165 protein-coding genes, 1 tRNA gene and 2 riboswitches (1 of these 168 cut by a window edge) are annotated in these 169,737 nt (G+C 41.0%); of the genes, 71 read left to right on the forward strand and 95 right to left on the reverse strand.

Annotation, left to right across the window (positions count from 1 at the left end):
• Positions 1–72, forward strand: partial view of a gliding motility-associated ABC transporter ATP-binding subunit GldA gene (gldA, locus tag POV26_RS08390; RefSeq protein ID WP_272856026.1) — the 3' end only. It extends 828 nt beyond the left edge of the window; 72 of the gene's 900 nt are visible here — the last part of the coding sequence; the start codon falls outside the window, past its left edge; it ends in the stop codon at positions 70–72.
• A 6-nt stretch (positions 73–78) separates the two neighbouring features.
• Here gldA and POV26_RS08395 read toward each other — a convergent pair whose 3' ends face one another.
• The 13 genes from POV26_RS08395 to POV26_RS08455 form a co-directional block, all read right to left on the reverse strand.
• Positions 79–477: a type II toxin-antitoxin system HicB family antitoxin gene (locus POV26_RS08395; protein ID WP_272856027.1), complete on the reverse strand. Its 399-nt coding sequence runs from the start codon at positions 475–477 to the stop codon at positions 79–81.
• 11 nt (positions 478–488) lie between these two features.
• Positions 489–668, reverse strand: a complete 180-nt coding sequence (locus POV26_RS08400) for a type II toxin-antitoxin system HicA family toxin (protein WP_272856028.1) — start codon at positions 666–668, stop codon at positions 489–491.
• 53 nt (positions 669–721) lie between these two features.
• On the reverse strand, positions 722–1,471 hold the full coding sequence (locus POV26_RS08405) for a head GIN domain-containing protein (RefSeq protein WP_272856029.1): 750 nt from the start codon (positions 1,469–1,471) through the stop codon (positions 722–724).
• Positions 1,472–1,501: 30 nt separating this feature from the next.
• Positions 1,502–2,611 carry an acyloxyacyl hydrolase gene (locus tag POV26_RS08410; protein ID WP_272856030.1) on the reverse strand — a complete coding sequence of 370 codons (1,110 nt, stop codon included), beginning with the start codon at positions 2,609–2,611 and terminating at the stop codon, positions 1,502–1,504.
• A 27-nt stretch (positions 2,612–2,638) separates the two neighbouring features.
• Positions 2,639–3,391 carry a head GIN domain-containing protein gene (locus POV26_RS08415; RefSeq protein WP_272856031.1) on the reverse strand — a complete coding sequence of 251 codons (753 nt, stop codon included), beginning with the start codon at positions 3,389–3,391 and terminating at the stop codon, positions 2,639–2,641.
• 3 nt (positions 3,392–3,394) lie between these two features.
• Positions 3,395–4,489 (reverse strand): acyloxyacyl hydrolase, encoded by a 1,095-nt coding sequence (locus tag POV26_RS08420; RefSeq protein ID WP_272856032.1) that lies wholly within the window; start codon positions 4,487–4,489, stop codon positions 3,395–3,397.
• Positions 4,490–4,509: 20 nt separating this feature from the next.
• Complete coding sequence (metF, locus tag POV26_RS08425) at positions 4,510–5,466, reverse strand: methylenetetrahydrofolate reductase [NAD(P)H] (RefSeq protein ID WP_272856033.1); 957 nt, start codon at positions 5,464–5,466, stop codon at positions 4,510–4,512.
• Between the two features lie 145 nt (positions 5,467–5,611).
• Positions 5,612–8,380, reverse strand: coding sequence for a methionine synthase (gene metH / locus POV26_RS08430; RefSeq protein ID WP_272856034.1), 2,769 nt, complete (start codon positions 8,378–8,380; stop codon positions 5,612–5,614).
• A 76-nt stretch (positions 8,381–8,456) separates the two neighbouring features.
• Positions 8,457–9,398, reverse strand: coding sequence for a pyridoxal-phosphate dependent enzyme (locus tag POV26_RS08435; RefSeq protein ID WP_272856035.1), 942 nt, complete (start codon positions 9,396–9,398; stop codon positions 8,457–8,459).
• Positions 9,395–10,408: a homocysteine S-methyltransferase family protein gene (locus POV26_RS08440; protein ID WP_272856036.1), complete on the reverse strand. Its 1,014-nt coding sequence runs from the start codon at positions 10,406–10,408 to the stop codon at positions 9,395–9,397. Before POV26_RS08440 ends, POV26_RS08435 begins: the two co-directional genes overlap by 4 nt.
• Before the next feature lie 135 nt (positions 10,409–10,543).
• A riboswitch (SAM riboswitch) is annotated at positions 10,544–10,672 on the reverse strand.
• Positions 10,673–10,844: 172 nt separating this feature from the next.
• Complete coding sequence (locus tag POV26_RS08445) at positions 10,845–11,267, reverse strand: OsmC family protein (RefSeq protein ID WP_272856037.1); 423 nt, start codon at positions 11,265–11,267, stop codon at positions 10,845–10,847.
• 167 nt (positions 11,268–11,434) lie between these two features.
• Positions 11,435–12,580 (reverse strand): homoserine dehydrogenase family protein, encoded by a 1,146-nt coding sequence (locus tag POV26_RS08450; protein WP_336375901.1) that lies wholly within the window; start codon positions 12,578–12,580, stop codon positions 11,435–11,437.
• Positions 12,581–12,700: 120 nt separating this feature from the next.
• Positions 12,701–13,870 (reverse strand): trans-sulfuration enzyme family protein, encoded by a 1,170-nt coding sequence (locus POV26_RS08455; RefSeq protein ID WP_272856038.1) that lies wholly within the window; start codon positions 13,868–13,870, stop codon positions 12,701–12,703.
• A gap of 125 nt (positions 13,871–13,995) precedes the next feature.
• Positions 13,996–14,136: riboswitch (SAM riboswitch) on the reverse strand.
• 428 nt (positions 14,137–14,564) lie between these two features.
• On the opposite strand from POV26_RS08455, the gene metK reads away from it, so the two are divergent.
• On the forward strand, positions 14,565–15,818 hold the full coding sequence (gene metK, locus POV26_RS08460; protein ID WP_272856039.1) for a methionine adenosyltransferase: 1,254 nt from the start codon (positions 14,565–14,567) through the stop codon (positions 15,816–15,818).
• Positions 15,819–15,956: 138 nt separating this feature from the next.
• On the opposite strand, the gene POV26_RS08465 is transcribed toward metK, so the two are convergent.
• The 10 genes from POV26_RS08465 to alaS form a co-directional block, all read right to left on the reverse strand.
• Entirely contained in the window at positions 15,957–16,235 is a 279-nt protein-coding gene (locus tag POV26_RS08465) for a DUF2442 domain-containing protein (protein ID WP_272856040.1), read from the reverse strand.
• Entirely contained in the window at positions 16,232–16,537 is a 306-nt protein-coding gene (locus POV26_RS08470; RefSeq protein WP_272856041.1) for a DUF4160 domain-containing protein, read from the reverse strand. The genes POV26_RS08465 and POV26_RS08470 overlap by 4 nt, the downstream gene beginning before the upstream one ends.
• A 36-nt stretch (positions 16,538–16,573) precedes the next feature.
• Entirely contained in the window at positions 16,574–18,124 is a 1,551-nt protein-coding gene (locus POV26_RS08475; RefSeq protein WP_272856042.1) for a M20/M25/M40 family metallo-hydrolase, read from the reverse strand.
• 175 nt (positions 18,125–18,299) lie between these two features.
• Positions 18,300–18,947, reverse strand: a complete 648-nt coding sequence (locus POV26_RS08480) for a response regulator (RefSeq protein ID WP_272856043.1) — start codon at positions 18,945–18,947, stop codon at positions 18,300–18,302.
• A gap of 137 nt (positions 18,948–19,084) precedes the next feature.
• On the reverse strand, positions 19,085–21,040 hold the full coding sequence (locus POV26_RS08485; RefSeq protein ID WP_272856044.1) for a tetratricopeptide repeat-containing sensor histidine kinase: 1,956 nt from the start codon (positions 21,038–21,040) through the stop codon (positions 19,085–19,087).
• Positions 21,033–21,296 (reverse strand): hypothetical protein, encoded by a 264-nt coding sequence (locus tag POV26_RS08490; RefSeq protein WP_272856045.1) that lies wholly within the window; start codon positions 21,294–21,296, stop codon positions 21,033–21,035. Before POV26_RS08490 ends, POV26_RS08485 begins: the two co-directional genes overlap by 8 nt.
• Before the next feature lie 111 nt (positions 21,297–21,407).
• Positions 21,408–23,387, reverse strand: a complete 1,980-nt coding sequence (locus tag POV26_RS08495) for a tetratricopeptide repeat-containing sensor histidine kinase (RefSeq protein ID WP_272856046.1) — start codon at positions 23,385–23,387, stop codon at positions 21,408–21,410.
• A gap of 359 nt (positions 23,388–23,746) precedes the next feature.
• Complete coding sequence (locus POV26_RS08500) at positions 23,747–24,265, reverse strand: DUF6252 domain-containing protein (RefSeq protein WP_272856047.1); 519 nt, start codon at positions 24,263–24,265, stop codon at positions 23,747–23,749.
• A 138-nt stretch (positions 24,266–24,403) separates the two neighbouring features.
• Positions 24,404–25,423: a GSCFA domain-containing protein gene (locus POV26_RS08505; protein WP_272856048.1), complete on the reverse strand. Its 1,020-nt coding sequence runs from the start codon at positions 25,421–25,423 to the stop codon at positions 24,404–24,406.
• 75 nt (positions 25,424–25,498) lie between these two features.
• Entirely contained in the window at positions 25,499–28,111 is a 2,613-nt protein-coding gene (gene alaS / locus POV26_RS08510; RefSeq protein WP_272856049.1) for an alanine--tRNA ligase, read from the reverse strand.
• A 123-nt stretch (positions 28,112–28,234) separates the two neighbouring features.
• Between alaS and POV26_RS08515 the strand changes: the two genes are divergently transcribed.
• From POV26_RS08515 to POV26_RS08535, 5 genes are all read left to right on the forward strand, one after another.
• Positions 28,235–29,212, forward strand: a complete 978-nt coding sequence (locus tag POV26_RS08515) for a M23 family metallopeptidase (RefSeq protein WP_272856050.1) — start codon at positions 28,235–28,237, stop codon at positions 29,210–29,212.
• A gap of 116 nt (positions 29,213–29,328) precedes the next feature.
• Complete coding sequence (locus POV26_RS08520) at positions 29,329–29,658, forward strand: MerR family transcriptional regulator (RefSeq protein WP_272856051.1); 330 nt, start codon at positions 29,329–29,331, stop codon at positions 29,656–29,658.
• A 13-nt stretch (positions 29,659–29,671) separates the two neighbouring features.
• Positions 29,672–30,280 (forward strand): LemA family protein, encoded by a 609-nt coding sequence (locus tag POV26_RS08525; protein ID WP_272856052.1) that lies wholly within the window; start codon positions 29,672–29,674, stop codon positions 30,278–30,280.
• A 116-nt stretch (positions 30,281–30,396) separates the two neighbouring features.
• Complete coding sequence (locus tag POV26_RS08530; protein ID WP_272856053.1) at positions 30,397–30,861, forward strand: TPM domain-containing protein; 465 nt, start codon at positions 30,397–30,399, stop codon at positions 30,859–30,861.
• Positions 30,862–30,972: 111 nt separating this feature from the next.
• Positions 30,973–31,734 (forward strand): TPM domain-containing protein, encoded by a 762-nt coding sequence (locus tag POV26_RS08535; protein ID WP_272856054.1) that lies wholly within the window; start codon positions 30,973–30,975, stop codon positions 31,732–31,734.
• 11 nt (positions 31,735–31,745) lie between these two features.
• On the opposite strand, the gene POV26_RS08540 is transcribed toward POV26_RS08535, so the two are convergent.
• Complete coding sequence (locus POV26_RS08540; RefSeq protein WP_272856055.1) at positions 31,746–32,705, reverse strand: YheT family hydrolase; 960 nt, start codon at positions 32,703–32,705, stop codon at positions 31,746–31,748.
• 187 nt (positions 32,706–32,892) lie between these two features.
• Positions 32,893–34,200: a ribosome biogenesis GTPase Der gene (gene der, locus POV26_RS08545; RefSeq protein ID WP_272856187.1), complete on the reverse strand. Its 1,308-nt coding sequence runs from the start codon at positions 34,198–34,200 to the stop codon at positions 32,893–32,895.
• A 249-nt stretch (positions 34,201–34,449) separates the two neighbouring features.
• Between der and POV26_RS08550 the strand changes: the two genes are divergently transcribed.
• On the forward strand, positions 34,450–34,968 hold the full coding sequence (locus POV26_RS08550; RefSeq protein WP_272856056.1) for a GTP-binding protein: 519 nt from the start codon (positions 34,450–34,452) through the stop codon (positions 34,966–34,968).
• A gap of 154 nt (positions 34,969–35,122) precedes the next feature.
• Here the strand turns inward: POV26_RS08550 and era are convergent, their stop codons facing one another.
• On the reverse strand, positions 35,123–36,010 hold the full coding sequence (gene era / locus POV26_RS08555) for a GTPase Era (RefSeq protein ID WP_272856057.1): 888 nt from the start codon (positions 36,008–36,010) through the stop codon (positions 35,123–35,125).
• A 100-nt stretch (positions 36,011–36,110) separates the two neighbouring features.
• On the opposite strand from era, the gene POV26_RS08560 reads away from it, so the two are divergent.
• The 4 genes from POV26_RS08560 (at position 36,111) to POV26_RS08575 (ending at position 41,158) form a co-directional block, all read left to right on the forward strand.
• Positions 36,111–36,281: a C1orf53 family protein gene (locus POV26_RS08560; protein WP_157881732.1), complete on the forward strand. Its 171-nt coding sequence runs from the start codon at positions 36,111–36,113 to the stop codon at positions 36,279–36,281.
• Between the two features lie 15 nt (positions 36,282–36,296).
• Positions 36,297–38,315, forward strand: a complete 2,019-nt coding sequence (locus POV26_RS08565; RefSeq protein WP_272856058.1) for a urocanate hydratase — start codon at positions 36,297–36,299, stop codon at positions 38,313–38,315.
• Between the two features lie 57 nt (positions 38,316–38,372).
• Positions 38,373–38,912, forward strand: coding sequence for a DUF4136 domain-containing protein (locus tag POV26_RS08570; protein ID WP_272856059.1), 540 nt, complete (start codon positions 38,373–38,375; stop codon positions 38,910–38,912).
• A 92-nt stretch (positions 38,913–39,004) separates the two neighbouring features.
• Positions 39,005–41,158 (forward strand): hypothetical protein, encoded by a 2,154-nt coding sequence (locus POV26_RS08575; RefSeq protein ID WP_272856060.1) that lies wholly within the window; start codon positions 39,005–39,007, stop codon positions 41,156–41,158.
• Positions 41,159–41,253: 95 nt separating this feature from the next.
• Here the strand turns inward: POV26_RS08575 and POV26_RS08580 are convergent, their stop codons facing one another.
• The 26 genes from POV26_RS08580 to POV26_RS08705 all read right to left on the reverse strand — a co-directional run bounded on the left by POV26_RS08580 (position 41,254) and on the right by POV26_RS08705 (position 65,739).
• A complete protein-coding gene (locus POV26_RS08580) occupies positions 41,254–42,855 on the reverse strand; it encodes a T9SS type A sorting domain-containing protein (protein ID WP_272856061.1) in 1,602 nt (533 codons plus the stop codon).
• 22 nt (positions 42,856–42,877) lie between these two features.
• Entirely contained in the window at positions 42,878–45,250 is a 2,373-nt protein-coding gene (locus POV26_RS08585) for a tetratricopeptide repeat protein (protein WP_272856062.1), read from the reverse strand.
• Positions 45,225–46,274, reverse strand: a complete 1,050-nt coding sequence (locus POV26_RS08590) for a hypothetical protein (protein ID WP_272856063.1) — start codon at positions 46,272–46,274, stop codon at positions 45,225–45,227. The genes POV26_RS08585 and POV26_RS08590 overlap by 26 nt, the downstream gene beginning before the upstream one ends.
• Positions 46,274–48,343, reverse strand: coding sequence for an alpha-ketoacid dehydrogenase subunit alpha/beta (locus tag POV26_RS08595; protein WP_272856064.1), 2,070 nt, complete (start codon positions 48,341–48,343; stop codon positions 46,274–46,276). The genes POV26_RS08590 and POV26_RS08595 overlap by 1 nt, the downstream gene beginning before the upstream one ends.
• 134 nt (positions 48,344–48,477) lie before the next feature.
• Positions 48,478–48,843, reverse strand: a complete 366-nt coding sequence (locus POV26_RS08600; RefSeq protein WP_272856065.1) for a four helix bundle protein — start codon at positions 48,841–48,843, stop codon at positions 48,478–48,480.
• Positions 48,844–48,945: 102 nt separating this feature from the next.
• Positions 48,946–50,277 carry a dihydrolipoamide acetyltransferase family protein gene (locus POV26_RS08605; protein WP_272856066.1) on the reverse strand — a complete coding sequence of 444 codons (1,332 nt, stop codon included), beginning with the start codon at positions 50,275–50,277 and terminating at the stop codon, positions 48,946–48,948.
• Positions 50,278–50,352: 75 nt separating this feature from the next.
• A complete protein-coding gene (locus POV26_RS08610) occupies positions 50,353–50,952 on the reverse strand; it encodes an acyltransferase (protein WP_272856067.1) in 600 nt (199 codons plus the stop codon).
• Positions 50,953–51,041: 89 nt separating this feature from the next.
• Positions 51,042–51,794, reverse strand: coding sequence for an enoyl-CoA hydratase/isomerase family protein (locus POV26_RS08615; RefSeq protein ID WP_272856068.1), 753 nt, complete (start codon positions 51,792–51,794; stop codon positions 51,042–51,044).
• Between the two features lie 198 nt (positions 51,795–51,992).
• Positions 51,993–52,265: a GIY-YIG nuclease family protein gene (locus POV26_RS08620; RefSeq protein WP_272856069.1), complete on the reverse strand. Its 273-nt coding sequence runs from the start codon at positions 52,263–52,265 to the stop codon at positions 51,993–51,995.
• Positions 52,266–52,329: 64 nt separating this feature from the next.
• Entirely contained in the window at positions 52,330–54,828 is a 2,499-nt protein-coding gene (gene paaZ / locus POV26_RS08625) for a phenylacetic acid degradation bifunctional protein PaaZ (protein WP_272856070.1), read from the reverse strand.
• Between the two features lie 6 nt (positions 54,829–54,834).
• Positions 54,835–55,167 carry a type II toxin-antitoxin system PemK/MazF family toxin gene (locus POV26_RS08630; RefSeq protein WP_272856071.1) on the reverse strand — a complete coding sequence of 111 codons (333 nt, stop codon included), beginning with the start codon at positions 55,165–55,167 and terminating at the stop codon, positions 54,835–54,837.
• Positions 55,164–55,409, reverse strand: a complete 246-nt coding sequence (locus POV26_RS08635; protein WP_272856072.1) for a ribbon-helix-helix domain-containing protein — start codon at positions 55,407–55,409, stop codon at positions 55,164–55,166. Before POV26_RS08635 ends, POV26_RS08630 begins: the two co-directional genes overlap by 4 nt.
• 159 nt (positions 55,410–55,568) lie before the next feature.
• Positions 55,569–55,814, reverse strand: a complete 246-nt coding sequence (locus POV26_RS08640) for a ribbon-helix-helix domain-containing protein (protein WP_272856073.1) — start codon at positions 55,812–55,814, stop codon at positions 55,569–55,571.
• Between the two features lie 204 nt (positions 55,815–56,018).
• Positions 56,019–57,230 (reverse strand): 3-oxoadipyl-CoA thiolase, encoded by a 1,212-nt coding sequence (pcaF, locus tag POV26_RS08645; RefSeq protein ID WP_272856074.1) that lies wholly within the window; start codon positions 57,228–57,230, stop codon positions 56,019–56,021.
• A 94-nt stretch (positions 57,231–57,324) separates the two neighbouring features.
• Positions 57,325–58,182 (reverse strand): KPN_02809 family neutral zinc metallopeptidase, encoded by an 858-nt coding sequence (gene ypfJ / locus POV26_RS08650; protein WP_272856075.1) that lies wholly within the window; start codon positions 58,180–58,182, stop codon positions 57,325–57,327.
• A 38-nt stretch (positions 58,183–58,220) separates the two neighbouring features.
• Complete coding sequence (locus POV26_RS08655; RefSeq protein ID WP_272856076.1) at positions 58,221–58,655, reverse strand: PaaI family thioesterase; 435 nt, start codon at positions 58,653–58,655, stop codon at positions 58,221–58,223.
• A gap of 5 nt (positions 58,656–58,660) precedes the next feature.
• Positions 58,661–59,038 carry a four helix bundle protein gene (locus POV26_RS08660; RefSeq protein ID WP_272856077.1) on the reverse strand — a complete coding sequence of 126 codons (378 nt, stop codon included), beginning with the start codon at positions 59,036–59,038 and terminating at the stop codon, positions 58,661–58,663.
• Between the two features lie 48 nt (positions 59,039–59,086).
• Entirely contained in the window at positions 59,087–60,253 is a 1,167-nt protein-coding gene (locus POV26_RS08665; RefSeq protein WP_272856078.1) for a 3-hydroxyacyl-CoA dehydrogenase NAD-binding domain-containing protein, read from the reverse strand.
• Positions 60,254–60,317: 64 nt separating this feature from the next.
• On the reverse strand, positions 60,318–61,100 hold the full coding sequence (locus tag POV26_RS08670; protein ID WP_272856079.1) for an enoyl-CoA hydratase-related protein: 783 nt from the start codon (positions 61,098–61,100) through the stop codon (positions 60,318–60,320).
• A gap of 34 nt (positions 61,101–61,134) precedes the next feature.
• Complete coding sequence (gene paaD, locus POV26_RS08675) at positions 61,135–61,635, reverse strand: 1,2-phenylacetyl-CoA epoxidase subunit PaaD (RefSeq protein WP_272856080.1); 501 nt, start codon at positions 61,633–61,635, stop codon at positions 61,135–61,137.
• Between the two features lie 17 nt (positions 61,636–61,652).
• A complete protein-coding gene (locus POV26_RS08680) occupies positions 61,653–62,015 on the reverse strand; it encodes a four helix bundle protein (protein ID WP_272856081.1) in 363 nt (120 codons plus the stop codon).
• A gap of 52 nt (positions 62,016–62,067) precedes the next feature.
• Positions 62,068–62,823 carry a 1,2-phenylacetyl-CoA epoxidase subunit PaaC gene (paaC, locus tag POV26_RS08685; protein WP_272856082.1) on the reverse strand — a complete coding sequence of 252 codons (756 nt, stop codon included), beginning with the start codon at positions 62,821–62,823 and terminating at the stop codon, positions 62,068–62,070.
• 20 nt (positions 62,824–62,843) lie between these two features.
• Positions 62,844–63,218: a four helix bundle protein gene (locus POV26_RS08690; RefSeq protein ID WP_272856083.1), complete on the reverse strand. Its 375-nt coding sequence runs from the start codon at positions 63,216–63,218 to the stop codon at positions 62,844–62,846.
• 34 nt (positions 63,219–63,252) lie between these two features.
• A complete protein-coding gene (gene paaB, locus POV26_RS08695) occupies positions 63,253–63,543 on the reverse strand; it encodes a 1,2-phenylacetyl-CoA epoxidase subunit PaaB (protein ID WP_272856084.1) in 291 nt (96 codons plus the stop codon).
• Between the two features lie 112 nt (positions 63,544–63,655).
• The gene (paaA, locus tag POV26_RS08700; RefSeq protein ID WP_272856085.1) at positions 63,656–64,612 is read right to left on the reverse strand and encodes a 1,2-phenylacetyl-CoA epoxidase subunit PaaA; all 957 of its coding nucleotides are present in this window, start codon (positions 64,610–64,612) and stop codon (positions 63,656–63,658) included.
• 53 nt (positions 64,613–64,665) lie between these two features.
• On the reverse strand, positions 64,666–65,739 hold the full coding sequence (locus tag POV26_RS08705) for a 2Fe-2S iron-sulfur cluster-binding protein (RefSeq protein WP_272856086.1): 1,074 nt from the start codon (positions 65,737–65,739) through the stop codon (positions 64,666–64,668).
• A 176-nt stretch (positions 65,740–65,915) separates the two neighbouring features.
• Here POV26_RS08705 and POV26_RS08710 point away from each other — a divergent pair, with 176 nt between their 5' ends.
• From POV26_RS08710 to POV26_RS08720, 3 genes are all read left to right on the forward strand, one after another.
• A complete protein-coding gene (locus POV26_RS08710) occupies positions 65,916–67,802 on the forward strand; it encodes an aromatic amino acid hydroxylase (RefSeq protein WP_272856087.1) in 1,887 nt (628 codons plus the stop codon).
• Between the two features lie 53 nt (positions 67,803–67,855).
• Complete coding sequence (locus POV26_RS08715; protein WP_272856088.1) at positions 67,856–68,161, forward strand: rhodanese-like domain-containing protein; 306 nt, start codon at positions 67,856–67,858, stop codon at positions 68,159–68,161.
• Positions 68,162–68,264: 103 nt separating this feature from the next.
• Entirely contained in the window at positions 68,265–68,591 is a 327-nt protein-coding gene (locus POV26_RS08720; protein ID WP_272856089.1) for a thermonuclease family protein, read from the forward strand.
• On the opposite strand, the gene POV26_RS08725 is transcribed toward POV26_RS08720, so the two are convergent.
• From POV26_RS08725 to POV26_RS08735, 3 genes are all read right to left on the reverse strand, one after another.
• Entirely contained in the window at positions 68,586–69,200 is a 615-nt protein-coding gene (locus POV26_RS08725; RefSeq protein WP_272856090.1) for a DUF4230 domain-containing protein, read from the reverse strand. The two genes, POV26_RS08720 and POV26_RS08725, sit on opposite strands and share 6 nt — an antisense overlap.
• Before the next feature lie 285 nt (positions 69,201–69,485).
• Positions 69,486–72,245 (reverse strand): TonB-dependent receptor, encoded by a 2,760-nt coding sequence (locus tag POV26_RS08730; protein ID WP_272856091.1) that lies wholly within the window; start codon positions 72,243–72,245, stop codon positions 69,486–69,488.
• Between the two features lie 211 nt (positions 72,246–72,456).
• Positions 72,457–73,335: a GLPGLI family protein gene (locus tag POV26_RS08735; RefSeq protein ID WP_272856092.1), complete on the reverse strand. Its 879-nt coding sequence runs from the start codon at positions 73,333–73,335 to the stop codon at positions 72,457–72,459.
• 171 nt (positions 73,336–73,506) lie between these two features.
• Between POV26_RS08735 and POV26_RS08740 the strand changes: the two genes are divergently transcribed.
• Together POV26_RS08740 and POV26_RS08745 are read left to right on the forward strand one after the other, a co-directional pair.
• Positions 73,507–74,307, forward strand: coding sequence for a hypothetical protein (locus tag POV26_RS08740; protein WP_272856093.1), 801 nt, complete (start codon positions 73,507–73,509; stop codon positions 74,305–74,307).
• A gap of 2 nt (positions 74,308–74,309) precedes the next feature.
• Entirely contained in the window at positions 74,310–74,924 is a 615-nt protein-coding gene (locus POV26_RS08745) for a deoxynucleoside kinase (protein WP_045079133.1), read from the forward strand.
• 101 nt (positions 74,925–75,025) lie between these two features.
• On the opposite strand, the gene POV26_RS08750 is transcribed toward POV26_RS08745, so the two are convergent.
• The 7 genes from POV26_RS08750 to POV26_RS08780 form a co-directional block, all read right to left on the reverse strand.
• Entirely contained in the window at positions 75,026–76,288 is a 1,263-nt protein-coding gene (locus POV26_RS08750) for an MgtC/SapB family protein (RefSeq protein WP_272856094.1), read from the reverse strand.
• Positions 76,289–76,457: 169 nt separating this feature from the next.
• A complete protein-coding gene (locus POV26_RS08755; protein ID WP_272856095.1) occupies positions 76,458–78,995 on the reverse strand; it encodes a sodium-translocating pyrophosphatase in 2,538 nt (845 codons plus the stop codon).
• A gap of 188 nt (positions 78,996–79,183) precedes the next feature.
• Complete coding sequence (locus POV26_RS08760) at positions 79,184–79,696, reverse strand: inorganic diphosphatase (RefSeq protein WP_272856096.1); 513 nt, start codon at positions 79,694–79,696, stop codon at positions 79,184–79,186.
• A gap of 119 nt (positions 79,697–79,815) precedes the next feature.
• On the reverse strand, positions 79,816–80,766 hold the full coding sequence (locus POV26_RS08765) for a Kelch repeat-containing protein (protein WP_272856097.1): 951 nt from the start codon (positions 80,764–80,766) through the stop codon (positions 79,816–79,818).
• Between the two features lie 40 nt (positions 80,767–80,806).
• On the reverse strand, positions 80,807–81,238 hold the full coding sequence (locus POV26_RS08770) for a lipocalin-like domain-containing protein (protein WP_272856098.1): 432 nt from the start codon (positions 81,236–81,238) through the stop codon (positions 80,807–80,809).
• Positions 81,239–81,600: 362 nt separating this feature from the next.
• On the reverse strand, positions 81,601–82,035 hold the full coding sequence (locus POV26_RS08775) for a lipocalin-like domain-containing protein (RefSeq protein ID WP_272856099.1): 435 nt from the start codon (positions 82,033–82,035) through the stop codon (positions 81,601–81,603).
• Between the two features lie 195 nt (positions 82,036–82,230).
• Positions 82,231–83,193, reverse strand: a complete 963-nt coding sequence (locus POV26_RS08780; RefSeq protein WP_272856100.1) for a helix-turn-helix transcriptional regulator — start codon at positions 83,191–83,193, stop codon at positions 82,231–82,233.
• Positions 83,194–83,539: 346 nt separating this feature from the next.
• Here POV26_RS08780 and POV26_RS08785 point away from each other — a divergent pair, with 346 nt between their 5' ends.
• Together POV26_RS08785 and POV26_RS08790 are read left to right on the forward strand one after the other, a co-directional pair.
• Positions 83,540–84,028, forward strand: a complete 489-nt coding sequence (locus tag POV26_RS08785; RefSeq protein WP_272856101.1) for a DinB family protein — start codon at positions 83,540–83,542, stop codon at positions 84,026–84,028.
• Positions 84,018–84,242: a hypothetical protein gene (locus POV26_RS08790; protein WP_272856102.1), complete on the forward strand. Its 225-nt coding sequence runs from the start codon at positions 84,018–84,020 to the stop codon at positions 84,240–84,242. The genes POV26_RS08785 and POV26_RS08790 overlap by 11 nt, the downstream gene beginning before the upstream one ends.
• Positions 84,243–84,339: 97 nt before the next feature.
• Here POV26_RS08790 and POV26_RS08795 read toward each other — a convergent pair whose 3' ends face one another.
• Positions 84,340–85,326, reverse strand: coding sequence for a GlxA family transcriptional regulator (locus POV26_RS08795; protein ID WP_272856103.1), 987 nt, complete (start codon positions 85,324–85,326; stop codon positions 84,340–84,342).
• Positions 85,327–85,583: 257 nt separating this feature from the next.
• Here POV26_RS08795 and POV26_RS08800 point away from each other — a divergent pair, with 257 nt between their 5' ends.
• The 11 genes from POV26_RS08800 (at position 85,584) to POV26_RS08850 (ending at position 95,692) form a co-directional block, all read left to right on the forward strand.
• A complete protein-coding gene (locus POV26_RS08800; protein WP_272856104.1) occupies positions 85,584–86,024 on the forward strand; it encodes a VOC family protein in 441 nt (146 codons plus the stop codon).
• Between the two features lie 141 nt (positions 86,025–86,165).
• Entirely contained in the window at positions 86,166–86,411 is a 246-nt protein-coding gene (locus POV26_RS08805) for a Kazal-type serine protease inhibitor domain-containing protein (protein WP_272856105.1), read from the forward strand.
• 227 nt (positions 86,412–86,638) lie between these two features.
• Complete coding sequence (locus POV26_RS08810; protein WP_272856106.1) at positions 86,639–89,365, forward strand: sensor histidine kinase; 2,727 nt, start codon at positions 86,639–86,641, stop codon at positions 89,363–89,365.
• Positions 89,355–90,254 carry a hypothetical protein gene (locus POV26_RS08815; protein WP_272856107.1) on the forward strand — a complete coding sequence of 300 codons (900 nt, stop codon included), beginning with the start codon at positions 89,355–89,357 and terminating at the stop codon, positions 90,252–90,254. Before POV26_RS08810 ends, POV26_RS08815 begins: the two co-directional genes overlap by 11 nt.
• A gap of 11 nt (positions 90,255–90,265) precedes the next feature.
• A complete protein-coding gene (locus POV26_RS08820) occupies positions 90,266–90,799 on the forward strand; it encodes a hypothetical protein (protein WP_272856108.1) in 534 nt (177 codons plus the stop codon).
• Positions 90,799–91,824, forward strand: a complete 1,026-nt coding sequence (locus POV26_RS08825) for a DNA cytosine methyltransferase (protein WP_272856109.1) — start codon at positions 90,799–90,801, stop codon at positions 91,822–91,824. Before POV26_RS08820 ends, POV26_RS08825 begins: the two co-directional genes overlap by 1 nt.
• 2 nt (positions 91,825–91,826) lie before the next feature.
• Complete coding sequence (locus POV26_RS08830; protein WP_272856110.1) at positions 91,827–92,201, forward strand: DoxX-like family protein; 375 nt, start codon at positions 91,827–91,829, stop codon at positions 92,199–92,201.
• A gap of 1 nt (position 92,202) precedes the next feature.
• Complete coding sequence (locus POV26_RS08835) at positions 92,203–92,943, forward strand: DUF2071 domain-containing protein (RefSeq protein WP_272856111.1); 741 nt, start codon at positions 92,203–92,205, stop codon at positions 92,941–92,943.
• Entirely contained in the window at positions 92,931–93,695 is a 765-nt protein-coding gene (locus POV26_RS08840; RefSeq protein WP_272856112.1) for a class I SAM-dependent methyltransferase, read from the forward strand. Before POV26_RS08835 ends, POV26_RS08840 begins: the two co-directional genes overlap by 13 nt.
• Positions 93,679–94,077 carry a hypothetical protein gene (locus POV26_RS08845; protein ID WP_272856113.1) on the forward strand — a complete coding sequence of 133 codons (399 nt, stop codon included), beginning with the start codon at positions 93,679–93,681 and terminating at the stop codon, positions 94,075–94,077. The genes POV26_RS08840 and POV26_RS08845 overlap by 17 nt, the downstream gene beginning before the upstream one ends.
• A 151-nt stretch (positions 94,078–94,228) precedes the next feature.
• Positions 94,229–95,692 carry an exonuclease domain-containing protein gene (locus POV26_RS08850; protein WP_272856114.1) on the forward strand — a complete coding sequence of 488 codons (1,464 nt, stop codon included), beginning with the start codon at positions 94,229–94,231 and terminating at the stop codon, positions 95,690–95,692.
• Positions 95,693–95,761: 69 nt separating this feature from the next.
• On the opposite strand, the gene POV26_RS08855 is transcribed toward POV26_RS08850, so the two are convergent.
• From POV26_RS08855 to acnA, 5 genes are all read right to left on the reverse strand, one after another.
• Positions 95,762–96,415 (reverse strand): HAD family hydrolase, encoded by a 654-nt coding sequence (locus POV26_RS08855; RefSeq protein ID WP_272856115.1) that lies wholly within the window; start codon positions 96,413–96,415, stop codon positions 95,762–95,764.
• Positions 96,416–96,452: 37 nt separating this feature from the next.
• Positions 96,453–97,454 carry an LLM class flavin-dependent oxidoreductase gene (locus POV26_RS08860; RefSeq protein WP_272856116.1) on the reverse strand — a complete coding sequence of 334 codons (1,002 nt, stop codon included), beginning with the start codon at positions 97,452–97,454 and terminating at the stop codon, positions 96,453–96,455.
• 11 nt (positions 97,455–97,465) lie between these two features.
• Positions 97,466–98,533 (reverse strand): NADH:flavin oxidoreductase/NADH oxidase, encoded by a 1,068-nt coding sequence (locus POV26_RS08865; RefSeq protein ID WP_272856117.1) that lies wholly within the window; start codon positions 98,531–98,533, stop codon positions 97,466–97,468.
• Positions 98,534–98,605: 72 nt separating this feature from the next.
• Entirely contained in the window at positions 98,606–98,932 is a 327-nt protein-coding gene (locus tag POV26_RS08870; RefSeq protein WP_272856118.1) for a hypothetical protein, read from the reverse strand.
• A gap of 134 nt (positions 98,933–99,066) precedes the next feature.
• Positions 99,067–101,850, reverse strand: coding sequence for an aconitate hydratase AcnA (gene acnA, locus POV26_RS08875; protein ID WP_272856119.1), 2,784 nt, complete (start codon positions 101,848–101,850; stop codon positions 99,067–99,069).
• A 238-nt stretch (positions 101,851–102,088) separates the two neighbouring features.
• On the opposite strand from acnA, the gene POV26_RS08880 reads away from it, so the two are divergent.
• From POV26_RS08880 to POV26_RS08905, 6 genes are all read left to right on the forward strand, one after another.
• A complete protein-coding gene (locus POV26_RS08880) occupies positions 102,089–102,616 on the forward strand; it encodes a hypothetical protein (protein ID WP_272856120.1) in 528 nt (175 codons plus the stop codon).
• A gap of 93 nt (positions 102,617–102,709) precedes the next feature.
• Positions 102,710–105,076, forward strand: coding sequence for a TonB-dependent receptor (locus POV26_RS08885; protein WP_272856121.1), 2,367 nt, complete (start codon positions 102,710–102,712; stop codon positions 105,074–105,076).
• Between the two features lie 79 nt (positions 105,077–105,155).
• Positions 105,156–106,025, forward strand: coding sequence for a heme/hemin ABC transporter substrate-binding protein (locus POV26_RS08890; protein WP_272856122.1), 870 nt, complete (start codon positions 105,156–105,158; stop codon positions 106,023–106,025).
• A 48-nt stretch (positions 106,026–106,073) separates the two neighbouring features.
• Positions 106,074–107,111, forward strand: coding sequence for a FecCD family ABC transporter permease (locus tag POV26_RS08895; RefSeq protein WP_272856123.1), 1,038 nt, complete (start codon positions 106,074–106,076; stop codon positions 107,109–107,111).
• A 132-nt stretch (positions 107,112–107,243) separates the two neighbouring features.
• Positions 107,244–108,020, forward strand: a complete 777-nt coding sequence (locus POV26_RS08900) for a heme ABC transporter ATP-binding protein (protein ID WP_272856124.1) — start codon at positions 107,244–107,246, stop codon at positions 108,018–108,020.
• A gap of 45 nt (positions 108,021–108,065) precedes the next feature.
• On the forward strand, positions 108,066–108,779 hold the full coding sequence (locus POV26_RS08905; RefSeq protein WP_272856125.1) for a hypothetical protein: 714 nt from the start codon (positions 108,066–108,068) through the stop codon (positions 108,777–108,779).
• 64 nt (positions 108,780–108,843) lie between these two features.
• Here the strand turns inward: POV26_RS08905 and POV26_RS08910 are convergent, their stop codons facing one another.
• A complete protein-coding gene (locus POV26_RS08910) occupies positions 108,844–109,890 on the reverse strand; it encodes a T9SS type A sorting domain-containing protein (RefSeq protein WP_272856126.1) in 1,047 nt (348 codons plus the stop codon).
• A gap of 137 nt (positions 109,891–110,027) precedes the next feature.
• Between POV26_RS08910 and POV26_RS08915 the strand changes: the two genes are divergently transcribed.
• The 3 genes from POV26_RS08915 to POV26_RS08925 all read left to right on the forward strand — a co-directional run bounded on the left by POV26_RS08915 (position 110,028) and on the right by POV26_RS08925 (position 111,286).
• The gene (locus POV26_RS08915) at positions 110,028–110,495 is read left to right on the forward strand and encodes an STM3941 family protein (RefSeq protein ID WP_272856127.1); all 468 of its coding nucleotides are present in this window, start codon (positions 110,028–110,030) and stop codon (positions 110,493–110,495) included.
• Positions 110,496–110,600: 105 nt separating this feature from the next.
• Positions 110,601–110,990: a VOC family protein gene (locus tag POV26_RS08920; RefSeq protein WP_272856128.1), complete on the forward strand. Its 390-nt coding sequence runs from the start codon at positions 110,601–110,603 to the stop codon at positions 110,988–110,990.
• Positions 110,991–111,079: 89 nt separating this feature from the next.
• Positions 111,080–111,286 carry a hypervirulence associated TUDOR domain-containing protein gene (locus POV26_RS08925; RefSeq protein WP_272856129.1) on the forward strand — a complete coding sequence of 69 codons (207 nt, stop codon included), beginning with the start codon at positions 111,080–111,082 and terminating at the stop codon, positions 111,284–111,286.
• 9 nt (positions 111,287–111,295) lie between these two features.
• Here POV26_RS08925 and POV26_RS08930 read toward each other — a convergent pair whose 3' ends face one another.
• From POV26_RS08930 to POV26_RS08955, 6 genes are all read right to left on the reverse strand, one after another.
• Entirely contained in the window at positions 111,296–111,817 is a 522-nt protein-coding gene (locus POV26_RS08930; RefSeq protein WP_272856130.1) for a DUF1697 domain-containing protein, read from the reverse strand.
• A 1-nt stretch (position 111,818) separates the two neighbouring features.
• Positions 111,819–112,088, reverse strand: a complete 270-nt coding sequence (locus POV26_RS08935; protein ID WP_272856131.1) for a type II toxin-antitoxin system RelE/ParE family toxin — start codon at positions 112,086–112,088, stop codon at positions 111,819–111,821.
• Positions 112,060–112,323 carry a hypothetical protein gene (locus POV26_RS08940; RefSeq protein WP_272856132.1) on the reverse strand — a complete coding sequence of 88 codons (264 nt, stop codon included), beginning with the start codon at positions 112,321–112,323 and terminating at the stop codon, positions 112,060–112,062. Before POV26_RS08940 ends, POV26_RS08935 begins: the two co-directional genes overlap by 29 nt.
• A 39-nt stretch (positions 112,324–112,362) precedes the next feature.
• A complete protein-coding gene (locus POV26_RS08945; protein ID WP_272856133.1) occupies positions 112,363–113,625 on the reverse strand; it encodes a BaiN/RdsA family NAD(P)/FAD-dependent oxidoreductase in 1,263 nt (420 codons plus the stop codon).
• Positions 113,622–115,016, reverse strand: coding sequence for a pyridoxal phosphate-dependent decarboxylase family protein (locus POV26_RS08950; RefSeq protein ID WP_419180012.1), 1,395 nt, complete (start codon positions 115,014–115,016; stop codon positions 113,622–113,624). Before POV26_RS08950 ends, POV26_RS08945 begins: the two co-directional genes overlap by 4 nt.
• A gap of 207 nt (positions 115,017–115,223) precedes the next feature.
• Positions 115,224–116,690, reverse strand: coding sequence for a T9SS type A sorting domain-containing protein (locus POV26_RS08955; protein WP_272856135.1), 1,467 nt, complete (start codon positions 116,688–116,690; stop codon positions 115,224–115,226).
• 98 nt (positions 116,691–116,788) lie between these two features.
• Between POV26_RS08955 and POV26_RS08960 the strand changes: the two genes are divergently transcribed.
• On the forward strand, positions 116,789–117,823 hold the full coding sequence (locus tag POV26_RS08960) for an endonuclease/exonuclease/phosphatase family protein (RefSeq protein ID WP_272856136.1): 1,035 nt from the start codon (positions 116,789–116,791) through the stop codon (positions 117,821–117,823).
• 138 nt (positions 117,824–117,961) lie between these two features.
• Here POV26_RS08960 and POV26_RS08965 read toward each other — a convergent pair whose 3' ends face one another.
• Entirely contained in the window at positions 117,962–118,975 is a 1,014-nt protein-coding gene (locus POV26_RS08965; protein ID WP_272856137.1) for a DUF481 domain-containing protein, read from the reverse strand.
• 125 nt (positions 118,976–119,100) lie between these two features.
• Here POV26_RS08965 and POV26_RS08970 point away from each other — a divergent pair, with 125 nt between their 5' ends.
• The 9 genes from POV26_RS08970 to POV26_RS15370 all read left to right on the forward strand — a co-directional run bounded on the left by POV26_RS08970 (position 119,101) and on the right by POV26_RS15370 (position 128,435).
• Positions 119,101–119,589 (forward strand): GbsR/MarR family transcriptional regulator, encoded by a 489-nt coding sequence (locus POV26_RS08970; protein WP_272856138.1) that lies wholly within the window; start codon positions 119,101–119,103, stop codon positions 119,587–119,589.
• 135 nt (positions 119,590–119,724) lie between these two features.
• Complete coding sequence (locus POV26_RS08975; protein WP_272856139.1) at positions 119,725–120,174, forward strand: hypothetical protein; 450 nt, start codon at positions 119,725–119,727, stop codon at positions 120,172–120,174.
• Entirely contained in the window at positions 120,164–121,906 is a 1,743-nt protein-coding gene (locus POV26_RS08980) for an amidohydrolase (RefSeq protein ID WP_272856140.1), read from the forward strand. Before POV26_RS08975 ends, POV26_RS08980 begins: the two co-directional genes overlap by 11 nt.
• Before the next feature lie 23 nt (positions 121,907–121,929).
• A complete protein-coding gene (locus POV26_RS08985) occupies positions 121,930–122,703 on the forward strand; it encodes a glucose 1-dehydrogenase (RefSeq protein ID WP_272856141.1) in 774 nt (257 codons plus the stop codon).
• Positions 122,704–123,489: 786 nt separating this feature from the next.
• Positions 123,490–124,812: a TolC family protein gene (locus tag POV26_RS08990; protein WP_272856142.1), complete on the forward strand. Its 1,323-nt coding sequence runs from the start codon at positions 123,490–123,492 to the stop codon at positions 124,810–124,812.
• A 23-nt stretch (positions 124,813–124,835) separates the two neighbouring features.
• A complete protein-coding gene (locus POV26_RS08995) occupies positions 124,836–125,951 on the forward strand; it encodes an HlyD family secretion protein (RefSeq protein ID WP_272856143.1) in 1,116 nt (371 codons plus the stop codon).
• A 4-nt stretch (positions 125,952–125,955) separates the two neighbouring features.
• Entirely contained in the window at positions 125,956–127,569 is a 1,614-nt protein-coding gene (locus tag POV26_RS09000; protein ID WP_272856144.1) for an efflux MFS transporter permease, read from the forward strand.
• 78 nt (positions 127,570–127,647) lie between these two features.
• Positions 127,648–128,127 carry a GbsR/MarR family transcriptional regulator gene (locus POV26_RS09005; protein WP_272856145.1) on the forward strand — a complete coding sequence of 160 codons (480 nt, stop codon included), beginning with the start codon at positions 127,648–127,650 and terminating at the stop codon, positions 128,125–128,127.
• 176 nt (positions 128,128–128,303) lie between these two features.
• On the forward strand, positions 128,304–128,435 hold the full coding sequence (locus POV26_RS15370; protein WP_419180013.1) for a GIY-YIG nuclease family protein: 132 nt from the start codon (positions 128,304–128,306) through the stop codon (positions 128,433–128,435).
• 183 nt (positions 128,436–128,618) lie between these two features.
• On the opposite strand, the gene POV26_RS09010 is transcribed toward POV26_RS15370, so the two are convergent.
• The 13 genes from POV26_RS09010 to POV26_RS15375 all read right to left on the reverse strand — a co-directional run bounded on the left by POV26_RS09010 (position 128,619) and on the right by POV26_RS15375 (position 140,060).
• Positions 128,619–129,788, reverse strand: coding sequence for a hypothetical protein (locus POV26_RS09010; protein WP_272856146.1), 1,170 nt, complete (start codon positions 129,786–129,788; stop codon positions 128,619–128,621).
• A gap of 24 nt (positions 129,789–129,812) precedes the next feature.
• Positions 129,813–130,583: a hypothetical protein gene (locus POV26_RS09015; protein WP_272856147.1), complete on the reverse strand. Its 771-nt coding sequence runs from the start codon at positions 130,581–130,583 to the stop codon at positions 129,813–129,815.
• A gap of 16 nt (positions 130,584–130,599) precedes the next feature.
• On the reverse strand, positions 130,600–131,172 hold the full coding sequence (locus POV26_RS09020; protein ID WP_272856148.1) for a hypothetical protein: 573 nt from the start codon (positions 131,170–131,172) through the stop codon (positions 130,600–130,602).
• 20 nt (positions 131,173–131,192) lie between these two features.
• Entirely contained in the window at positions 131,193–131,795 is a 603-nt protein-coding gene (locus POV26_RS09025; protein ID WP_272856149.1) for a hypothetical protein, read from the reverse strand.
• A gap of 29 nt (positions 131,796–131,824) precedes the next feature.
• Positions 131,825–133,156: a metal-dependent hydrolase family protein gene (locus POV26_RS09030; RefSeq protein WP_272856150.1), complete on the reverse strand. Its 1,332-nt coding sequence runs from the start codon at positions 133,154–133,156 to the stop codon at positions 131,825–131,827.
• A gap of 293 nt (positions 133,157–133,449) precedes the next feature.
• Positions 133,450–135,000, reverse strand: coding sequence for an amidohydrolase family protein (locus POV26_RS09035; RefSeq protein ID WP_272856151.1), 1,551 nt, complete (start codon positions 134,998–135,000; stop codon positions 133,450–133,452).
• A gap of 25 nt (positions 135,001–135,025) precedes the next feature.
• Positions 135,026–136,369, reverse strand: coding sequence for an amidohydrolase (locus tag POV26_RS09040; protein ID WP_272856152.1), 1,344 nt, complete (start codon positions 136,367–136,369; stop codon positions 135,026–135,028).
• A gap of 303 nt (positions 136,370–136,672) precedes the next feature.
• Positions 136,673–137,146 carry a helix-turn-helix domain-containing protein gene (locus POV26_RS09045; RefSeq protein ID WP_272856153.1) on the reverse strand — a complete coding sequence of 158 codons (474 nt, stop codon included), beginning with the start codon at positions 137,144–137,146 and terminating at the stop codon, positions 136,673–136,675.
• Positions 137,147–137,364: 218 nt separating this feature from the next.
• Positions 137,365–137,829 carry a hypothetical protein gene (locus tag POV26_RS09050; RefSeq protein WP_272856154.1) on the reverse strand — a complete coding sequence of 155 codons (465 nt, stop codon included), beginning with the start codon at positions 137,827–137,829 and terminating at the stop codon, positions 137,365–137,367.
• A gap of 294 nt (positions 137,830–138,123) precedes the next feature.
• Complete coding sequence (locus POV26_RS09055) at positions 138,124–139,071, reverse strand: HipA domain-containing protein (RefSeq protein WP_272856155.1); 948 nt, start codon at positions 139,069–139,071, stop codon at positions 138,124–138,126.
• A 4-nt stretch (positions 139,072–139,075) separates the two neighbouring features.
• Positions 139,076–139,393 carry a HipA N-terminal domain-containing protein gene (locus POV26_RS09060; RefSeq protein WP_272856156.1) on the reverse strand — a complete coding sequence of 106 codons (318 nt, stop codon included), beginning with the start codon at positions 139,391–139,393 and terminating at the stop codon, positions 139,076–139,078.
• Positions 139,365–139,607 (reverse strand): helix-turn-helix transcriptional regulator, encoded by a 243-nt coding sequence (locus tag POV26_RS09065; protein WP_272856157.1) that lies wholly within the window; start codon positions 139,605–139,607, stop codon positions 139,365–139,367. The genes POV26_RS09060 and POV26_RS09065 overlap by 29 nt, the downstream gene beginning before the upstream one ends.
• A gap of 285 nt (positions 139,608–139,892) precedes the next feature.
• Entirely contained in the window at positions 139,893–140,060 is a 168-nt protein-coding gene (locus POV26_RS15375; RefSeq protein WP_419180011.1) for a T9SS type A sorting domain-containing protein, read from the reverse strand.
• Here POV26_RS15375 and POV26_RS09070 point away from each other — a divergent pair.
• The 20 genes from POV26_RS09070 (at position 139,991) to POV26_RS09165 (ending at position 163,259) form a co-directional block, all read left to right on the forward strand.
• Positions 139,991–140,458 carry a response regulator transcription factor gene (locus POV26_RS09070; RefSeq protein WP_272856158.1) on the forward strand — a complete coding sequence of 156 codons (468 nt, stop codon included), beginning with the start codon at positions 139,991–139,993 and terminating at the stop codon, positions 140,456–140,458. The two genes, POV26_RS15375 and POV26_RS09070, sit on opposite strands and share 70 nt — an antisense overlap.
• A gap of 730 nt (positions 140,459–141,188) precedes the next feature.
• Positions 141,189–142,208, forward strand: a complete 1,020-nt coding sequence (locus POV26_RS09075) for an MraY family glycosyltransferase (protein WP_272856159.1) — start codon at positions 141,189–141,191, stop codon at positions 142,206–142,208.
• A 139-nt stretch (positions 142,209–142,347) separates the two neighbouring features.
• A complete protein-coding gene (gene gmd / locus POV26_RS09080) occupies positions 142,348–143,466 on the forward strand; it encodes a GDP-mannose 4,6-dehydratase (protein ID WP_272856160.1) in 1,119 nt (372 codons plus the stop codon).
• Between the two features lies 1 nt (position 143,467).
• Positions 143,468–144,418, forward strand: a complete 951-nt coding sequence (locus POV26_RS09085) for a GDP-L-fucose synthase family protein (protein ID WP_272856161.1) — start codon at positions 143,468–143,470, stop codon at positions 144,416–144,418.
• Positions 144,419–144,576: 158 nt separating this feature from the next.
• Complete coding sequence (locus POV26_RS09090) at positions 144,577–145,257, forward strand: hypothetical protein (protein WP_272856162.1); 681 nt, start codon at positions 144,577–144,579, stop codon at positions 145,255–145,257.
• 40 nt (positions 145,258–145,297) lie between these two features.
• Positions 145,298–146,662 carry a lipopolysaccharide biosynthesis protein gene (locus POV26_RS09095; protein ID WP_272856163.1) on the forward strand — a complete coding sequence of 455 codons (1,365 nt, stop codon included), beginning with the start codon at positions 145,298–145,300 and terminating at the stop codon, positions 146,660–146,662.
• 116 nt (positions 146,663–146,778) lie between these two features.
• The gene (locus POV26_RS09100) at positions 146,779–147,939 is read left to right on the forward strand and encodes a glycosyltransferase family 4 protein (RefSeq protein WP_272856164.1); all 1,161 of its coding nucleotides are present in this window, start codon (positions 146,779–146,781) and stop codon (positions 147,937–147,939) included.
• Positions 147,940–147,960: 21 nt separating this feature from the next.
• A complete protein-coding gene (locus POV26_RS09105) occupies positions 147,961–149,163 on the forward strand; it encodes an O-antigen ligase family protein (RefSeq protein WP_272856165.1) in 1,203 nt (400 codons plus the stop codon).
• Positions 149,123–149,983 (forward strand): glycosyltransferase family 2 protein, encoded by an 861-nt coding sequence (locus tag POV26_RS09110; RefSeq protein WP_272856166.1) that lies wholly within the window; start codon positions 149,123–149,125, stop codon positions 149,981–149,983. Before POV26_RS09105 ends, POV26_RS09110 begins: the two co-directional genes overlap by 41 nt.
• 7 nt (positions 149,984–149,990) lie before the next feature.
• Positions 149,991–150,743 (forward strand): ChbG/HpnK family deacetylase, encoded by a 753-nt coding sequence (locus tag POV26_RS09115; protein ID WP_272856167.1) that lies wholly within the window; start codon positions 149,991–149,993, stop codon positions 150,741–150,743.
• 3 nt (positions 150,744–150,746) lie between these two features.
• On the forward strand, positions 150,747–151,862 hold the full coding sequence (locus POV26_RS09120) for a glycosyltransferase (RefSeq protein ID WP_272856168.1): 1,116 nt from the start codon (positions 150,747–150,749) through the stop codon (positions 151,860–151,862).
• The gene (locus POV26_RS09125; protein WP_272856169.1) at positions 151,859–152,956 is read left to right on the forward strand and encodes a glycosyltransferase family 4 protein; all 1,098 of its coding nucleotides are present in this window, start codon (positions 151,859–151,861) and stop codon (positions 152,954–152,956) included. The genes POV26_RS09120 and POV26_RS09125 overlap by 4 nt, the downstream gene beginning before the upstream one ends.
• A gap of 138 nt (positions 152,957–153,094) precedes the next feature.
• Positions 153,095–154,099 (forward strand): hypothetical protein, encoded by a 1,005-nt coding sequence (locus POV26_RS09130; protein WP_272856170.1) that lies wholly within the window; start codon positions 153,095–153,097, stop codon positions 154,097–154,099.
• Positions 154,100–154,105: 6 nt separating this feature from the next.
• Positions 154,106–155,125 carry a Gfo/Idh/MocA family protein gene (locus POV26_RS09135; RefSeq protein ID WP_272856171.1) on the forward strand — a complete coding sequence of 340 codons (1,020 nt, stop codon included), beginning with the start codon at positions 154,106–154,108 and terminating at the stop codon, positions 155,123–155,125.
• On the forward strand, positions 155,122–155,985 hold the full coding sequence (locus POV26_RS09140) for a hypothetical protein (RefSeq protein ID WP_272856172.1): 864 nt from the start codon (positions 155,122–155,124) through the stop codon (positions 155,983–155,985). Before POV26_RS09135 ends, POV26_RS09140 begins: the two co-directional genes overlap by 4 nt.
• A 3-nt stretch (positions 155,986–155,988) precedes the next feature.
• The gene (locus POV26_RS09145; RefSeq protein ID WP_272856173.1) at positions 155,989–156,741 is read left to right on the forward strand and encodes a WecB/TagA/CpsF family glycosyltransferase; all 753 of its coding nucleotides are present in this window, start codon (positions 155,989–155,991) and stop codon (positions 156,739–156,741) included.
• A gap of 17 nt (positions 156,742–156,758) precedes the next feature.
• Positions 156,759–157,922, forward strand: coding sequence for a carboxylate--amine ligase (locus tag POV26_RS09150; protein ID WP_272856174.1), 1,164 nt, complete (start codon positions 156,759–156,761; stop codon positions 157,920–157,922).
• 192 nt (positions 157,923–158,114) lie between these two features.
• A complete protein-coding gene (locus POV26_RS09155; RefSeq protein WP_272856175.1) occupies positions 158,115–158,807 on the forward strand; it encodes a polysaccharide biosynthesis/export family protein in 693 nt (230 codons plus the stop codon).
• 3 nt (positions 158,808–158,810) lie between these two features.
• Positions 158,811–161,195 (forward strand): GumC family protein, encoded by a 2,385-nt coding sequence (locus POV26_RS09160; RefSeq protein ID WP_272856176.1) that lies wholly within the window; start codon positions 158,811–158,813, stop codon positions 161,193–161,195.
• 129 nt (positions 161,196–161,324) lie between these two features.
• The gene (locus POV26_RS09165) at positions 161,325–163,259 is read left to right on the forward strand and encodes a M1 family metallopeptidase (protein WP_272856177.1); all 1,935 of its coding nucleotides are present in this window, start codon (positions 161,325–161,327) and stop codon (positions 163,257–163,259) included.
• 108 nt (positions 163,260–163,367) lie between these two features.
• On the opposite strand, the gene POV26_RS09170 is transcribed toward POV26_RS09165, so the two are convergent.
• Together POV26_RS09170 and POV26_RS09175 are read right to left on the reverse strand one after the other, a co-directional pair.
• The gene (locus POV26_RS09170; protein WP_272856178.1) at positions 163,368–164,879 is read right to left on the reverse strand and encodes a M56 family metallopeptidase; all 1,512 of its coding nucleotides are present in this window, start codon (positions 164,877–164,879) and stop codon (positions 163,368–163,370) included.
• 2 nt (positions 164,880–164,881) lie between these two features.
• Positions 164,882–165,247: a BlaI/MecI/CopY family transcriptional regulator gene (locus tag POV26_RS09175; protein ID WP_272856179.1), complete on the reverse strand. Its 366-nt coding sequence runs from the start codon at positions 165,245–165,247 to the stop codon at positions 164,882–164,884.
• Positions 165,248–165,440: 193 nt separating this feature from the next.
• Between POV26_RS09175 and POV26_RS09180 the strand changes: the two genes are divergently transcribed.
• Positions 165,441–166,016, forward strand: coding sequence for a PhnA domain-containing protein (locus tag POV26_RS09180; RefSeq protein WP_272856180.1), 576 nt, complete (start codon positions 165,441–165,443; stop codon positions 166,014–166,016).
• 28 nt (positions 166,017–166,044) lie between these two features.
• Here the strand turns inward: POV26_RS09180 and POV26_RS09185 are convergent, their stop codons facing one another.
• The 4 genes from POV26_RS09185 to POV26_RS09200 all read right to left on the reverse strand — a co-directional run bounded on the left by POV26_RS09185 (position 166,045) and on the right by POV26_RS09200 (position 169,506).
• Positions 166,045–166,620 carry a methyltransferase family protein gene (locus POV26_RS09185; protein ID WP_272856181.1) on the reverse strand — a complete coding sequence of 192 codons (576 nt, stop codon included), beginning with the start codon at positions 166,618–166,620 and terminating at the stop codon, positions 166,045–166,047.
• A gap of 88 nt (positions 166,621–166,708) precedes the next feature.
• Positions 166,709–167,596: a LytR/AlgR family response regulator transcription factor gene (locus POV26_RS09190; RefSeq protein WP_272856182.1), complete on the reverse strand. Its 888-nt coding sequence runs from the start codon at positions 167,594–167,596 to the stop codon at positions 166,709–166,711.
• Between the two features lie 21 nt (positions 167,597–167,617).
• Entirely contained in the window at positions 167,618–169,006 is a 1,389-nt protein-coding gene (locus POV26_RS09195; protein ID WP_272856183.1) for a dipeptidase, read from the reverse strand.
• 206 nt (positions 169,007–169,212) lie between these two features.
• Complete coding sequence (locus POV26_RS09200) at positions 169,213–169,506, reverse strand: hypothetical protein (RefSeq protein ID WP_272856184.1); 294 nt, start codon at positions 169,504–169,506, stop codon at positions 169,213–169,215.
• Between the two features lie 16 nt (positions 169,507–169,522).
• Between POV26_RS09200 and POV26_RS09205 the strand changes: the two genes are divergently transcribed.
• A tRNA-Leu gene (locus POV26_RS09205) sits at positions 169,523–169,604 on the forward strand.
• Positions 169,605–169,737 lie beyond the last annotated feature (133 nt).

The following is a 169,737-nucleotide window of genomic DNA, read 5'->3' on the forward strand; positions in this document are numbered from 1 at the left end:
AAAATTCTTCAGCTGCACCAAAAAAACACGACGCTCGAAAAATTGTTTTCGGAATTGACTATGCAAAAATAAATACTTCTAAACTGAGGACAATAGCTCCTCCGCAAATCTATGGACACCGTTCAAGATTTTCAGCGAGGTTTTTTCAGAGACACTTTTATGGCCATCTTTGTATTGATGCAACAGTTGCGGATTTATTTTTAAATATTTTGCCAAAGCGGAAACATTGAAAATAGTATAGTATTCGAAAAATTGGGATACGTCCAAGCTGAATTCCAAGCTGAATTCCAAGCTGTAATCCTGTGGCATTTCTTCCCCATCCTCTTTAAGCCCTTCCAAATGAAACTGAAAGGCTTCCGAAAAATTTTCCTTCATTTCATCCCAATTTCTTCCGGTACTTATTACGCCCGGAAAATCATCAGTATAGGCACTAAAGCCAGTAGCAGTTTTTTCGACGGTAACTTTGATTTTCCTCATCACTAAATTGTTTAAAGCCCAGCTTGTTTCAAAATTGATTTTTCGGTTCCTTTGGCCACATCCCCCGAATGAACGGGAATCGTCACCCTTCCTTTTTTGGTTGGGTGCTTAAACTGAGCGTGACTTCCTTTTTGGGAAACTTTATACCAACCATCTTTCTTTATTAGTTTTATAAGTTCCTTGGCAGTCATTTTCAAAAGTATATATTTTTATACTTTTTTGCAAGTAATATTGAAATGTGAATTCATTCAAAAATAAGCTTCCCCCGATACAGTTCCTCAACCTCGACAACTGGCGGTCGGTTTTTGGAGATTACATCGCCCAAACTAACTATTTTACCTTTGATCGAGAGTTGTGGATTTACAACCATCGGGCCGGTACTGCGATGATAAACCGTTAATTTCTGCACAATCAAATCTTCGGCATAAACCCTGCAATCACCCGCATAAAGGCCGAAACTTGCATTGGTTGCACTTCCGCTTAAATAAAATTTGGAAAGGCCGTTTGCCACAATATTTAGGTTTTCCACTTCCAAATTCAGTTTAAAATCGCCGTCAATATGATATTGGTCCTCATTTTGTTGGTCCTCTGAGGCCAGACTCAAACTGGGAAATCGCAAAACACCAATACTCTCCACGGGAAGTCCCGTACTGCTCCTTATTTCAGTGATATTCGGTGAAGTTATATACACTTTGGTCAATCCGTAATCGCGCAACAAATTACAGGAATTGTTATTGTGGATTTCGAGTTTTCCATTGGTAACGGAAACTGCTATATCGTTCATCAAGTTTTCGCCAGTTTCAACCACAACCTTTTGTTCATTGCCTTGCTGAATGTAAAGTTTGATTCGTTCCCAAACCAGTATCTTGGTAAAAGGCTGTACGGACCTTTCTTTCTGTACAACCTCCCCGGCTGTCTGGATACAATCCCAGCCCGAGTCTGAGCTACATCCTGCAAATAGAAGAATCAATACTATGTAAATTGTTTTTTTCATAATTATCACTTCTGAAAAAAATCAGGGTTTTTATAATCTATAACCTATGCCAAATTCCACAGCTTCCGCTTTCGCCCAGTGTGCGTGCACGGTTACTGCGGCAAATACCTTATCGCTGAAAAAATATCTTTTCAGTCCCAAACGGTTATAAACCCGGTTTTCAAATTCATAGGGCCAATATACATAATACCCCAACTGCGAAACAAACGCCACTTTATTGAAGCGCCATTCGTGGCCCACAAAAACCCCGACCCGCTTGTAATCTTCATCGCCCGAAAGTCCGTCTTCGGGATAAGCAATGGAGCGGTACTTGATCAATTCCTTTAAAAAAGTAGAAAAGAAAACATCTACCCCAGCGGTGAAGGTGCTTTTATAGTTAATACGTTTGTCAACAAAAGCTGAAATCACATAAAACGGCTCCTGCCCTAACCCTACTACATCGCTTTCGTTTATTCCGGTTCTAAAAGCAAGGTTGTATTTAAACCTTTCGGCGTGGGTTCTACTAAGCGAATCCTCTTTCTTTATATACTCGGGAAACTCTTTATAGTCCAATTGATAACTAACCCCTGCGTTCAGCGCAAAAGTGTTTGTGCTATTGTTCGGCGCCTTAAAATTGGCGTTGCTGTAATGAATAATTGTGAACCCAGCGTGAAACCCAAGCCCCTTCCAAATATTCTCGCGCACATAATTTCCTTTTAAAAAAGTAGTGCTTAACAATTCTGTGCCGTAGGCGTTATTATTATAGTTGGATTCTGTGTCAAAAGGCTTTGCGGAATAGGCTATTCCCTGCCCGACCCGCACCATTAGGTTCCTGTTTAAAAAATACCAGGTGATGTGTCCGTAGGCACCCAAAACATTTCCCAAATAGTCATTGTGCAAATTTTGATAAGCAACCGTAAAACCCCAATCGGGATAGTTGTAGCGGCGTTCCCATTCGTTAAACCCGTAGGTTTTTCTATTGAAGGATAAAAAGAAACCTGTAGGATGTCCGGTAATTAAGTGTTCAATATCCGGGTTGTGTTCGAGTACGGTGCCGTAGAAAAAATCGGCCTCCAAGGAGACGGGCTTCAATTCCTTTTCCTGCGAAAAAAGTGGGAAACTTAAAAGGATAGCTGTGAATACGGAAAGAAAGTGCTTCATATTTTTTTCAACGCCCGTAAAGATAAACTAATCTTCAAATAATAGCCTGCCCGTGAATAATTCTTTTACATCTACAAGCGGAGGGCGGTTATGGCTGATAATATCGCCCGTGGCCACGATTTTTCCGACGATACTTTGCTGCGGATTTACAATCATTTTGTTCGCACTTCTTTGAAAAACAGTAAGTTCATCAATTGTAAAATTTTCTCCTTCAAACCGCGGCATTTCGTCAGCAAAACTAAGATTGGCATTGTCAGCGGTGCCCGTAATATAAAAAACACTTTGGCCGTTTGCGCTAACGCGGAAATCTTCACAAATAAGGTTCAAATAAAAATCGCCGCTCTTTCTGATTGTTTCTGGGCCGGCCGAACTGTTGCTAACCAAAGTGAGTTGCGGAAAATTCAATATTCCCTCGCCAATTACATCGTAAGCCGAGCTATTCCTGATTTCAGTAATGTTTGGTACGGTTACAAATACTTTCGTAATTCCGTAATCGCGGACCAAATTGCAGTCATTATTATCTTTCACCACCAAAGTATTTCCTTCAACACCTACGGAAATATCGCTTAAAAGGTTTTCGCCCGTTTCAAGAATTATTTCTGTTGAATCTCCCTGCTTCAAATATAAAGTCACATCGTCCTCAATCCTGATTTTCGTAAAATCTGAAACAGAATATTCTTTGGAAACCGTGCTTCCAGCAGCTTGCACGCAATCCCAACCGTTTTCGGAATCGCACGAAAACAGCAAAAAGACCAGGCCAACAAAAAATAACTTCTTCATAATCTATATTCTAATTCCCACGCCAAATTCCACGCCTTCCACTTTCGCACCGTGCGATTTTAGAGTAATTGCGCTGAAAAGTTTTTCGGTAAAATAATATTTCAGACCTGCCCGAAAATACGTTCTTCCCTCAAAATCATAGGGATAATACACATAATAGCCAACCTGTGAAACTACGGCTAATTTATTGATGTGAAGTTCGTGCCCTGCAAAAATCCCGACGCGTTTAAAATCCTCATCGCCTTTAATGCCCATATTTGGAAAAGCAATGGAAAGGTATTCAATTTCCTTTTTCAGAAATGGCAAATAGAAAAAATCCGCACCCAACTGAAGCGTGCTTTTATAACTCAACCGCTTGTCCGCAAAAGCCGAAACCACAAAAAACGGATGCTGCCCAAGGTTTAAATAATCGCTTTCGTTCAACCCGCCGCGGAACACAAAGTTGTATTTTATAGGTTCCGAAATTTTCTTCGGGAGGGAATCAGAAATATATTCAGGATTTCTTTCATCAGCTACGGAATATTGCACGCCGATATTTAAAGTGAAGGCATTTGTACTCGAATTTGGCGCCTTAAAATTTCCGTTGGAATAATGCACCAAAGCAATTCCCGCTTGAACCCCGAAGTTTTTGAAGAGATTTTGTTTGTTGTAATTCAGCATCAAATAGGTCGAACTCAACAAACGTGTGCCGTAAGCGTTGTTTTTGAAATTGGTCTCCAAATCGAACGGATTGGTGTTATAGGCAATACCCTGCCCTATTCGGAAGAAAAGATTTCGCTTTAAAAAGTAAAAATTGAAATGTCCGTACAGCCCATAATTCTCACCCAAAACATCATAATTTGCATTTTGGTGCACAAATGAAAACCCCCAATCAGGGTAATTGTATTCCTGCTGCCAACGCTCGGCTCCATGGGTTTTTCGGTTAAAACCAATTATAAAACCATCGGGATGTGCTTTCACCAAATGTGAAATATCCTTATTGTGCCGAAGAATGGTTCCGTAGAAATAATTGGCATCCACGAAAAAGTCCCTGTTTTTTTCCTGTGAAAAAACAAAAGAAGTTGTGAGAAAAAACACCAAAAACGCAATTCGGGACATTACCGCAAAATAAAGCAATCTTAAAATACCTGCGAAGCGATTTCCTTAATATTGCTACTTTTTCCCATTGAGTAATAATGTAGAAACGGAACTCCAGCTTTTACAAGTTCTTGACTTTGCTTTACGCACCAATCAATCCCAATCTGCCGAACGGCCTTATTATCCTTGGCTTTCACCACTTCCATCACCAACGAATCTGGTAAATCAACTTTAAATCTATGCGGAATTAAATTGAGATGTGATTTCACTGCAATAGGTTTCAAGCCAGGAATAATTGGCACGGTAATACCTTCTGCCCTACATTTTTTTTCAAACTGAAAAAACTTTTCATTGTCGAAAAACATTTGGGTAACGATGTACTCCGCGCCGTTTTTTATTTTCTTTTTTAGGAAATGGATATCGCTCTCGCTGCTCGGGGCTTCCATATGTTTTTCGGGATATCCGGCCACGCCCACACAAAAATCCGTCGGGAAAGTATGCTGAAGTTCATCATCCAAATAGGTTCCTTTGTTCAAAGCATTTATTTGCGAAACAAGGTCGCAAGCGTATTTGTGGCCGTTTTTTTCGGGCGTGAAATAGGTCTCACTTTTAACCGCATCGCCGCGCAGGGCCATTACATTATCAATTCCCAAAAACTGGAGGTCTATCAAAAAATTCTCGGTTTCTTCCTTCGTAAATCCGCCGCAGAGAATGTGCGGCACGGCATCAACTTCATATTTGTTCTGGATTGCCGCGCAAATCCCCACCGTTCCCGGACGTTTGCGAACGATTTTCTTCTCAATCAAACCGTTTTTCAATTCCTTAAAAACATATTCCTCCCGATGATAGGTAACGTTTATGTAGGGCGGCTGAAACTCCATCAACGGATCAATATTCTCAAAAATGGAATGTATATTTTCCCCTTTCAAAGGCGGTAAAATCTCAAACGAAAATTGTGTTTTTCCGTTGCCGTTTTTTATGTGCTCGGTTACTTTCATAAAGCCCCCTATCCCCCGAAGGGGGAATTTACCCCTTGCCCCTGACCGTGGAACATTGGGGTGGTTAAACATTTATACTCAATATTTTTTTTCATAAATAAAGTTTTCTAATAATTGATATTTTAAAAGTCCCCCTTCGGGGGATTTAGGGGGCTTCCGCTATATTGGTTTTCAACCAATTCGTAGCTTCCTCCAAATCCATATTCTTCCTTTTTGCAAAATCTTCCACTTGGTCCATTTTAATCTTTCCAAGACCAAAATAACGTGCTTCGGGATTGGCAAAATAATAGCCCGAAACCGAAGCCGCGGGCCACATGGCCATATGTTCGGTGAGTTCTACGCCTATATTCTCTTTCACTTTTAAAAGCTCCCAAATAGTCCCTTTTTCCAAATGGTCGGGACAGGCGGGATAGCCGGGCGCGGGACGAATGCCCTTGTATTTTTCTGAAATCAAGTCTTCGTTCGTAAGATTTTCTTCGGAAGCATAGCCCCAATAGTTGGTTCGCACTTCCTTGTGAAGGTATTCCGCAAAGGCTTCCGCCAAACGATCTGCCAACGCTTTTACCATTATGGCGTTATAGTCATCGTGTTCCGCAACGTATTTAGCAGCCAATTCCGCAGTTCCAAAACCTGTACTTACACAGAAACAGCCAATATAATCCTGAATTCCAGTTTCCTTTGGAGCAATAAAATCTGCCAATGCAAGGTTTGGTTTTCCTTTTGCTTTTTGGGATTGTTGGCGAAGGGTAAGCCCCCTAACCCCCGAAGGGGGAAAAGCTCCCTCCGCCCCGCCGCGGTGGGGAACTATCAAAATGTCGTCATCGTCTATTGTATTCGCTTCAAAAATTCCAAAGACAGCCCTCGCTTCCAACAATTTTTCTGAAATTATTTTATGAAGCATTTTTTTCGCATCCTTAAATAATTCTGAAGCTTGTTCGCCTACAATTTCATCTGTTAAAATGTTTGGATACTTTCCGTGCAGTTCCCAACTTCTGAAAAAGGGCGTCCAATCTAAATAATCCAGCAATATATTTAAATCGAAATCCTTTAAAACGTGAACTCCCAGTTTGTTGGGTTTCACTATTTCTGAAGAATTCCAATCAATTTGAAATTTGTTTTTTCGCGCTTCGGAAATGGGCAAATAGGTTTTTACTTTTTGTCGCTTCAAAAAATCCTGTCGGAAAGTGTCGTATTCCTGTTTGATGTTTTCTTTATATGCTTCCGAAGTTTCCTTTTTCAGCAAATCGCCAACCACCGTAACCGCTCGTGAAGCATCGTTTATATGCACCACGGCACATTCGTACTCAGGATCAATTTTTACCGCGGTATGCGCCCGGCTCGTTGTTGCACCGCCAATCAACAACGGAACCTTGAAATTTTGCCGTTGCATTTCCTTCGCCAAAAAAACCATTTCGTCCAGCGATGGCGTAATCAAGCCGCTCAAACCAATGGCATCCACGTTTTCTTCTTTTGCGGTTGCTATTATTTTTTCCGGCGGAACCATTACACCCAAATCGATTATTTCATAATTATTGCACGCCAAAACAACGCCGACTATGTTTTTTCCAATGTCGTGGACATCACCTTTTACGGTTGCCATTAATATTCGACCTGCCGAATCCGTCCCCCTAGCCCCCAAAGGGGGAACAAGTTCGGCCTTCTCCCCCTTTGGGGGCTGGGGGGACTTTTCAGTCAAATCTTTTTTTGCTTTTTCAATATACGGAAGCAAATAAGCAACTGCTTTTTTCATTACACGAGCAGATTTAACCACTTGCGGCAAAAACATTTTTCCGCTTCCGAAGAGGTCTCCAACCACGTTCATTCCAATCATTAAATTGCCTTCAATTACTTCAATTGGTTTGTTGGCAATTTGTCGCGCTTCTTCAATGTCTTCAAGAATATATTCATCAATTCCTTTTACCAATGCTCTCGTAATTCGGTTTTGCAAAGACTCTTCGCGCCACGAGAGATCAATTTTACTTTCTTTTGCGGTTCCTTTAACTGTTTCGGCAAAATCCAATAAACGTTCCGTGGCATCTTCGCGCCGGTCGAGCATTACGTCTTCAACGTGTTCCAAAAGATCTTTTGGAATATCGTCGTAAACTTCCAACATTGCAGGGTTTACAATCCCGATGTTCATTCCCGCTTGAATGGCGTGGTACAAAAATACCGAGTGCATCGCCTCCCGCACGGGATCATTGCCCCGAAAACTGAAGGAAACATTACTCACGCCACCGCTGACGCTTACGTGTGGCAGATTTTCCCGAACCCAGCGCGTAGCTTCTATAAAATCAATAGCATTTTTTCGATGCTCGTCCATTCCCGTTGCAACAGGAAAGATGTTTAAGTCGAAAATAATATCCTCGGGGGCGAATTTCACTTGATTTACCAAAATATCATACGAGCGTTTTGCGATTTCTATTCTTCGGTCGTAATTATCGGCCTGTCCCGTTTCGTCAAAAGCCATTACGATTACCGCGGCACCATAGCGTTTTATCAATTTTGCGTGATGTATAAATTCTGCTTCGCCCTCCTTTAAACTGATGGAATTTACCACACATTTCCCTTGAACAACCTGCAAACCTGCTTCAATGATTTCCCATTTACTGCTATCAATCATAATCGGCACTCGCGAAATATCTGGCTCGGCAATTACGAGATTCAAAAATTTCACCATCGCCTCTTTCCCATCAATCAAACCATCGTCCATATTTACATCGATGATTTGCGCGCCGTTTTCCACTTGCTCGCGGGCAACGGAAAGGGCTTCCTCAAAATTTCGTTCTTTTATGAGTCGAAGAAATTTCTTTGAACCTGCCACATTGGTGCGTTCTCCCACATTTATGAAATTGCTTTCGGGGGTAATGATTAAAGGCTCTAATCCTGATAATTTTAAATATCTTTTATCTTTCATTTCAACTTTATTTGCTTAGCGTCTTTGCGACTTTGCGTGCATTTTTTTCTCGCAAAGGCGCAAAGACGCCAAGGTTTTAGAATGGCAAATTCTTTAAATCCACATTTCCGCCGGAAATTATTATTCCAACTTTTTTATTTTTAAACCGTTCTTTTTCGCGAAGCAATGCCGCAAAAGCGACTGCGCTGCTGGGCTCCACGATTATTTTCATCCGCTCCCAAATAAGTTTCATTGCTGAAATAATTTCGGTTTCTTCAACCCTGATTATTTCTGAAACCAATTCTTTTATAATCGGGAAATTGACATCGCCGAGGAAGGTTTTAAGCCCGTCGGCAATTGTATTTGTAGTTTCGTTGAATTCTATTTTTCCACTTTTTAGACTTCGAAAAGCATCGTCAACTTCAAAGGGTTCGCCGCCGATTGTTTTGCAATTAGTTCCGAAATATTTCACCGAAAGTGCAGTCCCCGCAATCAATCCTCCGCCGCCAACGGGTGTGAAAACATAATCCAAATCGGGGTGCGATTGCAACAATTCCGCTGCGGAGGTTGCATTGCCGAGAATAACATTTCTGTCGTTTGAAGGATGGATAAATGTTGCTCCGGTTCTTTTTTGGATTAAGCCTGCTTCGGATTCCCTCGCAGTGGGCGTTGATTCGGATTCTGTGATAATTCCACCGTAACCTTTTACAGCTTCCTTTTTCACTTGTGGCGCATTTTCGGGCATCACGATGTATGCTTTTACGCCAAGATTTTTCGCAGCCAACGAAAGTGCCTGCGCAAAATTTCCCGAGGAATGTGTTACCACGCCAGCCTTCTTTTGTTTATCAGAAAGTTGAAGAATTGCATTGGTCGCCCCTCTCATTTTGAATGCGCCCATCTTTTGAAAATTTTCGCATTTGAAGAAAATTTCAGCTCCGGAAAGTTCATTTAAATAGGAAGATTTCAGCACAGGCGTGTTGTGAACGTACGGTTTTACCCGCGTACACGCCTCTTCAACTTCTTGTTTAGTGGGAATCATACCGCAGCGTTTTCAGAATTAAAAACTGATCTCGGTTTGTATTGCGAAGCGATTTCAGCAATGGCCTTAATGTGCTCGGGCGTGGTGCCGCAACAACCCCCGATGATGTTCACTAATTGTTTGTCTAAATATTCCTTTACCTGCGAAGCCATTTGCTGCGGACTTTCGTCATATTCCCCAAAGGCGTTTGGCAGACCCGCATTTGGATAGGCGCTCACGGCAAGATTGGTGCGGTTTGCAATCACTTCCAAATGGGGCGTGAGTTGTTTGGCCCCCAAAGCACAATTAAAGCCGACGCTCAAAAGTGGAATGTGCGTAATTGAAATCAGAAATGCTTCCGCCGTCTGCCCGGAAAGTGTTCTTCCCGAGGCATCGGTTATCGTTCCGCTTATCATAATTGGTATATCAATATTTCGCTCTTCCTTAATTTCATCAATTGCGAAAAGTGCTGCTTTGGCATTCAGTGTATCAAAAATGGTTTCTACCAAAAGGATGTCCACACCGCCATCAATCAAGGCTTCCGCTTGTTGTTTGTAGGCAACGCGGAGTTCTTCAAATGAAATAGCGCGAAAACCTGGATCATTTACATCGGGACTCATGCTGGCAGTTTTGTTTGTCGGACCCATTGCTCCGGCTACAAAACGGGGTTTGTTAGGTTCTTTCGAAGAGAATCCATCTGCAACTTTTTTTGCGATTTTGGCAGATTCGTAATTCAATTCATAAACCAAATCCTGCATATCGTAATCGGCCATTGCAATGGTAGTGCTGGAAAATGTGTTGGTTTCCACAATATCGGCACCTGCGGCGAAATATTTGGAATGAATATCAGCAATGGCTTGTGGCTGGGTTATAGAAAGTAAATCGTTATTCCCTTGTACCGATTTATGAAAATCCTTAAACCGCTCGCCTCGGAAATCTTCTTCCGAAAATTTATAGCGTTGTAGCATTGTGCCCATCGCGCCGTCGAGAATTAGGATTCGGTTTTGAAGTGCTTGTTGTATTTTATTCATTTCTTGATTTTAAAAACATCCCTCCCCAACGCTCCCTTCAAAGGGAGGAAGCGGAATTATAATATATAATATATTGCTCCCACAAAATTTGGGAATTAAAAAAATATCAAGAAAAGGTAAAGGAAAAACCTGTTTTTGTTATCTATCCCCGCCAGAGCGAAAGTAGAATGTAGCACCTTCTCGATTGAGGCCCCGCAATAAATGCGGGGTCGAGGGTTGCTAAGGCGTCACAGGGTCTATTCCCTCGGCCTTTCTTGATAACTTTTCATAATGCTTATGAACTGGTGCAAAGTAACGGGATAAAAATGTAATACACAAGCCCCCTAACCCCCAAAGGGGGAATTAATTCAGGAAAGACGTAAGACCGCTGCGCTCTAAGACATAGGACGTATGACTAATGAGTTTTGTCTTATGTCCTACGTCTTACCGTCTTAAGTCATTTTAAAGATTTTCCGTTGAGAATTATGCTGTACGTAATTTTCACCGAAGCCTCCAGCGTGATGGAAACCGAGCAGTATTTTTCAAAACTGAGTTGCGCCGCGCGGATCGCTTTTGCCTCGTCAATCTTGCCTTCCAAATGTAACGTTACGTGTATTGCCTCAAAAGGTTTTGCCTCGCGTACTTCCTTTCGCTGGCCTTCCACCTCCATTTTATAGGAAGTGATTTCCTGTCGTTGTTTTTTCAAAATTGAAACAACATCTATCGCACTACAACCGCCAACGCCCATTAGCAAAAGCTCCATCGGGCTTGCGCCTTTGGAAGGTTCGTCGGTTTTACTGTCGATGAAAACGGGAACGCCCGAGGCGCCTTTTGCTTCAAAAAGATAGTTGTCGTTTATTCTTTCAAGTTGTACTTTCATTGGGTAAAATTATATTTTTGAAACAAGAATCACGAACCACGACTTTTAGACACACGACCCCTAATTTATAAAAGATTCGTGTTTAAATTTCACGTTTCCAAATGTCGTGGTTCAAAATGTCGTGGTTCAAAAAGTCCAAAAAAAGGTGTATCAAAATATCAGAAAATTTAATCATTCTTATCGCTTATCCTTAAAATATCCCCAAAAACGCCTCGTGCCGTAACCGCCGCTCCCGCTCCCGCGCCTTGGATTACAATTGGATTATCGCCATAACTTTCGGTGTAAATTTCGAAAATGGAATCGCTGCCTTTGAGAGCACCCAACATACTATTTTTCGGAACCGAAGTTAAATTCACAGTTAAAATTGCACCCGTTTCTTTTGACAAATCGCCGTGCAAATCGGCTACGTAACGAAAAACCGAATCCTTCGCCTGATTCTTCTTTTTAATTTCAAATGGCACGTCTAATTCCTTTAATCGCTTTAAAAATTCTTCTTTTGAAACATTCCGCAGATCCTTTGGAATTAAATTTTGAATAGAAATATCTTCAAATTCATTGTGCAAATCCAATTCACGAGCCAAGATAAGTAATTTTCGTCCAACGTCATTGCCACAAAGGTCTTCGCGCGGGTCGGGTTCTGTAAATCCTTTGTCGATTGCCGATTTTAAAACCGAGCTGAACGTTCTATCTTCTTCTGAAAAAGTATTGAAAATATAACTCAACGACCCGGAAAACACCCCGCGGATTCGCGTAATATTCTCACCCGAAAGATGCAAAAGTTTAATAGTATCTATCAACGGAAGTCCTGCACCCACATTGGTTTCATATAAATATTGACGCTTTTTTGAAGTCAACTTTTCACGAAGTTCTTTGTAAAAATTCAAATCCAATGTATTGGCGATTTTATTTGAGGAAACCAAATGGAAACCGTTTTCTACAAAAGCTGAATAATTTTGAACGAAGCCAGAGTCTGCTGTGTTATCAACCAAAATTAGATTTTGAAGGTTGTTGGTTTTTGCGAAGGAAATAACTTCGGCGGGATTGTATTCTTTTCCCGAATTCATCTTTTCTTCAATCCAATTTTTGCTCAATCCATTTTGCCGAAGTAAAACTGTTTTGGAATTTGCGATTGCGAAAATATTTAGGTCTAAATCGCGTCTTCGTGAAATCTCTTCTTTCGATGAAATTATTTGATTCACCAAATGGCTGCCCACATTTCCGTGACCAAAAATGGCGATGTTTATCTTTTTCTTTTTAATCTTTTCAAGATTGATTAACTGTTCCAAAGGAATTTCAACTGTTGCTGCACTCATAATTTTTTTGACTTAGGACGTTAGGACCTAAGACATAGGACAAGACTTTTTTAGTCTTATGTCTTACGTCATTTAGCCTGCCTGCCAGCAGGCAGGTCTTACGTCGGATTATTTAATATTTTAGCTTGAAGGAATCAATTCTGCTTTTTCAATAATTTTAAAAGCTTCAGCAAGATCGTTTATCAAATCTTCGGCATCTTCAATTCCGCAGGAAAGACGAATGAGCGAGTCGTTGATGCCAGCATTCAAACGGATTTCGCGCGGAATGGAAGCGTGCGTCATCTGTGCGGGATGGCAGAGCAAGCTTTTAACACCGCCGAGACTTTCCGCCAATTTGAAATATTCGGTACTGGTTACAAATTTTACGGCTGCCTCCTGTGTGTCATCTTTCAGACTGAATGAAACAATTCCGCCAAACAATCCATTTTGCTGCTTTTTGGCGATTTCGTGGTTTTTATGGGTTTTCAAACCTGGGTAATGTACTGTTGAAACTGCTTCTTGGCTTTCCAAAAACAAGGCAACTTTCAGCGCGTTTTCGCATTGCTTTTTATAGCGAATATCTAAAGTTTCAATTCCGCGAATTGTTAAAAAACAATCCCACGGACCTAAAATTCCACCAGAAGCGTTTTGGACGAATTTGATTTTTTCGGAAAGTTCCTGTGTTTTTGTAACCACCAAACCGGCCACCAAATCGGAATGGCCACCGATGTATTTTGTTCCACTGTGGATTACGATGTCCGCGCCCAAGTCAATTGGTTTTTGGGAAATTGGGGAAGCAAAGGTATTGTCAACAACCAACAAAGCATCGATGCTTTTTGCGACTTTCGAAATTGCTTCGATGTCTGAAATCTTCAACGTTGGATTTGTTGGAGATTCAATCCAAATCAGTTTTGTTTTGTTTGAAACCGCGTTTGCCACGTTTTCAACTTCGGTGGCATCAACGTAGTTCACTTTAATTCCGAGTTTTTCGTAAACGTGGGTGAAAAGGCGATACGCCCCGCCGTAAATATCGTCAACCGCGACGATTTCATCATCAGCAGAAAGCAATTTCAAAACCGAATCAATCGCCGCCAAACCTGTGGCAAATGCAAAACCGGAATGGCCGTTTTCAAGTTTTGCAACAACGTCTTCCAAAACTTTTCGCGTTGGGTTGTTGCTTCGGGCATAATCAAAACCTTTGTTGACGCCCGGCGCCTCTTGGATAAAGGTTGAAGTTTGGTAAACCGGAACGGAAATAGCCCCAGTTAACGGATCACTTGGAATGGAATGGATAATTTTAGTTGCACTCATTTTTCTAATTTTTTTGAGTTAATAAATAGATTAAAACAAAAGATCAATCTCGAAATAAATTCGGGACAATAGAAAAATGTTAAAAAGAAAAAATGAAAAGCAATTTCAGAAAAGAAATTGTCCTGTCGTTATCTATCGCCAACTTTGAAGATTTCAAAATTGTTGTAGAATGTAGCACCTTCTTAAATGAGATTCTCGCCTGCGCGGGAATTTAAGGGTTGCTAAGGCGTCATAGGGTCTATTCCCTCGGCCTTTCTTGATAACATTTCAGTAAAGATTTGAACTTTGTGAGCGCAAATATAGCGTCAGAAAAATTTAATAACCAAATATTTCGCCAAAAAACTTCAAATAAAATTGCGGTTCGTTTAATTTTTTTACTTTTGCCGAAGATAATTTAAGAGGAAAGATTTGACTGATTGCAACCTCTTTCAAACACAGTATTTCTGGGTTTGAGGCCCCGCAACGAGTGCGGGGGAAAAATGCTAAAGGCAGTGAAAACTTCCCTTCGGCGCATCCGTCAAATCTTTGCTTGAATATGACATAAGACTTTAAGACATAGGACTTAAGACTATTACATTCAATCTTTGATTAGAAATAATTTAGTCTTATGTCTTACGCCTGCCTGCCATGGCACGACAGGCAGGTCCTTTTGTCATACGTCGTTTCAGTTTTTATAAAATTTTAAATACAATTTATGGCCTATTTATTTACTTCGGAAAGCGTTTCCGAAGGACACCCAGACAAAGTTGCGGATCAGATTAGCGATGCGCTTTTGGATAATTTTTTGGCTTTCGACCCCGAAAGTAAAGTGGCTTGCGAAACGCTTGTAACTACCGGACAGGTTGTTTTGGCGGGCGAAGTAAAAAGCAATACCTACCTCGACGTGCAGACAATTGCGCGCGATGTGATCAACAAGATTGGTTATACCAAAGGCGCCTATAAATTTAGCGGGGATTCGTGTGGTGTTATTTCGTTGATCCACGAGCAATCGCAGGATATTAACCAAGGTGTTGACCGCGCGAATAAAGAAGAACAGGGCGCTGGCGACCAAGGGATGATGTTTGGCTATGCTACCAAGGAAACCGAGAATTATATGCCGTTGGCCTTGGATATTTCGCATAAAATTTTGATTGAATTGGCTGCGCTTCGCCGTGAGGATTCTGAAATAAAATACCTGCGCCCCGATGCGAAAAGCCAGGTAACCATTGAATACAGCGATGATAATATTCCGCAGAAAATCGTTGCAATTGTGGTCTCTACACAGCACGATGACTTTGATGAGGATGAAAAAATGCTTTCGAAAATCAAAAAGGATATAACTGAAATTTTGATTCCCCGGGTAAAAAGGCAACTGCCGGAATACGTTCAGAAATTGTTTAATGATGATATTATTTATCACATAAACCCAACTGGAAAGTTCGTAATCGGTGGCCCGCACGGCGATACTGGCTTGACAGGAAGAAAGATTATTGTTGACACCTACGGCGGAAAAGGCGCGCACGGTGGCGGTGCTTTTAGTGGAAAAGACCCCAGCAAGGTAGATAGAAGTGCGGCGTATGCTGCAAGACACATTGCGAAAAACCTTGTTGCGGCTGGCGTTGCCGATGAAATCTTGGTGCAGGTTTCATACGCAATTGGCGTTGTGGAACCAACCTCTATTTTGGTAAATACCTATAATTCCTCAAACGTAAACCTTTCCGATGGCGACATTGCGAAAAAGGTTTCCGAAATTTTCAATATGCGCCCTGCGGCCATCGAAGTCAGACTTAAATTGCGCAATCCTATCTATTCCGAAACGGCGGCATATGGCCATATGGGAAGGATTCCGGAGAAAATTACCAAGACTTTTGAAAGCCCCTACAATGGGAAAATTGAGAAGGAAGTGGAGCTTTTTACTTGGGAGAAGTTGGACTATGTTGATAAGGTGAAGGAAGCTTTCAACTTGTAAAACCCATCCCGATAACTATCGGGACAAGCACCAAATTCCAAATAAATTCCAAAATACAAACCTGCCTGTCGTGCTTTTGGCAGGCAGGTCCCAAATTCCAAAGATTGCCGCACTTCGCTCGCAACTGGAATTTGGGATTTATATTTTTCCTTTGTATAAATCGGCAATTGGAAAAATCATATCATAATCATTCCAATTTAAGTTACCGTTGATTATTTTATATTGAAGAAATTTTTTTTCATCAAAATATTTCTTGATGGATGGATGATTAGATTTGGATAGAAATGGTTTAAAATCCACAATTTTTATGGTGTTATCACTAAAGTTTATTTCAATAACGAAATCTCCCAAATATTTGGCAGCTGCTATATTGAGCGCTTTACCCTCCACATTATCATAATCAACAATTATTTTCATTTTATTCTCTTTGTGATTCGTTCAAAGTCAACATTCTTATGATATACAAAATAATCAATCCATTTTTCAACAATTTTATCGGCATACATTTCAAGAAATTCTTCAAAATCCCTAAGCTCTTTTCCTTTTAACGGTTCTCTTCCTTTTATGTTTTTAATCTTGATTTCTTTTATAACTCCTTCAACAATATAAAATTCAGCCTTACTTTCAAATTCTCCCTTTTTTGCATGAACATGAATAGGTTCATGTTCATTAGAGTAGAAGAAAATCAATATACCTAAATATTCAAATATTTTTGGCATTTTAAGTTGCGTTTATCAAATTTACAAAAACCTTTTTTATTGCCCTCCTTTTCTTTCAGGCACCCTTGGCGTTGGCCACGTTTGGCGTTCTCCTGTTTTATCGTCAATCGGCAGAATAATTTGTTCGCGCGAAGTTTTAGAATCGTCTTCCGAAGCCATATAAGCCATAATTGCAGTTAAGATTACGTTGCTTTGCACATCGTCAAAAACAATTTTATCGTAGGTATCGAGATTTGTGTGCCAAGTATAATTCCAATAATCCCAACTTAAAGAACTTAAATTGAAAGCAGGCGCACCAGCGGCCACAAAACTCGCATTGTCTGAGCCTCCGCGCGCCGGCCAGCCCGGAAAAGTGGTTTCAATATGTTTTCGGATGGTGTCCGGAACCGCCTTCAACCAGCGTGAAATATAATCGTAAGAATGAAGGAATCCTGCCCCGTTGATACTCGTAACCCTTCCCGTACCATTGTCCTGATTGAAAACCGCTTGAATATTATTAACGATTTCGGGATGGTCTGCCACGAAGGAAGAAGAACCGTTTAAACCCTGCTCCTCACTTCCCCAATGGCCCACTAAAATTGTGCGTTTTGGATTGGGATATACTTTTTTCAGAATTCGCATGGCTTCCATCATCACCAACGTTCCCGTGCCGTTGTCTGTAGCTCCAGTTCCGCCGTCCCACGAATCAAAATGTGCTGAAAGGATTACGTATTCTTCAGGTTTTTCGGTTCCCTTAATTTCTGCGATGGTGTTAAAAGTTGGCACAACGCCCAAATCCTTAGATTCGGCAACCACGTGAATTTTCGGTTTGTCGCCGTGTTCCACCATTCTGTAAAGCATACCATAATCTTCCAACTGAATATCTACGGTAGGAATTTTTTTGGTGCGCGCCCCGAAAATTTTATTCGCGCCAAAAGCTTTGGACCAGTACGAATCAACAATGCCAACTGCGCCGGCTTCTTCCAAGGCTGGAATAATGCTTCTTCGGTCGTAGCCGCTGCGTTTTATGTTTTCGTTCCAGGCTTTGGTCTGTTCCTCTCTTTCTTTTTTCATCTTTTCAAAAGATTCGGGTGTGGCCCATTCTTTCCAATTATCGTCCGGTCTTCCCGTGGGTTGCTTCATCGCAACCATCACGAATTTTCCCTTCACATTCGGCAACCATTTTCTGAATGAAATTGAATCCCTTATTTCGGGAAGCACAATCAATTCAGCAGTTACGCCTTTTGAGGACGTACCTGGATTCCACGCTAATTGTGTCCCGCTTAAGGTTTGAACACGTGGCGAAACCATATCGATATGGGTTATGCCGCGCTCCCAGCCTTTCCATTCGCCCCATTGTTGGTTTTCTGCGGAAATACCCCAGCTTTTATATTTTGCCACGGCCCAATCGTGGGCTTGCCGCATTTGGGGCGTACCAACCAATCGCGGACCGATATCGTCCAGCAATTCGTGCGCGAGAATTTCCAGTTGTGAATTTTCGTAGGCTTCTTTTTGGATGTTTTCGATTATTTCGTTTTTTTCCTGGGAAAAAGTTGAAAGGGCTGAAAATAAAAGAAAGGCGAATGTGAGGCAGTATAGTTTTTTCATAACAATAGATTAATCTTCCGATGCTTTTTTCAGAAATGAAATCTAAAATTACAACTTATTTACCATTTCAGCTATTGGATTTTTTTCACCACAAAGGTCGCAGAGGGCTGCACAAAGTTCACCAAGTAAATAAGACCTCACAGGTTTTTGAAACCTGTGAGGTCCATATTAGCAGTTAAATTATATTATGGTTTCTGGCCTTTTGCACGGCTTCAATCTTGCTGTGTACCTGTAGTTTCTTGTAGATATTTTCAATGTGTTTCCGAACCGTGCTTGGCGAAAGAAAAAGATGATCTGCAATAATCGTGTAGCTCAAACCTTTGCTGAGCTGCTCCAAAACCTCAACCTCGCGGGTGGAAAGGGAGATTTCCTCCTTGTCTTTCAAGTTTTGAATATCTATGGGATTTCGCAATAGTTTTAAGGTTTTCATTGCAATGGAAGGGTTCATCGCCGCGCCGCCATTTAAGGTTTCCAAAATGCCTTCGTATAAATCTTTTGGGTTGATTTCTTTCAGCAAATAGCCATCGGCACCGGCTTTTATAGCGTTGAAGATATGCTCGTCGTTATCAAAAGCGGTGAGCATGATTATTTTGATGTGCGGATATTTCTGCTTAACGATTTGCGTGGTTTCAATGCCGTTGAGAACGGGCATTTCAATATCCATCAAAATTAAATCGAGGTTGTGATTTTCTTCGAGTTTTGTGAGCAGCTCACTGCCGTTCAGAGAGGTATGCTTCACTTTTACATCTTCAAAAAAGGAGAGTTTTTCCTTTATGGCGTTTATCAGAAAGGTGTTGTCGTCAACTATTGCAATTTTAAGCATCTTTGGTACGGTTAGTTGTTTTAAAGATACTAAAAATACCTTTTAGGAAGTATTGAAAAAATAGGGCAATTGCCGTATAAATATGACAAAAGAATAAAGAGAAAAGAACACAGACAAAAATAGTACGCCAAATCTCATTATTTTTGAAAATTCAAAATAACGCTGGTACCTTTATTTATTTTTGAATTAAATTCAATGTTTCCCCCAATCTCTCGGGCGCGTTTTTTCATATTGTTCAACCCATTTCCCAGTGTTGCGGAATCTGCATCATAACCTTTGCCGTTGTCAATAATCTCAATTTGGTACTGGCTTTCCTCTTTTGAAATATTCACTTCAATTTCATCTGCGGAAGCATATTTCAATGCATTGTTCACAGCTTCTTGAATAATCCTGTAAATGTTCATGCCTTCCACGGATGAAAACACGTGCGTTTCATCAACATTTTCGTCAATATTAAATGAAAACTCGGTTTTTTCCGAAGCGTTTTTGGCGTGCTCAATAAAATTGGCGATTCGGGCCTGCAGGTCCTCAAAAGTTATGTTTTCCTTGTTCATCGCCCAAATGGTGTCGCGCAATTCATAAATGGTTTGCGATGTGAAATTGCTGATACTTGTTAACTTATTTCCTAATTTTTCGCTGATTTCCGTAAATCCAAATTTTAAATTGTCAATGCTGGAAATGATAAAGGTGAGCTGCGCCCCAATATTGTCGTGAAGGTCGCGGGAGATTCGCAGGCGCTGCTCCTGTAATTTGTTTTGGGTTTCAATTTTTGCCAAAGCAGATGTTAATTCAGCTTCCTTTTGAAGCTGGCGGTTTTTTAGTTTTTGTTGGTTGTAGAGCAAATAGCCCAGTAGCCCAAGAACCAAAGCCAGTCCGAGACTGCCGAAGATAAAGGTGTTTTTACGGCGGACTTCCAGATCTTTTTCTGCCAACTGGGCGCGTTGTTTTAGGATTTGGTTTTCCTTTTTTTCGGTTTGGTATTTCGCTTGAAGTTCATTGGTAATGTTGAGCGCTTTCTCACCAACTATTTCTTCCTGAAGAAGTGCATATTTGGTGCTGTAATACAATGCACTGTCGGGAGCTTTTTCACTAGCAAAAACGGTAACATATTGCAGATAAAGGGTTGAAAGTTTTTCTTTAATACCTTCCTTTTTATAAAAAGGCCTGATCTCATCCAGCAGCAATCGTGCTTTTCTATATTCTCCCAATGTGTTATGAATTCCGGCCAAAGTTAATTTGGAACTCATCAAATCTGCTACCATATTTGAATTCGTGCGATATTGAAGTGATTTGGAAATCGCTTCTTTGGCCTGCTGAATTTTATGCTGAGCCATATATACTTCCCCGAGATTATTATAAGCTGCACCAAGAGTTTCAACGTTATTTATGGATTCGGAAATTTTAATGCTTTCCGCTAAGGTTTTTATTGCGCTCAAGGTATCCTTCATCACCAACTGAATGCTGGCTTTATTGACCAACGCATTTCCCAAAAGTTTGCCCTGATCCGTTTTTCTAAAAAAATCAATATTTTTATTAAAGTACCGAAGTGCTTCTTTATAATTTTTTTGGTTGAAATGTAAAGCGCCAATGTTACTTTCAGCAGAATTGGCCAAAACTTCATTGCCGGTATCTTCATAGAATTTAAGTGCCTTTAGGTAATAAATCATCGCACTATCTAGTTGGGTTTTCTTGTGATAGGCCGTGCCAATTTTATAGTGAAGAGATGCAATTCCTGCTGAATCGCGCTGTTTTTCTCGGATGGTGAGCGACTGTTTATAAAAATTTAGCGCTTGTTGCAAATCGCCTTTACTATAATTCACCACAGCGAAATCACTTAAAGCCTGTGCTATTAGTGTGGAATCCCCAATTTTTCTGGCAGCTACCAACGATTTTTTTCCATATACAAAGGCAGAATCGGTATCTACCATACTGTAATACCAAGTTAAATCTGCATAAATTTTTGCCTTATCGCCAACAGAAGATACTTTGGAAAGATTCGTTCTAAGGCTATCAATAATTTCAACTGGATTTTGGGAAATCATTTTGGAACAAAGAAATATTCCGAAAAATGCAATCATTAAAATTTTATTCATTGCGATCTCTTTCTAAAATTATGATTTCCGGCTGCACCATTAGTGCTTCTTCAAGATTGTATCTTTGAAAATCATAGCGGTTCAGGTTTTGGTTTCTATTGTTAATCTGAAATGTAGCAGTGGAAATGGCCCGTTCCAAAGCAACAATCGTTTGGTCATGGGTTTTGGCCAGCACAATTTTCCTGTTAAAAAACCAAACCGTTATCCCAATTATTGCGGAAAACAGCATTGCAGCTATGGCAAATTGTACAAACATTTTTCTGAAGTTGGTTTTAATCTTTAAAAATACGTCTATTTCCCTTTAAAAAATATAGGGCAGTTGCCTTATAATCCCCACCCCGCCCCAAAGGAGAGGGAGCTAATTGTTTCAAAAAATAAGTCTCACCACGGTTCCTCTATCTATTTCTGAAGTGATTGCCACGTTTCCCCCCAAATCTTTGGCGCGTTTTTTTATGTTTGCGATGCCGTTGCCGAAACTTGTTTTTTCCATATCGAAACCTTTGCCGTTATCGGTTATTTCCACCTTAAAGGAAGTCCCCACCCCCGACCCCTCCCCAACAGGGAGGGGAGCTTTGGATAGGGAAACTTGTATTTGGGTTGCTTCGGAATATTTTAGGGCATTGTTTACGGCTTCCTGTATAATCCTGTAAATATTCATGCCTTCCACAGAGGTAAAATGCTTTTCCCTTAAAACATTTTCGGCAACATCAAATTGAAAATTGACATCGCTGGACACCTTGGCCTTTTCAATAAAATTTGAAATGCGCGCCTGCAAATCCTCCACCGAAATATCTGTTTTGTTCATCGCCCAAATGGTGTCGCGCAGCTCATAAATGGTCTGTGAGGCAAACTCGCTTATCCTGCCCAATTTATCGGTTACGGACGTTGCGGCACCCTCCAAGCCATACTTTAAATTGTCTATGGAAGAAATAATAAAAGTGAGCTGGCTGCCAATATTGTCATGGAGGTCGCGGGAAATCCGCAACCGCTGTTCCTGTAATTGGTTTTGGGTAGCTATCTTTGCGAGGGCCGTTTTCAGTTCGCTTTCTTTTTGAAGTTGGCGGTTTTTCAGTTTTTGCTGCTTGTAAAAAAGATAGCCGATAAGCCCCAAAAGCAGCGCAAGTCCAAGACTTCCGAAGATCAGATTGTTTTTCTGTTCCACTTCAAGCTCCCTTTCCGCAAGGTTTGCCCGGGTTTCCGCGAGGGCCCTTTCTTTTTCGGAAATATTGAATTTCGTTTCCAACGCCGCTGTATTCTCGGCATTTTGTTGTGAAAAAATACTGTCCCTGAGCGCAATGGCCTTTATAAAATATTCGTTGCCTTTTTCGGGATCGTTGTTCAGGAAATTGGCCTGTGATACCGCATAATAGTATTCAGAAATACTCACCTTTTGTTCCGGAAATTGCTGGATTAAATTTTCGCCCTTCTTCAGCACCTTGAGGGCTTCCTTTAAATTATTTTTTAGGATATAGGCTTCCGCAAGATTATTGATGGAGGTAATCACTCTATGCACCCCAATTTTTGTGGCAAGCCTTCCATCTATCACTTCCTGCAGAAGAGGTATGGCAAGGTCCGTTCGGTTTGTTTTTTGGTATAGGCTGGCCAAAGTATGGGTTAGATCGAAATACAGATCTTGGTTTCCAACTTCCTTTGCCAGATTTCTACCTTCAACTAGCATTTTTTCCGCTTCTTTGAAATCACCTTTGTCCTGTAAATTAATGGCAATGTTGTTAAGGGAAACGGGAATATCCTTGGTTTTTTTATATTCCCGGCGGATGGCCAGGGCCTTTTGGTGATACTCCAAAGCTTTATCGGCCATATTCATATCTTGGTAAATGAGGCCTATATTGTTAAGGTAGGTATCGTCCTTGTCGGGGGTGCCGTATTTTCTGTTCAGGGCAAGTGCCTCGAAAAAATAATCCAAAGCGTTTTGGTAATTTCCTTGGTTCCAATTGGACATGCCCAGGCCGTTTGTGCATCGTGCCTCAAGGTCTGCAAAGCCGTAATCCTTGCTCATCAAAAGCGCCTTCTTGAAATAGAATTGGGCCGAATCGTAAACACCTTGTACGTCATAATATATTCCCAAGGTATTGGTAAGCCGTGTTTTACTGTAGGCTGTTTTTGGGGTGGTAGTTTCCCTTAATCCCTTTTGAAGAAAACTTTTTGCTTTTTCAGGTTCATTAAAAATATAATAAAACCCCAAATCGTTATAAATAGCGAGCCGCGTGGAATCATTCGCCGTTTTTGCGGCCTGCACCAAACTGTCCATTTTCTTTTGGGGAGCTTGCGAAAAGACTGTTGAAAGTCCAATAAACAAAAACAGAAAAACACAGAAAAAACATTTCATAAAAAGCCATTGTTGGGAATCCTAAAGTACAGAAAAAAAATAAACCCCATAGTTTAACATGGGGTTTCAGAACTGCAAACGCCCCTCAACTCGTTTGCGTTTTGAAAAATAATCTGGTTAGTAGATCACTTTAAATTTCCTATACAAAGATGCTTTTTGGCAAAAGAATAAACAATAGGGCAGTTGCCGTATTCTCAGTAGTCAGTATTCAGTGTTCAGTATAATTTTAAGGCTCCTAAACTTTTAAACCCCTCAACTTTTAAACTTTTAAACTATAAAAAAAACCGGAGGAAAAACTTGCGTTTCGCCCCCGGCCCACGTAAAAACCTCAACATAGAGATTTTCTTTAGTGCGTTTGCTTACTGGAAATCCACATTGAATGAACCTTCGGTAATGTCTTTAAAAGTACCATCCGCATTTTTGCCTTTAAAATTAAAAGTACCTTTAATGTTGGTTGAACTAATTTCCGAAACTTTTATTTCGCCCGCAACGCTTGTATCATACGGAGCAACCCATATTTCTGAATTTGTTGGATTGTTAACATCTACTTCTGTATAGCTGGCATTGCCAAATACGTTGGGGCCGCCGCCAATGCTGTAGGTGCCTACCCCGTCAAAACCACCATTAATTGACAAAGTGATGTTTTTGCCGTTCATGGTATTTGAAGTGATCATTAAAGTGCTGACCCCATTGGCATCGGAACGTACGGCACTGGTCACCAAAGGATCCGAATTATAGCTTGCGCCAGAAACCTTTGCGCTTACAGTTCCAGAAGCAGCATCACCGCCGCCTCCGCCATCGTCGTCTTTTTTACAAGAAGTTAAACTTACGGCAACAACTGCCATCAATACTAAAATTGTTTTGTTGAATAGTTTCATAATGTTTGGTTTTAGTTCTCCGCCGCGGCGGATACGTGATTAATGTTGAAGCAAAATTGGTCCAAACCTGAAGTTCTCACAATAGGGCAATTGCCTTATTCTTTTCAGTATGCAGTATTCAGTACCAGTTGGCAGTACTTAAAATTGAATATGTGGAAATAGATTTTTAAGTGAAGAAATTTTCTGTTGAAGATTTGCCAAAAACCGGAGATGTTCGGCACTTTCGGGATTTAAGGACCTGTGGTTCAGGCCATTTTGTATGGAGGCGATTTCCTTTTGAAGCGTTTCGGTTTCAGCAGCAATCCAAACTTTGGAAAATTTCTGCCAAATAAGCTCGATGGCGGTGCTGTTTGGATGAAGCAGATCCTCGGCGTAAAAACGGTAATCGCGGAGTTCGTCCATCATGATTTCGAAGGCAGGAAAGTAAAAGGATTTACGATTTACGTCCCGAAAGCTATCGGGAGCCGATTTTAGATTTAAGAAGTGGTGGATTGCAGAAATGAGATGCGCTTTGCTGAGTGAATTTTCCGCGAAACCATCTTTAATATGCCGCACGGGCGAAACGGTGTTTATAATTGTCGCGGTCGGGTTTATTGTTGAAATTTTATCGAAAATAGTTTGAAGGCTTTTTGAAATGGTTTCGATGGAAAGCAATTCCTTTTGAAAATGTTGCTTCGGAAGTTTATGGCAGTTGGCTACAATTTCGCCTGTGCTTAGCAGAGCCGAAGCACGGTCGCTGAGCGGAGCCGAAGCGTCAACAGTCCTGTAAACCCACGAAGTTCCAAAAGTGAAAATGATATGCGTTGCAGAAAAGAGAGCTTCGCGAAGGTTTTGCAAAGCCGAATTTAGATTAACTAAAAATTCATCCATATCCAAAGCCGAAAGCTCGGAATGTGCTTCAAAACATTTCCAAACTTCATTGTGCTGAAAAATATCTTCTTCGGAAAAGGAAACGTCGTCAATTGCGCGAACAATCAGTTTTTCAATCGATACAGGATTGAAAATTACCCCAAACGGATTCTGTAAATTCTGAAACTTGAAATAATCAAACTTTCTTCCAATGTTTTCCGAAAAACAGCTTCCCATCAAAAGGATTTTGGAGGAATAATCTATCTGATTTTCTTCGGGGTTTAGCGGTATTTCGGTTTGGAGCTTCATCTGTTATATAAAATCTCTGTGTTCCCTGTGCCTTTGTGGTGTATAATTTACCACAGAGACACAGAGGTCACAGAGTCAAATCAAAAAGGTTTTCGCTTTTTCCAAGGCCTCATCAATTCCCGCTGGATTCTTCCCTCCCGCAGTGGCAAAGAAAGGCTGCCCGCCGCCGCCGCCCTGGATGTATTTTCCAAGTTCGCGGACGATTTTTCCCGCATCCAGATTTTTATCGGCAGCCAATTCTTTTGAAATATAACAGGCAAGCAACGCTTTTCCATCGTGTTCGGCGCCAAAAACTAAAAATAGATTCTCGGTTTCGCCGCCCATTTCAAACGCCAAATCCTTCATTCCACCAGCATCCAAATCAATTTTTTTAGCAAGGAAATTGATTCCGTTTATTACTTCAATTTCAGCTTTTAATTCGCCTTTTAGATTCTTGGCTTTATCCTTCAACAATTGCTGAATCTGTTTTTGCAAGGCACTGTTTTCTTCCTGCAGACTTTCCACAGCCTTCACCGGGTCCTGTGCATTGTTCAGTGCTTTTTGGAGTGCGGCAAACGCTTCACTTCTATCAATAAAATATTGTTTGGCAGCATCGCCGGTAATCGCTTCAATCCTTCTGATTCCCGAGGCAACCGCGCCTTCGGAAGTAATGATGAAATGCCAAATATCGTTTGTATTCGGCACGTGGGTTCCCCCGCAAAGTTCCATCGATTTTCCAAACTTTATCGCGCGCACACTATCGCCGTATTTTTCGCCGAAAAGTGCAATGGCACCTTCGTCTATGGCTTGCTGGTAGGGAATATTTCGTCGTTCTTCCAAAGCGATTCCCTCGCGGATTCGGGCGTTTACAAAATCCTCCACCTGTTTCAGTTCCTCGTCGGTCACTTTTGCGAAATGTGAAAAGTCAAAACGCAGGTTTCGGCTGTGGACCATACTCCCTTTTTGGGTAACGTGCTCGCCCAAAATATTGCGCAGGCCTTGGTGCAACAAGTGGGTTGCGGTATGGTTGGCCGCGGTACGGTTTCGCTGTTTTTCGTCCACTACGGCCACAAACGTACCCTCCAAATTTCGCGGAAGCGTTTTTGTGAAATGGATTATTAGATTGTTTTCCTTTTTGGTGTCAACAATATAAGTAATGCCGCCATCGGCAGCTTTTAAATAGCCCTTATCGCCTACTTGGCCGCCGCCTTCGGGATAGAACGGCGTGAGATTGAAAACAAGTTGGTACATTTCGCCCTCCTTTTTGCTTTCCACCTTGCGGTATTTTGTAATGCGCACTTGGGTTTCCAAGGTATCGTAGCCCACAAATTCCTCTTCGTCATCTTTTTCCAGAACAATCCAATCGCCCGTTTCCACTTTTGTCGCGGCGCGGGAGCGGTCCTTCTGTTGCTGAAGTTCGGCGTCAAATTCCTTTTCGTTTAACGAATAGCCGCGTTCACGAAGAATTAATGCCGTTAAATCTATCGGGAAGCCGAAGGTATCGTACAATTCAAACGCTTTTTTACCGGAAATTTCCTTTGAATCTGCGGTTTCAATAACGTTTTCAAGCAACACCAAACCTTGGTCCAGCGTTCGCAAAAACGATTGTTCCTCTTCGCGAATAACATTCGTGATTAAGTTCTTTTCAGTAATTAACTCCGGAAAAGCGTCGCCCATTTGCGCGCTGAGCGTTTCTACCAATTTATAAATGAAAGGCTCTTTTTTGTCCAAAAACGTAAACCCGTAACGGATGGCCCTTCTTAAAATTCTTCGTATTACATAGCCGGCGCCCGTATTGCTCGGAAGCTGCCCATCTGCAATTGAAAATGCCACGGCGCGAACGTGGTCTGCGATTACGCGCGTTGCAATGTCCTTTTTCTCGTCCTTTCCGTATTTTGAATTCGTAATTGCCTCAATCTCCCGAATGAGCGGTGTAAAAACATCGGTATCGTAGTTGCTCTGTTTGTTTTGCAAAACCATACACAAACGCTCAAAACCCATCCCGGTATCAACATGTTGGGCGGGCAATTTTTCAAGGCTACCGTTGGCTTTTCGGTTGAATTGCATAAAAACCAAGTTCCAGATTTCCACTACTTGCGGGTGGTCGTTATTCACCAAATCCTTCCCCGGAATTTTAGCCTTCTCTTCCGCCGAACGGATATCCACGTGTATTTCGCTGCATGGCCCGCATGGACCTTGGTCGCCCATTTCCCAGAAATTGTCCTTTTTGTTTCCGTTTAAAATGCGGTCTTCGGGCACGAATCGTTTCCAAAGTTCATAAGCTTCGGTATCGCGCTCCAAGCCTTCACTTTCATCGCCTTCAAAGATGGTTACGTAGAGAATTTCCTTATCAATTTTATACACTTCGGTCAAAAGCTCCCACGCCCACTCGATGGCTTCTTTTTTGAAATAATCGCCAAAACTCCAATTGCCGAGCATTTCAAACATGGTATGGTGATAGGTATCCATTCCCACTTCTTCAAGATCGTTGTGCTTTCCGCTTACGCGCAGGCATTTCTGTGTGTCTGCAATCCGGTTGCTTTTTGGCTTTCCATTTCCGAGGAAATATTCCTTAAAAGGCGCCATCCCACTATTGATGAACATTAGGGTTGGGTCGTTCTTCACCACCATAGGCACTGAGGGCACAATGGCGTGTTGTTTCGACTTGAAAAATTCTAAAAATCTGGAACGGGTTTCCTTCGAGTTCATTTCTTATAAAGTTATGCTAAAATTAAGGGTTGGGCGCAGTGGGAAACAATTTCTATATTTGTAAAAACGTTACCTTTACCTCGCGCGAACAAGCAACGCGCAAAAATAGCAATTTTTTAATGCATGTCTAAGGTTAAATATTACTACGATAGCGAAACGCTTTCGTACCGAAAAATAGAAAAGAAAAAAGGCCGAAAACTGAAGATTTTCGCCCTAAGTCTTTTGGGAATGTTTTTGAGCGGTTTTTTACTGCTTTTGGTTTATATAAATCTTCCTTCGGTTCAGACCCCAAAGGAGTTGGCGCTACAACGCGAGCTGAACAATATGCAGCTCCAATTTGAGCTTTTGAACAAGAAAATAAACCAAGCACAGGCAGTTTTAGCGGAAGTGGAAGACCGCGACAACAACTTGTATCGCGTGTATTTCGAAAGCAACCCAATCCCTGAGGAGCAGCGAAAGGCTGGTTTTGGAGGGATTAACCGTTATAAGGATTTGGAGGGTTTTGACAATTCGAAATTGATAATAAACACCACCCGCAACTTGGATATTTTAACGAAGCAGATTGTGGTGCAGTCGAAATCGTTGGATGAAATAGCCAAACTTGCCGAGGAAAAAGAAAAGCTTTTGGCCGCCATTCCTGCAATCCAACCCGTAAAAAACGAGGATTTAACGCGGATTGCATCGGGTTACGGTTACCGCACAGACCCATTTACAAAAGCGCGAAAGTTCCACTACGGCATGGATTTTACCGCACCCCGCGGAACGCCAGTCTATGCAACGGGCGATGGGGTCGTGGAACGTGCGGACAATACCGCGACCGGTTACGGAAACCATATTGTGATAGACCATGGCTACGGTTATGAAAGTCTGTACGGACATTTGTACAAATACAATGTACGGGCTGGCCAAAAAGTACAGCGCGGAGACATTATAGGTTTTGTGGGAAGTACCGGAAGAAGCGAGGCGCCACATTGCCATTACGAAGTTTTTAAGGATGGCGAACGCATCAACCCGATAAATTTTTACTACGGAAGTTTGACTGCGGAAGAATTTGCCAATATTTTGAAAAAATCACAGGAAGAGAACCAATCTTTAGATTAAATTCCAAAAAACAAATACCAAATTCCAAAAAATTGAAATTAATCACTGATAACCCTTAACCCTTAACCCTTAACCCTTAACCCTTAACCCTTAACCCTTAACCCTTAACAAAACAAATGCACATAGACCTACCCGAAAAACTGTATTATGGCATTGGCGAAGTGGCCGAAGCCTTCGGCGTGAATACGTCGCTGATACGTTTTTGGGAAAAGGAATTTGACGCATTAAAACCGAAAAAAAATGCTAAGGGCAACCGAAAGTTTACCCCGCAGGACATCAAAAATCTGGAACTCATATTCCATTTGGTGAAAGAACGCGGGTTTACGTTGGAAGGCGCAAAAATCCATTTAAAGGAAAACAAACAAAAAACACTGGACCGGTTTGAGATTATCCGCAAGCTGGAGTCGGTAAAAGCAGAACTTTTAAAAATCAAGGAACAACTCTAAAACCAATCGCATCATGAAAAAATGGTTACCTATCATTATTATCCTCGGCCTAATTTTAATTATTGGAGGCTATTTGGCCAGTCTTAACAACAAACTCGTGGAATTGGACCAAAAGGCCACCGCCCAGTGGGCCAATGTGGAAAGCTCTTACCAGCGCCGGGCAGACCTTATTCCAAACATTGTGAGCACTGCAAAGGGCTATGCCGAGTTTGAACAGGAAACTTTGGTTGCCGTTACCGAGGCCAGAAGCAAAGCCACTTCCATAAACATTGACCCTTCAAATATTACCCCAGAACAACTTGCGCAATATCAACAAGCGCAGGCAGGCGTAACCTCTGCTCTTTCACGATTGTTGGCCGTTTTTGAAAGATACCCCGATTTAAAGGCAAATGAAAATTTCAAGGAATTGATTAACGAACTGGAACGCACCGAAAACCGCATCAACGTGGAGCGTAACAGGTTTAACGAAGAAGCGCGACTGTTCAATACCGAAATAAATCAATTCCCAACAAAGATGTTTGCCGGGCTATTGGGCTTCCACGAAAAAGCATATTTCAAAGCCGATGCCGGCAGCGAAAAAGCTCCGGAAGTAAATTTTGATGACCTGGGAAAAGATGATTAAAAAACCAAAAAAATTGAGATTTGGGACAAGTGACGAAAAAGAGTTTCTTTATATAAAACTCAAAGATCTGGGTCTCAAATCTCAAGTCTAACATCTAACATCTAACATCTAAAAAAATGTCTAAAGTTGAAGATTTTCTAACTTCGGAAGAAGAAGCTGCCATTATTGAAGCCATTCGCATTGCAGAAAAAAACACCTCGGGCGAAATACGCGTGCATTTGGAGGGCCAAGTTGACCCCTCCGACTCCCCTAAAGGGGAGAGAAAAGATGCCTTTGACCGTGCTGCGGAAGTGTTTGATATGCTGAATATGCACAACACCGCAGAACGCAACGGCGTGCTAATTTATGTTGCCGTAGATGACCGAACGCTCGCAATTATGGGCGACAAGGGCATCAACGATATTGTGGGCCAGAATTTTTGGGAAAGTACCAAAGACATCATCATTAACCATTTTAAAAATGGCGATATGAAACAAGGTTTGGTGGAAGGAATCCTAAAAGCTGGCGAACAGTTGAAGAAACATTTTCCATATAAAAAAGACGATAAAAACGAATTGCCGAATGATATTTCTATTGGGTAAAGCCATAGCCCCTAACCCCTAAAGGGGAACAAAGGTTTCGTAGAATTGCCATTTTTAAACTTTTAAACCCATAAACCCATAAACTTTTTATCTAAATATTACTTTTTACTGTTGCTTGTAGCAATCGGTTTTTTCTCCGAAAATGTTTCGGCCCAGTATGAGATTCCGCCGAAACCTGAAAAGCAGACCTCTCTTTACGATTATATCGACCTGCTTACGCCGTCCCAAAAAAATGCGTTGGAAAGTAAGCTGGTTCGCTATGCCGATTCTACCTCCACTCAGATTGTCTGTATTATTATCGGTTCCACAAACGGCGAGGACATTTCTATGCTCGGTGCTGAATGGGGCCAAAAATGGGGAATCGGGCAAAAAGAAGAAGGTAACGGAATTGTAATCACCCTCGCAAAGGACGACCGCAAAGTTGACATAAATACCGGCTACGGTATTGAATACCGTATTACCGATTTAATGTCGGAACGCATCATCAACCGAATAATGATTCCCCAATTTAAAGAGGGAAATTACTATGCAGGTTTGGATCAAGGAAGTGATGCTATTTTTGCAGCATTGAAAGGTGAATTCAAAGAAGACCGCGATTTCGGAAAAAAGGACGGAACGCCCATCCCCTTTTTCATTATTTTCATCTTTATCATTATCATCATTGCGCTTATGCGAAAAGGAGGACGCGGCGGTAAAGGTGGAGGCGGCGGAAGCTTGCTGGACATTATTGTGCTAAGCAGCCTTGGCCGCGGAGGTTTTGGCGGTGGCGGCGGAAGCTTCGGCGGTGGCGGAAGTTTTGGTGGCGGAGGAGGCTTTGGCGGCGGTTTCGGCGGAGGAGGCTTCGGCGGAGGCGGCGCTAGTGGTGGCTGGTAAATCTAACTTAGTTAACCCATTTCCTCAACAAATTCAAAAGCCCGTACTACCGAATACGGATGATGTGAATATTTAGGCGGAAAGGCGCAATGCCCTCCGTGGGCAGGGGTTTCCAAAAACAGATAATCGTGGGCCTTGGCCATTTCCACGGGATGGTCTTTTGTCCCCAAAATTGGGTCGTCCCAAGCATTGATTACTAACAACGGCAATTTTATTCCTGCAACTGAATTTCCCGGCGAAGCATTCAGATAATAATCGTCTAAATCGCTATAGCCACCGTGCACGGGAATGATGAACCGAGTAACCACATCGTCAAAATTTTTGATGTATTTGGCAGCATCCGCAGGAACGGCATCGGGAAACTGGATGGATTTTGCGGCTATCTTCCATTTTACCTTTCCTATAAACCGTCGCTGATAAATTTTACTGAATCCCGATTGCAATTTTTCGGCACTCGACCGTAACTGGAAAGGAGCCGAAATGGCTACCGCGGCCTTTACTTCCACTGGAATTTTACGCTTTCCCAAATAATTCATAATCTGGTCGCCTCCCAAAGAAAAACCAACTAAGAAAACTTGGGTAAAACCATTTTGCACTACATGTTTTACTACATATTCCAAATCTTCTATAGAGGCGTGATGGTACAATTGGGGCAATAAATTCATCTGGCCGCCACAACTGCGATTATTCCACGCAAACACGGAATAGCCTTTTTCAAGAAAATAATTGGCGCATACGTTGTTGTAATTTTTTCGGGAATTGCCCTCCAGCCCATGGCAAAGAATCACTGCCTTTTGGGAATCCTGCAACTTATAATCCAGCAGCAGAAAATCGGCATCGGGCAATATCAGCTTTTTTCGGTCATAATCCGGGGGCCCAAATTTCCGGATGACCCCAGAATAGATGGTGGAAATATGCCCATTGTGAAAAATGGGGTCCGGCCGGTATGTGGATTTTTCCAGATAAGGCATGGTTTGCTACATTGTCAGAAATTTCCTTTCTCCTTAAAGATAGGATTACATTTTCGGATTCTAAAATTTATTTGGGAAGAAAATCTAAAAGGTAATTGTCTTGGGAAACGGTCCAAAGAAATAAAAGCAGCAAATATCATAACAAACCATATTCTGAATATTGAATATTGAATATTGAATATTGAAATTACTTCTTCCTAAAATAAACCGTAATTGGAACCCCGGTAAAATCAAAGTTTTCCCGAAGTTTATTCTCAATAAAACGTTTGTACGGGTCTTTTACATATTGCGGCAAGTTGCAGAAAAACGCAAAACTTGGGTAGGGCGTGGGCAATTGTGTGCAGAACTTTATTTTAACATATTTAGCCTTATAAGCTGGCGGCGGATAGGCTTGGATAATGGGAAGCATCACTTCGTTGAGCTCGCTCGTTTTAATCTTTTTGCTACGGTTTTGGTACACCTCTACCGCCGTTTCAATGGCTTTATATATGCGCTGTTTTGTCAACACCGAAACGAAGATGATGGGTACATCCACAAAAGGTTCAATTTGCTGACGGATGTATTTTTCATAATCCTTTACGCTGCTGGTATCTTTATCTTCCACCAAATCCCACTTATTGGCAAGTATCACGATCCCTTTATTATTGCGCTGTGCAAGCCAGAAAATGTTCTCCACTTGCCCGTCAAAACCGCGGGTAGCGTCAAAAATAAGGATGATAACATCGCAATGCTCTATGGCGCGGACGCTTCTCATTACGGAATAAAATTCCAAGTCTTCCTTTACCTTGCTCTTTTTGCGGATTCCGGCCGTATCAACCAAATTGAACTCAAAGCCGAAACGGTCGTATTTTGTATCGATACTATCGCGCGTAGTTCCCGCGATGTCTGTAACTATATATCTATCCTTACCTATCAAAGCATTGATGAACGAAGATTTTCCCGCGTTCGGACGACCCACAACTGCAAATCGTGGGAGCTCACTGTCATCCGGCTCTTCCCTTTCTGGCAAGACCTTTACCAAATCGTCCAACAATTCTCCAGTTCCGCTACCGTTAATACTGGAAATATTATATTGGTTTTCAAACCCAAGCGAATAAAACTCCAAAGCATCATTCACCCGAGAAGCAGCATCCACTTTATTGATTGCCAAAAAAATTGGTTTTTTTGAACGGCGAAGCAATTTTGCAACCTCTTGGTCCATTCCCGTAACGCCACTTTCCACGTCAACCATAAAGATTATTGCATCTGCTTCATCAATGGCGAGTTCCACTTGCTTGTCAATTTCGGCTTCAAAAATATCGTCGCTTCCCTTCACATAACCGCCTGTGTCTATCAACGAAAATTCCTTTCCGTTCCAGTCGCTTTTTCCGTAGTGGCGGTCGCGCGTAACGCCGCTCACGGCATCCACAATGGCTTCCCTGCGCTGAATCAATCTATTGAAAAAGGTAGATTTTCCTACATTCGGTCTTCCTACGACGGCAACAATGCTCATAATCTTAATTTTAGGGCCAACCTGAATTTTGGCAGGCAGGTGCAAAAATAGCTTTTAGTTGGCAGAAAAAATACTATTTTAACGGCTTTAAAGAACAAAATATTTATAATGACTTAAGACTGTAGGACATAAGACGTATGACTAAATATTTTCAATTTAAAATAAAAGAAGTCATATATCCTATGTCCTTTTGTCCTATATCAATGCAATAATTTATGGTATATGCAATCATTAAAACGAATCAATTAAAATATGCTTTCGAATGAAATAGTCTTACGCCCACGTTTTCAAAAGGAGCTGGCGCAGCCCTGCACGAAATTGCTCGCGAAATTTTCGGAAGCAAAAAAATCACAAAACAGATTTGTAATTTCCTGCGTGGACGACCATATTTTTATAAAATTACCGAAACAGGAACAGCACTTTTGGTCGCCGCAACTGCATTTGGAAATAACTGCAAAAGATGAAAACTCCTGTTCCCTCCAGGGTTTTTTCGGGCCGAACCCAACTGTGTGGACCATGTTTATGTTTCTGCATGTTGCAGTGGGTATTCTATTTATGGTAGATTTGACTTGGCTGTACTCCAATTACAATTTAGGAAACACTATCGGTTTGCAAATTGGTATCGCTATATTTTTAGTGGTGGTCTGGATTCTCCTATATTTTGCCGGAGCGATGGGAAAGAAAAAAGGAAAACCCGGAATGCGCGAGCTGTATGATTTTATGAATGAGATTGTTGAAAATTCCAAATTTCAAGCACCAAATTCCAAATAAATCTCAAAAAAATAAATTCCAAATTCCAAGACACGCAATTTAAAATTTGATGCTTTAAAAAGCCTCACTCCAGCTCTCCCAATGGAAGAGAGCAATCCCCCCTTTGAAGGGGGTTAGGGGGATGTTATGGAATTTGGAATTTGAAATTTGGAATTTATTTCTGGTTGTACCCAAATCGCCGAAGCTGCTTTTCGTTACTTCTCCAATCTTTATTAACCTTCACGTAAAGTTCGAGATGGATTTGCTTTCCAAAGAATTTCTCCAAATCCTTTCGGGCTTCAGTGCCCACACGCTTTAAAGCCGAACCTTTGTGACCGATGATAATCCCTTTTTGCGTTTCGCGCTCCACCATAATGATACTGCGGATGCGGATGATGTTTTCGTCCTCAAAAAATTCCTCGGTATCAATTTCAACGGAATAGGGAATCTCCTTTTTGTAGTGCATCAGTATTTTTTCGCGTATGGCTTCGTTTACGAAAAATCGCTCGGGTTTATCAGTCAACTGATCTTTTGGATAAAATGGCGGTGATTCGGGAAGCAATTCAATAATTCGATTAAAAACTTCGGGAACCCCAAAATTTTGAAGTGCCGAAATAGCGAAAATTTCGGCATTCGGAACTTTTTCCTGCCAAAGCTTTAAGGCTTCGGAAAGCAGCTCCTCGTTGCCTTTGTCTATTTTGTTTATAAGAAGTAATACGGGAATTTTAGCATTTGTGATTTTTTTGAAAAATTCCTCATCCTTGAGTTCCTTTTCGCCCAATTCAACCAAATACAAAAGAATATCGGCATCCTCAAAAGCAGATTTCACAAAATCCATCATACTTTCCTGCAATTGGTAGGCAGGTTTTATGATTCCGGGCGTATCGCTCAAAAGCACTTGAAAGTCATCGCCGTTCACAATTCCCAAAATGCGGTGGCGCGTGGTCTGCGCCTTGGAAGTGATGATGGAAAGCCGTTCACCCACAAAAGCGTTCATCAGCGTGCTTTTGCCCACGTTTGGGTTTCCAATAATATTTACGAATCCGGCCTTGTGTTTTGTCATTTCTTTGGAATTGATATTGCAAATTTAAGGCTTAAATCCCGAAACAATGGATTTGGTCCAATTTTAAAACTTTCAGCCTTGAAATCCTTACTTTTGTGAAATGCTTTTTCCAAAGAAAAAAATAGAGCTCGAAGAAGGCGATTATTACTTAACGCCCGAAGGCTACAAATGCTTTACGGAGCAATACCATTTAAAGCGTGGCTATTGCTGTGAAAGTGGCTGCCGCCATTGTCCCTACGGCTTTGACAAAAAAACTGGGAAGCATCAATAAAAATATTTTTAGAAAATGACTTTTAAAGAACTAATTCAACAAGGCATTCCATCAGTTTTACCTGAAAAGAAACCTTACGATCCATCCATAAACCACGCACCAAAACGAAAGGAAATCCTTTCAAAGCAAGAAAAGGAACTCGCGCTGCGCAACGCCCTTCGCTATTTTGAGCCGAAACACCACGCCACGCTCCTACCCGAATTTCGCGAGGAGCTGGAAAAATACGGGCGCATTTATATGTACCGTTTCCGTCCCGATTATAAAATGTCCGCCCGGCCCATTGAGGAATATCCGGGTAAATGTGAGCAGGCAAAGGCGATAATGCTGATGATTCAAAATAACTTGGATTATGCCGTGGCGCAACATCCGCATGAGTTGATTACCTATGGCGGTAACGGTGCCGTTTTCCAAAACTGGGCGCAGTATCTTTTGGTGATGAAATACCTTTCGGAAATGACCGACGAGCAAACATTGGCTGTTTATTCTGGGCATCCGATGGGTTTATTTCCTTCACACAAAGACGCGCCGCGAGTGGTGGTTACCAACGGAATGATGATTCCGAATTATTCAAAACCGGACGACTGGGAAAAATTCAATGCGCTCGGCGTAACCCAATACGGCCAAATGACCGCTGGAAGTTATATGTACATTGGCCCGCAGGGAATTGTTCACGGAACCACGATTACCGTTTTGAATGGTTTCAGAAAAATTAAAAAAGAACCAAAGGGCGGTTTGTTCGTAACTTCCGGTCTCGGCGGCATGAGCGGCGCGCAACCCAAAGCCGGGAATATTGCAGGCTGTGTAACGGTCTGTGCCGAAGTGAACAAAAAAGCAACCGAAACCAGACATAGCCAAGGCTGGGTGGATGAAGTGATTTCAGATTTGGATATGATTTCAAAACGTGTAAAAGAAGCATTGGCGAATAAGGAAACCATTTCGATTGCCTACGACGGAAATGTGGTGGAAGTTTGGGAAAAATTTGCCGAAGAAAATATACATGTTGATTTGGGAAGTGACCAAACTTCCCTTCACAATCCGTGGGCGGGCGGGTATTATCCAGTTGGTTTGAGTTATGAAGAAGCCAACGAAATGATGGCAAACAATCCCGAACAATTCAAAAACGAAGTGCAAAAAAGTTTGCGCCGTCAAGTGGAAGCCATCAACAAGCACACTGCAAAAGGCACCTATTTCTTCGATTACGGAAATGCGTTTCTTTTGGAAGCCTCGCGAGCAGGTGCAAAAATTTACAAGGATAAGAATGGAGCGTTCGTGAGCTCCCCTTCCCTTCGGGAAGGGGCTGGGGGATGGGCCTATCCCTCCTATGTGCAAGATATAATGGGCCCCATGTGTTTCGATTACGGTTTTGGGCCGTTCCGTTGGGTATGCGCTTCGGGCAATTCCGAAGATCTTCAAAAAACGGATGAAATCGCTTGTGGAGTTTTGGAGGAATTGATGAAAAATTCACCAAAAGAAATCCAGCAACAAATGCAGGATAACATCACTTGGATTAAAGGCGCGCAGGAAAACAAATTGGTTGTTGGTTCGCAAGCACGCATACTTTATGCAGATTCTGACGGACGTGTGCAGATTGCTTCGGCTTTCAACAAAGCTATTTCAGAGGGAAAAATTGGTCCAGTTGTTTTGGGGCGTGACCATCACGATGTTTCGGGGACCGATTCGCCATATCGCGAAACTTCAAATATATACGATGGAAGCAGGTTTACGGCCGATATGGCCATCCAAAACGTAATCGGCGATAGCTTCCGCGGCGCCACATGGGTGAGCATCCACAACGGTGGTGGCGTAGGTTGGGGCGAAGTGATAAATGGAGGTTTCGGAATGGTTCTTGATGGTAGTACAGATGCGCAACGGCGACTTGAAAATATGCTTTTCTGGGATGTAAATAACGGAATAGCTCGGCGCAGTTGGGCACGGAATGACGGAGCGGTTTTCGCAATAAAACGCGCGATGGAGAACAATCCGCAGTTAAAGGTTACGCTTCCCAATTTCGTTGATGACAATTTATTCACTTAAAAGAAAAAACCGCCACGAATTCACTAATATGCATTCGTGGCAAAAAAAATGACAACTATGAAAGCACTTAAATTCTTACCCCTTCTCTTGCTTTTTGTTTTCGCTTCCTGCACCACCGTTCGCGTGGCCACCGATTATGACAAAGAAGCAAATTTTAATCAGTACAATTCCTTTGCTTTTTTTAAGCCGGGAATAGACAAGGCTGAAATCAGCGACCTCGACAAAAAGCGCATTCTTCGCGCTATTGAGGCGGAACTTTCGGCGAAAGGAATGTCCAAATCAGAAAGTCCTGATTTGCTGGTCAGTATTTTTACCAAAGAACGTGAACGTGTTGACGTTTATAACAACAGTTTTGGATACGGTTGGGGCTGGAATCCTTGGTATTATGGAGGTTATTATGGAAGCAGCAACGTTTCGAGAACTCCTGAAGGCACGCTTTACATAGACCTGATTGATGCAAAAACCAACAATCTGGTTTGGCAAGGCATGGGCAGCGCAGATTTGGTGACCAGTAATATGGAAAAAAAGGAAGAACGCATCCGTGAAATTGTAGCCAAAATTTTGGCGGAATATCCGCCCGGAACGCCTAAGAAATAATTTTAAAAAAGGCTTTTATGCAGACGGTATAAAAGCCTTTTTTTTACCTTTACCCGTAATGTTAGAATCCATCATCAAAAAATTGCTTCCCCATGAGAATATTTGCCGTCCTTTTTTTTCTGCTATGCCTCGTATTTAATGCCCACGCCCAAAAGAATACCCTGCCGGTTGGGGAATATTTTACCAATCTGAATGGCTCCACATTTCATTTAACGATTACGGAAAATGATGAATTTCAGATTGCGATGGCAAAAGGACACCTAATTAAAACCGACAGCCTGGTTAAACTCGATTTAAAACAAGTTGAAACCCCAACTTTTGGATTGCGATATTTGGAGCGGGACAGGGCTTTGGACACCCTTACCATCACCTTTAACAAAAAGACAAAAAAGTATTTGCTGTACTATATTTTAGTCGGGGCGCAGGAAAACCCGGCCGATAAGGTAGTTTACAACTCTGCCGAAAAATTGACTGGAGATACCTTTTATGATAGCTACGACAATTTTGAGATAAAAATACCAAAGACAAAGTATCTGCATTTATTGGAAAATAGGGATTCCAAAGACGCCAACAGCCTGTATATCTTTAAAATACCCGAAGACGTAAGCAAGATTGAAGTAAATTATGAGCCTTCGGATATGAAGGATTTGCAATTGTTTGGCGAATTCAATGCAAACGACCAGACCATAATCCTTTATGAGGGAAAGGACAATCCCTTGGTTTTCCATATAGATTACGAAAAATATATTTCAACTTTTGAAAAACCCTACAAGATTGAAGAGAATGTTCCGTGGAAAGAAAATGACGATATCGCCGAACAATACCCATATTCTTATGACAATCCGTATAAATTCAAAGTAGAAACTTTTGAAAGTCTGGACGAAGCGGTAAAAAAAGCAGGCGAGGACCAAAAACCCTTAGTTACTTTTTATTTAGCTGAAAATCCTTCAAATACCGATGAGTATAAAAAATTTATTAAGGAATATGAAACTTCTGTCTCTTATTTGATGTATGATAAATACATCGAAATGTATGATAATCTCTACTTTTATTTACTTACCGAAAAGGATAAAAAATTCGCAAAAAAGAAGGGGTTAGAAGAAAATACTTTGCTAATAATCGACAGCAATAAAGATATGCTTTACAAGCAGAACGTAGATTTTAAAAAACTGCTGGAAATTTTCAATAACGAATTGTACAGCCAAAGCGGAATTAAAAACATCTATTTAATGAAACGGTTGGACGATGCGGTAAATCAAAAATCATTTAACGCAAAAAGCACTCAGCAACTGTTTAACGAAATTTCCCAAATATCCAGTTATAATTTCTTCTCGGGATTCGGAGAAACAAATAAAGAATCTTATATCGAAAAGGGATATATTGAAAACGGCGCAGAATTTCACCGCTTGCAATCCAGTCCGGGGCAAGTAAATGACTTGTATTCAAAATTGGTTGCTTCACATAAAGACGATACGGAGGTTGATTTACAGTTTGCCAATATTGCCGCGAGATTTCTAGAAAACAATTACGAAAGAACGCTCTATCAAAATTTCGACCCCGTTTTGACCGAAGCAGATCTTTTGGCGATAGATTATTTAATTCGCTTTAAAGAACCGTTGAAAAATTACGAGGCCACTACGGATGAAGAATATGATAAGGGATATTATTTTTATAACCTTTTCCCCTACACCATTAGCGATGCCTTAAATAGTTACGCCCCAAACGCAGATGCGGAAATGCTTCAAAAAATGAAGCTGCGCTATCAAAAATTGGATGAAGGGGGTGCGGATTATTTTAATTTTCTCCAGCGTCATTTGCCAAAGGAATTTTTAGCGAATTATGAGGTGTTTTACAACGCAAATTTCGCGAATACCAACAATATTATTTTGCAGCTAAATTCATTGTATGAAACGCAAAACAGCAAACAGTCTTGGAGTGGTTTCAAAGGCAGTATCGCCAATCAAGCCAATGAAGCTGCTTGGTATGTAGTTGAAAACATAAGCGACTTGCCCACCTTAAAAGAAGCCATAAAATGGTCCAAAACCTCCCTGGACATCTACGAAAACAACCCGTATTTTTTAGATACCTACGCCCAGTTATTATACAAAAGCGGCGACAAAACCGAAGGGATAAAATTTCAGGAAAAGGCGGTAAACATCATTAAAAATGACACAAAACTGTTCGGCGAAACTTTGCTGAACCAAACCGAAGATGTGCTGCAACGCATGAAGAACAATACGTACTAATAAATTGGAGCTCCAACAATAGCATTCACCGATAAAAAAAGCCTCCCCAAAATAATTTTTGGAAAGGCCCTCAATAATTGGGGATAAATATACGCTTACTGTTTAACCAGTTTTATTCCTTTTTTAAATCCTTCGTTTGTGGAAACGTTCATAAAATAAACACCAGATTTCCAACTTTCGGTATTGATGTTTATTGTGGTTTCTCCCTTGTAATTGCTACTGAAAACTTGTTGCCCCAAAACATTATTTATTGCAATTTCTTCAATGGGAACGTTAGCTTTTAAATTTATTTCACGTTTCACTGGATTTGCAAAAAACAAATTTACATCCGAAAATTCTTCTATCCCCGCAGTGTCATCAACCACGTTTTGCGCATAAATTTTAAGACCGGTTCCTTTGTCTTCAATAAAAACTGCCACATTCTGCATATTTGCTTCTTTTGTGAAATTTATCCTGCTCTTATCTGCCGCAAAAGTGGCTACGGGACGGGTTTCTTCCGACCAGGCAAAGTCGCCGTTTTCGTCAAGATGCACAGCGTTCAAAGTGGTTGGCGAAACTCCGTTGTTTTCTCCTTCCTCCATTAAGAAAAGCGGATTCCCATTTCTTAATTGAAGCGATCCTTCATGCGACTTATCATTTCCTATTGGGAATACAACTTTGGCATGATCAGTCAATTCACGTGCTCCGGAATCCTTATCAAATTTTTGCACATATTCGCCACGCTCACTTTGAGTAGCATTTCGGTAGGTAGCAATAGCCCAAACATATTGTGAACCGGACTGAAAAGCAATTTCCGTATCCATTTCATACTCGGTTTGGTTTGTGTCAAAATCGGAACCGTTTATTCCCCAAGGCAATGTTCCGTTAGGGTTTATGCGCTGTAAATACGAATCGAAACGGTTTCCGGTAGAGGAAAAATAGCCCATATAAACCACATCGCCATCCTGCACGCCTGTATAAGCGCGGTTAAAAGCAGTGGTTCCATCTGCAATTTGCACAGCATTTGACCAAACAGGATCGCCGTCCGTATCATAGCGCTGGGCGAATAGATTCGAACTTATTCCGCTTAAAATAGAATGATACACCACTTCAAAATCAGTATTGGAAAGTTCGAATAAGTTGGCAGCCGTAGTATTTCCCGAACCAATTGTTTTAGTTCCGGGCCATACGGCATTTCCGCTGGAATCGTATTTTTGCATCACCGCCGCACCGGAATCATGCCAAGAAACAATGGCATCTCCGGAAGACAATGGCAATATGGTAACGGGTACTCCAGTTCCTAAACTAATCCCGTTAGCGCCCCAAAGTTGGTTTCCGTTCGAATCCATTTTAAAAGCATAGGCCGAAAAATCATCAGTTCCCGTAACGCCTATGTAAAGATTATCATCGGCATCGACAACGGTATTCATAATAACCGTAAACGTGCTCATGGGCAGTTGGTTGCTTACAAGCATGCCGTCATCGCCAAACTTTCGGTTGCCGTCCGCGTCCATGACTTGCATACGCAGTTCGATGTTGGTTGGCGCACCCACGTTTTTCCAAAATACAACATAGGTTTGCCCGTCAGACGTGCCACGAGCTTGCATATCCAGTTCTCCAGATTCGGCTACCAACGTATTCAGGGCTGTGTCTGTTGTCCACTGTGCAGTACCGACAAACACTGTTAAAAAACAGGCGATAGTAAAAATTGTTTTCATGATTTTTGTTTTAATTTCATAACTAATTATTATAAAAAATTCTATACCAACTGCATTCCTCAATCACCTGTGCCTCAAAAGCAGTATCGGAATACTCATCTTTCAGGGTTTGGAAATAATCTCTGTGATCGCCGCAAACCTCCACCCTGTACCTGTAATTTGCATTCCGCTCCGTTGTATAGCAATAGTTGGTTTTGGCGAGCATAAAAACGGCTTTGGCCTTGGTTTCTTTGTTCCCTTTCGCCGCTGCCGCTTTTTCAAAGTATTGGGTGGCGTTCTTTAAAAATTCGGAATTTGGGCTTTTTTGTTGGCCATCGGAATAATAATCATATCCCAAAATATGGTTGCGGTCGTTATTGCCAATGTATTGAAGCGCGTTCAAAAACCACCCCAGCTCGCTTGTATTGTACCAGGCATTTCCGAGCATGTAATAATAATCGGCAGCATTTTCGGGATTGCTTTTTGCCAATTCCTCCAGTTTTTTAAAGGTCTGGGCCAGCTTCAGCTTGTTGTCTGCATAGGTTTCTTCAAGCTCCATTTTTGGGGCATCTTCAGAAAATAGGGTTTTATATTTTAAATGGATTTTATCTGACTTTTCGGAAAATGGAGTGTCAAAATACTCGCGGATCGCTCCCGAAAATAATTCCGGCCTGATGTTTTTCCCATAAAAAACAGCGGGGTTTTCAATTTTTTTGAAATAGGAAATCGCTTCGTCCAACTGGTTTTGCTGAAAATACCAAGTGCCTTTCAGCTCATTTACATAATCCTGCGGATTGCTCTTCAGTTTTGAAACAATCAGTTTTTCATAATCGGTCTTCGCCGGAAGATTTATGAAATTTTGGATTTTTTGAATAACCGCATCCGCAACAAATTCATTTTTATAATGCAGTTTCCAATGGTTTCCCAACTCTGCTTCAGCTCTTTCAAAGGAATATTGGGCATTTTCCCAACTGTAATCCATACTGCCCAAAAGGGAAACGATTACATTGCCATCCTTTTTATACAAATCTGAAATGGAATTGAAGAAAAATGCGGTCAGCGGCCGCGATTCATTGAGTTGTGTGTCCGACTTCAGTTTCGAGAAAAGCAAATCAATTTGTTTTCTGTCCAAAGTTTTAAGTTGCAATACTTCAATGGAAAAAGACAAGCGTTTGGCTTGCGGGTAGAGCTCACTATTCTTTTCAACTTTAGAAACCGATAATGCTGCATTTTTGTAATCCTCGTTTTTTAAATAGGTAGCCGAAAGCACGATGCTCCAAAAATCCTTTCGTAAAACGGCCTTGTTTTCCACTTGGGCTTTGGCTATATTTTGAAGCGTCCGTAAGGTTTCCGAATCCAACGATTTATTGTTTTCAGAATCCTTATTCCATTCGTAATAGTGGTTGCTAAATAAACTATTCTGCAATTTATCAACCTCACGAATAGCCAATACCTCCAAATAGGGAGAGTTCGGGTTTTCCTCCTGCAATCTCTGCATCTCCTTGAAAATGCTGCCGTTGTAGTAATACGATTTGAAAAAGGATTGGAGTTCCGCATAGCCATTATCGGCAAAAAATTCGTCGTTGAGTTGCGGGTTGGACCAATCAAAATATTTTAAACTTAGGGCGCAACTTCTTCGGCGCGATGGCACTTTTGAATAAACCGCTAAAAATCCCTTGGCAGCTTCCTGAAATTTTTGAAGATTATAGGCCGCCCCGGAACGCTGCTCCAAAGCCATATAATAAATATAGGACGCCTCAGGATCCAACTTCAGAAAAGTATCGAAATATTGCAAAGCAGCTTCGTTCTCTTGAAGATAATGCGCCAATCGCACAATTTGGTAGGCATATCTATTCTTTAAAAAGGAATTGGTTTCGGCCTTATAATTTTTCAGCGCGAGCTCCAACAGCTCGGGTTTGCGGTCATACCCGTCATTTTCCTCCCCTTGATACCAGCCGTTGCCGCCATTTTTGTTGCTGCTTATCCCCTCGCATTGCTTTGCCAGCAACATATAATTAGCGAATGGTTTTTGAAGGTTTTTAGTTATTTTATTGGCCATTATCCCGTTGACGATGCCCGGCTCATTGGCTTTTAGTTTTTGATACCAATCTGGCGTTTCAGCATAAATTAGCTGGTAAAGCACTTCTTCACTTAAATTTTTTCCGAAGAACTTACGCCAATCCTCCAAATTATCTTCAACAGCCGTTCTGGTTCCCGGAAATTCACAAAACGTACTCCACGGGCAGTTTAAAAAAGGGTACAGCGAAGAGTCGCCAACTATTTTTTGGTCGATTATGGGATAATAAAGTTCTTCATATTCGGGGGCATAGCCACAAAAATAGTTCGGCTTTTCTGCGGCAAAAGAAATTGTTGAGGCAAATAAAATGACGCTAACGTACAGTTTCCAAGAGTTCATTTACATTTAAGTTTTGGAGGGTGGAGGAATTTATATGATATAAAATTACAGAATAATCCCGACCCGCAGCTCCTGAAATCGTTTTCTGAAGTTTTTTAAATTCTGAAAAGGTTACCTTTTCCATTCTCAGTTTATCGCCTTTGTAAACAAAGTGCCCATTTATAAAGGCATCTTCCGTAGCGATAAGCCAATTTTCCCCTTCTGAAACCATAAAATTTTCAGAGAGTTGTTTTTCCCCAATATCTGAAAGAATACCCACCAATTGCCCATCGCGATACAGCACGCCCCAACTGAAAATGGGCAGGGCCACACTAAACGGCAACGGATACTCGTGAAGTCTGGAAAGGTATAAAGCGGTTTTTTCAATATTCAAAATTGAGTTGGTCTCTTCCATCGAGCCCAAATCGCCAACATTGTAAAACATAATGGTAGCCTCATCAACCGGCGGAACACCCGTTTTTTCGGGGAATTTTACTTGATGGAGCCTAACGGTAGCAGAAAATTTTACGGAATTTTTTCCGAATTGGCGCAGTATGTCGCTTTTTTGTAATTCATTTAAAAAGGTAAAATAGGCTTCTTTTGTGCTTACGGTCCAATCGCAATCTATTTGAATCTCCGGGAAAATACTTTTTTTATTGAAATGCTTAGCCTTCAACCGAAGTATTTTCTCCAAAGTTTGCTCAGCAATATATTTCAGCTGGGAAGGCTTTGTCGTTTTCTCAAAAACCTCATTGGTTATATAAATTACGGGAATAATTTGCAAGGCCAAAGTTGAGTCTTTCGCGGGCATTTGAAGCGTTGCGGTAGGCAAGACACGATTTTCCCGTTCGTTATATGTTAAATCAAAAAACCGCAAATACAGTTTTTCGGAATTCGCCTTTTTCAATAATTCCTTTTCCGTTTCTGAAATGGAATACGTTGTTTTCCAATGATAAAACGAAACGCTTTTTGCTTCATTTTCTTTACAGGCCTGAAAACAAAACAAAACGAGAAAACAAAAAGTGGCTGCCGAAATTTTTTTCATCAGTAGTTTAAAACTTCCAAAATCTTCTGCTTCACTTTTTCAGTTGAAGGGATCATCGTTTCCTCAAGTACCGAATTTAATGGAATGGCGGGCATATTCTCAGAACCGATCAGCATCACCGGCGCATCCAATTGCTGAAAACACGCCTCTTGGATTCTTCCCTGCAAGCCACGTGAAAATCCATTTTCTGAAGGCTCCTCGGTTACAACCAGACATTTTCCGCATTTTTTTACGCTTTTAAAAACGGTTTCATAATCCAAAGGATGCAGCGTTCTTAAATCTACAATTTCAATTCTATCCTGCATCCCAAGTTCCTCGGAAGCGTTCATTGCCCAATGCACGCCCATTCCGTAAGTGATTATGGAAAGGGTCTCTTCCTTTTCCTGTTTCCAGATTTCCTGCAAAACCCAAGCTTTTCCGAAAGGTAAAATATAATCTTCCGAGGGCATTATAGAGGTTGCGCCTTTGGTTCCTTTCACCTTACTCCAGTATAAACCTTTATGTTCAAAAATCACCACAGGATTTGGGTCGTAATAAGCGGCTTTCATCAAACCTTTTAAATCGGCACCGTTGCTGGGATACGCAATTTTCAACCCGCGAATGTTTGTAACCACACTTTCCACGGAAGAGGAATGGTACGGGCCGCCGCTGCCGTAAGCGCCAATGGGCACCCGGAGAATCATAGAAACAGGCCATTTTCCGTTTGAAAGATAACAGCTTCGCGAAACCTCGGTAAAAAGCTGGTTGAGTCCCGGCCAGATATAATCGGCAAATTGAACCTCAACTATTGGTTTCAATCCAACAGCACTCATCCCAACCGTGGAACCGACAATAAATGCTTCTTGAATGGGCGTATTGAAAACGCGATTGTCGCCAAACTTTTGCGCCAAAGTCGCCGCTTCACGAAAAACACCTCCCAATCGTGCGCCAACATCCTGTCCATATAACAAACATTCGGGATGTTTCGCCATCAATTCCTCAATGGCGAAAAGCGCGCAATCTACCATCACCACTTTTTCACCCCCTTTCGGGGAACGTTCGCCTACTTCCTCGATAATTTCGGTGGGTGCAAAATCGTGGGTAAATAAATCTTCTGGCTTGGGGTCTTCGGCTTGCATTGCGTTTTTTAACGCTTTTGTCACTTCCGCGGAGGCGGAAGTCTCAATATTCGTCAGCTCTTTCTCATTAAAACCATTCTCCAAAAGCAGTTTTTTCAATTTTGGATACGGGTCGCGACTTCTGGCCTCTTCCAAATCATCCCGATAAAACTCCATGCGAACGCCCGAAGTATGATGGTTCAAAAGCGGAACTCTTGCGTGTACCAAAAAGGGTCTGCGTTCTTTCCTAATTTTTGAAATTACATGTTGAATGGTGTTGTAACTTTCCTCAAAATCGGTCCCATCGATTGTAACCGCTTCCAAACCGTGGAAACCTGCTGCATATTCAAAAGCGTTTTGTGCACGGGTTTCCGCAGCGTTGGCTGAAATGTCCCAGCCGTTATCCTGCACCAAATATAGAATTGGCAATTGCTTTAAGGCCGCCATTTGGAAGGCTTCGGCTACTTCACCCTCGGTAACGGAGGCATCGCCCAAGGAGCAGACCACAAGCCCCCTAACCCCCGAAGGGGGAATATCAAACACATTCTCTTTTTCTTGAGGAAAGGATTCTTTGTATCTAAACCCTAAAGCAACTCCCGTTGCCGGAATGGCCTGCATTCCCGTGGCGGAACTTTGGTGTGGGATTTTCGGCTTGTCGTCATCTTTTAAACTTGGGTGTGAATAATAGGTTCTTCCGCCAGAAAAGGGATCGTCCTTTTTCGCCAAAACCTGCAGCATCAATTCATAAGGTTTCATCCCGATTGCCAGAAGCATAGAATCGTCACGATAATACGGAAAGGCGTAATCCTGTGGCAAAAGTTGCATTCCCACGGCGGTTTGGATTACTTCGTGCCCACGCGAAGTTGCGTGTACGTATTTTGAAACAACCTTGAAGTTTTCCTCATAAATCTCCGTCATCGCTTTTGCCGTAACGAGATTTTTGAAGGCTTTTTTTAATATATCTTTATTCATTTTTTATTTTTTTGAATCACGAATCACGACGATTGGAATCACGACGGTTTGAATCACGACTTTTTATTGAATTAACTGTCGTGTTTCGTGCAGTGAGCCAAACGAACGGTCGTGTTTCAAAACGTCTTTTTCAATCAATTATCAGGATCAAGCGTATCCATAAAGTTTGATATTTTACTTTGCAATGCTTGAACTTTATCTTCCAATTTCAAAAATAACTCCTGTGAGATAAAGTTCTGGCGCGAACAAACAATCAGTTGGGTTTCCCATTCAAGAGCAGAACCAAGACTGTCATCCAAAAATTTTAAGAAATGACGATCTGTTCTTTTACTCGAACCTTCAGAAATATTTGAGGCAATTGATACCGAACAGCGATTCATTTGCGTTCGTAAGCCATATCTTTCATAATCTGGCAAAGTAGCCGTAAACAAATAATTATCATCTATTAGCTCTATAGCCAATAACCAAATTTGTAATTTCTTAAAATTATGTCTTCTCATTTTTTTAAAGTCTTTAGTCATCGTGGCTCAAAACGTCGTGGCTCAAAACGTCATATTCCAAAAGTCGTGCTTCGTGCAGTGAGCAAAGCGAACGGTCGTGTTTCAAAACGTCCTATTAAAATCAAACTGTTCCATATAATCGGCAATTCTTCTTAAAAAAGAACCTGCCAAATAACCATCAACTATTCGATGGTCGAAGGAAAGTGAAAGGTACATCATTTGTCTAATTTCTATAGTATCACCCTCTTTTCGCTCCATTACTTCAGCACGTTTTTTTATAATTCCGGTTGCGAGAATTGCAGCTTCGGGTTGGTTGATAATTGGCGTTCCCATCAAACTGCCAAAAGTTCCCACATTGCTAATTGTAAAGGTGCTGCCTTTGGTTTCATCTGCTTTTAATTTGTTGTCGCGCGCTTTTCCGACGAGCTCATTTGTGGATGCGGCCAATTCTTTCAGATTCATTTTATCGGCATTTTTCACAACGGGAACAATTAAATTTCCCGAAGGTAGTGCGGTTGCCATGCCGATGTTTATTTCGTCCTTTACAATAATATTTGTTCCATCCAGCGAGGAATTTATCATTGGGAAATCTGCAATTGCTTTCGCCACACATTCAATAAAAAGTGGCGTGAACGTGAGTTTTTCGTTGTATTTTTTCTGAAAAGCGACTTTATTATTATTGCGCCAATTTACCATATCCGTTAAATCCGCCTCCACATAAGCGGTTACGTGGGGCGAAGTATGCTTGCTGAAAACCATATGGTCTGCAATCATTTGGCGCATGCGGTCCATTTCCACTATTTTGCCTTTTCCCTTGTCGAATTTCAAATTGGGGACTTGGAACACGGGATTCCCGCCTTCGCGGGAATTATGTGCAAACTGAAACGGACGGCCGTTTTCAAGATAATTCGTAACATCGCTTTTCCGCAATCGACCCTCTTTTCCCGTTCCCGGAATTCGGGCGAGTTCTTCGTAAGAAATATGGTTTTTCCTCGCAATGCTATCGACCAGTGGCGAAATGAAAAGCCCACCCCCAGCCCCCCGAAGCAAGTTCGGGGCAGGCTCTCCCGAAGGGAGGGGAGCCATAACCTTTGCTGTGCTTTCCTTTGAAACATTCGGTTTTTCGAAAATTTCGGTTTTAGAAACCGTTTTTCCTGAAGTTTTGCTCGTAGATTTTGAAGTTTCTTTTTCTCCCAAAAGTTCCAAAATAGCAATCACTTCTCCCACGGGAACAACGTCTCCATTTTTGAATTTATGCGCCACCATTTTTCCCGAAGCCGGTGCGGGTACTTCGTTGTCCACTTTGTCGGTGGCTACTTCAAGTAAAATATCGCCTTCTTCAAAAGAATCCCCTTCGGCAACCATCCAATTAATGATGGTTCCCTCGGTTATGCTCTCGCCCATTTTGGGCATTTTGAATTCTGTTTTATTCATCCTGTCTTATTCCTTTGCGAACTTTGCGCCTTTGCGGTGTATAAATTACCGCAGAGGCGCAGAGAACGCAGAGTTTTATTTATTTTTCCTAAATTCTTCCAACGTTTTATAAAAATCTTCTTGTTTGGGACGATTTGCTGGAATTTCCCGCAACGGTTCAACCTCTCTCAAACTTTCGTGACAATCTGTTGGCAATTGTTGATACAATCGGGTTCCGGCGGTTTTCCACGCAATCGTTTCATCTGAAATATCTTTTATGGCTTTTGCGGGATTGCCGACGATTAATTTCCTTTTCGGAAACTTCTCTTCGGCCTTCACAAAACTCATTGCGCCAACGATGCATTCATCGCCAATCTCGGCATCGTCCATGATTACGCTGTTCATTCCAATTAAACAATTCCGACCCAAATTTGCCCCGTGTATAATGGCCCCGTGGCCAACGTGTGCGCTTTCCTTCAACACAATACTTTTCCCCGGAAACATATGAATAGTACAGTTTTCCTGCACATTCACACCATCTTCCAAAATAATCTCCCCCCAATCGCCGCGAATGGCCGCCCCCGGACCGATGTAGCAATTTTTACCAATAATCACATTACCCGTTACGGCCGCCAAAGGGTGGACGAAACTGGATTCGTGGATTACTGGGATGTGGCCTTTGAAGCTATAAATCATATGCCCCCTAACCCCCAAAGGGGGAATTTTTTTTATTAATTATTGTTAAACCTTTACTAACCCCTCCCTTTGGGAGGGCTGGGGTGGGCCTATTCAAACCGCTTCAACGTTTCCTTCGTAAAATCACTCAAAACCAACCTTCCCGAAATCACGGCTCTTTCCGCCAACAGCTCGTCCCAGTCTTCGGTGCCGCTCCAAAATACTTTCTTCATTTCTTTCATGGCTTCGGGATTGTAATTGCAAAGATTTTCGGCGAATTTCTGAACGGCTTCATCCAAGGCTTCCAAAGTATCAAAAACCTGATTGTACAAGCCTTTTTGGCGGGCCCATTCGGCTTCGTAGAACGAATTCGCGTCAATGGCTATCTGGCTGAAACCGCTCGTGCCCAATTTTCTTTCAACGGCGGGACCAACCACAAAGGGGCCGATGCCTACATTTAATTCACTTAATTTAATAGCGGCAAATTTAGTTGCCATACAATAATCGGTCGCAGCGGCCACGCCAACGCCACCGCCAACGGTTTTTCCTTGAATTCTACCAATTATAAACTTTGGGCATTTTCGCATTGCGTTAATAACGTTTGCAAATCCGCTGAAAAATAGTTTTCCGGTTTCGGCATCGTTGATACTGATCAATTCATTGAAACTGGCTCCCGCACAGAAAGTACGGTCGCCTCCACTTTTTAAAATAATCACTTTCACCTCATCGTTATTTCCTGCTTCGATGATTGTTTTTGCGAGTTTTGCCAACAAATCTCCCGGCAGGCTGTTATGAGCTGGATGAAAGAATTCTATTGTGGCGATTCCGTTTTTTGTTTCTTGTTTTACGTATGGTTCTGTCATATGTCAATGCGGATTCATTCCGCATTCGCTTTAATGTTAATTCTTAATTTTTTTGTGGATTCATTCCGCATTCGCTTTAATCTTAATTACTAATTTATTTTGCGGATTCATTCCGCATTCGTGTCAATGGATTCATCCCCCATTCGTCTTATTCCTTATTCTTCTCAAACTTAGAAAGATCCCACCCATCGCTCAAATCTAACCACTCCGGATTTTTTCTGTAATAATATTTATCTTCCACTCCTGTTTCCATTTTTTTAAGGCCTTCTCTCTTCTTATTGCTTCCTGAATCCATTGATGTTCTTCAAAATAAACCAATTTTTTGATATTATAATAACCAACGTGCGTTTTATGGGTTGCGTTTTTATGTTCAAAAATCCTTCTTTCAATATTATTTGTCACGCCTACGTAAAAAATATGGTTCCTTTCGTGGGTTAGGATGTAGGTGTAATATTTGTGTTCGCGTGGCATACAATCAATATTTGGATTGAGTTTATGCGACTGCGCAACAAGTGCGCAGGGACAGTTTAATTTGCTATAGCAAATTAAACTGCTCAAAATGGTGATTTAAATGCTTGCGCTCTAATAAATACCACTCATATCGGTTCATTTCCCCAAAAACCAGATTGTTCAATTTGGCATCCGGATTTTCCTTGAAATAGTTTTTATACGCTTCCCTTTCCTCGATAAATTTCTCCTTAGCCGTTGCCAGATCCGGATGTTTCAATGTATCCAAAGTATCTTTTTCCAATTGTGGAAAATTTGTATTCCGAGGAAATTTGTCATAGTTATAAAGACTCGCATGGACTTTTTCCAAAATCTTTTCGGGTGTTGCAACCTCAAAATCCTGAATTTTTCCCGAAGCTATTTTATAGGTGTACTCCAAATGCTCCAACATATGCTGTGGCGTCATGATGCCCCATTTTGGCTTGGTTTCCTCAGTTAATTTATTTAGACATTCCTGGATTTTTTCGTCGGTCATTTCCACAAAAGTCTCTTGCTTTTTTTGAACCATGGTGAGAATTGTTGCAACGGCAACCAATTCATCTTCGGTATCAAAAACCTCGACAAACCATTTTACAATTCCACTTGGATGTTCTGCGGAAGCGACATCTCGATCTACCTTTTGTTTGCAGGTTAATCGTACATAAACAGTGTCGTTGTGATAAAGTGGGCGTAAAAATCGACAGTCTTCCAAACCGTAATTTGCAGCTACTGGACCTTTGTTCGGATAAACGAATAATCCTGCCGCAGCCGCGATAATGAAGTAACCGTGGGCGGTTCGCTTTTCAAAAATACTGCCGTCCAGCGAAGTAATATCTGTATGTGCATAAAAATGGTCCCACGTAAGATTGGCGAAATTGATTATATCGGTATCGGTAAGCGTGCGATTATGCGTTTTTAACGACATTCCCGGCTCGATGTCTTCCCAATGGTATTTAAATGGATGCTGTTCCGCCTCTTTATATTTTGCATTCGCTTGATAAATTCCTGTGATTTCCGTTAAAGTTGTCGGTGAACCTTGAATGGCTGTTCGCTGCATATAATGTTTTATTCCGCGCATTCCGCCCATTTCCTCACCTCCGCCGGCGCGGCCCGGACCGCCGTGGACCAAACTTGGCAATGGCGAACCGTGACCCGTACTTTCCTTGGCGCTTTCGCGGTTTAGCACCAAAATTCTTCCGTGGTGCGAAGCGGCGTTGATAACATATTCTTTGGCAATTTTATCGTCATTCGTAGCAATGGAAGATACCAACGAACCTTTCCCCATTTGTGCCAACGTGATGGCTTCGTCTAAATTTTTGTAGGGCATAATGGTACTCACCGGACCGAAAGCTTCGGTTTCGTGCACGGCCAAATTTTTGAACGGATGGTCTTCGCGAAGTAAGATTGGAGCCAAGAATGCACCTTTTTTGGCATTGGCGCCGATTACTTCAATCTTGTCCAAATCGCCATAAACGATACTTGCGGTTTTTGACAATTCCTGAACGCGTTCCCTTACCTCCTTCACTTGATCCAAGCTCACCAAGGCGCCCATTCGCACTTCCTTTAAACGGGGATCGCCGATGGTTACTTTGGAAAGGGCCTTCCCGAGTGCAATCTGCACGTCCTCCACCAAATCCTGGGGCACGATAATACGACGGATGGCGGTACATTTTTGGCCACATTTTACGGTCATTTCATTTCGCACTTCCTTGATAAAAAGGTCAAATTCAGCTGTTCCGGGAACCGCATCTTCGCCCAAAACGGAGGCGTTTAAACTATCGGCTTCCATAGTAAAAGGTACGGCTTCGTCTATAATTCTCTTGTGCGCCTTCAGCATCCGACCTGTAGTTGCCGAACCGGTAAAAGTAACCACATCTTGGGATTCCACGCTATCGAGAATAGTTCTGGCCGAACCTGTAATCAATTGTAAAGCACCTTCGGGCAGAATTTTTGAAGCGATAATTTCACGAACTACGGCTTCAGTTAAAAACGAAGTGTTTGTTGCTGGTTTAACAACGGCAGGAACACCCGCCATCCAGTTCACAGCACATTTCTCCAACATTCCCCAAACGGGAAAATTGAATGCGTTTATATGAATTGCCACCCCGCGCTTCGGCACCATAATGTGATGTGCCATAAAACGGCCACCGCGCGACAAATCGATAGGTTCGCCCTCAACGTGATAGGATTGGTTTGGGAATAATTTTCTGAGGGAAGCATTGGCAAAAAGATTTCCGAAACCACCTTCAATATCTATCCAACTATCCACTTTTGTCGCACCCGTTCGGTAACTGATTTCATAAAAATCGGCTTTCTTTTTTACTAGATGAAGCGCCAGGGATTTCAGCATATTGCCGCGTTCCTGAAAGGTCATTTTCCGAAGAACCTCGCCTCCTTTGGTTCTTCCGTAATGGAGAATTTCACTGAAATCGAGGCCTTCGGTATCTGAAAGGGCCACTACTTCGCCGGTTATGGCATCGTGCATGGGCACGCCTTCTCCGTTTCCGGTAATCCATTGTCCTGTTACGTAATTATGTAGTTTTTTCATTGATTATCAATATTTTATAATTTTATCAAGCCCCTCTTTTACAATTTGAAAATCAGACATTGAAATCGCACCCATTTTTTTCAAAAATCGCTCTTTTGACAAGGAACGAATGTGAATTGTCATAACTTCCGATGTTTTTGATAATCCATTGCTAGCTGATGGCTTTAAAATTAAATTACCGTGATAGTTTTTTAGTTTCGATGTTAAAGGACAAGCTATAATCGTATTCAGGTTATTATTTGCCAAATTTCCTGAAATTATTAGAGCTGGACGGCGCCCACTTTGTTCACTCCCTAAAACTGGATCAAAATAAACATCCCAAATTTCTGCCTGCTTCATTCTTTGTCTAAATCTTCAAGTTGTTTAAAGTAATCTGCCATGCCTTCTTCAGCCATTGCAAGCATATCAGGATCATTAGCCATTTTTTTATAAGATTTTAGAAAAGCAGCACGATCTAACTGCTCCAGATAAATTTCAAGTGCTTTTTCAATTATCTTATTCTTTGGCAGTTGAAGATCTTTCGCTGCCTGGGATAGCTGCTCTAAGATATGGTCTGGTAATGATGATGTGAATGTTGCCATTTTATATTTATTTTGTGTAAATATAATTAATATTGGGATTTAAACCTATAGGGAAGGTATATTTCAACTAATATAAAAAAATTAACACTCCAACAAGCTGAGCGCAGCTTGCGAAACAGAGATTGGATTGAAAAACCACATTCCAAATTTCTTTCTTCTTCATTTTTTATCATACTCTTTAAGCATTTCGAAATAATCCGCCATTCCTTCCTCTGCTATATTCATTACCTCTTCATCCTGTGAAGCCCGCCGAAATGTCTTGGCATACCTTGCCTTCTTAAGTTCTCGCAGATATAAGGTTAATGCCTTTTCAATTAATCTGTTTTTTGGAACCTTAAGATCCTTTGCTTCCTTTGCAAGTGCTTCAAGAAGCTCGTCCGGTAAACTTGATGTGAATGTTGCCATTTTATATTTATTATTTGTAAATATACACAGAAAAGTGAAATCGAAATCGAAAATTAAATTGAAGTTGAAAAGGGACGTAAGACTTAAGGGAACCAGGAACCACGACCGAATAAAGTTGAAATGGAAAGGGGAACCTGTCCTCCTACTACTGCGGGTAAACCGAAGGAGAAATCAAAAATCCGCAATCGTTCATAAGATTCCCGCCTACGCGGGAATTCTTTCAATAATCGCTGCATAGCCCTGGCCAACGCCCACGCACATGGTAATTAAAGCGTATTTTTTATTTTGAAGTTGAAGTTCCAAAGCTGCGGAATAAGCGATTCGCGTCCCGGTAACCCCGAGCGGATGGCCAATTGCGATTGAACCGCCGTTTGGGTTGATCCGCGGGTCGTCATCTTTCAAACCCCATTCGCGGATGCACGCTAACGCTTGTGAAGCGAAGGCTTCGTTCAATTCAATCACGTCCATATCTTCCATTTTCAAACCTGCTTTTTCCAAAGCTTTATTTGAAGCCGCAACGGGACCGATACCCATAATTCTTGGTTCAACTCCTACTACTGCTGAACTTACTATTCGAGCAATTGGTTTCAAGTTATATTTTTTTACGGCATCTTCGGAAGCAATTATGGTTGCTGCCGCGCCGTCATTCAATCCCGAGGAATTTCCCGCCGTAACACTTCCATCTTTTTTGAAAGCTGGGCGGAGTTTTGCCAAAACTTCTTTTGTAGTTTCGGGACGAATGAATTCATCATCTTTAAAAATAATGGGGTCCTTCTTTCGCTGCGGAATTTCCACAGGAACTATTTCTTTTGAAAGCCTTCCATTTTGTTGGGCTTTTGCAGCTTTCATCTGTGAACGGTACGCAAACGCATCTTGGTCTTCCCTCGAAATATTATGTTTTTCAACTAAATTTTCGGCCGTATTTCCCATTCCATCGGTGCCGTACATTTCAGCCATTTTGGGGTTTACAAAACGCCAACCAAAACTGGAATCGTACATTTTTGCGTCCGTTCCAAACGCTTTTGAAGGTTTAGCAACAACGTATGGCCCACGCGTCATATTTTCAACACCGCCTGCAATGAACAAATCGCCATCGCCTGCTTTAATCGCACGGTTAGCGTGGATTATAGCCGAAAGTCCGCTGCTGCAAAGTCGGTTTACGGTTTCGCCGGGAACGGTTACAGGCAGACCCGCCAAAAGTGAGGCCATCCGAGCTACATTCCGATTATCTTCCCCAGCTTGATTTGCGCAGCCCAAGATTACATCATCGTACGCTTCTTTGGGGATGTTTGGGTTTCTTTTTACTATTTCAGCAATTACTAATGCCGCCAAATCGTCTGTCCGCACAGCGCTTAGCGTTCCTTGATAACTTCCTATTGGAGTTCTTATTCCGTCAATTATGTATGTGTTTTTCATCTTATAGTATAATTAATTCCGAGGAAAACATCCCCCTAACCCCCTTCAAAGGGGGAATAAATTCGTATTCAATTAAATTTTTCGGTAATTGATGTTAATTCAATATTTCCGAAAAGGTATCGCCCTGACGTATATCGCCCGTTTTATAGCCTTTCATAAACCATTTCATTCGTTGCTCGGAAGTGCCGTGGGTAAAACTATCTGGCACCACATCGCCTTGGGTTCGCTTTTGAATTGCGTCGTCGCCCACTGCGTTTGCAGCACTCAGTGCCTCTTCTATATCGCCTTCTTCCAAATATTCTTGGTTATAATGTGCCCAAAGCCCCGCGTAAAAATCGGCCTGCAACTCCAAAGCCACCGATAATCTGTTGGCTTCACTCCTATTTTGGCGTTGCAATTGGGTTACTTTTTGTGAAGTTCGGAGCAAAGTTTGAACGTGATGCCCTATCTCGTGGGCGGTTACGTAAGCAATGGCGAAATCTCCGCCCTTGGCACCAAATCGGGTTTTCAATTCATCAAAAAACGCCAAGTCCATATATACTTTTTGATCGGCAGGGCAATAAAATGGACCCGAGGCGGAGCTTGCATTTCCGCAGCCGGTGCTTACGGCATCTGTGAATAGCACCATCGCGGGCTCTTTGTAATCGCCAATATTATTTTGGGCAAAAATTTGGTTCCACACATCTTCGGTGTCCGCCAAAACGGTAGCCATAAACTTGCCCATTTCCTTTTCTTGGGCGGTAAGTTCGCGTTGCTCGGTTTGCTGAACTGTTTGACTGTTTCCTAATTGTTCAACGATAGGTGCGAGTTGTTGCCCGGTTTCGCCACCGAAAAAATTTAGAGCAAGAACGATTATTGTTACTACAATTCCGCCACCTGCGGCCAGTTTGCCTTTGCTCATCCCGCGACGGTCGTCCAGGTTACCGCTTTGTCTTCTGCCTTTCCATTTCATAATTTTAATGTGTTAATTAGTTGATATTGTATTTGAAATTATTCCCAGTCTTTACTGGTTCGATACACAACGCCCTTAAAAAGAGCTACCAGCTCATCGCCACGCTTTACTTCAACAATATTGAACCCCAATTTGTTTCCTACTTTTTCAATTACGGATTCCGCGGTTAAATAATCCCCCTCGTTCAACGCTTCAATGTGATTGATTGAAGTTTCAATAGAAACCGCATACTTTCCGTGGGTATTTGCCGCAAAGCCGAATGCGGTATCCGCCAAACTATAACTTATCCCGCCGTGAGCTTTGTTCATACTGTTAAGCATCTCTTTGCGAACGGTCATTGCTACCTTGCACCTTCCTTTTTCAACTTCCAATATTTCGATGCCGAGCCATTGGCTGAACGCGTCTTGACTGAGCATTTTATATGGAATTTCATTAGGTGGTAGGTGGTGGGTGGTGGGTGGTAGATTTGCCATGGTAATTATTTTTCAATTCTTTTCCAGATAATTGCCCTTAAGGAACTGATCATTTTGGTCAATTCTGTCAATAATCTTCTATTTTCCTCATTCTCATCTTTTCCAATATAATTTCTTAAAAACGCTTTGGAACTACAAGAAACGCATTCGTGTGCGCTATGCCAAGCATTTCCCAAATAATTATAAAATTGTCTATCTGTTCCTCCAGAACCTTCAGCAATATTTAATGCTATTGAATCCGAAGCTCTCTTGAATTGTGAGGTGAGTTCATATCTTTCATCTTTTGGAAATTTTTTAACCTGCTTATTGATAATTTCTCCAAAAATCATCGCCTTTTGATAAATGGAAAGTTCCTCAAATTTAAAATGATAATCAGATTCCATAACATTAGCTTTTTTCCTACAACCTACGGCCTACTACCTACCACCTTTTTAATAAAATTTAATATTTCCCTGGCTCATCCGTCTCAACAACGGCGAACAACGATACCTGTCCTCGTGATATTCATCGTAAAGCTCGTCCATTTTTTTTACACACCAATCGATTCCCTTTTCATCGGCCCACGCCAATAAGCCTTTCGGATAGTTTACGCCTTTTGTCATTGCGTTGTCGATATCCTCTGCGGAAGCAATGTTCCAAAACAGGGCGTCTGCGGCCTCGTTTATTAGCATTACGAGGATTCGATTAAAAATTTGCTCTGCCTTTTCGGAATCAAAATCGCCTTCCACTGCCCTCGGGCTGACATCGTCTGAATAATTATAATACCCTTTTCCGCTCTTTCTTCCCAAATAACCCGCTTCTGCAAAACGTTTTTGGGTGAAGGAAGGTTTGTAGCGCGGATCGTAATAAAATGCTTCAAAAACAGTTTCGGTGACGGTATAATTTACGTCGTTTCCGATAAAATCCATAAGTTCAAATGGACCCATTCTAAAACCGCCAATTTCTTTCATTGCGGTGTCAATTTCAGCAAATGAGGCGATTCCCTCTTCATAAATGCGAAGTGCCTCGCCGTAAAAAGGACGGGCTACGCGGTTCACAATGAACCCAGGGGTATCTTTTGCGACCGCAACGGTTTTTCCCCAATCGGTAATTGTTTTTACTGAAATCTTTAAGGTTTCTTCGGAAGTTTGGACGGCTGGGATAACCTCAACCAATTTCATCAAAGGTGCTGGATTGAAAAAGTGAATCCCGATGCAACGTTCCGGTTTCTGAAGGGAGGAAGCAATGGAAGCAATCGATAACGAAGAGGTATTTGAGGCAATGATGCAATCGTCGCTCACAAATTTTTCAAGGGTCGAAAACACATTCTTTTTAATGTCGAGATTTTCAACTATCGCTTCGATGGTCAAGTCGGAATCCTTTAATTCTTTTAGGGAATTGACGTATTTTATATTGTTTTGGATGCGCTGTTTTTCTTCGGAATTGATTTTTCCCTTTTCAACCAAACGGTCCATTATTTTTTCGAGATCGGCTTTGGCTTTTTCCAAAGCTTCCGTTTTGGTATCGTACAATTTTACTGAGCAACCTGCCGTGGCGGCTACTTGTGCTATGCCGCTTCCCATCGTTCCTCCGCCAATTATTCCAACTTTTTTGATCATTTTATTTATTTCATATATAAAACCCCTCGTCCCGATAACTATCGGGAGCGCTCAGGGTGACAATTTACATTCCTTTAAAATTCGGTTTCCGTTTGTTTACAAACGCATCAACACCTTCTGCATAATCTTCGCTTTGGGCCGATTCTATTTGAAGTTTGCTTTCCAGATTGAGTTGTTCTTCCAACGAATTCTGCATCGAATTATTCAGCAATCGCTTTGTCAATCCCAATGCCTTGGTGGGCATGTTTGCCAAAATGGAGGCGATGTTGTTGACCTCTTCCATAAAATTTTCAGGAGCAACTACTTTGTAAACCATGCCCAGTTTTTCGGCTTCCATTGCAGAAATTTTATCGCCCAGCATCATTAAAGCCGATGCTTTTTGGAACCCAATCAACCGCGGCAAAAAGAAAGTCCCCGCGCTATCGGGCACCAACCCGATTTTACTGAAAGCCTGAATAAAACTGGCATTTTCCGAAGCAACGACCACATCGCAGGCCAGGGCGATATTAGCGCCTGCTCCCGCCGCAACGCCATTTATAGCGCCGATGATCGGTTTTTCAATATTTCGAATTCGGGATATAATAGGATTGTAGTGTTCCTCAAGAATTTTTTTGAACCCGGGGTTTAATTCCGGGGAAGTGACTTCCTTTAAATCCTGTCCGGCGCAAAATGCCTTGCCACTTCCGGTAATTACAATTGCCCGAATGTCCGGATTTTTTTCGCAGGAATCCAATTCGTCTTGTAACAACAACGCCATTTCGCGATTGAAACTGTTGAAAACCTCTGGGCGGTTCAGCGTTAGCGTTGCTATTTTGTTTTCTATTTGGGTGGTTATTGATTTATTCATATTTCAACTCTCAGATTCCCGCCTTCGCGGGAATTTATTTTAAACATTTAAAGTAATCAAACGGTTCGTGGCAATCATCGCATTTAAAAAGCGCTTTGCAGGCCGTGGAGCCGAATTGACTGACCAGATGTGTGTTTGTGCTTCCGCATTGCGGGCATTTTACCATTTTCTTCCCGCCGAGTAAAACGTCTTTATCGTGCGATTCTGAAAGGGGGCGGGCAATGCCGTATTCCTCCATTTTTTGAAGTCCCTCTTCTGTAATCCAATCAGTGCTCCAAGCTGGTGATAGCACCAATTCAACTTCCGCTTTTTTTCCTATTTCTGAAAAGGCAGCTTTTAAATCGTCGGCAATTACGTCCATTGCCGGGCAACCGGAATAGGTTGGCGTGAGCTTTATTTTTACTACGCCATTTACTTCAATTGCTTCACGAATAACCCCAAGCGCCAAAACCGAAAGTACAGGAATTTCCGGGTCTGAAACAGATGATAATGTTTCAATTAAATGACTTTCGATATTTAAATTTTCAATGTTCAATTTTCAATGTTCAATGTTCAAATATTTTTTGTTTTTGCAGTTTTTATACTTTTAGCGAAAATCGCAACCAATTCCTCACATTCTTTTAAACTAACCTGAGCCTGCTCAATATCTTTTAAAATTTCGGCACCAATTTGAATTTTCAAATTTACCCTTGACTCTTTTAACTCTTTAAGAACAATACCCATTTTATGAATAAAATCCTTAGCAGACTCCGCTCCTTGCACTTCGCCATAATTTAAAGCGGCTCCAGTTGCAGACCTTATTAATTGCTTTGATAAATGCTCTAAAGCATAATTATATTCAACTTTAGTAAATAACTTTATACAAATAATTGAAAAACCTATAAGTCTATCTTCTAAATCAAATGTTCTTTCCATAACTGTTTTTGTATTGAGCATTGAAAATTGAACATTGAAAATTGAGCATTGACTACCAAGTCATATTCGGATAGGTACGCTGCATATATTGCAACTCTGCCAAAATATAGCCCATATGCTCCGTGTGGACGCCTTCTTTTCCACCTTTAGTAAAATATTTGTTTTCGGGAACTGTCAAGGTTGCTTCTTTTAAAACTTCGGAAACCTCTTCGTAATATTTTTCCTTGAAATTTGATACATCGATGCCACTTCCTTCTTTTGCCATTTCTTTTTCAGCCTCGGTCATAAAGAAAAGTTCGTCAGTAAAACGCCAGAGGTCATTGATTGCTTCCTGCATTTTTGCGTTACTTTCCTCAGTGCCGTCGCCCAAGCGTTTTACCCAATCGGAAGAAAATCGTTTGTGGTAACTTACTTCCTTAATTCCTTTTTTGGCAATGGCGGCCAGCGTTTCATCGGGACTATTTTGTAACTTCTCCATCAACATAAAATGGTAAACATCGAAGAGAAACTGACGGCCAATGACGTAGCCGAAATGTGTGTTTGGCTGTTCTACCAACAGACAGTTTTTGTATTCCCTTTCAATTCTCAGGAAGGCAATATCATCTTCAGTTTTATCTTCTTCGGAAATCTTTGCGGCATATTGGTAATAGCTTCGGGTCTGGCCCAGCAGATCCAAGGCAATATTGGTGAGGGCGATATCCGTTTCCAAATTTGGGCCGTGGCCGCAGAGCTCGCCCAAGCGCTGGGCTAGGATTAGGGAGTTGTCGGCTATTGTGAGTATATAGTTAAAAATAAAGGAATTAGGCATTAGGGATTAGGGATTAGGGATTAGTGGTTTCGTTCTTGAATTTTTTTTCTAAGCGATGAAAGCATTTTTGTTAATTCAGAGAGGTACATTCTGTTTTCTTCGTCTTCTTTCTGAGAAATGTAGTTTCTTCTTTTGGCTTTTGTACTACAAGAGACACATTCATTACAACTATAAATTGAATAGTTAATATGTTTGATAAACTGCGCATCACTTCCTGGATATCCTTCTGAAATATTGAGCGCAATTGAATCGGCAGCCCTTCTAAACTGTGAAGAAAGTGCGTATAATTCGTGATTGGGAAATTTCATTACTAAAGTATTTATAATCTCTCCGAAATCCATAGCTTTTTGATAGACTTGTAAACCTTCAAATTTAAAATGATAGTTACTTTTCATACTATTTCCTAATGCCAAATCCCTAATGCCTCAATTACATATGCTTCACCTCATCCGGCAAATCATAAAAGGTGGGGTGGCGATATATTTTGTCCTGTGCGGGTTCAAATAGTTCGCCGTTATGTTCTGGATTGGAAGCCGTAATGTACTTGCTTTCCACTACCCAAATGCTTACGCCCTCATTTCTTCTTGTATAAACGTCGCGGGCATTTTCCAGTGCCATTTCAGCATCGGCGGCATGGAGGCTTCCGAAGTGGCGGTGCTCCAATCCGTTTTTACTTCTTACGAATATTTCCCAAAGGGGCCAGTTTTTCTTTTCAGACATGAGATATTAGATTTTAGTATTAAGACTTAAGACCGCTTCGCTTTAAGACTTAGGATGTAAGACTATAAATAAATTGTCCTACGTCTTACATCCTAAAGTCTTACGTCTTTTTTCAACTTGCTTTCGCTACTTTCTTATTTGCGTTCTTTTCCGCATAAGCCATTGCTGCATCGCGCACCCATTCACCATTGTTCCAGGCGTTTACACGGGCGCTCATCCGTTCTTTGTTGCACGGACCGTGGCCTTTTACCACTTGCCAAAATTCATCCCAATCAATTTCGCCGAAATCGTAATGGCCAGTCTTTTCATTCCATTTTAAATCAGGGTCGGGAACCGTAATGCCCAAAATATCGGCTTGTGGCACGGTCTGGTCTATAAACTGCTGGCGCAATTCGTCATTGGTTTTTCTTTTCAGTTTCCATTTCATGGATTGCTCGGTATGCGTGGACTGGTCGTCTGTAGGCCCGAACATCATCAAGCTTGGCCACCACCAACGGTTAAGCGCATCCTGTGCCATTGCTTTTTGTTCTTCCGTTCCGCGGCAAAGTGTCAACATAATTTCATAACCTTGACGCTGGTGAAAACTTTCTTCCTTGCAAACACGCACCATCGCTCTTGCATACGGACCAAAGGAGGTATTGCAGAGCGGCACTTGGTTTATTATGGCTGCGCCGTCAACCAACCAGCCAATGGCGCCCATATCGGCCCAAGTAATGGCGGGATAGTTGAAAATGGACGAATATTTTGCCTTTCCGCTGTGAAGTTGCTCGTAAAGTTCATCCCGTGAAATTCCAAGGGTTTCGCAGGCGGAATACAGATAGAGTCCGTGTCCGGCCTCATCCTGCACTTTTGCCAACAAAGCCGCTTTTCTACGCAGCGAAGGCGCACGGGTAATCCAGTTGCCCTCGGGCAGCATCCCAACAATCTCGGAATGGGCGTGCTGGCTTATCTGCCGAATGTGGGTCTGACGGTATTTCTCCGGCATCCAGTCTTTCGGCTCTATCTTCTCGTCGCGCGCGATGCGGGCTTCGAAAATTTCCTCTAAATTTTTTACTTCTTTTTCACTCATAAAATATATTTTAAGACTAAGAGAACATCCCCTAGCCCCCTTCAAAGGGGGAATTAAACATCAAAATCCACCTTTATTTTTTCCGAAGTGGGAACGGCCTGGCAACTCAATATATAATTCTGTTCCACTTCCTTTTCTTCCAAGGCATAGTTTACTTTCATCTCTACATTGCCCTCCAAAATCTGGCACTTGCACGTACTGCAAACCCCACCTTTGCAGGCGAAGGGCAAATCGGCACCCGCGGCCAGAGCGGCATCGAGAATATTGTCAAAATCCTGGGTCATCGTGAACTGGAATTCCTTGCCCCGGTCTATAATGGTTACTTCCACTCCTTCCACTTTCTGTTGCGCCAAACGCTCCATGCGCTTGATATCTTCCTCGGAAAGACCTGTAACGAAGAGCTCATAATGTATCAATTCCTTTGGCAGTCCTGCCTTTACCAGGTAATCGCTTACATAGCGCACCATCTGTTCGGGGCCGCACAGGAAAACCTCGCTGGTATCGGGTATGTCAATAAACGTTTTGGTGAGCACCTTCATTTTGTCATCGTCAAAACGGCCGTTGAAAAGTTCGATATCGCGGCGTTCCTTTGTAAGGAAATAATAGATTTCCAATCTGCCGAAATACTTGTTTCTAAGCTGCTCCAATTCTTCCTTAAAGATAATGGATTTTGCGGTCTTATTCACATAAAACAGCTTGCAAGTGGAGTTGGGCTCAAGCGCCAAATGTGTTTTTATCATTGAAATGATGGGCGTAATCCCGCTTCCGGCAGCAAAGAACAAATAATTCTTGGCCTTCTCGGGATTCGTGTCAACGCCAAAGGTACCGCTTGGGGCCATAACCTCCAGGGTATCGCCGGGTTTTAGCCTGTTTTCCACCAACGCGGAAAATTTTCCCTCGGGAATAGCCTTTACCGCTACCTGCCACTCGTTGTCCAAAGGGCTGGAGCATAGGCTGTAGGTGCGCCTTAGGTCGTTCCCGTTTTCCATAATTCGAAAAATTAGGTGTTGCCCTTGCCGGAACTTGTATTGGTCCCGAAGGTCTTCAGGCATATCCAAAGTAATCACCGTACAATCGGAAGTTTCCTTATAAATATCCTTAATTTTTATTTTGTTGAATTGTGCCACGTATATAGATTGATTAACAAAACTAAGATTTTTAGTTGAAGCTGCAATTTACAAAACAAGACCCAATTACCCCTTCCGTCTTTTAAAATCTAAAAAAGATTTTAAATTCCACCTTCCCCTGAAAAAGGAGAAGGAACGCTGTTTTTATTATTAAAAGACATTACTTTTGAAGTGTTATGGAACAAAACATTGAAACCAACGAACTGCTGGACCGGTTGCCGCCACATTTGAAACAGTACATAAAACCGCAAAACTATGAGCAATACACGCCCATAAACCAAGCGGTGTGGCGTTATGTAATGCGAAAAAACGTAGATTATCTGGCAAAGGTTGCCCACGAAAGTTATGTGGATGGTCTCAAAAAAACGGGGATTTCCATAAATGAAATTCCTTCTATGTACGGAATGAACCGTATTTTAAAGGAAATTGGCTGGGCTGCCGTCGCGGTTGACGGGTTTATTCCGCCGAATGCCTTTATGGAATTTCAAGCGTATAAAGTGCTGGTTATTGCAAGCGACATCCGCCAGCTTGAAAACATAGAATACACCCCAGCGCCCGATATTATTCACGAAGGCGCGGGCCACGCCCCCATTATTGCAAGTCCCGATTACGCGGAATATCTGCGCCGTTTTGGGGAAGTGGGCGCAAAAGCAATTTCCAGCGCACACGATATAGATATGTATGAAGCCGTTCGCGAGCTTTCCATTTTAAAGGAAAGCCCACCCCCCAGCCCCCTCCCGAAGGGAGGGGGAGTTTTAACTCCTCAACAACAGAAATATTTACAAAAAATTGAAGCAGCCGAAGCCCGGGTAGAGAAACTTCAAAATAAAAAAGTGAAACCTTCTGAAATTTCCCTGATTCGAAATCTGCATTGGTGGACCGTGGAGTACGGCTTGGTCGGGACGGTTGAAAATCCGAAGATTTACGGGGCCGGACTGCTTTCCTCCATTGGCGAAAGTGTTTGGTGTATGAAAGAGGAAGTGAAAAAAATCCCCTACTCCATTGATGCGGCTTATCAAGATTTCGACATTACAAAACCGCAACCGCAACTGTATGTAACGCCAGATTTTGCTTATTTGCAGGAAGTTTTGGAGGAATTTGCAAATACTATGGCCGTTCGGAAAGGCGGTTGGCGAGGTTTGAAAAAACTCATAAAATCGAAACAGCTCGGCACTATTGAAATAAGCACGGGACTTCAAATTAGCGGTCATTTCTCAAGAATGATAAAAAACGAGGATAACGAAGTGGTCTATTTTGAAACTGAAGGTGAAACTGCACTTTCCTACCGTGAAAAAGAAGTAATTGGCCACGGAGTGAGCCGCCATAAAAATGGGTTCCGATCGCCTTTGGGGAAATTGAAAGGAATCAATCTCGCTATAGAAAATATGGGGCCGCGCGATTTGCAGGCTTATAATTTTTACGACGGAAAACCGATTTCGTTTGAATTTGAAAGCGGAATAACCGTTGCAGGCCTGAACGTCACCGGAATACGAAACCTTCGCGGGGAATTGATGCTTATCCAGTTTACGGACTGTACCGTAAAATATAAAAACGAAGTGTTGTTTTCCCCAGAAATGGGCGATTTTGATATGGCCGTGGGTAAGGAAATTGTTTCAGCCTTTGCGGGAGCGGCAGATTATCATTCGTTTGATTTGGTAACGCACACTGCTACCAGCGAAACCATCCGGCCCCAATTATCTGAAAAAGAAAAAGAATTAAATTCTCTTTACAAAGAGGTTCGGGAAATTCGGGAAATACATCCCTCCCCCAACCCCTCCCTTCAAAGGGAGGGGAGCAATAGCCCTCTGCCTTCGGCATCTTTCCCAAAAGGGGAGGAAATCAGGCTAATTTTTGAAAAATTGAAGGGAAACCATCCAACCGATTGGCTGCTGCCACTGGAAATTTATGAATTGGTCGCAGCCACCGATTCAGCTTTTTCAAAAGAAGTATTGGGTTATCTTTTAAATTTGAAAAAAGAGCGACCAAAAGTTGCGCATTTGATTGACGGCGGATTGGAACTTATCGATAAAGCGGAGATAACCATTCAAGCGGATGCGGAATAAATCGGCATCGACAAAATTAATTAAAAAGTTACCCGATTTCTCGGGCAGTAAACATGGGACTATTTGATTTTTTATTCGGAAACAAAACAAAGAAAATACAGGATTTTAAAAGCCGCGGCGCCATAATTGTAGATGTTCGCAGCAGAAGTGAATATGAAAGCGGGGCGATTCCGGGCTCTAAAAATATTCCGCTTCAGAATATTTCGTCAAAAATTGGCGAAATAAAAATATGGAATAAACCCGTAATTGCCTGTTGCGCCAGTGGAATGCGCAGCGCCAGCGCGGCTGGAATTTTAAAAAGCAACGGCATAGAAGCGATGAATGGCGGCGGTTGGTTTAGTTTGAGCAAGAAATTATAAGCCCACCCCGACCCTCCCGAAGGGAGGGAGAAAATTTGTTTTTTTAAAGTGTTGAATTTCAGTTTTTTGTAGTTTTACAGTTCCTAATCATAAAACTGAAATTATGTATCATTACAAAGCAAAAATTATTGATGTTTACGACGGCGATACCGTTACGGCCGTTGTGGATCTGGGCTTTCTTCATTTCCAGGAAATGAAACTTCGCCTTTATGGTATTAATACACCCGAAATTCGCGGGGATGAAAGGGAAAAAGGCATTGCCGCCAGGGACATTTTACGCGAAATGGTGCTTGACAAAGAAGTGCAAATTCGCTCTTATAAAGACAAACAAGGAAAGTACGGCCGTTATTTGGCAAACATTATGCTTGGCGATCTAGACGTAAATGTTTGGCTTGTTGACAATGGTTATGCTGAAGAATATATGTTATAGCTCAAGTCTCTCCAATTCCGCTTCGTTTTCAACTACTTTGGAATTGTATTTCAACGTCCACCCCATCGAGTTGGTGAGAATATAGATTTTCTGAAGTTCGGAAACTAACCTGTTTTCGGCATTCGTGCGCAATTCCGAAGCTTCAATTTTCTTTTTGAGTGATTTTTCAACCCGGCTTTTTATTTTGTTGTAATCAGATGCGGTGAATTGGTTCAAATAATCTTGAGTAACATCATAATACTGGATGTTTGGATTTATCGAAAGCTCCGGTTCGGGAATATTTGTAATGGTTACCGTCTTTGTAGTTTCATCAATATCAGTTTTCACTTTACTTAAATCGTAGGCGATAGTTGCTTTCGCATTAACCACAATCAATGCCCTTTTCCGTGCGTCGAATAAGCCGTACATCAAATCCTTACTGTCGCTATAACTAAAAACCTGCGCATAGCTGCCTTCGGTAACAATCAATTTGCCCACGTTTTTCAGTTCTTTTTGAATGAGGGCGGTGTTGGCTTCAAGTATTTCGCGGTTTTCCTTTTTGTTTTCGCAATACCGCAGGCCGAAGACGATTACAAAGGCAATTACAATTCCGAGGAAGATATTTCTCATAAAAAAGATTTAAGACCGCTGCGCTATAAGACTTAAGACATAAGATGCCTTGCTTTGCAGAAATTCGTATCAAAAATAAAGATTCTTTTACAATGATTGGAGGATTTTCAAAAAGACATATGGGTTATGTTTTAATTGGTGGCGTGGGGGTTAGATCTAAAAATTATTTTGATGGGAAGGTAAAAAGTAATATTGCAATATTACATTTCCTTACCGTTATTACTGATATTACAGCCGTTTCTTCTAAAAAGAATTTTACTGAAAATAGGTGCGAATTGTTTTCAACTACAAATCATATTTTATCACAAACATCACAATGCGGGGCATCACGAAATACTGCGAAGTGGTGTTGAATTGGTCCGTAAAACTATCGTTGTTGATAGATTCGGTATCGAGAATGTTTGTGGCCCGCACCGAAAATTCCCAAGGACTTTCGCCGTTTTGGTAATAAAGATTTGCGTTAAAGAAAGAGTAGCTGTTCTCTATCGTTTTGGCCTCGTTGGTATAATTGTAATAATCCCACTCCCCAAAGAGATTGAAGTTTTTCAAAAACCGAATATTCACGTTGGCATACGGGCGATTTGTAAAAAATATCTGGGTGGAACCGCCGTTGTCGTAATCGTTTTTCATAAAGCGATAGCCCACCTCAAAATTTGGAAAGCTTTTGAAATTGCTTAAAACACTGGCGTTGTAATTCTGCGTAAAACTTTCACTCGCGCGGATTTCCCCGTTAATGATATTGTTGGTCTTGCTCAGAAAAACGGCTGCATCCAGCTTGAACTGTACTTTTTTGATTGTTTTGCTGAACCGTCCCACGGCTGAAAACGTTTCATCTGGAAAATTGCTGTCAAAATTAACAGCTCTGCTCACCTGGCTAATGCCCACCAAATCCGTATCGGTCTTGATGGCATCGATGCGTCGGGTATAGCTCAAATTTCCGCCAATGTTGGTGTAGTTGAAAAGATTAAAACTGAAATAGGTTAAATTATAACTGTGCGAAAGCGAATTTTCCAGCTCCCGATTTCCGCGGAAAAGACGGTTGTAATTATTGAAAACATAGGCTTCGGCATAATTGTTCACATCGCTATACTCTGAAGTGATTGCATAGTTAAAACGCAAATTTTCACTTTTCTTCAATTCCAAAACCACGTTTACGTCGGGCAGAACCCTCCAATCGTTTTGGGTGGAAGTGGCGCCCAATTGCTCGTTTTTCAGATTGTAATTGTGAAGCGTAACGCCCGGATTAAAGATGAATTTCCCACTTTTCAGTTTATAGTGAAGCCCGAAAAAAGCATCGGTAAATGTGTAGGTAACATCATTGTTGAAATCGTCCTCGGTGAAATCATTTTGGCCTCCGTTGTCCAAAATCTGAAATATACCGGAATTGAAATTTTGGCTGCTGAAGGTAGTTCCAAGGGTGAAATTCAAATTGCTCACATTGTTGAGAACATAGTAATAATCAACCTTTGCATCCAACTTGTTACTTTTCACGGTTTTATTTTGGTTGATGTTATATCGGTCCGATTGCTCCAAAGGGTCAAACGTATCGGCATCGCTATTGAAGGGATCCATTTCATCTATCTCGGTGAAAACGCCGCGAAAAGGAACATCGTCCTGCACCGCTTGGTAAAACGGATCTTCGTTCTGATATAAATGCTGGACTTCCACGGCAAAAATATTATTGTCGTTTAAAGTATAGTAAGCGTTCGCCGTTTGATTTATGGAGAATGGCTTGTTTTCCTTCACTTCGGAAATGTCGTTTTGATTGCCTCCAACTATTGAAATGGTGGCATCGTCCTCCGTTTGCTTTGAAGTTTTGATAAGCGCGTCGTAATCCAGCTGAAAATTTACATTCGGTTTATAGGTACTGCTCAATTTCAGCATTGCCAATTGGTTGCGCTGGTCGTTATTAGTGCTGGTGTTTTCAGTGATTCCCTCTTCAATAAACTGCCGAATGGAATTGTTTACGATGTTCGTTTTATTATCGCTCAAAATTCCAAAACCACTTATATCGAGTTTGTCATTCACCGCATAACTGAAATTTCCGGCTATAAATTTTGCGTCAATACTTTTTGCGCGGTCGTTCTGTGAAACCGCAAAGCCGAGGTCGCTATCGCTAATCCTAAAACTGGTGCCTCCGCCCTTATTGAAATTTTTAAACCCGCCCGTAAAGTTGAAATAATCGCGAAATGTAAAAGGCACTTCGCCAATATTGTTGAAATCTGTTATCACGTTTATACTGTACTTAGGGCTGTAATAGAAAAGTTTTGGGTGTGCCAAATACCTGCCGTTTTCTTCGCCGTATTCATCCGCAATTCCCGCACCTGCCGTAACTTCCCCGAACCAGAAATTCTTCTTTCCTTCCTTAAGTTTTATGTTTATGGCCACGTTGTCGCGGTCGTTTCCGAGGCCGCGCATTTGGTCCACTTCGTTATAATTTCGAAGCACTTCTACTTTATCCACGGCATCTGCGGGAATGTTTTTGGTTGCTAATTTGCTGTCGCCGTCAAAGAAATCCTTGCCTTCCACCATTACTTTTGAAACGGTCTTTCCCTCCACCTGTATTTCGCCTTCATCGTTTACCTCAACGCCGGGAAGCTTTTTCATCACGTCGCCCAGCTTTCTTTCGTCGCCATTTGTGAAACTGTCTGCGTTGTAAACTATGGTATCGCCTTTTACGGTTACGGGCATTTCATACACAATTTCCACATCGTCCAATTGGTTTTCCTGCGGATTTAAGATGAAATCCAAATCGATATTTTCGGCGTCGGAGGGGACATTTACGGTTTGCTCCTTGGTTTCGTAACCCAGAAAACTTGCTCGCAAAATGTAGGTATTTCCTTTGGGAAGGTCTAATTGATACCGGCCTTGGTGATTGGTAATTCCATAGGATTCCGTGGCGCCGGAGGATTTTATGGATGCGATAACATTGGCAAATTCCAGCGGATTACCGATGCTGTCCTTGATGGTTCCTTTTACCTTTATGCTTTGGGCGGAAAGGGAAAACGTGAAGAGAAAGCTTATGGCAAATATTATTTTATTCATTAAATATTTTATAGATTTTTAGATGGATTAGGCTTTTTAACCACAGACCCGCCTGCCGGCAGGCAGGGAACACGAAGCATTTCACAGAGGGCACAGAGAAATTTACATTTTATTATTGGTAAAGGTTTCGTCAACACTTACACTTTGCGTCTTTGCGCCTTTGCGTGAAAATTTTCGCTCGCAAAGTCGCAAAGACGCAAAGGTTTAATTTTTAGCCACCAAATCCGCCACCGCGACGGCCATTGCCGCCCCTATTCTGAAAATTCTCCCGAAGCTCTTCCGTTTTTTCCTTTACGATTTTTACGTATTCCTCGCGGGTTACTTTTTTTCCCTTCGTTGGCGGCTCAATTTTTTCGGAATCTTTCGGGTTCATCACTATTTTGGAACATAAAAGCGTGGTTCTGTAAACGTTCAATTCCAAAATAAGTCCGGGTAAACCTGCGTACTCCCCGGGTCCATTGCTCACGGGTATTTGCGGCGTAAACCAGGCCGTTACCTCAATTTCCTCTGGAATTTCAATCATATCCATCGGGTCTTGGGGTTGGGCGGTATCCTTTTTGGTTTCGGCGTTTTCTTTTTCGTCCTTCTTTTTTGGGCGCGCCATGCTGTAATCGTTCGGGTCCACCTTTTTGATTGCCGTGGCCTTGAAAGCGATATATTGTCCAATGGGCTTGGATTCCTTGGTTATTTGCCAATCCAAGGTTTTGATGGAATCTGTCACCAAAAACTGCTTTCCGAAGAACTCATTTTCCTCAATTATCTGTCCCGTTTTCAGGTTTTTGTACTGTGCGCCGGGCGTGTAGCTGCTCATCATCATCTTAAAACCGGGATTCATCGGGGCGGCATCCAGCTTTTCCTGTTCATTATAAATGGATTCGTCTTTGTTGAAAGTAAGAATGTAGGTTTTCTCCAAGGCACTCTTCATCATTTGGGCGACGGTTTTCTTCATCTCCTCGCTCATTTCACGGCCCCCGCCAAGGGCGTCCATATCAACCGTGGTCTTGGATTCGTAAAAGGCTTGGCCGCTTATATTTTGGGCGTTAATGCTAAATGAAAAAAATAATAGGAATATTAGGGTATATCGTATCATAAATAATATTTTGATGGTAAATGTAAAAGTAAAACACTTTGACCAAAATGTTTAAAAATAGTTTAATTTGTTTGAACAAATAGCGTTCTTAACACTAAGACGTCCCAGTTTATAATCTGTTACATTATTTTTCGTTCAAATAAAACCTTCATTTTGTAACTTGCCAACTTTATGAAACAGCTTTTCCTCTTTTTATTGCTTGTTTGCCACCTTGGCATTGCCCAAAGCGTCACGCTTGAAAGTAAAGTTCCTTTTGTTGCCGATAGATTTATAGGTTTTGATAATTACAAAAACAGTTATTTCATAAAAGACCGTGTAATCCACAAACAGGGCCCCGATGGTAATTTTCTCTTTAACGATCTGCAATTGGGGCGGATCACTTCCGTAGATATCATCAACCCGCTGAAAGTTATCGTATTTTTTCAGGATACGAATACGGTGGTGATGCTGGACAACAAACTGAACGAGATTGAACGCATCAACTTTAACAACCTCCCGCAATTTTTGAACGTAAGTACCGCCACCAATGCCGGCGGCAACAGTCTTTGGCTTTTTAATGTGGACACGCAACAGTTGGAAATGTATAATTACGGCTCAAAATTGCAGACCGTGGTTTCGCAGCCCTTCCCGGGGAAATTGCTCTCGCAGGCCAGTAATTTCAATTATTGCTTCACTTTGACCGAAAAGAAATTGCGCGCCTTTAATATTTACGGAAGTATTCTGAATGAGGCACCTTCGGAAGGCTACGAAAAAATCATTCAGCAGAACGAAAACTTGGTCGCTCTAAAGGAAAATTCGCTTTATTACCTTCCGGATTTTGCAAGAAGAAACACGGAAATGGACCATACCACCGTGCAGCTGAAGTTGCCCGAAATAACCATTAAAGACTTGCAGCTTACAAATGATTTCCTGTATATTTATGACGGCGAAATTTTGCACAAATTTAAACTAACCACCCCAAAGAAAGAATAGCTATGCACGTTGCAATTGCAGGAAACATAGGTTCCGGAAAAACCACCCTTACCCGTTTATTGGCAAAACATTACAAATGGCAGGCCCATTATGAAGATGTGGAGGACAACCCCTATTTGGACGATTTCTACAACCAAATGGAGCGTTGGTCCTTTAACCTTCAAATCTACTTTTTGAACAGCCGCTTTCGCCAGATTCTCGAAATTCGCGAAAAGGGAAAGAACGTAATCCAGGATAGGACCATTTACGAAGATGCCTACATTTTTGCGCCAAACCTGCACGCTATGGGCTTGATGACCAACCGCGATTTTGAAAACTACCGCTCGCTTTTCGATTTAATGGAAAGCGTTACCGAAGGTCCCGATCTACTTATCTATTTGCGCAGCAGCATTCCAAATTTGGTGAACCAGATACACAAGCGCGGCCGCGATTATGAAAATTCCATCAGCATTGACTACCTAAGCCGTTTGAACGAAAGGTACGAAGCGTGGATCCACGGTTACGACAAGGGCAACCTCATTATTTTTGACGTGGACAATATAAATTTTGTGGACGATCCCGAGCATTTGGGCCAGGTTATCAATAAAATAGACGCGGAACTGCATGGGTTGTTTTAAAATCCCCTAACCCCCAAAGGGGGAATTGAAAACCTTCACAAAAACTCAATATAGATACCGAATTGATTTTGAACGTTTCGTTATTTTCAATAACACATCTTCTAAAAATGCCAACCCTCGGGCCATAACCAAATCATTAAGAGGCCCGCAGCTATTGAAAGAAACATTGCCGCTCCCAACCATTTTGTCAGTTGGCGGTTTCCCAATACGGAAGCAATAATAACCTTAAACACCATATTCGAGATTACTGCCGTCATAATCAGTTTCCATCCGAGGGAGACTTCGACCCCACTTTTTATGTGTTGCGACAAAGAAAGCGTAATAGCATCTTTGTTTGCCAAGCCGCCGATAATGGAAACAATGTACAAACCGCTGTCGCCAAATTTTTCTTGTGTAAAAGCGACTGCCAATAAAATCAATCCATAAAGAATTCCAAAAAACAAAGCGCTATTGAACTGCGCAGGGTTTTTGGGTTCGGGCATTTCAGAGGCATTCTTTTCTTTGTTAATCGTGTAAAAAAGGCCTACGGAAAGCAATGCCATAAAAATAAAAAGGACGACAAAGGGAAGGATTATTTGGGGAAGTTTTTCAGGAATCACCACTCCTACTTCTATTAGCACGCGAACCAATGACACGGTTACGGCCACCAAAATTACAAATGCCGAAATTTTTCCCGCAAACTTACTGTCCTTCGCCTTTCGGGCATAACTCACGGTTGTTGCAGTGCTGCTGATGATCCCGCCCAGGATTCCGTTGGAAATCATCCCCGCTTTTTTTCCGAGCCATTTGTAAATGAAATATCCAAGAATACTGATTCCCACGATTAAAGTTACCATCAGCCAGATGTTCCGTGGGTTAAGCACATCAAAAGGCCCATAGGTCTTATCGGGAAGAAGCGGCAGGATTACCAAAGAAATTCCCACAAAGGTCATAATTGCCGCGAGGTCCTTTTGCTTTAGGTTTTCAATAAAATTATGGAGGGTTTCCTTTATATAAAGTAGAATAGCCAACATTCCCCCAACGATTACGCCGATAAGCTGGTTTCCCAAAACCAGATAGGAACCTATGGCGAACATCAGCAAAATGGCTACTTCTGTGGTTTGCCCCACATTTGGATTGTCATCCCTTTTCGCTTTGATGCTATTTGCCGTAACCATTAAAGCGGTAACAGCAAGTCCAAAAACCGGAAGTATAAACGGATTTTCGAAATCGCGGGTAAGAAATCCCGCAAAGACCCCCAAGATGGCTACAAGCGTAAAGGTACGTACGCCCGCCATTTCGTGATCGCTCTTCTCGCTCTGCAACCCAACCAATAGCCCAAGCCCAAAGGCAATGCCCAATGTAATTAGATCTGGATAATCCATAGCAAAGCTAAGATAGGAAAAATTCAGTACTCAGTACTCAGTACTCAGTCTCAGTGTTCAGTGTTCAGTGTTCAGTATGCGAAATAAAAAACCTGCAAAGTTTTGGAAACCTTGCAGGTTGGAATTTTGTCCCGATAGTTATCGGGATTGTAATTTGGAATTTCCCCCGTTATTCCTTATCCTTTATTTTTATTTTCATTCCATCCACATCCTTCAGTTGCGCACGGACTTCTTCCTCGGTTCCAGTGAAAGTTTTGGTTTCGGTGGTCTCAACGCCGTCAACGGTTCTTGTGATGGTTACGTTTGCAGTTACCTGATCGTTGGTATCGTTTTTCAACATTTCAACCATTGTTTCGGTTTTGTTGTTTAAATCTTCGCCTTCTTCAATGGTGCTTCCGGTTTCAAGATATTGAACTTGTTTTTCGGTCAAGATAGTTTTGTTTCCTTCGGCATCAATAAAGTAAACCTCTTCTGAAGAAGTTGCAGGTGTCATAGCGCCAGTCGTATGGCCTCCAAGGATCGGTGCGATTACAAGCCCGATCAAACAGGTAAGTTTAATCAAAATGTTCATAGAAGGCCCCGAAGTATCCTTGAAAGGATCACCCACGGTATCACCGGTTACGGCTGCTTTGTGGGCATCGCTTCCTTTGTAGGTCATTTCGCCGTTGATCATTACCCCGGCCTCAAAAGATTTTTTGGCGTTATCCCAAGCCCCGCCTGCGTTGTTTTGGAAAATAGCCCAAAGCACCCCACTCACGGTAACCCCGGCCATATAACCACCCAACATTTCGGCGATTGCCATATTGTCCATTCCGAAAATCATTGGAACGAACGCAATAACCAATGGAAAACCAATAGTCATAATACCCGGCAACAACATTTCCCTTAAAGAAGCTTTTGTTGAAATTGCCACACATTTGTCGTATTCTGGTTTCCCAGTTCCTTCCATAATTCCTGGAATTTCACGGAACTGACGTCTTACTTCATTTACCATTTGCATGGCTGCTTTACCAACGGCGTTCATCGCCAAGGCAGAGAAAACTACTGGAATCATTCCACCAACAAAAAGCATCGCCAAAACCGGCGCTTTAAAGATGTTTATTCCATCAATTCCCGTAAAGGTTACATACGCTGCAAAAAGTGCCAACGAAGTCAATGCAGCGGAAGCAATGGCAAAACCTTTACCGGTTGCTGCAGTTGTATTACCTACAGAATCCAAAATATCGGTACGCTCACGTACAATTGGCTCTTGCTCGCTCATTTCGGCAATTCCACCCGCGTTATCGCTAATAGGGCCAAAAGCGTCAATGGCAAGCTGCATAGCCGTTGTAGCCATCATCGCAGAAGCTGCAAGCGCAACCCCATAAAAACCTGCAAAAGCGTAAGATGCCCAAATAGCACCTGCAAAAAGCAATACGGAAGGGAAGGTAGAAATCATCCCTGTTGCCAAACCGGCAATAATGTTGGTACCAGCACCCGTTGATGATTGTTGTACTATTTTAAGAATTGGTTTTTTACCCAAACCTGTATAATATTCAGTTACCGATGAAATGGTGGCTCCTACCACAAGACCTACTAAAGTAGCATAGAACACACGCATCGAACTAATTTGGATTGGCTCAACCAAACCGAAGAAACGCATTTGCATCGTTTCTGGCAGCATATAGTTACAAAGTACAAAGCAAGAAATTGCAACTAAAATAATTGAGGTCCAGTTACCAACGTTTAAGGCTCCCATCACCTGTGCTTCTTTCGCATCGTTACTTTTTATCTTTACCAACATAGTACCAATAACCGAAATGATAATTCCTGCTCCGGCAATAGCCATAGGCAACAAAATAGGGCCAATACCGCCAAAAGCATCGTCAATGGCACCACCCATATCTTTTATCACGTAGTTTCCTAATACCATTGCGGCAAGTACCGTTGCAACATAACTACCAAACAAATCGGCACCCATCCCAGCAACGTCACCAACGTTATCGCCAACGTTATCGGCGATAGTTGCAGGGTTACGAGGATCGTCTTCCGGGATTCCAGCTTCAACTTTACCAACAAGGTCGGCGCCAACATCGGCAGCTTTTGTGTAAATTCCACCGCCAACACGTGCGAAAAGTGCGATAGATTCAGCCCCTAAGCTAAATCCGGCCAATGTTTCCAGCACGATTGTCATCAATTCCTGTGGTGCCCTGGTTACACCATCAACCGTTGTTGGTTCCCAAACCCCGTTCATAAAAATGTGGAAGAAAACGATAAAGAACAAAGTAAGGCCCAAAACCGCAAGACCCGCAACACCTAAGCCCATAACCGTACCGCCGCCAAACGATATTTTTAAGGCCTGGGGCAGACTGGTACGCGCTGCTTGGGTGGTACGAACGTTCGTTTTGGTTGCTATTTTCATTCCCATATTACCTGCAAGGGCAGAGAATATAGCACCGAATATAAAGGCTACTACTATTAATATATGTGTTGTTGGAACAACGAAGGATACAACTGCCAAAGCAATACTAACGATAACAACAAATACGGCAAGTAATCTGTATTCAGCGTTAAGAAAGGCCAAAGCTCCTTCGTATATGTGGTCGCTTATTTCTTTCATTTTACCATCGCCCGGGTTTTGTTTCAATACCCACGAACGTTTAACGGCCATAAAGATTAAGCCTAATACCGCCATTGCGATTGGCGCGTAAATCATCATTGATTCCATAATTTTTTTAAATTAAGATTGGTTTTCAAATTTGCGACTGCAAAAATAGGGAATTGGTTTGGGATACGAAACAGGAAAATGACGTAGTTTGTGAATAGACGTAAGACGATATGACTTAGGACGTAAGACCAAAGAATACGCAATAAATCAGTCCTACGCCTTACGTCCTACCGTCTCATGTCGTTTAATTATATACTAAAATGCCCCTGCACCTCGGGAGTTTCCTTATAGCGTTTTACGCATTGGTTGTAGATTTCCCTGGCTTCGTTTACATCGCCAAAACCTTCCACGTCCACCTTTTTGTTCTCAAGATCTTTATAAACTTTGAAGAAATGTTCTATTTCCTTAATTAAGTGGGGATTTACGTCCTGCAAGTCATTCAATTGGTTCCAAATGGGGTCAGACATGGGCACGCAGATTACCTTTTCATCCGGTCCCTTTTCATCGGCCATATGGAAAACGCCGATAGGCTTCACTTCCATCACACACATGGGGAAGGTAGGCTCGCCTCCCAACACCAAAACATCCAGCGGGTCGCCGTCCAGTGCCAAGGTTTCTGGTATAAAACCGTAATCGGCGGGATACATCATACTGCTGAAAAGCATTCTATCAAAACGGATTTTCTTCAGTTTAAAGTCGTATTCGTATTTGTTGCGGCTGCCTTTTGGGATTTCTATCAGTACGTCGAAGGTCTTTTTCATTTTGGGAATTTTGGATAATTATTTTGCTTTGGGCGGCAAAAATAACACTTAAAATCCAGTTCACCCCAACAACTGAAATGCTAATGTGAAAAAGTTAGGCATGGCAGCAGAAGAAATTTTCAATCGTTGTTGGAAGCCCACACGTCATGTAGCGCCTCAGCGCCATAACCGCCAATTACCCATAATTTGTCCTTGAATACCGTTGCAGTATGGTAATTGCGTTCCGAAAAAGCGGCATGCTCCAGAAATTGTGTCCAATTGACACCATCAGAACTATACCACACATCGTTGTAACGCTTTACCATATCCTTTCCCGCTATTACCCATAGTTTGTTCTCAAACACCGCGGTTGCTTGGCTAAATCGTGGCGCAAACCCGGCATCAGTTGTTGCTTGTGTCCAATTGGCCCCATCAGAGCTGTACCAAACATCGGCCAGTAAGCCAGAGTTACTATCGCCCGCAATGACCCACATTTTATTATCGAAGACGGCCGTGCTAAAAAAATCCCTTCCCATAAATACTGCATTATCGGTCACTTTAGTCCAAGTAATGCCATCGCCACTGTTCCAAACATCGGCCAGGTCAGAACCGTTGTAACCTCCTATTATCCATAGTTTATTATCAAAAACAAGAGTGCGGTGCCTTTCCCGTGGCGGAAATGCGGCATTGGCAGTGGCTTCTGTCCAATTAACCCCATCTGAAGAGTACCAAACATCATTTTTGAAATCACTGCCATTAGTGCCACCTATCACCCAAAGTTTGTTGTTGAACACCGTTGCGGTATGATCATATCTTGGCGGAAATGCGGCATTGGCAGTGGCTTCGATCCAGTTTTTTCCATCCTCGCTGTACCACACATCGTTCAGTGCGGGGCCGCCATCCACCCGTGCCCCAATTACCCATAGTTTTCCGTCAAAAGCAGTGGCAGTATGCTCATACCTTGCCGAAAAATCTGCATTGCCCACTTTTTCAAAATTGGTAAATGTACTTAAGGCGGGGCTGTCATCTTTTTTGCTGCAGCCCGTAAGGACAAACAACAAAAACATCAAATAAAAAGATATTGTTTTCATTTTTTATAAATTTTGCTATTATTTTCATTTTCTTCCCAAGCTATCGTTTCAAGGTATTTATTTCGCCATTGGCAAAGCCAAAGACCAGTTGCGATTCGCTGATGGAATTTATGGTCAACGTTTGGTTCCCGATAGCCCCGGAAATCATAAGTTGAGTTTCATCTGAGGATAAGGTATATGCACCATCCAAAACTGGGGAAGTAACACAATTTAGGGTGTCGTCATAATCAGATTCCTGAAAGGTAAAGGTGCCGTCGCCCTTAAAATCAAAATAGGTTTTTTCGGTACAGGCGTCCGCCATTTGGACCGTACCGTTGACCTCCCTTTTGGAGAAGTACCATTTATGGATCAATAATTCCGCTACGGTAGGAGTTGGAGGTGGATTGTCATCATTTTTCTTCGAGCAGGACGAAATAGATACAAACATCATTAATACAACCAATACATTGTAACTGCTACGTGTTGTTTTCATACTTAAAATTAATAAATTCTGAAAGACACTACTCTCAAAATTATACTAAAATATAGGGTAATTTAACCGAGGCCTATGTAATACATAGCATTACGTATCGAGAAATTTTTGGTGCAACCGTGCTTGTAAATCAAGTTGAGACACCTCCGTGAATTTTCTGAAAAAATTACAGGTGAACCGTTCCCTGTTTAAAGAGAAAGCTGCTGCCCGGCATTTTTGCGCTATTTTCAAAAGATGTTCCTTCAAAGATTGTGGCTTTAGAAATTGTGCATAATCGCTGAACATGAAATACGGGCGAGCAAAACCCGGTCCTGTGATTTATTAGGTTAATAAATGGCAAATAGATAGTTCATAATTCAAAGCTATCTATTGAAAGTATATATGGTACCTCCTTCAAATTTAAGTGCCAGAACAGTTTCACTGAGGGAATTGATTATAAAAGTTGATTGGCCTCCCATAGAGTTAGTTACCATAATTTTAGTGTCATTTTCAGTCAAGATGTACGTACTAATATCTACGAGGCCATGTGTACAGACATTGCCACTGTCATAATCAAATTCCTGAGAGAGGAAAGTATTGTCTGTTTTAAAATCAAAAAAGGTTTGTTCCGTACAACTGTCTGCCAACCTGAACGTACCGTCGCTGGGATCCTCCCACTTGGAAAAAAACCACTTATGCGCCAGTAATTCGGCTTTGGTAGGTGGTGGCGGGGCATCATCTTTTTTTGAGCAAGAAGTAAACGAAGCCATTACGAAAAGCGCGATGATCAATCTGAGTGAACTGCGGGTTGGTATCATAAGCTAGCATTTTTGAAATTATCAATATAGCCTCTTCAAATTTAAGGAATAAGGAAATAAAAAAATTGAAAACTATAGCATATTCTATATTTTATAAATTAACCCCTTAATCCTTTTTGAAATACACACTCATAATAACCCAAGGAGGGTATATCAGTTGTTTTTCAAAAATTCGGGGAAGCACCACTTCCCCATTTAACGGGAAAGCCGATGCTTGGTGTTTTCAACTATTTTTAAAAGACGCTGCTTTAAACTTTCAGGCTCCAAAACTTCGGCATAATCGCCAAACATTAAATACCAGCGGGCAAAACCGTGTTCCGCACTGTGGGTGAGAAAGGTCATTTCCACGCCTTCCTTTTTTATTTCTTCGGAAACGAAACCGTAGTTTTTTCGGTGGCTTTTTATATACTTTACGATGCTTTTATCAACCAGAATACGCACTTTCGTTTTGTGCGACTCCTTTTCCTTTTTTCTGAAATCATCCAAAGTGCCGTGTTCCAGTTTAAAAGGAAGGGCTGTCCGCTGTATTTGAAGCAATCTATCCGTCCTGAACTGGCGGTAATCCTTTCTGAAATGGCAATAGGCCAAAATATACCAATACTGGTTCTCGTGAAAAATATTGACGGGCTCCAAATATCTTTCGGAAGGCTTTTCAGCTTCCAACGATTGGTATTTCACATAAACCTGCCTCTTTTCAGCAATGCTTTCAAAAAGAATTTCCAAAGCGTTCGGAATGTTTTCATTGAAAAGCGTTTCCGCAGGATTTATAATTATTTGGGACTGGAGCGCATCAATCCAGTCCTTTTCCTTTCCGCGCAAAACCGATTTCACCTTAAACATCGCCGATTCGTAATAAGCTCCAAAAGTTTTATCGGTAAATTTCTGCATCAGTTTTTCCGCAGCCACAAAGCTGCTGGCCTCTTCGCGGGTAAACATAACGGGCGGCAAACGGTAGCCATCCATAATGGAATAGCCCACTCCGGCCTCACTAATAATAGGCACTCCCGATGATTCCAAAGAACGGATATCGCGGTAAATGGTGCGCAGGCTTACGTCAAACCTATCGGCCAATTCCTGCGCTTTTACAATTTTTTTGGACTGCAACTGTATCAGGATTGCTACAATTCTGTCAAAACGGTTTAGGGGGGCGTCGCTCATGCTTCAAAGATAGTGTTTCGAGTAAAATGCGTCATGATAACTTTAATTTGACATTTAATTTCTTGTTTCAAATTTAAACTGATAAAGCTTTCAAGACAGCTGAATATAGAAAATTCAATCATTCCCTTTAGGGTTAGGGTAAAAATGATTGAATTTTCGGCATTTGGTTTTGCCCCAACCCTAAAGAACTAAAGTAATCATGACCTAAACGTTCGGCATTTAGTTTTGCCCCAACCCTAAAGGGTGACTAAATGCCGAAAATTTATTTTTTCCTACTGACAAACCCTTGTCACTTGCCCCAATTAATTTTGGTTTCAGAAACAATAATCACTTAAAAACCATAATTATGAATGCAACAGCAAACAAAACAGCACAGGTAATTTCTTCGGAAGCATTGCTTAACCATTTACAGGGACACAGAAACTTGACAAGAAGAACGATTGAAGCCTTTCCCGAAAAAGAATTTTTCAACCATTCCATTGGGGGCATGCGAACCTTTGCCGAAATGACGATGGAGCTTTTGGGCATTGCCGGCCCGGGAATACAGGAAATTGTTTCGGGGAAATCAGAGCCTTTGAATGAAAAAATTGAGCACGGCAATAGCAAGTTGAAAATACTTCAACTTTGGGATGAAGCCACCGAACAAATCAATATGCTGTGGCCACAGATCCCGACTGAGCGTTTTCAGGAAAACATTCTGCTTTTTGGAATGTATGAAGGCACCGTTATCTCCTCCATATTTTATTTTATCGATAACGAAATCCACCACCGCGGACAAGGGTATGTATATCTGCGTTCGCTGGGTATTGAACCGCCAGCTTTTTATGAAAGATAGTATGGTGCTGGTTTTTAAAACATCGGTTTCAGTGAAGAACCAAGTGAAAAAACTTCGGCCCTTGCTGGACAAATTGACCCGCCAAAACGGCAATTGGAATTTCGACCTGGAGGATTGCGACAACATTCTCCGGGTGGAAACCCAACTGCTGAAAGCAGAAAACATTGCTACTACCCTACGAAATCAGGGTTTTTATTGCGAGGAACTGCACTAATCCATACTTTTTTAAACCAATTCGAAGCATTGCTATTTTCCATACCGAACAGGTTTTACTTATCCGCAGAAGCTTTTTAGTGAAGGAGGAAAACCTGTTAGGTTTCTGTTTGTGCCATTTTGCGGTATCTATTCATATAATCCAGTGGCGTCATATCGGTTATTTTTCGGAACACGTCGCGGAAGGCCTTGGGATCGTTATAGCCAACGTCATACATTACCTCGTTCACGTTTTTTCGGCCGCTTTCCAGTTCCTTTTTGGCGGCTTCTACCTTTACGCGCTGCATATATTCCACTACCGTATTGCTGGTTGCCTTTTTGAAACGTCTTTCAAACGTTCTTCGGCTTAAGGCCATATCTGCGCAAAGGTCGTCAACGTTCAGTTTTTCCTGAAAGTTGGCTTCAATGAATTCCTGCACTTTCAATATTTCATCATCATCGTGGCTTTTCTGGCCTTTAAAAATGATGAACGGGCTTTGGCTGTTGCGGCTGATGTCTATTTCAAAAACTTTGGAAGAGAGCACCGCCATTTCCCTGCCCGCGAACTTTTCAACCAAATAAAGGTTTAGGTTCAATGATGAATAAGCGCCGCCGCTGGTGTAAAGGCCGTGCTCGTCCGTGATTATTTTATCGTCCACCAAATTCACTTTTGGGAACATCGCCCTAAAATCATCTGCCGCAATCCAATGCGTTGCGCAGTTTCTTCCGTCCAAAAGGCCCGTGCTTGCCAACAGAAAAGCACCGATGCACAGGCTGGCAATCTCTGCGCCGTTTTTATATTGCTGTACGATCCACGGAATAAAGTCCTTATTGGCTTCAACCACTTTTTCATAATTGCCGTGGATGGCTGGAATGATTACCAAATCGGTTTGTTTCACTTCTGCAATGGTGGCATCGGGAATAATGGTAAAAATTCCGTTGCTTAAACGCGCGTCCTTATGTGTGGCCACAAGCTGGGTCTTGAAAACAGGCGCCTTCCCCATTTTGACAAGAAAATCATTCGCCATATTGAACATTTTATGTGTTGCCTCCAAATTGCTGAGGCTGGAATTGCCTTCGGGGACTAAGATTGATATATGTTTCATAAAAAATGGTTTACATCCCCTCCTAGCCTCCCTTTCGAAGGGGAGGGACCGGAGGTACTACAAATTTAATTAAATACCGTGTCGCGATCAACCCATTACATTGGCGCAAATGCACCTCTGGAATCGTGGAATTCCTATTTATCTTTACATTGTTAAACGACGAGGGACGAGCGACGAGGGACGAACATAGATTTAAGAACCAGAATTAAATTTCCAATACGTATTACTTATTTATAAACTTTTAAAACCGAAAAATTATGGCAACAAAATTAAATCCGTATTTAAATTTTGACGGAAACTGTGAAGCGGCGTTCAATCATTACAAAAAAGTATTTGGCGGCGAATTTGCCGGGCAAGGCGTAATGCGCTATGGCGATATGCCGGCATGCGATGAAATGCCTCCGCTTGCCGAGGAGCACAAAAATCGCGTAATGCACGTGTCGCTTCCCATTGGAAGCGAGTTATTAATGGGCTCCGATATTATGCCGGGATTTGGCAACGGACCATTTAAGATGGGAGACACTACTTATATAAGCATCCACCCAGATAGCAGGGAAGAAGCAGACCGTTTGTTTAAGGAATTATCAGAAGGCGGCGAAGTAGAAATGCCTATGGACGATATGTTTTGGGGCGACTATTTCGGTTCCCTGCGCGATCGGTTTGGGATTCAGTGGATGATTAATTTTTCTAAAGGGTAAGTTTGTGAATTTGGGATTTGGGATAATCTAACAAAACCAAAACTATTCTTTTTGAGCACGAATACGCAGAAATTACAAAGCTTCCTTATTATGTTATGCAAGTTTAGCGTATTTTAGTAGGTACAAATAAACCCTAAAACTATGCTTACTATCCCTAAAAAATCCTGTTTTGCCGCATCCCTGCTGTTGGTGGGGATGCTGGCTATATCCTCTTGTGGCGCCGGAAAGACGGTTGCCTGTATCGATACATCCAAAATAAGTGACGGGCCCTGCACGATGGAATACAACCCCGTTTGTGGCTGTGACGGGAAAACGTATGGCAACCCATGTATGGCTGAACGGGCTGGGCTTACTTCTTGGGCTGGTGGGGAGTGTGGGGAGGAATAGCAATTTTCATCCTTTTTAATTTATACTCCATCAGGCAGTAATCTGGCACCATTTTTTCTTTGGTTGGAATTTCGTTTTTTAGTGATATATATAGGGGATGCGGATTTCGAGGTTTAGTTGAGAAACTAAAAAATTACTGTTTAAAATCATTAAAAACGATAAAAAAGATTGAGTATATTTGAAAGATCATAAAATTTTACTCAATCATTTATTGCTCTGTACATAAAATGAAAGAAAGAAACTGTTTAATTTTAACACAATATAGAGATGACAGCCAATATAATGACTTTATTGGAAAATTCTATCATTTTCCAGCTACGGAAAAGAAGAACTACCTTAAACAGTTTGAAAATCTTCCTATTGAAATAATATATTATGAGCCAGATAAAAGAGGGGCAGGGGAGTTTTATGGATATGGGAAAATAATAAAACAACCATTTCAAGACAAAAGAGAACCTGACCACTACTTTGTAGAGATAACTGATTTTCGTCCGTTTGCTCAACCAGTCAATTTCAAAAATGAGAAAGGGGAGATACTCGAAAAGCTTTATAACTCTGATTACTACAATTATAACAATGCTGTCAGGAGAATTAAACCTAAGTTCTTAGACGAGTTATGTCTTGATGGAGGAATCGTATTAAATTTCAAAGCCGATGCCCATCTTGTCCAGGTTCTTGGAGAACAACTCATTGCTTCTGAAAGGGTTGGTATTTTAGAACTAGTAAAAAACGCTTTTGATGCCGGTGCATCATACTGCAACGTAATAATTGAAAAAGTACCTGGTTTAACAAAAATAACTGAAAGCTTATATCAATATAATGAGTATGAAGGTCCTGTAATTGTAATTGAAGATGATGGATCTGGAATGACCAAAGAGCAAATTGAACTAGGTTGGTTAAGGCCTGCATCTACCCTTAAGACAAACGTTAAACAACGATTAAAGGCCGAAAAAGAAATTGCAATTAAAAAAGGTCAACTTAAAACTTTCGAAAGTTTTGTAAAATTGCTCAAAGTGGAACATAAAGGAAGGATACCTTTAGGCGAAAAAGGTGTGGGAAGGTTTGCAACACACAGATTAGGTTCCAAATTAATCCTTAAATCCAAGATCGCAGAAAATGACTATGAATTTGTTCTAAAAATTAATTGGGATGATTTTATTTCCCAAAATAATGCTCCAATGGATTTAGATTCAGTCGGATTATCATTAACTCGTCAACCAGCTTCAAGGGATTATGGCGTAAAAAACTCAGGAACACAGCTAATTATTTACGGAGGAAGAGAGGGTCTTGAATTGACGGAAGCAGAGATAAATGAAATAAACAATACCATTCTCAAATTAAATAGTCCGAATCCACCACCTACTATTAAGGTTCAGGAATTCAAAGTAAATTTCAATTGTATTCAAGTAAAAAATTTAAGCACTAAATCTTCCTTTAGCCGGGATAATCAAGTTTTCAGGATATATGGTATAGTAGATGAAAAAGGAATTTTTGAATACGATTATTTTTTCACTCCTCCATACAGTGATAAAATACCGTTAAATGGGTTTGAGAAACGAAATGAAACTGTAGATATAAAAAAGCATAATAAGAAATACTTTCTCAAAGAAATTGACGGTAGAAGATTGTGGAAGATACCTACTTGTGGCTCCTTTTACATCCATATCGATATTTGGTATAGAGATAATCCTTGGGTTGAAAAAACAGATAGACCATTTTTAGATTACCTTAAGGAATATGGTGGACTTTCCATTTATCGAGATGGAATAAATGTATATCCGGCAGAATGGGGAGCAAAATATGATTGGTTAGGATTAAGACAAAGACAAATATCACAAGCAAAGAGAATTTCCTATTATCATATGATAGGAAATATAGAAATAGAACAGTCTAATAATATTGAATTAATTGATAAGACTAACAGGGAAGGGATGATTCAAAATACCGCTTTCCATGATTTGGCAGAACTAACAAAAGCGGTTGTCCAGTATGTTGAGTTGGATTATATGGGCAAACGTGAAGAGTTAACAAAATTGACAGGTGGCTTAATAAGAGAACCCAGAACACTTAACGAATTCTCTAAGCAATCTTCAAAGATTATAGCTAATATCCATGATAAATACGATGTGGTTTCTGACCCGTATCTTCTTTTATCAGAATTAGGGGATATTAGCGAAAGGAAAAAGAAACTAGTCGACCTCGCAAAATCATCCAAAAATCTGCAAAAGAACCTTGAGCTTATGACTGAAGTACAAGATTTGCTAACTGAGCAAGCAGGTTTTGGATTAGGAATTGCTGTGGCACTTCATGAAATCAATAAAGTGGCATCTAACTTCTATTATGGAATTATGGAAGTCATTAAAAAAAAGCAATTCGATAAAGTTAAATTAGAAGATTTAAAGAATACCTCGGCAGCTCTTGAATCCGAATTAATGCGAATAAGCCCATTAAGAGCTTTAAGAAATGAAAAGGACACACTTTTTAGAGTATCTGAATCTATAGAATATGTCAAGTCAATTTTTCAATGGCAATTTGACAAAATAGGAATTAACATTTCCTATAATTCAGAAGAAGACTTTCAAGTCATTGCTCGATTTGGGGCGGTAAATCAAATTCTTACTAATTTATTTGACAATTCCTGCTACTGGTTAGATGATCCTGATTTATTAAAACAAGAAATTAAATTAGAGCTTGATTCAAAAAACAGAACAATCATTGTTGCAGATAGCGGACCAGGAATAGCGGAATCGATTTTACCTTATTTATTTCAGCCAGGCTATAGTTTGAAGGAACCCCAGAGCGGTCTAGGCTTATATGTATGCAAGCATTATATGAACTTAATGAAAAAACGAGGAGATATTTATTTGGTTAAAGAAAGAGATCGTATAGAGAATTTATCGGGAGCTCAATTTCTACTTGATTTTTCTAATGTAAAAAGCGAATATGAAGAATAAGCCAATAACAACCGTTTTTATTATTGATGATGAGTTTCCTCGGGACCCTGAATTTAGAGCACGTGGAATATACAATTCTGCTATCTCAACAAATGACCTATATCATCTCGCAATAAATTGCGATTGGGAAAATCATTTAGGGGAATTACAACAACTTATTAAAGATATTGTCTCCAATCCTGTCTGTAAAGAAGAAGGTCATATTGAACTTATGGGTTTTACATCACCAACTCAAGCTCTTTACTCAATTGATCAAGGAAACATTCCGAACATTATTATTTATGATTGGGAATATCTGAATGCTCCAAGTTATAGCCTTAATGCAAAGAATTGGTTATTAGAGCTTTTACATACGGCAAGGGAAGCTTTTATATTTGTTTATTCTAAAAGAAGGGATGAGATTCCTCCATTTTTAAATATAGCAGAATTTGCTAAATTTTCGGAAAGATTCCAATTGTTAATGAAAGGTGGCAAAATTAAATCATCATTTTCAGCAGAGGAATTTATTCTTCAATATATTATTGGATCTGCTTCAAATAGTGGTAAAATTAAAATAGATGGTATACCTATTGAATTTGCAGCTAACAATTATCTTCTTTCGGCTTCTGACATTCTATATCTTCAAAGAATTTTAGGAAATCAGTACGTACTTGACGAACTGAATAATGTTGATTTTTTAATTAATGAAGCTTCAGTAGAAAAAATATTAAATGATTCAGAAGGATTCCTGTACTACAATGAAGAAAAGAAAATTTTAATTAATCCGAACGAAAATTATGATATGGAAAAATTTCATCCTTATGGAAAATTGAGCTATTTGGAAGTAGTGAAAAAGTTTTCAATTGCTCAACTAGAAGACGCATTGGAAAGAGGTGTTTTGCCAGTTTAACATTATGAATTATGCCAGCATTGACGAAACAACATATTGAAGTTTTAGGACCATTAATTAAGCCTTTTGAGAGAAGCTCAAAAAAACCTGAGCTTAAAAGAATTAGACCTGGAGAAGGACATAATGAAGAGTTTTTACCATATATACACGATGGTATAAATAACCATAAACCAGAACCATATTATGAGCTTACTATTCAGGAGTTAGAAGAAAATAGAATCATGGATGGATTTAAATTATTAGAAAAATGCTATCTCTGGGTAATTGATGATGTAAGTATTAAGATAATCTGGGAAAAGACATTGAATGTACTACGGGGAGAAGAATTACCTAAAAAAATGTATGTCTGCCATACTAACATTACTGGATGCAAACCAGCATATATAGGAGGAGAACTTCATTTCTGTGAAAATGGTAACATTTATGTAAATTTTGCTTCAGATCGTTATGGTCGGCCGGAAACTGAAGAAAAAAAGCAAATGGCAATTCAATACATGAAAGATTGTGGATATAAAAACGTAATTATGACTAATTATTTAGGTTAATGGAACTGCTTTCAATCGACATATTTAGTGGTGTAGGAGGTCTAACAGAAGGAATGCACCAAGCTAATTTCAAAACAGTACTTGCTTTGGAAATTGATGAATTAGCATCTAAAGCCTATCAGTTAAATCATTCGGATACTACCATAATTACAAAAGATATTCGTAAGGTTTCAATTGCTGAAATCAAAAGAAAGTTAGATGGGAAGATAATTCATTTGCTTGCAGGTTGCCCACCATGTCAAGGGTTTTCCTCTATTCGTAGACTAAACAGAACTACACCGGTTAATGATGAACGAAATAACCTTATAATGGAATATGTGAGGTTAGTAAAAGCTTTAAAGCCTTATACTATCATGATGGAGAATGTGCCTGGCCTTGTTGAATATGATTTGTTTAAAAAAGCAATTAAAATACTTAATGAAGAGCTAAATTATGAGATTGATTATAAAGTTGTAAATGTGAAAGATTATGGTGTTCCACAAAGCCGCCGAAGATTGGTTTTAGTTGGTTCTCGTTTAGGAAAAATAAAGGTAGCAGAACCTAATGCCAAAAAAATGACAGTAAAAGATGTTATTGGAAGTCTTGCGAATCCTGAAAAATCTAATGATGCATTACATAAAATTTTTCCCAAGCATACTCCAAAAGTTCAAAAAAGAATTGCCTTAACACCAAAAGACGGAGGAAGTAGAAAAGACCTACCAAAAGAATACATACTTGAATGCCACAAAGCCGATAATGTTGGTTTTAATGATGTATATGGCAGATTGAGATGGGATAATTATTCTACAACAATAACGGGAGGTTGTTTAAATCCTTCTAAGGGACGTTTTTTACATCCAGAACAGAATCGTAATATTTCAGCTCGTGAGGCGTCCCTACTACAATCTTTTCCGTCAGATTATATTTTTCCTATCGACGCTCCAGTTTCAAAAATAGCTTTAATGATAGGAAATGCTTTGCCACCAAAGTTTAGTTATTATCAATCATTGAATATTCGTGAGCATCTGGAAAATCATTTAAAATAAAATTGATATTTAAGAACAATCCCACCACCCACCTCATCACCACAGTCTGGCTAATAAACGGCCTTTTCTGCAAAGTCCTAAACCTAGTCCCCCGCCACCAAGAAATAGTAGAAACCATTTTGCATTTGGAAAACGGAAGGGCGTTAACCATCGCCATCGGCCTTGCCGAAACGGGTATGGCCTTTTGGATAGTCAGTGGGTTTCGCAGTAGGCTTAATGCCATCCTTCAAATTGTAGTAATTGCAATTATGAACATCTTGGAGTCTATTTACGCACCAGACCTCTTGCTGTGGGGAAGATGGAATGGCGTGTTTGCATTCCTGTTTATTTTAGTAATTTACGCACACGAATTCCACCTTAAAAAACGGGCGCACTGATATGTTTTCCTTTTTAAAAGACCATCCCTTTGCCGTGGAGGCTTTTTTTGAAAGCTCGCTCGTTCTTACCTACGCCGTGCCCAAAGAACAGTTGGCACATTTGGTGCCCAAGTGTTTGGAAGTGGAAACTTTTGACGACAAATGGGGCTTCGTCGCCTTGGCCATGGTGCAGACCAAAAACCTGCGCCCCAAGGGGTTTCCGGAATATTTGGGCAATGATTTTTTTCTAACGGGCTATCGGGTATTTGTGCGCTACACCAGCGCCATAGGCAAGAAATATCGCGGACTTTACATCTTGAAATCTGAAACCAACAAACGGAAGATGGCGTTTTTCGGGAATATATTTACACATTACAAATACACAACTACCGATATAACCTTAACGGAAACAAACGACCGGCTTCAAATTAACTCACAAAAATCTGGATTGAACGTAGTGGTGGCAACAGAAACAACGGAAGTGCCCTTGCCTGAAAACTCCCCCTTTAAAAACTGGAAGGAAGCTCGCAAGTTCGCCGGCCCGCTGCCCTTTACGTTTACCTATACTCCCGAAGCCCAGGAAGTGCTTATCATCGAAGGGGTGCGGAAAAACTGGAAGCCACAGCCCGTAAAGGTGTTAGCACAGCACAGTGATTTTTTGGAGTCGCTACAATTGAAAGGAATGGTGCTCGCCAATGCCTTTATCATTAAAAACATTCCGTATTGGTGGAAAAAAGGCAGAAAGGAACTATGGCAACTGTAAGAAAACCTTTGCAAGGGGTACGGAATATCGTGCGGTTCAACTGGCACTTTTATCTTTTGGCGCTTGCCTTCGTTGGGGTCTTATTGTTTTTGGGGTATTTTTTGAATAATTCCTTTGCCGGAATGGTTTTTACCATTGCGATAATGATTGTCTTTTTAACATTAGTTTCACTCGGCGTGTCCTGCTATATTTATGATTTTTCCGGTTTGTACAGCTTTAATTGGATGGAAAGGTTTACTTCGGAAAAAGAAAGCAGGGTGGTAAACATCCACGCAGGTTTTGATGAGACCAGTGAAATTTTGCAGCGAAAGTTTCCAAAAAGTAAATTGACCGTTTTGGATTTTTACGACCCACAAAAGCATACCGAAGTCTCCATCAAAAGAGCTCGAAAAGCCTATCCGCCCTATCCGGGCACCCAACAAATTACCACTGCTTCCCTGCCCCTTGCCCACCAAAGCGCCGATTCTGTCTTTCTAATTTTTGCCGCACATGAAATTCGCGACATGAAGGAAAGGGAATTGTTTTTTAAGGAATTACGAAGAATTGTTGCTCCAAACGGAAAGATAATAGTTACCGAACATCTTCGGGATATTCCAAATTTTTTGGCCTATACCGTTGGCTTTTTTCACTTTTACAGCAAGGCTTCTTGGAAGAAACTTTTTAAGACTTCCGGCTTTAAAATTTCCTCTGAAATCAAATGCACGCCTTTTATATCCACCTTTATACTTGAGCCCGATGGAACTTCACCTTAAAATAGTAGGAGCGATTTTGATGGTTCTTTCCATGGTCCACGTTCGCTTTCCCAAATATTTTAACTGGGCGAAAGAGCTGGGCGGAATGAGCCTTATAAACAGGCAGATGATGTATGTGCACACTTTCTTCGTGGCATTGGTGGTTTTTTTGATGGGCGTGCTTTGCCTGAGCTCGGCATCTTTATTGGTTTCCACGGAACTGGGACATAGAATCTGTTTGGGTTTAGGCGTATTTTGGGGGTTACGGCTGTTTTTTCAATTCTTCGTCTATTCAAAAGAGCTTTGGAAAGGGAAACGCTTTGAAAGTGTTGTGCACATTGTGTTTTCGCTGCTTTGGATTTATTTTACCGTGGTGTTCTGGAGTGTTGGATTGTTATACTAATCTTTTTTCCTGAAATTCTTGATTTATAGTTTAAACCTAACAGGTCTTGGAGACCTGTTAGGTTTTGCCGTATGGATTATTTCCATTTAACAGGAAATATTCCAAATATTTAAAATTCTTTCCCTACATTTGTTTTCCCAGCAAACAAAAAATGCACTCACAACTTTTCGCAATTATAGACGTAGAAACCACTGGCGGCGGCATTGCCGGCAATCGTATTACGGAAATCTGTATCGCCCTTTTGAAGGATGGCGAAGTGGTGGATAAATACACCACGCTCGTAAACCCTGAGCGGGACATTCCTCAGCATATTACGGCTTTAACTGGTATTGACAATGAAATGGTTGCCGATGCGCCATGTTTTTTTGAAGTTGCAGAAAAAATAGAAGAATTCACTAAAGACGCTGTGTTTGTGGCGCACAACGTGAGCTTTGACTATAATGTAATCCGCGGCGAGTTTCGGCTTTTGGGGCAACACTACAACCGAAAAAAACTCTGCACCGTCCGGCTTTCGCGCAAATTGATTCCCGGACATTTGTCTTATAGTTTGGGAAGGCTTTGCAGTACCATAAACATTCCGCACCTCAACCGCCACCGTGCAGAGGGCGATGTGGATGCCACGGTAATCCTCTTTCAACGCTTGCTTTCGTTGGACGAAGATTTCAGCACTATTAATTCCTTTTTGAATCCACGTTCCAAACAGGCTACGCTTCCCCCGCACATCCCAACGGAACAGATTAACGAACTGCCCGAGGAAGCTGGTATCTATTTATTCAAAAACCAAAAACACCAAGTGATTTATGCCGGAAAGGCAAAGAACATCAAAAAGCGGGTTTTGAGCCATTTTTATGATAAAAAGACAAAGGAATACCAGCTTGGGCAGGAAACGCATTTTATAGATTACGAACTTACAGGAAATGAATTATTGGCGCTGTTAGTTGAATCGGAACACATTCGGAAACATTACCCAAAATACAATCGGGCTCAGAAATGGCCTGCTACAACCTATCAAATAATCAGCTATATAAACCAGCGCGGCATCGTCCAACTTGCATTGGGAAAAACCAAGGTGCTGCACGATTCGGTGGGCACGTTTTACAACAAAACGGAAGCGATTGAGAAGTTGGAGGAAATATGCGAGACTTTTAAACTATGTCCGCGTTTTTGCACCTTGCAGAGCACTTCTGAAAAATGCTCCCACTACCGAATCAAAAACTGTGAGGGCATTTGCGAAGGCACGGAAACTGTGGAAAGCTACAATCTAAAAGTGGAGGCTGCTATCCAAGCTTTAAAGGAAAACAAACAGAGTTTTGCCATTCAAGGAAAAGGAAGGACAAAGGGCGAAATAGCTTTTGCATTGGTTGCTGATGGGCAATACAAAGGTTTTGGTTTTTTTGACCAGAGCGAAGCCATTTGCAATATTGAAGATTATGAACCCTTTTTAAATTTGCAGCCAGCCAGTTATCATACGCACGCAATTATCCGAAGTCATCTTAAAAAGCATGGGGAGCGGAATGTGGTTTATTTTGAAGAACCCATTCGGCTCGCAACGCATAGAATTAAAGCTATTAAGAAAAGCTCACCGAAAGACAATATTTTCTCTGAATGGAGATGAATACATCCCCCCGCAATAAATGCGGGGCAAGCTCTCCCAGCCTCCCCTTCAAAGGGAGGAACTAATTACCTAAAAATTCGTTAGATTCGAAAACGCAATTTCACCAAAACTCGTGATTACCCTATCCGCTTTGCTGTAATCCTGATTTACGGAATGCGGACTTTTAAAACCTACGCAGTAAATATTTGCGGCTTTGGCGGCGGCAATGCCGTTGGTGGAGTCTTCAATTACCATACAATTTTCAGTGTGCTCCCCGGCAAGTTCGGCGGCTTTCAAAAAAATCTCGGGGTGTGGCTTGGATGCCTTCAAATCGGCGCCGCTTATTTTTGCCTTAAAATATTTATCGAGGTCGAAACGCTCAAAAATACGGTTGATGTTTGGCATGGAAGCCGAAGATGCCAAAACCAATGTCAATCCGTTCCTGTGATAATCTTTTATTAAATCGTGAACGCCATCCAAAAGCGCAAGGTCGTTATCGTTTTCAAAAAGATATTTAAAATGTTTTCTTTTGGTTGCAACCAGATGTTCGGGACTTTCAGAAATACCGAAATGCCCGCAAAGTGTCCTGCAAATAGGCAAGGTTGCCTGCCCAGTAAAGGAATCATACATTGCTTGGCCCACGTCAATTTTCATATCCTCAAACATTCTGAAGTAGGCTTTGCGGTGTAGGGGTTCGGTATCCACAATTACCCCATCCATATCAAAAAGTACAGCTTTTAGCATATCGGCTTTTTTTGCGAAGGTACAGAAAACAAACTTTTTATTTTTTCAGTTGCGCCAATAACTCAAAAGTCTTCAGCCTGGCTTGTTGGTCATAAATATGGGCGACGGTAATCAGTTCGTCAATCCTTGTTTCGGCAACAAACGCATTTAATTTTTTTTGTACTGTTTCGGTGCTTCCTACGAAAGAATATTGCATCATTTGTGAAATGTGCGCCTCTTCAAGGGAATTCCAAAGTCCATCCATACTTTTTACCGGCGGTTGCAACGGTTTCCGGGTATTTCGGATTACGTTCAGCATAAATAATTTCATGCTTGTGGACAAATATTCAGCGTCCTCATCGGTATCCGCTACCACTACGTTAACACAGGCCATGGTATAGGGTTTTTGCAACTGTTTTGAAGGCTCAAAGTTTGAATGATATAATCGCAGTGCATCGTGCAGATGGGTGGGCGCAAAATGGCTCGCGAAAGCGTAGGGCAATCCCAATGCGCCTGCCAGTTGGGCACTAAACGTACTCGAACCCAAAAGATATAGCGGCACTTCCAAGCCTTCCCCCGGAATGGCACGGACGGGGCTGTGGGAATTGGATTTTGAAAAATAATTTGAAAGTTCCTGAACGTCATTTGGAAAATCATTAACCGTTTCTATCCGTTCCCGCCTAAGCGCTCTGGCGGTAACTTGATCGGTTCCCGGTGCACGTCCCAAACCCAGGTCAATCCTATCTGGATATAAGGTGGCGAGGGTTCCAAATTGTTCGGCAACAATAAGCGGGGCGTGATTGGGCAGCATAACCCCGCCCGAACCTACGCGAATAGTTTTGGTGTTTTCCGCTACATAGCCTATCAGCAACGGTGTGGCGGAACTTACAAGGCTTTCGGCGTTGTGGTGTTCCGAAATCCAAAAGCGCTTATATCCTAATTTCTCTGCCTGTTGGGCCAAAGCCAAACTATTTTCCATAGCCTTTTTATGGCTGCTTCCCTGAATAACGGGTACCAAATCCAACACAGAAAAAGGGATATTTTGTAACAAAGCTTTCATATTCATCCTGTTTATATTTTGGCCCTTTGGTATTGTAATGGCCATTCCACATCCACTCCCAACTCAGTAGCGGCGTGCAACGGAAAATACGGTTGCCTTAGACTTTCGCGGGCATAGAGAATCAAGTCGGCCTTTTTAGTCTTTAAAATTTCCTCAGACTGTTTAGCGGTTGTGATTTGGCCCACGGCACCCGTTAAAATATTCGCCTCTTTTTTAATCTTCGCCGCAAAGGGAACTTGATAGCTCGGTTTGCTGGGAATGGTTGCCTTGGGAACATTTCCGCCGGAAGAAGTATCAATCAAATCAACCCCCAATTCCTTTAGCTTCATTGAAAGTTTTACGGCATCTTCAACCGTCCAACCGCCTTCGGTCCAATCGGTCGCGGAAATTCTTACGAATAATGGTTTTTCTTCCGGCCATTCCTTGCGGACAACTTCAGTGACTTCCAAAAGAAATCGAATTCTGTTTTCAAAACTACCGCCGTAATTGTCTGTTCGATTATTTGCCAAAGGCGAATAAAATTGGTGAAATAAGTAACCGTGGGCGGCGTGTATTTCGACTACATCATAACCGACTTTTTCTGCACGACGGGTTGCTTCGGCATAATCGTTCTTTACTTTTTCAATCCCTGAAGTATCCAAGGCAATCGGGGCTGGCTCTCCTTCGCGAAAAGGCAAAGGCGATGCAGAAACCGTTTGCCAACCGTTTTTATCTTTTGGTGCAATTTTTCTAGCACCATCCTTTGGCAATTGATAGCTCGCTTTTCTGCCCGCGTGCGCCAATTGGATTCCTATCAAAGCATCTTGCGAGTGGACGAAATCTACAATCTGTTTCGATTTTTCAATATGTGCGTCTTTCCAAAGACCCATATCACCGTGGGTAATTCTTCCCTCGGGCGAAACGGCCGTTGCTTCCTGAATTATCAAGGCAGAGCCCCCAACGGCACGGCTTCCCAAATGTACGAGATGAAAATCGTTTGCAAAACCATCAGTGCTGCTGTACATGCACATAGGCGAAACGACCATTCGGTTTTTAAAGGTTTTCGATTTTATTTTTATTGGGGAAAAGAGGATGCTCATTTTTTACTATTTATTGCTATTTTTTATTATCCAGTGGAAACGCCCACATTATGTCTTTTTGGGACAAGACTTTTAAATAAATTTCAGAAATCCGAAAATACTTCTGCTTTTTAAATAACTGAAATCACTTTCGTGATGATAGGCTTCGCGTTCAAAGGAAATATTTCGGTATGCTTTATGGCGATTTCCGAATTGAATCCAACGAAAAAGAAATTCGATACCATACCATACATAGAAAAAAATAACCAGCAATTCCGATTGTTGGCGGAGGTGAATGCTTTCGTGGTTTAGGAAGATCAAATCCTCTTTAAGGGATTGATGCTTTAAAACCACAAACGGCCAGAGCGTCATTCCGTTAAAGTTTTTTCGAAGGAGTTTTGGGCGGACTATTATGATCATTTATTTTTATTAGGAGATTGGTAAACATCTCCCTACCCCTTCAAAGGGGGAATCGTTAGGTGCTTCAATTCAATTTTAGAGATTTCGAATTCACGAATTAACAAATCACGAATCACGAATCCCGAATCCCGAAACTACTGTTTCAAAAATTGTCGTAAAACATATTGCAGGATTCCTTCGTTTTGGTAATAGGCAACTTCTATTGGGGAATCTAAGCGTGCGATAACTTTGAACTCCGTTTTTTTGCCATTCTCGTCTTTGGCGATTACCGTTACTTTTTTTAAAGGGGACAAATCGTTTTCAATACCAATAATACTGAAATATTCCTTCCCTGTAAGTCCGTGGGTTTTGGCGGATTCACCCTTTATATACTCCATTGGCAAGACCCCCATCATAATTAAATTACTTCGGTGAATACGTTCGTAGCTCTCTGCCAAAACGGCTTTAACGCCCAAAAGAATAGTTCCTTTGGCAGCCCAATCTCGGGAAGAACCGCTACCGTATTCTTTTCCGGTAAGTACAATCAGTGGAGTTTCGTCTGCAATATATTTCTGTGCCGCATCATAAACCATCATTTGTTCTCCAGAGGGAAGGTAAGTGGTATAACCGCCTTCCCTGTCGGCCAATTGATTTTTTATTCGCACATTGGCAAAAGTGCCGCGTACCATCACCTCATCGTTTCCACGACGCGAGCCATAACTGTTGAAGTTTTTCTTTTCAACGCCTCTCGATATCAAGTATTTTCCTGCGGCGGAATCTTCTGAAAAAGCTCCCGCAGGCGAGATATGATCTGTAGTTATACTATCGCCCAGCATCAATAAGGCTCTTGCTCCCTCAATATTTTTCAAGGGTTTAGGGTCGACGGAAAGATTGTGGAAAAACGGCACCTCTTTAATATAAGTGGAATCGTCATCCCACTGGTAAAGACTATCATTTGGAACTTCCAGGTTTTTCCATATTTCGTTGCCTTCAAATATTTCATCATAATTCTTTTTGAAATCTTTTGGAGTGAGCACTTCTTCCATAACTGCGTGAATTTCATCATCTGTGGGCCAAATATCTTTTAGATATATCGGCTTGCCGTTTCTATCGCAGCTCAAAGGTTCGGTTGTAAGGTCAATATCTACCCTTCCCGCTATCGCGAAAGCCACAACTAGCATTGGCGACATCAGAAAGTTCATTTTTACTTGAGCATGGATTCGCGCCTCAAAATTTCGGTTTCCAGAAAGCACCGAAGTCACTATTAAATCGTTATCATCAACCGCCTTTGAAATCGCGGGCGGAAGCGGCCCCGAGTTTCCGATACAGGAAGTACATCCATATCCAACTAAGTGAAATTGCAATGCTTCAAGATCTTTGAGCAAATCGGCTTTTTTCAAATAGTCCGTCACCACTTTTGATCCCGGAGCAAGCGATGTTTTCACCCAAGGTTTTACATCAATACCGTGTTCCCGGGCTTTTTTAGCTACCAAACCAGCACCTATCATCACAAAAGGGTTGGATGTATTGGTGCAAGAGGTTATTGCGGCAATGGCAACAGCTCCGTCTGAAAGCATATATTTTTCGTTTCCGTGTGAAATCCAAACGGTTTTTAAACCATCTTTTATTTGGGCTTCTTCTACTACCACATCCGGATCCGTATCGTGCGACTGTTCTGCGGGCTGACTTCCACCCTCTGCTTTCCAGCGAGTAATTGCCTCTTCCCGATCTGAAGGTTCTATATATTTTCTGCCGAAGGAAGCATGTTCCAGTTCTATGAATTTTTCTTTTAAATCTGTAAGAAGAATTTTATCCTGTGGACGTTTTGGGCCGGCAACACTTGGCATTACTGTTGAAATATCCAACTCCACCACATCGGTATATTCAATTTTATCTTCATCCTGACGCCATAACATATTGGCTTTGCAATAATCTTCAACCAGTTTGATCTGTTCTTCACTTCGGTTACTGCCTCGCATATATTCCAAAGTTTTGTGGTCTATGGGGAAGTAGGTAATAGTACAGCCAAATTCTGGCGACATATTACCGATAGTGGCTCTATCTGGAACTGAAAGATGGTCCAAGCCAGGGCCGAAAACCTCAACAAATTTTCCAACCACGCCGTATTTACGAAGCAGGTTGGCGATGGTAAGTACCAAATCTGTTGCCGTAGAACCCACGGGGAGTTTTCCCGTAAGTCTTAAGCCAATAACTTCGGGACTAATAAAGTAGATAGGCTGGCCGAGGATTGCGGCTTCGGCTTCTATTCCGCCAACGCCCCAAGCAACTACACCAATTCCGTTTACCATTGGGGTATGGCTATCGGTTCCCACAAGTGTATCGGGAAAAACCATGCCGTCGCGGGCAATGGCGCCTTTGGAGAAATATTCGAGGTTTACTTGGTGGCAAATCCCCATTCCGGGTGGAACTACGCTGAAGTTATCAAACGATTTCTGCGCCCATTTCAAAAAAGTATAGCGCTCGTTGTTGCGCTTGTACTCCTCTTCCATATTTTGCTGATAGGCGTACTGTGCCGCAAAATAATCTACCTGCACGCTGTGGTCTATCACCAAATCCACGGGAATCAACGGGTTTATTTTGGAGGCATCGCCGCCTTTACGCGCCATTTCGGAACGCAGCGAAGCAATATCGACCACCGCGGGAACACCCGTAAAATCCTGCATCAAAACCCGGGCTGGCTTAAAGGCAATATCGTCATCGGTCTGTTTTGGTTTCCAATTTAAAATAGATTCCAAATGCTTCTTGGTTACTGAAAAATCGTCGTAATTGCGGAGTGCGTTTTCAAGAAGAATCCGAATTGAAAAGGGCATTTTTTTTATGTTGTGTCCTTGTTTTTCCAGTTCGGGAAGACTGTAATAAGTGAGCTTTTCTTTGGAGGTATCAAGTGTTTTTTTGAGGCTGTAGATATCTTGTTGCATGATGTGATAATTTAGATACTAAAATTACTCAATAAAAACGGTGTCGGCACGCAAAGCGATTGGTTTAACAGGGCATTAACAAATCTTGAAGCAGCTCTAAAATTTATATTCCGAAAAGACTATTTAACGAATCATTCGCCAAGACGAAGCGTTCGTCATCCCAACAAATTATAAGTAAATATAACCGCTTCGTTATTTTTAATTAAATTAGCCGTCATTAATAAAAAATCACAAGGCATTGAAAAATGCGACCGTATTTTTTCTACTTTTTGTGTTCACCTTCAATCTTGGGGGCTCCTTTATTATTTTAAAAATCCAGCAACATCAAATTCGAAGGGAAATAATCCATCAAATAAAGCAGGGTATTTCTGAAAAGGAGTTGACGAGCATTACCGTTTCTTCCGAAAACGAAAACGAACTTCTTTGGAAGGACCGGGAGGAATTCAGCTATAGAGGAACGATGTATGATGTTGTGCGCATGGAGATTTTGAACGAAAACACCAAAGTCTATCATTGTATTTCGGACGATCAGGAAACGAATTTGATTGCCAAATACAACAAGGAACTCCAGAAAAAACAGAAGAACAAAAACAACAGAACAAACGCTACAAAAACCGTAAAATTTCTTCAGAAAATAAGTCCGTTTCCACAGAAAGAGGATTTGGCGTTTTCGAATAAAGTGATACGCCCCAATTACGTGTATCACGAAAACTATGCATCGCTTTCACTGGAAATATCGAGCCCTCCCCCCAAACAATTTTTATAATTTATTTTGAAGCCATCTTGCTTCCCTTAAAATGCACTCGGCGCCATTGCGGGCCGTTCGGCATATATTTTAAATTATAAAACTTTAAAAAAAATGACAAAATTTTATCTGTCCCTTTTGGGATTGCTTATAACCGTATCATTATTTGGCCAGGAAAAACTTTCGGGGAAAATATTTGATGCGGCCACCAACACTCCTTTGGTGGGAGCCAAAATAGAAATGAACGGAACGGAAGTTTCCAGTACAGATTCCGAAGGAAATTTTTCCATTCCCTGTTCCAACAACCAAACCTTGAGCATAAGTTATATCGGTTATGAAACAAAAACAGTCAAAATAAACAACTGCGCAGAATTTTTAAGCATCGGTTTAAAAACCTCCGTAAACGCGCTGGACGAAGTGCAACTGAGCGGGGCTTTGGACAACGATAATAGAGTGCTTGAAAAACCGATTTCGGTAATCCATTTGGAGGAGAAAGAACTGGACCGCGGCATAGGCCTGTATCTTGACGATGCCATAAACGCCAACGTCCCGGGCGTTACGATGAACCGGAGAGGGGTTTCGTCCGGGCAACAGTTCAACATCCGTGGCTACGGAAATGGCGTGGGGTTTAGAGGCGCCACCAACAATTTTGACGGGCAGGGCTATAAAGTGTATTACAACAACATTCCGTTAACAGATGCTGAAGGAATCACACTTTTGGACGACATCGATTTTGGTTCCGTGGGTTCGGTTGATGTAATTAAAGGACCGGCAGGTTCGCTCTACGGTTTTGCGATTGCCGGGGTTGTAAACCTCACCACCATTCGCCCCAAAAATGGCGAAACTTCCCTAAGCGAAAACGTTACCGTTGGCAGCTACGGCTTGGCGCGTTTCACTACCCAATTGCAGATGGGGATGGAAAAATCTTCCGTTCTGTTGAACTACGGCCACCAAATTTCTGATGGATATATGGATCACAACGCTTCGCGGAAGGACTTTTTGAACGCCGTTTTGGATTTTCATCCAAATCAAAAGCAATCGGTCAGTACCTACTTCGGGTTTAGCAACAGTTACGACGAACGCGCCGGAGAGCTTACCATTGGTCAATACGACACTTTGGATTACAGCGGAAACCCACGTTACATCAAAAACAACGCCCACAGCGAAGTGATCAGTTTCCGGGCTGGTTTGAGCCATAAATACGACTTTACAAAATGGCTTTCAAACACGACCACCGTTTACGGTTCCGGCCTGAACACGAACGCAAGCTCTGCGGGCGGTTGGACCGATAAAGACCCGATCAATTACGGCACGCGACTAACTTTTGATTTGAATTTTGATTTAAGCGAGGATTTCAGCCTTTCGGGTATTGCCGGACTTGAATTTCAGGAGCAACGGTCGCAATCCATTAGCTACGGAATGGTTGAAAATCCCAACGATCCCGACGGTTACAACATAATTGGCGCCGTACGGAGCAACCAATATTCAAAATCGAAAAACAAATCACTTTTTACCGAATGGATTTTGAAAATGCCCTATGATATTTCCTTTACAGCTGGCGTTGGAAAAAGCTCTTTGAATCTTGATTTGGAAGACCGTGCCTATGACCCAACAACTGGCAAACCGCAAGTAGTTTCGGCAAATTATGAAGATCTGTTTTCGCCACATTTCGCCGTGAACAAAATTTTCAACACTACTATTTCACTTTACGCTTCCTACAGCAAAGGCTACAAAGCACCCGTTAGCGGTAACGTGATTATTGGTTTCACGGGCCAATTGAATACAGGTCTTGAACCCGAGGAAGGCGACCAGTTTGAAATTGGTTCAAAAGGAAATCTTTTGGACAGCAAATTGCATTATGAAGTGGCGTTGTTTCAGGCAAAATTCAAAAATAAATTTACCTCCGTGGCTGTTCCCGCAGGCGACGGCACAACGCTCTATTCCTACATTGCGAACGGTGGCGAATTGAACAACAAAGGCGTGGAAGCATTGGTAAAATATACCGCTTATGAATCCGCAACAGGTTTCTTCGGAAATGTGAGCCCTTATTTAAACCTTGCCTATTCCGATTTTAAATATGAAGATTTTGTTTATGAAGCCTTGAGCAGACAAGGGGAATTAACCGTAAATGATTACAGCGGAAAGGCGGTTGCAGGCGTTGCGCCGTGGGTTGTGAATGCGGGGGTTGACTTCAATACCAACCTCGGCCTTTACGGGACCGTGAACTATTCCTATCACGATCCGGTTCCTTTCACTTCGGATGGCTTGAACGTTGCGGACAGCTACAGCTTGCTGAATACCAAACTGGGGTACAGAATCAATTTTGGCCATTTTGACCTTGAAGCTTATGCAGGGGCGGACAACATTACTGGCGAAAAGTATTATATCATGCTTTTCCTCAACCAATTGGACGATGCCTACATCCCTGCCCCGCTCGATACCGTTTTTTATGGCGGACTTAATTTGAAATACAACTTTTAAAACTCTGCGACCTCTGCGCCTCTGCGGTGAAAATTATACCGCAAAGGCCCGGAGAACGCAAAGAAAAATCCCTATTAATATGAAGAAATCAATCACATTAATAATTATTGCCATAACTTTTATATCCTGCGGAAGGTTCGGCAATGAGGACAAAAAACAAGACCACGAGGAGCGAATCGTCTGCATTTCAAAACAATACAGCGAAATAATCTATGCCCTCGGCGCGGAAGAAGATATCGTAGCCGTAGATGTTTCCAGTACCTATCCGCCCGAAATAAAGGATTTGCCAACCATTGGCTATCACCGTGCACTTGCCGCGGAACCCATTCTTTCCATGAAACCGACCTTAATTTTGGAAGACAACAACATTGGGCCGGAGCACGTGGTTACACAGTTGAAGGATTTAAAAATCCCGATGAAGCAATTTGGGCAGTATGAAAACACCATTGCAGGAACCGATTCGTTGATTCGCGAAATGGGCAGCTATTTTCACAAAGAGGAAAAAGCAGAGGAACTCTGCAAAAAGCTAAATGCCGATATGAATTACGCAAAACAACAAGCCCTTTGGTACGAAAAGAAACCGAAAGTGTTGGTAATCCATTTTGGACAGGCAAACAACATCTATTTGGTTATGACCAAAAACAGCACCGCGGGAAAATTGATTGCTTGGGCCGGCGGCGAAATGGCCGTGGACGGCGAGCGCGGCATGACACAGTTTTCTCCCGAAGTGGTCGCCCAAAGTGACCCAGACGTCATTTTGCTGACCGATTTTGGCTATGACAAATTGGGCTCCACCGAAGGGGTGGGCACGCTTCCGGGAATTTCAAGTACGCGTGCATTTAAAGAGGGAAAAGTGTATCGCGTGGAGGAACACGATATGGTTTATTTGGGACCGCGAACTGGCGAGAATGTGGTTGCGTTGCAGAAGTTGATACACTCTGATAAGTAGCGGTTTGCAGTCGCGGTGTTCAGTCGCAGTTTGCAGTAAAATTTTTAAATGTTGAAAAAGAAAAACTATAAATACAAAGGAACTTTCCCAATTTTGATAATTCTTTTGGTGATTATTACTTTCTTCTCCATTAGCTATGGGGCGGTTTCTATTTCGTTTGAAGCAATAATTTCCTCGTTGAAAAAATATTTTACTACCCCCGAAACCATGGATTTAACGGAACGTATTTTTATGGAAATACGTTTGCCGCGGGCCATTCTTTGCATTTTTGTGGGTGCAAGTTTAGCCGTTGGCGGAACGTTGTTGCAAGCTCTTTTTAGAAACCCAATTGTTGAGCCGGGACTTATTGGTACTTCCTGCGGGGCGGCTTTTGGGGCAGCTTTGTACTTTGCTTTGGGAGCAACGTTCGGGTTTAGCGTTGGCAAATGGACATTGCCATTGGCAGCTTGTTTGGGCGCAATGCTATCTACGGGTATGGTTTTTTTCCTTTCGCAATCGCGCAATAGCGGGAAAAGTTCCATCGTGGCTTTGTTGCTTACGGGCATTGCAATAAACGCTTTGTTTTTAAGCGGCGTTGGCTTTTTAAGTTACATTGCCCGCGATCCGCAGGCGCGTTCCATTGTTTTTTGGAATCTGGGAACACTGAGCGGCGCCAATTGGACTTCAGTTACAATCGTTGGCATTTCGACAGTAGCAACCATATTAATTTCCCTTCGCTATGCAAAACATTTAAATGCGTTGATGATTGGCGAAGAGGAAGCCCAATTTTTAGGCGTAAACATCAAAAGCCTAAAGTGGAAAATTTTATTGATAAACGTAATTATGGTTGCCGTGGCAACGGCCTTTGTGGGCGTCATCAGTTTTGTGGGGTTGATCGTTCCGCATCTTTTGCGAATCATCAACGGCAGCGACAATCGGTTTCTTATAAGAAATAGCGCCCTGCTGGGGGGAATACTTCTGTGTGTGGCAGATTTAATTTCACGAATGGTATTGCGCCCGGCGGAGCTTCCCATTGGTATTGTAACTTCAGTAGTTGGTGTACCTATTTTTATTTTTTTGTTGCAACGGAAAAATTACTTTTTTTGAAAAAGAATCAAGAAACAAGACCCAAGAATCAGAACGGAACCGTGAAAGATTTTATAACCGGTCCTGTTTCCTGTTTCCTTTTTTCCTGTTTCAAAATAGAATGATTGACTAATTTTGATTAACGAATAAAAATTGATTCAAACAAACAACATAACATACCGAATAAGAAACAAAACTATCCTCAAAGATATTTCCGTACACTTTGAAGCTGGAAAAATCAACCTCATCCTCGGGCCAAACGGGGCGGGAAAATCTACGCTGGTAAAAATAATCTGTAACCAATTGAAACCGCAGCAAGGCGCTGTTTTTTATGAAGAAAAAAACATCCGCGAGACTTCCGTGGCCGAGCTTGCGAAAGTGCGCGCGGTACTTTCACAAAACACAGAGCTCGCATTTCCCCTAAAAGTGAAGGAAGTGGTGATGATGGGCCGCTATCCGCATTTCTCGGTAAACCCAACTACCAAAGACGAGAAGGCTGTAACGGAAGCGATGCAGTTTTTTGATGTGGAAACTATGGCCGATCGCGATTACCTAACTTTGAGCGGTGGCGAAAAACAGCGGGTACATTTTGCAAGAGTTGTTTCGCAACTATGGTATCCTTCGGAAAAAGGTTGTAGGTATTTGGTTTTGGACGAGCCGCTCACTTTTTTGGACGTGCATTACCAGTTTCAGTTTATGCACAAATTGCGAGAGTTATTAAAACAACAGAATTTGGTAATTGTTGGCGTGGTGCACGACCTGAACCTCGCCGCCAAGTTTGCCGATCATTTGGTATTGCTGAACAACGGTGAATTGCTGGCAGCCGGAACCAAAGAAGAAGTGCTGAACGCCGAAAACATGAAAACCGCCTACCGCTTGGAACCGGTAATCCATAACGATGAGCGGGGGATGTATTTGTTTTTTGAATAGATTTCAGGAAGTTTTTAATAGATTTGAATTTTACAGTGAAACAAAATGAATTTTATTAAAGTCTTACTTCTTATCTTTTTATTTGCCTGTTGCGCTCAAAACAAGGAAGAGGAAGCCTTTGAAAATGATTTAGGAAAAGAGAACAGTGAAACGCTCAACTATCTTGTTTCAGCATTTGAAAAGGATTTTTTGAAAAAGCAATATCCTAAACTAAAAATAAATGAGGCCTACAGAAAGTTTCTTGAAGATTTGAGGGATGGAAATACAAATAATTGGAAAGAGAGACCCGCAGAAGCCGTAAAAATATTTAATGAAAGTAAATTAAGACTGGAAATTTATAATTTTCCCGATTCCATTTGGGTTGTTCCAAATAGTACAAAGGACAAAATAGAAGAAGATTCATTATCTATTTTATATTATCCACTTCCTTACATAAAATATAGGCGAAAAGATTATATCGATTCCATTGGAAAACAACATTATTTATATTCAAGATCGTATGTTCAGTTAGATTCGTTAAACACGGATTCCATTATAAATTATGTCAAAAAGATTCGGGAATTCAGATATGACGGAGAATATTTTAAACTTATCGATAGGTATAAAAATAAAAACTCTTTTTGGTCAGAAATGAATGAATATGTTATTTCCCTAAATAATGAAAATTCGAAAGTATTTGCCCAAATGATACTCAAAAATAATTTTGACTTAAACAATCCCACAGTCCGAAAATTTATAGTTCTTGAATGTGTTTATTAATAAAAAAAGCCCCCGAGTCACAACTCCCGGAAGCTTTTTTCCCCTCACATTATTAAACCTAAAACTATTTTTTCACTATCTTTTTTGTTGCAGTGCCATTTTCAGTTTCTATCTGGAGTAGGTACATGCCTTTCGATAGGTTTTCAATATTCATTTCACCATTTATCAAAACGGCCCCTGTGTTTCTGCCAAGCATATCAAAAAGCTTCGCTCCTTTTATCTGTGCACCTTGTGGGTTGTCAATTTTAAGTACGTTAGCAGCGGGGTTTGGATACACTGTAAAGGATTCCAGATTTTGGTCCTCCACCCCAAGGCCGTCTTCCTTTATAACAAACAGGCTATACTTTCTGGATCCGCCAAAACCAAGTTCGGTAACTTCGCCGGTAGTAGTATTCACCGTATTGAAATAGGACCAGATTACCCCACTCCTATTTTGCAGCACCGCATAAAGTGTATTGGTACTGTGATCTACCGTAAACCCACTTCGTACCGGATATAGCCCACCCGGATACATATTGCCCACACTTGTGCCCACGCCAGTATTCACGTCAATGGTAAAAAGATCGCCAGAAACGGCATCGGCGGCATATACTATACCGTTGTTATCAATTTCCATGGCAACAACGTTTGGGATTCCCGTACCTGTGCCTATTTCGGTCAGTACACCCGTAGCAAGGTTAAGCGAATAAAAATGTGATCCATTTTCGTTATTGGGATCCGAGCTTATGGCGTAAAAGGTATCATTGGTATAGTTATAGGATAATTGGCTCATAAACTGACCGCCAACAATCCCTGAAACCGTTGCCGCATAATTAACAGCGCCCGTATTCAAATCAACAATTCCCAAAACATAATCTGGGGCTTGGTAAACAAAGGTATACATTACCCCGGCATTGTTGTAATCGCCGCCCAGCATCGTAAACGCGTTGTTGGTTATTACATTTTGGATTGGAAAATAAGGTCCCGCAACGGGAATGGTGCCAAACTGGCCTGGGTTGGTAAAGGTTTCCATCACATAAAAATCTGTGGCGGCCCTGCCAAAATCCTGAGCTTGGGCGGGGTTTGCCATCACTGTAACACAAAAAGCAAAAAGAAAGATAATTTTTTTCATGATTAAAATTTTTAAAGGATTATACTCCTATATCGTAAAAGCTTAAATAAGTCATCAATAATTTGGGCGGGAAATTTGTAGCTTTAACTTTTCAAATCTTTCTTAACTATGGTTGTAAGTTTTAAAAAATCATTTAAATGACAGAAAAAGAAATACTATTAAAACCCAAAAAATTAACCACCATAATACTTCTTCTAATAAGTTCTCTTTTTGTAATTGCAGGATTAATTGTGATGGAAGAAGAAACTTTTATAAAATGGGGCACAATACTATTTTTTGGTTCAGGGGTTATTGTATTTACTATTCAATTATTCCCAAATTCAAGTTATTTAAAGTTAACCAACGAGGGATTTGAAGTACGGTCTTTATATCATTCCCATTTTACGAAATGGACAGATGTAAATTGTTTCGGAATCCTCGCTATTAGATTCAACACCTTAGTCGTTTTCAACTATACCGACAACCATAAAAAACATACTCCAGGAAAGAAAATTGCAAGGTTCCTTTCCAAAAGTCAAGGAGCCTTGCCAGATAACTATGGAATGAAGGCCATAAAACTTGTGGAGCTGATGAATGAATGGAAATTTAAAAATGTAAAAACATAGTATAGATAACACTTGCTACCGCGCGTTTGCAACGCGTGGCTACGCAGAACAAGCAATCCCTCCCCTAAAACAATAACAATATAAAAACGTATAAACTATTTCAAAATGACAAAAATAGACCCCATAATAGCAGTAAAAAATGTAGAAACAAGCGCCAAGTGGTACCAAGCAATATTGGGCTGTAAAAGAGAACACGGCGGAGATGAGTTTGCAGTCTTGGTCTCCGAAAATGACGAAGTGTTGCTCTGCCTCCACAAATGGGGCGCGCACGAACATCCAACGATGAAAGACCCCAATACTCCAATCGGGAATGGACTCATCCTTTACTATAAAACGGAAGACATCAACGCGATAAGACAAAATGTTGAAAAATGGGGCCATCCCGTGGCAGAAGAAATACACTTAAACGAAAATTCCACAAAAATGGAATTTTCACTACGCGACCCAGACGGTTACTATTTAACGATCACCGAATACCATAATTACGAAGGTTAAAACAAAGCTAAAAGCAATAGACAGCTTTCCAAAAAACCCAACAAATTCCTATCTTTAGATTAAAAGAAAAATTAATTTAAAAAAATGTCATGAAAAATTATAAGGTAGGCGACCATGTAAAATGGAACTCAGAGGCCGGGGAAGTATCCGGAAAAATAATCAAGGTTCACCATTCAGATTTTCAGTACAAGGGCCACACCCACCACGCCAGCAAGGACGACCCGCAGTATGAAATAAAAAGCGACAAGACAGACCACATTGCGGCGCATAAAGGTTCCGCGCTTTCAAAAGTTTAAAGAAGAGACTTATTTTGCAAGTTCAATAAGTTTCGCGAGGGTGCGGTAGTTTCGGGTGGTGGCTTCAACTTTCAGCTTTTTCTCAAAAAAATTGTTGTTGCATTTGGCAACGCCATATCCTTTGGAAGCAAAAAGATACACGCAATTTTCAGTAATATTGAATTCTTCGCCGGGATACGTCTCTTGGCTCACTTTTTCTGTCAAATTTTTTGCGGGCGGTTCATTGAGCAGGATAAAATAGGAAGCCTTTTTCTTTTCTTCGGAAAATGGACAGGCGGCAAGAATCCTTTCAATTTCAGAAGCTGTTTTTACCAATACGGGAACTTCAAAACCGAACGATTTCTGTATGCCCTTGCCAATTTTTTTGGCCAAATTGTTATTGGCACTCGCAGAAAAAACAACGTTTCCGCTCTGTATATAAGTAACAACATCAGCAAAGCCCAACTCCTCAAAAAGAAGTTTTAGGTCCGCCATTTTCATCTGTTTGTTGCCCACGTTTATTCCGCGCAACAGGGCTATGTAGGTTTGCATATTAATAGGATTGGCTTTGTCTTATTATATTTATTACTGTTACTACATCATCTTTAATATTATAGTGAAGCGAATACGGAAATATTTTGAAATGGACAATGCGCAAATTCCGATAACGAATTTGGAACAAATAAGGGTTTTGTTCTAAAAACTCAATCTGCTCGTCAAAATCAAAAAGAAATTCCATTTTCTTGTCCATGGCATCGTAAAAACATTCGGCTTTTTTAAGCTCACGTTCGGCGTCAATCGACAGTATTACGGGAAATGCCATATTTCTTTCTTATTTCTTCTATCGGAATCGTTTTCAAAGTGCCTTTTTCTTGGCGGTCCAAAATGTCATCCATCATGGTTTTATATTCCTCAGACGGTTCGGCCAATTGTCGAGCCAAATTTTCAATATAATTTTCAATATAATTCTTCAGCGATCTATTATCAGCTTTTGCCTGTTTTTCCAAGATTTCCCAGACCTCATCTTTTAGTTCGATTATTTTTTTCTTTTTTCCCATTGTATATAGATTTTATATATCAAATATATAAAAATTATATTAAAATACGCTATCTCTCCCCTCCTTTGGAGGGCAGGGGGAGGCCAGATTTTGCGAAACAATATACCCGCCCGTCCAAGCATTCTGAAAGTTAAAACCTCCCGTAATAGCATCTATATTTAAAACCTCGCCGGCAAAATAAAGTCCGTCAACCTTTCTGCTTTCAAAGGTTTTGAAGTTCACTTCCGTTAAATCTACGCCACCGGCGGTTACAAATTCTTCCTTAAACGTACTTTTCCCCGTAACCTCAAAAATGCCCGCCGTGAGTTGGTTGGCCAAATTCTGAAGATTTTCCCGCGTGGCATCGGCCCAAGTAAGAGTTTCGGCAATTCCGGAGGCTTTTACCAGACTTTGCCAAAGCCGTTTCGGCAGTTCGAACTGCGCATATTTATAGATGGTTTGCTTTCCTTGGGAAGATTTCATTGCTTTTAAAGAATCCAAGATATCTTCCTCGGAAACATCGTTCAACCAATTTACCTCTATTTTGAAGTGATATTTCAAAGGCTCCAACAATCGCGCCCCCCAAGCCGAAAGTTTTAAAATTGCGGGACCGCTCATTCCCCAGTGGGTAATTAATAGCGGAAGCCCCCTGACCCCCAAAGGGGGAAATTGCGGTTGCAATAATACTTTAACGCTTGCAATTACTGAAATCCCCGGTAAGTCAATGATTCTGGAATCCTTAATATTAAAGGTGAAAAGTGACGGAACCGCGGGAATTATTTTGTGTCCCAAATCTTTTAGCAATTGCCAAATCTTGGGATTGCTGCCCGTGGCAACCACAACTTTTTTTGCTGAAAAAGTATCTGTAGTTGTAGTTATTTTGAAGCAATCTGTTTCTTTTTGAATTTCCTTTGCGGCTTGATTGAGAAGCACCTCAACGCCGAATCTTTTCGCTTCGGAAAGAAAACAATCGATTATCGTTTGTGAAGAATCCGAAACTGGAAACATCCGTCCGTCTTCTTCAATTTTTAGCTCCACTCCCCTTTTCTCAAACCAGGCAATGGTATCGCCAGTCATAAACGTGTGGAATGGGCCCAAAAGTTCCTTTTCGCCGCGCGGATAGTTCTGAGTCAATTCCTTCGGAAGAAATTCGGCGTGGGTTACGTTGCATCTTCCACCGCCGGAAACTTTCACTTTGGTCAGCACTTCCTTTCCGCGTTCAAGAATGATTATTTTAAGTTTCGGATTATTCTCAGCAGCGTTGATTGCCGTGAAAAAGCCCGCAGCACCGCCGCCGATTATTATGACATCGGCCTGTATCAAGCCAAGACTTTTTCTTTCGCAAAACTTTCGCAGAGGGCGATGGTTTCTTTTACATCTTCCAAGGTAGTGCGCGGATTTATCAAACACATGCGTAAAACCACTTGTCCGTTAAGTACCGTTGTTACCAATAATGCTTGTTGGGAATCCACTACGTTTTTTGAAATTCTTTGGTTAAGTGCATCCAATTTTTTCTCGGAAAGTTTATTCCCAATCGGGTTGTATCTAAAATTGATAACGGCCAGAGTAGCTGGTGAAATCACTTCCCAATTGGGACTTTTACGAAGAAATGCTTCCGTAGCCTCGGCAAGTTTTATGTTATATGTAATGGCTTTTCGAAATTCGCCCATTCCAAAGGTTTTTACGGACATGTAAAATTTCAATGCTCGGAAACGGCGCGTCAATTCAATGCCGTGATCGTAAAAATTTATTTCGGAAGTATTGCCTTCAATATCCCTTAAATATTCGGGTTTTTCGGTGAAAGTTCCTTTTAGCCATTTGTGGTTTTTAATCAACAGGCAGCCAATTTCATACGGCTGGAAAAACCATTTATGCGGGTCCACGGTAAGCGAATCGGCCTTTTCGATTCCCTTTAAAAGCTGTTTTCCGTTTTCGGCAAGAATTGCAAACCCGCCGTAAGCGCCGTCAATATGGAACCAAATGTCTTCTTTTTTACAAATCTTAGCTATGTCTGAAAGTGGATCAACCGTTCCCGTATTTGTGGTTCCGGCTGTTGCAATCAAACAGAAAGGCTGCAGGCCTTCCAAACGGTCCTTTGCGATTGCGTTTTTCAATTTATTCAATGAAAACTTGAATTCGCTATCCGTTGGAATCACGCGAATCTGTTCCTTTCTAAAGCCCAAAACGCGGATTGCCTTTATGTTTGAAGAATGTGCTTGATCAGAAAGATAGATTACGGCCTTGCTAAAATCGTCGCCACACTTTACGGCACGCGCGGTAACCAAGGCAGTCAAATTGGCCATGGAGCCGCCGCTGGTAAAAATCCCGCCGCCCTTTTTCTGCGGAAAGCCGAACATTTTCAGCAGCCAGTTCATCGCCACGATCTCCATTTCGGCAGCTGCGGGCGAGGCCGCCCAACCCCCGGAAAATATATTGAACCCCGAAGCCAAACTATCGGCCATCGCACTGATGTAATTGCTCGGGCCTGGCACGAAGGAATACGATTTTGGATGCGAAACGATGTTGCTTTTGGTCATTACCTCTTCCAAAACAAAATTTAAGACTTCTCTTGGATCGCTGGCTTTTTCGGGGGCGTCCTCAAGAAATAATTTCTCCATTTCTTCACGGGATCCCGAAACCACTGGCAGCTTTTCGTTCTGCGTTGCAAAGTGTTCCACAATGGCGTCAACCACTTGGTAGCCATAGGTTTTCATTTCCTCTTTGCCCAATTCCAGCGTAGCTTTATTCTGAATTTTCACGTATTTGTTTTTTGAATTTTTTTGAAAGCCTACCGAAAAGGGGCAGGCGGGTGCAAAATTACGGTTTTAGGAAGGGATTTACAGATTTACGATAAAAAAATCCTGAAAAAAACCCCAAAGGTTTTCGAAACCTTTGGGGTCTGTTACTATTTGATAGATAGATTACTCCACCACCATTTTCTTCGTAACGTTTTGTATGTCATTGCTGAAATTCACAAAATATAAACCTGAAGGAAGATGAATTGGCAACACATTTTGCCCTTCGGAAATGGTTTCGGAAACAATCAAATTGCCCTGTACACCATAAATTTCAATTGTTGAAAAAGAAAAGATATTGTTGAAATTGATTTCGTTTTTCACCGGATTTGGATAAAAGCTGAAGTTTTCAACCGCATTATCGGCAACTCCCAAAATACCGCAGAGGAATGGTTCGAAAATTACTTCGCCTAAAGTTGGGTCATCTACCTTATGATATATTACATCCTCTACTTGTTGCTCCGTACTTTGTTGGTTCTCGATCCAGCAGTTATTTTTAGCAAAAATTGTATTTGGTGTATTATTATAGAGCGCAAAAGTTTGTCCATTGTTTCCGTTTTCAGAAAATATATTTTCTCCATTTCCAGAACCACCCATCCCCAAATTGATGGTTGCTGAACCTTGAAGCGTAATTCCCCATAAGTTTCTACGTATGTGGTTGCCCGAAGCTAGAACCGGCGTCCCTATTTGTGAGGAATTTACATTTATGCCGCTTCCGCCCGTAAGTGGGTCGCCTTCAATATTGTTATCTTCAATACTATTATCTGAAATTACGGCACTATTTATTGTGCCTAAAATGGTGATTCCATAACGATTGTTCCTTATGATGTTGCCCTCAATTAATACATTTACCGTAGCTCCCACGAAATTGGCTATTGCAATCCCCCCAACTTTTGTGTTTTGAGCATCCCCAATAATTGTGTTCTGAACAATCTGCAATGCTTCAAATTGATAGGTTGGCCCCATATTTATTTGCGGACGATTGCTATTGGCTGTATTATTGCCTTCAATAATATTGCTGAAAATATATCCAGACACAGCTGTGTTTGCCGCAGACCCTATTGCTGGATTTTCATTGAAAGAAATGGTATTGTTTGAAATTTGAGGCATTCCACGGGAAAGCTGGATCACGGCACTGGTGGTTGCGCCCGATACGTTATTTGTCAGCGTACAACCATCTATCGAAAACGTTTCGGTCAAAACGCGAAGTCCGCCGCCGTATTTAATGGTCGCGTTATTGATATTTATTTCTGAAAACTCTTCAAAACGGAAACCTTCGTAAGGGGCGTTTTCATCCAAAGCAGTAATGGTTACCGCGTTTGCATTTACGGTAAATGCTCCAAAAACGGTTATGAGTTTTGCATCATCAATTAGGAGTGTCAAGTCTGAATCTATGATTACTGCATCATTTTCCGCAATTGTAAGATTTCCCCAAAGGGTATAATCGCTGCCGGAAATTGTGATGGTCGTAGGGCTTGCCGCTGCAATGTCGTCCAATGTCCAGGTTACGCCAGTATTTGGCGTTGTATAATCCTGCGCAAAGGCGATAAAAGTTAGAAAAAGTAAAAAAGTACTGAGGATAATTTTTTTCATGATTTTGTTTTTTTTTGAAAGCGTAAAAGTAGGGATATGTGTTTTAGCAAAAAAGATAATTGTACGGTTTAGCACTTTGAAAAAACTATCTTTGAAAAATGGCGCTATACATCCTGATAATCTTCTTTATCATCAGCCCTTTCTTTCCGGCCATGGGAAACCCGCATTGGTTTTTCCGCACGGCTGATTTTGTGAGGCTTCAATCGTTATTTATCCAACTTATTTTATTGTGTTTGTTTCTGTATTTCGAAGAAAATTTTACTGTTTTTAGTTGGATATTGCTTGCAGCTTTGGGCGCCACCATGCTTTATCAGCTTTATAAAGTATTTCCATACAGTTCTTTTTTTCCCAGAAGGAGATCGCAGGCCGAGAGCGATGGCCATGTCTCTATTCTGGCGGGAAATGTGCTGCAGACCAATTCCTGCTACCCAGATTTTTTGAATGAAATAAAACGTTTTGACCCCGATTTGGTTTTAACGATGGAAAGCAACAAAGACTGGGAAAACTGTCTTTCGGAAATTGAAAAGGAGTATCCGTTCACCGTAAAAGTGCCTTTGGAAAATTTTTACGGAATGCATCTTTACTCCAAAAAGGAAGTGAAAAACGCGGAAGTGAAATACCAGATTGAAGATGATAAGCCTTCAATCTTTTTCGATTTTCCTCTTGCAGGAAATCCTCCTATCTTTTTCTGTTGCCTGCATCCCGCGCCGCCCAGCCCAACCGAAAACGAAACTTCAAAAGAGCGCGATGCCGAACTGATGCTTACCGGAAAAAGAATTCGTGATTTGGACAAGCCTACCGTAGTTTGCGGCGATATGAACGATGTGGTCTGGAGCCGCACCACCCGACTTTTCAAAAAAATGACGGGAATGATCGATCCGCGCGTGGGCCGGGGTTTCTTTTCTACCTATCACGCAGATTATTTCTTTTTGCGTTTTCCGTTGGACCATCTTTTCCACACCCGCGATCTGTACGTAGGGAAAATGGTGCGTTCCAGAAATTTTGGTAGTGACCATTTCGCCATGTATTATGAAATTCACCACAAAAAAAAAGTCCAAACCCCAAAAAACCCGAAGCTGAATGGGGATGAAAAAGGGGAGATTGAGGAGTTGATTGAGGAAGGAAAAGACTAGATTGCAAAAAATCATTGAAATATGATGATGCACGCAGCTTATAAGCAACAAGAAAGCTATGGTTTTCGGTTCTGAAGCGCTTGTGAATGTGATGTTAAAAGCTTTATTGTTGCTCCAATTTCTTAAATAGCGTGCATCTTACAGTTCCCAACCAAAAGAGGTCTGAAAGATATAATCGTATTCATTGGAGGCCTGGGTGGATCTATTATCATAGTTCACGGTAAAACCAAGTTTGATAAAAAAGTCCAAAGGCAAATCATATTGTAAATCCATCAACCCATCCATACGCAGTCTTCCGGATTCGGTGATTCCAGGATAAGCCACTACGCGGGTAAGCAAACTCAAATCCCCAATATCAAAAAGGTTTAGTTCGGAACCTATAAAACCCTCTAAACTATTTTGGGAAGTTACAGCTCCCTCGGTAAAGCTCTCATTGTTATAGGACGTGCCCACTTGAACGCCCCAATACATATCGTTTGTACGTTTAATATACTTTCCTATTCCAACTCGGGTAACAGTACGTAGTTTTATATTTTGTTCGGTATTGGCAAGCCAGTTAATCTCGACCAGCGGATACCAGTCTTTTTTCAAAAAATAACGATACGATAACGCAGCATCCAATCGCTGCACATCTTCAACATCATCCCTGGTTGCCGAAATACCGTTAAAATTCCCTTGGATTGTCCACTTTCGTGCTTTATATCCCAAAGTGCTTCGCAGGTTGATTTGGCCAAGATTATTAGATTTGGTAAAATTATATCCCAAGGCAAGTGAGGCAGAAAGCCTGCTTATAAAAGTGGCTTTTAAGGTCCGTAGGTAAACAATGTTCTCTGAAGGAATAGTTGTAATTATAGAATCAGCACTGTAAATAACGATTTCATTATCATTCTCACTGCCCAGTGCACCATTATAAATCTCGCCGTCTGTAGATGAAATGATATATTCCTTTTCAGAAAATATACGTTTTACCTGGGACCAGTCTATCGCAAAATCACTGTCGCTGTAACTTGTCTTCATTTTGAGAACTCCCCTGTACATATCTTTTATAGTACCGACAATAAGGTGATTATTGCTCACGACGATGGTATCGTTTTGAGCTGATAATTGAAATGTAGCGCTTAGGAATAAAAATAGAAGAATTAGCTGTTTCAAGTTTAAAATGCTTAGGAATTATTGGTTCGCGAAAATACGAACTATAATATTAACATAGATTTATTCACTTTTGGTTCGTCAACACACGAACTAAATGTAAATTAGCATTTAAAAACAAATTTATTATGTCCCAACAACAAGAACAAGCGCAACTCATAGAGCAAATTGGTTTTAGTCTTGAGGAGCGGCTAAAGCTCTCCCCGTTGGCCGCAAGAATCTATACACTTTTAATTCTATCGACTTACGAGGGGCTTACTTTTGACGAAATTAGGGAAACAATAAAGGCCAGTAAGAGCGCCACTTCCGTAAATATCAATGTGCTTATGCAACTCGATTACGTCGCTTCATATACCAAGCCCGGAGACCGTAAGCGATATTTTAAACTTGCCAAAGATTCCCAAATAATTTCACTGGAGGCCGAACTTCAAAAGATAAATGTGGAAATGCAAATGGTAGAAAAAATAAACGCCTACAATAAGAAATACCACCCCGACAAATTTATGGAGGAAAAAACCTTAGGCAATATCTTTCAGGAATATCTACTGAACAAGCAAAAGCTCCTTGAAACGGTTATTGATAATATGAAGCATTTTCGCGAAAGCGAGAAGCAATAAGTCGCCGCACCGCCTGTAATTCCTGAAAATCAAACTTTAACAATACTTTGACATAATTTGGTTCGTTTAGTTACGAACTAATTGTACTTTTGTACTTTAATTCAGAAAAACTTTCCAACTAAACCAATAATTAAAATGAGAACTACACTTATAAAAGGTGCCATAACCACAGGTATTATCAATGCTATCATTAATGGCGGAATTCAGTATTTTTTCCTAAAGGATATGGACTCCATTCCCATTTCGGTCGATTCAATAACCAATAGTGAGGTTACCGTTTTGGGTACGGCAGTTATGCTGGCCATTACTTTGGCAATGATTCTTACCTTGGTTGCCTACTTCGGGATCAAAGAGAAAAAAGCACCGTTTTTCCCAACCACTCTTTGGCTTACAATAAAGCACGGATTTTTCACTTTTGGGGTTTTAACCTCATTGGCGGTTTTATGGCAAAAATATATGGGAACAGTTGAAGTATCGCTGGTTTCTGCATTGGTTATCATAGGAATTATCGCCGGGATTGTCTCTGGAATTGTGAATTATCTTACCTTAAAGGAAAGCATTATAATTGAAGAACTTGAAAATTAATCAAATGAAAAACGCATTATACATTTTAATGGCAGCAGTCTTTTTTTACAGTTGTAAAGACGGGGCAGCTTCAAAAGCTGTAGAAACAAAACCGGCATCTTCTTCTCAATTGTTTTACAATGGAGATATAATTACAATGAATTCTGATACACCAGAATATGCTGAATCTGTGGTTGAACAAAACGGTAAGATTGTTTTCGTCGGAAGCAGAAAGGATGCCGAAGCAAAATATCCCGAAGTGGAAAGAATAGACCTAAAAGGTAAAACATTATTGCCTGGTTTCATTGACCCACATAGTCATTTTGGCATGGTTTCAAATTCAATGGGTCAAGTCGATTTGAACCCGGAGCCAGTAGGAACGGTTACAAACATTCCAGATATCACCAAAAAAATAAAAGCCTATAAAGTTGATAATAACATACCCGATGGCGAATGGATTTTTGGTTGGGGTTACGACGATGGCCAGTTGGAGGAAAAACGCCACCCGACCAAAAGTGAAATTGATGCAGTTCTTCCCAACAATCCAGTCTATCTGCAACACACAAGCGGACATATGGGCGTTGCAAACTCGATGGCACTTAAGAAAATGAATGTTACAGCAGAAACGCCAAATCCCGATGGCGGCAATATTGAGAGAATGCCAAACTCTAAAGAACCAAACGGTTTGGTACAGGAAACGGCTATGTATCCATTTGTGGGCAATATGCTTCAAATTCTCGCGAAAGACCAAGCTAAATATTTTGATGCCACGCAAGAATATTATGCATCAAACGGGATTACAACCGCACAAGATGGAATGACTGACCGGAATACTATTAAATTTTTCCAATCCCAAGCAGATGCAGGTAAATTGAAGATAGATTTGATAGCATTAGGGGGCAACAATGATTTGAAAGCGAATCTAAAGGATAGTACAATTCATTTTAAAACCTATAAAAACCACTTTAAAGTTCAGGGAACAAAAATAGTAGCAGACGGTTCGCCACAAGGAAAGACTGCATTTTTTACAAAACCATTTAAAACGGAAGTACCAGGCTGTTCTCACGATTGTAGAGGATTACCGAGTTTATCAAAAGAAGCACTGAACGACTTATTTGTAACCGCCTATGCCGACGACAATCAGCTTTTTATTCATAGCAATGGCGATGCGACTATTGATATGGTCATTGAGGCTCACGAATATGCTTGCGCACAATTAAATCAGCCATTGGACAAAGACCGAAGAACCATTGTAATCCACTCGCAGTTTGTCCGCCCAGACCAGTTGGCAACCTTTAAAAAGTACAATATGGAACCTTCGTTTTTTACCAATCACGCGTTCTTTTGGGGCGATGAGCACGTTAAGAATTTAGGAAAAGAACGTGCAGGTTTTTTAAGTCCGATGGCTATTGCGATACGCATAGGTCTAAAACCAACAAATCACTCTGATGCCACGGTAACACCAGTGAATCCATTATTTACAATATGGTCTGCAGTCAATCGTGTCTCGCGTTCGGGTGCAACTATAGGAGAAAGTGAAAAAGCTACGCCGTATCAAGCACTTCAAGCCATTACCACAAATGCAGCCTACGAATATTTTGAAGAGGATTCAAAAGGAAGTTTATCTGAAGGAAAATTGGCAGACTTCGTGATTTTGGATAAAAATCCTTTGAAAGTTGATGCTATGGCCATTAAAGATATCCAAGTGCTGGAAACCATTAAAGAAGGTAAAACAGTATTTAAAAAACAATAAATAATAATTTAAAACAGATTAAAATGAAAACATCGGAATTATTCAATCTAAAAGGAAAAACAGCTATCGTAACAGGCGGTGCAAACGGAATAGGAAAAGCGACTGCCTTAATTTTGGCAAAGCACGGCGCAAATATCTCTATTGGGGATTTCAATTTAGAGGATGCTAAAAAAGCAGCTAAAGAAATTGAAGCATTAGGCGTAAAGGCTATTGCTGTGGAATGTAATGTATTAAAAGATGATAACCTAGTAAACCTTGTTGAAACAACAGTAAAGGAATTAGGCGGGATCCACATCTTAATCAACAACGCTGGCGGCGGCGGGGGCGGACGCGAAAATCCCTCAAAAATTTCCGTAGATGATATTAAACGTGATTATGAACTTAACGTTTTTAGCGGTTGGAGGTTATGCCAATTGGTAGTACCGTATATGAAAAAGGACGGCTACGGCTCTATCGTTTTTACAACCTCTATGTCTAGCGTAAACAAAAGCCCTAATATGAGTGGTTATGGCGGTTCCAAAGCAGCCGTAAACCATACCGTGGCAAATTTGGCCCACGATTTTGGCCCGGAAGTACGTATAAATGCCGTAGGCCCTGGCGCAACTAGAACGGCGGCCCTTGAAAGTGTATTGACACCGGAGATTGAAGAAACAATGTTGAAGCACACTCCTATCAAACGTTTAGGTACTGCGGATGATATTGCAGGTGCTATGCTGTATTTTGCATCGCCTATCTCTGAATGGGTAAGCGGACAGACCATTTTTGTAAATGGCGGTGGAGAGCAGACGCTTGAGTAAGTTGTAAGAAGTGTTAACTTTTAAAAAAGCGACTATTATGGCTATGGTCGCTTTAATTATTTCATATATTGTTTATCCGTAATCAGTAATACGACTATTTTATTAGGCTGCGTGCTTAGTTTCCCACGCAAACCTTTTGAAGATGAAGAAAACAAGAACCAACCTTGTGTTTTTGAAAAGGCATCTTATGGAAGCGATGCACTAATCAGGTTATAATCGCGAGCGCCCCGCTCAAGTTATCCACGAAATAAAAACCATCCCGTAATCAGCTATAAAACGAATATGCCCTGAAAGGGCAACCTACCATAACATAAGGCAACACCTTATGGGTGCGCAACTAGTCTAAAACCAGCCCTGAAAGGGCGGCATAAAGGGCAATGGCAACCGTTCCTTAACTATTACGACCTTTCAGGGCTTTGGAAGTATAAGGTCCATCATCGAGCGTTGCCCGATGTTAAAGTATTTCCGCCCTTTCAGGGCGAATTTATTATTGTCCCCCAGATGTAAACTATAGTGAATTTGGAAGATGGGTTTTTAGTATCATAAGAATGAAAACCCAGGACTTGTCAATCGGTCCCAGCGGAACCTTCAGGGTATTTGGGAAAGGGTGGCAATTATATTATAAGGCATTGCGAACAATCAAATTTCATATAAAAGTCATACCATAGCTAAAAATTTAACATAATATTAATCCCGTTTAGTTCGTAATGTTACGAACTAAACGTAATTTTGTACTCAATTTAGTATTGAAATAAAGTAAAAACAATAAACTTGAAAATGCAAAAGATGAAAAATTTAAAATATCTAATGCTTCTAAGCTTTACGCTGCTCGGTTTGAATACCCATACAATAGTTGCACAACAAATGCAGGAACGAATAATGACGATTCAAGAACTTGCCGAAAGCGTTCAGACAAATAACATTCAACTAAAATTGGCAAACACAGCTGTGAACGTCGCCGATGCCCGCATTGGCGAAGCGAAAGTCAACAGGCTTCCAAATATAAGTACCGATGTGAGCGGGTTCTATCTAAGCGATGTGAGCATTTACGATACGAACTTCAAAAAATTGCAAACAGTAGATATTCCAAATTTCGGTAATCAGTTTAATATGAATGTCAGTCAATTGATTTTTGCAGGTGGAAAAATCAACAAATCCATCCAACTTGCTGAAATGAGCAAAACGCTTTCTGAAAACCAACTGGAAGACACTGAGCAAGGCATTAAGCTAAGTGCGACGGAACTATATCTCAACCTTTACAATCTACAAAACCAAAAAAAGATTCTCGAAAAAAATAAGGATTTAGCTACGGAGCGTACAAAAAATACCGAGTATTTCTATGAGCAGGATATGATTACAAAGAACGAAATGCTCCGTGCCCAAGTACTGGAACGCCAATTGGAACAAAGCATTTTACAGATTGAAAACGCTATTTTAATTACCAATAAAAATCTTACCCTGCTCGCAGGACTTGACGAGAATATTTTAATTGTTCCTACTATAGACAATATCAACCATCAAATTCGGGAACAAGACGAAGCGTTTTATCGGGAAATTGCTTTTCAGAAAAACCCACAATTAACCGCAAGCGATACACAGATAGCAATAGCCGAAAAAAATCTGGAACTCACCCGAACGGATAGGTTTCCTGTTTTAGCTGGATTTGCGGGTTATAATGCCAATCGCCCACAAACCTCGGGCACCCCAGCAGATTTATATTCAAACACCTATCAAGTGGGCTTAAGTCTCACTTATAATATTGAATCTTTGTTTAAAAATCCTAAAAAGGAGGCAGTCGATAAAATATTAATTGACCAAGCCGCACAAGCAAAAGAAGCGGTAAGACAACGTATTGAAGGCGATGTGAACGCCGCATTTAACAACTATCATCAGGCGATTGAACAGTTGGAGGTAAGTTCAATCAACCAAACGGCCGCAGATGAAAATTACCGAATCACGGAATTGAAATACAAAAACCAGTTGGTCACCTATATTGAAATAATCGATGCGGCAAACACAAAATTGCAGGCAGAATTGCAGATGCTCGATGACCAGACAGACATTATTTTGAATTACGTAAAACTCCTTCGGGTTACAGGACAATTATAAAACCATCAATTAAAGTTTATACTATGGCAACTAAAGAATCAAAATCAGAAACAAAACAGCAAACAACTCCTGAAGCGGCACCCAAAGCAGCACCGAAAGTGAAGAAAAAAAACAAACTGTATCTAACGCTTTTGAACGCCTTTGTATTTATCGTCACTTTACTGGTTATCTGGTTTGTGGTGAAAAATTATCTTCATATTAATGATGACACCTATGTGAGCGATGCCCAGGTAAAGGCGTATATAAGCCCGGTAAATTCGAGAGTTCCGGGATATATAGACGAAATATATTTCACAGAGCACAAGGCAGTTAAAAAAGGAGATACACTTCTTACACTCGATAAAACAGATTTTCTGAATGCCATTGCCCAAGCCGAGGCAGGTTTAAGCCAAGCCATAGCGGGTAAGGCTGCGGTAGTGTCTTCCATAGCGCGTGTGGGTAGCGGTGAAAGTACGGTTGCGGCAAATATGTTGGGCGTACAGGCACAGCTCAATAACGCAAAAGCAGATTTGGCACGTTATAAAAACCTGTTGGAAAATGACGCCGTTACCTTGCAGCAATATCAGCAAATTGAAACCCAAGTAAAAACCTTACAGTCGCAATACAACGCCTTGAGCAAACAAAAAAACACGGCACAGCTTTCCACAAATGAAACAGAATCGCAACTTGCCGTTAGCGATGCACAAATTGAGGCCGCAAAAGCAGGGCTGGAAAGGGCAAAACTCAATTTAAAATATACGGTAATCACCGCTCCCGAAGATGGCGTAATGGGAAGAAGAACCATTACCGTGGGGCAGTACATCCAGCCAGGACAACAGATTGCCGCCTTGGTGCAAAACGATAAGAAGTGGATTGAAGCCAATTTGCTCGAAACGCAATTGCCATTGGTTCAAATAGGCGATAAAATTCCTTTTACCATAGATGCCATTGGAAAGACCGAATTTGAAGGCAAAGTAGTTTCAATTTCAGCCGCCACCGGCTCCGAATATTCCGCAATCCCTACCGATAATTCTGCAGGAAACTTTGTAAAGGTGCAACAACGTATTCCCGTAAAAATAGAATTTACTGAAAACAACGACCCAAAAGCATTAGAAAAAGTACGTGTGGGAATGAACGTGGTAATGACGCTAAAAGATTAATAAAATGTACAACAAAGGCTTATTTGCAGATTGGGTTCCCAAGCCGTTGATGCTAATTTTAATCATTGTTTTCCTCATCCCTATTTTAGTGGTAAATGGGGTTTATACGGGAAATATCAGTTATATGGTAGGCAGCCTCGGCACCCATAACGAGTGGATTGTCTTTGCCAATTATGCCGGGGTGGTAGGAATGGGCGTTAGCCTGCCACTCATCTTCAGATATAAATTGCGGTTTTACACCAAGTTTTTAATGGTGCGCACGCTCCTGTTTCTGGCCATTGCAAGCTTTATGATCGGAACTACCGATAGTGTTATCGTAATTGTTTCCTCTACCTTCTTCATCGGGTTTCTTAAAATGTTTGCGCTCATCGAACTTATTTTACCGACGATGTTTATAATCAGTCCCGATGGCAACAGACCAAAATTCTATTCCATATTCTATCCTTCGGCAATCGTGTTTCCGCAATTGGCAGGGTATCTAATGGTGCGTTTTGGCTTTGGCACGTTTTGGCAAAACGCCAATTTTATCATGGCAATTGTTATGTTGGCACTGGCCGCCCTGGCATTGATTTTTATGCACAACCAGCGGTATGATAAAAAGGTTCCACTAAAAGGAATCGACTGGACTGGAATATTTTTGTTTACGAGCGTGTTTTTGGCTTTGGCGTATTTCATCTCCTTTGCAAAACAGCAAAACTATTTCAGGTCAGATAATATTATGCTGGCCGTGGGAATAATGGTGGTGGGAAGCATTCTGTACGCCATCAACCAACGATTGAAAGAAAACCCGTTTATACAATTTGGGTTTCTTAAAAACTATAGTGTCGTTCACGGAACTATGATGCTATTGATGCTTGGTTTCTTTTTGGCGGGAGGTTCGCTTCAAAGTAAAATCACGATGGGAATTCTTGGTTTTGATTCAGTGATGGACAATTCCTTTAACCTTTGGATGATTCCGGGGCTGCTTATCGCAATCGTTTTTAGTATGAAATGGTTGGTAAAGAACAAATCGCTCAAAATATACATCCTTACGGGGTTTACGGCTTTTATCCTGTACTACGTATTGATGTATTTCTTGGTTTCGCGCGGCTTGAGTTATGAGCAATTGATTATCCCAAATATAATCCGCGGGTTTGGGATGGCGGTCTTGTTTATTGGCGTCTGGTTGTACGCGCTCGGAAATCTAAATCCGGATGCCATGTTGGGAGCTGCGGCGGTAATGATTATTGTAAGAACGATGATAGGCCCTGGATTATGGAGTCTTGGATTCAATTATATAGACAGTATTTGGAGTTTGGAAGCCTTGACCAATATGGCAGGAAAAATGGATGCCTCTGCCTATTCCCCACAAACCGCAATGGGATTGTACAAAACCCTGAACCTCGATGCACTTCTTATTTCCACAAAGCGGTTGTACGGATTATTGGTACTGCTCGGTGGCGCGGTACTGGTATATGTCTCATTTCTAAATCTCGAAGGTTTGAGCAAACGCGGTGTTGTATTACTGCGCAAACGTCTTAAAGGCCAATCTACAAAAGGCTATGTACGCGAAGTAGAATTGGAGGAAGAAGAAGCATTGGAAGAAGAAATTAAATCCGCAAGTGCTGTGGCGGTTTAGATAGACATAAGACTGTAGGACATAAGACCTAAGATCTAAGATCTAAACCTGTTTGTTTAAGAAATATTAAAAAAAGGTATGCTAAAAGAAAAAATATCGAAGGAACACAGCTCGTTAATTGAAGAAATAGGCATAGTGATAGAAGAACGGGCTGGCTTGCCCCCACTTGCCGCGCGCATTTACGCCACGCTGATTCTCGCCTCGGATGACGGATTTACGTTTGAAGATATTTCAGAGATACATCAAGCTAGTAAAAGCGCGGTCTCCAACAGTCTTAGCGTATTGGTCAAACTTGAATATATAGAATATTTCACAAAACCCGGGGAACGCAAACGCTACATTAAAGCTTCAAAATTCTACGTAAAAACTGCCATAGAAAAGTACAGCCAGTTATTTGAAAAAGAAGTTAAGGTAGTAAGGAAGATAAACGAGTTTAATAAAAAGCACAATCCGGAAAAGTTTAAAAATGAACAATCCGCAGCAATCCTATATCAGGAATATCTCACGAGATTAAGCGAAGGATTTAGGCGGAAAATGGACGAAATTGAAGGTTTATAATAGCCATAAACGACTTTAAATTATTAAAAAGACGAATAAGCCAAATTCGATTAAGCATAGAAAGACACGGTTCCAGCTTTTTTTCGGGAGTCTTTATAAAAAAAACTCCAGTTTTCACTGAAGCTTTTCTACTAAGTACAGACGGATAGTAGATCATCCTCAAAACGGGATGAACGATTCGTTTCCGGACGTGGCAAGTGGTTTTTGTCCAGTTTTTCAAAACAAAGATAGAGGCCATGGATTTTGAAAAATATCTCAAGAGCAGTATGGGGCGCGAATGGATCCGCCGGAACCTACCATTTGAATAGTCCGCTGGCCCATATCCGCCGCCGCGGACACAGGTTCCCCCGAGACTTCGGGGCAGTTCCCGCTACTATCAAAGACAAGGCTCGACAGAAATGCGGAGCCTTTCTTTTTTGCAATGGGTACAGAGTAGGTACATAATAATTCCTTTTTTCAGAAATATATTTCAAATAATATAAAATGAGTTATTATTTATCCGATTTCTGCTTTCTTTTTCCCAAGAGATAGCCCGCATAAAACGGCAGGCCCAAAAGCACGATCAAAAAAATGATTGCGAAAATGGTCATGATACCAATGATTTTTCTTACTTCCGCCATGGTATTTTCCACACCTTCAGTAACGATTATATGGGCTTCTTCAGTGAGGGCTTGGCGCTCGCGTTTTATTAATGAATCCAAGGCAATCCTTTCCCGTTCAACCATAAAATCTACGGCTGCAAGCTCGGCAGAAAGCCTTAAAACTGAGGATGACACGCCTCGCTCCAACCCCATAAAAATAGGGTCTATTTGGTTTCGGAAATTTACCAAAGCACTGTCCAGCAGTTCCGGGGAGTTTTCGGCCACTACAATCAAACGGTCTATTTGGGCCTGAAATTCTTCAAACTTTTCTTCCACATTAACGGTATCCAGACCTTTTTCCTTTAAGTAAAGCTGGGTTTCCCATTTCAGTTGCTTTCTGGTAAGTTCGGTTCCATAACTTATCCGGTTGCCAAGATCTGACACAACTTCAGACAAGGTTCCTACGGTTTTGACTGAAAGGCTGTCCGGGGTATTTGTCATTTCCAAATAGGCTTCCCTTACCGAGGTGATTTTTTCAAAATTGGTAGATCTGAACGGGGCTGTTCTTGCCTGCTCCCCAACGAAAACAGCATATTTTTGAAATTCTTTTTTATTCAGGACCTTGTTGGCAATCCTTTCAATTTTGGAAGCGTTTTTGGAAGTGGCATCTTCTATAATGTTGGCGGTTTGTGAAGACAAATTCACAATATCCTGATCCTCAAAAAAATACTTGGTCTTCAACATATAGGTCCAAACATCCAGCAGCGCAACCTGTGGCGATGCCTGAAACGCCAGTTCCTTGAGTTGGCCGGCGGTATTGATTTGCCAAAGCAATAGCATTTTTTTGGTCTCCTCGGGCGGATTCTCTTTTAGGATGCTATCGGCAGCTCTTTGGGTCAAATCCATGGCCTGCCCAACGAATTCCTGGGTAAGCAGGCGCGTATTTAGGTCCTTAACAGCCAAGGGTTCCTGCGCGCTTTCTATACGGATCAGGGAGCAGGATTGCAGTGTAAGCAATATCATCCCTGTGCAAAGAAAGAATGTGATTAATCTTAAGCTATTTTTTCCAAATACAGACATTTGTTTTCAGAGCATAGGTATTTGCTACAAATAAAAGGTAGCGCCAAGTCGAAATACGTGTACCTCGTTAGTGAAATTGGGCAGCCACCCGACATTCATTTTAAATTTATTGGGGATTATTATCTTGTTGAGGTTCGTTTCTCCGCTCCAAATGGTCTTCCAATCGCCATCCGTGTTCAGAAATGTGGGCGTTGGATTGATGAACATATAAAGCGATTTGCTGAATACATAACTGGCGTTGAATTGCAGCCCAATCCCGTTACTGCTGAATTTTACGGCCTCCGGAATCAAATCGGTGGTAGGTTTGGTAAGATGCACATAGCTTATTCCGGGAAATAGCGATAGCTTTTCGCTCGCCACAAAACCAAAAATAACCCCGCCGGCCAAGGACCAACTACTGGAACCCAGCCCATTTTCAAAAGAACCCGTGGGGAAGGAAACATCGGCAAAGGGGACGATGGCGATAAACCTTTCGGTGATATTTCGCTTTACGGCGTTAAAATACCGGATACGCATATCTGCCAGTCCAAACTTGGAAGTCCGGTCGTTATAGAGCAGCGGTACTTCGGCCAAAACCAAATTATTGGCATCAAAGGCGTATTGGATATTGGTCCGCAAGCCGTACAAATCCTGGTTTTTTCCACTTTGATATTCAAAAGCGGTGTTTACCTGGGTGTAAAGGTTTGTAGGCTTGGATGGGTCAATTTCCCCTTCAATATCAGACTCTGGGGCATCCTGTGCGTACAAAGCTATTGAAGAAAAGAGGCAAAAAAGGTAGAGTAGATAATTTTTCATAGTGATTGGTTTTAGATTAAAATAGTCTTGAAATCCCAATGCCATACGCAAAGGAATTGTAGGCGTTTACTTTTAAATCGTTTACTAAATTTATATTCATCTCCCATTTTGGGTTTATATGAAGCCCATATTCCACGCCAACGCGGACGAGGAACAAATTGCCCGTATGCGCAAACTCTCCGCCGGCGCCCATTAAAAAGCTAAAATGTTTTCCGGGTTTATAGCTTCCCACCACTGCGGTGGCAATTGGATAAGAGCGTTCAAGGGTTTTATTGCCACCTCCACCGCTTCTTAGGTGCTCTTCAACCTCATAATCCTCTATAACGATGTCATTGTGAAGGCCCAAAGCCCATTTGGGATGGAACTTGTAATTGTAATTGATGCCAATAGACGGGAATGCCTGCCATTTTTTATCGCCATCACTTTGTACACCCTGACTTATTTGTGTATGGCTCAAAACGATGCCCAACATATGGTGTTTGTGAAACGCATCGTGCACATCATTTTCCTGCGCAATTCCTTCCAATGTGGAACAAATAGATAGGAAACAAAAGCCTATTTTTAATATGAAGGTTCTCAGATTGCTCACAATAATTGTTTTTCACTTTTCTAAAACAAATTGTCCGCTACCATTTTATTTACTGTTTCACTCGCAAAATCTGTTGCCAAATTTTGGGTGCCGTTTTTTAAATTTCCGGTAAGGGATTGGCTCCATTGAATAGAAGTTCCATTGCGTGTGTAAAATGCGGCCTGCCCGTTGACCGTTTCCACCTTTCTGTTTCCTCCGGCCAATGGTACATTAGTGCCCAAATACGCACGGAAAATCCCTAATTTAACGGGCACGCCCACATTTGCATTTAAGGAAGGTTTTTTTCGGTATTCCGATTTTACATTGCCGAAGGAATAGGCCAATACGGCATCAACCTGAAGTGCATTTGCCTTTGCGATAAAGTTTTCTTCAGAAGAAATATCGGTCGCATCCATATTGGAATAAGAGGGAATCGCATTAATTCCCCTACTTTTAAGTTGTTGCACCGTGGCATCCTCCAATTGCCTTTGGGCCAATTCATCAGAGGTTTTTGCCAAGACCATCACCTTGCGATAGGTTTCCTTTTTGTAGGTTGGCGATTTCCAGGAGCTCTGTTGCTGTGCGCTGCCACAACCTAAAATGAAAATGGATAAAAGAAATAGAATGGGTATGGATCGTTTCATATATAGGTTTTTAAATAATTGAATAAAAGTTATTTGTTGAGCGTATTCTTATAAATAACACCGTCCTTCATTATCAAAAGAAAGTTTTTTTCGGGATCTTCTATCAACTTGATGTTTTGGATGGGATTGCCATCTACCAAAATCATATCGGCATAGGCTCCTTCTTCCAAAACGCCCAATTTGCCATCTGGATACGGGTTGCGCGGGCCCGACATAGCCAAAAGTTGCGCATTGTCATGGGTTGCCATTTTAAGCACCTCAAACGGCGTGTACCATTTTGTCAATTTTGACAATTGGGCGCCCTGTCTTGTCGCTAATTTTGGATCGAACAGGCAATCGGTGCCCCAAGCGGTCTTGATTTTATATTTTTTTGCCAGTTTATAGGCGTTGTCCGTACCATTGGTTACCAATAATTGTTTTGCCCTGTTGGCCGACCCTTCGGGAAACGGTATGGCATCCTCATCGTCCAAAAAGGGTTGCAAGCTCCACCAGATTCCTTTTTCGGCCATCAACTTTGCGGTTTCCTCGTCTGCCAATTGTCCGTGATCGATACAGCGAACTCCCGCATTTATGGCCCGTTGCATGGCTTCGGGCGTATAGGCGTGAACCGTAACGTATGTGCCCCAATTTTCGGCAGCGGAAACGGCCGCCTTAAATTCGGCTTCGGTGTATTGCACTACATCTATAGGGTCATAATTGGAAGCCACACCACCGCCTGCCATTAGCTTTAACTGCGTAGCACCCTGCCGCAATTGTTCCCGCGAACGTAAGAGCACTTGATCTACCCCATCGGCAATTGCAATCATACCATTGCGTTCCGCATAGGACAATTCCCCGATTTTTCGAGGTACATCCGTAGGAAGGCCAAAATCACCATGGCCTCCGGACTGCGATATAAAAGCACCACTTGGAAAGATTCTTGGACCCACGGCAATACCATCATTAATGGCTTTTTGAACCACGATAGCACCACCTCCCAAATCCCTAACGGTAGTAAAACCTCTCAACAATTGTTTTTCAGCGGCTTGTGCGGCGAAAAGCGCGATATAGGCATAATCAGCAGTCATGCCCATCACTTGTGGCAAAGATTCGAACATAATATGCGAGTGGGCGTCAATGAGTCCCGGCATCAAAAACTTGCCCGTTCCATCAATAATGGTTGTGTTGCCGCTTTTATTGGTAGGAATTGGGTTGGTTGAAATTTTTGTGATGAGGTTATCTTGGATCAACACATTGCCCTTGGTGGTATTTTGATCCTTGCCATTGAAAATTTCCACATTGTTAATAAGAATAGTTTTCTGCGCCGTTGCTGAAAAGCAGAACAGGCTTAAAATGACGAGAATTATATTAATTTTTTTCATTGGGTTGGAGTTTTAGTTTATAAATTTGGTATATCACGAAAATTATGGTCCATTTATCTCTATCATAAAATTGACATAGGACAGTAGGACCTATGACATAGGACATTCGGACATTCGTTTTGAAAATATTTGTCATATAACTAATTTTTAGATTATTACGGTTTATGAGTATCATATTTTAGTCTTATGTCCTACGTCTTATTGTCTTAGTTCAAATTCATGGCAAATCTTTTTTACAATATTCGTGGTAAAATCAAAAAAAGATCTTAAACGAAATAGAGATAAACCAAGGGCTATTTCGTAATCTCTCTTCGTATCGGTTTCCCCGGATGCGCATCGGTGACCAATTCGCCATTGTCAATAATCATTGTTCCGTTTACGAAGACGTATTTCATACCAACGGCAGTCTGGTTTGGTTCCGTGAAAGTCGCTCTGTCCTGAACCGTGTTCGGGTCAAAAACAAGAATGTCTGCATCCATTCCTTTTTGGATCCTTCCTTTGAATTTCATTTGCTCAACTGATTTTTCCAAAATTTGGGCTGGAATCAGGGAGGATTTTTCAATGGCTTCGGAAAGGGTCAATACCTTTCTATCCCTTACATAATGTGCCAGTAACTTGGTATAGGTGCCCGCGCTTCGCGGGTGTGCGAATAAATCTTTGCTCAATGGCCATTGGGTATCGTTATCAGGTATGTTTTCGCCATTTTTACCTATCCACGGCATTCCGTCGCTTGCAATCGCCCCGCCGGGAAATAGAACCGTTCTGTCAAGAATATCTTCTTCCTTTGGCATTTCGAGAAACTTGAAAACAACGATGGTTCCCGGGGCATTTTTTCGGGTTTCATAAAAAGTTTTTTCATCCAATGGTTTCCCGTTGATCTCGATCTGTGAGAACTTGATATTTTTTTGAACCAGTGCCTCTTCGTTAAAAAGAGCGGCACCAATAGTAGTGCTTGATGCACCGTAGGTATAGGCTTCAGTAGTTATGGGCAAACCTCTTTTTTGAGCTCCGAGGACCATTTTGGTGGTGGTCTCACTGTCTTTTAGACTACTGCTATTTAAGTGACAGATATGTTCCTGGCTTCCCACTGCGGCGGCGTAAGAGATAATCCATCCCACACTTTCTGCGGCACTTTTGGGATCGTTGGGAAAATCCCCACTCACGTGGGTAAACACGGGAACGCCATATTTTGCCGCCAAGGTATGGACCGCTAAAATTTCCTTGTACCCTGCCCCCGGAGCATAGCCGTGATTGACGCCAATCCCGATAGAGCCGTCCTTGATGCCTTGTTCTATGCGATCGACGATTCTTTCGACCTGTTCGGGACCTGCGGGGTCATTAACCCATTTGTTCAATGCAAATGCCTTTTGAAACCAGCGAAGATCTGCTTCCATCTTCAGGCCTTCCATCTCCGAAATACGGGCAAATGTGAAGCCGGCAGAAGCACCATAATTCAAGACTCTAGGAATAGTACTTTGGGTTTCGTACCAATCACTGATCGGCAGAATTCCAGATTCCAGTTCAAGGGCGGTGGTAACCCCGTCAAAGGCTTGCATTCTATCCGCCACAACGCTCTGCCCGTGACTGTGCAGATCGATGAAACCTGGGGAAACGACCATTCCATCGGCATGGATGGCTTTTTTGCCGGAAATTTTTTCGTCCGTAATGGTTTCGATTTTTCCATTGATGATGCCCACATTTTTTATGGCATCCAAGGATGTTTCAGGGTCGATTACCCTTCCTCCTAAAATAACGATATCATAATCTGATGCTTGCGATTTCTGAGCCGCTGCACTATAACAATTCAATACAAAAAAAGCCAGAATTAGAGTAAGTTGCTTCATAATTTAAGGATTATAAGTGAATATTTTATTCATTCTCAAATGACGCCAATAAAGCGGTAATCCCAATTTTTGTACCTAATGGAATTGAAGAAAGTTCCACGATAAAATCGCCGTTATGGTTTGAATACGGGAACGATTTTCCTTCTTTTAAAGCTTGCGCAAAACGATCCGGATCGGCCACCCCAACCTGGAAATACGAGTAGTTTACTTTTTCGTTCTGCAGCACGAGGTGATGAAAATCTTCGGAACCCATCACGCTTGGAAAAACGTCTTCTTTCAAAACATTTTTCTCACCCAATAATTTCCCCGTGGCTTTTTGAATGCGTTGGGTAAGGGCTTTGCTGTTGTCCAAGGGCTCTGCGTGCCCTTTCATTTTCATAGTAGGGTATAAATCCTTCGGAAGATCGTAGGCATAGGCGATTCCTTCATTGACTCTTTTTATGCCGTTGATCATCATTTGCCTGTCCCGCTCGTTAAAGAAGCGCAAATTGATTTTTACCAATGCCGAAGCAGGGATTACGTTATTATCGCTTCCCGCCTGCACTGATCCCACGGTGAGTACCGCGGCATCCTGGGGTGCAATGGCACGGCTCACAATAATCTGATATTGCATGATTGCGGCAGCCGCCATCACTACAGGATCTTTGGTCATATTCGGCATTGATCCATGACCGCCTATTCCATGAAAGGTTACATCGATCTGATCGGTCCCGGCCATACGGACACCAGTTGCACAGGCAATCATTCCCACCGCAATGGGCGCCGTGTGCATTCCGATCAAGGCGTCTGGTTCCGGGACCCCATATTTTGAATACATACCATCATCTACCATAGCTACAGCTCCCATAATGGGTTCCTCGGCAGGCTGCCCAACGAAAACGAGGGTTCCTTTCCACGTATCTTTATGTTCGGCCATAAATTTGGCAACGCCCAGCATCCAAGTTACGTGGGCATCATGGCCGCAGGCGTGCATTACAGGCGTTTCGGAGCCATCTTCGCGTTTCACTACTTTTGTGCTGGCATAGGGTAATCCTGTAGTTTCCTTCACCGCATTGCAATCCATATCGGCGCGGTACATAACGGTCGGGCCATCGCCGTTTTTCATAATGCCGACAACGCCGGTGACACCGATTCCGGTTTTTACTTCGTAGCCTAAACTTTTCAGATCTTTGGCGATAATACCGGCTGTTCGGGTTTCCATAAAACCCAGCTCGGGGTTTTGGTGAATGTCTTTATACATTTCTATGAGTCTCTCCGAATCCTTTTCAACGGCATTTTTAATTAGATCGGAGGCATTGGATTGCGCCCAGAAAGTCAGTGTGGCAAAAAAAAGGAGGCCACTGAGAAAGAAGTTTTTTGGAACATTCATAATTGAGTTTTTTAAGGTTGATTGATAGGGGTATATAGTTGTAGCTTATAAGAAACATTTGTTTTTTTATCGTTGCATTTTTTCATTAACAGCTATAAAAACAATCTGATAGTCAATAATTTAAAATGAATATGGTGCAAAAGCAGAAATGTTTTAACCATAAAATGATTTTGGTCTAAACGTTTAACCGCCCATTAAAGTTAATAGCGAAGTATCGACTTTGTAGGAATTTAAGAAAGAAACTTGTTCAAATTTCTAAAATGGAACATGTTTCAAAAGAATGAAAATGTGGTTATTTGAGATTTACGATTGGAAATATTCGGAAGGGGTTTGGCCTAAATACTTTTTAAAAGCCCGAATAAAGGTATTGCGCGAATTGAAGCCAGATTCCTTTGCGAGGCCTTCCAAAGTAAGTTGTTTTGATTTTTCATTTCCGAAGACGGCCACAATGTGATCGATGCGGGCCCTATTGACAAAATTGGAATAACTGAGATCGTATTTTTCATTGATAAACAAGGAAAGATGATGCGCAGGAATATCAATATCTTCCGACAATTGCTTTATCTTATAGTTTTGTTTGAGAAACGGGCGTTCATTTTCGAAAAAGGAGGTTATCCTTTCTTCATAATCAAGCATCTGTTCTTCCGTCAGGGAAAATTTATTTTCGATTTCTTTTTTAGCTTGTTTATCACTTTTGTCCGTAAGATCAAAATCAATCCCATAAAGCACAAACGGTTTATACAGAAGTGTTAGGGCACAGGTAAATAAAACCAACATAACAGGGATGTTCACGAAATCGATTAGATTGGGAAGCTCTGCGTGAAAGGTAAAAACGAATAACATCATCAAATAAAAAAGGCCAAGTTGCCAAGTCAATAAATAGGTCCATATCCACACTTTTCTTTTTGTGGAGGCCTTGATCCTTAAATGTTCCCTACTTCCATATAATAATTTAAAGGAGAAAAAAGTACAGCCCAAACCGTATAAAGATTTGATCAAGGGATGGATAAAGGGGGCAATAAACCTTGGCTGTGGTCTGCCAACTTTGCGGGATCTTTGTAGAGATTTTTTAGCATCTCAATTTTTTCATTTGCGCCCAACATATAATAGGGCATAAATTCCAAAAGATGTAAGCAGGCCGGTACGAACAAGACCCAATCAAACCGCCTAAATCTTTTTTCGTTGAAGAGCGCGCTCCTCACATAAAGATAAAATATAGGGGGAATTGCATAATGCAACGGGAAGGTTGCCCTGAAGAGATGCGGAAAACGGATAAAGAGGTCCGTGTAATTCAGGGTATTTGTGAATACAATAGCCCCCAGGCCCATGAGTCCGAAGGCAAGAAGTCTATTTGAAAAACGATTGGTCTTGCTGAATGATATCAGCACCGCGGCGCAGAGCAATGCAACCAGACAGGCGGCAAAAGAAAAAACAACAAAAAAATCATTCTTTGGAATCATCTGGGGCTCTTTGAAGTTTTAAAGTTAAGTATTTAATTATGATAAATATTGCAGGGTTTTCTTTATTAGTGTATTTGTAGGGTTTTGGCAATACTGTACCCTAATTTGTGGGTTTTAAATCCTCCAAAAGTGTCCGTTTCTATTGGGTTTTCATATTCAGTTTTGTGTGTATGGTACGGTTTGGTTGGGCAAACAAGTGCCGACTCAAATCTGGATTTGGTTAGGTATCTGGGTTTATGCGTGCATTATTTATTCATCGAAATTTGTTCAAACTATACCTTTCTTTGTGAAATTTTAATATATAATCTTAGTTAAATCCAATTGGGTCATTTTATTATTTATTAATTCCTTAAAATTTTTCTTCCGCTCCCGAGAAAGGAAACTGCGATCAATTAAAATAGGCCAATCTTTTGTTCCTTTTTCAATACGTTTCCAAAGATTTTCAACAGCTTTTTTAGGAATACCTCCTTTAAGCATTGCTGCATTAAAATCGGCTTTCTTAAGTTTTCGTTTTTTCCCGTTAAGGTTTAATGCCAAATCTTCTTGGTCATCCGGTAATACCAATTGCGCAGCGATCATATCATAAGCTGGTGTGAGCTCGAACATGTTGGGTTTTTTGGCTATAAGTGAAAAATTCTTTAAGTGCATATCATTATTGCCGATTAAAAAAGACACAATTACCTGCTCATAAAAATGGACAACATCCTTTAAGGGATTTTTGGAATAAGCGAGAATTCTCTTTGCTATTTGTTCGTAGGAACCTCGGTATTTATGCTCCGTTAATCGTTCACTGAACTGGCAGGCATCTTCCATTGCAAATTTTTCACCTTGGGCATTACGATCAATCCGTTTGGTTAGATAAGCGAGTTCTCCGCCTTTTAAGGGCAACAACAGGAAGGGTACGGTAGCTATACCGCAAGCCTGGGCCATAAGCATCGATAAGGCTTCCAATTCTGGCATTTGGGGATATGTTTCATAAGGCGGTTTTAATATATACCTGCCGTTTAAGGCTCCAACTATGTTAAGACGCGCTTTGGTATCTTCTTTGGTAAAGCCCATGGAGAGTTTTGGTTGTACGCCTGGTACAATGATTTTTTGCGCTATGTTTTCTTTAGCAAGTTTTTCTATTTGTGATATGGCATAATCCAATTGCAAAACAGGTGGATCACTGCCCCAAAAGGCAGTTAGGCAGCTAAAATGATATAAATCATCACCCTTGCTTAACGGTTTATGGCAGGCCAAACAATTATTCATTTGCAATTACGCTTACGTTACCAATACAATCCCTACACGTGGCTAGCAACAATTCCATACGGTCACGTGGATTGAGTTTCCAATTTTTTTGGGCGATATCAAGCAACCACCCTTCTGGGATCAACCCGTCAAAGAAAGGAAATAAGTGTTCTGATCTGAAAGCCATTTCCTGAAGCGGTAAAGTCAATGAAACTGGGGTTGCATCCTGCAAAGACAGATATTTCGTATCATATTGAAATTGATACCCTTCCTCATTTTCCGTGAGCATTCCCGCTTTGCGGTCATGTACCCAAATTTCTCCTTGTCTCATCGCTTATTGGTGTTGGCGTTAGTTGGTGGCCGAAAAAAAGTAAAACTTGGTTTACCTTATCGGTCATTAGATTTGGCTTTCCCTGTTCAAGATCACGTACGAAACGTAAACCCACACCGGTCAAGTCTGATAACTCAGACTGTGTCATTTTGCTTTCCTTTCTTCGTGACCTCACAAAATCGGAGATAGCATTATGTCGATTCCAATTTAGCATAATTATACCCTTATGGGTGCAAGTTATAAAAATAATTTGTAATTATACCTTATTGGGTATATAATCGTTTAAAATAAGAAAATTATACCTTTTTGGGTATAAATAATAATAGCTATATGTTTTTCAGAGTAGATATGTTAAAGCCCGAAAATTTCGATATATATTTTGTTGGGGTCAGCCCATAAGTACATTCCTGGCTAATTTTTCAATCAACAAAAAAACTCTTGGGATTGCTCCCAAGAGTTTTATAGGTTGATTTTGAACTAGTGGTTTGAACTTAAAGTTTTAATATTTAATTATTTTGAATGTTTTTGAAGCATCATTGCCCTGTACCTTCACAAAATATACCCCACTCATCAAATGGGATAAATCAATTTGTCTGTTTGATTGGAAGTTTATGGTTTCCACTAACCTGCCGGATACATCATAAAAAGATAATTGAAGCTGCAACACAAATAAACAAAATTGACCATTTTATTGATGAAGCCAAAGAGAAGTTGGGTAAGCTTTTTAAGGAATCGGGAAATCAAGAAATTGTGAACAACCTCAAAATCTCATTTTCTGAAATACGCTACCACCAAAAGGAGTTGCGGCAATTGGACTCCTATACCTCGCAATTAAATCAAAATTTCTTTTTCCATATCCAGAGCCATTATGAGAATATATCGGATAAGGATTTGCAATTACTGGCTTTTATAATCTTGCGTATGGAATCCAAGAAAATTGGCAGGGCCATGGATATTTCAAGTGAAAGCGTGTATAAAAAAAGATATAGGTTACGGAAAAAATTACAATTAAATAAAGATGAAAGCTTTTTGGATTTTTACCAAAAGACACTCCGGGAAATATAGCAGGGACGGAATTATGAATCGGCTGAAATCCAGATAAAATAGTGATTTAAAACTTTCGGAAAGAAATTATTTCCGTCTTGCCAAGTATAAATACGGCATTTAAATACATTCGGCACTTTCCTCTGCATTTTGTGAAAAGCTTCATTTCGGGACAATTTTAAACACAAGTCCCCATTTTTTACTGTGTAAACGCTTTCGGGTTTAATTTAAAGGAAATGTCTTTATTGAGATTGTTTGTTGTGAAATTAGCATCCATAAAAGGAAATATTTTTTTCAAATTATGAAAATTCCTATTGAAATTTTTCAAATAAAGACGAAGCAGTGCAGTTAAACGGTAAATTTTATCCGTTCGGCTAATAGTACGATTTTTTTAAAAATTTATAGAAACTCCTTTCTATCTTTGGGGTGTCGATCAGTTGTTATTTTGATTAATAATAATGAAAGATAATTACTCGCCCCAGATTCGTTCTTTTTTAAAAATTTCCCTAAAAAAGAGACATTGCTTCCCCACGCAATGAAAAATTTCAATTGTATCCCTACAGATTAAATTTTAAAATAAAAACAACAAACCCGCTAGTGTTACAACTTATCTTCTGATTCATAATGATTTAAAACACTTAATCTTATGGATTATTTATCTTTTTTGTTTTCCGACATCTATTATTTGGGGATTTTGGCTTTAATAATTTCCTTCATTTTGGCCCTTAAAATGTTTCCCGCAATTATTTGCTTGGCAAATGAAAAAAATCTTATGGCCGTTCCTGACGCCAGGAGCATGCATACCAAAAAAACCCCTAACCTCGGAGGCGTAGGGATCTTTATTGCATTTTCCCTATCAATAATGATATTGGGAGGTTTAAAGAGTTTTGAGCAATTTCAAATAGGGAAACTCTTGCTCTTATTGGCCGCTATTACCATAATGTTTTTTTTAGGCGTAAAAGATGACTTAATAGGAATATCACCACGGAAAAAATTTATCGGACAGGCTATGGCGGCTGCGCTGGTAATTTTGTTTACGGATGTGAGAATACAGAGCCTGGATGGACTGTTTGGAATTTGGGAGCTTCCCTATATAATTTCAGTATTGTTTTCATTACTCGTTTTTGTTTTCATTATTAATGCCTTCAATCTTATAGATGGTATAGATGGCCTGGCTGGTACTATTGCAATTATGGCGAGTACGGTATTTGGGTTTTTCTTTATGCTCCATGGAAATCACCTATTAATGCTGGTTTCTTTTATTTTGGTTGGCGCTTTACTGGCGTTTCTGCGATTTAATTTCTCTGAGGAGAATAAACTATTTATGGGAGATTCTGGCTCGTTGTTCATAGGATTTTTATTGACCTATCAGAGCATTGGCTTTTTGGGTATGGATACTTCCGGAACCCTTTGGTTCACCATGCCAAACAAGTCTATTTTGATATTGGCAATTTTATCTTTCCCAATTTTGGACACCCTTCGTGTTTTTATAATTAGAATTAGTCAGAAACGCAGTCCGTTTAGTGCAGACCGGAACCATATACACCACCGTTTAATGGATTTGGGGCTTTCCCACAAACAAGGTACGCTAATGGTAGGGCTGGCAAATGTATTTGTTATAACAGTGGCTTTTTTAATCGGGGATTTGAATATTAACATACAATTTTTGATAATTGCTTTGCTGGTCCCCATTTTGGGTCTGCTGCCATGTTCGCTGGCTCGCGAAAAGGGCAGAATAAAACTGCACGTGCCTAAGCTTAGCAGAGCATAAAATTCTTAACTATTACGGCCCAAACTTCTTTTTGGGCCATACCATTCAATCATTAAATTTAAATGTAAGATTACCCCGGGCTATTTTTATAAGTTAAATTTAGTCTCTACATTTATGAATTAATTCTTAATAAAAAATTTTGAAAGATAAAGTAGCATTTATTACTGGAGTAACAGGACAGGATGGGGCTTATTTGAGTGAACTTTTATTAAAAAAGGGATACATTGTTCACGGTTTAAAACGCCGTTCATCACTTTTGAATACAGATAGGGTGGACCATTTATACCAAGATCCGCACATAGCGCACCGTAATTTTATTTTGCATTATGGCGATATGACGGACAGCACAAACCTGATACGCCTAATTCAGTCGATCCAGCCTGACGAAATATACAATCTGGCTGCCATGAGCCACGTGCAGGTTTCTTTTGAAGTGCCTGAATATACCGCAAATGCAGACGGCATTGGGACCCTGCGGATTTTGGACGCGGTAAGATTGCTGGGAATGGAAAAGAAAACGCGCATCTATCAAGCCTCCACTTCCGAATTATACGGAAAGGTACAGCAGGTGCCACAGTCCGAAACCACTCCTTTCTACCCCCGTAGCCCGTATGCCGTTGCAAAAATGTATGCGTATTGGATTACCGTAAACTATCGGGAAGCGTATGGAATGTTTGCCTGCAACGGAATATTATTCAATCATGAGTCTCCAATTCGGGGGGAAACGTTTGTAACCCGCAAAATTACCAGGGCTGTCTCCCGAATTGCTTTGGGATTACAGGATATTCTCTATTTGGGAAATCTCGATGCACAACGGGATTGGGGCCATGCCAAGGATTATGTGAAAATGATGTGGATGATACTTCAAACCGATGAACCTGAAGATTGGGTAATTGCGACTGGTAAAACTACGGCGGTGCGCGATTTTGTGCGCATGGCTTTTTCCGAAATTGAAATTGAACTGGAATTTAAAGGAGAAGGCGAAAACGAAAAAGCCTTCATTAAAAAATGCAAGCATCCAGATTATCAATTGCCAATTGGAAAACAAGTGCTTCAAGTAGATCCCAAATACTTTAGGCCCACAGAAGTGGATCTGTTAATCGGCGACCCCACAAAAGCCAAAACAAAATTAGGATGGGAGGCTACTTATGATCTTCCTATGCTGATCAAAGAAATGATGGAAAGCGATTTAAAGTTGATGAAAAAAGATCAATACCTAAAAAATGGGGGCTTTACCACTCTTAATTATTACGAATAGCATGCAAAAAGATTCAAAAATATATGTAGCTGGACATCGCGGCATGGTAGGTGCTGCCGTATGGCGAGGGTTATTGGCCGAGGGCTATACAAACCTTATCGGAAAAAGTAGGAAGGAGCTCGACCTAAAAGACCAGAAAGCCGTAAATTCCTTTTTTCAAAAAGAACGGCCCCAAGTGGTCATTGATGCGGCTGCAAGGGTTGGTGGTATTTTGGCCAACAACAACTATCCGTATCCATTTTTGATGGAAAATCTTCAAATCCAAAATAACCTTATAGACGCAGCGCACCACAACGACGTACAAAAATTTATATTTCTGGGCAGCTCTTGCATATATCCAAAAATGGCCCCCCAGCCTTTAAAGGAAGAATATTTATTGACCGGGCCGTTGGAGCCCACAAACGAATGGTATGCAATTGCGAAAATTGCAGGCGTAAAAGCCTGTGAGGCTATTCGGAGGCAGTTTGGTAAAGATTTTCTGAGTTTGATGCCCACAAATCTGTACGGGCCTTTTGATAATTTCGATTTGGAAACATCGCATGTGCTTCCTGCAATGATTCGTAAGTTTCACGAAGCGAAACAGAACAATCACGCAGAAGTAATATTATGGGGCAGCGGTACGCCGATGCGCGAGTTTTTGCATGTGGACGATCTTGCAAAAGCGGTTATTTTTTCAATAAAAAATACGTTGCCCGAACATTTGTACAATGTAGGTACGGGAACGGATGTTACCATAAAACAATTGGCCGAAATTATACAAAAGGCAGTTGGCCATAAGGGCGAAATAATTTGGGATAGTTCAAAGCCCGATGGTACGCCCCGTAAATTAATGGACAGCGGCAAGTTGAATGCTCTTGGCTGGAAAGATTCCATAGAATTGTGCCAGGGCATTGAAACGACTTACGAATGGTTTTTAAAAAATCAGGAGAATTTTAAAGAAATCAAGCTATAAACAAAAATTTGGGCGTCGAAACCCGAGGTTGACAAACGGTCAATTACATTTAGCCAGTTTCCAAACAAATATGAAGGCCCATGAAAACCATGAAAAGCAAACTTTTGAATTAACGAAACACGAAATGCGGGATGAAGAAAAAAGCAAATAGATTACCAATGTCAGCCCTTATCTCCAATGGGTTTCCACCATTGCAGAAGACTTCTATAAAAATGTTGTTTTTGGTATTTTTTTCGGCCTCAATAATTCTCGTCCTTATTGCAATGACTGGCCGGACTTATCATATTCCGTTAGACAAGTTAACCAGTGATCCAGCGGCCATAGCGGCAATCAATCCCTTGTATGGAGTGCTTTCGAATCTGGGTATTATCTTATGGGGTGCTGCTACATTTAGTTGTGCATTGGCGGCTGTGGTACTTCGGTCCATGGAACCAAAAAAGGGATATCTATTTCTTCTTTATTCCTCCTTGTTATCGGCATATTTAATGCTTGATGATTTATTTCAATTCCACGAAGACTTAAGTTCCTCAATTGGGTTGAATCAAAAAGTAATTTATCTATTCCTGGGTACGGCCGTGATTGCATATCTTATCTATTTTAGAAAAATCCTGTTTCAAACAAACATTATTCCTTTTTTGATAGCCTTGGCATTCCTTTTTCTGTCTATTGTGGCAGACACAATTGTTTACAAACTTTATGGAAGCCAGCTCGGTAATTGGCTATACCTTATTGAGGATGGAGCAAAGTGGATTGGTATCGTATTTTGGGCCTACTATTTTTTTTATACTTCTTTTCAATTTATTACGGGGAATACTGGGGTGTCCAATGCTGCCAAATAGTTGTTTGTCTATGAATTACCATATAATTTAAAGTTTATAATTGAGAGAATTAATAAATAAAATACAGTCCAGATTAGGGATTCACAGTACGCGAACAAAAAATATAAGCAAGCATGTCCTGCTTTCCATTTTATACAGGGGCGGAAGCATTATTGCAACTTTTTTATTGGTGCCTTTGACCATTAGGTTTTTGGATACCGAAAATTACGGGGTCTGGCTTACCATAAGTTCCTTTATAGCTTGGTTTTCCTTTTTTGATGTAGGCTTGGGAAATGGCCTAAGAAATAAATTTGCCGAAGCTAAGGCAAAAGATGATATGGAATTGGCAAAGGGTTTTGTAAGCACGGCCTATTTCAGTTTGGGGCTTATTTGTTTGGGATTGTTCTGTATTACGGTTTTTGGCAGCTTTTTTATTGATTGGACAACTATTTTTAATGCTTCCGCCAGTTTAAAAGGGCAATTGCAAATACTGATGCCAATAGTATTCGGATGCCTGAGTTTGCAATTGACGGCAAAATTAATCGCTACCATTTATACCGCGGATCAAAAACCTTCCATTGAAGGAAAAATTAGCTTTATCACTTCTACCAGTTCCTTGATTTTAATTTGGATACTTACGCAAACAGCGACTAACTCCTTATTGATTTTCGGCTCATTGTTCTCCTTATTGCCCGTATTGATACTGGTGCTTTTTAACGTATATGCATTTTCCAATAGATATAAAATGTACAAGCCCAACATATCATTATGGAAAAAAAAATATTTTAATGAGATTTTTGGGTTAGGGGCCACGTTTTTTATTATTCAATGTGCGGTAATCGTTTTGTTTTCTACCGATAATTTTATCATTGCACAGTTATTTAATCCGGAGGAAGTTGTTCCATATAATATAGCGCAAAAATATTTTAGCATTTCCTTGATGGTCTTCAATATGCTTTTAACACCGTATTGGTCAGGATTTACCGATGCTTATACAAAGAGGGATTTCGTATGGATTAGGGCCTCAATGAAAAATTTGGGCAAATTCTCTTTTGGAAGTATAATCCTAACCTCCTTGATGGTCCTTCTGGCACCTATTTTTTACAAATTATGGATTGGAGACCTAGTTTCCATTCCTTTTAATTTGACCTTAAGCATGGCGGTGTTTTTTATGATATGTATTTTTTATTCACCGTATAATGCCTTTATTAATGGGCTGGGCAAAGTACGGGTGCAAATGTACACCTTAGTTGGGGCAGCTGTTTTAAATATCCCCTTGTCAATAATCTTGGTCAAGTACACCCCACTGGGAGTAGAAGGGGTTATTATAGCTACAATTTTATGTGTCATCCCCCATGCTATTATTTGTCCGTTGCAGTATTCAAAATTAATGGGCAATCGGGCCCTTGGCATTTGGAATAAATAAGAGGTGCCAGTTTAAAATAGCACTCCGAATATGAAACATTTGAACCTTAATTTTTTTATTTTCCCAAACAATATGCGCTTTGATTGATTGGGGTATAAATTATAAAAACAACTGAGATGAGAGTTCTGCATTTGTTTAATGAAATAAATTTTTCGGGAGCGGAACTAATGTATAGGGATGCCGCGGACTATTTCCGGGAAAAGGGGGTGGAAATGTATGCAATGGGAACGGCCAAGAATTTTGGGAACTTCGTTGATAATTTTAGGGAAAAGGGAATAAATACAGTCCATAAGCCCTACAGAAGCCGGTTCGTTCTTTCCCGGGCGGGCCTTTCTTTCTATTGGTTTCTTTATAAATTTCTGAAGCAAAAGAAAATTGACGTGCTTCATATACACAGGGATGATATTTATTTTGCAACTGTAATTGCCTATATCTTAGGGATTCGGAGCATAAAAACGCAGCACAGTATCTTTTATAATAGAAAACGTACGCTTCCTATATCAATAGCGAGAAGGAAAATCGTTCGAATTTTCTTTAAAACAGATTTTCATAGCATTGGCGAAAGTGTGCACAGCCACGAATTGAAATATTACAAAAACCCATCTGCCAAAATTAACAATTGGTATAATCCAAAAAGATTTTATGGGTTTACCGATGCGGAAAGGAGCGAGCTAAAAAGGAAATTAAACATCCCGAACGATGCGTTTGTGATTATATCGGTTGGCGGATGTGCCGCGATAAAAAACCATCACGATGTCTTAAAGGCCATTGCGCGTTTAAAGGGAAAACTGGATATTTTGTATTTGCATTTGGGAAAAGGTAAAACCGAATGCGAAGAGAAACAACTGGCCAAAGATCTGGGTATTAATGAAATGGTAAGGTTTGAAGGGAATAAGGACAACGTGAGGGATTATTTGATAGCCTCAGATGTATTCGTTATGACATCAAAATTTGAAGGGTTGGGCAATTCCTGTCTCGAAGCCATGGCCTGTGCCCTTCCAGTTATTTTGTATGATGTTGTAGGGTTAAGAGATCTTATTTCCAATGATGACAATGGATTTTTAATTGAACCAAATCCTAAGGAGCTGGCAGATAAAATTGTTTTATATTCGGGGAATCCTGGGTTAAGAAGCGAAAAAGGAGCCAATGCTTCCGTATTCGTTAATAAAAATCACAGTATGTTTACAAATGTGGATTTAATGTTGGCATTTTACAAAAAAGGCTTGGATAGAAACCATGAAACTGTCAAAAGCAAAGAAAAACTAGCGAATGATTAGACGTAACGCGGCTTTAAACCGATGAGGATACCCAAAAAAAAAATAGAAGTTTATCTCTACACGTTCCTGTTTGCTGCAATGAGTGGAAATCCGCTCTTCAGTATTTCAGGCGATACTTCCAAATATATATTTATTGCTTTTGTTCTGCTGCTCGTGGCAAGACATCACACCTATTTCAACCTCAACAAAGGGATTATTTATTATACGTTTTTTGTCTTTTTCGCAATCATATTTCTATTTCAGAAATTGGTTTTGGGCTTCGTGTCCTTCCCGAGCACGATTGCTTTTATGGCGCGAATTACTTTGGGCTATATTATAATTCGGCATATTGGGTACAATTTTAAATACGCTTTCTTTCAGATTATTTTTATTGTAAGTTTGATAAGCCTTTTCGGGTTTGCTTGGAATGCCTTGGGAATGGACATACCCGCAATTTCGGTGGTTGAGACCACTGCCCAGTATTCTGATAATTCCTCAAGAAATATAATTTTATTCAATCAACACGCCGATGGCCACAGAAATTCAGGCATGTTTTGGGAACCCGGTGCCTTTGCCTGTTACATCTGCCTAGCTTTTCTGTTTTACCTCGGAAATATAAGAACGCTTTTAAAGCTGCACAAATGGAAGGTTATCATCATCCTCCTAGCCCTGATTACCACCTATAGCACTACTGGCTATATTGTGCTTTTTATAATTGGGATCGCAACTATTTATATAGAATATAAAAAGAAATACGGGGCGTTTGTGCTGCCAATTTTAGTAACCTTTGGGCTCATTGCCTATCTTACGTATGAAAATACCGAATTTATGAAGGACAAAATGGACGCCCAAATAGCCGCAGCTTCCGAAAGGGATGAGGGGGAATTTGCCCCGGACCGTATGAGTGCGCTTCTCTTTGATCTGCATTACATAGCCAAACATCCCTTGGCGGGCAATGGGATGCACGCTTCCACGAGGTTCGCAGACCATCCGGCCCTTCAAAAAGAGGATTTGGGGCACGGCAATGGGTTCAGTGATTTTCTGGCATCTATGGGAATTTTGAGCTTCATATTTTATCTGTTTTATATTATTAAATACAATAAAAACCACCCTGTACTATTTGTTGTCTGCATTCTATTTTTGCTCCAAGGAGAACCCTTGTTGAACTATCCGTTATTTTTATGTTTACCCTTTGTATTTATTTATGATGAACACGATCGCCGTACTGCTAACCTGCCACAATAGGAAAGAAAAAACCTTGCAGTGCCTGCAAACACTGTTTAAGGCTGATGTGCCGGAAACCCTGAAAATGGATTATTTTCTGGTCGATGACGGCTGCACGGATGGCACGGGAAAGGCCGTAAAAGAAATTTATCCGGAAATTAATATCATTTTGGGAAACGGCAATTTATTTTGGGCGGGCGGAATGCGGCTCGCTTTCAATGAAGCCCGAAAACATCGCGATTATGACGGATACCTTCTTCTTAATGACGATGTTGAATTAACAAAAGACTTTCTTACAAGAATACTTGAAACTCAGGAATATTGCTTAAACAAATACAAAAAAGGAGGTTTGTATTCGGGCTCTACCAAGGAAAAAAGATCCGGCAAAATATCCTATGGCGGCAATGTGCTTACCAACGGAATAGCTTATCCCGCCTATAAATTAGTGCAGCCTTCAGAAATTCCGCAGCCGTGCCACCTTACCAATGCAAACATACTTTATGTTGAAAAAGAAGTGATAGACGCCATCGGTTTTTTCGATACAAATTTCAGTCACGCCTTTGCCGATTATGATTTTTCACTGCGGGCTTTTAAAGCTGGATTTCCAGTATATATCACTCCGGGCATATGTGGCTATTGTAAAGATGACCACGGCAATAACTGGAGCAGTTCCAAGAAACTCAAGCACAGAATCGCATATCTTAAAAGTCCGACGGGCTTGGCCTACAAAGAATATCTGTATTACGGAAAGCGGCATTTTCCAAAACAGGTTCCCAAAATGTTTTTGAAACTGTGGGCAAAAACCCTGTTCCCGAGTTTGTGGGATCTAAAAAACAAATAACGGTGTTATGAAACTGATAGTCAATGCAGACGATTTTGGTTTTTCGGAAGAAGTAAACGCAAATATTGTGAAATGCCACCAAAAGGGTATTGTTACAAGCGCGACGATTCTTTCGGGCGGAAAAAATTTTGAAGGCGCCATCCAACTGGCGAAAGAAAATCCAAAGCTCGGCATCGGGATCCATTTGGCTATCGACGGCCCCAACAATATTGGAAAGAAGTACACTACTCTGCTCGACCCTCAAACGGGCGAATTTTACGAGGATTTGGTCGCGGTAAAAAAAATAAGGAAAGGCAAATTTAATTTTGAAGAGTTAATTTCAGAATATTCGCTGCAGATTGAAAAGGTTAAAAATGAGGGAATAACCATCACACATTTGGACCATCACCACCATTTTCACCTCTATTTCCCCATTTTGAAAGCGGTGATCGCAGTGGCCAAAAAATATAAAATTCCATACATCCGCCCACAGAAAATACTTTACGCGGCCCACAACCCATTTCCAAAAAATATCTATAGGCTTTACCATCAATTCTATTTGTCCAGCAGGTATAATACAATTGACGGTTATACCAGTCTTATTGGGTGCGATTCGGACCAAATGTCCACTAAGTTTCAAACTGTTTTAAATTCTAACAAAAAGACAATCGAATTAGTGGTCCATCCCTTAAAGGAAAATGGCGAAATAGATTTTTTAACGAATCCCGAGATTGTTGAAAAAGCGCAGAACCATCTAATCAATTACGCAAATTTGGTGTAAAAAATGAAACCGAAGCAAACCATTTTAATATTTCATCCCGCGTTGGCACCTTACAGGGTTGACTTTTTTAATGCGTTGCACCGAGCATTCAATGCCCATTTCTATTTTAATCTGCTGAACGTAAGCGACCAAAAGTTTGATCAGGACGATTTGAAAGGCAAGAGCGAATTTTCATCAAATTACTTGCAAAAGGGATTCGAATTTATGGGAAAATCATTTCGAACGGGCGCCATTTCAGCAATTAAAAAACATAAGCCGGACATTATTTTGTGCAGCGAGTACGGCCCACTCACCTGTTTGGTTTTCGCCTATGTAAACCTGTTCCGAAAAAAGGTTCGATTTTACACGATAAGCGATGACAGTATTGCCAATTCCATAGAACGAAAAGGAGTGCGGAAATGGTTGCGAAACCTAATATGCAAAAAAGGCAATGGTGTTCTTTTTACGAGCGAAGCAGTTTGCAATTGGCACAAAGAAAATGTCTCCAAAAAAATAAAAACCCTCGAATTGCCTATCATCCATAACGATGAGGTGCTTCGCAAAAGGTATTTTGACAGTTTAAATGAAGCCAATGCGAACATCGAAAAATATAATTTGAAAGGAAAAAAGGTTATCCTTTTCGTCGGCAGATTGGTGCAGGTTAAAAACCTTCGGTTCCTTTTGAAATGTTTTTCAAAAATTGATACTTCGGATTGCAGCTTGGTACTCGTTGGAGATGGGGAACTTCGGGGAGCATTGGAAAACCACGCAAAAGACCTCGGTATTTCAGACAAAGTTATTTTCACTGGAAGAAAGGAAGGCAAGGCGCTTTACAGCTGGTACACGTTTTCCCAAATATTTGTTTTTCCCAGCACCTATGAACGGTACGGCGCCGTGGTAAACGAAGCCTTGCTGGGCGGTTGTTACACATTGTGTTCCGCTGCGGCCGGGGCTTCCAGCTTAATCGACGCCAAAAACGGACAGCTTTTCGACCCAAAAAACGAAACGGATTTTATTGAAAAACTGCAAGCTGCAATTGACAGTTCAAACCCTTTGGAAACTGAAATCACAAACCTTCGGGAAAACAAAATGCCTTTCACCTTTGACGAAAAAATAGGTTCCCTAATAAAACAATTATGAAGAAAAAAGTCTTGTTTATTCTTCATCTTCCGCCGCCCGTGCATGGCTCTTCCATGGTTGGTCAATACATCAAGAACAGCTCGATTATTAATGAAGCCATCCATTCGGAATTTATCAATTTGGGAACTTCCAAATCTTTGGACGAAATAGGTAAAAACCCAGTCCAGAAAATTGGGGCGTACCTAAAAATCGTTTTTCAAACGCTGAAACAATTGATCGTTTTCAGACCTAATTTGGTCTATATTGCGTTAACGGCAAAAGGAAAAGCCTTTTATAAAGACGCTTTCATTGCCTTGCTGGCGAAACTTTTCGGGAGAAAAATCGTATATCATCTCCATAACAGAAGTATTGCGGAACGCCAGGAAAAATGGTTGGATGTCGTGCTTTGCAAGTTGCTTTTTAAAAACGCGGACGTTATTTTATTGTCGAAATATTTATATCCCGAAATACAAAAGTACGTTCCCGAAAACCGCGTGCATTATTGCCCAAACGGGATTCCCGATACAGTCTCCAAAATCCCAAATGAAAAAATCCCAAATTCCGATGAAAGGGTAGCAATTCTATTTTTATCAAATTTAATGAGGGCCAAGGGCGTATTTGTGCTTTTGGAAGCCTGTGGGATTTTACAGGAAAAACAACTTCCCTTTCATTGCACATTTATTGGGGGTGAAAGTGATATTACTTCTGAAATATTTCAGAAAAAAGTGAGCGAACTTGGCCTTTCGGAAAAGGTACATTATGCCGGAAAAAAATACGGGGCTGAAAAGGAAAGGGCGTTTTCAAAAGCGGATATTTTTGCGTTCCCCACTTTAAACGAAACCTTTGGACTTGTAAATCTTGAGGCGATGCAATTTTCTTTGCCCATTGTCGCTACGTTTGAAGGCGGGATTCCCGATGTGGTTGAAGAAGGAAAAACAGGGTTTCTGGTAGAAAAAGAAAACGCCGGCGCCTTTGCCGAAAAATTGGAAATTCTGATAAAAAATGGTGAACTGCGCAAGCGAATGGGAGAGGCTGGAAAACTGCGATTTGAAAGGCATTTCACCTTAACAACCTTTGAAAATCGCTTTTCATCGATAATCCATAAATTAGTATAAAGGGTTGCCGTTAATTTTCAATATTTTAATTAAATTGGCGCCACTTCCCCACAGCCTACAAACCACCGTAAATACTGAAAATTCTATCAAAATTTTAGACATCTATTTTATAGAAATTGCTTTTGCAGAAATTGTTTTATGAAAAAAATTGAGTTTCCCGATAACAAGAAATTTATTTTCACGATCATCGACGATACCGATGATGCCTATCTTGAAACGATCAAACCGGTTTATGACCTTCTTTATAAAAATGGGCTGCGAACCACAAAAACCGTTTGGGTCTATCCGGTGCGCGATCCCGAACGTTCCAAGGGCGATTCATTACAGCGCGCTGAGTACAAGGAGCACATTCTGGATCTGCAAAAAAAGGGATTTGAAATTGCGATGCACAACGTAGGAAGTGGCGATTTTGAAAGGCCCGAAATAATCGAGGGGATAAAGGTCTTTGAAAGCATTTTTGGCCAAAGTCCAAAACATCACGTAAACCATTCGTATAATCCGGATAATATTTATTGTGGCAGCAAGCGTTTCAGTTTTCCGCTGAATTGGGTCGTAAGGAAAATGTATTCGCAGTACGATTCATTTTTTGGCGAAGTGAAGGGATCGAAGCATTTTTGGGGCGATCTTCATAAAAAGCATATTAAATACAGCAGAAATTACGAAATAGATCAATTGGATACTTTTGGAAAGAATCCGTATATGCCCTATAAAGACAAGGTTTATGACGAATTTGCCAATTATTGGTATTCCTCAACTTTTGCTTCAAACCAGTGGATGTTCAACCAGCGGGTGCATAAAAAATCCATTGACCAATTGGAAAAGGATGGCGGCATCTGCATACTGTACACCCATTTGGGATATTATCATAAAAACGGAAAAATTGACGAAGGCTTTCAAAAGGCAATCGAATATTTGGGCACCAAAAAAACCGGCTGGTATATTCCGGTAAACGAGGTCCTCGATTTTTTGATGGAAAAAAAGATTGAAAATGGCGTACCGGAATACATTCCTTTCTGGTTCAAAAAAAGATTGGAACTCCATTCGCTCCTAACACGGATAAAATATAGATATTTTGTAAAAAAGGACGATTATCATTTCAAACTTTCCGAGGAATACAATGAAACTAAAACAACAAAACAATAAATCTAAATGCAAAGAATAGCACTCATAGGCATTGGTAAAATGGGACTTTCCCATCTGGCCATTGCGAACCAAACCCCAGGAATTGAGGTAAAGGCAATCTGCGACACTTCAAAGCAACTCATCCGGGCCATTGAAAAAAACACCAAGTTCGTCTGTTATACCGATAGCGAAAAAATGATAAATGAAGTGCCTTTGGACGGCGTTATGATCTTGGTTCCAAACGCCCACCACTTTAATCTGGTAAAATATTGCATAGAAAAAGGCATTCACGTATTCGTTGAAAAACCATTAACTTTAAGTTATAAGGACAGCAAATATTTGGTCGATTTGGCAAAAACAAATAATGTGAAGGGGCAGGTAGGCTATGTAAACAGGTTCAATCCTGTTTTTCAGCGCGTCAAAAAATTGTTGGATCAAAACATTATTGGCGAGGTAGGCAATTACGTGAATAGGATGACCGGCGGCGTCATTTTGAAGGAAAGCAGCAAAGGCTGGCGCAACGATTACAAAAAAGGTGGCGGGTGCCTTTTTGATTACGGCCCGCATTGTTTTGATTTGTCAACCTATTTTTTCGGCACCGATGTTATGGTACAATCCTCGGTTTTAAAGAAGGTCTTTTCAACGGCGGTTGATGATATGGTTTATGCAACCCTGCTTCACAACAACAAAATTGTGGGTTTCAATTATATAAATTGGTCCGACGGCTCTGTGCGGAAAGCGACCAATAATATAGAAATTACGGGAAGCAAAGGGAAAATTTTGGCGAGCAAACAGGAGTTAAGTATATTTTTAACGGAAGCAAATACGGAATTGAAGCTCGAAAAAGGCTGGAACCAAATGTACGTGACCGATGAAAACATGGACGTGCCATATTATCTGAGGGGAGAGGATTTCTCAAGGCAACTGATTGAATTTTCAGATCTTCTCAATGGGAAAATTGAAGAATCCATTTCCTCGCTTTACAGCGCGAGTGTTACGGATAGATTGTTGGAAGAAACCAAAAATTTAAACAAGGAATTATTATGATGGATAAAGTTATTTTTGGGGACAATCAGTTTTTTGGCGTAAACCACATGTCTGAACAGACCGCGATAAAACAGGCGCAGAAATTCAGAACGGCTGATGATATTTATAAAACCTTGGAATACGTGAACGATATTGGTATTAAAAGTTTCATGTTTACAACCCACAACCAATTGGAAGAGGTTTTTGAAAAAATGAAAAAGAACCCGAAGTTTGATGATTTCAAATTATACCCCAGCATGCCGTATGCGCACAAATATGCCGATGCCTTGGTGGAATTGGGCCCTTTTGAAATGATAAACAAATTCACGCCCGGCAATAAACTAATTTCGGGATTGAAAGGGGTGGGTTCGGTACTAAGCGCCAATCCGGTGCCGATTATGAAATTGTTGGTAGATTCGGAAATGAAGTTGCTGAAAGGAATGAACGTGCAGGGTATCTTTTTGCTAAACATTGTAACCGATTTGATCCTCGGTCTGGAAATGCACGATATCCTTTTTGAATTTGCACAATACACGGAGAAAAAGTACAATGTGAAGGCAGGCTTTTTCACCATGAATTACGTTAAGCTCCACGATGTTTTAGTAAATAAATTAGGGTTGAAGGATCCTATAATTGTGAGCAACATCAACAAGATAGGTTTTAGGATGAATCCTTCAAAAGTAGAAGTGGAACGTATTTTGGCTAAAAAGGACAGTTACAATATCGCTATGTCATTTTTGGCTTCGGGGGCGCTACGGCCCAAGGAAGCTGCGGACTATATTGCTTCCATAGAAGGCGTTGATGCGGTGCTTTTTGGCGCCTCAACCCCAAGCCATATAAAAGAGACAAAACTAATTTTGGAAGAAACTTTAGCAAGATAAACGATGGATCGGTTTTATATAGGAAAGATAGGTATTTCAAAAGTAAATCTAAATACGGCCGTGGCCCATTTGAACGAAGCGGTCAGCAATCACAAATATGGCTATGTATGCGTCACAAATTCACGGGCAACTTATATAGCGAACCACGAGCCCGATTATTTAAAAGTCCAAAACGGTTCGTTGCTTACGGTGCCGGACGGGATGCCGTTGGTTTGGATTGCCCATAATAAAGGGCTGGCAGAAATGGGCAAAGTTTCGGGACAGGATTTAATGGATGCCATTTTTAAAATTTCAGTGGAAAAAGGATATTCCCATTATTTTTACGGTTGTTCCGAAAAAACCTTGGAACTGCTCAGAAAAAACCTGCAAAAACGCTATCCCGGTTTGGAAATCAAAGATTTGGTTTCGCCACCGTTCCAGCCTTTGGAAAATTTTGATATTCCCGCGTTGGCGGCGCAAGTGAATGCGCTCAAACCAACATTTTTCTGGTGCGGATTGGGCTGTCCGAAACAGGAACGGTTGATGGCGATGTTGCAGCCCCATCTTACCGAAACAATTTCAATAGGAGTAGGCTTGGCCTTTGAATATTATGCCGAAACCGTAAAGCGCGCCCCAATGTGGATGCAAAAAAATGGATTGGAATGGACGTACAGGTTATACAAGCAACCCGACAGGATTACCTATCATTCCATGAAGAGATTGTTCAATATAATGATTCCGGTAACGAAATCTTTTTTCAAACTGAAAATAGATTAATTAAAACATAAAACGCAATGATTAACGTAGGGATATTGGATGGCCAAAGTGTACAGGCACTTATTTTCGCGAAGCAATTGGCTAAAGCGGGCTATAAGGTCGTTCTCTTTTGCGATTCCAAGCTTTCCTACGGCTACCACACCAAGTATGCACATAAAAAAGTGCTTTGCCCTTCAACACAAAAGCAAACGTCTATCTTTCATGAATTTTTCCTGAATTATTTGGAGAATGAAAAGCTGGAGGTAGTGCTTCCGATGAACGATTATTCGGCAAAATATTTAAGCGAATACAAGCCGATTCTTCAAGACAAAGTAAAATTTGTAATTCCGGATTTTTCGGTTTTTATGAAAGGGTATGATAAAAACCAATTGATGAAGGTTTGTGCAGAGAATGGCATACCGCACCCAAAAACGATTGATATTTCTACTTTGGAAAAGGGCGCTGAGCCTGATTTTAATTTCCCTGCATTGGTTAAACCCAACGAAACCACCGGCGCGCGCGGGTTCAGAAAAGTGGAAAGTTTTGAGGAATTGTGGAAAGTTTACGAACCCATATTTAAGGAGTTCGGCAATTGCCATCTTCAGGAATTGATTCCCGAAGGCGGCATGCAATACAAAGTGCAGCTTTTAATAAAAGACCAAATTGGCATCAACAGTACGGTAATAGAAAAACACAGATATTATCCTATAAATGGCGGTAGCAGTTGCTTTAACCACACTGTTGTAAATGACGAATTGGTAAAAATATGTACCGAAGTATTACGGATACTTGGGTGGGAAGGTTTTGCCGATTTCGATTTAATAGAAGACCCAAGAAACGGGATTATAAAAATCATGGAAATTAACCCCCGCGCCCCAGCCTGCATCAAAGCATCGGTAATATCGGGGGTAGATTTTCCAAATGCAATCGTGGATCTTTCGTTGCATAAACCTGTAAAAACCTACACCTATAAACCGGATAAGTATTTGCGGTATTTCAGTATGGATTTGCTTTGGCTAATTTCCCAAAAAAGTAAGTGGAAAGGTTTTAAGGAATGGAAAAAACAGCTATTTTCAAATCGACATTTTTTACAGGATGGTGAATTGTTTGACCCCCTGCCGTTTATAGTTGGTGCATGCTCCGGAATAGCAAAACAAATTAACCCCAGGTTTAGGGCCTCAAAAAAAGGAATGAACCAATGAGTATTTAAATGGTCCGTAGTTTCTGAACTGTTTTTATATCAAATATATTAAGTAAATTCGTTGTAGTAGTAATACAGTAAACAGCTAACTAACCTTTGTAAATTTCAGAAGAATAAAATGAAGAATAATGTCCAAATAATACTAATATTAGTAACATTGGTATTGCAATCGTGCGCTAGCAAAAAGGAAATTTTGTACCTACAGGACGCGGACCTCTACGATTATCAAAACATAGAATATGAATCTTCAAAAATTCAGCCCAATGATATTTTGAGCATTACCGTGAGCGCTCTGGTGCCGGAAACAGCGATACCGTACAATGTCCAGACTGCCAACACCTCAGGAAGCCCCAGTTTGGATATTATAAAGCTGCAAGGCTATTTGGTTTCAAAGGAAGGAACCATTGTTTTCCCCGTTTTGGGTAAAATCGCGGTTGGCGGAAAATCAACTGCGGAAATTGAAAAGGACATCGCACAGCGTTTGGAAGACGGCGGCCACCTCAAGGAACCCACAGTGAGCGTCCGGTTGCTGAATGCCAAAGTTACTATCTTGGGAGAAGTTAAAAATCCTGGAACCTATACATTTACCGAACAGAATATTACACTGCCACAAGCACTGGGATATGCGGGCGACTTAACCATAAATGGCCAAAGAAATGACGTTCTTTTGATAACCGAGGAAAACGGTGTTCGTAAAGTGGTCCATATAGATTTAACCAGTGCAGACTGGTTCAATTCATCCCATTATTTCATAAAACCCAATGATTTTATTGTGGTAAACCCAAACGATGCCAAAGTAAAAAGCGCCGGAATTATTGGTGATGCAGGTATTGTGCTAACCATTGTTTCCATTGCGCTTACGGCCGCTGTATTAATAGTAAAATAAAAAATGAAAGGATCAACGCCATATTCACTGGATATTCAAGAAGAGGAAGAACAATTTGACATCAGGAAAGCCTTGTCAAAATATGTAAGATATTGGCCTTGGTTTTTAGCGGCTATTTTCATCAGTCTCGTGATAGGATATTTTTACCTTCGCTATTCGCCCGTGATTTTTGAATCGGTTGCCAAAATAAAAATATTGGACGATTCCAAACAACTGAATATTTCCGTGGACCCTATGTCGGTTTTGAACGGCAACTCCAAGATTAACATGGATAATGAAATAGAAGTCCTGGAATCGTATCGGATTTTGAGCCATGTGGTCAACGAAATGGATCTGGATATAACCTATGCGGTAGTTGGCAAACTGAAGACCACCCAAATTTGGGACGCCCCATTTTTTGTAATAAAGGAATTTCCGAAGGACAGTTTAACCAAACCTCTCTCCTATACCGCGACAGTCGATGCTTCTGGGCTTACGATTGTTGATGAGCAAAAGCATACGCTATTTGTTGAACCAAACCAAACAAGTGTTCCCACAAAATATTTTCCGCTAAGCATAACCCTTTTGAAGGATGCAAATCTGGAAGAGCACAGTGATGCCCTCTATCAAATAGTTATTAGCCCTGTTAAAGACGTGGTCATGAACCTGATTGATGAGTTGAAGGTTGAGGCTACAAACAAAACAAGTGAAATCCTTACCCTCTCGCTCCAAGGCGAAAACCCGGAAAGGAACGAGCGCATTTTAAACAAAATAATAGAAACTTTCAATGAGGATGGCATTTTGGATAGACAATTGATTTCAAAACGCACGGTTGATTTTACGGATGAAAGAATTGTAGATCTTTCGGGCGAGCTGAGCACGATAGAGGGCAAAAAGGAATCTTTTCAAAGAAACAACAACCTTTCCTATATCGAGGCGGACGCTGGAATGAGTATCCAGAAAAAGGCTATTGCCGAGGATGAAGTAAACAAACTGCAAACCCAGATTGAACTTTCAAAATTATTGAAGGAATCACTTTCAGACCAGGGCGACTATGGGTTATTGCCCGCAGATATAGGTCTGGAGAATAGCGGGATCAATTCCTTGGTTTCGAGTTACAATAAATTAGCACTGGAATATCAAAAATTGGCAGCCAGTGCCGGCGAAAACAACCCTACCCTACAGGAATTGTCCAGCCAAATGAACAGGACAAAGCAGAATATTATAAATACGGTAAACGTTTACCAACAGCAACAAAACGTTTCCCTTGCGCAACTTAGCCGACAAAAAAATAAGGCCGGCGCCCAGTTTTCCAGAATTCCCGAAAAACAGAACATATTGCGTTCTATAGAAAGGCAACAGAGTATTAAAGAAAGTTTATACCTTCTTCTTTTACAAAAAAGAGAAGAGGCCGCCATTAACTATGCCGTTACGGCCCCTTCCATTAAAGTAGTTGATTATGGCTTGAGCGATAGCCGCCCAGTATCTCCGAAGAAAAAAGTAGTTTATGCCATTTCACTTCTTATGGGAATTTTGCTTCCGTTCGGATTTCTTTACCTGAAATTTACCACGGATACCAAGATCCATGAACGGGCGGATGTTGAGAAATTGCATACCGATATCCCCATAGCGGCAGAAATCCCCTATTTTGAAAATATCAAAAGTTTTACACAAGCCAACGATCGTTCTATCCTTGCTGAATCCTTTAGGATTTTGAGCACCAATGTTAACTATCTTTTGGGCAAAAAAGGAAAAGAAGGAAGGGTTATTTTCGTAACCTCTTCCGTAAAGGAAGAAGGAAAGACCTTAGTTGCGCTCAACCTTTCTTTGGCCTATGCGAGTATTAAAAAGAAGGTCCTGCTGGTGGGCGCCGATTTAAGAAACCCACAGTTGCACTCCTATTTTGATATTGACAAAAACAATGTGGGCCTTTCAAATTATTTGCACGACCCAAAAATAGATTGGAAAGACTGCATCCACAAGGGTTTTGGGTTAAATGATTTCCATAAGGTGTGCTTCGCAGGTGCCATTCCGCCAAACGCCCCAGAACTTTTATCGAGTCCAGCTTTTGAAGATTTCATAAATGCCGTAAAAAAGGAATTTGATTACATTATTGTGGATTGCGCTCCCACATTATTGGTTACCGATACGCTTCTAATATCTGAATACGCAGATTCCACCCTATATGTTGTAAGAGCCGAATTTACCGATAAACGCTTATTCGAATTTATTAAGGGCTTAAACAAAAACCATAGATTAAAAAATATGGCATTCGTAATAAATGACGTAAAGATTGATAAACTGAACGGTTATAACTATGGCTACGGTTACGGGTATAGCGAAACTGTTATCTCAAGCCCTTGGTACAAACGTTTTCTGAAAAAAAAGACCAATAAACCTGAAAGCTAATTTTGGGCCATAAAAACGAACCTTATTTCTTGCATGGTTTTTCTTAACGTAAAGCAAACCCGAGTGTTTTAACAAGATTTTTACATCTGGTTTATTACCTTCGCAATCTCTTCTTAAATTGTTAAAAAAATGACATATCCAAAAAGCAGCTTTCTTTTTTCGCTGCTCCTTTTCACTTTCTCTTTTGCAATTACCGCACAGGAAGTTATTCCAGACAATCAACATCTTTTTGATAATTTTTCATACCGGCAGGGGAATGTGTATCGTACCGCCTCGGGAAAACCGGGCCCGGAATATTGGCAGAATTCCGCAGACTACAATTTGCAGGCAACCTTGGACGATAAAAACCACACCGTTTCAGGAAACGTAACCATTCACTACACAAACAACAGTCCGGAAACCTTGGATTTTATTTGGCTTTATCTCGAACAGAACCGTTTCACCGAAAACTCCCGTGGCACTTTAACCACCCCCGTTCAGGGCAATCGTTACAGTGGTGACGTGGAAGGTGGTTTTGAGTTGAAAAATGTTTCGGCAAAAACAAAGACCGGAACTTCTTCAAAATATATAATTTCCGATACGCGGATGCAGCTTTGGTTGGATAAACCTTTGGCCGCGAAAGGCGGGGAAGTGGAAATAAAAATGGATTTCAAATTTAAGGTTCCCGTGGAAGGAATGGACCGCATGGGCAGACTGGATGTAAAAGATGGAACCATATACGCCATTGCGCAATGGTATCCGCGTGTGGCCGTTTTTGATGATGTTGTGGGCTGGAATACCGATCCCTATTTAGGCGCAGGCGAGTTTTATTGCGAATATGGAAATTTCGATGTAAAAATAACTGCTCCCGCCTATCAAACCGTAATCTGTTCCGGTGTTTTGCAAAACCCGAAGGAGGTGCTTACCAAGGAACAACAAGAACGCTGGGCGCAAGCTGAAGGAAGCGATAAAACCGTTTACATCATAAAACCGGAAGAAGTGGGCAAGCCCGAAGCCCACGCCAAGACCGGCGGCACGCTTACTTGGCATTTCAAAATGGAAAACACCCGCGATGTGGCCTGGGCCGCTTCCAAAGCATTTATTTGGGACGCAGCGCGCATGAATCTGGGCGATGGCAAAACAGGATTGGCACAATCAGTTTACCCAAAGGAAAGCGACGGTAAAAATGCTTGGTCGCGCTCAACAGAATTCACTAAGGGTTCCGTGGAGTTTTATTCAAAAACCTATTTCCCTTATCCGTACCATAACGCTATTAACGTAGCGGCCAGCGTGGGCGGTATGGAATATCCGGGTGTTAGTTTTTGCCATTACCAAAGTAAGGGCGCGGACCTTTGGGACGTTACCGATCACGAATTTGGCCACAACTGGTTCCCGATGATCGTGGGCAGCAACGAGCGCCGCTACCCGTGGATGGACGAGGGATTCAATACTTTTATAAATCATTATAGCACCGTGGCTTTTAACAATGGGGAATTTCCAACAACTACCGATAGCCCGAAAAACTTGGTACGCTATTTAACCTACGAAAACCGCGAGGGCATTGATACCTATCCCGATGTGGCAAATGCGATGAACTTGGCCTATACCGCATACTACAAACCGGCAGTGGGGCTTTATCTGCTTCGCGAATACATACTGGGTACGGAACGTTTTGACAATGCCTTTAAAAGCTATATCCATACTTGGGCATACAAACATCCGCAACCCAATGACTTTTTCAATCATATAGAAAACGTCGCTGGCGAAGATCTTTCCTGGTTCTGGAAAGGGTGGTTTTATGGCAACGGCAACATCGATTTGGGTATTTCGGAAGTAAAACCTTATTTGGGAAATTATTTGATTACGGTTGAAAACGATGGGCAAATCCCGATGCCGGTGCAACTTGAAGTGATCTATACTGACAATTCCAAAGAAGAAATTAGGCTTCCCGTTGAAATCTGGCAGCGCGGCAATAGCTGGACACACCTTTTGAAAACTACCAAACAAGTGCAGCGCGTGGTTTTGGATCCCAACAAAATGCTGCCCGATGTAAATGTTTTAAACGATACTTGGAATAAACTTTAATAGTTTACATAATATGCCCAGCCGAAATTACGCTATAAATGTCAGTCTGAGCTTGTCGAAGACAATCCGTACTTGCACTTCGACAAGCTCAGTGTAACATAGCGGTATTTAGCATCCGCCTAAATGAACCATTGGATATTGGCTTACATCTATAGTAACATCGTTCGTGCTTTTTTTTACCATTTCAATCGCTTCGTCTGTGCTGTATTTATGCGGACCTATGTAAAAAGTAGCTCCCCGTTTTCCCAATTCCTTTACATATTCCACTTTATTTGAATTTGGCGGTGGCGGAGCCTCGGGAGCCATATATAAGTTTCCGTTTTCTACGGAAGGCATTTTCTGGTTATCTTTTATTGCGATCTTTTTTTTGTCAAAAGGCTCTTGGTACAAATGAACTGTATTTTCCTCTTTACTGATATAGATTCCTATATTATTGTTTTTATCAAGTAACTCATTGGCTTTTTCAAAAGTGATACGCTCTCCTTTATAGTAATAATTCGCTTCACTGAACTTTTTATTGTCTTCTTCTCTAGAATAATTTTGCGTCTGATTGCATTCCGGAAAAGGTTGGGCTTTTGCCCGCTGCGCAAGTGTCATTTTTCGGTAAATGATTTCCAGCCGTTCCAAATCTTTCTTTTTGATGATTCGTTTTTCAATATCAATCGCATTGTATTTTTTCGCCAGTTTGTTGTATTCGGCTATTTCTGCTTTAGTGGCTTTTTGCTGAACAAGCTCTGAATGAACTTCTTTCTTTAAAACTTCCTTCGTACTAAACCCATATATCAATACGGAAAGCAAGGGCAAAAGCAAAAGGCTTCGAAGCCAAACAGATCTTTTTGAGGTGTGTGTTTTCATAAGGGTAAATCTTTTTTTGATTGATGAATAATTCAGGGAATGCGCCAGTGAAGGCGTAATTGCATCCCGATAGCTGTCGGGAGATGAAAATGCAAGCAATATTTTTTGATATGCTGAGGTTTCTGCGCCCGTGTTCAAAACCGCACGGTCGGCCAAAAATTCGTGGTTCAGTTTGATGCTTTTTTTGATGAAATGGAACAGCGGATTGAACCAAAATACGATCTGTAATATTTCAACAAAAATAATGTCCAAACTGTGTTTTTGGCGTGCGTGGGTTTCTTCGTGAAATATGACTTCCTGCGGAATTTCACGGTTTTCGAATTGCTTTTTGTTCAGAAATATATAGTTGAAAAAAGTGTGCGGAATGACGGTTTCACTTAAAAGTACATTTATAAACCTGCTGTTTTTATATTTTGGGTTTTTTCGAATTTGTTGGATCAGACCAAAAAGATTTCTGAAAAATTTAATGCTAAAAAACAGCACGCCCAAGCCATAAATCGTCCAAAGCACGAACGGCCAGTAATTTAAGGTTTGTTCAACTTCAGTATAATTTAATTGCGGAGTTACTTCGGAATAAATTGGGACTATGGGCGAAACTTCCACATAACTGGTAAAAGTGATAAGCGGAATTAGAAAAGCGGCCAATAAACTCCCGAAGAGATAAAAACGCTTAAAAGTGTGCATGGAGGTGTTTTCCAAAACAACTTTGTAAAAAGCGAAAAGGACGGCAAGAATGGCTGCGGATTTCAGTAAATATAGTTCCATAACTACTTCTTTTTAATTTCAGAATCTATCAATGTTTTAAGGGCTTCCAATTCTTTTTTGGAAAGATTGGTCTCTTCGGTAAAGAAAGAGGCAAATTGCGATGGACTGTTGTTAAAGAAATTTTTGATCAGCCCGTTTACGTGCTTTGAAAAATAATCCTTCTTTTTTACCAGGGGAAAGTATTCCCGCGAACGTCCAATTTGTTTATAATCCACAAAATTTTTGTCTTGCATCCGTTTCAAAAGCGTGGCAACGGTTGTGGTTGCGGGTTTTGGCTCGGGGTATGCCTCTATTAAATCTTTCATAAAGGCGCGTTCCTGTTTCCACAAAATCTGCATTAATTGTTCTTCTGAATTTGATAAGGCCATTGTTAAAATCTATTTATGCTCTACAAACGTAGAACAAATATTTTTATTCTACAAATGTAGAGGTGAAAAATTTTCCAAACAGCAAATCCCAAATTCCAAAAGATCAATCTAAACCTTAATATTAGTGCTCTGTTTCGATTTCTGTTTCGATTTCGATTTCAAAAAGAATATCTTTGACCTAAATTATTTTAAGATGAGTTTAGAAAATGAACTGCAGCAACGCAGCGATAATAAATGTGAACTTTGCGGTTCAGGGGAAAATTTAAGTGTTTATGAAGTACCAAATTCTCCAACTGATGTTGCCGATACAAGTATTTTAATTTGTGAAACTTGCAAAGAGCAAATTGAAGACCCCGAAAAAGTAGATCCCAATCATTGGCGCTGCTTAAACGATAGTATGTGGAGCACAGTGCCAGCCGTGCAGGTTATGGCGTGGCGTATGCTCAATAGACTTAAAGCCGAAGGCTGGCCGCAGGATTTGCTGGATATGATGTATTTGGAAAATGAAACCAAGGAGTGGGCAAAGGCAGGGCTCACCGAAAACACGGGCAAAGCAATCATTCATCGCGACAGCAACGGAAATATCTTGGAAGCCGGCGATAGTGTAGTCTTAATAAAGGATTTAAAAGTAAAAGGCAGCAGTATGGTCGCCAAGCAGGGCACCGCCGTCCGTAGAATTTCCCTGGATCACGAAAATGAAAAATATATTGAAGGGAAGGTTGATGGCCAGCAAATTGTGATTATTACTGATTTTGTGAAGAAAATATAATTTCTATTCGAATATTCAATTAACTAATCTACAAAACCCAAGGAAATAGAGCTTTAGTTTTTGCTTTGTAATCTATATAGGTTTTCCCGAAGTGTTCCGTGAGCCATTGCTCTTCCAGTTTCAATTTTCGCCATAGGGAAAAAAATACAATGAGAATGGCCAATATAGCACGATAATCGCCTACAATTAACGTGTTTCCAATAAACAACAATAATATAGCAGTATATATCGGGTGCCGAATAATTTTATAAGGCCCAGTTGTTATAAGTTCATGGTCTTTTTTCAACTGTACGGAAACACTCCAGTTTTTTCCCAATGAAAATCGTGACCAACAAGCAAGCAACGTTCCCAACCATGCAATACTTGCGCCTATAATTCCTACCAAATTGGTGTGTTCCACAAAATTTTCGCGTATCCACATGCCCATAAACCATTCGGTTGGGCCTAAAAGTAAACCAGCAATAATTAGCGGAAACCAATACCATAAAAACCGTTTTAGAAGCGGTTCTTGTTTATCCGTTTTTTTAGTTTGAAGCGCTCCAATTATCCAAACTATTAAAAATACTAACCAAGCAAGGTGTAGCGCAATTTTGGCCTGTTCCATAAATTATAAATACATTTTCGGCAAACTTAAGTCTGAAATATGGGACTATATAAGGCTTGGGATGAATAACAAGCTTTTGGGACAAGTGTCAAGCATGACGGTTCAAAACCTTCATTTTTTCTTCAAAAGTGGAAATTTTACTTCGTGAAACTGGGATGGGATTTTTAATTTTTTTTAGTTTTAATTGATATCCTTGCGCATTTCCGGAGATGCTTTCAATTCTTTTTAAGTTTATCAAATACGAACGGTGAATTTTTGCAACAAAAGAAATGGCTTTCAATTGATTTTCCAGTTCGGTCAGCGTGATTCGTTTTACCAATTTTTGAATTTCATTTTCGCGTGCAAGATAAATTTCCAAGTAATTTTTTTCGGCTTTGGCAAAAAGGAATTGGTTGATTTCCAACTCAAAATCATCAGCTTTCAATTGTGTTTTTATGGGAATTACTTGTTCAATTTCAGTAGTTTTTATTGGAATTTGAAGTGAGATTAATTTTGCCGATTTTTCTTGATACCGATCGTGAAGCCTTTTAAAATTAAAAGGAATAAAAATAAGGATGAACAAAATTCCGGCGAGTATGGTGTTTTTCAATTCAACCCAAAAATGGTAGGCCGACCAATTGTCGGGATTGGTATAAATTAAATCACGCACCAAGAAATTAAAGATTCCCACGAGAATTAAATAACTTAAAATAACCCAAATTTCTTCTTTTACCTTCCATTTTTCATCAATCTCTTTAATTTGTTGAACTACTAAGAAAATAAGTAAAAATAAAAGTGAGGGAATTAAAGCGTGAATGAAGCAGATCCACGCATAGCCCATCCTATGTTCTGAAAGATTTACCTGAAAAGGCTGAAACAAGTAATTGAAGAGAAACGTAACCGCAAAAATACACGAGGAAATTACGAACAGCGTTTTCCCTCGATAGTAAAAGGGATAAGGCTGAGAAAGAAAGTTAGTTAGTTTGGAAGGGCCCATTTTTCTCAGCCTTACAATATGTTATTTACTCAATTCTGTAAAAAAATGATAAAACTGCGGAATGGTCTCAATGCCCTTTAAATAGTTCCAAATTCCAAAATGCTCGTTGGGCGAGTGGATGGCATCGCTGTCCAAACCGAAGCCCATTAAAATGGTTTTGCTTTTCAATTCTTTTTCAAACAGCGCAACAATTGGAATACTACCGCCACTTCGCTGTGGGATTGGCGTCTTGCCAAAGGTTTCCTCATACGCCTTTTCAGCAGCCTTGTAGCCCAAACTATCTATTGGCGTAACATACGCCTGCCCGCCGTGGTGCGGTTTCACTTTTACGCGAACGCCTTCGGGGGCGATGCTTTCAAAGTGTTTTTTGAAAAGCTCGGTAATCTTTTTCCAGTCTTGGTTTGGCACCAAGCGCATACTAATTTTAGCGTATGCTTTGCTGGCTATTACTGTTTTGGCACCTTCGCCTGTGTAGCCGCCCCAAATTCCGTTTACGTCCAAGGTTGGGCGGATGGAATTGCGCTCGTTGGTGGAATATCCCTTTTCGCCATAAACGGCGCCAATATCCAGGGCTTTTTTATAATCCTCCAGATTGAAGGGCGCTTCCGCCATTTTCTCACGTTCCTTTTTGGAAAGTTTTTCCACATCGTCATAAAAGCCGGGAATGGTAATATGAGTGTTCTTATCGTGAAGCGAGGCAATCATCTTGCACAAAATATTTATCGGGTTTGCCACAGCACCGCCATACAGGCCGCTGTGCAGATCGCGGTTTGGCCCGGTGACTTCCACTTCCACATAACTCAAGCCGCGAAGCCCTGTGGTTATTGATGGCACATCTTTGGCGATCATTCCCGTGTCGCTGATTAAGATAACATCGTTGGCCAATTTCTTTTTGTTTTTGGTAACGAACCATTCCAGACTGCTACTGCCCACTTCTTCCTCGCCCTCGATCATAAATTTCACGTTGCAGGGCAGTTGGTCGGTTTTGGTCATATATTCCAGAGCCTTTACGTGCATATACATTTGGCCTTTGTCGTCACAGCTGCCGCGGGCGAAAATGGCGCCTTCGGGATGCAGTTTTGTTTTTTTGATGACCGGCTCAAACGGCGGACTGTCCCACAAATCCAATGGATCTGGCGGTTGCACGTCGTAATGGCCGTAAACCAGAATGGTCGGCAATTTTTTATCGATCATCTTTTCGCCGTAAACTATTGGGTAGCCGGGCGTTTCGCAGATTTCGACCGAATCGCAGCCTGCTTTTTCGAGTTGTTTTTTTACGGCTTCCGCAGTTTTTAGTACGTCTTTTTTGTAAGCTGAATCGGCGCTGATGGAAGGTATTTTCAACAATTGGATCAATTCGTCCAAAAATCGATCTTTGTTTTTTTCAATGTAAGTTTTGGCACTTTTCATTTTGTTGTTTTTGAAGAATTGCTAAAGTACAAAACCTCTCGGAAACAATAGGACTCCTTGCATATTTGGTATCACTCTTTAACGTAGCTTTAGCAAACGGGCATATTTCTGTAAAAATTTAGTTTGTAAATTATAATTCTTGTTTATATTTGCACCCGCCAATGCAAGTTTTGAAAAAGCCGGGCAGGCTCCTTTTACAATATGCTCTAACTGTTGTAAAGGATTTTGATGCAGGCGTGGTGGCCCCCGATAGCTATCGGGATGTTAGACACGCAAATTGAAATAAATGCAGGCGTGGTGGCCCCGATAGCTATCGGGATGTTAGACACGCAAGTTGAAATAAATGCAGGCGTGGTGGCCCCGATAGCTATCGGGATGTTAGACACGCAAATTGAAATAAATGCAGGCGTGGTGGTCCCGATAGCTATCGGGATGTTAGACACGCAAATTGAAATAAATGCAGGCGTGGTGGTCCCGATAGCTATCGGGATGTTAGACACGCAAAATGAAATAAATGCAGGCGTGGTGGAATTGGTAGACACGCTAGACTTAGGATCTAGTGCCGCAAGGTGTGAGAGTTCGAGTCTCTCCGCCTGTACTTAACAAGAAGCCGTCTCAAAACCTGGGGCGGCTTTTTCTATTAAAAAGCTTGCTTAAAAATTGGTTATTTTTTATCTTTAAGTACTGACAATCAAAGATATGAATACCAATTTTCAATCCTACAACCAACA

Origin of the sequence: Aequorivita todarodis (genome assembly GCF_028561335.1) — a bacterium.
In the GTDB taxonomy this organism is placed as follows: domain Bacteria; phylum Bacteroidota; class Bacteroidia; order Flavobacteriales; family Flavobacteriaceae; genus Aequorivita; species Aequorivita todarodis.

Coding starts and splice junctions, on each gene's coding strand:
- POV26_RS08395 (WP_272856027.1), bottom strand. CDS start 477: ATGAGGAAAATCAAAGTTACCGTCGAAAAAACTGCTACTGGCTTTAGT.
- POV26_RS08400 (WP_272856028.1), bottom strand. CDS start 668: ATGACTGCCAAGGAACTTATAAAACTAATAAAGAAAGATGGTTGGTAT.
- POV26_RS08405 (WP_272856029.1), bottom strand. CDS start 1,471: ATGAAAAAAACAATTTACATAGTATTGATTCTTCTATTTGCAGGATGT.
- POV26_RS08410 (WP_272856030.1), bottom strand. CDS start 2,611: ATGAAGCACTTTCTTTCCGTATTCACAGCTATCCTTTTAAGTTTCCCA.
- POV26_RS08415 (WP_272856031.1), bottom strand. CDS start 3,391: ATGAAGAAGTTATTTTTTGTTGGCCTGGTCTTTTTGCTGTTTTCGTGC.
- POV26_RS08420 (WP_272856032.1), bottom strand. CDS start 4,489: ATGTCCCGAATTGCGTTTTTGGTGTTTTTTCTCACAACTTCTTTTGTT.
- metF (WP_272856033.1), bottom strand. CDS start 5,466: ATGAAAGTAACCGAGCACATAAAAAACGGCAACGGAAAAACACAATTT.
- metH (WP_272856034.1), bottom strand. CDS start 8,380: ATGAAAGATAAAAGATATTTAAAATTATCAGGATTAGAGCCTTTAATC.
- POV26_RS08435 (WP_272856035.1), bottom strand. CDS start 9,398: ATGATTCCCACTAAACAAGAAGTTGAAGAGGCGTGTACGCGGGTAAAA.
- POV26_RS08440 (WP_272856036.1), bottom strand. CDS start 10,408: ATGAATAAAATACAACAAGCACTTCAAAACCGAATCCTAATTCTCGAC.
- POV26_RS08445 (WP_272856037.1), bottom strand. CDS start 11,267: ATGAAAGTACAACTTGAAAGAATAAACGACAACTATCTTTTTGAAGCA.
- POV26_RS08450 (WP_336375901.1), bottom strand. CDS start 12,580: ATGAGTGCAGCAACAGTTGAAATTCCTTTGGAACAGTTAATCAATCTT.
- POV26_RS08455 (WP_272856038.1), bottom strand. CDS start 13,870: ATGAGTGCAACTAAAATTATCCATTCCATTCCAAGTGATCCGTTAACT.
- metK (WP_272856039.1), top strand. CDS start 14,565: ATGGCCTATTTATTTACTTCGGAAAGCGTTTCCGAAGGACACCCAGAC.
- POV26_RS08465 (WP_272856040.1), bottom strand. CDS start 16,235: ATGAAAATAATTGTTGATTATGATAATGTGGAGGGTAAAGCGCTCAAT.
- POV26_RS08470 (WP_272856041.1), bottom strand. CDS start 16,537: ATGCCAAAAATATTTGAATATTTAGGTATATTGATTTTCTTCTACTCT.
- POV26_RS08475 (WP_272856042.1), bottom strand. CDS start 18,124: ATGAAAAAACTATACTGCCTCACATTCGCCTTTCTTTTATTTTCAGCC.
- POV26_RS08480 (WP_272856043.1), bottom strand. CDS start 18,947: ATGCTTAAAATTGCAATAGTTGACGACAACACCTTTCTGATAAACGCC.
- POV26_RS08485 (WP_272856044.1), bottom strand. CDS start 21,040: ATGAATAAAATTTTAATGATTGCATTTTTCGGAATATTTCTTTGTTCC.
- POV26_RS08490 (WP_272856045.1), bottom strand. CDS start 21,296: ATGTTTGTACAATTTGCCATAGCTGCAATGCTGTTTTCCGCAATAATT.
- POV26_RS08495 (WP_272856046.1), bottom strand. CDS start 23,387: ATGAAATGTTTTTTCTGTGTTTTTCTGTTTTTGTTTATTGGACTTTCA.
- POV26_RS08500 (WP_272856047.1), bottom strand. CDS start 24,265: ATGAAACTATTCAACAAAACAATTTTAGTATTGATGGCAGTTGTTGCC.
- POV26_RS08505 (WP_272856048.1), bottom strand. CDS start 25,423: ATGAAGCTCCAAACCGAAATACCGCTAAACCCCGAAGAAAATCAGATA.
- alaS (WP_272856049.1), bottom strand. CDS start 28,111: ATGAACTCGAAGGAAACCCGTTCCAGATTTTTAGAATTTTTCAAGTCG.
- POV26_RS08515 (WP_272856050.1), top strand. CDS start 28,235: ATGTCTAAGGTTAAATATTACTACGATAGCGAAACGCTTTCGTACCGA.
- POV26_RS08520 (WP_272856051.1), top strand. CDS start 29,329: ATGCACATAGACCTACCCGAAAAACTGTATTATGGCATTGGCGAAGTG.
- POV26_RS08525 (WP_272856052.1), top strand. CDS start 29,672: ATGAAAAAATGGTTACCTATCATTATTATCCTCGGCCTAATTTTAATT.
- POV26_RS08530 (WP_272856053.1), top strand. CDS start 30,397: ATGTCTAAAGTTGAAGATTTTCTAACTTCGGAAGAAGAAGCTGCCATT.
- POV26_RS08540 (WP_272856055.1), bottom strand. CDS start 32,705: ATGCCTTATCTGGAAAAATCCACATACCGGCCGGACCCCATTTTTCAC.
- POV26_RS08550 (WP_272856056.1), top strand. CDS start 34,450: ATGCTTTCGAATGAAATAGTCTTACGCCCACGTTTTCAAAAGGAGCTG.
- era (WP_272856057.1), bottom strand. CDS start 36,010: ATGACAAAACACAAGGCCGGATTCGTAAATATTATTGGAAACCCAAAC.
- POV26_RS08560 (WP_157881732.1), top strand. CDS start 36,111: ATGCTTTTTCCAAAGAAAAAAATAGAGCTCGAAGAAGGCGATTATTAC.
- POV26_RS08565 (WP_272856058.1), top strand. CDS start 36,297: ATGACTTTTAAAGAACTAATTCAACAAGGCATTCCATCAGTTTTACCT.
- POV26_RS08570 (WP_272856059.1), top strand. CDS start 38,373: ATGAAAGCACTTAAATTCTTACCCCTTCTCTTGCTTTTTGTTTTCGCT.
- POV26_RS08575 (WP_272856060.1), top strand. CDS start 39,005: ATGAGAATATTTGCCGTCCTTTTTTTTCTGCTATGCCTCGTATTTAAT.
- POV26_RS08580 (WP_272856061.1), bottom strand. CDS start 42,855: ATGAAAACAATTTTTACTATCGCCTGTTTTTTAACAGTGTTTGTCGGT.
- POV26_RS08585 (WP_272856062.1), bottom strand. CDS start 45,250: ATGAACTCTTGGAAACTGTACGTTAGCGTCATTTTATTTGCCTCAACA.
- POV26_RS08590 (WP_272856063.1), bottom strand. CDS start 46,274: ATGAAAAAAATTTCGGCAGCCACTTTTTGTTTTCTCGTTTTGTTTTGT.
- POV26_RS08595 (WP_272856064.1), bottom strand. CDS start 48,343: ATGAATAAAGATATATTAAAAAAAGCCTTCAAAAATCTCGTTACGGCA.
- POV26_RS08600 (WP_272856065.1), bottom strand. CDS start 48,843: ATGAGAAGACATAATTTTAAGAAATTACAAATTTGGTTATTGGCTATA.
- POV26_RS08605 (WP_272856066.1), bottom strand. CDS start 50,277: ATGAATAAAACAGAATTCAAAATGCCCAAAATGGGCGAGAGCATAACC.
- POV26_RS08610 (WP_272856067.1), bottom strand. CDS start 50,952: ATGATTTATAGCTTCAAAGGCCACATCCCAGTAATCCACGAATCCAGT.
- POV26_RS08615 (WP_272856068.1), bottom strand. CDS start 51,794: ATGACAGAACCATACGTAAAACAAGAAACAAAAAACGGAATCGCCACA.
- POV26_RS08620 (WP_272856069.1), bottom strand. CDS start 52,265: ATGCCACGCGAACACAAATATTACACCTACATCCTAACCCACGAAAGG.
- paaZ (WP_272856070.1), bottom strand. CDS start 54,828: ATGAAAAAACTACATAATTACGTAACAGGACAATGGATTACCGGAAAC.
- POV26_RS08630 (WP_272856071.1), bottom strand. CDS start 55,167: ATGAAGCAGGCAGAAATTTGGGATGTTTATTTTGATCCAGTTTTAGGG.
- POV26_RS08635 (WP_272856072.1), bottom strand. CDS start 55,409: ATGGCAACATTCACATCATCATTACCAGACCATATCTTAGAGCAGCTA.
- POV26_RS08640 (WP_272856073.1), bottom strand. CDS start 55,814: ATGGCAACATTCACATCAAGTTTACCGGACGAGCTTCTTGAAGCACTT.
- pcaF (WP_272856074.1), bottom strand. CDS start 57,230: ATGAAAAACACATACATAATTGACGGAATAAGAACTCCAATAGGAAGT.
- ypfJ (WP_272856075.1), bottom strand. CDS start 58,182: ATGAAATGGAAAGGCAGAAGACAAAGCGGTAACCTGGACGACCGTCGC.
- POV26_RS08655 (WP_272856076.1), bottom strand. CDS start 58,655: ATGGCAAATCTACCACCCACCACCCACCACCTACCACCTAATGAAATT.
- POV26_RS08660 (WP_272856077.1), bottom strand. CDS start 59,038: ATGGAATCTGATTATCATTTTAAATTTGAGGAACTTTCCATTTATCAA.
- POV26_RS08665 (WP_272856078.1), bottom strand. CDS start 60,253: ATGATCAAAAAAGTTGGAATAATTGGCGGAGGAACGATGGGAAGCGGC.
- POV26_RS08670 (WP_272856079.1), bottom strand. CDS start 61,100: ATGAATAAATCAATAACCACCCAAATAGAAAACAAAATAGCAACGCTA.
- POV26_RS08680 (WP_272856081.1), bottom strand. CDS start 62,015: ATGGAAAGAACATTTGATTTAGAAGATAGACTTATAGGTTTTTCAATT.
- paaC (WP_272856082.1), bottom strand. CDS start 62,823: ATGCCTAATTCCTTTATTTTTAACTATATACTCACAATAGCCGACAAC.
- POV26_RS08690 (WP_272856083.1), bottom strand. CDS start 63,218: ATGAAAAGTAACTATCATTTTAAATTTGAAGGTTTACAAGTCTATCAA.
- paaB (WP_272856084.1), bottom strand. CDS start 63,543: ATGTCTGAAAAGAAAAACTGGCCCCTTTGGGAAATATTCGTAAGAAGT.
- paaA (WP_272856085.1), bottom strand. CDS start 64,612: ATGAGTGAAAAAGAAGTAAAAAATTTAGAGGAAATTTTCGAAGCCCGC.
- POV26_RS08710 (WP_272856087.1), top strand. CDS start 65,916: ATGGAACAAAACATTGAAACCAACGAACTGCTGGACCGGTTGCCGCCA.
- POV26_RS08715 (WP_272856088.1), top strand. CDS start 67,856: ATGGGACTATTTGATTTTTTATTCGGAAACAAAACAAAGAAAATACAG.
- POV26_RS08720 (WP_272856089.1), top strand. CDS start 68,265: ATGTATCATTACAAAGCAAAAATTATTGATGTTTACGACGGCGATACC.
- POV26_RS08725 (WP_272856090.1), bottom strand. CDS start 69,200: ATGAGAAATATCTTCCTCGGAATTGTAATTGCCTTTGTAATCGTCTTC.
- POV26_RS08730 (WP_272856091.1), bottom strand. CDS start 72,245: ATGAATAAAATAATATTTGCCATAAGCTTTCTCTTCACGTTTTCCCTT.
- POV26_RS08735 (WP_272856092.1), bottom strand. CDS start 73,335: ATGATACGATATACCCTAATATTCCTATTATTTTTTTCATTTAGCATT.
- POV26_RS08740 (WP_272856093.1), top strand. CDS start 73,507: ATGAAACAGCTTTTCCTCTTTTTATTGCTTGTTTGCCACCTTGGCATT.
- POV26_RS08745 (WP_045079133.1), top strand. CDS start 74,310: ATGCACGTTGCAATTGCAGGAAACATAGGTTCCGGAAAAACCACCCTT.
- POV26_RS08750 (WP_272856094.1), bottom strand. CDS start 76,288: ATGGATTATCCAGATCTAATTACATTGGGCATTGCCTTTGGGCTTGGG.
- POV26_RS08755 (WP_272856095.1), bottom strand. CDS start 78,995: ATGGAATCAATGATGATTTACGCGCCAATCGCAATGGCGGTATTAGGC.
- POV26_RS08760 (WP_272856096.1), bottom strand. CDS start 79,696: ATGAAAAAGACCTTCGACGTACTGATAGAAATCCCAAAAGGCAGCCGC.
- POV26_RS08765 (WP_272856097.1), bottom strand. CDS start 80,766: ATGAAAACAATATCTTTTTATTTGATGTTTTTGTTGTTTGTCCTTACG.
- POV26_RS08770 (WP_272856098.1), bottom strand. CDS start 81,238: ATGAAAACAACACGTAGCAGTTACAATGTATTGGTTGTATTAATGATG.
- POV26_RS08775 (WP_272856099.1), bottom strand. CDS start 82,035: ATGATACCAACCCGCAGTTCACTCAGATTGATCATCGCGCTTTTCGTA.
- POV26_RS08780 (WP_272856100.1), bottom strand. CDS start 83,193: ATGAGCGACGCCCCCCTAAACCGTTTTGACAGAATTGTAGCAATCCTG.
- POV26_RS08785 (WP_272856101.1), top strand. CDS start 83,540: ATGAATGCAACAGCAAACAAAACAGCACAGGTAATTTCTTCGGAAGCA.
- POV26_RS08790 (WP_272856102.1), top strand. CDS start 84,018: ATGAAAGATAGTATGGTGCTGGTTTTTAAAACATCGGTTTCAGTGAAG.
- POV26_RS08795 (WP_272856103.1), bottom strand. CDS start 85,326: ATGAAACATATATCAATCTTAGTCCCCGAAGGCAATTCCAGCCTCAGC.
- POV26_RS08800 (WP_272856104.1), top strand. CDS start 85,584: ATGGCAACAAAATTAAATCCGTATTTAAATTTTGACGGAAACTGTGAA.
- POV26_RS08805 (WP_272856105.1), top strand. CDS start 86,166: ATGCTTACTATCCCTAAAAAATCCTGTTTTGCCGCATCCCTGCTGTTG.
- POV26_RS08810 (WP_272856106.1), top strand. CDS start 86,639: ATGAAAGAAAGAAACTGTTTAATTTTAACACAATATAGAGATGACAGC.
- POV26_RS08815 (WP_272856107.1), top strand. CDS start 89,355: ATGAAGAATAAGCCAATAACAACCGTTTTTATTATTGATGATGAGTTT.
- POV26_RS08820 (WP_272856108.1), top strand. CDS start 90,266: ATGCCAGCATTGACGAAACAACATATTGAAGTTTTAGGACCATTAATT.
- POV26_RS08825 (WP_272856109.1), top strand. CDS start 90,799: ATGGAACTGCTTTCAATCGACATATTTAGTGGTGTAGGAGGTCTAACA.
- POV26_RS08835 (WP_272856111.1), top strand. CDS start 92,203: ATGTTTTCCTTTTTAAAAGACCATCCCTTTGCCGTGGAGGCTTTTTTT.
- POV26_RS08840 (WP_272856112.1), top strand. CDS start 92,931: ATGGCAACTGTAAGAAAACCTTTGCAAGGGGTACGGAATATCGTGCGG.
- POV26_RS08845 (WP_272856113.1), top strand. CDS start 93,679: ATGGAACTTCACCTTAAAATAGTAGGAGCGATTTTGATGGTTCTTTCC.
- POV26_RS08850 (WP_272856114.1), top strand. CDS start 94,229: ATGCACTCACAACTTTTCGCAATTATAGACGTAGAAACCACTGGCGGC.
- POV26_RS08855 (WP_272856115.1), bottom strand. CDS start 96,415: ATGCTAAAAGCTGTACTTTTTGATATGGATGGGGTAATTGTGGATACC.
- POV26_RS08860 (WP_272856116.1), bottom strand. CDS start 97,454: ATGAAAGCTTTGTTACAAAATATCCCTTTTTCTGTGTTGGATTTGGTA.
- POV26_RS08865 (WP_272856117.1), bottom strand. CDS start 98,533: ATGAGCATCCTCTTTTCCCCAATAAAAATAAAATCGAAAACCTTTAAA.
- POV26_RS08870 (WP_272856118.1), bottom strand. CDS start 98,932: ATGATCATAATAGTCCGCCCAAAACTCCTTCGAAAAAACTTTAACGGA.
- acnA (WP_272856119.1), bottom strand. CDS start 101,850: ATGCAACAAGATATCTACAGCCTCAAAAAAACACTTGATACCTCCAAA.
- POV26_RS08885 (WP_272856121.1), top strand. CDS start 102,710: ATGACAAAATTTTATCTGTCCCTTTTGGGATTGCTTATAACCGTATCA.
- POV26_RS08890 (WP_272856122.1), top strand. CDS start 105,156: ATGAAGAAATCAATCACATTAATAATTATTGCCATAACTTTTATATCC.
- POV26_RS08895 (WP_272856123.1), top strand. CDS start 106,074: ATGTTGAAAAAGAAAAACTATAAATACAAAGGAACTTTCCCAATTTTG.
- POV26_RS08905 (WP_272856125.1), top strand. CDS start 108,066: ATGAATTTTATTAAAGTCTTACTTCTTATCTTTTTATTTGCCTGTTGC.
- POV26_RS08910 (WP_272856126.1), bottom strand. CDS start 109,890: ATGAAAAAAATTATCTTTCTTTTTGCTTTTTGTGTTACAGTGATGGCA.
- POV26_RS08915 (WP_272856127.1), top strand. CDS start 110,028: ATGACAGAAAAAGAAATACTATTAAAACCCAAAAAATTAACCACCATA.
- POV26_RS08920 (WP_272856128.1), top strand. CDS start 110,601: ATGACAAAAATAGACCCCATAATAGCAGTAAAAAATGTAGAAACAAGC.
- POV26_RS08925 (WP_272856129.1), top strand. CDS start 111,080: ATGAAAAATTATAAGGTAGGCGACCATGTAAAATGGAACTCAGAGGCC.
- POV26_RS08930 (WP_272856130.1), bottom strand. CDS start 111,817: ATGCAAACCTACATAGCCCTGTTGCGCGGAATAAACGTGGGCAACAAA.
- POV26_RS08935 (WP_272856131.1), bottom strand. CDS start 112,088: ATGGCATTTCCCGTAATACTGTCGATTGACGCCGAACGTGAGCTTAAA.
- POV26_RS08940 (WP_272856132.1), bottom strand. CDS start 112,323: ATGGGAAAAAAGAAAAAAATAATCGAACTAAAAGATGAGGTCTGGGAA.
- POV26_RS08950 (WP_419180012.1), bottom strand. CDS start 115,016: ATGAAAACCTATGGCTACCAAGTGGTTGACGCCATTGTGGAACACTTT.
- POV26_RS08955 (WP_272856135.1), bottom strand. CDS start 116,690: ATGAAAAAAATTATCCTCAGTACTTTTTTACTTTTTCTAACTTTTATC.
- POV26_RS08960 (WP_272856136.1), top strand. CDS start 116,789: ATGGCGCTATACATCCTGATAATCTTCTTTATCATCAGCCCTTTCTTT.
- POV26_RS08970 (WP_272856138.1), top strand. CDS start 119,101: ATGTCCCAACAACAAGAACAAGCGCAACTCATAGAGCAAATTGGTTTT.
- POV26_RS08975 (WP_272856139.1), top strand. CDS start 119,725: ATGAGAACTACACTTATAAAAGGTGCCATAACCACAGGTATTATCAAT.
- POV26_RS08985 (WP_272856141.1), top strand. CDS start 121,930: ATGAAAACATCGGAATTATTCAATCTAAAAGGAAAAACAGCTATCGTA.
- POV26_RS08990 (WP_272856142.1), top strand. CDS start 123,490: ATGAAAAATTTAAAATATCTAATGCTTCTAAGCTTTACGCTGCTCGGT.
- POV26_RS08995 (WP_272856143.1), top strand. CDS start 124,836: ATGGCAACTAAAGAATCAAAATCAGAAACAAAACAGCAAACAACTCCT.
- POV26_RS09000 (WP_272856144.1), top strand. CDS start 125,956: ATGTACAACAAAGGCTTATTTGCAGATTGGGTTCCCAAGCCGTTGATG.
- POV26_RS09005 (WP_272856145.1), top strand. CDS start 127,648: ATGCTAAAAGAAAAAATATCGAAGGAACACAGCTCGTTAATTGAAGAA.
- POV26_RS09010 (WP_272856146.1), bottom strand. CDS start 129,788: ATGTCTGTATTTGGAAAAAATAGCTTAAGATTAATCACATTCTTTCTT.
- POV26_RS09015 (WP_272856147.1), bottom strand. CDS start 130,583: ATGAAAAATTATCTACTCTACCTTTTTTGCCTCTTTTCTTCAATAGCT.
- POV26_RS09025 (WP_272856149.1), bottom strand. CDS start 131,795: ATGAAACGATCCATACCCATTCTATTTCTTTTATCCATTTTCATTTTA.
- POV26_RS09030 (WP_272856150.1), bottom strand. CDS start 133,156: ATGAAAAAAATTAATATAATTCTCGTCATTTTAAGCCTGTTCTGCTTT.
- POV26_RS09035 (WP_272856151.1), bottom strand. CDS start 135,000: ATGAAGCAACTTACTCTAATTCTGGCTTTTTTTGTATTGAATTGTTAT.
- POV26_RS09040 (WP_272856152.1), bottom strand. CDS start 136,369: ATGAATGTTCCAAAAAACTTCTTTCTCAGTGGCCTCCTTTTTTTTGCC.
- POV26_RS09045 (WP_272856153.1), bottom strand. CDS start 137,146: ATGTTGGTTTTATTTACCTGTGCCCTAACACTTCTGTATAAACCGTTT.
- POV26_RS09050 (WP_272856154.1), bottom strand. CDS start 137,829: ATGATTCCAAAGAATGATTTTTTTGTTGTTTTTTCTTTTGCCGCCTGT.
- POV26_RS09060 (WP_272856156.1), bottom strand. CDS start 139,393: ATGAGACAAGGAGAAATTTGGGTACATGACCGCAAAGCGGGAATGCTC.
- POV26_RS09065 (WP_272856157.1), bottom strand. CDS start 139,607: ATGCTAAATTGGAATCGACATAATGCTATCTCCGATTTTGTGAGGTCA.
- POV26_RS09085 (WP_272856161.1), top strand. CDS start 143,468: ATGCAAAAAGATTCAAAAATATATGTAGCTGGACATCGCGGCATGGTA.
- POV26_RS09090 (WP_272856162.1), top strand. CDS start 144,577: ATGTCAGCCCTTATCTCCAATGGGTTTCCACCATTGCAGAAGACTTCT.
- POV26_RS09100 (WP_272856164.1), top strand. CDS start 146,779: ATGAGAGTTCTGCATTTGTTTAATGAAATAAATTTTTCGGGAGCGGAA.
- POV26_RS09105 (WP_272856165.1), top strand. CDS start 147,961: ATGAGGATACCCAAAAAAAAAATAGAAGTTTATCTCTACACGTTCCTG.
- POV26_RS09110 (WP_272856166.1), top strand. CDS start 149,123: ATGATGAACACGATCGCCGTACTGCTAACCTGCCACAATAGGAAAGAA.
- POV26_RS09115 (WP_272856167.1), top strand. CDS start 149,991: ATGAAACTGATAGTCAATGCAGACGATTTTGGTTTTTCGGAAGAAGTA.
- POV26_RS09120 (WP_272856168.1), top strand. CDS start 150,747: ATGAAACCGAAGCAAACCATTTTAATATTTCATCCCGCGTTGGCACCT.
- POV26_RS09125 (WP_272856169.1), top strand. CDS start 151,859: ATGAAGAAAAAAGTCTTGTTTATTCTTCATCTTCCGCCGCCCGTGCAT.
- POV26_RS09130 (WP_272856170.1), top strand. CDS start 153,095: ATGAAAAAAATTGAGTTTCCCGATAACAAGAAATTTATTTTCACGATC.
- POV26_RS09135 (WP_272856171.1), top strand. CDS start 154,106: ATGCAAAGAATAGCACTCATAGGCATTGGTAAAATGGGACTTTCCCAT.
- POV26_RS09140 (WP_272856172.1), top strand. CDS start 155,122: ATGATGGATAAAGTTATTTTTGGGGACAATCAGTTTTTTGGCGTAAAC.
- POV26_RS09145 (WP_272856173.1), top strand. CDS start 155,989: ATGGATCGGTTTTATATAGGAAAGATAGGTATTTCAAAAGTAAATCTA.
- POV26_RS09150 (WP_272856174.1), top strand. CDS start 156,759: ATGATTAACGTAGGGATATTGGATGGCCAAAGTGTACAGGCACTTATT.
- POV26_RS09160 (WP_272856176.1), top strand. CDS start 158,811: ATGAAAGGATCAACGCCATATTCACTGGATATTCAAGAAGAGGAAGAA.
- POV26_RS09165 (WP_272856177.1), top strand. CDS start 161,325: ATGACATATCCAAAAAGCAGCTTTCTTTTTTCGCTGCTCCTTTTCACT.
- POV26_RS09170 (WP_272856178.1), bottom strand. CDS start 164,879: ATGGAACTATATTTACTGAAATCCGCAGCCATTCTTGCCGTCCTTTTC.
- POV26_RS09175 (WP_272856179.1), bottom strand. CDS start 165,247: ATGGCCTTATCAAATTCAGAAGAACAATTAATGCAGATTTTGTGGAAA.
- POV26_RS09180 (WP_272856180.1), top strand. CDS start 165,441: ATGAGTTTAGAAAATGAACTGCAGCAACGCAGCGATAATAAATGTGAA.
- POV26_RS09185 (WP_272856181.1), bottom strand. CDS start 166,620: ATGGAACAGGCCAAAATTGCGCTACACCTTGCTTGGTTAGTATTTTTA.
- POV26_RS09190 (WP_272856182.1), bottom strand. CDS start 167,596: ATGGGCCCTTCCAAACTAACTAACTTTCTTTCTCAGCCTTATCCCTTT.
- POV26_RS09195 (WP_272856183.1), bottom strand. CDS start 169,006: ATGAAAAGTGCCAAAACTTACATTGAAAAAAACAAAGATCGATTTTTG.